This is a genomic window from Microbacterium sp. NPDC058021, assembly GCF_042885955.1.
Lineage (GTDB): Bacteria > Actinomycetota > Actinomycetes > Actinomycetales > Microbacteriaceae > Microbacterium.
Genome location: NZ_JBHVRF010000006.1, coordinates 1 through 230,016 on the forward strand (window position 1 = coordinate 1; position 230,016 = coordinate 230,016).

The 230,016-nt window shown below is 71.2% G+C and carries 204 protein-coding genes, 1 tRNA gene and 1 riboswitch (1 of these 206 only partly in view); of the genes, 122 read left to right on the forward strand and 83 right to left on the reverse strand.

Features of this window, described 5'->3' with window-relative positions:
- Positions 1-181 precede the first annotated feature (181 nt).
- From ACFVR6_RS13350 to ACFVR6_RS13370, 5 genes are all read left to right on the forward strand, one after another.
- On the forward strand, positions 182-1,390 hold the full coding sequence (locus ACFVR6_RS13350) for a glycosyltransferase family 4 protein (protein ID WP_386963822.1): 1,209 nt from the start codon (positions 182-184) through the stop codon (positions 1,388-1,390).
- Positions 1,387-3,432 carry a DUF7657 domain-containing protein gene (locus ACFVR6_RS13355; protein ID WP_386963824.1) on the forward strand — a complete coding sequence of 682 codons (2,046 nt, stop codon included), beginning with the start codon at positions 1,387-1,389 and terminating at the stop codon, positions 3,430-3,432. The genes ACFVR6_RS13350 and ACFVR6_RS13355 overlap by 4 nt, the downstream gene beginning before the upstream one ends.
- 112 nt (positions 3,433-3,544) lie before the next feature.
- Entirely contained in the window at positions 3,545-4,675 is a 1,131-nt protein-coding gene (locus tag ACFVR6_RS13360) for a DegT/DnrJ/EryC1/StrS family aminotransferase (RefSeq protein WP_386963826.1), read from the forward strand.
- 32 nt (positions 4,676-4,707) lie between these two features.
- Positions 4,708-5,634 (forward strand): NAD-dependent epimerase/dehydratase family protein, encoded by a 927-nt coding sequence (locus ACFVR6_RS13365; RefSeq protein WP_386963828.1) that lies wholly within the window; start codon positions 4,708-4,710, stop codon positions 5,632-5,634.
- A 26-nt stretch (positions 5,635-5,660) separates the two neighbouring features.
- A complete protein-coding gene (locus tag ACFVR6_RS13370) occupies positions 5,661-6,089 on the forward strand; it encodes an acyltransferase (protein ID WP_386963830.1) in 429 nt (142 codons plus the stop codon).
- A 17-nt stretch (positions 6,090-6,106) separates the two neighbouring features.
- Here ACFVR6_RS13370 and ACFVR6_RS13375 read toward each other — a convergent pair whose 3' ends face one another.
- Positions 6,107-7,057 (reverse strand): Gfo/Idh/MocA family protein, encoded by a 951-nt coding sequence (locus tag ACFVR6_RS13375; protein ID WP_386963832.1) that lies wholly within the window; start codon positions 7,055-7,057, stop codon positions 6,107-6,109.
- Complete coding sequence (locus ACFVR6_RS13380) at positions 7,057-8,175, reverse strand: DegT/DnrJ/EryC1/StrS family aminotransferase (RefSeq protein WP_386963834.1); 1,119 nt, start codon at positions 8,173-8,175, stop codon at positions 7,057-7,059. The genes ACFVR6_RS13375 and ACFVR6_RS13380 overlap by 1 nt, the downstream gene beginning before the upstream one ends.
- Positions 8,176-8,229: 54 nt before the next feature.
- Between ACFVR6_RS13380 and ACFVR6_RS13385 the strand changes: the two genes are divergently transcribed.
- The 6 genes from ACFVR6_RS13385 to ACFVR6_RS13410 all read left to right on the forward strand — a co-directional run bounded on the left by ACFVR6_RS13385 (position 8,230) and on the right by ACFVR6_RS13410 (position 16,327).
- Positions 8,230-9,309, forward strand: coding sequence for a lysylphosphatidylglycerol synthase domain-containing protein (locus tag ACFVR6_RS13385; protein WP_386963835.1), 1,080 nt, complete (start codon positions 8,230-8,232; stop codon positions 9,307-9,309).
- A 93-nt stretch (positions 9,310-9,402) separates the two neighbouring features.
- Complete coding sequence (gene rfbA, locus ACFVR6_RS13390) at positions 9,403-10,272, forward strand: glucose-1-phosphate thymidylyltransferase RfbA (RefSeq protein WP_386963837.1); 870 nt, start codon at positions 9,403-9,405, stop codon at positions 10,270-10,272.
- Positions 10,269-12,194, forward strand: coding sequence for a rhamnan synthesis F family protein (locus ACFVR6_RS13395; RefSeq protein WP_386963839.1), 1,926 nt, complete (start codon positions 10,269-10,271; stop codon positions 12,192-12,194). Before rfbA ends, ACFVR6_RS13395 begins: the two co-directional genes overlap by 4 nt.
- Positions 12,191-14,140, forward strand: a complete 1,950-nt coding sequence (locus tag ACFVR6_RS13400) for a rhamnan synthesis F family protein (RefSeq protein WP_386963841.1) — start codon at positions 12,191-12,193, stop codon at positions 14,138-14,140. The genes ACFVR6_RS13395 and ACFVR6_RS13400 overlap by 4 nt, the downstream gene beginning before the upstream one ends.
- 38 nt (positions 14,141-14,178) lie before the next feature.
- Positions 14,179-15,099, forward strand: a complete 921-nt coding sequence (locus tag ACFVR6_RS13405) for an ABC transporter permease (RefSeq protein ID WP_386963843.1) — start codon at positions 14,179-14,181, stop codon at positions 15,097-15,099.
- A gap of 7 nt (positions 15,100-15,106) precedes the next feature.
- Entirely contained in the window at positions 15,107-16,327 is a 1,221-nt protein-coding gene (locus tag ACFVR6_RS13410) for an ABC transporter ATP-binding protein (protein ID WP_386963845.1), read from the forward strand.
- Between the two features lie 5 nt (positions 16,328-16,332).
- Here ACFVR6_RS13410 and ACFVR6_RS13415 read toward each other — a convergent pair whose 3' ends face one another.
- Genes ACFVR6_RS13415 through ACFVR6_RS13440 form a run of 6 tightly spaced genes read right to left on the reverse strand, consistent with a single transcriptional unit; the run spans position 16,333 to position 23,666 of the window.
- Positions 16,333-17,976, reverse strand: a complete 1,644-nt coding sequence (locus tag ACFVR6_RS13415) for a hypothetical protein (RefSeq protein ID WP_386963847.1) — start codon at positions 17,974-17,976, stop codon at positions 16,333-16,335.
- Positions 17,977-17,995: 19 nt separating this feature from the next.
- A complete protein-coding gene (locus ACFVR6_RS13420; protein WP_386963849.1) occupies positions 17,996-20,110 on the reverse strand; it encodes a CgeB family protein in 2,115 nt (704 codons plus the stop codon).
- The gene (locus ACFVR6_RS13425; protein ID WP_386963851.1) at positions 20,107-20,640 is read right to left on the reverse strand and encodes a GtrA family protein; all 534 of its coding nucleotides are present in this window, start codon (positions 20,638-20,640) and stop codon (positions 20,107-20,109) included. Before ACFVR6_RS13425 ends, ACFVR6_RS13420 begins: the two co-directional genes overlap by 4 nt.
- Positions 20,641-20,689: 49 nt before the next feature.
- The gene (locus ACFVR6_RS13430) at positions 20,690-21,718 is read right to left on the reverse strand and encodes an NAD-dependent epimerase/dehydratase family protein (protein ID WP_386963853.1); all 1,029 of its coding nucleotides are present in this window, start codon (positions 21,716-21,718) and stop codon (positions 20,690-20,692) included.
- On the reverse strand, positions 21,703-22,470 hold the full coding sequence (locus ACFVR6_RS13435) for a glycosyltransferase family 2 protein (RefSeq protein WP_386963855.1): 768 nt from the start codon (positions 22,468-22,470) through the stop codon (positions 21,703-21,705). Before ACFVR6_RS13435 ends, ACFVR6_RS13430 begins: the two co-directional genes overlap by 16 nt.
- Positions 22,467-23,666, reverse strand: coding sequence for a nucleotide sugar dehydrogenase (locus ACFVR6_RS13440; protein WP_386963857.1), 1,200 nt, complete (start codon positions 23,664-23,666; stop codon positions 22,467-22,469). The genes ACFVR6_RS13435 and ACFVR6_RS13440 overlap by 4 nt, the downstream gene beginning before the upstream one ends.
- Positions 23,667-23,750: 84 nt before the next feature.
- On the opposite strand from ACFVR6_RS13440, the gene ACFVR6_RS13445 reads away from it, so the two are divergent.
- From ACFVR6_RS13445 to ACFVR6_RS13470, 6 genes are read left to right on the forward strand one after another with little or no spacing between them, the layout of a single operon-like run.
- Positions 23,751-24,713, forward strand: a complete 963-nt coding sequence (locus tag ACFVR6_RS13445) for a glycosyltransferase family 2 protein (RefSeq protein ID WP_386963859.1) — start codon at positions 23,751-23,753, stop codon at positions 24,711-24,713.
- Entirely contained in the window at positions 24,710-26,536 is a 1,827-nt protein-coding gene (locus ACFVR6_RS13450; protein ID WP_386963861.1) for a glycosyltransferase, read from the forward strand. The genes ACFVR6_RS13445 and ACFVR6_RS13450 overlap by 4 nt, the downstream gene beginning before the upstream one ends.
- Before the next feature lie 40 nt (positions 26,537-26,576).
- On the forward strand, positions 26,577-27,713 hold the full coding sequence (glf, locus tag ACFVR6_RS13455; protein WP_386963863.1) for a UDP-galactopyranose mutase: 1,137 nt from the start codon (positions 26,577-26,579) through the stop codon (positions 27,711-27,713).
- Between the two features lie 4 nt (positions 27,714-27,717).
- A complete protein-coding gene (locus ACFVR6_RS13460) occupies positions 27,718-29,742 on the forward strand; it encodes a DUF6541 family protein (protein WP_386963865.1) in 2,025 nt (674 codons plus the stop codon).
- Between the two features lie 10 nt (positions 29,743-29,752).
- Entirely contained in the window at positions 29,753-30,544 is a 792-nt protein-coding gene (locus tag ACFVR6_RS13465) for an ABC transporter permease (protein ID WP_386963867.1), read from the forward strand.
- The gene (locus tag ACFVR6_RS13470; protein ID WP_386963869.1) at positions 30,544-31,287 is read left to right on the forward strand and encodes an ABC transporter ATP-binding protein; all 744 of its coding nucleotides are present in this window, start codon (positions 30,544-30,546) and stop codon (positions 31,285-31,287) included. The genes ACFVR6_RS13465 and ACFVR6_RS13470 overlap by 1 nt, the downstream gene beginning before the upstream one ends.
- Here ACFVR6_RS13470 and ACFVR6_RS13475 read toward each other — a convergent pair.
- The 3 genes from ACFVR6_RS13475 to ACFVR6_RS13485 are packed head-to-tail and all read right to left on the reverse strand — an operon-like array spanning position 31,272 to position 35,026.
- Positions 31,272-32,270, reverse strand: a complete 999-nt coding sequence (locus tag ACFVR6_RS13475) for a glycosyltransferase family 2 protein (RefSeq protein WP_386963871.1) — start codon at positions 32,268-32,270, stop codon at positions 31,272-31,274. The two genes, ACFVR6_RS13470 and ACFVR6_RS13475, sit on opposite strands and share 16 nt — an antisense overlap.
- 12 nt (positions 32,271-32,282) lie before the next feature.
- Positions 32,283-33,626, reverse strand: a complete 1,344-nt coding sequence (locus ACFVR6_RS13480; RefSeq protein ID WP_386963873.1) for an O-antigen ligase family protein — start codon at positions 33,624-33,626, stop codon at positions 32,283-32,285.
- Positions 33,623-35,026 (reverse strand): O-antigen ligase family protein, encoded by a 1,404-nt coding sequence (locus ACFVR6_RS13485; protein WP_386963875.1) that lies wholly within the window; start codon positions 35,024-35,026, stop codon positions 33,623-33,625. The genes ACFVR6_RS13480 and ACFVR6_RS13485 overlap by 4 nt, the downstream gene beginning before the upstream one ends.
- A 62-nt stretch (positions 35,027-35,088) precedes the next feature.
- Between ACFVR6_RS13485 and manA the strand changes: the two genes are divergently transcribed.
- From manA to ahcY, 7 genes are all read left to right on the forward strand, one after another.
- Positions 35,089-36,228 (forward strand): mannose-6-phosphate isomerase, class I, encoded by a 1,140-nt coding sequence (gene manA, locus ACFVR6_RS13490; protein WP_386963877.1) that lies wholly within the window; start codon positions 35,089-35,091, stop codon positions 36,226-36,228.
- A gap of 170 nt (positions 36,229-36,398) precedes the next feature.
- On the forward strand, positions 36,399-36,722 hold the full coding sequence (locus tag ACFVR6_RS13495; protein ID WP_386963879.1) for a WhiB family transcriptional regulator: 324 nt from the start codon (positions 36,399-36,401) through the stop codon (positions 36,720-36,722).
- Between the two features lie 68 nt (positions 36,723-36,790).
- Positions 36,791-39,637 (forward strand): glycosyltransferase, encoded by a 2,847-nt coding sequence (locus ACFVR6_RS13500; protein ID WP_386963881.1) that lies wholly within the window; start codon positions 36,791-36,793, stop codon positions 39,635-39,637.
- Complete coding sequence (locus tag ACFVR6_RS13505) at positions 39,634-41,031, forward strand: DUF5719 family protein (RefSeq protein WP_386963883.1); 1,398 nt, start codon at positions 39,634-39,636, stop codon at positions 41,029-41,031. The genes ACFVR6_RS13500 and ACFVR6_RS13505 overlap by 4 nt, the downstream gene beginning before the upstream one ends.
- Before the next feature lie 35 nt (positions 41,032-41,066).
- A complete protein-coding gene (locus tag ACFVR6_RS13510; RefSeq protein ID WP_386963885.1) occupies positions 41,067-41,504 on the forward strand; it encodes a metallopeptidase family protein in 438 nt (145 codons plus the stop codon).
- 53 nt (positions 41,505-41,557) lie between these two features.
- Positions 41,558-41,764 carry a DUF3499 family protein gene (locus ACFVR6_RS13515; protein ID WP_386963887.1) on the forward strand — a complete coding sequence of 69 codons (207 nt, stop codon included), beginning with the start codon at positions 41,558-41,560 and terminating at the stop codon, positions 41,762-41,764.
- A 40-nt stretch (positions 41,765-41,804) separates the two neighbouring features.
- A complete protein-coding gene (ahcY, locus tag ACFVR6_RS13520) occupies positions 41,805-43,262 on the forward strand; it encodes an adenosylhomocysteinase (protein ID WP_386963889.1) in 1,458 nt (485 codons plus the stop codon).
- Positions 43,263-43,562: 300 nt separating this feature from the next.
- Here ahcY and ACFVR6_RS13525 read toward each other — a convergent pair whose 3' ends face one another.
- Positions 43,563-44,405, reverse strand: coding sequence for an RDD family protein (locus tag ACFVR6_RS13525; RefSeq protein ID WP_386963891.1), 843 nt, complete (start codon positions 44,403-44,405; stop codon positions 43,563-43,565).
- Positions 44,406-44,421: 16 nt separating this feature from the next.
- Between ACFVR6_RS13525 and ACFVR6_RS13530 the strand changes: the two genes are divergently transcribed.
- From ACFVR6_RS13530 to katG, 3 genes are read left to right on the forward strand one after another with little or no spacing between them, the layout of a single operon-like run.
- Positions 44,422-45,417 (forward strand): stage II sporulation protein M, encoded by a 996-nt coding sequence (locus ACFVR6_RS13530; RefSeq protein WP_386963893.1) that lies wholly within the window; start codon positions 44,422-44,424, stop codon positions 45,415-45,417.
- Positions 45,418-45,464: 47 nt separating this feature from the next.
- Entirely contained in the window at positions 45,465-45,896 is a 432-nt protein-coding gene (locus tag ACFVR6_RS13535; RefSeq protein ID WP_386963895.1) for a Fur family transcriptional regulator, read from the forward strand.
- Between the two features lie 44 nt (positions 45,897-45,940).
- A complete protein-coding gene (gene katG / locus ACFVR6_RS13540) occupies positions 45,941-48,256 on the forward strand; it encodes a catalase/peroxidase HPI (protein WP_386963897.1) in 2,316 nt (771 codons plus the stop codon).
- A 72-nt stretch (positions 48,257-48,328) separates the two neighbouring features.
- On the opposite strand, the gene aqpZ is transcribed toward katG, so the two are convergent.
- From aqpZ to ACFVR6_RS13570, 6 genes are all read right to left on the reverse strand, one after another.
- The gene (gene aqpZ / locus ACFVR6_RS13545) at positions 48,329-49,057 is read right to left on the reverse strand and encodes an aquaporin Z (RefSeq protein ID WP_386964348.1); all 729 of its coding nucleotides are present in this window, start codon (positions 49,055-49,057) and stop codon (positions 48,329-48,331) included.
- A gap of 158 nt (positions 49,058-49,215) precedes the next feature.
- On the reverse strand, positions 49,216-50,532 hold the full coding sequence (locus tag ACFVR6_RS13550; RefSeq protein WP_386963899.1) for a DUF58 domain-containing protein: 1,317 nt from the start codon (positions 50,530-50,532) through the stop codon (positions 49,216-49,218).
- 3 nt (positions 50,533-50,535) lie between these two features.
- Positions 50,536-51,465 (reverse strand): AAA family ATPase, encoded by a 930-nt coding sequence (locus tag ACFVR6_RS13555; protein ID WP_386964350.1) that lies wholly within the window; start codon positions 51,463-51,465, stop codon positions 50,536-50,538.
- Between the two features lie 65 nt (positions 51,466-51,530).
- Positions 51,531-52,703, reverse strand: a complete 1,173-nt coding sequence (locus ACFVR6_RS13560) for a DUF4350 domain-containing protein (protein ID WP_386963901.1) — start codon at positions 52,701-52,703, stop codon at positions 51,531-51,533.
- Entirely contained in the window at positions 52,700-53,359 is a 660-nt protein-coding gene (locus ACFVR6_RS13565) for a DUF4129 domain-containing protein (RefSeq protein WP_386963903.1), read from the reverse strand. The genes ACFVR6_RS13560 and ACFVR6_RS13565 overlap by 4 nt, the downstream gene beginning before the upstream one ends.
- Positions 53,344-54,597: a glycerophosphoryl diester phosphodiesterase membrane domain-containing protein gene (locus ACFVR6_RS13570; protein WP_386963905.1), complete on the reverse strand. Its 1,254-nt coding sequence runs from the start codon at positions 54,595-54,597 to the stop codon at positions 53,344-53,346. Before ACFVR6_RS13570 ends, ACFVR6_RS13565 begins: the two co-directional genes overlap by 16 nt.
- A gap of 165 nt (positions 54,598-54,762) precedes the next feature.
- Between ACFVR6_RS13570 and mtrA the strand changes: the two genes are divergently transcribed.
- The 5 genes from mtrA (at position 54,763) to hpf (ending at position 60,283) form a co-directional block, all read left to right on the forward strand.
- Positions 54,763-55,443, forward strand: a complete 681-nt coding sequence (gene mtrA / locus ACFVR6_RS13575) for an MtrAB system response regulator MtrA (protein WP_386963907.1) — start codon at positions 54,763-54,765, stop codon at positions 55,441-55,443.
- An 8-nt stretch (positions 55,444-55,451) separates the two neighbouring features.
- The gene (gene mtrB, locus ACFVR6_RS13580; RefSeq protein ID WP_386963909.1) at positions 55,452-57,119 is read left to right on the forward strand and encodes an MtrAB system histidine kinase MtrB; all 1,668 of its coding nucleotides are present in this window, start codon (positions 55,452-55,454) and stop codon (positions 57,117-57,119) included.
- Entirely contained in the window at positions 57,116-58,792 is a 1,677-nt protein-coding gene (locus ACFVR6_RS13585) for a GerMN domain-containing protein (protein ID WP_386963910.1), read from the forward strand. The genes mtrB and ACFVR6_RS13585 overlap by 4 nt, the downstream gene beginning before the upstream one ends.
- 95 nt (positions 58,793-58,887) lie before the next feature.
- Complete coding sequence (locus ACFVR6_RS13590; protein WP_386963912.1) at positions 58,888-59,532, forward strand: ComF family protein; 645 nt, start codon at positions 58,888-58,890, stop codon at positions 59,530-59,532.
- Between the two features lie 88 nt (positions 59,533-59,620).
- Entirely contained in the window at positions 59,621-60,283 is a 663-nt protein-coding gene (hpf, locus tag ACFVR6_RS13595; protein ID WP_386963914.1) for a ribosome hibernation-promoting factor, HPF/YfiA family, read from the forward strand.
- A gap of 77 nt (positions 60,284-60,360) precedes the next feature.
- Here hpf and ACFVR6_RS13600 read toward each other — a convergent pair whose 3' ends face one another.
- The gene (locus ACFVR6_RS13600; protein ID WP_386963916.1) at positions 60,361-61,698 is read right to left on the reverse strand and encodes a hypothetical protein; all 1,338 of its coding nucleotides are present in this window, start codon (positions 61,696-61,698) and stop codon (positions 60,361-60,363) included.
- 178 nt (positions 61,699-61,876) lie between these two features.
- Between ACFVR6_RS13600 and secA the strand changes: the two genes are divergently transcribed.
- From secA to ACFVR6_RS13615, 3 genes are all read left to right on the forward strand, one after another.
- On the forward strand, positions 61,877-64,681 hold the full coding sequence (gene secA, locus ACFVR6_RS13605; protein WP_386963918.1) for a preprotein translocase subunit SecA: 2,805 nt from the start codon (positions 61,877-61,879) through the stop codon (positions 64,679-64,681).
- 73 nt (positions 64,682-64,754) lie between these two features.
- Positions 64,755-65,981: a pyridoxal phosphate-dependent aminotransferase gene (locus ACFVR6_RS13610; RefSeq protein WP_386963920.1), complete on the forward strand. Its 1,227-nt coding sequence runs from the start codon at positions 64,755-64,757 to the stop codon at positions 65,979-65,981.
- A gap of 64 nt (positions 65,982-66,045) precedes the next feature.
- Positions 66,046-66,399, forward strand: a complete 354-nt coding sequence (locus ACFVR6_RS13615; RefSeq protein ID WP_386963922.1) for a hypothetical protein — start codon at positions 66,046-66,048, stop codon at positions 66,397-66,399.
- Positions 66,400-66,408: 9 nt separating this feature from the next.
- On the opposite strand, the gene ACFVR6_RS13620 is transcribed toward ACFVR6_RS13615, so the two are convergent.
- Positions 66,409-66,840, reverse strand: a complete 432-nt coding sequence (locus ACFVR6_RS13620; RefSeq protein WP_386963924.1) for an Rv3235 family protein — start codon at positions 66,838-66,840, stop codon at positions 66,409-66,411.
- A 129-nt stretch (positions 66,841-66,969) separates the two neighbouring features.
- Here ACFVR6_RS13620 and ACFVR6_RS13625 point away from each other — a divergent pair, with 129 nt between their 5' ends.
- Positions 66,970-67,566: a hypothetical protein gene (locus ACFVR6_RS13625; RefSeq protein ID WP_386963926.1), complete on the forward strand. Its 597-nt coding sequence runs from the start codon at positions 66,970-66,972 to the stop codon at positions 67,564-67,566.
- A 7-nt stretch (positions 67,567-67,573) separates the two neighbouring features.
- On the opposite strand, the gene ACFVR6_RS13630 is transcribed toward ACFVR6_RS13625, so the two are convergent.
- Positions 67,574-67,855 (reverse strand): helix-turn-helix domain-containing protein, encoded by a 282-nt coding sequence (locus tag ACFVR6_RS13630; protein WP_386963928.1) that lies wholly within the window; start codon positions 67,853-67,855, stop codon positions 67,574-67,576.
- A 97-nt stretch (positions 67,856-67,952) separates the two neighbouring features.
- Between ACFVR6_RS13630 and ACFVR6_RS13635 the strand changes: the two genes are divergently transcribed.
- From ACFVR6_RS13635 to ACFVR6_RS13645, 3 genes are read left to right on the forward strand one after another with little or no spacing between them, the layout of a single operon-like run.
- Entirely contained in the window at positions 67,953-68,582 is a 630-nt protein-coding gene (locus ACFVR6_RS13635) for a hypothetical protein (RefSeq protein ID WP_386963930.1), read from the forward strand.
- On the forward strand, positions 68,579-69,850 hold the full coding sequence (locus tag ACFVR6_RS13640; protein ID WP_386963932.1) for an AAA family ATPase: 1,272 nt from the start codon (positions 68,579-68,581) through the stop codon (positions 69,848-69,850). Before ACFVR6_RS13635 ends, ACFVR6_RS13640 begins: the two co-directional genes overlap by 4 nt.
- A gap of 22 nt (positions 69,851-69,872) precedes the next feature.
- On the forward strand, positions 69,873-71,366 hold the full coding sequence (locus ACFVR6_RS13645; RefSeq protein ID WP_386963934.1) for a sensor histidine kinase: 1,494 nt from the start codon (positions 69,873-69,875) through the stop codon (positions 71,364-71,366).
- Positions 71,367-71,445: 79 nt separating this feature from the next.
- Here the strand turns inward: ACFVR6_RS13645 and ACFVR6_RS13650 are convergent, their stop codons facing one another.
- Entirely contained in the window at positions 71,446-71,694 is a 249-nt protein-coding gene (locus ACFVR6_RS13650) for a WhiB family transcriptional regulator (RefSeq protein WP_191718336.1), read from the reverse strand.
- Between the two features lie 254 nt (positions 71,695-71,948).
- Between ACFVR6_RS13650 and ACFVR6_RS13655 the strand changes: the two genes are divergently transcribed.
- Complete coding sequence (locus ACFVR6_RS13655) at positions 71,949-72,359, forward strand: histidine kinase (protein ID WP_386963936.1); 411 nt, start codon at positions 71,949-71,951, stop codon at positions 72,357-72,359.
- A 3-nt stretch (positions 72,360-72,362) separates the two neighbouring features.
- Here the strand turns inward: ACFVR6_RS13655 and bcp are convergent, their stop codons facing one another.
- The 3 genes from bcp to aroA are packed head-to-tail and all read right to left on the reverse strand — an operon-like array spanning position 72,363 to position 75,283.
- On the reverse strand, positions 72,363-72,830 hold the full coding sequence (gene bcp / locus ACFVR6_RS13660; RefSeq protein WP_386963938.1) for a thioredoxin-dependent thiol peroxidase: 468 nt from the start codon (positions 72,828-72,830) through the stop codon (positions 72,363-72,365).
- 34 nt (positions 72,831-72,864) lie between these two features.
- Positions 72,865-73,911: a ribosome small subunit-dependent GTPase A gene (gene rsgA, locus ACFVR6_RS13665; RefSeq protein WP_386963940.1), complete on the reverse strand. Its 1,047-nt coding sequence runs from the start codon at positions 73,909-73,911 to the stop codon at positions 72,865-72,867.
- 22 nt (positions 73,912-73,933) lie between these two features.
- Complete coding sequence (aroA, locus tag ACFVR6_RS13670) at positions 73,934-75,283, reverse strand: 3-phosphoshikimate 1-carboxyvinyltransferase (RefSeq protein ID WP_386963942.1); 1,350 nt, start codon at positions 75,281-75,283, stop codon at positions 73,934-73,936.
- Positions 75,284-75,392: 109 nt separating this feature from the next.
- Between aroA and ACFVR6_RS13675 the strand changes: the two genes are divergently transcribed.
- Both ACFVR6_RS13675 and ACFVR6_RS13680 read left to right on the forward strand, forming a co-directional pair.
- Positions 75,393-75,992 (forward strand): sigma-70 family RNA polymerase sigma factor, encoded by a 600-nt coding sequence (locus ACFVR6_RS13675; protein WP_386964352.1) that lies wholly within the window; start codon positions 75,393-75,395, stop codon positions 75,990-75,992.
- Positions 75,989-76,231, forward strand: coding sequence for a zf-HC2 domain-containing protein (locus tag ACFVR6_RS13680; RefSeq protein WP_386963944.1), 243 nt, complete (start codon positions 75,989-75,991; stop codon positions 76,229-76,231). Before ACFVR6_RS13675 ends, ACFVR6_RS13680 begins: the two co-directional genes overlap by 4 nt.
- 66 nt (positions 76,232-76,297) lie before the next feature.
- Here the strand turns inward: ACFVR6_RS13680 and ACFVR6_RS13685 are convergent, their stop codons facing one another.
- The gene (locus ACFVR6_RS13685; RefSeq protein WP_386963946.1) at positions 76,298-79,987 is read right to left on the reverse strand and encodes a multifunctional oxoglutarate decarboxylase/oxoglutarate dehydrogenase thiamine pyrophosphate-binding subunit/dihydrolipoyllysine-residue succinyltransferase subunit; all 3,690 of its coding nucleotides are present in this window, start codon (positions 79,985-79,987) and stop codon (positions 76,298-76,300) included.
- Between the two features lie 174 nt (positions 79,988-80,161).
- On the opposite strand from ACFVR6_RS13685, the gene ACFVR6_RS13690 reads away from it, so the two are divergent.
- From ACFVR6_RS13690 to ACFVR6_RS13700, 3 genes are all read left to right on the forward strand, one after another.
- Positions 80,162-81,631: a GMP reductase gene (locus ACFVR6_RS13690; protein ID WP_386963948.1), complete on the forward strand. Its 1,470-nt coding sequence runs from the start codon at positions 80,162-80,164 to the stop codon at positions 81,629-81,631.
- A gap of 122 nt (positions 81,632-81,753) precedes the next feature.
- Positions 81,754-83,079: a hemolysin family protein gene (locus tag ACFVR6_RS13695; protein ID WP_386963950.1), complete on the forward strand. Its 1,326-nt coding sequence runs from the start codon at positions 81,754-81,756 to the stop codon at positions 83,077-83,079.
- Positions 83,072-84,124 carry a hemolysin family protein gene (locus ACFVR6_RS13700; protein ID WP_386963952.1) on the forward strand — a complete coding sequence of 351 codons (1,053 nt, stop codon included), beginning with the start codon at positions 83,072-83,074 and terminating at the stop codon, positions 84,122-84,124. The genes ACFVR6_RS13695 and ACFVR6_RS13700 overlap by 8 nt, the downstream gene beginning before the upstream one ends.
- Before the next feature lie 45 nt (positions 84,125-84,169).
- On the opposite strand, the gene ACFVR6_RS13705 is transcribed toward ACFVR6_RS13700, so the two are convergent.
- A complete protein-coding gene (locus tag ACFVR6_RS13705) occupies positions 84,170-85,252 on the reverse strand; it encodes an NADH:flavin oxidoreductase/NADH oxidase (RefSeq protein WP_386963954.1) in 1,083 nt (360 codons plus the stop codon).
- 29 nt (positions 85,253-85,281) lie between these two features.
- Between ACFVR6_RS13705 and ACFVR6_RS13710 the strand changes: the two genes are divergently transcribed.
- The 4 genes from ACFVR6_RS13710 to ACFVR6_RS13725 are packed head-to-tail and all read left to right on the forward strand — an operon-like array spanning position 85,282 to position 88,469.
- Positions 85,282-86,136 (forward strand): ADP-dependent NAD(P)H-hydrate dehydratase, encoded by an 855-nt coding sequence (locus ACFVR6_RS13710; protein ID WP_386963956.1) that lies wholly within the window; start codon positions 85,282-85,284, stop codon positions 86,134-86,136.
- A gap of 54 nt (positions 86,137-86,190) precedes the next feature.
- Positions 86,191-87,438 (forward strand): glycosyltransferase 87 family protein, encoded by a 1,248-nt coding sequence (locus ACFVR6_RS13715; protein WP_386963958.1) that lies wholly within the window; start codon positions 86,191-86,193, stop codon positions 87,436-87,438.
- Between the two features lie 15 nt (positions 87,439-87,453).
- Positions 87,454-87,789 carry a thiamine-binding protein gene (locus ACFVR6_RS13720; protein ID WP_386963960.1) on the forward strand — a complete coding sequence of 112 codons (336 nt, stop codon included), beginning with the start codon at positions 87,454-87,456 and terminating at the stop codon, positions 87,787-87,789.
- A complete protein-coding gene (locus ACFVR6_RS13725; protein ID WP_386963962.1) occupies positions 87,786-88,469 on the forward strand; it encodes an NUDIX hydrolase in 684 nt (227 codons plus the stop codon). The genes ACFVR6_RS13720 and ACFVR6_RS13725 overlap by 4 nt, the downstream gene beginning before the upstream one ends.
- Before the next feature lies 1 nt (position 88,470).
- Here ACFVR6_RS13725 and ACFVR6_RS13730 read toward each other — a convergent pair whose 3' ends face one another.
- The 3 genes from ACFVR6_RS13730 to ACFVR6_RS13740 all read right to left on the reverse strand — a co-directional run bounded on the left by ACFVR6_RS13730 (position 88,471) and on the right by ACFVR6_RS13740 (position 92,155).
- Positions 88,471-89,676, reverse strand: coding sequence for a homoserine O-acetyltransferase MetX (locus ACFVR6_RS13730; protein WP_386963964.1), 1,206 nt, complete (start codon positions 89,674-89,676; stop codon positions 88,471-88,473).
- A 57-nt stretch (positions 89,677-89,733) separates the two neighbouring features.
- Positions 89,734-90,732: a DUF2332 domain-containing protein gene (locus ACFVR6_RS13735; RefSeq protein WP_386963966.1), complete on the reverse strand. Its 999-nt coding sequence runs from the start codon at positions 90,730-90,732 to the stop codon at positions 89,734-89,736.
- Between the two features lie 100 nt (positions 90,733-90,832).
- Entirely contained in the window at positions 90,833-92,155 is a 1,323-nt protein-coding gene (locus tag ACFVR6_RS13740) for a bifunctional o-acetylhomoserine/o-acetylserine sulfhydrylase (RefSeq protein WP_386963968.1), read from the reverse strand.
- 121 nt (positions 92,156-92,276) lie between these two features.
- Here ACFVR6_RS13740 and ACFVR6_RS13745 point away from each other — a divergent pair, with 121 nt between their 5' ends.
- Positions 92,277-93,059 carry an SDR family oxidoreductase gene (locus ACFVR6_RS13745; RefSeq protein ID WP_386963969.1) on the forward strand — a complete coding sequence of 261 codons (783 nt, stop codon included), beginning with the start codon at positions 92,277-92,279 and terminating at the stop codon, positions 93,057-93,059.
- 105 nt (positions 93,060-93,164) lie between these two features.
- Here the strand turns inward: ACFVR6_RS13745 and ACFVR6_RS13750 are convergent, their stop codons facing one another.
- Positions 93,165-94,634, reverse strand: coding sequence for an HNH endonuclease signature motif containing protein (locus ACFVR6_RS13750; RefSeq protein WP_386963971.1), 1,470 nt, complete (start codon positions 94,632-94,634; stop codon positions 93,165-93,167).
- Positions 94,635-94,768: 134 nt separating this feature from the next.
- Positions 94,769-96,232: an MFS transporter gene (locus tag ACFVR6_RS13755; protein ID WP_386964354.1), complete on the reverse strand. Its 1,464-nt coding sequence runs from the start codon at positions 96,230-96,232 to the stop codon at positions 94,769-94,771.
- 88 nt (positions 96,233-96,320) lie between these two features.
- Here ACFVR6_RS13755 and ACFVR6_RS13760 point away from each other — a divergent pair, with 88 nt between their 5' ends.
- A complete protein-coding gene (locus ACFVR6_RS13760; RefSeq protein ID WP_386964356.1) occupies positions 96,321-97,022 on the forward strand; it encodes a uracil-DNA glycosylase in 702 nt (233 codons plus the stop codon).
- A gap of 4 nt (positions 97,023-97,026) precedes the next feature.
- On the forward strand, positions 97,027-97,650 hold the full coding sequence (locus ACFVR6_RS13765; RefSeq protein ID WP_386963973.1) for a GNAT family N-acetyltransferase: 624 nt from the start codon (positions 97,027-97,029) through the stop codon (positions 97,648-97,650).
- Here the strand turns inward: ACFVR6_RS13765 and ACFVR6_RS13770 are convergent.
- From ACFVR6_RS13770 to ACFVR6_RS13805, 8 genes are all read right to left on the reverse strand, one after another.
- A complete protein-coding gene (locus tag ACFVR6_RS13770) occupies positions 97,610-97,945 on the reverse strand; it encodes a protealysin inhibitor emfourin (RefSeq protein WP_386963975.1) in 336 nt (111 codons plus the stop codon). The two genes, ACFVR6_RS13765 and ACFVR6_RS13770, sit on opposite strands and share 41 nt — an antisense overlap.
- The gene (locus ACFVR6_RS13775) at positions 97,929-98,990 is read right to left on the reverse strand and encodes a M4 family metallopeptidase (RefSeq protein ID WP_386963977.1); all 1,062 of its coding nucleotides are present in this window, start codon (positions 98,988-98,990) and stop codon (positions 97,929-97,931) included. Before ACFVR6_RS13775 ends, ACFVR6_RS13770 begins: the two co-directional genes overlap by 17 nt.
- A 9-nt stretch (positions 98,991-98,999) precedes the next feature.
- Positions 99,000-99,812, reverse strand: a complete 813-nt coding sequence (locus ACFVR6_RS13780) for an ABC transporter ATP-binding protein (RefSeq protein ID WP_386964358.1) — start codon at positions 99,810-99,812, stop codon at positions 99,000-99,002.
- A gap of 5 nt (positions 99,813-99,817) precedes the next feature.
- Positions 99,818-100,606: an ATP-binding cassette domain-containing protein gene (locus ACFVR6_RS13785; protein ID WP_386963979.1), complete on the reverse strand. Its 789-nt coding sequence runs from the start codon at positions 100,604-100,606 to the stop codon at positions 99,818-99,820.
- On the reverse strand, positions 100,603-101,511 hold the full coding sequence (locus ACFVR6_RS13790; RefSeq protein WP_386963981.1) for an ABC transporter permease: 909 nt from the start codon (positions 101,509-101,511) through the stop codon (positions 100,603-100,605). Before ACFVR6_RS13790 ends, ACFVR6_RS13785 begins: the two co-directional genes overlap by 4 nt.
- Positions 101,508-102,458: an ABC transporter permease gene (locus ACFVR6_RS13795; RefSeq protein ID WP_386963982.1), complete on the reverse strand. Its 951-nt coding sequence runs from the start codon at positions 102,456-102,458 to the stop codon at positions 101,508-101,510. The genes ACFVR6_RS13790 and ACFVR6_RS13795 overlap by 4 nt, the downstream gene beginning before the upstream one ends.
- The gene (locus ACFVR6_RS13800) at positions 102,455-103,966 is read right to left on the reverse strand and encodes an ABC transporter substrate-binding protein (protein WP_386963984.1); all 1,512 of its coding nucleotides are present in this window, start codon (positions 103,964-103,966) and stop codon (positions 102,455-102,457) included. Before ACFVR6_RS13800 ends, ACFVR6_RS13795 begins: the two co-directional genes overlap by 4 nt.
- Positions 103,967-104,044: 78 nt before the next feature.
- Entirely contained in the window at positions 104,045-105,055 is a 1,011-nt protein-coding gene (locus ACFVR6_RS13805; protein ID WP_386963987.1) for an alpha/beta fold hydrolase, read from the reverse strand.
- Between the two features lie 43 nt (positions 105,056-105,098).
- On the opposite strand from ACFVR6_RS13805, the gene ACFVR6_RS13810 reads away from it, so the two are divergent.
- From ACFVR6_RS13810 to ACFVR6_RS13820, 3 genes are read left to right on the forward strand one after another with little or no spacing between them, the layout of a single operon-like run.
- Positions 105,099-105,575: a carboxymuconolactone decarboxylase family protein gene (locus ACFVR6_RS13810; protein WP_386963989.1), complete on the forward strand. Its 477-nt coding sequence runs from the start codon at positions 105,099-105,101 to the stop codon at positions 105,573-105,575.
- Positions 105,572-106,297 (forward strand): tyrosine-protein phosphatase, encoded by a 726-nt coding sequence (locus ACFVR6_RS13815; protein WP_386963991.1) that lies wholly within the window; start codon positions 105,572-105,574, stop codon positions 106,295-106,297. Before ACFVR6_RS13810 ends, ACFVR6_RS13815 begins: the two co-directional genes overlap by 4 nt.
- 46 nt (positions 106,298-106,343) lie before the next feature.
- Complete coding sequence (locus tag ACFVR6_RS13820; protein WP_386963993.1) at positions 106,344-106,805, forward strand: SIP domain-containing protein; 462 nt, start codon at positions 106,344-106,346, stop codon at positions 106,803-106,805.
- A gap of 1 nt (position 106,806) precedes the next feature.
- On the opposite strand, the gene ACFVR6_RS13825 is transcribed toward ACFVR6_RS13820, so the two are convergent.
- The 4 genes from ACFVR6_RS13825 to ACFVR6_RS13840 all read right to left on the reverse strand — a co-directional run bounded on the left by ACFVR6_RS13825 (position 106,807) and on the right by ACFVR6_RS13840 (position 111,031).
- Positions 106,807-107,262, reverse strand: coding sequence for a Fe-S oxidoreductase (locus tag ACFVR6_RS13825; RefSeq protein ID WP_386963995.1), 456 nt, complete (start codon positions 107,260-107,262; stop codon positions 106,807-106,809).
- Positions 107,259-108,074, reverse strand: a complete 816-nt coding sequence (locus tag ACFVR6_RS13830) for an arginase family protein (RefSeq protein ID WP_386963998.1) — start codon at positions 108,072-108,074, stop codon at positions 107,259-107,261. The genes ACFVR6_RS13825 and ACFVR6_RS13830 overlap by 4 nt, the downstream gene beginning before the upstream one ends.
- Before the next feature lie 135 nt (positions 108,075-108,209).
- Positions 108,210-108,950 (reverse strand): PspA/IM30 family protein, encoded by a 741-nt coding sequence (locus ACFVR6_RS13835; protein WP_386964000.1) that lies wholly within the window; start codon positions 108,948-108,950, stop codon positions 108,210-108,212.
- Between the two features lie 68 nt (positions 108,951-109,018).
- Complete coding sequence (locus tag ACFVR6_RS13840) at positions 109,019-111,031, reverse strand: TPM domain-containing protein (protein WP_386964002.1); 2,013 nt, start codon at positions 111,029-111,031, stop codon at positions 109,019-109,021.
- A 173-nt stretch (positions 111,032-111,204) separates the two neighbouring features.
- Here ACFVR6_RS13840 and ACFVR6_RS13845 point away from each other — a divergent pair, with 173 nt between their 5' ends.
- The 5 genes from ACFVR6_RS13845 to ACFVR6_RS13865 all read left to right on the forward strand — a co-directional run bounded on the left by ACFVR6_RS13845 (position 111,205) and on the right by ACFVR6_RS13865 (position 114,492).
- Complete coding sequence (locus ACFVR6_RS13845) at positions 111,205-112,041, forward strand: DUF3097 domain-containing protein (RefSeq protein ID WP_386964004.1); 837 nt, start codon at positions 111,205-111,207, stop codon at positions 112,039-112,041.
- A gap of 47 nt (positions 112,042-112,088) precedes the next feature.
- Positions 112,089-112,847, forward strand: coding sequence for a tRNA (guanosine(46)-N7)-methyltransferase TrmB (gene trmB, locus ACFVR6_RS13850; RefSeq protein ID WP_386964006.1), 759 nt, complete (start codon positions 112,089-112,091; stop codon positions 112,845-112,847).
- On the forward strand, positions 112,844-113,716 hold the full coding sequence (locus ACFVR6_RS13855; protein ID WP_386964008.1) for a CPBP family intramembrane glutamic endopeptidase: 873 nt from the start codon (positions 112,844-112,846) through the stop codon (positions 113,714-113,716). The genes trmB and ACFVR6_RS13855 overlap by 4 nt, the downstream gene beginning before the upstream one ends.
- A gap of 53 nt (positions 113,717-113,769) precedes the next feature.
- Positions 113,770-113,833, forward strand: a riboswitch (guanidine-III (ykkC-III) riboswitch).
- A 12-nt stretch (positions 113,834-113,845) separates the two neighbouring features.
- Entirely contained in the window at positions 113,846-114,166 is a 321-nt protein-coding gene (locus ACFVR6_RS13860) for a DMT family transporter (protein WP_386964010.1), read from the forward strand.
- A gap of 253 nt (positions 114,167-114,419) precedes the next feature.
- A tRNA-Arg gene (locus tag ACFVR6_RS13865) sits at positions 114,420-114,492 on the forward strand.
- Between the two features lie 130 nt (positions 114,493-114,622).
- On the opposite strand, the gene ACFVR6_RS13870 is transcribed toward ACFVR6_RS13865, so the two are convergent.
- The gene (locus ACFVR6_RS13870) at positions 114,623-115,084 is read right to left on the reverse strand and encodes a hypothetical protein (RefSeq protein WP_386964012.1); all 462 of its coding nucleotides are present in this window, start codon (positions 115,082-115,084) and stop codon (positions 114,623-114,625) included.
- 344 nt (positions 115,085-115,428) lie between these two features.
- Between ACFVR6_RS13870 and ACFVR6_RS13875 the strand changes: the two genes are divergently transcribed.
- Positions 115,429-115,851, forward strand: coding sequence for a DUF6325 family protein (locus ACFVR6_RS13875; protein WP_386964014.1), 423 nt, complete (start codon positions 115,429-115,431; stop codon positions 115,849-115,851).
- 12 nt (positions 115,852-115,863) lie between these two features.
- The gene (locus ACFVR6_RS13880; protein WP_386964016.1) at positions 115,864-116,211 is read left to right on the forward strand and encodes an SHOCT domain-containing protein; all 348 of its coding nucleotides are present in this window, start codon (positions 115,864-115,866) and stop codon (positions 116,209-116,211) included.
- 116 nt (positions 116,212-116,327) lie between these two features.
- On the opposite strand, the gene ACFVR6_RS13885 is transcribed toward ACFVR6_RS13880, so the two are convergent.
- From ACFVR6_RS13885 to ACFVR6_RS13900, 4 genes are all read right to left on the reverse strand, one after another.
- Positions 116,328-116,762, reverse strand: coding sequence for a DUF7144 family membrane protein (locus tag ACFVR6_RS13885; RefSeq protein ID WP_386964018.1), 435 nt, complete (start codon positions 116,760-116,762; stop codon positions 116,328-116,330).
- 53 nt (positions 116,763-116,815) lie between these two features.
- Positions 116,816-118,210, reverse strand: coding sequence for a hypothetical protein (locus ACFVR6_RS13890; protein ID WP_386964020.1), 1,395 nt, complete (start codon positions 118,208-118,210; stop codon positions 116,816-116,818).
- A gap of 81 nt (positions 118,211-118,291) precedes the next feature.
- A complete protein-coding gene (locus ACFVR6_RS13895) occupies positions 118,292-119,443 on the reverse strand; it encodes an AI-2E family transporter (protein WP_386964022.1) in 1,152 nt (383 codons plus the stop codon).
- Between the two features lie 34 nt (positions 119,444-119,477).
- Entirely contained in the window at positions 119,478-122,063 is a 2,586-nt protein-coding gene (locus ACFVR6_RS13900; protein WP_386964024.1) for a helix-turn-helix transcriptional regulator, read from the reverse strand.
- 130 nt (positions 122,064-122,193) lie between these two features.
- Between ACFVR6_RS13900 and ACFVR6_RS13905 the strand changes: the two genes are divergently transcribed.
- On the forward strand, positions 122,194-122,403 hold the full coding sequence (locus tag ACFVR6_RS13905; protein ID WP_386964026.1) for a hypothetical protein: 210 nt from the start codon (positions 122,194-122,196) through the stop codon (positions 122,401-122,403).
- Positions 122,404-122,450: 47 nt separating this feature from the next.
- A complete protein-coding gene (locus ACFVR6_RS13910; RefSeq protein ID WP_386964028.1) occupies positions 122,451-125,432 on the forward strand; it encodes a hypothetical protein in 2,982 nt (993 codons plus the stop codon).
- Positions 125,433-125,453: 21 nt separating this feature from the next.
- Here the strand turns inward: ACFVR6_RS13910 and ACFVR6_RS13915 are convergent, their stop codons facing one another.
- From ACFVR6_RS13915 to ACFVR6_RS13930, 4 genes are all read right to left on the reverse strand, one after another.
- Positions 125,454-125,612, reverse strand: a complete 159-nt coding sequence (locus tag ACFVR6_RS13915; RefSeq protein ID WP_386964030.1) for a hypothetical protein — start codon at positions 125,610-125,612, stop codon at positions 125,454-125,456.
- Positions 125,613-125,684: 72 nt separating this feature from the next.
- A complete protein-coding gene (locus ACFVR6_RS13920) occupies positions 125,685-126,110 on the reverse strand; it encodes a glucose-6-phosphate dehydrogenase (protein ID WP_386964032.1) in 426 nt (141 codons plus the stop codon).
- A 40-nt stretch (positions 126,111-126,150) separates the two neighbouring features.
- Positions 126,151-126,954: an SDR family oxidoreductase gene (locus tag ACFVR6_RS13925; RefSeq protein ID WP_386964034.1), complete on the reverse strand. Its 804-nt coding sequence runs from the start codon at positions 126,952-126,954 to the stop codon at positions 126,151-126,153.
- 79 nt (positions 126,955-127,033) lie between these two features.
- A complete protein-coding gene (locus ACFVR6_RS13930) occupies positions 127,034-127,837 on the reverse strand; it encodes an SGNH/GDSL hydrolase family protein (RefSeq protein ID WP_386964036.1) in 804 nt (267 codons plus the stop codon).
- Positions 127,838-127,939: 102 nt separating this feature from the next.
- Here ACFVR6_RS13930 and ACFVR6_RS13935 point away from each other — a divergent pair, with 102 nt between their 5' ends.
- From ACFVR6_RS13935 to ACFVR6_RS13985, 11 genes are all read left to right on the forward strand, one after another.
- Positions 127,940-128,776 carry a transglutaminase-like domain-containing protein gene (locus ACFVR6_RS13935; RefSeq protein WP_386964038.1) on the forward strand — a complete coding sequence of 279 codons (837 nt, stop codon included), beginning with the start codon at positions 127,940-127,942 and terminating at the stop codon, positions 128,774-128,776.
- A gap of 38 nt (positions 128,777-128,814) precedes the next feature.
- The gene (locus ACFVR6_RS13940; RefSeq protein ID WP_386964040.1) at positions 128,815-130,479 is read left to right on the forward strand and encodes an arginine--tRNA ligase; all 1,665 of its coding nucleotides are present in this window, start codon (positions 128,815-128,817) and stop codon (positions 130,477-130,479) included.
- Position 130,480: 1 nt separating this feature from the next.
- On the forward strand, positions 130,481-131,317 hold the full coding sequence (locus tag ACFVR6_RS13945; RefSeq protein ID WP_386964042.1) for an LmeA family phospholipid-binding protein: 837 nt from the start codon (positions 130,481-130,483) through the stop codon (positions 131,315-131,317).
- Positions 131,318-131,467: 150 nt separating this feature from the next.
- On the forward strand, positions 131,468-132,880 hold the full coding sequence (lysA, locus tag ACFVR6_RS13950; RefSeq protein ID WP_386964044.1) for a diaminopimelate decarboxylase: 1,413 nt from the start codon (positions 131,468-131,470) through the stop codon (positions 132,878-132,880).
- Positions 132,877-134,226 (forward strand): homoserine dehydrogenase, encoded by a 1,350-nt coding sequence (locus tag ACFVR6_RS13955; protein WP_386964046.1) that lies wholly within the window; start codon positions 132,877-132,879, stop codon positions 134,224-134,226. The genes lysA and ACFVR6_RS13955 overlap by 4 nt, the downstream gene beginning before the upstream one ends.
- A gap of 1 nt (position 134,227) precedes the next feature.
- Complete coding sequence (thrC, locus tag ACFVR6_RS13960) at positions 134,228-135,313, forward strand: threonine synthase (protein ID WP_386964047.1); 1,086 nt, start codon at positions 134,228-134,230, stop codon at positions 135,311-135,313.
- Entirely contained in the window at positions 135,310-136,278 is a 969-nt protein-coding gene (thrB, locus tag ACFVR6_RS13965) for a homoserine kinase (protein WP_386964049.1), read from the forward strand. Before thrC ends, thrB begins: the two co-directional genes overlap by 4 nt.
- A gap of 158 nt (positions 136,279-136,436) precedes the next feature.
- A complete protein-coding gene (gene rho / locus ACFVR6_RS13970; RefSeq protein WP_386964051.1) occupies positions 136,437-138,560 on the forward strand; it encodes a transcription termination factor Rho in 2,124 nt (707 codons plus the stop codon).
- 28 nt (positions 138,561-138,588) lie between these two features.
- Positions 138,589-139,668, forward strand: a complete 1,080-nt coding sequence (gene prfA, locus ACFVR6_RS13975; RefSeq protein WP_386964360.1) for a peptide chain release factor 1 — start codon at positions 138,589-138,591, stop codon at positions 139,666-139,668.
- 30 nt (positions 139,669-139,698) lie between these two features.
- Complete coding sequence (locus ACFVR6_RS13980; RefSeq protein WP_386964053.1) at positions 139,699-140,109, forward strand: hypothetical protein; 411 nt, start codon at positions 139,699-139,701, stop codon at positions 140,107-140,109.
- A 118-nt stretch (positions 140,110-140,227) separates the two neighbouring features.
- A complete protein-coding gene (locus ACFVR6_RS13985; protein ID WP_386964055.1) occupies positions 140,228-141,574 on the forward strand; it encodes an HNH endonuclease signature motif containing protein in 1,347 nt (448 codons plus the stop codon).
- Between the two features lie 61 nt (positions 141,575-141,635).
- Here ACFVR6_RS13985 and epsC read toward each other — a convergent pair whose 3' ends face one another.
- The 3 genes from epsC to cysK (ACFVR6_RS14000) all read right to left on the reverse strand — a co-directional run bounded on the left by epsC (position 141,636) and on the right by cysK (ACFVR6_RS14000) (position 144,186).
- Complete coding sequence (epsC, locus tag ACFVR6_RS13990) at positions 141,636-142,226, reverse strand: serine O-acetyltransferase EpsC (RefSeq protein ID WP_386964057.1); 591 nt, start codon at positions 142,224-142,226, stop codon at positions 141,636-141,638.
- Entirely contained in the window at positions 142,226-143,179 is a 954-nt protein-coding gene (gene cysK, locus ACFVR6_RS13995; RefSeq protein WP_386964059.1) for a cysteine synthase A, read from the reverse strand. The genes epsC and cysK (ACFVR6_RS13995) overlap by 1 nt, the downstream gene beginning before the upstream one ends.
- Positions 143,180-143,247: 68 nt before the next feature.
- A complete protein-coding gene (gene cysK, locus ACFVR6_RS14000; RefSeq protein WP_386964362.1) occupies positions 143,248-144,186 on the reverse strand; it encodes a cysteine synthase A in 939 nt (312 codons plus the stop codon).
- Between the two features lie 143 nt (positions 144,187-144,329).
- Here cysK (ACFVR6_RS14000) and prmC point away from each other — a divergent pair, with 143 nt between their 5' ends.
- From prmC to ACFVR6_RS14065, 13 genes are all read left to right on the forward strand, one after another.
- On the forward strand, positions 144,330-145,217 hold the full coding sequence (prmC, locus tag ACFVR6_RS14005) for a peptide chain release factor N(5)-glutamine methyltransferase (RefSeq protein ID WP_386964061.1): 888 nt from the start codon (positions 144,330-144,332) through the stop codon (positions 145,215-145,217).
- A gap of 46 nt (positions 145,218-145,263) precedes the next feature.
- Positions 145,264-145,974, forward strand: a complete 711-nt coding sequence (locus ACFVR6_RS14010; protein ID WP_386964063.1) for an L-threonylcarbamoyladenylate synthase — start codon at positions 145,264-145,266, stop codon at positions 145,972-145,974.
- The gene (locus tag ACFVR6_RS14015; RefSeq protein WP_386964065.1) at positions 145,971-147,125 is read left to right on the forward strand and encodes an MraY family glycosyltransferase; all 1,155 of its coding nucleotides are present in this window, start codon (positions 145,971-145,973) and stop codon (positions 147,123-147,125) included. The genes ACFVR6_RS14010 and ACFVR6_RS14015 overlap by 4 nt, the downstream gene beginning before the upstream one ends.
- The gene (locus ACFVR6_RS14020; RefSeq protein WP_386964067.1) at positions 147,122-147,610 is read left to right on the forward strand and encodes a hypothetical protein; all 489 of its coding nucleotides are present in this window, start codon (positions 147,122-147,124) and stop codon (positions 147,608-147,610) included. The genes ACFVR6_RS14015 and ACFVR6_RS14020 overlap by 4 nt, the downstream gene beginning before the upstream one ends.
- A 147-nt stretch (positions 147,611-147,757) precedes the next feature.
- The gene (gene atpB, locus ACFVR6_RS14025) at positions 147,758-148,543 is read left to right on the forward strand and encodes a F0F1 ATP synthase subunit A (RefSeq protein WP_386964364.1); all 786 of its coding nucleotides are present in this window, start codon (positions 147,758-147,760) and stop codon (positions 148,541-148,543) included.
- Positions 148,544-148,587: 44 nt separating this feature from the next.
- Entirely contained in the window at positions 148,588-148,821 is a 234-nt protein-coding gene (gene atpE, locus ACFVR6_RS14030) for an ATP synthase F0 subunit C (RefSeq protein ID WP_067163287.1), read from the forward strand.
- A 27-nt stretch (positions 148,822-148,848) separates the two neighbouring features.
- Entirely contained in the window at positions 148,849-149,400 is a 552-nt protein-coding gene (locus ACFVR6_RS14035; protein ID WP_386964069.1) for a F0F1 ATP synthase subunit B, read from the forward strand.
- Complete coding sequence (locus ACFVR6_RS14040; protein ID WP_386964071.1) at positions 149,400-150,191, forward strand: F0F1 ATP synthase subunit delta; 792 nt, start codon at positions 149,400-149,402, stop codon at positions 150,189-150,191. The genes ACFVR6_RS14035 and ACFVR6_RS14040 overlap by 1 nt, the downstream gene beginning before the upstream one ends.
- Positions 150,192-150,254: 63 nt before the next feature.
- Positions 150,255-151,895 carry a F0F1 ATP synthase subunit alpha gene (gene atpA / locus ACFVR6_RS14045; protein WP_386964073.1) on the forward strand — a complete coding sequence of 547 codons (1,641 nt, stop codon included), beginning with the start codon at positions 150,255-150,257 and terminating at the stop codon, positions 151,893-151,895.
- Between the two features lie 20 nt (positions 151,896-151,915).
- Positions 151,916-152,818, forward strand: coding sequence for a F0F1 ATP synthase subunit gamma (locus ACFVR6_RS14050; protein ID WP_386964075.1), 903 nt, complete (start codon positions 151,916-151,918; stop codon positions 152,816-152,818).
- 20 nt (positions 152,819-152,838) lie between these two features.
- Complete coding sequence (gene atpD, locus ACFVR6_RS14055) at positions 152,839-154,284, forward strand: F0F1 ATP synthase subunit beta (RefSeq protein WP_386964077.1); 1,446 nt, start codon at positions 152,839-152,841, stop codon at positions 154,282-154,284.
- Position 154,285: 1 nt separating this feature from the next.
- The gene (locus ACFVR6_RS14060; RefSeq protein ID WP_386964079.1) at positions 154,286-154,546 is read left to right on the forward strand and encodes a F0F1 ATP synthase subunit epsilon; all 261 of its coding nucleotides are present in this window, start codon (positions 154,286-154,288) and stop codon (positions 154,544-154,546) included.
- 88 nt (positions 154,547-154,634) lie between these two features.
- Complete coding sequence (locus ACFVR6_RS14065; RefSeq protein ID WP_386964081.1) at positions 154,635-155,384, forward strand: YaaA family protein; 750 nt, start codon at positions 154,635-154,637, stop codon at positions 155,382-155,384.
- Here the strand turns inward: ACFVR6_RS14065 and ACFVR6_RS14070 are convergent.
- Positions 155,381-155,887: a DUF4282 domain-containing protein gene (locus tag ACFVR6_RS14070; protein WP_386964083.1), complete on the reverse strand. Its 507-nt coding sequence runs from the start codon at positions 155,885-155,887 to the stop codon at positions 155,381-155,383. The two genes, ACFVR6_RS14065 and ACFVR6_RS14070, sit on opposite strands and share 4 nt — an antisense overlap.
- A gap of 139 nt (positions 155,888-156,026) precedes the next feature.
- On the opposite strand from ACFVR6_RS14070, the gene ACFVR6_RS14075 reads away from it, so the two are divergent.
- The 8 genes from ACFVR6_RS14075 (at position 156,027) to ACFVR6_RS14110 (ending at position 168,308) form a co-directional block, all read left to right on the forward strand.
- Positions 156,027-156,839, forward strand: coding sequence for a large exoprotein (locus tag ACFVR6_RS14075; protein WP_386964085.1), 813 nt, complete (start codon positions 156,027-156,029; stop codon positions 156,837-156,839).
- A 58-nt stretch (positions 156,840-156,897) separates the two neighbouring features.
- On the forward strand, positions 156,898-157,887 hold the full coding sequence (locus ACFVR6_RS14080; protein ID WP_386964087.1) for an aldo/keto reductase: 990 nt from the start codon (positions 156,898-156,900) through the stop codon (positions 157,885-157,887).
- A 104-nt stretch (positions 157,888-157,991) separates the two neighbouring features.
- On the forward strand, positions 157,992-159,722 hold the full coding sequence (locus tag ACFVR6_RS14085; RefSeq protein ID WP_386964089.1) for an ABC transporter ATP-binding protein: 1,731 nt from the start codon (positions 157,992-157,994) through the stop codon (positions 159,720-159,722).
- A complete protein-coding gene (locus ACFVR6_RS14090; RefSeq protein ID WP_386964093.1) occupies positions 159,719-161,680 on the forward strand; it encodes an ABC transporter ATP-binding protein in 1,962 nt (653 codons plus the stop codon). The genes ACFVR6_RS14085 and ACFVR6_RS14090 overlap by 4 nt, the downstream gene beginning before the upstream one ends.
- Positions 161,681-161,730: 50 nt before the next feature.
- Positions 161,731-162,621 carry a PP2C family protein-serine/threonine phosphatase gene (locus tag ACFVR6_RS14095; protein WP_386964095.1) on the forward strand — a complete coding sequence of 297 codons (891 nt, stop codon included), beginning with the start codon at positions 161,731-161,733 and terminating at the stop codon, positions 162,619-162,621.
- Positions 162,622-162,686: 65 nt separating this feature from the next.
- A complete protein-coding gene (locus ACFVR6_RS14100; protein ID WP_386964097.1) occupies positions 162,687-165,461 on the forward strand; it encodes an FtsK/SpoIIIE domain-containing protein in 2,775 nt (924 codons plus the stop codon).
- 53 nt (positions 165,462-165,514) lie between these two features.
- Positions 165,515-167,074, forward strand: coding sequence for an APC family permease (locus ACFVR6_RS14105; protein WP_386964099.1), 1,560 nt, complete (start codon positions 165,515-165,517; stop codon positions 167,072-167,074).
- Positions 167,075-167,084: 10 nt separating this feature from the next.
- The gene (locus tag ACFVR6_RS14110; RefSeq protein ID WP_386964101.1) at positions 167,085-168,308 is read left to right on the forward strand and encodes a saccharopine dehydrogenase family protein; all 1,224 of its coding nucleotides are present in this window, start codon (positions 167,085-167,087) and stop codon (positions 168,306-168,308) included.
- 3 nt (positions 168,309-168,311) lie between these two features.
- Here the strand turns inward: ACFVR6_RS14110 and ald are convergent, their stop codons facing one another.
- Together ald and ACFVR6_RS14120 are read right to left on the reverse strand one after the other, a co-directional pair.
- Positions 168,312-169,427 (reverse strand): alanine dehydrogenase, encoded by a 1,116-nt coding sequence (gene ald, locus ACFVR6_RS14115; RefSeq protein WP_386964104.1) that lies wholly within the window; start codon positions 169,425-169,427, stop codon positions 168,312-168,314.
- Positions 169,428-169,463: 36 nt separating this feature from the next.
- The gene (locus ACFVR6_RS14120) at positions 169,464-170,453 is read right to left on the reverse strand and encodes an asparaginase (RefSeq protein ID WP_386964106.1); all 990 of its coding nucleotides are present in this window, start codon (positions 170,451-170,453) and stop codon (positions 169,464-169,466) included.
- Between the two features lie 52 nt (positions 170,454-170,505).
- Between ACFVR6_RS14120 and ACFVR6_RS14125 the strand changes: the two genes are divergently transcribed.
- On the forward strand, positions 170,506-170,979 hold the full coding sequence (locus tag ACFVR6_RS14125) for an OsmC family protein (protein WP_386964108.1): 474 nt from the start codon (positions 170,506-170,508) through the stop codon (positions 170,977-170,979).
- Positions 170,980-171,194: 215 nt separating this feature from the next.
- On the opposite strand, the gene ACFVR6_RS14130 is transcribed toward ACFVR6_RS14125, so the two are convergent.
- Positions 171,195-171,911 (reverse strand): lysophospholipid acyltransferase family protein, encoded by a 717-nt coding sequence (locus ACFVR6_RS14130; RefSeq protein ID WP_386964366.1) that lies wholly within the window; start codon positions 171,909-171,911, stop codon positions 171,195-171,197.
- Positions 171,912-172,096: 185 nt separating this feature from the next.
- Between ACFVR6_RS14130 and ACFVR6_RS14135 the strand changes: the two genes are divergently transcribed.
- Positions 172,097-173,044, forward strand: a complete 948-nt coding sequence (locus tag ACFVR6_RS14135; RefSeq protein WP_386964110.1) for an FKBP-type peptidyl-prolyl cis-trans isomerase — start codon at positions 172,097-172,099, stop codon at positions 173,042-173,044.
- A 16-nt stretch (positions 173,045-173,060) separates the two neighbouring features.
- Positions 173,061-174,146, forward strand: coding sequence for a 1-deoxy-D-xylulose-5-phosphate reductoisomerase (gene dxr, locus ACFVR6_RS14140; RefSeq protein ID WP_386964112.1), 1,086 nt, complete (start codon positions 173,061-173,063; stop codon positions 174,144-174,146).
- Between the two features lie 12 nt (positions 174,147-174,158).
- Here the strand turns inward: dxr and pflA are convergent, their stop codons facing one another.
- The 7 genes from pflA to ACFVR6_RS14175 form a co-directional block, all read right to left on the reverse strand.
- Positions 174,159-174,950, reverse strand: a complete 792-nt coding sequence (pflA, locus tag ACFVR6_RS14145; RefSeq protein WP_386964368.1) for a pyruvate formate-lyase-activating protein — start codon at positions 174,948-174,950, stop codon at positions 174,159-174,161.
- Positions 174,951-174,976: 26 nt separating this feature from the next.
- Positions 174,977-177,247 (reverse strand): formate C-acetyltransferase, encoded by a 2,271-nt coding sequence (gene pflB / locus ACFVR6_RS14150; RefSeq protein ID WP_386964114.1) that lies wholly within the window; start codon positions 177,245-177,247, stop codon positions 174,977-174,979.
- Positions 177,248-177,494: 247 nt separating this feature from the next.
- Positions 177,495-179,114 (reverse strand): Mur ligase family protein, encoded by a 1,620-nt coding sequence (locus ACFVR6_RS14155; RefSeq protein ID WP_386964116.1) that lies wholly within the window; start codon positions 179,112-179,114, stop codon positions 177,495-177,497.
- 73 nt (positions 179,115-179,187) lie between these two features.
- On the reverse strand, positions 179,188-180,723 hold the full coding sequence (locus tag ACFVR6_RS14160; protein WP_386964118.1) for an amino acid permease: 1,536 nt from the start codon (positions 180,721-180,723) through the stop codon (positions 179,188-179,190).
- A gap of 9 nt (positions 180,724-180,732) precedes the next feature.
- On the reverse strand, positions 180,733-182,109 hold the full coding sequence (locus tag ACFVR6_RS14165; protein WP_386964120.1) for a glutamate decarboxylase: 1,377 nt from the start codon (positions 182,107-182,109) through the stop codon (positions 180,733-180,735).
- A 220-nt stretch (positions 182,110-182,329) separates the two neighbouring features.
- Positions 182,330-183,013 (reverse strand): YcnI family protein, encoded by a 684-nt coding sequence (locus ACFVR6_RS14170; RefSeq protein ID WP_386964121.1) that lies wholly within the window; start codon positions 183,011-183,013, stop codon positions 182,330-182,332.
- A gap of 77 nt (positions 183,014-183,090) precedes the next feature.
- Positions 183,091-183,666, reverse strand: coding sequence for a hypothetical protein (locus tag ACFVR6_RS14175; protein WP_386964123.1), 576 nt, complete (start codon positions 183,664-183,666; stop codon positions 183,091-183,093).
- Positions 183,667-183,743: 77 nt separating this feature from the next.
- On the opposite strand from ACFVR6_RS14175, the gene ACFVR6_RS14180 reads away from it, so the two are divergent.
- A complete protein-coding gene (locus tag ACFVR6_RS14180; protein ID WP_386964125.1) occupies positions 183,744-185,048 on the forward strand; it encodes a M50 family metallopeptidase in 1,305 nt (434 codons plus the stop codon).
- Positions 185,049-185,066: 18 nt separating this feature from the next.
- On the opposite strand, the gene ACFVR6_RS14185 is transcribed toward ACFVR6_RS14180, so the two are convergent.
- Positions 185,067-186,980, reverse strand: a complete 1,914-nt coding sequence (locus ACFVR6_RS14185) for an anthranilate synthase family protein (RefSeq protein ID WP_386964127.1) — start codon at positions 186,978-186,980, stop codon at positions 185,067-185,069.
- A gap of 192 nt (positions 186,981-187,172) precedes the next feature.
- Between ACFVR6_RS14185 and ispG the strand changes: the two genes are divergently transcribed.
- Together ispG and ACFVR6_RS14195 are read left to right on the forward strand one after the other, a co-directional pair.
- Complete coding sequence (gene ispG, locus ACFVR6_RS14190; RefSeq protein WP_386964129.1) at positions 187,173-188,324, forward strand: flavodoxin-dependent (E)-4-hydroxy-3-methylbut-2-enyl-diphosphate synthase; 1,152 nt, start codon at positions 187,173-187,175, stop codon at positions 188,322-188,324.
- Between the two features lie 105 nt (positions 188,325-188,429).
- Positions 188,430-189,503, forward strand: coding sequence for a hypothetical protein (locus ACFVR6_RS14195; RefSeq protein WP_386964131.1), 1,074 nt, complete (start codon positions 188,430-188,432; stop codon positions 189,501-189,503).
- A 112-nt stretch (positions 189,504-189,615) separates the two neighbouring features.
- On the opposite strand, the gene ACFVR6_RS14200 is transcribed toward ACFVR6_RS14195, so the two are convergent.
- The 11 genes from ACFVR6_RS14200 to ACFVR6_RS14250 are packed head-to-tail and all read right to left on the reverse strand — an operon-like array spanning position 189,616 to position 202,423.
- Positions 189,616-190,689 (reverse strand): acyltransferase family protein, encoded by a 1,074-nt coding sequence (locus ACFVR6_RS14200; protein WP_386964132.1) that lies wholly within the window; start codon positions 190,687-190,689, stop codon positions 189,616-189,618.
- Between the two features lie 18 nt (positions 190,690-190,707).
- Positions 190,708-191,262 carry an acyltransferase gene (locus ACFVR6_RS14205; RefSeq protein WP_386964134.1) on the reverse strand — a complete coding sequence of 185 codons (555 nt, stop codon included), beginning with the start codon at positions 191,260-191,262 and terminating at the stop codon, positions 190,708-190,710.
- On the reverse strand, positions 191,259-192,161 hold the full coding sequence (locus tag ACFVR6_RS14210) for a glycoside hydrolase family 16 protein (protein ID WP_386964136.1): 903 nt from the start codon (positions 192,159-192,161) through the stop codon (positions 191,259-191,261). The genes ACFVR6_RS14205 and ACFVR6_RS14210 overlap by 4 nt, the downstream gene beginning before the upstream one ends.
- The gene (locus tag ACFVR6_RS14215; RefSeq protein WP_386964138.1) at positions 192,158-193,411 is read right to left on the reverse strand and encodes a hypothetical protein; all 1,254 of its coding nucleotides are present in this window, start codon (positions 193,409-193,411) and stop codon (positions 192,158-192,160) included. The genes ACFVR6_RS14210 and ACFVR6_RS14215 overlap by 4 nt, the downstream gene beginning before the upstream one ends.
- Positions 193,412-193,414: 3 nt before the next feature.
- Entirely contained in the window at positions 193,415-194,389 is a 975-nt protein-coding gene (locus tag ACFVR6_RS14220) for a polysaccharide pyruvyl transferase family protein (protein ID WP_386964370.1), read from the reverse strand.
- A gap of 2 nt (positions 194,390-194,391) precedes the next feature.
- On the reverse strand, positions 194,392-195,963 hold the full coding sequence (locus ACFVR6_RS14225; RefSeq protein ID WP_386964140.1) for a hypothetical protein: 1,572 nt from the start codon (positions 195,961-195,963) through the stop codon (positions 194,392-194,394).
- 2 nt (positions 195,964-195,965) lie between these two features.
- Positions 195,966-197,738, reverse strand: a complete 1,773-nt coding sequence (locus ACFVR6_RS14230; protein ID WP_386964142.1) for a hypothetical protein — start codon at positions 197,736-197,738, stop codon at positions 195,966-195,968.
- Complete coding sequence (locus ACFVR6_RS14235; RefSeq protein WP_386964144.1) at positions 197,735-199,339, reverse strand: glycosyltransferase family 2 protein; 1,605 nt, start codon at positions 199,337-199,339, stop codon at positions 197,735-197,737. The genes ACFVR6_RS14230 and ACFVR6_RS14235 overlap by 4 nt, the downstream gene beginning before the upstream one ends.
- Positions 199,336-200,667: a hypothetical protein gene (locus ACFVR6_RS14240; protein WP_386964146.1), complete on the reverse strand. Its 1,332-nt coding sequence runs from the start codon at positions 200,665-200,667 to the stop codon at positions 199,336-199,338. The genes ACFVR6_RS14235 and ACFVR6_RS14240 overlap by 4 nt, the downstream gene beginning before the upstream one ends.
- Positions 200,664-201,608: a glycosyltransferase family 2 protein gene (locus tag ACFVR6_RS14245; RefSeq protein ID WP_386964148.1), complete on the reverse strand. Its 945-nt coding sequence runs from the start codon at positions 201,606-201,608 to the stop codon at positions 200,664-200,666. Before ACFVR6_RS14245 ends, ACFVR6_RS14240 begins: the two co-directional genes overlap by 4 nt.
- Positions 201,608-202,423, reverse strand: coding sequence for a glycosyltransferase family 2 protein (locus ACFVR6_RS14250; protein ID WP_386964150.1), 816 nt, complete (start codon positions 202,421-202,423; stop codon positions 201,608-201,610). The genes ACFVR6_RS14245 and ACFVR6_RS14250 overlap by 1 nt, the downstream gene beginning before the upstream one ends.
- Before the next feature lie 689 nt (positions 202,424-203,112).
- Here ACFVR6_RS14250 and ACFVR6_RS14255 point away from each other — a divergent pair.
- Positions 203,113-204,867: a proline--tRNA ligase gene (locus ACFVR6_RS14255; RefSeq protein ID WP_386964152.1), complete on the forward strand. Its 1,755-nt coding sequence runs from the start codon at positions 203,113-203,115 to the stop codon at positions 204,865-204,867.
- Between the two features lie 24 nt (positions 204,868-204,891).
- Here the strand turns inward: ACFVR6_RS14255 and ACFVR6_RS14260 are convergent, their stop codons facing one another.
- Complete coding sequence (locus ACFVR6_RS14260) at positions 204,892-205,710, reverse strand: DUF1206 domain-containing protein (RefSeq protein ID WP_386964154.1); 819 nt, start codon at positions 205,708-205,710, stop codon at positions 204,892-204,894.
- Between the two features lie 57 nt (positions 205,711-205,767).
- Here ACFVR6_RS14260 and ACFVR6_RS14265 point away from each other — a divergent pair, with 57 nt between their 5' ends.
- The 5 genes from ACFVR6_RS14265 to rbfA all read left to right on the forward strand — a co-directional run bounded on the left by ACFVR6_RS14265 (position 205,768) and on the right by rbfA (position 212,390).
- On the forward strand, positions 205,768-207,627 hold the full coding sequence (locus tag ACFVR6_RS14265; RefSeq protein WP_386964156.1) for a lipase family protein: 1,860 nt from the start codon (positions 205,768-205,770) through the stop codon (positions 207,625-207,627).
- A gap of 97 nt (positions 207,628-207,724) precedes the next feature.
- Positions 207,725-208,714, forward strand: coding sequence for a transcription termination factor NusA (gene nusA / locus ACFVR6_RS14270; RefSeq protein WP_386964372.1), 990 nt, complete (start codon positions 207,725-207,727; stop codon positions 208,712-208,714).
- 54 nt (positions 208,715-208,768) lie between these two features.
- The gene (locus ACFVR6_RS14275; protein ID WP_386964158.1) at positions 208,769-209,020 is read left to right on the forward strand and encodes a YlxR family protein; all 252 of its coding nucleotides are present in this window, start codon (positions 208,769-208,771) and stop codon (positions 209,018-209,020) included.
- Positions 209,021-209,114: 94 nt separating this feature from the next.
- Positions 209,115-211,901 (forward strand): translation initiation factor IF-2, encoded by a 2,787-nt coding sequence (gene infB, locus ACFVR6_RS14280; protein ID WP_386964160.1) that lies wholly within the window; start codon positions 209,115-209,117, stop codon positions 211,899-211,901.
- A 60-nt stretch (positions 211,902-211,961) separates the two neighbouring features.
- Positions 211,962-212,390 (forward strand): 30S ribosome-binding factor RbfA, encoded by a 429-nt coding sequence (gene rbfA / locus ACFVR6_RS14285; protein WP_386964162.1) that lies wholly within the window; start codon positions 211,962-211,964, stop codon positions 212,388-212,390.
- Between the two features lie 64 nt (positions 212,391-212,454).
- Here the strand turns inward: rbfA and ACFVR6_RS14290 are convergent, their stop codons facing one another.
- Positions 212,455-213,321 carry an A/G-specific adenine glycosylase gene (locus ACFVR6_RS14290; RefSeq protein ID WP_386964164.1) on the reverse strand — a complete coding sequence of 289 codons (867 nt, stop codon included), beginning with the start codon at positions 213,319-213,321 and terminating at the stop codon, positions 212,455-212,457.
- Positions 213,322-213,390: 69 nt separating this feature from the next.
- On the opposite strand from ACFVR6_RS14290, the gene ACFVR6_RS14295 reads away from it, so the two are divergent.
- The 5 genes from ACFVR6_RS14295 to ACFVR6_RS14315 are packed head-to-tail and all read left to right on the forward strand — an operon-like array spanning position 213,391 to position 216,752.
- Positions 213,391-214,041, forward strand: a complete 651-nt coding sequence (locus ACFVR6_RS14295) for a uridine kinase (RefSeq protein ID WP_386964166.1) — start codon at positions 213,391-213,393, stop codon at positions 214,039-214,041.
- Positions 214,041-214,931, forward strand: coding sequence for a tRNA pseudouridine(55) synthase TruB (gene truB, locus ACFVR6_RS14300; protein ID WP_386964168.1), 891 nt, complete (start codon positions 214,041-214,043; stop codon positions 214,929-214,931). Before ACFVR6_RS14295 ends, truB begins: the two co-directional genes overlap by 1 nt.
- Positions 214,928-215,296 carry a hypothetical protein gene (locus ACFVR6_RS14305; RefSeq protein ID WP_386964170.1) on the forward strand — a complete coding sequence of 123 codons (369 nt, stop codon included), beginning with the start codon at positions 214,928-214,930 and terminating at the stop codon, positions 215,294-215,296. The genes truB and ACFVR6_RS14305 overlap by 4 nt, the downstream gene beginning before the upstream one ends.
- A 35-nt stretch (positions 215,297-215,331) precedes the next feature.
- On the forward strand, positions 215,332-215,778 hold the full coding sequence (locus ACFVR6_RS14310; RefSeq protein ID WP_386964172.1) for a hypothetical protein: 447 nt from the start codon (positions 215,332-215,334) through the stop codon (positions 215,776-215,778).
- Positions 215,775-216,752, forward strand: a complete 978-nt coding sequence (locus ACFVR6_RS14315; RefSeq protein WP_386964174.1) for a bifunctional riboflavin kinase/FAD synthetase — start codon at positions 215,775-215,777, stop codon at positions 216,750-216,752. The genes ACFVR6_RS14310 and ACFVR6_RS14315 overlap by 4 nt, the downstream gene beginning before the upstream one ends.
- A gap of 6 nt (positions 216,753-216,758) precedes the next feature.
- Here the strand turns inward: ACFVR6_RS14315 and deoC are convergent, their stop codons facing one another.
- Positions 216,759-217,475 (reverse strand): deoxyribose-phosphate aldolase, encoded by a 717-nt coding sequence (gene deoC, locus ACFVR6_RS14320; protein WP_386964176.1) that lies wholly within the window; start codon positions 217,473-217,475, stop codon positions 216,759-216,761.
- Positions 217,476-217,602: 127 nt separating this feature from the next.
- Here deoC and ACFVR6_RS14325 point away from each other — a divergent pair, with 127 nt between their 5' ends.
- From ACFVR6_RS14325 to ACFVR6_RS14345, 5 genes are all read left to right on the forward strand, one after another.
- Positions 217,603-218,502: a glycerophosphodiester phosphodiesterase gene (locus tag ACFVR6_RS14325; RefSeq protein WP_386964178.1), complete on the forward strand. Its 900-nt coding sequence runs from the start codon at positions 217,603-217,605 to the stop codon at positions 218,500-218,502.
- Between the two features lie 66 nt (positions 218,503-218,568).
- The gene (locus ACFVR6_RS14330) at positions 218,569-219,231 is read left to right on the forward strand and encodes a hypothetical protein (protein WP_386964180.1); all 663 of its coding nucleotides are present in this window, start codon (positions 218,569-218,571) and stop codon (positions 219,229-219,231) included.
- A 211-nt stretch (positions 219,232-219,442) separates the two neighbouring features.
- Positions 219,443-221,596, forward strand: coding sequence for a DEAD/DEAH box helicase (locus ACFVR6_RS14335; protein WP_386964182.1), 2,154 nt, complete (start codon positions 219,443-219,445; stop codon positions 221,594-221,596).
- A gap of 101 nt (positions 221,597-221,697) precedes the next feature.
- Positions 221,698-222,726, forward strand: a complete 1,029-nt coding sequence (locus ACFVR6_RS14340; protein WP_386964184.1) for a 6-phosphofructokinase — start codon at positions 221,698-221,700, stop codon at positions 222,724-222,726.
- Positions 222,727-222,984: 258 nt separating this feature from the next.
- Positions 222,985-223,821: an endonuclease domain-containing protein gene (locus tag ACFVR6_RS14345; protein ID WP_386964186.1), complete on the forward strand. Its 837-nt coding sequence runs from the start codon at positions 222,985-222,987 to the stop codon at positions 223,819-223,821.
- A gap of 168 nt (positions 223,822-223,989) precedes the next feature.
- Here ACFVR6_RS14345 and ACFVR6_RS14350 read toward each other — a convergent pair whose 3' ends face one another.
- Positions 223,990-226,146: a S9 family peptidase gene (locus ACFVR6_RS14350; RefSeq protein ID WP_386964188.1), complete on the reverse strand. Its 2,157-nt coding sequence runs from the start codon at positions 226,144-226,146 to the stop codon at positions 223,990-223,992.
- A gap of 189 nt (positions 226,147-226,335) precedes the next feature.
- On the opposite strand from ACFVR6_RS14350, the gene ACFVR6_RS14355 reads away from it, so the two are divergent.
- The 4 genes from ACFVR6_RS14355 to ACFVR6_RS14370 form a co-directional block, all read left to right on the forward strand.
- Positions 226,336-227,607 carry an inorganic phosphate transporter gene (locus ACFVR6_RS14355; protein ID WP_386964190.1) on the forward strand — a complete coding sequence of 424 codons (1,272 nt, stop codon included), beginning with the start codon at positions 226,336-226,338 and terminating at the stop codon, positions 227,605-227,607.
- A complete protein-coding gene (locus ACFVR6_RS14360) occupies positions 227,604-227,939 on the forward strand; it encodes a peptidase (RefSeq protein WP_386964192.1) in 336 nt (111 codons plus the stop codon). The genes ACFVR6_RS14355 and ACFVR6_RS14360 overlap by 4 nt, the downstream gene beginning before the upstream one ends.
- 54 nt (positions 227,940-227,993) lie before the next feature.
- A complete protein-coding gene (locus ACFVR6_RS14365; RefSeq protein WP_386964194.1) occupies positions 227,994-228,899 on the forward strand; it encodes a phosphodiesterase in 906 nt (301 codons plus the stop codon).
- A gap of 84 nt (positions 228,900-228,983) precedes the next feature.
- Positions 228,984-230,016, forward strand: the 5' portion of a protein-coding gene (locus tag ACFVR6_RS14370; protein ID WP_386964196.1) for an aspartate ammonia-lyase. It continues 431 nt past the right edge of the window; only the first 1,033 of its 1,464 coding nucleotides appear in the window; its start codon is at positions 228,984-228,986; its stop codon lies off the right edge, out of view.

Here is a 230,016-nt window from a genome sequence, read left to right on the forward strand (position 1 = left end):
TACTTCCGTGAGAACGGTGCGGCGGGTCGGTTGGGTTGGCCGACGTCGGAGCAGTCGTGCGCGGGCGCGGTGTGCCGCCAGAACTTCGAGGGCGGCCAACTCGCGACCGGATGACCCACAGGTTCGGGACACCCCGCCGTATAGGATGAGGTTTCCTGTCTCCGGCGCGAACCACGTGAGTATGAAAATCGCAGTTGTCAACAACTTCTTCCCCCCGCGGCCCGGAGGATCCTCGCATCTGGCGGATCATCTCGCCCGCCACTACGCCCGGCGCGGACACGAGGTACTCGTGCTCACGGCGGCATACAGTGATGCCCCCGAACGCGAAGACCGCGATGGGGTGACCATCGTGCGCATACCGGCGTGGACGCTTCCGAAGACCCGGCTTGCGGCGAACTTCGACATCGCTTTCACCATCTCACCGCGCGCGAAGCGGCGCGTGTTCGAGGTCCTCGACGACTTCGCCCCGGATGCGGTGCATCAGCACGGTCAGTTCTTCGATCTGACGTGGCTCTCCGGATGGTGGGCGCGCCGTCGCGGGGTCCCCACGCTGCTGAGCATCCACACTCGACTGGAGAGCCCGCTCAGCCGGTTCAACTCGATGGTCTATGCCCTCGCCGACATGATCCTGGTCACGCCGCTGATGCGTCTGCACCGGCCACGGCTCGTCGTGATGGACCGTCTCATGGACGCGTACATCGATAAGCGCTATCGCCGTGCCATCAGCGGCAAGGTGGTCATCCCCGTCGGCATCGACCCCGAGCGCATGCGGGGCGGTGATCCGACACGCCTTCCCGCCCAGTTGGACAGCGGCTCCCGGCCCCTGATCGTCTCGCTCGGGCATGTCATCCCGCAGCGCAATCGCATCGCGCTCGTCGAGGCGCTGCCGGCGGTCCTCGAGCGCCACCCGGACGCGCTCGTGGTCGTCGTGGGCGGGGTCTACCACGACGCGTTCCTCACGCGCGCACAGGAACTGGGCATCGCGGATTCCGTCGTCGCACTGGGTGCACGTCCCCAGCACGAGATCCCGGACGTCCTCGCGGCCGCAGCCCTGGAGGTGCACGAACTCGAAGGTCAGGGCTTCGGCACCGCCAGTCTCGAAGCGCTGGCGGCGGGGACCCCTGTCGTCGCCGCCGTCCGGGAGGACAATTTCCTGTCGATCCCGCTCGAGGACGGTACGCACCTGTTCCTCTCTCCGACGCGGGGCGGCGGCGACGAACGCGCCGACGTCGCCGGGCTGGCCCGGGTGATCGCGCATGTCCTCGACGATCCGGATGCCGCACGCCGGCGGGTCTCGGACAACGCCCGTGAGCTGATCGACGCGCACTTCACGATCGATTCGGTCGGGGATGCCCACCTCGTCGTCCTCGAAGAGATGGCGCGCGCATGACCGCCCCGGAGTGGTCGACGACCCTTCGCGCGCGGTGGCGCACCGCCGTCGAGCCGCGGGCGGACGGACTGCCCAACGCCCGGGTGATCGGCATCCCGCTGCTCGCACTCCTGCTCGTCTTCCTCGGTCTCGTGGCGTTCGGCGTGACGGGGTCCTCGACCGGCGCCGTCCATTCGCAGGTGAGCACGGAGGCCGACGAGGACCTGCTCTGGGGTGAGCCGCAGCTCATCCGCACCGACGAATGGTACGTCCAGACCACCTGGACGATCTCGCAGGTGGAGCAGGGCCTGCCGGTGCGCAACGAGACCTTCCCGGGCGGCATGGACGCCACGGTGCAGCATGATCTGCCCTCGGCGGACTGGTCCACCGCGTTCCGCCCGCACCTGCTCGGGTTCTTCGTGCTCCCGCTGGATCAGGCGATGGCCGTCAAATGGTGGATGCCGGGACTGGCCCTGATCGCCGCCGCGTACGTCTTCCTCATCACGCTGCTGCCGCGGCGGCCGGTCACCTCCCTCGCCCTCGCCGTCGCCCTCTTCTTCGCGCCGTTCTTCCAATGGTGGTATCTGTCGATCACCTTCTATCCGGCGGCCTGGGCATTTCTGGTGATGGCTGCCGTCGTGTGGGCGCTACGCTCCCGCCGGAGGGCAGGCGTCTGGGTGCTCGCAGCCCTCGTCGGCTATCTGACCGTCACGGTGGGCATGGGGATCTATGTGCCCTTCATCGTGCCTGCGGCCATCGTCGCCGTCGCCTTCGGCATCGGCGCCGTGGTCAGCCGGGACTTCAACGACGGCTCCTTCTGGCAGCGATTGCGCAGCATCTGGCCGATCTTCGCCGCCGGGGCGGCAGCGGTGGTGGTCCTGCTCGTATGGATCCTCACCCGGTGGGACACGATTCAGGGGTTCCTCGGCACGGTGTACCCCGGGCAGCGGCTGGCGCCGGTCGGACGCGGCGGCAGCCTCGAACTCGGCGGCCTGCTCAGCGGCCCACTGTCGGTGACACTCGAGCGCATGGCCGGCGCCCCGTTCGGTCCCAACAGCTCCGAGGCCTCCAGCTTCCTGCTTCCGGGGATCGGGGCGGCGGTGGTGCTGGCGTGGTCGATCTGGCGCCGCTGGCGGGCCCGTCGCTCGGTCGACTGGCTGAGCGTCGCCCTGTTCGCGGTCGGGCTCGTGATGCTGGCCTACCTCTTCATCCCCGGCTGGGACTGGCTGTCCCACCTGCTGCTGCTGGACCGCACGACCTACGCGAGGATGCGGCTCGGCTTCGGCATCCTGAGCGTCGTCCTCGTCGCCGTCGCCGTGATGCGGATCGACGAACGCGACCCCCCCGCACGCCCCCCGCTCCTCGTGTCGCTCGGCGCGACGGCTCTGACGATCGCCTCCATCGGAGTGATGGTTCTCCTCACCGAGCCCGCCGGCGGCCTGTCCCACCTGTTCGCCTCACTCTCGCCGCGGCTCGTATTCGCGACCGTCGTACTGGGCGTGATGTTCGTCGTGAGTGTCTGGGCGCTGTGCTCGGGGCGGGCAGCCCTGGGCGCCCTCCTGCTCGCGGCCGTCTCCTTCGTCTCGACCGTGGGGGTCAACCCTCTCTACCGAGGCGTGCTCGATGTGCGTGAGACCGAGGCGGTCGCCGAGATCCAGGAGATCGACGAGGACCGGGGCGGTGCGTGGGTGGGGGTCGGCGACTCCTGGCTGGTTCCGATGGCCCTGGTCGAATCGGGAGTCACGGCGTACAACGGATTCCAGAGCGCACCGTCGACCGAGATGTGGGAGCAGATCGACCCCGACGGCCAGGACGAGGACGTCTGGAACCGGCTCGCCAATGTCTCGTGGGAAGCGGGGGAGGGCGACCCCGACCCGCGCAACCCGGCAGCCGACCAGATCCGGATGACCTTCGATTCCTGCGGCGATTTCGCGCAGGCTCACGTGTCGTGGGTGCTGACGGACACTGACATCGTGCAGCCATGCCTCACGGAGTATGCGCAGGTGCCGCAGGGACCGAGCACCCTCCGCATCTACGAGGTGACCGCTCCCGCCGCGCCCTGACGGGGATGGCAGGAGCGCTCGCGGCCGCAGGTCGCACCCACCCATCCGTTAGCATGGAAGGCGTGCATCGCGACGGGATCCGGTGTGTCGCCCCCAGCCTGAGAGGCCCTTCATGAGTCGTGTGATCTCCCTCGGGGAGCCGACCGTCGGTGACGAAGAGATCGCAGAGGTGCAGAAGGTCTTCGCGTCCGGATGGCTGTCCGGCGCCGGTCCGACCTGCGCCAGATTCGAGGAACGCTTCGCCCGCACCGCGGGGACCAAGCACGCTCTGGCGACGTCCAACTGCGGCTCCGCCCTGCACCTGGGACTGACCGTTCTCGGCACGAAGCCGGGCGACGAGGTCATCGTGGGGGACTACACGTTCCCCGCAACCGGCCACTCCGTCCTCTGGACGGGAGCGACACCGGTCTTCGCCGACATCCGCCCCGACATCTGGACGGTCGACCCCGCCGCCGTGGAGGCGGCGATCACCGAGCGCACGGTCGGGATCCTCGCGGTGGACGTCTTCGGGCAGTCCGCCGACTACGACGAGTTGCGTGCGATCGCCGACAAGCACGGCCTGTGGCTCATGGAGGATGCCGCGTGTTCCGCGGGGGCCTCGTATCGGGGTCGCGCGGCGGGCAGCCTGGCCGATGTCGCCACCTTCAGCTTCCACGGACGCAAGGGCATCACCGCCGGCGAGGGTGGCGCGCTCACCACGGATGACGCGGAGCTGGCCGCGCACGCGCGCAAGCTCCACACGTACGGCATCGCGCCCGCGCTGAGCCGTGAGGGCAGCACCGAGCTGCCGATCCCCTCCTTCGACGAAGCCGGTTTCAACTACCGCATGTCCGACGTCGCGGCCGGGATCATGCTGGCGCAGCTGGATCGTCTTCCCTCGCTCGTGGCCCGCCGCGGCGAGATCGCCGAGATGTACCGCGAGCGGCTCGAGTCGCTGGCCGGCGTGACGGCACCCGTCGCGCTGTCGGACCGCGTCCACCCGTGGCAGTCCTACGTCATCACCCTCGACCCCGAGCTCGACCGCGGTGCGGTCGCCGGTCATCTGCGCGCCAACGGCGTGCAGTGCAACTTCGGCACCTACGCATCCCATCTGCAGCCGGTGTACGGGTCGACGGCGCACCTGCCCATCTCGGCCGACCTGTTCACGCGCCACCTCGCCATCCCCATGCACGCCAACCTGTCCGAGTCGGACGTCGATCGTGTCATCGACGTCCTGACCGATGCCGTCGCCGGCAGCCGATGACCGCGGTGCCCGGCATTTCCGAAGGAGTCACATTGTCCGATAAGAACGTCCTCGTCATCGGTGGGGCAGGCTTCATCGGCCTGCACGTCGTCTCGCAGCTCCTCGATGACGGCTGGAACATCCGCATCTTCGACAACATGGTCCGCGGCGACCGCGACCGTGCGAACGAGCTGGTGAAGACCGGACGCGTCGACGTCGTGGACCAGGACATCCGCAACGGGGTCTCCATCATGGAGGCCATGCGCGGTTACGACTACGTGATCCACCTCGCCGCGGACTCCATCAACAAGAGCGTCGCCGATCCCGCGACCTCCTTCGACATCAACGTCGTCGGAACGCACAACGTCGTCTCGGCGGCGGCGGCACTCGGCGTGAAGCGTGTCGTGTACGCATCGAGCGCCTCGGTGTACGGCGACCCCGAGAAGCTGCCGATGCACGAGGACGACCGGCTCAACCCGCTGACCCCGTACTGCATCGGCAAGCGCACCGGTGAGGACATCCTGGGGTACTACCAGCGCCGGTCCGGACTGAGCTGGATCGCGCTGCGGTTCTTCAACGTCTACGGCGAAGGTCAGAAGACCACGGCCTACTACACCTCGGTCATCAACCACTTCGTGAACCGCCTGAAGAACGGCGACGCCCCTGTCATCGACGGTGAGGGCAAGCAGTCGATGGACTTCATCCACGTCACCGACATCGCCCGCGCGGTGGTGCTCTCCCTGACGGCCGAAGAAGCCGACCAGGCGATCAACGTCGGCACCGGCATCGACACCTCGGTGGCTGAGCTCGCCCGGATCCTGATCGACGCCGTCGGCGTCGACGTCGAGCCCGTCTTCAACCCCCGCGACGTGCTCGTCTCGCGGCGTGCCGCCGACGTGGAGCGCGCCCAGCGGGTGCTCGGCTTCGTCGCAAGCGTCGACGTGCGCTCGGGTATGACGCGCCTCGTGCAGAACTCCTGAATCACCCCAGCCGACGGAGGGCCAAGGTGGGATCATCGCTGCCGGACAACCCGTTCAACGACCACGCGTGGATCGTCGGCGAACCCGAGATCGGTGAAGGCACCTGGATCGGTGCCTTCACCGTCATCGACGGTTCCGGAGGCCTGACGATCGGCCGCGGATGCGACATCGCTTCGGGAGTGCACATCTACACGCATTCCAGCGCGAAGCGGTGCGTTTCCGGTCGTCGTCACCCTGACGTGGAGCGTCACCCCGTCCGCATCGGCGACCGTGTGTTCATCGGCGCGAACGCGGTGATCAACATGGGCGTCACCGTCGGGGACGAAGCGGTGATCGGCGCGGGAGCGGTGGTCACCGGTGACGTGGCGGCGCGGACGATCGTCGCCGGCGTGCCCGCGCGCGAAGTGGGCACCGTCGACCTGTCCGACCCGGAGCGGCCGGTCCTCGGCCGCTGATCGGGTCTCTCCGCGCGTCAGACCGACAGCGGCTGCAGCACCGAGGCGATCGCGGCGTGGGCGGGGAGCATCCAGGTGCGCTCCGACTCGGCGTCCGCGGTGCCCTCCACGAGATCGACGAAGTGGTCCCACTGCGCAGCCAGCGGTTCCTGCGCCTGCGTGATCTCGGGGATCTCGATCGTGGTCTGCTGGCGGTAGCCGCGGCCGTCCGGCTCTGCGGTGTCGGATGTCACATGGCGATAGACCGTGACGGTGCGCCGCAGCAGGTCCAGCTCCACGAGCTTGTCCAGCTCGTGGATCGTTACCGTGCGCTCCTTGCGCTGGCCGATGCGGCTCGCCGAGAGCTGGGCCAGCTGGCCGTCGGCGAAGGTGAGGGTCGCCGATGCGACGTCCTCGGCGCCGGGTGCCGACGACGGGTGGAAGTAGCCGACCGTACCCGAGGCGTACTGCGGCTCCTGTCGCAGCACGTTGATCGCCAGGTCGACGTCGTGGATGAGCAGATCCCAGGCGACGCCGGTGCGGATGCGGGGTGCGTACGGCGAGTGCCGGGTGGCGGTGACGTGCAGGGGCTGTTCGATGAGGTGCTGGGCCGTGAGCACCGCAGGATTGAACCGCTCGAGGAACCCGCACAGCAGCGGGGTGTCGTTCGCGCGCGACAGCCGCACCAGCTCAGCGGCCTGGGCGTAGTCGTCGACGAGCGGCTTCTCCACCAGCAGCGGCAGACGCCGCTCGAGCACGGCGGTGGCCAGGTCGCGGTGCGCCTCGGTGGATGCCGCGACGACGACGGCATCCACGTCGCCGATGTCGTCGAGCGTGGGGACCCAGGTCGCACCGTAGCGCTCTGCGACGGCGCGACCGGTCTCTTCGCGGCTCTCCACGACGAAAGCCAGGTCCGTGCGAGCGGAGGCGTTGACCACCCGCGCGTGGAAGGAGCCCATCGTGCCGGCGCCGACGAGCGCGACCCGCATCACCGGGAGCCCCCGTCGGGCGCGCCGAGGATGTCATGGACGGCGGTGACGATCGTCTCGAGGTCCTGGCTGCTCAGATGAGGGTGGACCGGAAGGGAGACGACCTGCTGCGCCACCGCGGCGGCCACGGGAGTGTCCTCGATCACGACGCCCGGGTGGGTGCGATACGCGTCGTAGTCGAACACGAGGCGGGGGTAGTAGACACCGGCACCCACCCCGGCTTCGTTCAGGCGTGCCACGAATTCGTCGCGCGAGACCTGCGCGTCGTCGGTCACACGCACGGTGTACTGGTGCCAGACGTGGCGCCGATCCGGCAACTGGGCCGGAACGACCAGACCGGGGACGCCGCGCAGCCCGGCGGACAGCGATGCGGCGTTGGCCGCACGGGCATCCACCACCTCGTCGTACCGCTGCATCTGAGGAAGCGCCAATGCCGCCTGCAGATCGGTCATGCGGTAGTTGTGGCCGAGCATCACGTACTCGTAGCGGGCACGCATGCCCTGGTTCCGCAGGATGCGCAGCTTCTCGGCGAGGGCATCGTCGTCGGTGGTGATGACACCGCCTTCGCCGGTGGTGATGTTCTTCGTCGCGTAGAACGAGAACGATCCGATGCCGAAGCTTCCGGCACCGCGACCGCGATACGTCGCGCCGTGCGCCTGGGCGGCATCCTCGATGAGCGCGAGGCCGTGCTCCGACGCGATCTCGGTCAACGGATCCATGTCGGCGGTCTGGCCGTACAGGTGCACCGGCATCAGCACTCGGGTGCGTGCCGACACGCGCTCCCGCACCGACGCCGCGTCGACGTTGAAGTCCTCGGCGCTGATGTCGGCGAATCGCGCGATCGCTCCGGCCTCGAGGATCGCGTTGAGCGTCGCGGCGAACGTGAAGGGACTGGTGATGACCTCCGAGCCGGGCTCGAGGTCGAGGACCTGGAGGGCTGCCACGAGGGAGGTGGTGCCGTTGTTGACCGCTACGGCGTGCTTCACGCCCACCAGTTCGGCGAAGGCGGCCTCGAAGCGGGCGACCATCGGGCCCTGCGCGATGCGGCCGGTGCGGAGGACTTCGAGTACGAGTCGTTCGGTGTCGGCACCGAACTCCACAACTGTGATGGGTATCATGATCCTGCTCGCGTAGTCTGCCGGGGTCAGCTCCCAGCATAGTGTCGGCGGCCTGTGTCCTTCTGTGAGACCGGACCGCCCATCGCGCAGAAAGGCCTGTCCATCGCCACCCAGCGCACCCCCGTCTCGTGGGTCGTTCTCCTGCTCCGTTACGTGCTCCTGGCGCTTGTGCTGGGGTTCGCGACCTACTACCTCGTCACCCAATGGGCCGACGTCTCCAGCGCGCTGGCGCTGGTGGCCTGGCCGTCGCTGGTCCTGTCGTTCCTGCTCGTCGTGGTGGGCCTCGGCTTCGGCGTCGCGAGCTGGGTGGCGATCCTCAACGGACTGGGGGAGAAGGTCCCGGTGGTGCGCGCCGCCCAAGTGCTCCTCGTCGGCCAGCTCGGCAAATACGTCCCGGGTTCGGTGTGGTCCTACGTCATGCAGATGGAGCTCGGCCGCCAGTACGGCATCGCCCGGCCGCGTGTGCTGATCACGGCGCTGTACGCCGCGGGAGTGGGCGTGGTGGCCTCGCTCATCCTCGGCTCGCTCGCGCTGCCGCTCCTCGTCGAGGACAACTCCGCATTCCTCTGGTTGTTCGCGCTGCTGCCGGTGGGGCTGATCTGCCTGCACCCGCGCGTCATGACATGGATGGCATCGCTCATCCTGCGTCTGTTCCGCCGGCCGCCGCTGGACCACCGCATCAGCTTCTCGGTCGTGGGGCGGTCCCTCGGCGCGGCGCTGGCATCCTACATCTGCTACGGCCTGCACCTGTTCCTGCTGGTGAACTCGCTGGTGGATCCGGACCTCGGGGTGCTCATCCTCCTCACGGGGGCGATGGCCCTCGGCTTCACGGCCGGACTCATCGCCTTCCTGCTGCCGTCGGGCATCGGTGCGCGCGAGGGGGTGCTCATCGCCGCCATGGTGATGCTGCTGACGGTTCCGCAGGCGGCGGCGCTGACCGCGGTATCACGGCTGATGTTCACCGTCGCCGACGTCGCATCCGCGGGGGTGGCGGTGCTCGCGGCGACGATCCTGCGCCGGCAACTGGCCGCCGAGGGCGGTCCGCACGACTACGACGAGGATGCGTCAGCGGAACTGCCGGGCCTGCGCACGCCCCCGGCGCGTAGCTCTGAAGCACAACGTGCCGAGGACTGACAGCGGCTTGCACTGAGCCTGGCCGGACGCACGACGGACGGCTCTCGCGGGCGCGCGTTTGGCCAGGCGTCGCCGATGGCAGAGACTAGAGCCATGCGCGGCATCATTCTCGCGGGCGGAACCGGCTCACGACTTCACCCGATCACGCTCGGTATTTCCAAGCAGCTCGTCCCCGTCTACGACAAGCCGATGATCTACTACCCGCTGTCGACGCTCATCCTCGCGGGCATCCGGGACATCCTGATCATCACCACGCCCCAGGACTCCGACCAGTTCCAGCGACTGCTCGGCGACGGGTCGCGGTTCGGCGTGTCGATCACGTACAAGACGCAGCCGGCGCCGGACGGTCTGGCTCAGGCGTTCATCCTGGGCGAAGAGCACATCGGCGACGATTCGGTCGCCCTGGTGCTCGGCGACAACATCTTCTACGGCCAGGGCATGGGTACGCGGCTGCGCCGCTACGAGAACGTCGAGGGTGGTGTCGTGTTCGGCTACTGGGTCGATGACCCGACCGCTTACGGCGTCGTCGAGTTTGCCGACGACGGCCGCGTGGTCTCCCTCGAGGAGAAGCCCGCCGCCCCGAAGAGCCACTACGCGGTGCCCGGGCTGTACTTCTACGACAACGACGTCATCCAGATCGCCAAGGACCTCAAGCCCTCGCCGCGCGGCGAGCTGGAGATCACCGACGTCAACAAGGTCTACCTCGAGGCCGGGCGCCTGCAGGTGGAGCTGCTGCCGCGCGGCACGGCATGGCTGGACACCGGCACATTCGACTCGCTGAGCGAGGCCACCGAGTTCATCCGCACGGTGCAGAAGCGGCAGGGCCTGTCCATCGGATGCCCCGAAGAGGTGGCCTGGCGCATGGGGTTCCTCAGTGACGACGAGCTGCGCCAGCGGGCGGAGCCGCTCGTGAAGAGCGGATACGGCGCCTACCTCCTGAAGCTCCTCGTCCAGAACTCATGACGGACGTCACGAGAACCGAGCTCGACGCCCAGCCCCTGCCGCCGGAGCCTCGCCGCGCGGTCTTCTACCTCATCGACGATCTGCGCGGCGAATACGCGGACTACATGGGCACGGCCCTGACCGCCCTTCGAGATGTCGCCGAGCGCCTCGTCGCGATCGTCGATCGCCGCATGGGCGCCGTCGACCGTGCGCGCCTGGCCGAGCTGGTCGACGAGATCGTGACCGTCCCGGAGGATGCCATCGGGCCGCTGGCCTACCCGTCGGCGGTGACCGGCATGGGCGAGCGCATCGGGGACTTCGACGAGGTCGTCTTCACAGGGAACTCCTGGTACGGACCGGTGCATCCACTGACGCCCGTTGTGGAGCGCATGGCAGGTCGCCCCGTCGACATGTGGCAGATGACCGACAACATCGACGGTCCCACGGAGGGGTTCCCCGAGGAGGGGTTCCCCGATTGGGACCTGTCCTGGGTGTGGCTGGCGCTGCGCCGCGACGCGATCGCCTCGCGGGAGTGGCGCGACCTGTGGCAGAGCGGTCCGAAGTCGCAGCAGGAGGTCGCGGATGCGCTCGCGGCCGCCGGCTTCACCGCGGAGTCCGCCTTCCCCGCCCGCGGCTACCCGCGCGGCAACCCCGTCGTCTTCGCTCCCGACCTGCTGCTCGAGGACGGCTTCCCGTTCCTGGGCCGCGCGGTATTCGCCCAGTTCCCGCCGTTCCTCGACCGGCACGCCGTCCTCGGGCGCCGCCTCCTGCACGAGGTCGAGGGCTACGGTTTCGACCTCACCGAGGCGTGGCGCGATCTCGCCCGAACCGTGCCGCCCAACGCGCTCAACGCGATCGCGGGCATGCTCGAGGTGCTGCCGGATGCACCGGGGGACTACGACCCGGAGCGACCCTTCCGCATCGCGGTCATCGCCTACGTCCCCGACGTCGGATTCGTCGATGAGATGCTCGCCCGGCTCTCGCACCTCCCGTCGGGGTTCGACCTCTACATCACCACCGGCGACGGCGGTCGCGCGCGCGCCATCGAGATGAAGGTCGCGGCCGTGGCGGATCCGCCGTTCGCGTCCTTCGAAACCCGGGTGTCGTGGGTGAAGGACGGCCGGGACAAGGCGTCGCTGCTCATCGCGTGCCGCGACGTCGTGCTGGGGGGCAAGTACGACCTGATGGTCAAGATCCACGGCCGGGTGTCCCAGCGCAAGACGCCGAACATGCAGGAGTACACCCGCCGGTACCTGTTGGACAACCTGCTCGGCGGCGACGACTATGTGCGCAACATCCTGGCGCTGTTCCAGAAGCAGCCCGGCCTCGGCCTGGTGTTCCCGCCGATGATCCACATCGGCAACGCCATCATCGGGCGGGGCTGGGGCGCCTACCGCAGCGCGGCGGAAGAACTGTGCGAGCGTCTGGGCGTGCGCGTGCCGCTGGACCGGGTGAGCCCGCTCGCGCCGTTCGGCGGGATGTGGATCGGCCGGCCCGAAGCGATCCGCCGGCTCGCGGAGGAACGCTGGACCGGCGACGACTACGGCAAGCCCGGCAGACGCCGGTACGTCGAACTGGGACGCGTGCAGGAACGTCTCGTGGCGCTCGTCGCCGCGGAGGCGGGATTCCACAGCCGCACCGTGCTGACCCACGAGCACGCCTCCATCAGCCACACGTCGCTGGAGTTCAAGGTCGATCAGATGTCGTCGACGACTCGCGGCTATCCGGTGGAGCAGATCCGCTTCCTGCACCGGCTCGGGTCGACCGGCCACGGCGGTGTGGTCGCCCTCACCCGGATGTACCTGAGAAACAACCACCCGCGCCTCGCGCGCGCACTGCTGCCCCTGTATCGGCTCGCCTTCCGCGGGTTCGGTGCGGGGAAGGTACTCCGAACGGCGCTGCGGCCCGGCGCCGCGGGCGATTCGGGGGAAGGGACCTCATGAGCAAGACCAGCGACCTCATCGTCTTCCCCTCCCGTCCGGCCAGCGCATTCCCCGCCGACGGCAAGCGCCTGCTGGTGTACGTCGTCTACGACAAGCGCGGCGACGTCGAGGACTACATCCCGTACGCGCTGCGCAGCCTGCGGGAGCACGTCGATCACATCCTGGTGGTCGTCAACGGCAAGCTGACCGACGCCGGTCGCGCGGCGCTCGAACCCGTCGCCGACGAGATCCTGGTGCGCGAGAACCGCGGCTTCGACATCTGGGGCTACAAGGCCGGCATCGACCACGTGGGGGAGGCGATCGCCGACTTCGACGAACTCATCATCGCCAATGACACCTGGTACGGCCCGGTCTGCCCGTTCGGGCCGGTCTTCGACCGCATCGACGGCCAGGAGCTGCACTTCTGGGGCATGACCGACCACGCGCGTGTCGAGCCCCACCCGTTTACCTTCACCGGTTACCTGCCCTACCACCTGCAGTCCTACTGGGTGGGGGTGCGGCGGGAGATGTTCCTGTCGGAGGAGTGGCAGCGGTACTGGGCGGAGCTGCCGCCGATGGACTCGTACTCCGACGCCGTGGTCAAGCACGAAGGGGTGTTCACCGAGCACTTCACCGACCACGGCTTCATCGGGGAGGTCGCCTTCCCGATCATCACCGACGTGGCGGAGAACTACCCCGTGCTCTACGCGCGGCAGCTGCTCGAGGCGGGATGCCCGACGCTGAAGCGTCGACCGTTCTTCCAGTGGCCGGTGCTGCTGGACCGGCTCGCCGTGATCGGACGCTGGACGCTCGAGGTGGCTGAGCAGGCCGGCTACCCGGTGGAGCTGATCCACCGCGATGTCGCCCGCAACGTCCAGCCGCGCGTGGCCAACACGGATCTCGCGATGCTGGAGGTGCTGGCCGAGACCGATCTGGCCTACGACCCCACCGCCCCGCTGCGCACCGTCGTCCTGGCGCACATCTACTACGAGGAGATGGCTCCGGAGATGCTCGACCGGGCGGACTGCCTCCCGGGCGAGTACGACCTGGTGATCACGACGGCCGACGAGGTCAAGGCGGAGGCCATCAGGGCCGTGCTGGCCGGCCGGCCCGCGCGCGGCGCCCGCGAGGTGCGTGTCGTGGCATCCAACAACGGTCGCGACCAGGGGGCGTTCCTGATCGACTGCCGTGACGTGCTGCTCAGCGGCGAGTACGACCTGCTGGTGAAGATCCACTCGAAGAAGACCCCGCAGGACATCTACAGCGTCGGGCGGCATTTCCGCGAGCAGCAGTTCACCAACCTCCTCAACAGCCCCGGTTACGCCGCGAACGTGGTCGCGCTGTTCCAGCGCGAGCCGGGCCTGGGGTTGGCCTATCCGCCGACCGTCCATCTGGGCCACCCGACGCTCGGGCGCGGCTGGTGGGCCAACAAGCCCGGGTTCTACGAGCTGTGCAAGGAACTCGGCATCCACGTGCCGCTGGATGACATCTCGCCGCTCGCGCCGTTCGGATCCATGTACTTCGCCCGCCCCGAGGCGCTGGGGGTGCTCCTGCGCCGCGAGTGGAACCCCGACGACTTCGGTGGTGCCGAGGCCTACCAGGACGGCGGGCTGGCGCACATCCTCGAGCGGATGCCGTCGTACGCCGCCGGGGAGCTGGGCTACCACACGCGGACGATCGCCAATGCCGAGTACCTCGCCCAGAGCCACACCGCGCTGGAGTACAACCTCGACCAGCTGTCGGCGACCATTCCGGGCGCCAGTATCGACCAGATCGGTCTGCTGCACATCCTCGGCAAGATGGGCGACGGCTCGATCGGCGACTTCCTGCGCATGTACATGCGGCGGCATCACCCGCAGAAGGACCCGGAGATGCTCGCCCCGTGGGGTGCGCGTGTCGTCCGGGCACGCGCAGTGCTCGGGCGCCTGCGCGATCCGCGCCGGTGGATCCGGCGCGGCAGCCGTTGACAGCGGACGCGCAGCGGGGGCGGTATAGGATCTCCCCTATGTCCGCGCAGCAAGAACCCGCTTCGACGCTGCGGTACAAGCGGCTCTCCACCCTGCCGATGCAGACGGTGGGAGGGGCCCACCCACTCACCCCCCGCGGGGTCGTCGACTCGATCCGCGACGTCGTGGGGCAGCGCGAGATGCTGGGGCTGCTGGTCAAGCGAGACCTGAAGTCGAAGTACAAGGACTCGGCGCTGGGCTTCCTGTGGTCGTTGGCACGACCCCTCGTGCAGCTGCTGCTGTACTTCGTGGTGCTCGGCCAGTTCCTCGGCGCCGCCCGGGGCATCCCCGACTTCGCCATCTACATCTTCACCGGCCTCACCGCGATGGGTCTGTTCACCGAGATCGCCGTCGGCGGCACCGGATCGATCCTCGCGAACGCAGGGCTCGTGAAGAAGGTCTACGTCCCGCGCGAGGTCTTCCCGCTGGCCAGTGTCGGTTCTGCGCTGTTCAACTTCGGCGTGCAGCTCGTGGTGCTCCTGGCCGCCACCGTCATCTCGGGGTACCCGCCCCTCCACTGGGGGATCCTCTACGCGGTCCCGGCGCTGCTGCTCCTGGTGGTCTACGGCCTGGCGTTCGCGCTGTTCTTCGGCGCTCTCAACGTCTACCTCCGCGACATGCAGTACCTGGTCGAGGTCTTCACGATGCTGCTGTTCTGGGCCTCGCCGGTGGTGTACTCCTGGCAGATGGTGCAATCCCAGATCCAGAACCCGGTGCTTCTGGAGATCTACACCGACAACCCGCTGACGCTGGCGATCCTCGGTTTCCAGCGCGCGTTCTGGCTGGCCGGTGCCGACCAGCCCCACCCCGACGACCTGCTCCTGCGCATGGGGATCGCCCTCGTCATCGGCTTCGTGCTCCTGTTCGCGGGGCACCGCCTGTTCCTGCGTCTGCAGGGCAACTTCGCTCAGGAGCTCTGATCCCCGCATGACCGAGATGTCCGTGGAATCCGTCGCGCCCCCGCTGGTGATCCAGGCCGAGGCGGTGTCCAAGCGCTTCACCGTGCGCAAGGACACCTCCCTCAAAGAGCGCATCGTCACCCTCGGCCGCGCCGGCCGTGCACACCGTCAGGATTACTGGGCGCTCAGCGACGTGAGCCTGGACATCTACGCCGGCAACACGATCGGACTCATCGGCCACAACGGCTCGGGCAAGAGCACACTGCTGAAAGTCATCGGCGGCATCATCCAGCCGACCTCCGGCGAGGTGCGCCAGCGCGGTCGCGTGGCCGCCCTGCTCGAACTCGGCGCGGGCTTCCATCCCGACCTCACCGGCCGCGAAAACGTGTACCTGAACGCCTCCGTGCTCGGACTCAGCCGCGAGGAGACCGAGGCCCAATTCGACGACATCGTGGAGTTCTCCGGGGTCGGTGACTTCATCGACACCCAGGTGAAGTTCTACTCCTCCGGCATGTACGTGCGGCTGGCCTTCGCCGTCGCCGTGCACACCGACCCCGACATCCTGCTGGTGGACGAGGTGCTCGCCGTCGGCGACGAGAAGTTCCAGCAGAAGTGCATGGACAAGATCCGCTCCTTCCAGGAGGAGGGACGCACGATCATCATCGTGAGTCATGCGCTGGATCAGATCCAGTCGCTGTGCGACCGGGTCATCGTGCTCAACCGTGGGCAGGTCGTCCTGGACGGCGCCCCCGAGGCGGCCGTCGACCGGTTCCGCGAGCTGCTCAGCAGCGGCGAGGGAACCCGCGGTCAGCAGGGCGAACGAGCCTCGCACTCGCTGGAGATCGAGCGGATCGAGGTGCGCAACCAGGAGGGTGCCGTCTCGGCCCGTTTCGCCGTCGGCGCGCCCATCGACCTGCACATCCACGTCACCGCGCTGTCGCCGATGGAGAAGTGGGCGGTCGGGTTCTCGATCAACACCGTCCACGGCCAGATGGCGCTCGCGTCGAACACCGATCTGCTCGGAGTGCAACTGAGCCCGATCCGCGATCACGCGATCGTCGAGCTGACTCTCACCGACGTGGGCCTGGGCCCCGGCGAGTACTTCGTCAACGCCAACACCGTAGGCATCAGCTCGCCCTCGTCCCACTCCGTGACCCAGGGCGCCACGTTCATCGTGGAGGGGGACACCGGCACCATGGGCCCCGCCGCTGCGATCGTGCAGTATCGGGTCGGCGCCGACGACGACTGACCGGATCACCGGCAGAGGCTCACCGACCCGCTCACCTCATCGACGACGGCCGTGACCGGCGCCGCGATCGCCACCTCGGTGGCGCCTTCGGCGAGCGGCAGGGTGCGCAACGCCTCCGTGCCGTCGGATCGCAGCCAGAGCGTCACCTCACCCTGATCCTCGGCCTGAAGCACCCGACCCTCCGCGTCCAACGGGAAGCTTTCGCCGACGGCGAGCGGCTGGTCGCAGCTGCCCGGCGCCGTGGTCGGCGTCGCCGAGAGGGAGATGTCCGCGAGGGCTTCCAGGCGGTCCGACTCCGTGTAGGGGACACGCGTGAGCCCGAACTCGGACTCCAGTTGCTGCAGTTCCGCGAGTGAGCGCTGCGCGGTCGGCGGCGCCGGCCGCCCCGCCCCGTCGACGTCATCCGGATACTCGTCCGCGAGGTCCAGCGCAGCCGAGATGATCCGGTGCGTGCGCTGCTCGCTGTCGGCTCCCGCCGCGGCCGCACCGATCAGCAGACCCACGTTGTAGATCCCCACCGCGGCGATCAGCGTCAGCACGACGATCTCGCGCGCGAGGCTGTGACCGACCAGTCGGGTCAGCAGCAGACCGATGGCGGGCAGCGTCATCACGACGATGACGTAGAGGTAGCGGGAGTCCGTCGCGCTCCCGATTCCGGCTCCCACCCTGCTGTACGCGGTGAGGGCGGCGAAGAACACCGCGGCGGCGAGAAGGCCCAGCACGGTGATCGTGTCGGGTCGGAGCGCTCGACGTCCGATCGCCACCACCGCGCCGATCACGAGCGCCGTCGTCAGGACGATGCCGAACCCGGGTACCGGAGTGACCTTGTCCAGCCCGCCGACGATCATCGTCGCGATGAACACGGGCACATCGGTGAACAGCGACTGGATGCCGCTGGCGCGCAGCGTCGCGGTCGGGTTGCCCGTCTCGAAGAAGATGTACCAGATCAGATAGGCCACCCCGGGCGGCAGCACGGCGACGGCCGTCATGCGCCAGCCATGGCGGACCAGCAGGGTGAGCGTGACGGGGATGAAGAGCGGGAGCACGGTGCCGGCCGTCGCGACGCCCAGTAGCAGCAGCAGCGCGCAGGCGGCGACCCGCCACGGCGTGATCGTCGGGCGCATCGCGAGCAGCAGTGCCCCCAGCCCGAAGGCGATCGCTCCCATGAACCCCATCTGGAAGCCCCAGAACAGATTCTCACCCGCCGCACCGAGGAGCACGAAGACCGTGCTGAGGGCCACCCCGATCCACGGAGCCACACCGACTCGTCGCATCACCCTCCACAGCAGGTGCGCGACGACGAGGTGGGCGAGGATGGAGACGGTGACGTAGGGCAGATAGCTGCTCAAACCGAAGACGCTCTGCAGCAGGCGCCAGACGGCGATCGGCACGACGCTCCAGTGGCCGTTGTGGCCCTCGAGCGCCCGTCGCGCGGCCTGCGGCCCCCACAGGATGTCCCACTCGTCCAGGTAGAACCACTGGTCGCGGGCGAGCACCAGCAGCAGGACGAGGCCGCCGACCAGTGTCGCCGCGTGCACCCACACCGGCCAGGCGGCGCTGCGAGAGATGCGCACGGGACGAGCGGAGTGCGGGGTGGGTTCTGCCACGGCGGCTCCTTCGCTGATGCTGCGCGGGTGCTCCTGCTCCATGCGGTGAGTCTGCCCGATCCTAGATGCCGTCGGCGGGTTCGGCCGCGGCGAGCAGGGTCTGGGCGCGCGCGTCGAACGAATCGTCCCGGCGGATGTCCGCCGAGATCCGTGCGAGTTCTTCGTCGTCGGGGAACAACGCGTCCACGTCGCCGCGCAGCATCTCCGTCAGCTCCGCCACCGATCGGTACACGCGCACCGCGCCGCGGAAGTGCTCCTCGAGCCCTTCGACGTCGTCGCTGATCACGCGCCCGCCCGCGGCGACCACGTCGTATGGACGGTTGGCGATGAAGCCCGCGCGCTGCATCGCGGGCCAGTGGTCGTTGAGCACGACGCGTGCCGTCTCGTAGCGCAAGGGGAGGTCCCGGTTCGGGATCCCGGTGGCGGCGATCGCCGATCCGGGGATGAAACCGCGCCAATCCGGCCCGTACACCCGCACCGGGATGCCGGCACGCAAGGGCTCCACGACGGCGGGACGTGCGATGCCGCGCGCCGTGCCGACGAAGACGATGTCGTCGGTGCGGGCGGCCCCGCTCGGGTGGAAGCGGTGACTGTCCGTGCACTGCAGCAGCGGCCGCACCGGCCGCGCGAAGCGCTGGGTGGCCCACCGTGCCCAGGGTTCGGAGGCGGCGAAGACGACGTCGAAGCGGCTGAGTTCGTCAGCGGTGATCTCGTCGGGGTGACTGATGATCCACAGGATCGAGAACGTCCCGGCCGGGGGATCGATGCGTTCCGGGCCTCGCAGCACGAGGCAGACGTCGTCGAACACGGTCGTGGGGCGGTGGGCGGCGGTCACGGAGTCGATCACGACCTCCGCTCCCTGCCGGCGCAGCGCCGCGGCGAGGCCGCGTGCGAAGTGCGTATCCCCCCAGGCCTCGCCGGCCGGCCCCGCGGGCGCGGCCGTCTTGATCGCCCAGCGCCGCGCGTCCCGCCCCCGGCGCAGCACGAGACCCGGGTCGGCGCCGGGGGCGAAGCCGGTCGGCGCCAGCAGCGCGTCCAGTTCGGTGTCCGCACCGGCAGGGTGTGCCGGATCGGGCTCTGCCGTCGGCGCGATGACGGTGCGGTCGAGGAGGGTCAGCGCCGTGCCGTGCGGCCCGAGATCGACCGGCCACGCCCGCGTGGCACCGGCGGCCTCGGGCACCGTGATGGTGGTCCCCAGCGCGAGGGCGTCCTCGGGGGGATGCCCGGCCAGCAGGAAGTGGTTCTCTCCACCGTGGCGGACGACTCCGGCGGCGGCGACGGTCCCGTCCGGGGCGATCCACAGCGGGGCCGCCCGGTGGCGGCGGGATGCCGCGTCGGAGAGCGCCGCGATCGCGTCGGCATCCAGCTGCGCGTGGGGGCCACGGGTGACGACCACGTGCGCGTCGCCGACGAGACCAGTCACGTCGGTGTCCGCGTCCGCCGACGGCGCGGTCACGATCCTGCGCACCGGCGCCCACAGCGCCAGGATCCGTGCCTGGACCCGCAGGTCCGCGCCCGGTTCTTCCAGGATCAGGGTGAGTGCCGTGTCGCGCGTGTTCGCAGCCGTGTGCAGCACGAGATCCGGATCGCGCTCGTCCGCGGCGATCGTGCAGACCAGGGCGGTGCGTTCGGTGACGGCGTCCTCCGCGGCGAAGTCCGCCGTGCCCGCAGCGCCGGTGTACGCGGCCGCAGTCACCTCCGCCCAGGGCACCTGCCGCCGCGACGCCCCTCGGCCGAGCACCACCGTGCCCGTGCGGCGGGCGGCTCGCCAGGCGTGGCCGAGTGGTCCCGCCGGATCCTCCAGCGACTCGGGATGGTCGTGCACGAGCGCCGGTGCGTCCCAGTTCGGGCTGACCTGCAGCGCCGCACGATCGTTGACCAGATAGGCGTAGAGCGCGGGCACGCGATCGGCGTCGGACAGCTGGCGGGAGACGGTCGGTTCGCAGAACAGCGGGTTGAGAACGAGCCCCTCACGGAAGCCGCCTCCGACGTATCGGCGCACCGCAGCGGCATCCGACACCCGTCGCCCGAGCTGGGCGGCGACGATATCGCCGTCGACGACGCCCGCCCGCAGGATGACCCGCGCCCACCAGCGACGGTCGAGCCACGCGACCACGGCCGAGACGACCGGCAGGCCCCGCGCGCGGCGCACCAGCGTCCGTGCCGCGGCGCTCACCGGGCGCCCTGATCCGGTGAGGACTCGGCGGTCACGGTCGCCTGTCCATCGGTCGCGGGGGCGTGGGGGAAGACCCACAGTGTGTAGAGCACGTAGCGAAGTCCTGTCGCGAGAGCCTGGCCGATCAAGGTGCCGGCGATGTTGTCGGCGAGGACGGTGTCCAAGCCCAAGACGTAACGGGAGAAGCCCAGGCACCCAAGCTGCACGAGGATCGCCAGGACGTTGACCGCTGCATAGCGCAGCACCTGTCCCCAGCTGATCGCCGCCCTGCGGTCGCGGTAGGTCAGCAGCTTGTTGCCTGCGTACGTGACGATCAGCCCTGCGATCACGGCGATCGTCTTCGCCACGAGCGGGTAGCCGTGCAGGGGCCCTGAACCACCGGCGAACACCAGCAGGTTGTACACGACGGCGTCCACGACGAAGCCCAGTCCGCCGATGGCGAGGAAGACCCCGCCGCGCCGCAGGTTGCGGACGATGAACTCCCGCAGATGGGAAGTGTCGGGTGGGCGCATCGCGGTTCGATCTTTCATACGGGGGACGGGAAGGGCTCCGGGGCGGCCCGGAGCGCTACTCCCAACGCTAGATCGTGCCTTCCGCGATCGCGTTCTCGATCCACGGGATGACCTCGTCGAGCATGTCCTCCAGTGTGGTGGTCGCCTCGAAGCCGAGCACCTCCTTGGCCTTGGTCACATCGGGCACGCGCTTCTGCACGTCGTACTCGAAGGCCGGGTCGCTCACGAGGTTCAGCGGGACGTCGGGACCCTTGATCTTGCGCCAGATGACCTCGGCGAGTTCGACGACGCTGTGGCCGGTGGCCGTGGAGAGGTTGAAATCGGTGTTCAGCGCACCCGGGTGGTCCAGGCTGAGCACGATGCCGCGCGCCAGGTCGCCGCCGTAGGTGTAGTGGCGTACCTGCGTGCCCTCGCCGAGGATGTGCAGCGGGTCCTGTCCCTTGAGCACCTTCTGCACGAGGTCGGGCACCACGTGGCTCATGGCGAGCTGCACGTTGCCCGAGTGGATCTCCACGTCGCCGAGGGCGCGGGATTCACCGATGCCGACGCAGTTGAAGGGTCGCAGGATGGTGTAGTCCACGTCGTACTGGCCCTTGGCCGCCCGTGCGAAGTACTCGACCGCGAGCTTCTGGAAGCCGTAGGACGACAGCGGCGGCGGCACGAGCAGCTCGTCGCCCTCCTTCGACGGCCACCGGTCGGTGGACTCGAAGACCATGGACGAGGACATGTAGGTGACCTTCTTCAGCTTCCCGCCGGCCTTCTTCACCGCGATAGCCGCGTCGCAGGACGAGGCGATGATCCGCTCGTTCGCCGCGATGAGGTCGTACTGGTAGGTGTGGAAGTAGGAGATGCCGCCGATCAGCGCCGCACCGGCGATGAAGTGGTCGCAGTCCATCAGCAGTTCGGTCATCCGCGTGGTGTCCAGCACATCCGCGACCACGAGCTCGTAGTTCGGGTGGTCGTCGTAGGACTTCTTGACGGGGCCGTACTTCGAGTAGTTGTCGATGCCGACGACCTGGTAACCCTGGCGGAGGAGCTCCTCCACCACGTACCCGCCGATGAACCCGGCCGAGCCGGTGATCAGGACCTTTTCCATGGCTTTCCCTTCGTGCCGCGAGCGGCCTCTGCGATGTCGGTGATGGCCACGGGCGGGCCGAATGCGAAGAAATACCAGCGCAGGTACTTCGGGATCCACTTGCGCAGCTGGAAGTTGGACACGCCCGTCGTGCGATCCAGCCAGATGGTCGGAAGCTCCGCGACGGGCAGGCGCGCGCGCCGGGCCTTGGCGGTGAGCTCGAGACCGATCTCGAAACCGTCCCGCGACTGCACGGTGACCGTCCGGACGAAGTCCGCGTTGTACGCCTTGAAGGAGTTGGTCGCGTCTCGGGTGCCGATGCCGGCGAACAGGTGCAGCGACTGGCCCGCCAGCCGGGAGAGGGTGCGCTTGAGCCGCGGGCCGCCGATCTGCTGACCACCGGGCATGTAGCGGCTCCCGGCGGCGACCACGACTCCCCGCTCGACGAGGACGGTCAGCTCATCGATCTGCCGGGGGTCGTCGCTGCCGTCGGCCATGGTCACGACGACGGTCGGCGCCGCCGCGGTGTCGAACCCGTACCGGATCGCCTGCGCGGGACCGCGGCCGTAGGTGTTGACCACGTGACGGATGCGAGGGTCCTGCGCGGCCATGCGCTGCACGACCGGGATCGTGGTGTCCTGCTCGGTGTCGACGACCACGAGCAGCTCGAACGGCAGGGTGACCGTCTCAGCGACGCGGGCGAGGAACCCGGCGATCTCCTCACCCTCGTTGTAGGCGGGGACGACGATCGTGACGCGCGCGTCGGTGCTCAAATGAGGACTCCCTCGCCGAGCAGGTTCCAGACATCGGCGACAGGCTTGTCCGTGTCGAGGTCGCGGTACTCCTGATGCGGCGTCGCGATGATGAGGATGTCGCTGCGACGGATCACCTCGTCCAAGGGGAGGAGGGAGGAATCCACGCTCGCGGGGACATGGGGATCGGTCGCGAGGACCTCCCGCGCGGTGAACCGCAGGACCCGCTGCAGCTTGTAGGAGAGGCTGGAGCGGATGTCGTCGGAGCCCGCTTTGAACGCCATGCCGAGGATGCCGACGGTCTTGGAGGAGAGGTCGTGCTTCTGGTCCAGCCGCGTCGCGATGTACAGCGGCAGACCCTCGTTGACGAGCATCGCCGAATGCCCGAGCTGGAAGGTGTTGTCGCTGAAGGCGGCGAGTTGCATGGTGTCCTTGAACAGGCAGGGTCCCGCGGTGAAGCCGGGCCCCGGCATGTCCTGGGCGCGGGGGTAATCGTGCGTGAGGCCGGCGCGGACCCGTTCGAAGTCCACACCTTTGGAGTTGGCCATCATGTAGAACTGGTTGACCGCAGCGAACTTGATGTATCGCCACGTGTTGGTGAACAACTTGGCCAGCTCCGCCTCCTCCGGCGTCAGCTCGACGATCGAGGCGGTGAGGGCGCTGAACAGTGCGCGGGCCCTGGCCACCGCCTGCGGCGTGTACCCCGAGACGATCTGCGGCAGCTCGAACAGCTCCGTCATCGCCTTGTGCTCGGCGATGCGCTCGGGGCAGAAGGCCACTTCCATGTCGACACCCGACGTGGTGACCATGTCGCGCACGAGCGCCGTCACGCCGGGGTAGATCGTGCTGCGCAGCACCAGAAGCTGCCCCTCGCGGAAGTAGGGAGCGCACGTCTCCAGGGCTCTGGGGATCGCGTTCGGGTCGGGATTGAGGTGCTCGTCCACCGGGGTCCCGATGACCACGATGACGTGCTCCGCCGACGCCACGACCGCGGGGTCGGTGGAGGCACTGAGCATGCCGTCGGCCACGACGGTGGCGAGGAGTTCGTCGGCGCCCGGCTCGATGAACGGCATCTGAGCCCTGAGGATGCGCTGGACGGCGCTGTCGGCGACGTCGTAGACCACGGTGCGCTTGCCTCGGCTGGCCAGCGCGATCGCGAGGGGGAGGCCGACGTGGCCGCCGCCGCCCACGACCACCACGTCGTTTGCGAAAACCATGTGTTCACAACCCCCCCCGCGCGATAGGTGGTCCAACCTGCCCCAGGGTAGCCCACCGCCCCGGTACCGCCGAGGGGCGCGCTGATGAGCCGCCTCGACGCGGTGATAGTGTCGGCGGGTACGACCGGGAGGTACGCGGTGGCCGACAAGGCACAGCCTGCACGTGTGGGGATCGTCGTCCGAACGAAGAACCGCCCCTGGTTCCTGCGCCGGGCGCTGCGGGACATCGCGGCCCAGGACTTCGGGGACTGGGCGGTGCACGTGGTCAACGACGGCGGCGATGCCGCCGTCGTCGATGCTGCCGTCGCCGCGCTCCCGGAGAGCCTGCGCACGCGTGTCGCGGCCACCCACAACCCTCACCCGACCGGACGCTCGGCCGCCGCGAACCAGGGCGTGCGGGCACTCGAGACCGAACTGGTGGTCCTCCACGACGACGACGATCTGTGGGACCCCTCCTTCCTCTCGCGCACCGTGGCCCACCTGGACGCGAACCCTGACGACATCGGTGTGATGGTGCGCACGGAGATCATCTACGAGTCGCAGCAGCCCGACGGGTCCTTCGCCGAGGCCGGACGTGCGCCCTTCTGGCCGCACCTGCGCGAGATCACGTACTCGGACCTTCTGCAGGTCAACCGCGCCGTCCCCATCTCCTACCTGTACCGCCGGGCGCTCCACGACGAGGTCGGGTTCTACCGTGAGGACCTCCACGCCGTCGAGGACTGGGAGTTCAACCTCCGCACCGCGCTCATCCACCACATCGGGTTCATCGACGGTGAGCCGTTGGCGTTCTGGATGCAGCGCGTCGGTGTGGCCGGTGAACTCGGAAACAGCATGTTCGCCCTCGCCGAGGAGCACGAGCACTACGACAGGCTGGTGCGTGACGAAGCCCTCCGTGCCTACGTGCGCGCGCACGGCCCGGGTCTGCCGCTGTACCTGACCCGCTTCATCCAGGACGAGGTCGGCCGTCAGCTCGACGAGAGAAGCTCACTCGGACAGCGGGTCACCCAGACGCTGCGCACCTGGCGTCGCGACCGCCGCGCCCGATGAGCAGGACCGACACCGCGCGCGCCTGGCACGCCCTCCAGCGCGTCGTGTTCCCGTTCGGCCTGCAGGCGGGCAGAGACGAGCTCTACGTGCGCGGTGGGTCGGCGCGCTCGCGGACACGGCTGGACGTGGCCGCGGGGGAACGAGCGTCGTTCGCGACGTACTTCGCGGCCTTTCCCGCGGCCTATTGGGCCGCCCACACCGACGTGACCGGCGTCCGGCTGCGGATGCGGCTCGACGAGTCCGCGGACGTGATCGTCCACCGCACGGACCAGGCGGGGACCGTGGCCACGCTCGCGCGGGCGACCGTGACGGGTGAATGGACGTTCGAGACGGACATCTCCCCGAGCGACGGCTGGCTGTGGTTCGAGATCGTGGCGACGCACGGGCCGACGAGCGTCTCGGACGCGCAGTGGGAGGCGTGGGACGCGCCACGGTCGGCATCCGCGACGATCTGCATCACGACGTTCAACCGCGAAGCCGATTGCGTCCGGCTGTTGCAGCGCCTGGCCTCCGACCCCGCTCTGGGCGACGTGGTGGACGCCGTCGTCGTCGCCGACCAGGGGAGCCGTCGTCTTGCGGGGGCCGCCGGTTTCGACGAGGCGGCGGCGCAGTGGGGTTCGCGTCTGCGGCTGCGGGAGCAGCCGAATCTGGGCGGTTCCGGCGGCTTCAGTCGCGGCATGGTCGAGGCGCTCGCCGAGGAGAGCACCTACGCGCTCCTGCTCGATGACGATGTGGACCTGGAGCCCGAGTCGGTCCACCGCATGATCGCCTTCGCGCAGCGCGCGACGCGGCAGACCATCGTGGGGGCGCAGATGCTGAGCCTGGTCGATCCGACGCGGCTGCACTCCTTCGGCGAGCGGGTGGACAGGTCGCAGTTCTGGTGGGGTCCGGTGGACCCCGCGCTGGCGGACATCGACCTCGCGAAGACCACGATCGACGACGCCCCCGCGCTGAGCCGGCGCATCGACGTGGACTTCAACGGATGGTGGATGTGCCTCATCCCGGTCGAGACCATCCGGCAGATCGGGCTCTCGCTGCCCTACTTCATCAAATGGGACGACGCGGAGTTCGGTTTGCGCGCGGGCGCACGCGGCATCCCGACGGTGACCCTCCCCGGAGCGGCGCTGTGGCACATGCCGTGGACCGCGAAGGATGACGGCCTGGACTGGCAGGCCTACTTCCAGCTGCGCAACCGCGTGGTCACGGCGCTGCTGCACGGCGGTCGAGGCGGGCGCCGAACGCTGCTCGCCTCGTTCACGCAGGACCTGAACCACGTGCTGTGTGCGCAGTACGGGTCGGTCGCGGTGCGCAACCTCGCGCTCCGCGACATCCTCCGGGGGCCGGGCCACCTGGATCCCGTGCTGCGCGCCGGACCGGCGCGCGCGGCCGCCGTGATCGCCGACCTCGGCCAGCGCGTCGTGGCCGAGCACGACCTGCCGGCCACCGTCGATGCCGATGGTGCGGGTGCCCCGCAGGGGGCGGCTGCCGCCATCGCGCGGCTCGCCCGCGTCCTCGGGCATCAGTTGCGCCGGTCGCATCCGCCGCAGCGTCCGCCGCGGCTCGCGCGCACCGACGGCAAGTGGTGGTCGCTGGGGATGATGGATGGCGCCGTGGTGGATGCCGCTGCCGGCACGGGGGCCTTCGTGCTCCGGCGGAGCCGCAGCACTGCGGCGCGCGAGACGCGCGCGGCGATCGTCCTGCGGGTGCGGATGCTATGGCGTTGGCGGGCGCTGACCCGGGGATATCGGGGCGCCGCCCCCGCCGCGGCATCCGTGGCGGCCTGGCACCGGCGCTTCGCAGGATCGGACGCGCCGGCTCCGTAGACTGTTCGGGGCGCGCGGCGCCGGAAAGGCACGGCACTCTATGGATCTCCTCGTCGTCGGCTCCGGGTTCTTCGGACTCACGATCGCCGAACGGGCCGCTGCGGCGGGACGCAAGGTCACCGTCATCGAACGCCGCCACCACATCGGCGGGAACGCATACAGCGAGGATGAGGCGACCACGGGCATCGAGGTGCATCGCTACGGCGCGCACCTGTTCCACACGTCCAACGCCACCGTCTGGGAGTACGTCAACCGCTTCACGGACTTCACCGACTACACCCACCGCGTCTACACGAACCACGACGGCGTCGTATACCCGCTGCCGATCAACCTGGGGACCATCAACCAGTTCTTCCGGGCCGCGTACACGCCCGACCAGGCCCGCGCGCTGGTGCAGGAACTGGCGGGGGAGTTCGACGCCAAGCAGGCGAGCAACCTCGAGGAGCGGGGCATCGGGCTCATCGGCCGGCCGCTGTACGAGGCGTTCATCCGCGACTACACCGCCAAGCAGTGGCAGACCGACCCGAAGGACCTGCCCGCCGAGGTGATCAGCCGCCTGCCGGTGCGCTACACATACGACAACCGCTACTTCAACGACACCTGGGAGGGCCTCCCGGTCGACGGCTACACCCGGTGGCTGGAGCGCATGGCCGATCACCCGAACATCGAGGTGAAGGTCGGCGTCGACTACTTCGACACCACGCAGCCGTTGAACAAGGACGCCACCACGGGGCAGCTCCCTGTCGTGTACACGGGACCGGTCGACCGCTACTTCGACTACGCAGAGGGCGAACTGTCGTGGCGCACCCTCGACTTCGAGGAGGAGGTGCTGGAGGTGGGCGACTTCCAGGGCACTCCGGTGATGAACTACGCCGACGCCGACATCCCGTACACGCGCATCCACGAGTTCAAGCACTTCCACCCCGAGCGGGCGGACCGCTACCCCCGGGACAAGACGGTCATCATGCGGGAGTACTCCCGCTTCGCCACGCGCGAGGACGAGCCGTACTACCCCGTGAACACCGCGGCCGACCGCGAGAAGCTGCTGGCATACCGCGAGCTGACCGCGGGCGAGCGCGACGTGCACTTCGGCGGACGCCTGGGCACCTATCAGTACCTCGACATGCACATGGCGATCGGCTCGGCGCTGTCGATGTGGAACAACGACCTGGCCTGACGTGATGGACATCGGCTGGCCGGCGGCCGGCGCGCCGCTGCTGGCCGCGCTGGCGGTGCTCATCGTGCCCGGGCTCATCGCGCTCGCGCCGGTGCGGATGGGGCTGGTGGCCCGCGTGGCGCTGGCCGGCCCGGCGTCCATCGTGGCGATCGGCGTGGGCGGTGTCGTGGGCGGCCTGCTGGGGGTCCCCTTCGCCCCGTGGCTGGTCCTCGCCGTGGCCGCCGTCGGCTCTGCGCTCGCGTGGTTCGCGCGACGCAGCGGCATCCGGCTGCCGACGGCCGACGGGCGGGTGTGGGCGGTCCTGGCATCGTGGGCGGCCGCCGCCGCCCTCATCGCCGTGGTGGCGTTCGCCGCGGTTCCCGGCCCCGACGCGGTGAGTCAGACCTACGACAACGTGTTCCACCTGTCGGCGATCGCCGCGATCCTCGACGGCGGCGACGCCTCCTCGCTCACCCTGCGCACCATGATCGAGACGGGTCGCAGCTTCTCGTTCTACCCGTCCGGCTGGCACTCGATCGTCGTCCTGATCGTGCAGCTCACGGGGGCTTCCATTCCCGTGGCCGTCAACGTCGCATGGATCGCCGTGGCCGCCATGCTGTGGCTGCCGGGCATCGCCTGGTTGACCCAGGTCGCACTCTCGCGCGCGGCGACGACGACGGTCGCGGTCGTGGCGCTGCCCCTGGGCGCGGCCTTCGGCGCGATGCCGTACGCGCTGCTCACGTGGGGGACCCTGTACCCGACGTTCCTGGCCACCGCGCTCCTGCCGGCGGCGGTGGCCGTACCCGTGCTCGCCTGGCGCGCCTGGCGGGGATGCCGTGCGCCGGTGCGGCGACGTGTCGCGGTGTGGGGCGTGGTCGCGTCGGGCGCGACTGCCCTCGCCGTCGCCTTCGGCCAGCCGCGCGTGCTGACGACGTGGGCGCTGCTGCTGGCTGTGCCGGTGATCGGTGTGATCGCCGGTGCCGCGGTGCGCAACTGGCGTGCCGGGGGCAGGGCGCGCACCCGGGTGCTGTGGTTCGCGGCGGCGGGCGTGGCCGGTCTCGTGGCCGTCGGCGCGGTCGGATTCTGGTATCTCGTGACCCGGCTGGGGCTGTTCGAGCGGCCGCTGGACGACCGGCTCGGCGGCCCCCAGGCCCAGGCGGTGCAGACGCCGTGGGAGGGGATCGCGCAGGTGCTCGGCCAGTCGTGGCTGACGGGCGTCGGGTCGGCGCCGACCTTCCCGGCGCTCCTGCTGGCGGCAGTCGTCGTGATCGGCGCGGTCGCGGCGTGGCGGATGCCGCGCCTGCGCTGGATCGTGCTCGCCTACGCCCTGGTGGCGGCGCTCTTCGTCGCTGCCGCCGGATCCGACGACATCGTCACGAAGCTGGCCACGGCGCTGTGGTACAAGGACAAGTACCGCTTGAGCTCCGCGCTCCCGGTGTTCGGCGTCGTGCTGGCCACGCTCGGCGTCCTCAGCGCCCCGCGCCTGTTCCGCCGGCGGCGCGCCCACCGCGGCGTCGCCATTGCGCTGGCGTGGGTGGTCGCGGCCTCCTCGGCAGCGATCCTCGGCGCAAGCGGCTTCACGGGTGCCGTCGCGCACGTGTTCCGGATGCCGCAGACAGCGCTGGCCGGCGAAGTCGTCTCCCGGGACCAGATCGCCTTCTTCGCAGAGGTGGCCGACATCGTGCCCGATGGTCAGCGTGTGCTGGGGGACCCCTGGGACGGATCGGCGTGGTCGCAGGTCTTCGGCGGCCCAGAGCCGGTGTTCCCTCACGTGAACGGGCAGTGGGACGCCGATCGGCAGACCCTGGCCTGGCGCCTGGCGGAGATCGAATCCGATCCCGAGGTGTGCGCGGCCCTCGACCGACTGGGTGTGCGGTACGTCACCTACGCCCCGCGTGAGTTCGGTGGCGGAGACCCTGCGGGCAACCACTTCCCCGGTCCGCACGCCGCCGTGGAGGCGGGCCTGTTCACCCTCGTCGCCACCGACGGCGAGACCAGCCTGTACCTGATCGAGCAGTGCGGTCCGCTCGCCGACGCTCCGACATCCTAGGATCGAGAACGTGACATCTGCCACAGTGGGCGCGCCCGGTTCCCCACGGCGATATCTGCATTCGCTGTGGCTGCTGTCGGCGCGCGACCTGAAGGTGCGCTATGCCACGAGCGCGTTGGGCTACGTCTGGTCGGTGCTCGATCCGCTCGTGATGGCCGCGATCTACTGGTTCGTCTTCACGCAGGTCTTCGGCCGTGGGGTGGGGGACGAGCCCTACATCGTGTTCCTCATCACGGCGCTCCTGCCGTGGGTATGGTTCAACTCCGCCGTCTCCGACTTCACCCGCGCGTTCAACAAGGACGCGCGCCTGGTGCGCTCGACGGCCATCCCCCGCTCGATCTGGGTGAACCGCATCGTGCTGAGCAAGGGCGTGGAGTTCCTGTGCTCGCTGCCCGTCCTGGCGGTGTTCGCGATCTTCGCCGGCGCCCACGTCGGCTGGGGGCTGCTGTGGTTCCCCGTCGCGATCCTGCTGCAGACGATGCTGCTGGTGGGACTGGGGCTGCTGGTCGCGCCGCTGTGCGTGCTGTGGACGGACCTGGAGCGTACGACGCGGCTCATCCTGCGCGCCCTGTTCTACGCCTCGCCGGTCATCTACGGCGTCGCGGATCTTCCCGACGGGTTCCGTGAGATCGTCGCGTTCAACCCGCTCGCGGGCATCTTCACCCTCTACCGCGCCGGTTTCTTCCCCGACCAGTGGGACACGCTGGCGGTCGTGATGGCGGCCGTGATGTCCACCGCGTTCCTGGCACTGGGCCTGCTGGTCTTCCGTCGACTCGAGCACGCCGTGCTGAAGGAGCTGTGATGGCATCGGAGTTCGCGATCGAGGCGACAGACCTCGGTGTCCGGTTCCGGCGCGGTCGCCGCGGACGGCGCAGCATCAAGGACCTCTTCGGAGGCGCGACCCGTCGTACCCGCCCGGATGAGTTCTGGGCACTGCGCGACGTCTCCTTCACGGTGCGTCACGGAGAATCGATCGGCGTCGTCGGCCGCAACGGACAGGGCAAATCCACTCTGCTGAAGCTTGTCGCCGGCGTGCTGCTGCCCGATGAGGGGCGCGTGAAGGTCAACGGGGGAGTCGCCCCCCTGATCGAGATCACCGGAGGGTTCGTCGGTGACCTCACCGTGCGCGAGAACGTGCGCTTGACGGCGGGGCTGCACGGCATGCCCCGCGCCGAGGTCGCCCGCCGGTTCGACAGCATCATCGACTTCGCGGAACTGCGGGATTCGATCGACACGCCCTACAAGCACCTGTCCAGTGGCATGAAGGTGCGTCTGGCCTTCGCCGTCGTGTCCCAGTTGGAAGAGCCGATCCTGCTCGTGGATGAGGTGCTGGCCGTCGGCGACAAGGCGTTCCGGGAGAAGTGCTACCGGCGCATCGACGAACTGCTCTCCGAAGGACGCACCATGTTCTTCGTCAGTCACAACGAGCGGGACCTCCGCCGGTTCTGCACGCGCGGCCTCTATCTCGACAAGGGTGTGCTCGCCCTGGACGCGCCTCTCGGCGAAGTGCTCGACCGCTACAACGCGGACTACGCCGCGGGCTGACCCGCCGAGGCCGCCAGCGGCGGCATCGGCTTCCACGAACGGTCCTTGGCGATGCGGCGGCCGTCGCGGATGCCGCGGAAAAGGTTGGAGGTGCCGCGCACCGTGCGCTCGACGAACACCAGGCGGATGATCTCCTTGCCGAAGGTCAGCGCGGAGCCGAGCCCGAACAGCACCGGGTTGTAGACACCCAGTGAGCGGTAATACTGCTTGATGTACCCGCGGTTGCGCATGATGTAGTAGCGGTACGCGTTGCTCGACGCGTTCATGTGGCGGATGCCCATGTCCCACTGCTTGATCTCGCGCGTGCGGCGCAGCACGAACTCGTCCACGATCACCGCCGTGGTCTTGCGGGAGGCCAGCCAACCGTACATCTGGTCGTCCCAGTAGATGAAGAACCGGGGATCGGGCAGGCCGATCTGCGCGACGATGTCGCGGTGGATGAACATGCCCTCGAAGCAGCCGGAGTTCATCTCCTTGTAGCCCGAGTCGTCGAATCCGGCGGGCGCGAAGGGGATCGGGATCGCCAGCGGCTCGGCGACGCGGTACTGCCAGTAGAACTCGCTGCCGTCGTAGTCGTAGCGCCGACCCTGGATGGATTTGAACCGCGGCGCCCAGGCTCCCATGCGGGCGAGGCCGTCGGGCATGACCTCGACGTCGTCGTCCATCATCCAGATCCACGTGGAACCCAGTTCGTACGCGATGCGCATGCCCTCGCTGAAGCCGCCCGAGCCGCCGGTGTTGGTGTCGAGGCGCGTGTAGACGATCTCGGTGCCGATACGGTCGCGGAAGGACTCGACCACCTCGGTGGTGTCGTCGGTGGAGGCGTTGTCGACGATGACCACGTGACCGGGCTTCGGATCCATCGCCACGATGCTCTCCAGCAGCTTGGTCAGCAGCATCGAACGATTGAACGTGACGACGGCGATCGTCGCCGACGCGGGATCGAAGGGCGTGGCGGCGGGGGTGGCGGAGGGAAGCGGCATGGCCCGACGATCCTACCCCGGCCGTCTGTCCGATCCCTGCGGGAGGTCACCCAGCGGGGGCAGGTCGGTGCCCTGCGAGGCCTCGTCGATGCGTTCGCGCCATGAGCGGGCCTGCCCGGCGCGCAGCGCGCACAGCACCAGCATGAGCCAGCCGTAGCCGGAGAGGGTGAAGCTCTCGAAGACCGAGTCCACGAGCAGGGCCACGAGGATGAGGGGCGTCCAGGCGTAGACGATCGAGCGCCGCTCGCTGGCGACCAGCCACGAGCGCACGAACGCGAGCCCGGCGAAGACGGCGAAGAGGATGAGCCCCACCCAGCCGACCTGCAGCAGCACGTCGAAGTAGGAGTTGAGAGCGGAGCGGTGGCTCTCGCGCAGGATGTAGTTGAGCGTGCCGTAGGGGAAATCCTCGCTCCAGCCGCCGCTCCACCCCCAGCCCTGGATCGGGCGGGCCCGCACGAAGACGACGATCTGCGCCCACAGGTCCGCACGGGTCGAGAAGTCCCGTGCCGCACCGATCCAGGCGATGATCGTATGCCGCGAGCCGTACGCGACGGCGAGCCCCACGACCAGCGCACCGCCGAAGAGCCACTGCACGGTGCGGCGGCGCGCGGTCGGCGTGTGGCGCACGATCGCGAGGGCGCCCGTCGCCGCCGCGACCGCGACGGCGAGCACGAGCACGGTGGGGGAGTCCGACAGCATGGCCAGCACGCCGGCCAGGATCGCCGAGTACAGCGACACCCCGGGCCGCACTGACATCGTGCGGTACTCGATGAGGAAGGTGATGAGGGCGAGGACCGCGATGAACCCGAGCGAGTTGCGGGTGCCGAAGATGCCCTGCACGGGGCCGAGCATCGCGATGTTCCCCTGGACGCCGAGGAACCGGATGGGCATGTCGAGCAGGATGCCGGAGAGCACCTCCACGGCCAGCGAGACCGTGAGTAGGACCCGCATGACGTCGCCCAGGGCGCGCGCGGTCTGGAGGGTGTCGCGCACGTGGGAGATGACCACGGCGAGGAACGCGAGCGCCACGAGCGCCATCCACCCCGTCAGGGTGGCGGCGGCATCCTGACTCCACGTGGCGCTCACGAGAACCCAGGCGAGGAAGACGATGAGCGTCGTCGGCACCAGGCGCAGCACCGAGATCTCGCGACGGCGGGCGCTCAGGATGGCGGCGCCCACCACGCACAGACCCGCGATGATCGTCACGTAGGTGATGCGGCTGGTCATCCGCTCGATCGCGAAGCCGGCGAAGACCGCGCCGAGGGCGGCGTAGGTGAAGGCGCTCGCCATCGCCGCAGAGGACAGCACCGCCGCCAGCCCGCGCTCGCGGCCACCCGGTGCGGTGATGCCGGTCACGCGGCCCGCTCGATGCGCTCGCCGCGCTCCAGCGCGAGCGTCTGCTCGGCGGGACCCACGCCCACCAGCGGCGCCTGCTTGATCTTGAACGCGAACATGACCACCGCGAGCCACCCCCACAGCACCAGCGGGCCCGACTCCGCCAGCCCCTGCACGAGCAGCATCGCGCCGGTCAGCGTCGGCAGCAGGGTCACGGGGGAGTAGGGGCGGTCGGCGCGCAGGTCCCAGCGGGGGCGGTCGACGGCGAAGAACCACGAGCGCCAGATGAAGGCGAGGTAGGTCGTCGCCATGAGCACGACGCCGATGACACCGAGCTGCAGGAAGACGTCGATCCACATGTTGTGGGCTTGCATGACGGTCTGCCCGTGGTCGACGATCCAGCCGTCGAATGCCGCGTCCCACGGCATCCACGGGCTGGCGAAGCCCCATCCGGCCACGGGGCGCTCGCCCGCCCGCTCGAGCACCTCGCTCCAGATGCGCTCGCGGCCGGTGAGATCGGCCGATCGGCCGAGCATCTCGAAGATGCGGTCGCGCAGCACCCACGCCGCGGTCAGACCGCCGATCGCGACCACGGCGTAACCGATGTAGTAGCGGGTGCGGCCGCCCGGGCGCTGGGCGGTGCGCATGAGCAGCACCGTGATGAGGACGACGACCACGACGGCCGCAGCGAGGAAGGCCGTGGCCGACCCGGCACGGAGGAACAGAAACGCGGCGGCGGTCATCCACGCGATGAGCAGGGGCCGGTGCGGCGCGCGCGCGGCGTGCCGGATCGCGAAGACGATGAGAGCCAGCAGGGCCGCGTACGCCAGCAGGTTGGCGTTGCCGAAGATGCCCTGGATGCGGCCGCCGTCGAACAGGTTGTCCCGCGACCAGTACACGATCGGGTCGGATGCCTTCTCGACGGGGATCACGAAGCGGGGAAGCAGCGGCCCGCCGATGAAGACGGAGACCCAGACCTCGAAGAGGAGCGACAGGGCCACGACCCATTTGCACGCCGAGGCGATCGCCCGGACGAGCTCCTGCCACGTGAGCACCGCCGCGATGAACATCGCCTGCAGCGTCGTGATGGCCAGCAGCAGCAGCGTCACCGCCGTGGTCGCCGGCCATGCGCTCCACAGGATCGACGCCAGGGCGAACAGCACGTACGCCACCGCGAACCAGGGGAGTCTGCGCCACTGCACCGGCGGGCGCGTCACGATCCACACGATGCCCGACACGATGCCCGAGGCGATCGCGACCACCGTCGTGACGATCTCCCCCGTGGCCAGCACCCACGCGGTGCCCGCCATGGTCGTGAACAGCACGAAGACGCACCAGGCGCGCAGCAGCAGCTCGCCGGTCCGCTCGCGCACCGGCGGTGCCGGGGGCGCGGAGACCGGGTGGTGGGTGTGGACGGCCATGGTGTGATCAGGCTACCGCCCGCCTCCGCGTCGGCGCTGTGGCGCGGGCCTAGGCTGGGACGGTGCTGGTTCCGCTCTCCAACAGCCCTCGCGACTACGCGTGGGGCTCGCCCACACTGCTGGCAGAACTCACCGGGCGCACCCCGTCGGGCGCACCCGAGGCGGAGATCTGGTTCGGCGACCATCCCGGCTGCCCGAGCACCGTCGAGGACGGCTCCGGCCGGACCCTGGACGTCTGGCTGGCGGAGCGCGATGCCGCACCGCTGCCGTATCTGGTGAAGCTCCTCGCCGCCGGGTCGTCGCTGTCGATCCAGGCGCACCCCTCGGTCGCGGAGGCGCGCGAGGGCTTTGCGCGCGAGGAGGCCGCCGGCATTCCGCGCGACGCCCCCGAGCGTCTCTATCGCGACGACAACCACAAGCCCGAGATCGTCGTCGCTGTCAGCGACACCTTCCGTGCGCTGGTGGGTCTGCGCCCGCTGGCGCAGACACGCCGACTGGTCGCAGCCCTCGGCTCGACCGCAGGACCGACGGCGCTGGCGGCGCACCTCGCCGGCGACGACGAGGCGGCGGCGCTGCGCGCGACGCTGGCGTGGGCGCTGGGCGGCGACGCGCAGGCCGAGGTCGACGACATCATCGCCGCGGTGCGCCAGGCGGCATCCACCGAGTTCGCCGCGGAGCTGGCGGCGCTCGGCCGCATCGCGGACGACTTCCCCGGCGACCCGGGCGTGGTCGTCGCACTGCTGATGAACCTCGTGGAACTGCGGCAGGGGCAGGCGCTCTACGCGCCGGCCGGGGTGCTGCACGCCTACCAGGACGGGCTCGGGCTGGAGGTCATGGCCGCGAGCGACAACGTGCTGCGCGGCGGCCTCACCCCCAAGCACGTCGATGTCGCCGAGCTGCTGCGCATCGTCGACACGACGCCGGGGCCGGCGCCGGTGGTCGTGCCGCAGGACGGCGTGCTGGATGTCGGCATCCCCGACTTCACCGTCACCCGGCTGCGGGTGGGCGAGAAGGCCGACGTGGCCCTGCACGGCCCCGCGATCGCGCTGTCGGTGCGCGGCGAAGTCGAGATCGGCGGCACGGGTTCGGGAGCGTCGTTCGCGCTGACCCCCGGCATGGCCGCTTACGCCGACGCGGACGAGGGCACGCTGATCTTCACCGGCGCCGGCGAGGTGTTCGTCGCCCAGCCGGGTGCCCGCTGAGGTGAAACGCCCCTCGCATCGACCCCGCGACACGCCGCGAAACACGCGGTGAACGTTGAAGTCGCGGTTGAGGGTTTACGATTTGCGACTTGACCGCGGCGAATGACACCGGTGTAATTAGGGAATCGCATACATCGTGCGGACATTCATTCAGCAAGGCGGGAGACGAGATGACTGGATCGCAGTATCGCTCGGGCGTTCCCGACAACTGGTTCGTAGATCCGGTTCAGCTGGGTGTTCCCGGCGTCCGTCGTGTGGTCGAGGGTGACGACACGCAGCTGGCCTGGCAGACGGACGCGCTGTGCTCGCAGACCGACCCCGAGGCCTTCTTCCCGGAGAAGGGCGGCTCGACCCGCGATGCCAAGCGCATCTGCGCGTCGTGCGACGTGCGCACCGAGTGCCTCGAGTACGCCCTGCACAACGACGAGCGCTTCGGGATCTGGGGCGGGCTCAGCGAGCGCGAGCGCCGCAAGCTCAAGCGCCACGCGTCCTGAACCGGATCCGGCCGACCCGCGCGCATGAGCGCGGCTTGATGCCGACCGCCGCTTAGGCTGTCCCCGTCATGCCCGCCCGAGTCCACGCCATCCTCGTCGTGCGCCCCGACGGCCGCACCCCCGCCGCGTTCCATCTGCGGCGCACGCTTGCGGCGCTCGATGCGCAGACCCGCCCTGTCGACGCCCTCACCATCGTGTTGTGCGGGGACGACGACAACCTCCGCCAGCTCGCCGCCGATTCGCGCGCCGAGGGTGTCATCTCCGCCCCGCGCACGACCGGGTACGCCGAGGCGACGATGCTGGCGACGCATCGCGTGCAGGGCGACGCGGTCTGGCTGCTCGCGCAGGACACGGCGCCCGAGCCCGACGCCCTCGCGCGCCTCGCGGGCGCCCTCGAGCTCGCCCCGTCCGTCGCCTTCGCCGCGCCGAAGCTGGTGCGGTGGGACGACCGCACGGAGATCGTCTCGCTGGGGGTCTCGATGACCACGCTCGGGCGGGCGGTGGGGCTGGCCGACGGCGAGCTGGACCAGGGCCAGCACGACGCCGGTCAGGACGTGCTCGCCGCGGACGTGCGTGGCCTCCTGGTGCGCACGGAGCTGTGGCGAGCGCTGCAAGGCCTGGATCGCGGTCTGTCGGGGGCGGACGAAGGGCTCGACCTCGGCGTGCGCGCGCGCCTCGCCGGTGGGCGGGTCACCCTCGTCCCCGCCGCCCGGGTCGCCGTCGCCGGAGACGGCGTGGCGGGCCTGCCCGACACCTACGGGTCGCGGCGGCGCCTGCGCCGGGCCTTCGCGACGCGCACGGCCCAGCTGCACCGTCGCCTCGTCTACGCCCCCGCCGCCGCCCTGCCGCTGCAGTGGCTGGCGATCCTGCCGATCGCGCTCTGGCGCACCGTGATGCACCTGGTGGCCAAGCGGCCAGGGCAGATCTGGCCGGAATGGGCCGCGGCGGCTGTCGCGATGGTGCGCATCCCCACCATCGCCCGCGCGCGGGCGCGCATCCGGCGCACCCGCTCCGTGTCGTGGCAGTCCCTCACGCCGCTGCGCGTGGGCCGTGCGGACCTGCGCACCAACCTCGCGCTCACCGACGAATCGGACCGGCTCGCGGACGTGCGCCGGTCGGAGCTGCGCTTCTTCAGCGGCGGCGGTGCGTGGGCGGTGCTCGCGGCCCTGCTCGTGTCGATCGCCGCCTTCCCGGCGCTCCTGGCCTGGCCGGTGCTCGGCGGTGGCGCCCTCGCGCCCTTGCGCGACACGGTCGCCCAGCTGTGGGCGGATGCCGCGTACGGCCGGCGGCAGCTGGGGCTGGAGACGGTGGGTGCCGCGGACCCCTTCGCGACCGTCGTCGCGGCCCTCGGCAGCCTCTCGCCCGCGGCACCGTCGCAGGCGTTGGTGGTGCTCTGGGTCCTCGCGCTGCCGCTGGCGGTGCTCGGCGGCTGGTTCGCCGCCACCCGCGTGACCGACCGGTCGCTGCTGCGCATCACCGGCGGCGTCGCCTGGGCGCTGGCTCCCACCTTCCTCACGGCGCTCGTGCAGCCGCGCCCGACCGCCGTGATCGTGCACCTGGTGCTGCCGTGGCTGTTCTTCGCCGCCAGCGTCGCGCACCGCTCCTGGGCGGCGGCGGGAGTGGCATCGCTGCTGGTGGCCGTGGTCGCAGCCTGCGCCCCGTCGATCGTGCCCGCCCTGCTGGTGCTCTGGCTGATCGCCATCGTGATCGCCGCAGTGCGCGGCTCGGGCTCGAGCGTCGGTCGCGTGGCCTGGCTCGTCGTGCCCACGGCGGCGCTGTTCGCGCCGCTCGTCTGGCAGCAGCTCGCGGCGGGCAACGCGTGGGGCCTCCTGGCCGACCCGGGAGTGACCTGGAACGGACCGATCGCGGGCGCGGATGCCGCGGGGCGTGCACTGCTGGCTGCCGGCTTCCCGACGTCGGACCCCGGCGGCTGGGCGCAGATGCTCGGCGGTGCGCCCACCTGGTGGGTGCCGCTACTCATGGTGCTTCCCGCCGTCCTGGCCCTCCTCGCGCCGCTGACGGTGCGGTGGGCCGCCGGTGTCGTGCTGCTGTCGGTCGCCGCGCTCGGCATCGCGACGGCGTTCGCGGCCGTCGCGATCTCGGTGGCGGTCACCGCGGCCCAGCCCGTGCCGGTGTGGCCGGGGGCGGCGCTCAGCCTCGCCTGGATGGGCGTGCTCGGGGCGGCGCTGATCACCCTCGATGTGGTCCCTTCCGTCTCGATCGCCCGCACCCTCGCGGCCACCGCCGTGATGCTCGCGCTGGCGGTGTGCGCCGTGCCCGCGCTGACCGCGCAGGCCCGGCAGGCCACCGCGCTCGTCGAGGGTCGCGCCAGCACGCTTCCCGCCTACGTCGCCGCGGAAGGCCGCGGAAACGGGGACGTCGGCACGATCGTGCTCACGCCACTCGGCGATGGCTCCGTCTCCGCGGAGGTGGTGTGGGGAGCCAGCGAGACGCTCGGCGGTCAGAGCACCGCGCGCGACACGCGGCTCGAGGCGACGCCGGCCGACGACCGGACCGCCGCGCTGGTCGCCGATCTCATGACGGATGCCGCCGAGGATCCCGTCACGCCCCTTGCCGAGCGTGGCATCGGCTTCGTCCTGCTCGCTCCCTCCGCCTCGGCGACCGAGGCCGCCGAGGCTCTGCGGCGCACCGCGGCGATCGCGCTCGACCAGCGCGATCGCCTCGAATCGGTGGGCCAGGAGACCGTGCGTGGGTCGCTGTGGCTCGTGGCAGGCGAGGTCGCACCGCGGGAGGGCGAGACGGAGTCGATCGCGGCGACGGCGCGGGGCATCGCGACCGTGCAGCTGATCGTGCTGACGATCGCCCTGCTGTTGGCGATCCCGACCGCGCAGACCCGCCGCGACGCGCGCCGCGCGCCGCGGATCGTGGGGCTTCGAGCGGGGGAGGGACGATGACGAAGCGACCGACGTGGGCGACCACGAGTGCGCGCCTGGTCGGCGGGACGGTGGCCGCCGTGGCCCTGGTCGCCGGCACCCTGACCGCCGTCGCCGTCGTCTGGCCGACGCACGACCGCGAGGCCGTGTCGGTGCTGGCGGTGCCCGCTCCGTCGGAATCGGTGGCCGCCTGCCCCGGGGGGCTCCTCGCCATCGGCCGCGATGCGAGTGTGGCGGGGGCGATCGCCCTCGCCGCCGCGCCCCGCGTGGTCTTCGACACCGGTGCCGGACAGCCCGACGCGGCCGTCGAACCGCTCGTCGTGCCCACCGTGGAAGGTTCGACGCCCGACGCCTTCACCGCTCCGCCGGCAGCCGACACGCGCACCGACCTCGTGGCGGCGTCGTCGGCGACCGTCGCCGCCGAAGACCTCTCCGGATTCGCCGCGGCATCGTGCCTGCCTCCGCTGCTGGAGTCGTGGATCGTCGGCGGCGCCACCACCACCGGCTATTCCGGACTGCTGCTGCTGTCCAACCCCGGCAGCGTCCCCGCCGACGTGCAGGTCACCGCCTACGGTGCGGCAGGGCCCCAGTCACCGCCCGCCGGCCGGTTCGTGGTCGCGCCCGGCACGCAGCGGGTCGTGCCGCTGGCCGCTCTGGCGCGCGATGAGAAGAGCCCGGTGCTGCAGATCATCTCGACGGGCGCGCCGGTGCAGGCGACCCTGCAGACCAGCATCACCCGCACGCTGCTCGCCGGAGGCGTCGACCAGGTGGCCCCCGTCATCGCCCCCGCGACCGACCAGACCATCCCCGCCGTCGCCGTCACGGCGGCGCCCGGGGTGGAGGGGGCGTCCGATCCCGCCACGATCGTGCGTCTGCTGGCGCCGTCGACATCGACCGCCGCGACCGTGACGGTACGAAGCGGCGGGCAGACCGTCTCGACCAGCGAGGTGCCGCTGGAGGCCGGGCTGCCGCTCGAGCTGGACCTCGGTGGGCTCGAGGTGGGCACGTACTCGGTGCACGTGCACTCCGATGCCGCCGTGGTCGCGGCGGTATGGTCGACCACCGGCTTCGGCGAGGGCGACGACTTCGCCTGGCACGCCGCAGCGCCGCGCATCGAAGCGGGCACGCTCGCCGCGGTCGCCGCCGGCCCCTCGCCGACACTCGCGATCGCGAACGACGGCTCCGACCAGGTCGCGGTCACGCTCACCGCCGATGCGGGTGCGGGCGCCGCTCAGGAGGTCTCGGTTCCCGCGGGGTCCACCGTCCGGGTCGTCGTCGACCCCGACGCGGTCTACCGGCTCGAGGCATCGGGGCCCGTGCAGGCCGCCGTCGGCTACGCGGGCGACGGTGCGCTCGCCTCGTATCCGCTGTGGCCCGCCGATGCCGCGGCATCCCCGCTGCTCGTCCACCCCTGACGACGGCGACACGTCGCGCGACTTAGGATGGGCACATGATGCGGCGTCGTTTCCGAAGCGCCACGGTCGCCCGTCCCCGCCCCTCGCGCCACGGCAGGCACGGTCGGGAGGGACGCAGCCCCGTGGTGCGTCCGCCGCTGCCGCCGCTGGACACGCGCGCCGAGCGGTTCGACCTCGCCGTCGGCAGCGCCGCGGAGTTCCTCCGCAGCGCGTGGGAGGACCTGCGCGACGTGCGGTTCGAGGTGGGGGAGATGCCCGGCGAGACCGATGCCGACGGCATCCCGCGCTGGACGGTCCTGCCGGACGAGAAGCGCATCATCCTCTACCGGCTGCCGATCGAGCGGCTCAGTCGTCCGCACCGCGAGGATGAGCTCCACCGGCGCATGATCATCGAAAGCTGCGTGTTCCGCGCTGCGGCGGACTATCTCGACAAGGACCCGTGGGACCTGGGCCCGGAGCGCTTCCGCTTCTGAGCGCGCCGCGCGGCATCCCCGTCACGCGCGCATCGCGCGTTAGCGTGGTGCCGATGCGCGAGAGACTGTGTTCCAAGGTGGCGTGCGCCCGCGAGGCCGTGACGACGCTGACGTTCGACTACGGCGACCAGATGGCCGCCCTCGGACCGCTGGGTCTCGGCCGCGACCCGCACGCGCACGACCTGTGCGCCATCCACACCGACCGGCTCTCGGTGCCCAAGGGCTGGGTCGTCGTGCGTCACGAGACGCTGCGAGTCTGATCGGGAGCCCTCGGGTTCGGCTGCGTGGCACAATGTCGCCATGCCGCCCCGGACCCCTGCGCTCACCTATGCCGTCGCCGACCTGTCGCTCGCCGAAGCGGGTCGCCACCAGCTGAGGCTCGCCGAGAACGAGATGCCGGGACTCATGGCGCTGCGCGAGGAGTTCGGTCCGTCGCGGCCGCTCGCCGGCGCCCGCATCGCCGGTTCCCTGCACATGACCGTGCAGACCGCCGTGCTCATCGAGACCCTCGTCGCCCTCGGCGCGCAGGTGCGCTGGGCCAGCTGCAACATCTTCTCCACGCAGGACGAGGCGGCCGCGGCGGTGGTCGTGGGCCCCGACGGCACCGTGACCGACCCGCAGGGCGTGCCGGTGTTCGCGTGGAAGGGCGAGACGCTCGAGGAGTACTGGCATCTCGCCGACCGCATCTTCGACTGGAGCGAGGAGGGGTTCGACGGCCCCAACCTCATCCTCGACGACGGCGGGGACGCCACCCTGCTCGTGCACAAGGGGGTCGAGTTCGAGAGGGCGGGGGCGGTGCCGGATGCCGCGGAGGGCGACTCCGCCGAGTACCGCGTCATCCTCGACCTGCTCCGCCGCAGCCTCGACCGCGACCCGCAGCGTTTCACACGCATGGCCGAGGGGCTGCTGGGGGTCACGGAGGAGACGACCACGGGGGTGCACCGGCTCTACGAGCTCGCGGCATCCGATGATCTGCTGTTCCCGGCGATCAACGTCAACGACTCCGTCACCAAGTCGAAGTTCGACAACAAGTACGGCATCCGTCATTCGCTGCCCGATGGCATCAACCGCGCGACCGACGTGCTGATGGGCGGCAAGGTCGCCTTCGTCTGCGGGTACGGCGACGTCGGCAAGGGGGCAGCGGAGGCGCTGCGCGGCCAGGGTGCGCGCGTCATCGTGAGCGAGGTGGACCCCATCTGCGCGCTGCAGGCGGCGATGGACGGCTACCAGGTGGCACGGCTGGCCGATGTCGCCGGTCAGGTGGACATCCTCATCACCGGGACAGGCAACAAGGACGTCGTCACGGTCGACGATCTGCTCGCCCTCAAGCACCTCGCGATCGTCGGCAACGTCGGGCACTTCGACAACGAGATCGACATGGCGGGACTCGAGTCGCTGCCCGGGGCGGAGCGCGTGGAGATCAAGCCGCAGGTGCACGAGTGGCGCCTGCCGACCGGTCGCAGCGTGCTCGTGCTGAGCGAGGGGCGGCTGCTCAACCTCGGCAACGCCACGGGGCATCCGTCGTTCGTCATGAGCGCGTCGTTCACGAACCAGGTGCTCGCGCAGATCGAGCTGTTCACGCGGCGCGAGGACTACCCGACCGCCGTGCACACCCTGCCCAAGCACCTCGACGAGAAGGTGGCGCGGCTGCACCTGGACGCGCTCGGCGTGCAGCTGACGACGCTGACGCCCGCGCAGGCGGCGTACATCGGCGTCCCCGTCGACGGGCCCTACAAGCTGGACCACTACCGCTACTGACGTCGCCGCGCTGCGCCCGCGCCCGCGGCCCGGCCGCCGTGTGCCGGGCAAGCGCGCTTCCGGTGTCGCTTGTGGTGGGTGTGGTGCCCGCGGACTGTGCGGAAGTGACACTCGAACGGCTCGCGGCCCGGCGTGTGCCGGGCATGCGCTGTTCCGGTGTCGCTTGTGGTGGGTGTGGTGCCCGCGGACTGTGCGGAAGTGACACTCGAGCGGCTCCCCGCCGCAGCCCGGCGGCGCGTGCGCGGCGCGGGGGGTCGGCGAGCGCGGCGCGCGAGCGGGCGGGCGGCGCCGGGCGCGGGGTCAGCGGGTGGGGAAGCCGCGGGGGGCGATGCCGGTGCCGGCGGTGAGTGCGGCGGTGCGCTCGTCCTCGCCGCGCAGAGCCCGCAGCTCCCGCTCACGGCGCGCCGCGACCACACCCGCCAGGAACGTCTCGGGGTCGACGGGGGGCACCGGCGCCACGAACGCGCGCACCTCGTCGGCGAGGGTGAAGGCGGTGCGGGCGCGGGCTGCGGGATCCAGCGCGGTCGCCTGCCGCACGAACTGGGCCACGCGACGCGCGAGCTGGTCGGGCAGCCGTCCCACGTCGGCGACCGTGGCCCACCCCGCGAGCGCCGGCGGCATGCCGGGGGGCGGGGGCGGCAGCTTCGGCGTGCGTGTGCGTTCGCTGTAGGTGCCGGCCATGAGGTCGCCCAACCGCTCGGCGCGCGGCGTGAACGCGCCGACGATGCCGGCGACGGCACCGATCGTGAACCACAGCTCGAGCACCCCCACGAGCGCGCGGATGAACGCCTGCCGGAACCCCGACGCGCCCCCGTCGGTCCGCACGATGCGCGCCCCGATCGCGAGCTTGCCGAGGCTGCGACCGCGGGTGAGGGTCTCGACGAGGGTCGGCACGACAACCGTCACGAGCACCAGCACCGCGATCGTGAACACCGTCGACAGCTGGCTGCCCAGCACGCTCTCCCCGGCGATCCACGAGGTCACCAGCGCCAGCAGGACGAACAGCAACACGCCGGCGACCATGTCGATGAGGGTCCCCAACGCCCGCAGGAAGTAGCCGATCGGTTGCACGTCGAGGGCGACGGCTTCACCGGTGAGGATCTCGTCCTGGCTGATCTCCACGGCGGGTCCCGGCGTCGGCATGGCTACAGTGAATCACATGGATGCCGACGCCCTCGCTGCCGCCCGGCGTGAGGAATGGGCCCGCCTCGACGAACTCGGCCGCCGCCGCCGGCTCGACGGTGCCGAGGCCGACGAACTGGTCGCCCGCTACCGAGCGGCATCCGCGGATCTGGCGGACCTGAAGACCTCCGCCGGGCGCACCCCGGAGGGCGACTATCTCTCGACGCTGCTCTCGCGGGCGCGGCTGCGCCTGACGGGCACCCCCGACAACGTGCTGCGGCAGCTGCCGCGGTTCTTCCTGCTGCAGCTGCCCGCGGCGCTGTACCGGCTGCGGTACACGACCCTGGTCATCGCCGTCGGCTTCGTCGTGGTGGCGGCGCTCGTGGCTGCCTGGATCGCCGGTGACCCGGCGGCGCTGGCGACGCTGGGCAGCCAGGCGCAGTTGGAGCAGTACGCGGAGGGCGAGTTCACCCAGTACTACAGCGAGAACCCGGCGGCGGTGTTCGCCGGGACGGTGTGGACCAACAACGCCTGGATCGCCGCGCAGTGCGTCGCGTTCGGCATCACCGGCATCTGGCCCCTCATGGTGCTCATGCAGAACGCGATCGGGGTGGGGACGGCCGCCGCCGTGCTGTTCGCCTTCGGCCGCGGCGACGTCTTCCTGCTCTACATCGCCCCCCATGGTCTGCTCGAGCTCACGAGCATCTTCGTCGCGGGGGCAGCGGGCCTGCACATCTTCTGGGCCTGGATCGCCCCGGGTCCGCGGGGGAGGGCCGCCGCGCTCGCCGCCGCCGGTCGCTCACTCGTGACCGTCGCGGTCGGGCTCGCACTGGCGCTGGCCGTCTCGGGCCTCATCGAGGGGTTCGTCACCGCCCAGCCGTGGCCGTGGGCGCTGAAGATCGGCATCGGCGCGCTCGCGCTGGCCGCGTTCCTGGTCTACATGCTCGTCGTCGGCCGACGGGCGACGCTGCGCGGCGAGACCGGCGACCTCCCCGAATACGAGCGCGGCGCCGCGCGTCTGGTGGCGGGCTGACCCGGCGCTTTGTTTTGGTTTAGTCAAAACAACGTTATGCTGGAGTCATGACACGGCAGACGACGATCCCGGATGCCGCGAGCGCGATCCGCGCCGCGGGGCTGCGGGTCACCGATTCCCGTCACGCCGTGTACGACGCGCTCGCCGGACACCCGCACGCCAGTGCCGACGACGTCTTCGCACGCGTGGCGCCGGTCGTGCCCAGCACCAGTCGGCAGTCGGTGTACAACGCGCTCGGCGACTTCGCCGACGCCGGCCTCGTGCGCCGCATCGAGCCGGCCGGCCAGCCGATGCGGTTCGAGCTGCGCGTCGCCGACAATCACCACCACCTCGTCTGCACCGGGTGCGGGCGGGTGGAGGACGTCGATTGCACCGTGGGTCACGCTCCGTGCCTGCATCCGTCCGAGACGCACGGCTTCTCGGTCGCGACGGCGGAAGTGACCTTCTGGGGTGTGTGCGCCCAGTGCGCCGCGGCCTGACCCCCTGCTCTCCTGATCCCCTAACCCGCAATGGAAGGACCCCCATGACCGACGACACCATCCCCGAGATCGGTGAGGACGCGACCGGCATCGACCAGTCCGTCACGGTGACCGACACCGACAAGGCGCACGCTGAGCAGGCCGCGAAGGCCGAGGGATGCCCGGTCGTCCACGGCGCCGGCGCCGGCCTGGCGCACCCCGCCGGCCAGCCGCACCCGACCACGGGCTCCGCCAACAACGTGTGGTGGCCCAACCAGCTGAACCTGCGGATCCTGAAGAAGAACCCGGTCGAGGCCAACCCACTGGGCGGCGACTTCGACTACAAGGCCGCCTTCGCGTCGCTCGATCTCGCCGCGGTCAAGGCCGACATCGCCGAGACCCTGACGACGTCGCAGGACTGGTGGCCGGCCGACTTCGGCAACTACGGCCCGCTCATCATCCGCATGGCGTGGCACAGCGCCGGCACCTACCGCGCGACCGACGGCCGTGGTGGTGGCGGTGCCGGTCAGCAGCGCTTCGCACCGCTGAACAGCTGGCCCGACAACGTCAACCTCGACAAGGCCCGGCGTCTGCTGTGGCCGGTGAAGAAGAAGTACGGACAGGCGCTGTCGTGGGCCGACCTCATGATCCTCGCCGGCAACGTGGCGCTGGAATCCATGGGCTTCGAGACCTTCGGCTTCGGCGGCGGCCGTCCCGATGTCTGGGAGCCGGACGACGACGTGTACTGGGGTCCCGAGACCACGTGGCTCGGCGACGAGCGCTACACCGGCGAGCGTGACCTCGAAAAGCCCCTCGCGGCCGTCCAGATGGGTCTCATCTACGTCAACCCCGAGGGCCCGGCCGGCAACCCCGACCCGCTCGCCTCGGCCCGTGACATCCGTGAGACGTTCGCCCGCATGGGCATGAACGACGAGGAGACCGTCGCCCTCATCGCCGGCGGCCACACCTTCGGCAAGACGCACGGCGCCGCGCCCGACTCCAACCTCGAGGACAACCCCGAGGCTGCGGGCCTGGAGATGCAGGGCCTCGGCTGGAAGAACAACTACGGCACCGGCAAGGGCGACGACACGATCACGTCGGGCCTCGAGGTGACGTGGACCTACCACCCCACCCGCTGGGACAACGAGTTCTTCCACATCCTGTACGCCTACGAGTGGGAGCTCATGAAGAGCCCCGCCGGTGCGCACCAGTGGCGTCCGAAGAACGGTGCCGGCGCCGACATGGTGCCCATGGCCCACGACCCGTCGACCCGTCGTGAGCCCCGCATGCTCACGAGCGACCTGGCGCTGCGCGTCGACCCCGAGTACGACAAGATCTCGCGTCGTTTCGCGGAGGACCCGGTGGCGTTCGGCGACGCGTTCGCCCGCGCCTGGTTCAAGCTGACGCACCGCGACATGGGCCCCATCACCCGGTACCTCGGACCCGAGGTGCCCACCGAGGAGCTCATCTGGCAGGACCCGGTTCCGGCCGTGGACCACGTGCTCATCGACGCGGCCGACGCTGCCGCGCTGAAGGAGCAGATCCTCGCGACGGGGCTGACCACCGCGCAGCTGGTCTCGACCGCGTGGGCAGCCGCATCCACCTTCCGCGGCAGTGACAAGCGCGGCGGCGTCAACGGCGCTCGCATCCGCCTCGCCCCGCAGAAGGACTGGCAGGTCAACAACCCGCCGCAGCTGAAGCTCGTGCTCGACAAGCTCGAGGGCGTGCAGGCGGCGTTCAACGAGGGGCGTACCGACGGCAAGAAGGTGTCGCTGGCCGACCTCATCGTGCTCGCCGGCAACGCGGCGGTCGAGAAGGCGGCGAAGGCCGCCGGTGTCGACGCCGAGGTGGTCTTCCACCCCGGTCGCACCGACGCCACCCAGGAGCAGACCGACGTCGAGTCGTTCGGGTACCTGGAGCCGGCGGCCGACGGCTTCCGCAACTACTACGGCCCGAAGGCATACCTGCCGCAGGAGCACCACCTCATCGACAAGGCGAACCTGCTCACGGTCACCGCGCCCGAGATGACGGCGCTGGTCGGCGGCCTGCGCGTCCTCGGAGCGAACTGGGACGGCGCGGAGTACGGTGTGTTCACCGACCGCCCCGGCGTGCTGACGAACGACTTCTTCGTCAACCTGCTCGACCTCGGGACGACGTGGAAGCCGCTGGACCCGGGCTCGCAGGCGTTCGAGGGCATCAAGGACGGCTCCGGCGAGCGTGTCGGTCGCGGCACCCGCGTCGACCTGCTGTTCGGCTCGAACTCGGAGCTGCGCGCCCTCGCCGAGGTCTACGCCAGCGACGACGCGAACGAGAAGTTCGTGCGCGACTTCGTCGCCGCGTGGGGCAAGGTCACCGAGCTCGACCGGTTCGACCTGCGCTGAGCGCGACAGCGCGCTGACGACGACGGCCCGTCCCCTTGCGGGGCGGGCCGTCGTCGTGTCGGTCGACCGGTCTCAGCCGAGCTCCCGACCGTCGAACAGCGCGCGGTTGGCGAATCCGGCGATCAGTGCGCCCACGATCGGGAACACCAGGAACACCCACAGCTGCAGCAGGGCGTCCCCGCCGCCGTAGATGGCCGTGGCGATGGAGCGGGCGGGGTTGACCGAGGTGTTGTCGATGGGGATGGATGCCAGGTGGATGAGCGTCAGCGTCAGACCGATCACGAGCCCGGCGAGCTTCGTCCCGCGGGTGGGGTGGGTGACGCCCAGGATCACGAACAGGAAGATCGCGGTGAACAGGATCTCCGCGACGATGGCCGCACCGATGCCGAAACCGCCGGGCGAGAGCTCGTCGTAGCCGTTGCTGGCGAACCCGCCGTCCTGCGCCGAGCGCAGCCACCCGTCCGGGCCGAACAGTCCGATCAGCACGATGAGGGTCGTGCCGACCACGCCGCCCACGATCTGGGCGATGATGTAGCCGACGGTCTCCTTCCAGGGGAAGCGGCCGGCCGCCGCGAGTCCCAGCGTCACGGCCGGATTGAAGTGGCCGCCGGAGATGGGACCCCACGCGTAGGCGCCCGCCACGACGGTGAGGCCGAAGGCGAGCGCGACGCCCACGAACCCGATGCCGAGCGAGGTGCCCGTGGCGCCGACGCCGAAGTCGGCGGCGAACAGCGCCGCGCTGATCGAGCCGAAGACGAGCAGGAATGTCCCCATCGCCTCGGCGGTGAGGCGCGCGGGCATGCTGGGGCCGGCGGGCGCGGGGGCGTGGTCGAGGGGAGTGGGGGCGACGGGCTGTTCGGGGCGGGGATCGTTGCTCATGATGACAGCTCCTTTCGCGCTCACAGTATCCGCACGCCCGCCGTCCCGGAAGCGTCCGCGCGGCGTGGATGCCGGAGCGGCTAGAGCCTGCCCGCCGCCTTGAGCGCGAGGTAGCGGTCCGCGATGCGCGGCGGGAGATCCTCCGCCGGCGCCGCGAGCGCCTCACCGCCGGCACGGGCCACCGCCGCCGCCACGCGTGCGGCGTCGCGGGCGGTGCGCTCGACGGCCGCGGCGCGGTAGACGTCGTCCGCGGTGCGGCGTTCGCCCGGGGCGGGGGCGGTCGGGTCGGCGGCGGCATCCGTCGCGGTGCCCACGAGCACGTGGGCGCGGCGGGTGAGGGCGCCGAGCGATCCGAGGAAGCCCCGCGACGCTTCGGGGGCGTCCTGCGCCGTCAGCAGCACGACGAGCGCGGGGCGGGACGTCACAGCGCGCACCTGCGCGAACGCGGCATCCCAGTCGGTGTCGATCAGCTGCGCCTCGACCGGGGCCATCGCCTCCATCATCGCCGGCAGCAGCGCCGCACCGTCCACCCCCGTCACGCGTGCGCGCAGCACCCGGTCGAACATCACGAGGTGCACGTGATCGCCCGCGCGCGCGGCCAGCGCCGCCAGCAGCAGCGCCGCCTCCATCGCGGCATCCAGGCGCACGCCGTCGCCCACGCGTGCGGCGGCGGTGCGCCCGGTGTCCACGACGATCACCACGTGGCGGTCGCGTTCGGGGCGCCAGGTGCGCAGCATCGTCGTGCCGGCGCGGGCCGTGGCGCGCCAGTCGATCGAGCGCACGTCATCGCCCCGCACGTACTCGCGCAGGCTGTCGAACTCGGTGCCCTGCCCTCGTACCTGCAGGCTGGTGTTGCCGTCGAGCTCCCGCAGCCTCGCCAGTCGTGAGGGCAGCTGCCGCAGCGAGGTGAACGCGGGGAGCACGCGCACGGCGCCCGGCGCCTCCAGGCGCACCTGGCGCCCTGCCAGCCCCATCGGACCCGACGAGCGCACCGCGACGAAGAGACTGCGCAGCTCGCCCCGGCGGCGGGGGAGCAGCGGCACCCGCACCGTGCGCCGTTCGCCGGCGGGCACGTCCACCAGGGCGCGCTGGGCGGGGGCGCCCGCGGTGGGCTGCCACGCGTCACGAAGCCGGCCGCGCACCCGCCGCGCACCGGTGTTCTCCAGCGTCAGTTCCGTCTGGACGGCCTCGCCCAGCCGGGTGCGGGTCGGACCGGACCGGGTCGGTCGCAGTGCGCGCGGGTCGGCCGCCGCCGCGGCATCCACCACCGCCGCGGCCGCGCACCCCACGAGCCACAGCACCGCGACCGGCCACGGCGCGATCCCGGCGGAGCCGAGCAGCACGACGGGCACGACGCCGAGGGCGACGAGTGCGGTGAGGCGGCCGGTGACGTACACGGTCTACTTCGGGACGGGGGTCTGCTGCAGCACGGAGGTGAGGATCGCCTCGACCGAGACCCCCTCGATCTCGGCTTCCGGCCGCAGCCGCAGCCGGTGCCGCCACGTGGGCACGAGCATGGCCTGCACGTGGTCGGGAGTGATGGCGGGGTAGCCCAGCAGCCACGCCCACACCTTCGCCGCGGCCAGCAGCGCGGTCGCCGCGCGCGGGCTCGCCCCCAGTGCCACCGACGGGGCCTGCCGCGTGGCCCGGGCGAGGTCGACGACATAGGCCAGCACATCATCCGAGACCGCAACGGATGCCGCCGCTTGCTGCGCGGCACGGATCTCCGCCGCACCGACCACGGCGGAGATCCCCGCCGCCTGCAGATCGCCGGGCCTGAACCCGTCGGCGTGGCGGCGGAGCACGGCGAGCTCCGCGTCGCGCGCGGGGACGTCGATGACGATCTTCAGCAGGAACCTGTCCAGCTGCGCCTCGGGCAGCGAGTAGGTGCCTTCGTGCTCGATGGGGTTCTGCGTCGCGGCGACGAGGAACGGGTCGGGAAGCGGCCGGGTGACGCCGTCGGCGGAGACCTGCCGCTCCTCCATGGCCTCCAGTAGTGCCGCCTGGGTCTTCGGGGGCGTGCGGTTGATCTCGTCCGCCAGCAGCACGTGGGTGAACACCGGCCCGGGGCGGAACTCGAACTCCCCGGAGCGGGCGTCGTAGATGAGGGAGCCCGAGACGTCGCCGGGCATGAGGTCGGGGGTGAACTGCACGCGCTTGGTGTCGAGGCCGATCGCGCGGCTGAACGAGCGCACCAGCAGCGTCTTGGCCACCCCGGGCACGCCCTCCAGCAGCACGTGGCCGCGGGCGAGGAGCGCGATGAGCAGCCCCGTGATCGCCCCGTCCTGCCCGACGACGGCTTTGCCCACCTCCAGGCGCACCCGGTTCATGGCGTCGCGCAGGGCGTCGTCGCCGGCTGCGGCTGCGGGGGCGGGCGATGCGGTTTCGGCGTCGGTCACTGCGGGTTCCTCCCGGGTCGGACGGCGAGACGGACAGCCGTCTCGAGGTGCTGCAGGGCATCGGCGAGCCGGACGAGCTCGGCGTCGGTGGTGGGTCTGTCATCGATCAAGATGCCGCGGACGCGGCCGCGGTCCAGGCCCAGGCGCGCCGCTGCGGCGTCGGCGGTCTCGTCCGCCGCCGCGGTGGGGCCGAGCCCCAGGTCGCGGGCGAGGCGATCGAGCGTGCCGTAGCGCAGCTGGTCGGCGACGTGGACGGTGTCGCGGGAGCGGGCGTACAGGCGCGCACGGCCCTCGGTGGTCTCCGCCGCCCGCACCGTGACCGGCAGGTTCTCGGTCACCAGCGGCCCGAACCGGCGGGCGCGCCACAGCGCGGCGGCCACACCGGCGGCGGCGAGGACGACCAGTGCGGGGGTGACCCAGCCGGGGGTGAGGGCCCCCAGCGTCGGCGACGTGTCCGAGAGCGCGCCGTCGCCGAGCGAGGGCAGGTACCAGACGACGCGGGGGTGCGCGCCCAGCAGGTTGGCGGCGAGGGCGGCGTTGCCGTCGTCGGTGAGGTGGGCGTTGGAGAACAGGTCGACGGCGTCGAGGGCGGCCAGGCTCCGCTCGCCCTGCGCGGTCACCAGCAGCGCGTGCCCCTCGCCGGAGGGGTAGCACGCGGTGACCCCGGGCCCGCCGTGGAAGACGGCGCCCGGCAGGATGCCGCCCGCGCGCTCGGCGCCGGGCAGCGTGCAGTCGGGTTCGGCGAGCTCACCGTCGCCGACACCGGCGGCGGTGGAACCGTCGACGAGCAGGCGCAGGTCCCGGGAGCGCGGGTCGACGAGCACGACGTCGTCGGCCAGCAGCGCGACCTCGGCGAGGGTGGCGTCGTCCAGCGGTGTCGTGTCGCCGATCACGAGGGTCGCCTCTCCCGCGGCGACCGCGCGCTCGGCGGCTGCGCGGTCGCGCGCGACGTCGACGGTCAGCCCCTGGTCGCGGAGCACCTCGACCAGCGCGCGGGCACCGCCGGGGCCCGCCGACGCGGGGTCGAGCCCCTCGCGCTGGGTCCATTCGCCGAGACTCAGCAGCGCCGCCGAGCCCGCGCCGATCAGGATCAGCGCGCCGCAGATCACGGCCCAGCCGCCCATGCGTCTGCGGCGGGTGGCGGGGTCGATCGCTGCCGGCGCGGTCACGGGACGGCGGGGGCGAGGTCGGCGCGGCGGGGCGCGGTGGTGGCGACGGTGTCGTCGACGGCGGCGACCTGCGCGTACAGCTCGGCGGTGCCGGGGCGGCGGAGGTAGCGGACGTCGTCGAACGCGGTCGCCGCCCGTTCGAGGTCTTCGGCGCATGCCGGGAAGGCCGCGGCGGCGTCGCGGGCGAAGGCGTGCACCGTGGCGCCGGGGAGGGCGTCGACGACGCCGCGTTCGCCGAGCCCGGTGGCAAGCGCCCGGAAACGCTCGGTGATCGCGGCATCCCAGTCGCCGCGGGCGGCATGGTCGCGGGCCGCGGCGCGCAGCTCGGCGGCCGTGCGGCGCTGGACGCCCCCGAACAGCTCGGCGCCGCCGCGGGAGCGGCCCGAGGCGCGCGGGAGACCCCACACCAGGATCGCGACGACGACCACGCCGACGATGACGACGGTGACCAGCACCGCCAGCCACGGACCCCACGCTGCGGGGAGCGCCCTGGTGAACAGATCCTCGAAGAACTGGCCGACGGCGTGCGCGAAGCGGTCCAGCGGCGTCGGCTGCGCAATCTCGTAGACGCGGTCGGCCAGCTCGCGCTCGGCCCACTCGCGCGCCTCGTCGGCATCGGGGATCAGGGGTGCGGCCACGGTCAGGGCTGCACCCACGGGGTGGTCCGCTCGGGCGGAGCAGCACCAGCACCATCGGGCACCTGCTGCGGCACGTACGCCTGCGGCGGCACGGGGGAGCCGGAGTACCCGGGGTAGCCGGGGTATCCCGGGTATCCCGGGTATCCCGGGTAACCGTCGGGGCCGGGCGGCGGGGGATATCCGTAGCCGGGGTGGGGCAGCGGCGCACGGGGCCCTGCGACGCGGCCGATGTGCAGCCGGTAGGGATCGGCGAGCTCGCGCACGCCGGCATCCCGCTGCTCGACGTACGTCAGCAGATCCTGGTCGAGGCCCTCGTGACGCATGCGGCAGTCGATGTAGATGAGCGAGGTCGCCGTGGACTGCGCGATCAGGGCGACCGTCTGCAGCAGCACCGTGATGATCTGGGTGAGCACCCCGCCCACGATGAGCGCGACGATCGCACCGGTCTGCGGCTCGCCGGTCGGGGCGAAGACCGTGGAGATCGCGGTCGTCGCGAACGAGAACGGGATGCTCACCAGCTGCGCGACCGTGCCGAAGACGGTGGCGATGATCACGACGATCCCGAGAGTCGACCAGAACCGACCGCGCGTGAGTCGCCACGACCGCCCGATCGCGCCGGTGATCGTCGCGCCCTCGAGGATGATGGCGGCCGGGGCCAGCAGCAGCTTCACCGTGAGCCACAGCCCGAGCGGGATGGCTGCCAGCACGACGGCGATCGTCAGTGCGATGCCGCCGGCGGGTGCGGCCGCCCACAGGGCGATGATGCCGACCACGACCAGCGCGATGCCCACCAGCACCACGAGGGTCACCAGCAGCGTGTACCCGATGAGACGCCAGGCGACGGGCTTGACCCGTGCCCACAGTGCGCCGAGGGTGAGCTTCTCCGCGACGGCGGCGTGGGCGACTTCGCTCACCACGACGCCCTGCACGAGCACGCCCAGTGTGCCCAGCGCCAGGCTGATGACGACCGCCGCGATGAGGCTGACGGCGATGGAACCGGCCGCCACCTCGTCGAACTCCGGCGTCCCGGGGCGCAGCGTGTCGAGGCGGAGGTAGGCGGCGACGGTGACCGCGACGATCGCGGCGGTCCCGATGAACGTCGCGACCGACTGCACGCCGACGGCGAATCCGAGCAGCACCCGCGGGTTCTGCCGCAGTGCCGAGAAGGAGCGGCCCAGAATCGTCCCGAACGACAGCGGACGCAGCGGAATGATCCCTGGGCGGGCGGCAGGTGTCCAGGCCGGATACGCGGTCATGACTCTCCCTGTGCGGCTGAGGTGGTCACTATCGTGTCATATGGCGCGGATGCCCCGGCGCGGCAGGGCCGTGATGCGGCGTCCGGCCGGTGGCGTCGGCTACTCTGGGCGGAGCCCCACCGCCTTGCGCGCGGGCTGGGGAACCCGGAGGACGAGCACGTACCCATGACCTCACGCATCCTGGTGGTCGACGACGACACCGCGCTGGCCGAGATGATCGGCATCGTTCTGCGCACCGAAGGCTTCGACACCGTCTTCTGCGCCGACGGCGCGGCGGCCGTGGACGTGTGGCGCGCCGAACGCCCCGAGCTCGTTCTGCTGGACCTGATGCTCCCCGGCATGGACGGCATCGAGATCTGCACCCGCATCCGCGCCGAATCGGGCGTGCCGATCATCATGCTCACCGCGCGCACCGACACCGCCGACGTCGTCCGTGGCCTGGAGTCGGGCGCCGACGACTACATCGTCAAGCCCTTCAACCCCAAGGAGCTGGTCGCGCGCATCCGCACCCGCCTGCGCCCCGCTGCGCAGTCCTCGGGCGACACGCTGCGCATCGGGGACCTCAGCGTCGACGTCGCCGCGCACGAGGTGCGCCGCGCCGACGAGGTGATCAGCCTCACCCCGCTGGAGTTCGAGCTGCTCGTCGCCCTCGCCGCGAAGCCGCAGCAGGTGTTCTCGCGCGAGATGCTGCTCGAGCAGGTGTGGGGCTACCACTACAAGGCGGACACGCGCCTGGTGAACGTCCACGTTCAGCGACTGCGCGCGAAGGTCGAGCTCGACCCCGACAACCCCAAGATCGTCACGACGGTGCGCGGCGTCGGCTACCGCGCCGGCGCGGTGGTCTGAGGCGGGTCTTGTCCACCGCGAACGCGTCACGACGCGTCACCGCTCGACTGCGCGACTGGCGGCGCTGGCCCGAAGAGGTCACGCGCGCGTGGCGCGGGTCGCTGCGGTTCCGCACCGTGCTGCTCACGCTCGGACTGACCGCGCTCGCGGTGCTCGCGGCGTTCGTGTTCATGGCGCTGGCGATCCAGAACGACCTTTTCCAGTCCCGTCTGGAGCAGGTCCTGGGCGATGCCGCCCGCACCACCCAGACCGCCCAGGCGACGTTGGATTCCGCCGAGGTGGAGGGCGACGCCGTCGCGGTGGACAACCTGCTGGTCAACGTCAGCACCGTCGCCCGGCAGGCGGCCACCGACATGACGGCGGCGCTGCGCACCGACACCACCTCGCCCCTGGCCCCGCAGGGGTTCACGACGGGCGGGCTCACCGAGGATCTGCTCTCGCCGGGCCTGCGCGCATCGGTGCGCGACACCGGCGACCTGCAGTGGTGGCAGTCCTCGGCCCTCCCCGACGGCGACGGTGGCACGGTGCCGGGCATCATCGTCGGCCAGCAGCTGGAGGTGCCGGAGGCCGGCGCGTACGAGCTGTACTTCGGCTACGACCTCGCCGACGCCGCCCAGACGCTCTCGTTCGTGCAGGTGACGCTGTGGATCGTGGGGGCGGCGCTGGTGATGCTCATCGGCGGCATCTCCTGGGTCGTGCTCCGCTCGGTGACGAGCCCCATCGCGGAGGCCGCGGAGACCAGTGCGCGTCTGGCCAACGGTGAGCTCGGCGTCCGCCTGCAGGTGCGCGGCGACGACGAGCTGGCGACGCTGGCCCGCTCGTTCAACGCGATGGCCGACAGCATCGAATCGCAGATCAAGGACCTGGCCGACCTGTCGCTCGTGCAGCAGAGGTTCGTCTCCGATGTCTCGCACGAGCTGCGCACACCGCTGACGACCATCCGGCTCGCCTCCGACATGCTCAATGACCAGCGCGAGGCGTTCGACCCCACCACCGCCAGGGCGGCGGAGCTGCTCCACGCGCAGGTGCAGCGGTTCGAGACGCTGCTGACCGACCTGCTGGAGATCAGCCGCTACGACGCCGGTTCGGTGCAGCTGGAGAGCGAGCCGACCAGCATGGCGCAGCTGGCGGAGGACGTCATCGCCTCCATGCAGCAGCTCGCGGACCAGCACGGCACCGATGTGCGCCTCATCGCGCCCGGCGGCTACTCGCCGGTGGAGATGGACCCGCGCCGGGTGCGCCGCATCGTGCGCAACCTGCTCGGCAACGCCATCGAGCACGGTGAGGGTCGCCCGATCGTCGTGACCGTCGACAGCGACCAGCGCGCCGTGGCCCTCGGCGTGCGCGACTACGGCCTGGGCATGACCGCCTCCGACGCCGAGCGGGTGTTCGACCGCTTCTGGCGCGCCGACCCGTCGCGTCGACGCACGATCGGCGGCACCGGCCTCGGCCTCTCGATCGCCCTCGGCGACGCGCGACTGCACGGCGGCACCCTGGCGGTGTGGTCCGCGCTCGGCCGCGGCACCCACTTCGTGCTGACCATCCCGCGACAGGGCACCGACTTCGACGGGACCTCGCCCATCCCGGCCGACCCCGGCGAGGACGGCGCGCTCGACTCGCTGGGCCTCACGCAGCCGATCGAGATCCCGCAGGGCGACCGGAGGGAGAAGCGATGAGAAGTCCCACCCGCATCGTCGCCGTCGTCATGGCGACGGCATCCGCTCTGGTGCTGTCCGCCTGTGCGGGCCTTCCCACCACGGGGCCCGTGAACCCCGGGATGGCGCTGGACGACGACACGCGGCCCCCGGACATCTCCTTCGTCGCCGATCCGCCGCAGCCGGGGGCGACCCCCCGCGAGATCGTGGAGGGGTTCATCCGCGCCGGCTCCGGCACGCGCGGCGAGTGGGCCACCGCGCGGGAGTACCTCACGACCGATGCCCGGGAGGTGTGGAATCCGTTCGCGGGGGTGACCGTCGACGACTTCGCCGACCGCGAGTACATCGAGAGCGCCGAGGACGCCATCACCCTCAACGTCACCGCCGACGCGGTCGTCGACGAGGCCGGCGCCTACAACGACGTCAACGGCGCCGAACTGGGGCTGCCCTTCCGGCTCGCGCAGGAGGACGGCCAGTGGCGCATCAGCGAGGCGCCCGACGGCATCGTGCTGGACGACTCCTGGTTCGATGTCGTCTTCCGCAGCTATGCGCTGGCCTACTTCGACCCGACGTGGAACTACCTCGTCCCCGACGTGCGGTGGTTCACGACCACCAACCCCGCCACGAGTGTGGCCAGCGCCCTGCTGGAAGGGGCGCCGAGCCCGTGGCTGGCGGGGGCGGTGGCCAGCGCCGTGCCGGGGGATGTCACCCTCGCCGCCCGCACCGTGCCGGTGCAGGACGACGGCACAGCGCGTGTCGAGCTCACCGCGGGCGCGCTGGATCTGGACCGCACGACGCTCGACCGGTTGCAGACGCAGCTCGTGGAGAGCCTCGCGGGGGCCGGGGTGACCACCGTGCAGCTGACCGTCGACGGGCAGCCGCTGGCGGCGTCGGTGATCCCCACGATCTCCACGCGGGTGCCCCCGCAGGCCCTCGTGCTCAACGACGAGGGCTTCGGCTACCTCACCGGCGACGGACTGGAACCTCTCGCGCTGTCGGAGGCCATCGTGGATGCCGGCGCCGTCGCGGTGCAGGTCGCCGCCGATCAGGATGCTGCGGCGGTGCTGCGCGGCACCGGCGCCGTCGCCCGCGTCGACACCGCGAACGGCTGGGGCGACGTGGACGCCCGCGGCGACCTCGTCGCCCCGTCGATCGACACCGGCGGCTGGGTGTGGAGCGTGCCTGCTGCCACGCCCACCGCGGTGCGGGCGTTCGGGCCGCAGGGCGAGGCGGTCGACGTCGCCGGCGCATGGCCGGAGGCCACGAGGATCACCGCCATGACCGTCTCCCGCGACGGCACCCGGGTGGCGGCGGCCGTCGTCGACGGCGGGCAGCCGGCGATCTGGGTGGCGGGCATCATCCGCGACGGCGGGGTCCCGGTCGAACTCGGCGTGCCGCACGTGCTGGCGACGCTGCCGGGCGTGGGCGCGGACGTCGGCTGGCTGGATGCCACCCATCTCGGCATCGTCGTCGACGTCGCCGGCGACGCGCGCATCGTGGAGCAGACCGTGGGAGGCGCGGGCGCCGTCATCAGCGCGCCGGCCGGCACCACCGCCATCGCGCCCACCAACCAGGTCTCCGACGTGAGGCTGCTGGACGACCAGGGGACGCTGTACGTGCGGCGCGGGACGAATTGGGGGACCAGCGCCACCGGCATCCGGGTGCTCGGCACGGTGCAGGGCACGGCCCGCTGACGCCGCCTCCTGCACAGGGCCGGGATCGTCGCGCTGCGCCCCGGAGGCGTTCGCTCCCCGCGCGGGGGCGCCTCCGGGAGGCGACACTGGGACGCATGTCCGCCACGCCGCTGCGCGACGCGCTCGCCGCGGCACTCGCGCTCGCCTTCCCGGTGTGGTGCGCGGGGTGCGATCTGCCCGATGCGGCACTGTGCCCGTCATGCCGGGCGAGGCTGGAGCCTCTCGTCGCCGTGCGCCGCGTCGGCACCCTCGACGTGCACAGCGCGCTGGTGTTCGACGGCGTCGTCGCCCGCGTCGTGCGGGCGTTCAAGGAGGACGGTCGCACGGGGCTCGCGGCGGCTCTGGCACCCGCCCTCGCTGCGGCCGTGGGGTCGACCGGATCCGGCGCCGTCGTGGTGGCCGTGCCCACCTCGCGCGCGGCGATGCGGCGCCGGGGCTACCGGCCGGTGGAGCTGGTGTGCCGTCGGGCCGGGCTGGTGCCCGAGCCCTTACTGCAGACCGTGCGCGCCACCGCCGACCAGCGCGGGCTGCCGCGCGAGGCGCGCGTGGCCAACGTCGCGGGCAGCATGCGGGCCCGCGACGCGGCGGCGGGTGCGCGCGTCGTCGTCGTGGACGACGTCGTGACGACCGGCGCCACACTGACCGAAGCGGTGCGGGCGCTGCGGGCGGCGGGGGCCGTCGTGGTGGGCGCGGCCACCCTGGCCGCCACGCCGAGCCGACGACATGCCGCGTCGAAGTGACATCAGCGGTCCAGCGCAGTAGCGTTGAAGGGACAAGGCGACTGATGGTCCGCCCTTGGCCGGGCGGACCGGAACAAGGAGGTCAAGGATGGATACCAGTATCGTCGGCGTGGGTGTGGGGATCACAGACCGATTCCGCACCGTGGTCGAAGAGAAGGCCCTCCGTGTAGAACACCTCGCTCCCCGGGCCCAGCGGCTCGATGTCAAGGTGACCCACCGGGCGTACCACAACGGTCGAGTCGAGGACGAGACCGTCGAGTTGACGCTCACGGGCAAGGGTCCGCTCGTGCGGGCCGAGGCCACCGACGGCGACAAGTTCACCGCGCTGGATCTGGCGGTCGACAAGCTCGCCGAACAGCTGCGCCGGGCGAAGGAGAAGCGCCTCGATGCGCGCGACCACCCGCGGGGGGCGACGTTCAAGAAGGCGAACGGCGCGCTCGAGGGGATCGACGTGCAGCCGGCATCCGTCGACATGATCGACGCCGTCGCAACCGGCGCGATCCCCGTCCAGACGGGCACCGCGGAAGAACCCGAGTACACCCCGGTCGTCATCCGCACGAAGAACTTCGAGGCGGAGTGGATGACCGTCGAAGAAGCGGTCGACCGCATGGAGCTGGTCGGCCACGACTTCTTCCTGTTCATCGATGCCCGCTCCGACCAGCCCAGCGTCGTGTACCGGCGCAAGGGCTGGGACTACGGTGTGATCTCGCTCGCGACCCAGGCGCCGCCTGCCGCGAAGCTCGCGTCGTAGCGCCTATGCGAAAGCGGATGCCGCGTGGAGGAATCCACGCGGCATCCGCTTTTCACGTCGTGCGGTGTCGGACGGGGTCAGTCGAACATGCCGTCCAGGAGGCTCCCGATGACGAGGCCTCCCAGGATGCCGCCCATGATGTTGTTGCCGCCCTGACCGCCGCCGCGGCCGCCGCCCCAACCGCCCTGCTGTCCCCAGCCCGGGTCGTTCGGGCGGGACGAGTCGATGTCGCGCTGGGCGAATTGCAGCGCCTCCGAGGCGAGCTGACCGCAGCGGCGCGCGTCGGCCATCGCCTTCTCCCGGTCGTCCTCGGGGATCGCGGCGGCCGCGATGACGGGGGCCAGCGCCAGCCGGAGGCTCTCGGCCTCGGCCAGCCGCGTGCGGGCATCGGCGCCGATCCAGCCGCGGTGACCGGCGATGACCGAACGGGCCACCGAGAGCTGGCGGTCGGCGTCGTCGACGGCGTGACGCACGTGCGCCTCGGCCGGGACCGGCCGCGCGGCGCGCTCGCGGGCCTTGGCGATGACGGCATCCAGTGCAGAGTTCTTCTCACGCAGCACGGTGAGCTCTGCGAAGGGGTCGGCCTTGCCGCCGGCAGGGGTCAGGCTCGTCAGCGCGCGCTCGAGCTCGGCGACCGCCGCCGTCACGGCCGGCACCTGCGGAGCATTGCGGGCCTCGACGATGTCTTCACGGGAATCGGCGACGACGGCGGCGAGCGTCGACTGGGCGCGGAGGGCTTCGACCTCGAAGTCGTCGACGGCGTCCAGCAGGGTGCCGGCGCGACGCACCGCCTCGGTCGCCGTCTCCAGCGCCAGGTTCGCGGGCCCGCGTTCGCCGGCCGCCCTGCGCCGCTCGGCGACCTCCGCGCCGTGTGCGGCGAATTCGAGCAGCCCGGCGGCCTCGTCGGGGTTGCCGGCGATGCGCTGCACGGCCTCGGGGGCGTAGCGCTGGGCGACGCGCTCCACCACGGCGCGGGCGGTGGGGACGCGGGCGGTGAGCCGATCGACGTCGGCACGGATGCCGGCGAGGATCTCGGGGGCGCGCCGGGCGCGCTCGATGCGTGCCTCCAGCGAGCTGGTGCGGTCGTCGAGCAGCTCGTCGGCCCACTCGCACAGCTGCACGATGCGGGCGTTGCGGGTGCGCAGCTCCTCGAGGGTGTCGGGGATGTCGTCGTGATTCAGCTGGTTGAGGTGGAACGCCTCGCCGAGGTGGTGACGGACGGCGGTGAGCGCTTCGCGCAGTTCCTGGGTCGCCTCCGTGCCGAGCTCGGCATCCGCGAAGACCAGTTCGTCCGTCGTGACCCGCAGTCGCTCGTCGGTGGCGACCAGCGCCGCGCCGGCACGGCGGGCCAGGTCCGCGTCCTGCTCCTGCAGTTCCAGCTGCTCGCGCTTGCGTTTGCCCCAGAATCCAGCCATGTCACGATCCTAGAGCCGTGACCCCCCGGCGACCGCCGGTTCGCTCAGGGCGAGCGGCTGGGAATCGCCCCACAGGCGACGCTGAGGTCACGGGCCGATAACATGGCGGTGTATGCCCGCGCGCCCGAGCGTGAGGGCGCAGGCGCAACCGTGCCCGACCCATAGATGGAGATGCCCCGTGGCCAACCCTCTCGAGAAACTGCTCCGCGCCGGCGAGGGGCGGGTGCTGCGGCGCCTGCAGCAGGTCGTCAAGGCCGTGGGCGCCCTCGAAGAGGACTACGCGCAGCTGACCGACGAGGAACTGCGCGGCGAGACCGCGGAGCTGCGCGCCCGCTACGAGGCCGGCGAGACGCTGGACCACCTCATGCCCGAGGCGTTCGCCGCCGTGCGTGAGGCCGCCAAGCGCACCCTCGGCCAGCGTCCCTACGACGTGCAGGTCATGGGTGGCGCGGCACTGCACCTGGGCAACATCGCCGAGATGAAGACCGGTGAGGGCAAGACCCTCACCGCCGCCCTCCCCGTGTACCTCAACGCCATCGCCGGCAAGGGCGTGCACGTCATCACGGTCAACGACTACCTGGCGTCCTACCAGGCCGAGCTCATGGGCCGCGTCTACCGCGCCCTCGGCATGACCACCGGCACCATCGTCTCGGGTCAGAACCCCGAGGTGCGCCGTCAGCAGTACGCCGCCGACATCACGTACGGCACCAACAACGAGTTCGGCTTCGACTACCTGCGCGACAACATGGCCTGGCGCAAGGACGACCTCGTGCAGCGTGGTCACTTCTTCGCGATCGTCGATGAGGTCGACTCGATCCTCATCGACGAGGCGCGCACCCCGCTCATCATCTCCGGCCCGTCGTCGGGTGAGGCGAACCGCTGGTTCGTCGAGTTCGCGAAGATCGCCAAGACCCTCGAGGCGGGCGTGGACTACGAAGTCGACGAGAAGAAGCGCACCATCGGCGTGCTGGAGCCCGGTATCGAGAAGGTCGAGGACTACCTCGGCATCGAGAACCTGTACGAGTCGGCCAACACCCCGCTCATCTCCTTCCTCAACAACTCCATCAAGGCCCTCGCGCTGTTCAAGCGCGACGCGGACTACGTCGTGATGAACGACGAGGTCATGATCGTCGACGAGCACACCGGCCGCATCCTGGTCGGGCGCCGCTACAACGAAGGCATCCACCAGGCGATCGAGGCGAAGGAGGGCGTGCCGGTCAAGGCCGAGAACCAGACGCTCGCGACCGTCACGCTGCAGAACTACTTCCGCCTGTACGACAAGCTCGCCGGCATGACCGGTACCGCCGAGACCGAGGCGGCGGAGTTCATGTCCACCTACAAGCTCGGCGTCGTCCCCATCCCGACGAACAAGCCGATGATCCGCAAGGACCAGCCCGACCTCGTCTACAAGAACGAGCAGGCCAAGTTCGCGCAGGTCGTCGAGGACATCGCCGAGCGGCACGCCCTCGGCCAGCCCGTGCTCGTGGGCACGGTGAGCGTGGAGAAGAGCGAGTACCTCTCGCGCCTCCTCGCGAAGAAGGGCGTCAAGCACGAGGTGCTCAACGCGAAGAACCACGCACGCGAGGCCGAGATCGTCGCGCGCGCCGGGCGCCTGGGCGCCGTCACCGTGGCCACGAACATGGCCGGCCGCGGTACCGACATCATGCTCGGCGGAAACGCCGAGTTCCTCGCCGTGCAGGAGATGAAGGCCAAGGGCCTCGATCCCGTCGAGACGCCCGAGGAGTACGAAGCCGAGTGGGACACCGTCTACGAGGCCGTGCGTGACACCGTCGCCGAAGAGGCCGTCAAGGTCGTCGAGGCCGGCGGTCTGTATGTGCTGGGCACCGAGCGTCACGAATCGCGCCGCATCGACAACCAGCTGCGCGGCCGCTCGGGCCGTCAGGGCGACCCCGGCGAGAGCCGCTTCTACCTGTCGCTGACCGACGACCTCATGCGCCTGTTCCAGTCCGGCGCCGCCGAGGCGATCCTGGCGCGCACCAACTTCCCCGACGACGTCGCGATCGAGTCGACCATGGTGTCGCGGGCGATCAAGAGCGCCCAGTCGCAGGTCGAGGCGCGCAACGCCGAGATCCGCAAGAACGTGCTCAAGTACGACGACGTGCTCAACCGTCAGCGCGAGGCGATCTACGCCGACCGCCGGCACATGCTCGAAGGCGATGACCTCTCCGACCGCGTGGCGCACTTCATCGAAGACGCCATCGGCTCCGTCATCGACGACCACACCGGCTCCGGTCACAACGAGAGCTGGGACTTCGACGCGCTGTGGACCGAGCTGAAGACGCTCTACCCGGTCGGCGTCACGATCGACGAGGTCGTCTCGGAGGCGGGCAACAAGGGGCGCATCACCCCCGAGGTGCTCAAGCGCGAGATCCTCTCCGACGCGAAGATCGCCTACGCCCGTCGTGAGGAGGAGCTCGGTTCCCCCGCCATGCGGGAACTGGAGCGCCGCGTCGTGCTGCAGGTGCTCGACCGCCGCTGGCGCGACCACCTCTACGAGATGGACTACCTGAAGGACGGCATCGGCCTGCGGGCGATGGCCCAGCGCGACCCGCTCATCGAGTACCAGCGCGAGGGCTACCAGATGTTCCAGGCGATGATGGGCCAGATCAAGGAGGAGTCGGTCGGCTTCCTCTACAACCTCGAGGTCGAGGTGCGTCGCACCGAGGGCCAGGAGGCGCAGGTCGAGGCGAAGGGTCTCGTCGCGCCCGAGCAGCAGGGCCTGGAGTACTCCGCGCCCGGCGACTCCGGTGACGTCGAGGTGCGCAACGACCGCGGCCAGGTGCAGCAGGCGGCCACCGCCAAGGCGCGTCAGGCCCGTGCGGCCGCCGCGGCCGCCCCGTCGGCCGCCGAGCAGCCGCGTGGCGCGTTCGGTCAGCGTACGCAACCCAACGCGGGCGGTGCCGCACCGTCGGCAGCGCCGCAGAACCGCGCGCAGCGCCGCGCCACGGGCAAGAAGAAGTAACCCGCCCCGGCGGGGGAGAGGCCGGTCCACCGGCCGGGCATTGGCCCGGCCGGACCGGCGATATCCTGATCCGATGAGTCCGCTGCGCAACCTCGACCAGTCGAGCAAGCTGAAGAACGTCCTCTACGAGATCCGCGGTCAGGCACTCGCCGAGGCCGATCGGCTCGAGGACGACGGGCACACGATCCTCAAGCTCAACACCGGTAACCCCGCCATCTTCGGCTTCGAGGCGCCGTTCCAGATCGTGCGCGACATGATCGAGTCGATCCCGCACGCGCACGGCTACAGCGACAGCCGCGGCATCATGTCCGCCCGGCGGGCCGTGGTGTCCCGCTACGAGCAGATCCCCGGGTTCCCCTCGTTCGACCCCAACGACGTCTACCTCGGCAACGGGGTGTCCGAGCTCATCACGATGACGATGCAGGCACTGCTGGACGAGGGCGACGAAGTGCTGATCCCGGCGCCGGACTATCCGCTGTGGACCGCGATGACGAGCCTCGCCGACGGCACGCCGGTGCACTACCGGTGCGACAACGCCGCCGGCTGGCAGCCCGATCTCGAGGACATCCGCTCCAAGATCACGCCGCGCACCAAGGCGATCGTCGTCATCAACCCCAACAACCCCACGGGAGCCGTCTACACCCGCGAGGTGCTGGAGGGGATCGTCGAGATCGCCCGTGAGCACTCGCTGCTGCTGCTGTCGGACGAGATCTACGACCGCATCCTCTTCGACGAGGCCGAGCACATCCCGCTCGCCACGCTCGCTCCCGACCTGCTGTGCCTCACCTTCAACGGGCTCTCCAAGACCTACCGGGTGGCGGGCTTCCGCTCCGGATGGCTCGTCATCACCGGCCCCAAGCAGCACGCGGCCGGCTTCCTCGAGGGCATCCAGCTGCTGGCATCCACGCGGCTGTGCCCCAACGTCCCCGCCCAGTACGCCGTGCAGGCGGCGCTGTCGGGCGTGCAGTCCATCGACGCGCTCATCGCCCCGACGGGGCGGCTGCACGAGCAGCGGGATGCCGCGTGGGAGGGTCTGGAGGCGATCCCCGGGGTCTCGTGCCTCAAGCCGCAGGGGGCGCTCTACGCCTTCCCGCGCCTCGACCCCGAGGTGTACGAGATCCGTGACGACGGCAAGCTCGTGTACGACTTCCTCGTCGCCGAGCACGTGCTGCTCGTGCCCGGCACCGGATTCAACTGGCCGACCCCCGATCACCTGCGCATCGTGACACTGCCGGAGGCGCGGGTGCTGACCGAGGCGATCGAACGGCTCGGCAACTTCCTGGCGTCCTACAAGCAGTAGCCCGCGACGGCGGGAGAGCGTCAACCCCTTGAGCGAGGCGGTGTGCCGTTCTTATCGTCGGCGCATGACCATCGAACTGAACAAGCCGGCGCTGCGCCACGCGCGCGCCCTCATCCGCGAGGGCAAGGTCGTCCGCGACGAGCGCGACGACTGGTCCGAGGCCGCTCCCAGCGCCGAAGAGGAGAACGCCTTCATCGACCGGGCCGGATGGACGCAGTACGCGCACTGGCACCTGGGCGTCGACCGCAGCGAGAACCGCGAGACGAAGCAGGCGTACACGTTCCCGTTCGGAGACTTCCGTCGCGTCCACCGATCAGGTGTGATCTCGGCCGAGAGCCGGGCGGGGCAGTACGACCACGAGGAGATCCGCGACGCTCTGCGGGCGCTGCGGGAGCTGATCGACGACGAGGGTCGCTAGCCGCGCGCGTCAGAGCAGCGCGAGCGAGGTCGCCCGCCACCGGTGGTCCATGCCCTCGAGGCGGATCGCCACGGCGCGCGTGCGGGCGGGCCCCGCGACGACGACCACCGCCTCGACGACCCCGTCCAGGGGTGAGGACTGCAGGATCGTGCCGATGACGTGCACGGGCCGGGCGGCGGGGACGCCGCGGGCGCTGCGGGCTCGGGTGGCGAGGTTCGCCCGGGTCACGAGGGCGTGGAACGGCTCCTCGGTGAACCAGCGCGCCAGCTGGTCGACCTCCCGCACCCCCGCGAGCACTTCGAGCACACCGCGGGTGAGGTTGCGCAGCAGCGGCTCCGGATCGGGGAGCTCTGCGGCAGAGGTGCGCTGCGGGGCGAGGAAGTCGTCCACGGCGACCGAGGAGGGAACGGGACGCGGCGCGGGTGCGGGTGTGGGGACCATGCGTCGTCCGTTTCTCTCGGCGAGGAAGTGGCACCGAGTGAACCACAGTGCGCAGGGCCGCGGGGTGAGAATCCTCCAACTTGTGGACAACACCCCGTCGGCGCGTGAGCGGGGCGCTACATTCGCGGGATGCGCTGGGATCGCCTGTTCGAGGACCTCGAGGACCAGCTCGCGTCCGAGTGGGAGGCCGAGCGCGCGGCCCTGGACACCGAGGCCGAGCGGCTGCGGCTGTCCCGGCTGTCGCTGCGCGAACGGCTGCGGGCGCTGGCGGGCACGGATGCCGCGGTCTCGGTGGACTGCCTCGACGGCACCGGGGCTGCCGGCACCGTGTCGGCGGTCGGCGCCGACTGGTTCGCCCTCACCGTCGCCACGCGGCGCGGCGGGGCACTGCTCGTCCCGTTCGGGGGCGCGGCGGCGATCGGGATGCCCCACGAGGCGATGCTGCGCACCGCCCGGGCCGAACCCGCCGTCGGGCGCCTGGCCGATCGGATGACGCTCGGGTTCGTCCTGCGCGACCTCTCGCGCCGGCGCATTCCGGTGACGCTGGCGCTGGCCGCCGGTCGCGAGCTCTCCGGCACGATCGACCGTGCCGGGGCTGATCATCTCGACCTGGCCCTTCACGAACGCGACCAGCCGCGCCGCGCCGATGCCGTCAGCGGCCACCGCATCGTGCCGACGACGGCGCTGGTGTGGGTGCGGCTGGATTCCGCCGCGACCCTCGGATGATGCCGGCTCAGTCGGGCCGGCGCACCGCGCCGCGTCCCCACAGTTCGGGGAAGCTCGCGGCGTTGGACTGCCGCCACAGCGCCATGCGACGCGCCTCTTCGGCCTGATCGTCGAGGTACGCCTCGACGCTGTCCTGCTCGATGCGCCATTGCGCGGGGGAGCCGACCTTCATGCCGCGCAGCCGGCCGTCGAGCACGAGGGCGACGACCTCTTCGACGGACACGCTCAACAGTTCCGCGACCTGCGCGGGGGCGAGCAGGCTCGCATCGGGGGGAACGGCGGCGGGCATGCCCCCATTATCGGGGCCGCCGCCCCCGCCCGACCGACCCGCGCCGGGCTGTGGATAAACCGCCGCCCCGCCGGGCGTGTTCGGTCACCATGGGGGCATGATCGCATCGGATTCCCCGCCCGCGCGCCCGCGGGCCTTCTGGGCCGATACGCGCTTCATCGTCGGGATCGTGCTCATCGTCGCCTCGGTCGCCGGGGTCTGGTTCGTCGTGTCCGCCGCCCGCCAGACGGTGCCGGTGTTCGCCGCGGCACGCACGATCGTCCCGGGCGAAGAGGTGGATGCCACGGTGCTGCGGGTGGTGGATGTGGCACTGGGCCCGGTGAGCGACGCGTACGCGGCGCCGGGGCTGCTCGAACCCGGAGCCATCGCCACCCGCACGATCGATGCGGGCGAGCTGGTGCCGCTGAGCGCGGTGGGCGCAGCGTCGGCGAGCGATCTCACCTCGGTGGTGCTGCGCTCGGCGACGGACGTGCCCGCAGCGGTCGTCGCGGGTGCGCGCGTGGAGATCTGGTCGGCGGCGGCCCTCGAGCACGGGCAGTACGAGCAGCCGCGCATCCTGGTGCCCGACGCCACGGTGGCCACCGTCACCAGGGACGACTCGATGGTCGGCGACGACAGCGCCGCGCTCGAGCTCGTCATCCCGCGCGCGGACGTCGCCGCGACCCTCGCCGCGATCGCCGGCGGCGCGGCGCTGTCGGTGGTGCCGGCGGCGGGCGGTGCGCGATGACCACGGCCGTCGTGGCCGTCGACGCTGCCGCGGCATCCGACATCGCGCTCGCCCTCGACCGCGGCGGGGTGCACGCCGTCGCCGCGGTGTCGGCGTCCGCCCCGGCCGCGGCTGCGGCCGACGCGCTGCTGGGCGAGGAGGGCAGGCAGTTGCTCGCCGCCGTCACCGGCGCCGACCTGCTGCTGCTGGAACTGCGTCGCGACACGATCGGTCCGGCCCTGGTGTCGCTGTGCGACCGCCACGGCGTGCGCATCGTGCCGCTCCTCGGCGACGCGGGGGACGACCGCCTGGCCGGCCTGTACGGGCTGGCCGGCCCCCTCCCGCTCGCCGACGCCCCCGGCATCGCCGCCGCCCTCGCCGCCGGCGATGTGCCCGCGCCCGCGCCGGCCGTGCCCCGTTCGGGCCGCGTCATCGCGGTGTGGGGCCCCACCGGCGCACCCGGGCGCAGCACCGTCGCGGTGGAGCTCGCGGTGGAGCTCGCCCGCGACGGCCGGCGGGTCGGTCTCATCGACGCCGATACGCACGCGCCGTCGCTGGCCCTGGCTCTGGGCATCGCCGACGAAGGACCCGGATTCGCTGCGGCGTGCCGGCAGGCGGAGCACGACACGCTCACCCCTGCGGAGCTCAGCCGGGTGAGCGTGGCGCTCGGCCGTGGCGTCGAGGTGCTCACCGGGCTGAACCGTCCGGGCCGCTGGCCCGAGCTCAGCGACCAGCGCGTCACGGCGGCCCTGGGCGTGTGCCGGACGTGGACGGATGAGACCGTGGTGGACGTTGCGGCATCGCTCGAGCGCGACGAGGAGATCGTGAGCGATCTGGCCGGACCGCGCCGCAACGCCGCGACGCTGGCCGCGGTGCGCGAGGCCGACCTCGTCGTCGCGGTGGCCTCGGCCGACCCCGTCGGCATCGCGCGGTTCGTGCGTGGCCACGCCGAGCTGCGGGCGACGATCGGCGCGACCCCGGTCGTCGTGGTGGTCAATCGACTCCGCGGCGGCGTGCTGGGGGTCGACCCGCGCGGTCAGGTGCGCGCGACGCTCGAGCGCTTCTGCGGCATCCGCGAGGTCTGGTTCCTGCCGCACGACCAGAAGGCGGCCGATGCCGCGATGCTCGCCGCCCGCCCGGTGCTGGACGTCGCCGGACGCAGTGCCCTCTCGGCGGGAGTGCGCCGGCTGGTGGGAGAGGCGGTGGCGCCCTCGGCGCCCGTCGCACCGACGACGTCGCGCCCGCGCCGTGCGCGGTCGGGGCGGGGAGTGTTCGCACGGACCGCATGAGCGACCCGGTTAGGGTGAAAGGATGTCGACGCTCAGCGATCTCGTCTATGCCCAGGGTCGGTCATCCGCCGACGACGTGGAGTGGCTGCACCGCCTCGCCGGCGACGGACAGCTGCTGGCGGACCTGGCCTTCGCCGACATCGTCATCTGGGTGCCGACCGCCGACGATTCGTTCATCGCCGTCGCGCACACGCGCCCGAGCGGCTCGGCGACGCTGTTCTACCGCGACATCGTCGGCGACCGGGTGCGGCCGCAGTGGCGCACGCAGGTGCGCGACGCGTTCACCGGCGCACGCATCGTCGACTCGGCCTCGCCGGACTGGTTCGAGGAGACCCCCACCCGGGTGCGCGCCGTGCCCATCGTCCGCCGACGCGCGCACGAGGATGCCCCTCCGCACGTGCTCGGCGTACTCACCCGCCACACCAACCTGGGGGAGACGCGCACCCCGTCGCGGCAGCAGATCACCTTCAACGACTGCGCCGACGACCTGTTCGCCATGGTGGCCTCCGCCGACTTCCCCGACCTGAACGCCCCCACCTCGCCCCGCCGGGGCGCCCCGCGCGCATCCGACGGCCTCATCAGGCTCGATCCCGACGGCATCACGACCTTCGCGAGCCCGAACGCCCTCTCGGCGTTCAACCGGCTCGGCTTCGAGGAGGAACTCGAGGGCGAGTCGCTGGTGGAGGTCACCACCGGCATCCTGCCCGCCAATCGGCAGTTCGACGAGTCGCTGCCGGTCGTGGTGACCGGGCGCGCGCCCTGGCGGGCCGACGTCGAGGCGCGGGGGGTCACCGTGTCGCTGCGCACGATTCCGCTGCGCGACCACGACAAGCGCATCGGCGCGATCGTGCTGTGTCGCGATGTCACCGAGATCCGCCACCAGGAGCAGGAGCTCATCACGAAGGATGCCACGATCCGTGAGATCCACCATCGCGTGAAGAACAACCTGCAGACCGTCGCTTCGCTCCTGCGCATCCAGGCCCGCCGCACCCACTCCGACGAGGCGCGTGAGGCGCTCACGCAGGCCATGCGGCGAGTGTCGGCCATCGCCGTCGTGCATGACACGCTGTCGGAGGGCCTCGCCCAGAACGTCGCGTTCGACGAGGTCTTCGCGCGGGTCCTCAAGCTCGTCGCCGAGGTCGCCGCAGCCCCCAACACCCGCGCCCGCACCCGCACGACGGGCCGGTTCGGCACGCTGCCGAGCGAGTACGCGACGCCCCTGGCGCTCGCGCTGACGGAGTTGGTCACGAACGCCGTGGAGCACGGGCTCGCCGGCAAGGAGGGCGACGTGGAGATCGCCGCCGAACGCAGCGAGGAACGCCTGCAGGTGATCGTGCGCGACACCGGCAGCGGCCTGCCCGAGGGGCAGGTCGGTCGGGGCCTGGGCACGCAGATCGTGCGCACCCTCATCCAGGGTGAGCTGGGCGGCACGATCGACTGGCACACCATCACCGGCAGCGGCACGGAAGTGACCATCGACATTCCGCTGCGCTACATCGAGCGTCAGGCGGGCTGAGGCCCGGACACACAGATGCGCGCACCGCCGAAGCGGTGCGCGCATCTGAAGGTTGTGTGCGTGCGAGCCGGGCTCAGCGTCAGCTGGCGCGGCGGGCGCGAGCGGCGCGGCGCTTGAGCGCGCGGCGCTCGTCTTCGGACAGGCCGCCCCACACGCCCGAGTCCTGACCGGTCTCGAGGGCGTACTGCAGGCAGATCTCCGTCACGGTGCAGCGTGCGCACACGGCCTTGGCCTTTTCGATCTGCTCCACTGCCGGGCCGGTGTTCCCGACGGGGAAGAACAGCTCGGGGTCGACGGTGAGGCAGGCGGACTTGTCGCGCCAATCCATATTGGGGTGCTCCTTGGTGGGGGGAAATGTTCACGTGCGGTTCAGAGTCCCGATACGGGTTCCGGTACTCTGGGGATGTGCGAGCCTCTTGCTCGCCCCACGTCGCTGTGGGAGCACACAACCTGTCAATGGTTTCACAGTGCAGCGTGCCCGGCAAGAGCTCATTCCTGCGTGTTCGTCATGAGTGGCTGAGGATCTGCTCCACGGCCTGGAGGATTCGCACAAACCCGTTCGAACCCGGAAGCTGATCACGGATGCCGTCACCCCTCACCCCCACCCCCATCGAGCGCGTCGGCGCGGCGCTGGTCGCCCTCGAGGCGCTGGGAGTCGCCGCCCTGGTCGGCTGGCAGATCCTCGCGCTCACGGCGGGCGACACCGTGTCGCTCGCGAGCGCCATCGCGCTGCTGGTGCTCACGGCCGTCGCCGCGGTCGCCATGGGCGCCTTCGCGGTCGCGATCCTCCGTGGGGAGTCGTGGGGCCGCTCCGGTGGCATCGTCGCGCAGCTGCTGCTGCTGGCCGTGGCCCTCGGCGCCGTGACGGGAACCTACGGCGACCCGCTCGTCGGGCTGGCGCTGGGAGTTCCCGCCCTCGTCGTGCTCGTCGTGCTCGTGCTCACGGTGCGGGCCGCGGGCGTGCGCGGCAGCGACGACCGCGACCCCGCCTGAGGCTCAGCCCACCTGCAGGAGGCTTCGCAGGCGCGCCACATGGCCCGTCGCACGCACGTTGTACAGCGCGTGCTCGATGATGCCGGCTTCGTCGATGATGAACGTGGAGCGGATGACGCCCGCCACGACCTTGCCGTAGTTCATTTTCTCGCCCCACGCGCCGTACGCCTCGTGCACGGCGTGGTCGGGGTCGCTCAGCAGGTCGAAGCTGAGGCCGTCGCGCTCGCGGAACTGCCGCAGCTTCGCCGGTTCGTCACGCGAGACGCCGAGCACCGTGTAGCCGGCGGACTGCAGCGCGGGGAAGCTGTCGCGGAAGTCGCACGCCTGGGTCGTGCACCCGGGGGTCATCGCCGCGGGGTAGAAGTACACGATCACGCGCCGGCCCCGCAGCGACGAGAGGCCGACGGCGGTGCCGTCCTGGTCGGTGAGGGTGAAGTCGGGGGCGGGCATGCCGGGTTCGAGTCGCGTCATCCCTCCAGCCTAGACACGACGGCAGCCGCCGCCGTCACTTGTCGGCGAAGGTGCCGAGCAGCCGCTGCAGCGAGTCGAGCCGGGCGGGCCCGTTGGGGCCGAGCCGGCCCTCGGCGACCGCCTCGGCGATCGCGCAGTCGGGGGCGTCGGGGAGGTGCGTGCAGCCGCGGGGGCACTCCTGCGCGACGGCGGCGAGATCGGTGAACGCGGCGAGGATGTTCGCCGGGTCGACGTGTCCGAGGCCGAACGAGCGTACGCCCGGTGTGTCGATGACCCAGCCGCTGCCGTCCTCGCCGTGATATCGCAGCGACACCGTGGAGCTGGAGGTGTGGCGCCCGCGACCGGTGACGACGTTGACGTGGCCCGTGGCGCGTCGGGCCTCGGGCACCAGTGCGTTGACGAGGGTCGACTTGCCGACACCCGAATGCCCCACGAAGACCGTGGCGTGGCCGGTGAGGTGGCGCCCGATCTGCTCGACCGGCATGGCGCCGCGGGCGCTCGTGAACACCTGGAGCCCCTCGACGCCGTCGAAGTGCGACAGGAACCCCGTCGGGTCGGCGAGGTCGGTCTTGGTGACGACCAGGAGCGGCCGGATGCCGGCATCCAGCGCCGCGATCAGGTACCGGTCCACCAATCGCTCGCGCGGCTCCGGGTCGGCGGCGGCGACGACGATGAGCATCTGGTCGGCGTTGGCCACGACGATGCGCTCCACCTGGTCGGTGTCGTCGGCGGAGCGCCGTAGCAGCGAGGTGCGCTCCTGCACGCCCACGATGCGTGAGAGCGTGCCCTCCCCGCCCGAGGTGTCGCCGACGATCCGCACGAGATCGCCCGTGACGATGGGGGTCTTGCGCAGCTCCCGTGCCCGCACGGACAGCGCGGTGTGCTCGTCGGGGGCGTCCTCGTCCACGAGCACCGTGTAGCGCCCGCGGTCCACACCCAGCACCCGCGCGATGCGCGCGTCGGCGTGCGCGGGACGCCGTTTGGTGCGGGGCCGGTTCGACTTGGGATTGGGGCGGGTGCGGATGCTCGCTTCGTCGAAGTCCGACTCGTCGTCGTCGTCGACGTCGCCGAGCCAGCTCATCGCCGACCTCGCGTGTGCATCGTCATCGCTGGATGTCTGCCCCGGCGCGGCGCACGAGGTACGCCCACAGCTCCGGGAACTCCGGCAGCGTCTTGGCGGTCGCGCCGATGTCGTCGACGACGACACCGGGGACCCGAAGTCCGATCAGGGCGCCCGCGGTCGCGATGCGGTGGTCGTGGTGGGCCTTCCACACGCCGCCGGTGAGCTCCCGCGGCACGATGCGGATGCCGTCGGCCAGTTCGTGCGCCTCGCCGCCGAGGGCGCGGAGGTTGCTGACCAGAGCGGCGATGCGGTCGGTCTCGTGGCCGCGGATGTGGCCGATGCCGGTGAGGGTGGTGGGCCCGTCGGCGAAGGCGGCGAGGGCCACCAGCGTCGGGGTCAGCTCGCTCGCGGCCGAGAGGTCGAGGTCGATGCCGTGGATCCCGGTGGCGCCGGCGGTGACCATGAGGGCACCACCGCGCCGCTGTGCGCGTGCGCCCATGACGGGGAGGATCTCGGTGAGCAGAGCGCCGGGCTGCGTGGAGTGGGCCGGCCAGCCGGTGACCGTCACGCGGCCGCCGGCGATCATGGCCGCCGCCAGGAACGGCGCCGCGTTGGAGAGGTCGGGCTCGATCGTGACGTCCTTGGCGCGCACGGGGCCCGCCGGCACGATCCACTCGGTGGGCGTGGGACGCTCCACGTGCACGCCGCGACGGCCGAGCGCCTCAACGGTCATGTCGATGTGGGGCATGCTGGGCAGCCGGCCACCGACGTGACGCAGCGTCATGCCCACGTCGAAGCGGGGGGCTGCCAAGAGCAGGCCGGAGACGAACTGGCTCGAGCCGCTCGCATCGATCTCCACCTCGCCGCCGCGCACGTGCCCGTGGCCGCGCACGACGAAGGGGAGCGCCCACGTGCCCTCGTCGTCGATGTCGGAGCCCACGGCCCGCAGCGCCGTGATCATCGCGCCCATCGGGCGGTGCAGCGCCGTCTCGTGGGCGGTGAGGGTGACTTCCCCCGAGGCGAGGCCGGCGATGGCGGCGACGAAGCGCATCACGGTGCCCGCCTGACCGCAGTCGACGACCACGTCGCCGGCCAGCGGGGAGACCGGGGTGACGACGAGGTCGGGTCCGAAGATCCCGTCGCCCTCGACCTCCTGGATGTCCACACCGAGCGCGCGCAGCGCCTCGATCATGCGGGCGGAGTCCTGAGAATGGAGCGGGCCTATCAGCCGTCCCGGGCCTTCGGCTATGGCCGCCAGGATGAGCTCGCGATTGGTCAGCGACTTCGAGCCCGGCACGGCGATCACGACGTCCAGCGTGCCGGCGATGGTCGGCGCGAGCCAGCCGTCGCTCTCCGCGGGCGGTGTCTGGGAATACTCTGCGATGCTCATCGCGTTCCACCATAAAGGACCGCACGCGAAGTGCGGCGATAGGAGACGCATGATCACGCTCGATGCTCCCCAGTGGGTGGCGGAGGGAGCGGACGTAGACTGGGTCGCGATGAGCGACGAGGTCGATTCCGCAACCCAGGCACGCATGCAGTTCGAGGAGCAGGCGCTGCCGTTCATGGACCAGCTGTACGCAGCGGCCATGCGCATGACGCGCAACCCCGCAGACGCTGCCGATCTCGTGCAGGAGACGTTCGTGAAGGCGTTCGCCTCGTGGGCGAGTTTCACGCAGGGGACGAACCTGAAGGCGTGGCTGTACCGGATCCTCACCAACACCTACATCAACACCTATCGCAAGAAGCAGCGGGAGCCGTACCAGGGGACGATCGACGATCTCGAGGACTGGCAGCTCGGCGGCGCCGAATCGACGACCGCCACCAGCGCCCGCTCGGCCGAGGCCGAGGCGATCGACCACATGCCGGCATCGGTGGTCAAGGACGCACTGCAGTCCATCCCCGAGGATTTCCGTCTCGCCGTCTACTTCGCCGACGTCGAAGGATTCGCGTACCAGGAGATCGCCGACATCATGAAGACCCCCATCGGCACCGTGATGAGCCGCCTGCACCGTGGCAGGCGGATGCTTCGCGAACTGCTCGCCGACTATGCCGGTGAGCGCGGCATCGACACGACCGCGACAAGGAGTGCGAAATGACCGACTGCGGCTGCGAGAAGGCCCGCCGCGACCTCGAAGAGTATCTGCGCAACGAGGTGTGCAAGACGGAGCATGCGGACATCACCGAGCACCTGAGCCATTGCCCGGCCTGCCGGGACGAGGCGCTCGTGGCGACGACCCTCACCGAGGTGGTCGCGCGTGCCTGCAAGGAGACTGCTCCGGAGGAGCTGCGCGACCAGGTGCTGGCGCGACTGCGCGCCGTGCAGGCGGCGCACTGACCCGCCCGATCGACACAAGAGGGGTGGATGCCGTGTGGCATCCACCCCTCTTCGTGTCCGGCGCGCTTACAGCGTGAGGGCTGCCCGCATGATCTCGGCCTGCTCGATCGCGTGCACCTTGCTCGATCCGGTGGCCGTGGAGGCCGCCGCCGCGCGCGAGACGCGCGTGATGGTGCGCCCGTGCAGGTGCTTGACGATCTCCAGCGCGAAGAACGGCCAGGCGCCCTGATTCTCGGGCTCGTCCTGCACCCAGACGAGTTCGGCGTTCGGGTAGCTGTCGATGACCGCGTTGAGCTCTTCGATGGGCGACGGGTAGAACTGCTCCACGCGCACGAGGGCGATCTCGGGGTTCGGGTTCTTCTCCAGCTCCGCCTTCAGATCCCAGTGGATCTTGCCGGCGTGCAGCAGCACGCGCTTGACGGCACCCTTGTCCAGGCCGCGGCCGTCGTCGATCACGGGCTCGAACCGGCCGGTGAGGAAGTCCTCGACGGGGCTCGTCGCGCCGCGCAGACGCAGCATCGCCTTCGGGGTGAAGACCACGAGCGGGCGGCGCGGGCGGGCGTAGGCCTGACGACGCAGCAGGTGGAAGTACGACGCCGGGGTCGACGGGCGGGCGACGGTCATGTTGTCCTGCGCGCACATCTGCAGGTAGCGCTCGATGCGGGCGGAGGAGTGGTCGGGACCCTGACCCTCGAAGCCGTGCGGCAGCAGCAGCACGACGCTCGACTGCTGGCCCCACTTCTGGTCGGCCGCCGACAGGTAGGTGTCGATGACCGTCTGCGCGCCGTCGGCGAAGTCGCCGAACTGCGCCTCCCACAGCACGAGCGCGTCGGGGCGCTCGACCGAGTAGCCGTACTCGAAGGCCATCGCGGCGTACTCGCTGAGCAGCGAGTCGTACGCCCAGAAGCGGCCCTGGTTCTCGGACAGGTTGGCCAGCGGCAGCCATTCCTGGCCGTTCGCGCGGTCATGCAGCACCGAGTGACGCTGAACGAACGTGCCGCGGCGGGCATCCTGGCCTGCCAGACGCACGTTCGTCCCCTCCAGCAGGAGGGAGCCGAATGCCAGCAGCTCGCCGAAGGCCCAGTCGATGGCGCCGTTGCGGCTCATGTCCAGGCGCTTGTCCAGCAGCTGCTGCAGCTTGTTGTGCACCGTGAAGCCGTCGGGCTTGTTGACGAACGCGTCGCCGATGAGGTGCACGACCTCGCGGGACACCCCGGTGGTCTCCGGCTCGCCGCTGGCGGGCTCGACGGCGGGGGCATCCGCGTCGACGACGGGGGAGGACCCGGTCTCGGCGGCGTGCGTCTCGGCGAAGGCGATCTCCAGACGCGACTGGAAGTCGCGCTTGGCCTGCTCGTACTCCTCCTCGGTGATGTCACCGCGACCGACGAGGGCCTCGGTGTACAGGCGGCGCACGGAGCGCTTCGCCTCGATGAGGTTCGTCATCAGCGGCTGCGTCATCGAGGGGTCGTCACCCTCGTTGTGACCGCGGCGGCGGTAGCAGACGAGATCGATGACGACGTCACGGTGGAACTCCTCGCGGTAGCGGAACGCGAGTTCCGCGACCCGCACGACCGCCTCGGGGTCATCGCCGTTGACGTGGAAGATGGGCGCCTGGATGGTCTTGGCGACATCGGTGGCGTATACCGACGTGCGCGCGTCCTGGGGGAGCGTGGTGAAGCCCACCTGGTTGTTGACCACGACGTGCACGGTGCCGCCGATGCGGTAGCCGCGCAGCTGCGACATCTGCAGCGTCTCGGCGACCACGCCTTGACCTGCGAACGCGGCGTCGCCGTGCACCAGGACGGGCAGCCACGAGAACGTGCCGATGGGCTTGCGGTCCTGCTTGGCGCGGACGATGCCCTCCAGCACCCCGTCGACCGTCTCGAGGTGCGACGGGTTGGCCGCCAGCACGACCGGCAGCTCCTTGCCGTCGTCGGCGACGAAGGTGCCCTCGGTGCCGAGGTGGTACTTGACGTCGCCCGAGCCGCTCTTGGAACCGATCGCGACCGACCCCTCGAACTCGCGGAAGACCTGGCCGTAGGTCTTGCCGGCGACGTTGCTCAGCACGTTGAGGCGGCCGCGGTGGGCCATGCCGATCGCGGCGCCGTCCAGGCCCGCCTCGGCGGCCCCGCGCAGCACCTGGTCCAGCAGCGGGATGAGCGACTCGCCGCCTTCGAGGCTGAAGCGCTTCTGGCCGACGTACTTGGTCTGCAGGAAGGTCTCGAAGGCCTCGGCCTCGTTGAGCTTGCTCAGCACACGCAGCTGCTCGTCGTGCGTGGGCTTCTGGTACTTGGCCTCGACGTTGTCCTGGAACCAGGTGCGCTGCACCGGGTCCTGGATGTGCATGTACTCGATGCCGATCGTGCGGCAGTACGAGTCGCGCAGCACCCCGAGGATGTCGCGGAGCTTCATGACGCGCTTGCCGCCGAAGCCGCCCGTGACGAACTCGCGGTCGAGGTCCCAGAACGTCAGCCCGTGGCTCTCGATCTCGAGGTCGGGGTGCGTGCGCTGCACGTACTCCAGCGGGTCGATGTCGGCCATGAGGTGACCGCGCACGCGGAAGGAGTTGATGAGCTCCTGCACGCGGGCGGTCTTGTCGACGCGCTCGGCGAGGTCGACGTTGATGTCGTTCGCCCAGTGGATGGGCGCGTACGGGATGCGCAGCGCCGCGAAGATGTCGCTGTAGAAGTCGTGGCCGCCCGTGAGCATCTCGTGGACGATCTTGAGGAACTGCCCGGAGCCGGCACCCTGGATGACGCGGTGGTCGTAGGTGCTCGTCAGAGTGATCGTCTTGCCGATGCCGAGGCCGACGAGGGTCTTCTCGCTGGATCCCTGGAACTCGGCCGGGTACTCCAGGGCGCCGGCGCCGACGATGCAGCCCTGGCCCTTCATGAGGCGCGGCACCGAGTGCACGGTGCCGATGCCGCCGGGGTTGGTGAGGGAGATCGTCGTCCCCTGGAAGTCCGCGGCGGTCAGCTTGTTGGCGCGGGCGCGGGTGACGAGGTCTTCGTAGGCGGTGAGGTACTCGCCGAACGTGAGGGTCTCGGCGCGCTTGATGCTGGGCACGAGCAGCGCGCGGGTGCCGTCGGGCTTGGGGATGTCGATCGCGATGCCGAGGTTGATGTGCGCAGGCGCCACGACGGCGGGCTTGCCGTCGACCTCGGCGTAGTACACGTTCTGGCTCGGGAACAGCTTCAGCGCCTGGATGAGCGCCCACCCGATGACGTGGGTGAAGCTCACCTTGCCGCCGCGCGTGCGGGCCATGTGGTTGTTGATGACGATGCGGTTGTCGATCATCAGCTTCGCCGGGATCGTGCGCACGCTCGTGGCGGTGGGGACGGTCAGCGACTCGTCCATGTTGGCCGCGAGGGTCTTGGTCATGCCGCGCAGCGGCGTGACGACGTCTTCGCCCGATTCGCCGGGCTCGCGCGGCGCGCGGTCCTGCGCCTGCGCCGGGATCGGCTGCGGCGCCGCGGGCTTTGCGGTCGTGCGTGCCACCGGCTGGTTGCCGATCACCGGGATCGGGGCGGTGACGGGGTGCGGCTCCGCCGCCGGAGCGGCCGTGCTCGCGGCGTCACCCCCCGCTGCTGCCGGGGCGGCGTTTTCGGGCTGGTAGGCCTCCAGAACCGGCCACCAGGCCTTGTCCACGGAGTTCTTGTCCGCCTTGAACTGCTCGTAGAGCTCGTCTACGAGCCAGGCGTTTGCACCGAACTCGCCTTCGCTCGAGGTTCCGACGCCGGTCACCTGGCTGGACACGCTGGATCGCCTGCTTTCTTCGGTGAAGATTCGATCGCACGCGGCCTCGTCATCGCCTGCGTGCACACAGCTATCTAGGGTAACCCTTTTCGGTGCCGACTTCCGGTGCCGATCCGTGCATTCGGTGTGGATCACCCTTGCGACGTGCCCGGGATGCGCGGTTAGCGTGGACGCATGCGATTCTCCGGCGAGCGGCCCCAGGTGGACCTGACGTACTCCGACGTGTTCCTCGTGCCGCGCCGATCGGCTGTGCAGAGCCGGTTGGAAGTGGATCTCGCGCCCGGCGACGGGACACCGGCGACCATCCCGGTGGTGTCGGCGAACATGAACTCCGTCACCGGGGCGCGGCTGGCATCGGTGCTCGCCCGTCGCGGCGGGCTGGGTGTGCTGCCGCAGGACATGCCGCTTCAGGAACTGGATGCCGCGATCCGCTGGGTCAAGCAACAGCCGGTGCAGTGGGACAGCCCCCTCGTGCTCCCGCCGGAGGCGACCGTCGCCGATGGGCGCCGGCTGCTGCCGGCCACCGAGGGTCACGGCATCGTCGTGGCACGCACCCCCGGCAGCGGTCCCGCGGGGGAGATCTCCCGCGACGACGTGCTCGGGGTCGTGCCCGCCGTGCGCCTGGGCACGGCGCTCCCGGACGCGCGGCTCGGCGACCTGGTGCGGGGGGTCCCCGCCGCGATCGACGCCGACGACATCGAGACGCCGCGGCATGCGTTCGATGTGATCGTGGCGGCGGAGGCCGATGTGGTGTGCGTGCTGCACCACGGCTACCTCGTCGGCACGATGTCGCGCCGCAGCGCGCTGCGCTCGGCGCTGTACCGGCCGGCCGTCGACCGCGACGGACGGCTCATCGTCGCGGCCGCCATCGGCATCAACGGTGACGTGGCGGCCAAGGCGCAGGCGCTCGCCGCGGCCGGCGTGGACGTGCTCGTCGTCGACACCGCCCACGGCCATCAGGAAGGGATGCTGCGGGCGCTGCACGCCGTGTCGGGGCTGGATCTCGGCATCCCCATCGCCGCCGGCAACGTCGTCACCGCCGAAGGCGTCGCGGACCTCGTCGCGATGGGCGCGTCGATCCTGAAGGTGGGGGTCGGCCCCGGCGCGATGTGCACGACCCGCATGATGACCGCCGTCGGCCGGCCGCAGTTCTCCGCCGTGCTCGAGACCTCGCAGGCGGCGGCCGAGCAGGGCGCGCACGTCTGGGCGGACGGCGGAGTGCGCTACCCGCGCGATGTCGCGCTCGCGCTGGCAGCAGGGGCGGCGTCGGTCATGATCGGCTCGTGGTTCGCCGGCACGATCGAGGCGCCGGGCGAGGTGCAGCTGGACGAGCAGGGGCGGGCGTACAAGGAGTCGTGGGGGATGGCATCCACCAAGGCCGTGCACGACCGGTTCGGCAGGCTCGACCCGTACGAGCTGGCACGCAAGGAGCTGTTCGCCGAGGGGATCTCGTCGTCGAAGATCTACCTCGATCCGCTCCGGCCGGGGCTCGAGGACCTGCTGGACATGATCACCTCGGGGGTGCGGTCCTCGTTCACGTACGCCGGGGCGGCATCGGTGGCGGAGTTCCACGACCGCGCGCTGGTGGGGCTGCAGTCGGCTGCCGGCTACGAAGAGGGCAAGGCGCTGCCGGTCAGCTGGTGACGCGGATCCTCAGGATCACGTGCGCCTGCGTACCGTAGAATCTTGCGCACGATGGACGACCCTCCCAGTTCTAGACGCTCGCCCCACCGACCCTCCCCCCGCATGACCGGCGGTGACGCCTGATGGATTTCGTCATGTTGGGTGTGGGGCTGCTCCTCACGGTGGGGACGGGCCTGTTCGTGGCGAGCGAGTTCGCCCTGGTGAATCTCGACCGCGCGGACCTCGAATCCCGCCAGGCCGCCGGTGAATCGCGGCTGTCGCTGACGATCTCGGCACTGCGCATCACCTCCACCCATCTGTCCAGCGCGCAGCTGGGCATCACTCTCACCACGCTCCTCACCGGTTACACGATGGAACCGGCGATCTCGAACCTGCTGGCGCCGGTCTTCTCGGCCTGGGGCTGGTCCGAGGCGGTGTCGCGTCCGGTGTCGGCCGTCGTCGGCGTCTCGATCGCGACCCTCTTCTCGATGATCGTGGGAGAGCTCGTCCCCAAGAACTTCGCCCTGGCGATCCCGCGGCAGACCGCCAAGCTCGTGATGCCGTTCCAGGTGGGCTTCACGACGGTGTTCAAGCCGGCGATCACAGTGCTCAACGGCAGCGCCAACGGGGTCCTGCGCGCAATGGGCGTGGAGCCGAAGGAGGAGCTTTCCGGCGCCCGCACCGCGGAGGAGCTGTCGAGCCTCGTGCGCCGCTCCGCCAGCGCCGGGGTGCTCGAGCAGGACACCGCGTCGCTGCTGCACCGCTCGCTCACCTTCGCCCGCCTCACCGCGGCCGACGTGATGACCCCCCGCCCCAGCGTGCAGGCGGTGGCGGCCTCGGACTCGGTCGAGGACGTCATCCAGCTCGCCCGCCGCACCGGGCACAGCCGCTTCCCGGTGTACGACGACTCGATGGACGACATCACCGGCGTCGTGCATGTCAAGGCCGCCGTCAGCGTCCCGCGCGAGCGGCGGGCCGACGTCCCGGCCGCGGCGATCGCGTCGGAGCCGCTGCGGGTGCCCGAGGCCGTGCACCTGGACGCGCTCATCTCCGAGCTGCGTGCCCGCGGCTACCAGATGGCGATCGTCGTCGACGAGTACGGCGGCACCGCCGGCGTCGTGACGCTCGAGGATCTCGTCGAGGAGATCGTGGGCGAGGTGCTCGATGAGCACGACCGCAGCCGCGCCGGCATCGTGCGCACCGCCGACGCCGTGACGTTCCCGGGTGACCTGCGCCCCGACGAGGTGCGCGACCGCACCGGCATCCGCGTGCCCGAAGGCGACGTGTACGACACCGTGGGCGGATACATCATGAGCGTGCTCGAACGCATCCCGGTCGTCGGCGACGAGGTCGAGGTGGAGGACGGCACCCTCACGGTGCACCGTATGGACGGTCGCCGCGTGGATCGGGTGAGGTTCATCCCGCGCCCGATGGCGGATGCCGCCGAGGAAGGGGCCGGCGATGAGTGACTGGGCCGGAATCGCCTGGCTGGTCGTGCTGCTGGCGTTCAACGCGTTCTTCGTGGGCGCCGAGTTCGCCGTCATCTCCGCGCGACGCTCGCAGATCGAGCCGCTGGCGGAGAAGGGCTCCCGCGCCGCCAAGACCGCGCTGTGGGCGATGGAGCACGCCACCCTCATGCTGGCGACGTGCCAGCTCGGCATCACGATCTGCTCGCTGCTGATCCTCAACGTCTCCGAACCCGCCATCCACCACCTGCTGGCGGCGCCGCTGGGCCTCACCGGCTGGGGCGAGGGTGCCGTGGACGTCATCGCGTTCGTCATCACGCTGCTGCTGGTGTCGTACCTGCACGTCGTGTTCGGCGAGATGGTGCCGAAGAACCTCGCGTTCTCGCTGCCCGACCGCGCCGTGCTGATGCTGGCGACGCCGCTGGTGTGGACGTCGAAGCTGTTCCACCCGATCATCGTGACGCTGAACTGGATCGCCAACCACGTGGTGCGGCTGTTCCGGGTCGAGCCCAAGGACGAGGCCGCATCGACCTTCACGCTCGAGGAGGTCGTGACCATCGTCAACCAGTCGCGCATCGAGGGGGTGCTGGACGACACCGCCGGCACGGTGGCGATGGCGGTGGAGTTCACCGACAAGAAGGCCAAGGACGTCGCCGTGCCGCTGTCGTCGCTGGTGACTCTGCCCGAGACCACGACCCCCGACGAGATCGAGCGGGCGGTCGCCAAGCACGGCTTCTCCCGTTACGTGATCGTCGACGGCGAGGGGATGCCGCTGGGCTACGTCCACCTGAAGGACGTGCTGCGCGAGGCGGAGAGCGCGGATGCCGCCGCGGCGACGGAGCCGGTCAAACCCAAGCGCATCCACCAGATGGTGCCGGTGTCCGAGACGACCGACCTCGAGGACGCCCTCGCGATCATGCGGCGCTCCAGTCGCCACCTCGCGCAGGTGCGCGACTCGTCCGGCCAGACGACGGCGGTGCTGTTCCTCGAGGACATCATCGAGGAGCTCGTCGGCGAGGTGCAGGACGCCACCCGGCGCCTGCGCTGACCACGGCCGAGGGGCCGGCCGGTTTCGTCCGGCCCCTTCGGCGGTTCAGCGGCGGCGGGCGCGGACGTACTGCGGCGGCCAGTAGCCGATGTCGTCGCCGAGCTCCGTGGCGGCGCGGAGCGCGAAGTGCGGGTCGCGCAGCCATTCGCGCCCGGCCATGATCACCTCCGCCTCGCCGGCGGCGAGGATCGCCTCGGCCTGGGCGGCGTCGGAGATCTCGCCGACCGCGCTCACCGGCACCGCCACGGCCTCGCTCACCCGCGCGGCCAACGGCACCTGATACCCGGGACCCGTGGTGATGCGCTGATGGGCGACGAGGCCGCCGCTGGACACGTCGATGAGCGAGACGCCGCGTTCGACGACCCATTGCGCCACCGTCGCGGTGTCGGCGACGTCCCAGCCGCCGTCGGCCCAGTCGCTGGCGGAGAAGCGCGCGATCACCGGAACACCGGGGGCGGCCTCGCGCACCGCGTCGCACACCCGCAGCAGCAGTCGCGCCCGGTTCTCGAGGGAACCGCCGTACGCGTCGTCGCGTCGGTTGGACAGCGGCGAGAGGAACTCGTGCAGCAGGTAGCCGTGCGCGGCGTGCACTTCGAGCACCTCGAAGCCGGCGGTGACGGCGCGCACCGCGGCGGCGGCGAAGGCATCGACGATGCGGTCGATTCCCGCGGCATCCAGCGCCTCCGGCGTCGCGTAGCCCTCGAAGGCGATCGCCGACGGGGCGAGGGTGGACCAGCCGCCCTGCTCGGGCGGCACGCTGCCACGGTGGCCGGAGAACGGCGACCACGTCGAGGCCTTGCGTCCGGCGTGCGCGAGCTGGATCGCGGGGACGGCGCCCCGGCGGCGGATGGCGGCGGCGATCGGCGCCCAGGCGTCGCGCTGCGCGTCGGTGTACAGCCCGGTGTCCTCGGGCGAGATGCGGCCCTCCGCGGTGACGGCGGTGGCCTCGGCGACGACCAGACCGGCGCCGCCCGACGCGAACTGGGCGAGGTGGACGTGATGCCACTCGCCCGGCACCCCGTCCTGCGCCGAGTACTGGCACATCGGCGCGACCCACAGCCGGTTGCGGGCGGTGACCGCGGTCGCCGGGTCGGTGCCGATCGTCAGGGGGGTGAACAGCAGGCTCACGGTGCCTCCGCACGGGTAGGGTGGCGCCCATGATTTCAGCGGGCGCGTGGAGTGGGCAGGACGTGGCCGGAACCCTGCGGATGCCGACCGACGCCGATCACAAGTATTCCCGTGGTGTCGTGGGAGTGCGCACCGGATCGGACCTTTTCCCAGGTGCCGCGGTGCTGGGGGTAGAGGCGGCCTGGCGCACCGGCATCGGCATGGTGCGCTACCTCGGTCCCGCAGGAGCGGCCGCCGCCGTGCTGCAGCGCCGCCCCGAGACCGTGACGGTGGCCGGTGCCGTGCAGGCCTGGCTGATCGGGTCGGGGACGGATGCCGCGAGCCGGACCGACGAGGAGACGGCGGCGCTGCGCGAGGTGCTGTCGGGGGAGCAGCCCGTCGTCGTCGACGCCGGGGCGCTGGATCTTGCACCCGCGGCATCCGCGCCGCTCGTGGTCAGCCCGCACGACCGCGAGCACGCGCGGCTGCGCGCCGCGCTGGGGCTGGACGTGTTCGATGCCGCCGACGACCGGGCCGACCGGGCCGCCGCGGCAGCGGAGACCGCCGCGGCGCTCGGCGGCGTCGTGCTGCTCAAGGGCGCGGAGACGCTCGTCGCGGCCCCCGACGGACGCCTCGTGCGCGTGCGTGCGGGCACGCCCTGGCTCGCCACCGCGGGCACCGGCGACGTGCTGGGCGGGGTGCTCGGCGCGCTCGTGGCCGGTGCCGTCGCCGCTGACGGCCCTGCGGGAGCGGACCTGGTGGGCGCCGCAGCCTCCGCCGCCTGGCTGCACGGTCAGGCGGGTGTGAGGGCCGCGCGCGACGTCGGCGGCGGTCCGATCACGGCGCTGGACGTGGCCGAGGCGTTGCCCCGCGTGGTGGCGCACGTGCTGTCGGGACGTGCGTGAGCGGCATGCGTGCCGCGCGCGGGCGCGGGCTGTGCCGTCCGTAGGATGAGGATCGTGTCGAGGCGGGCGGTGCTGTGGGTGGCGTTCGTCGTCGTGCACGTCGGCGTCGCGTGTCTCGGCTTCGTGCTGCCCAACGAGCCCATGGGCGACGTCTACCGGGTGTACCAGCCGTGGTCGGCGTGCGCGCTGTGGGGCGACGTCGACGGGTTCTGCCCGGGGACGCGCGAGATCATGGGGATCACCGAGCGGTGGGTGTACCCGCAGCTCGCGCTCGTGCCCATGATCCTGGCGTGGCTGTTCGCGTGGGCCGGCGGCTACACCATCGGGTGGGTCGTGCTCGTGGCGCTCATCGACGCGTGCGCATTCGCGCTTCTCGTGGGCCGCGGTCGCTCCAGGGGGCGTACGACGGCGGCCTGGTTCTGGCTCGCGTTGATCGCGCTCCTCGGACCCGTGGGCCTGTACCGGCTCGACGGGCTCACCGCCGCCCTCGCCGTGGCGGGATGCCTGTGGCTGGCCGGGCGGCCGGTGCTGGCATCGGCGCTGCTGGCGATCGGGACCTGGATCAAGGTGTGGCCGGCGGCGCTCCTGGCATCGGCGCTCGTGGCCGGGCGCCGGCGCCTCGGGGTCGTCACCGGCGCGGTCGCGGTCTCGGCGACGACGCTCGGGGTGATCGCGGTCGCCGGCGGCGGGGCGCACGCCCTCGGGTTCGTCACGGGCCAGACCGACCGGGGACTGCAGATCGAGGCGCCGGTGAGCGCGTACTACCTGTGGCGCGCGGTGCTGCAGGTGCCGGGCTCCCACGTCTTCTACGACGGGGAGCTGCTCACCTTCCAGGTGACCGGCCCGCAGGTCGACGTGGTCATCGCGCTCATGACCCCGCTGCTGGTCGTCGCGGTCGCCGCGATCGCCGCCGTCGGGCTGCGCAAGGCCTGGCTCGGCGCCCGCTACGCGGTGCTCTTCCCCCCGCTCGCGCTGGCGCTCGTGATGGCCTTCATCGTGGTGAACAAGGTCGGTTCGCCCCAGTTCGCGACGTGGATCGCGGCGCCTCTCGTGCTCGGGCTCGTGCTGGACCGGCACCGCTGGTGGGGCCCTGCGACGCTCGGGCTCGTCATCGCCGGGCTCACCCAGGTCGTGTATCCCGTGCTCTACGCCGGAGTGCTCTCGACCCAGCCGTTCGCCATCGCCGTCCTCACCGCCCGCAACGTCCTGTACATCGCGCTGCTCGCGTGGGCTCTGGTGCGCCTCGCGCGCGTACCGGCGCACCGCGTCGCGCGTCGCGGCATCCTCGCTCCCGCCCCCTGATCCCCGGAGGTTCCCATGCTCATCGCCTTCTCCGTCGCCCCCAGCGGCACCGGACGTGCCGACGGCTCGGTGCACGACGCCGTCGCCGCCGCGGTCGCCGTCGTCCGCGCCTCGGGGCTGCCGCACCGGACGACATCCATGTTCACCGAGCTCGAAGGCGAGTGGGACGAGGTGTTCGCTGTCGTCAAGCGCGCCACCGAGGCCGTGATGCCCTTCGGATCGCGCGTGTCGCTCGTGCTCAAGGCCGACATCCGCCCCGGCCACACCGGCGAGATCGACGGCAAGGTGGAGCGCCTCGAGCAGGCCCTGGATGCCGCAGCGGGCGACCCCGCGACCGACGCGACCCCGTGACGTCGCTGCCAGGGGTCGGCGACGGCGACCTCCCGGTGGCGGCGACCGTCGTGCTGCTGCGCGACGGGACGGCGGGCCCGGAGGTGCTGATGCTGGAGCGTCCCGACCGCGGGTCGTTCGCCGGAGCGTGGGTGTTCCCCGGTGGCAAGCTCGAACCGCAGGACCGGGTCACGCCCGATGCCGACGAGGCGGATGCCGCGCGCCTGGCCGCCGTGCGGGAGACCGAGGAGGAGGCGGGGCTCGCCGTCGATCCCGCCGCGCTCGTGCCGCTGGCCCGGTGGACGCCACCCGCAGGGGTGCCGCTTCGCATCCGCACCTGGTTCTTCGTGACGCGCGCGCCGGACGCGCCGCTGCGCCTGGCCGAAGCCGAGGCGGTCGCCGCGCGCTGGCTCACGCCGGCCGACGCGCTCGCCGCCCACGGGCGGGGCGAACTGATCCTGTACCCGCCGACGTGGGTCACCCTTCACGGGCTGCGTGATCATCACGACGTCGACGGGGCGCTCGCCGCGGCGCGGCTGGGCGGCATCCACGTGTTCGAGACGCTCGCCCTCCCGGGCTCCGCAGGGCGCACCCTGCTCTGGCGGGAGGACGGCCAGTACCACCCGGCGGCCGCGTCGGCCGCGCGTCACCGGCTGGACCTCTCCGCGCTGCCCTGGCGCTACACGCGCACCACCGGCTGAGTCAGGTCGCGAGCAGGCGCCGCAGATGGTGGCCGACGGCGGCGGTCTCGATGAGGAAGCCGTCGTGGCCGAAGTCGCTGGAGAGCGCGACCGCCTGGTCGCCGTCGAGGGTCGTCGGGATGCCGCGGGCGATGCGGTGCTGGCCCTCGATCGGGAACAGCCGGTCGCTGTCGATGCCGAGCACGAGCGCGGTGGCGCTCACGCGCGCCAGGGCGTCTTCGATGCCGCCGCGGTCGCGGCCGACGTCGTGGGAGTCCATCGCCTCGACGAGCACGAGGTAGCTGTTGGCGTCGAAGCGCCGCGTGAACTTGTTGCCGTGGAAATCGAGATAGGACTCCACCGCGAAACGTCCGCCGTGGCCGAGCGGGCTCTTGCCCGACTGCCAGGAGCGCTGGAATCGCTGGTTGAGCTCGGTGGGGCTGCGGTAGTTCAGCAGCGCCATGCGCCGCGCGAGCGCGAGGCCCCGGTGCGGCCCGTCGCCGTCGCCGGAGTCGTAGTACTCGCCGCCCTGGAAGCGCGGGTCGATCTGGATGGCCTCCGTCTGCACGGAGTTCAGGGCGATCTGGTCGGCGGTGTTGGCAGGCGGCGCCGACAGCACCGCGAGGCGCTGCACGCGGTCGGGAAGGGAGACGGCCCATTCGAGGGCGTGCATGCCGCCCATCGATCCGCCGACGACCGCCCCCCACGCATCGATGCCGAGGGCGTCGGCCAGGCGTACCTGGGCGGCGACCTGGTCGCGGATCGTGAGGTACGGGAAGCGTGATGCCCACTCGTAGCCGTCGGGGGCGACGCTGGCCGGGCCGGTCGAGCCCTGGCATCCGCCCAGCATGTTGGGGGCCACGACGAACCAGCGGTCGGTGTCGATCGGGGCGCCGGGGCCGACGATGTCGGTCCACCAGCCGGCGGTGGGATGCCCGGGGGCGGCGGGCCCGCGCACGTGGCTGTCGCCGGTGAGGGCGTGCAGGATCAGCACGGCGTTGTCACGCGCCGGGTTCAGCTCGCCCCACGTCTCGTAGGCGAGGCGCACGGAGGGCAGCTCGCGACCGCTCTCGGTGCGGAAGGCGCCGAACGCGGCGAACCGGCGGTCGCCGACGGGATCGCCGTCGCGCCAGGCACCCGTCGCGGGCGGGCGGCCCAGCAGCAGGCGCGCGTCGGCCTCGGTCACCGGGGCCGAGGGCACGGTGTCTTCGGAGGTCTGCCAGTCCACCTCCCCATTGTCGTGGGTCGGCGGGGGCGGCCGGGCCCGTGTTACGCGGAATCGGGCTCAGCGGGCGCGGAAGGGTCGCGTTTCGTAGGTGGCGCCGTGCTGTCCGGCCAGGGCCACGGGCATCCCGTCGATCGTCTGCACGAAGCGGTGGTCGGTGTCGATGTCGTCGGGCAGCTGTGCATCGATCTCGGGCAGTGTGCCGCGCGTCTCGTTCGACAGCCACACCACGTCGCCGCCGTGGGCGGCGCGCACGGCGGCGACCGTCTCGACGAACCGCCGACGCTGGTCGTCGTCGAGGTACAGCAGCACGGCGCTGTGGAAGATGACGAGGGTGGCATCCCTCGGCGCGGATGCCGCGACCTCGGGGAGCGCGTCGAGCAGGTCGGCCCGCACGACCGGGGGCGGGTCGACGGCGGCGATGGCGGCTGCCGCGCGCAGTCGGGCGACGCGGCCGTCGTGGTCCGGCCCCGGCCAGATCAGGGTCGCGAGCCAGTCGACCGCGTTGGCATCTGCGGGATCGATCGGTGCCAGGTCGATGCCGCAGCGCCACGCCACGTCGGGGAGGCGTGCGGGCACCGCCGCGGCGTCGTCGATGCGGCAGGGGAGCACGACGGGGGCGTCGCCCAGGCGGTGGATGCCGCGCGGAGAGGTGTACTCGTAGGCGTAGCGGTCGGGGAGCAGACACAGCCCGGCGGCGGTGCCGACCTCCAGCAGGGCCACGGGGCCGGGGATCGCCGCCAGCTGCGGCAGCAGGGTCGCGCATCGGGCGGGTTCGTTGGTCTGGGTGGTGCGGGCGGCGGCGATCTCGACCACCCGGTCCCAGTTCGCGGCCAGCCACTTTCGCCATTGCGCGTACCCGTCCAGGGGGCTCCCCGCCCAGCGGGCCGCCGCGAAGATGCGGTTGGGCTGCTGCGGGGCGCCGGGGAGCGCGTCCAGCAGGCTCAGGATGCCGGCATCCGCGGCGATGCCGGTGGCCCACTCCTCGTACAGCGGGGAGGTGCCGTGCGCCCAGCGGCGGCCGAAGTCGTCGTAGACGGCGGCGATGCGGTCGGTCATGCCGGTCAGCGTACTTGCGGCGCCGGCCGGAGTGCAGCGGCGGACGCACGACGCCCCGGTCACCCTGTGAGGGTCGACCGGGGCGCCGTGGGCGGCAGGATCAGGCGCGGGCGGCCTCCGAGACGCGGCGCGCGGCGGCGAGCGCCTGCGCGAGGTCGGCCTTGAGGTCCTCCACGGCCTCGATGCCCACCGACAGCCGCACGAGACCGGGCGTGACGCCCGCCGTGAGCTGCTGCTCGGGGGTGAGCTGCGAGTGGGTGGTGGATGCCGGGTGGATGACCAGCGAGCGCACGTCGCCGATGTTGGCCAGGTGGCTGAAGAGCTCCAGCGAGTTGACGAACTCGCGACCGGCCGCGACGCCGCCCTTGAGCTCGAACGACAGCACCGCGCCGACGCCCTTGGGGGCGTATGTGTTGGCGGCCGCGTACCAGGGCGAGGTCGGCAGGCCGGAGTAGTTCACGCTCGCCACGTCGGGCTGGTTCTCCAGCCACTCCGCGATCTCCTGGGCGTTCTGCACGTGGCGCTCGATGCGCAGCGACAGCGTCTCGATGCCCTGCAGCAGCAGCCAGGCGCTGAGCGGGGCGATGGCCGAGCCGAGGTCGCGCAGCAGCTGCACGCGGGCCTTGATGATGTAGGCCAGGCCGTCGCCGACCGCGGTCGTGTAGGACGCGCCGTGGTACGACGGGTCGGGCTCGGTGAGCCCGGGGAACTTCTCGACGTTCTGCGACCAGGCGAAGCGACCGCCGTCGACGATGACGCCGCCGATCGTGGTGCCGTGGCCGCCGAGGAACTTGGTCGCGGAGTGCACGATGATGTCGGCGCCGTGCTCGAACGGGCGGATGAGGTACGGCGTCGCGATCGTGTTGTCGACGATCAGCGGCACACCGGACTCGTGGGCGATGTCGGCGACGGTGCGGATGTCGAGCACGTTGATCTGCGGGTTGCCGATCGTCTCGGCGAAGAACAGCTTCGTGTTCGGCCGCACCGCGCGGCGCCATTCCTCGGCGTCGTCCTGGTTCTCGACGAACGTCGTCTCGATGCCGAGCTTGGCGAGGGTGTACTTGAAGAGGTTGTAGGTGCCGCCGTAGATCGAGCTCGACGAGACGATGTGGTCGCCGGCCTGGGCGATGTTGAGCACCGCGAAGGTCTCTGCCGCCTGGCCGCTGGAGACCACCAGTGCGCCGGTGCCACCCTCGAGCGCCGCGATGCGCTGTTCGAGGACGTCCTGCGTCGGGTTCTGGATGCGGGTGTAGATGTTGCCGAACTCCGCGAGGGAGAAGAGGTTCGCCGCGTGGTCGGCGTTGTCGAACACGTAGGACGTGGTCTGGTAGATCGGCGTCGCGCGGGCCTTGGTGACCGGGTCCGGCTGGGCGCCGGAGTGGATCTGCTTGGTCTCGAAGCGCCAGTTCTCGGGTGCGGACATGATGGCTCCTGGATGTCGGGTGGACCGCGGCTGCCGCGGCCTGGTCTGAGGCTACGGACAAGCCCAGTTGTCAACAACGGCGCGGAAATGTTACGTAACGCGCGGGGGTACGGTGGGACGCATGACACGACGTGCGGTGGTGACCGGAGCGAGCTCGGGGATCGGGGAGGCCACGGTGCGTGCCCTGCGCGCCTCGGGGTGGGACGTCGTCGGGGTCGCACGTCGTGCCGACCGGCTCGCGGCGCTGGAGGCGGAGACGGGTGCCGCCGTCTATGCCGCCGACCTCACGAAGCAGGCCGACGTCGACGCGCTCGCCGCATGGCTGGCCGAGTCGGGACCCGTGCACGCGCTCGTGCAGATCGCCGGCGGCGCGCGGGGCGCCGACCGCGTCGAGGACGGCAATGCCGACGACTGGCGCTGGATGTTCGAGGTCAACGTGCTGGCCGCCCAGATGCTGGTGGCGGCGCTCCTGCCGCAGCTGCGGCGTGCCGCGGCATCCGATGGTCACGCCGACACCCTGTTCCTGACCTCGACCGCCGCGCAGCGCGCCTACCCCGGCGGAGCCGGGTACAACGCCGCGAAGGCGGGGGAGTCGATGGTCGCCGCCGCCCTGCGGCTCGAGCTCAACGGCGAACCGATCCGCGTCGTCGAGATCGCCCCGGGCATGGTGTTCACCGAGGAGTTCACCCTCAACCGGCTGGGCGGCGACCGCGCCGCGGCGGAGAAGGTCTACGACGGGGTCGCCGAGCCGCTCGTGGCCGCAGACGTCGCCGACGTCATCGCGTACGCGCTGAACGCGCCGGGCCACGTGAACCTCGACCTCATCACCATGCGCCCCGTGGCGCAGTCGGCGCAGCATCTGCTGGCCCGCGGGCCGCTGCGGCCGCGCCTGCCCATGGACTGATGAGCGGCCGGCCGGACCCGGAGTCCGGTTCACGTCGCTGTAGCCCGCGCGCCCGGGCGATCCCGGGAGAAGATGCCTGGCCGGCGCCGAGCGGAACGCAGAGCTCTAGAACGGTGCGGGTTCGAAGGCATCGGCGGCGGCGAGGGCGGTGAACTCCAGTACCCGTCGCGGGATGTCGGGGTAGACACGCCCCGTGGGGCTGGTCCATTCCAGGATGCCGTGCGCTTTCTGGAACACGCACCAGGCGGTGGCGTGCTTCATCGGGTGGTGCCTGGTGCACAGATTCGCGAGGTTGCACAGTGCAGTCGGCCCACCGTGGGCGGCGTCGTGGGTGTGGTCGTGGTCGCAGTGTTTTGCGGGTCTTCGGCAGCCGATGAATCGGCAGTGTTCGTCGCGGGCGTCGAGATGTCGTCGCTGCGCGGCGCTCGGCCGGTAGGTGTCGACCAGTTGCACGGCTCCGGTGGTGGGGGAGACGAAGAGGCGTTCCCAGAGTTCGGCGGTCGCGGCGAGCCGGCGGGCGGTTTCGGGGTCGATGGGCCCGTATCCGACGAGTTCGGCGGGTGCTGTTCCGGTGCCGGTGAGGGTGTCGAGGGGGATGATCACTTGCACTTGCGCGGTGATCGCCCCACCGTCGGCAACGGCGCCGGTCTTGGCGGGTGCGGTGGCGCAGCCGGTGAGCAGCAGGTCGGTGAGGACGTCCGCGCGGACCTGGTCGGTGGTGCGGGTGTCGGTCGCGACGATCTCGGCGGGGTCGGGCGTGGTGGTGTCGGAAGCGTCCGGGCTCGTGGGTCCGGCGTCGGCACTTGCAGCGCCTGCGGGTGCGGTCTCGACCGTGCCGTCCTCGGGGTTCTCAGCGCCAGCGACACCGTCACCGTCGTGGTCCGCCCGCCCCGCCGCGGCGGCCTCCGCGGCGGCCTTGCGTCGCGCCGTGGTGATCTCCCGCGCATACTCGGTCAACCGGTCCCGGATCGCATACGCCAGCACCGCCGGCAGCACCGCCGCGAGTTCGGCCATGCCATCGTCGAGGTCCCGCACCCACACCCGCCGCTCCGCGGCCGCGTCGGCATGGCGTTCCTCCAACGGCACGGGGTGCAGCTTCTGCGCGATCATCGCCACGATCGGCCGCGCCCGCCCGGGGGTCTCCCGCTCACAGACGACCAGGGCGGCCTGCTCGAACCGGGCCCGCGCCTCGGGGTCGTCGATGCGGGCACCGGCATCCTGAATCAGCCGCACGTGACCCATGTCGATGCGCCCGACCCGCAACGCCGCGATGGTCGCGGTGAACCCGGTCACGAGCACCGTGGCGTGGTGCAGGCGGTCCTGCATCACCCGGTCCGATCGCTGCAGCACCGCGCCCACTTCGGCAGCGATCGCCCGCAGCGGCATCTCCCGTTCCCGACCCGCCGACGACGGCACCCGGGCGGTCTGCTCCGCGGCGATGGCATCCATCCGCGCCAGCAGCTGCAGTTCGTCTGCCTGCAGTGCGGCCATGCGCCGTCGCGTGGCCGCGAGGTCGGACAGCACCGCACCCGGCGACCGGGTGTCGCTGCGGGGGCTCACCGAGGAGGTGTTCATGCCCCCAATTCTGCCGACCCCCTCCGACATTGAACCCACGCAAAACCCAGACCAAGCTGGAATTACCCGAAACCGGTGGATAACTCCGGAAACCTCTGCCTGTGGAGGAACCGGCGGGCCACGAACGCCCGCTGCTAGACGATCTGTCCCTCGCCCGCGAGCGCCGCGGCCTCCTCGTCGGCCGTGTCGGCGAACGCCACCTTCGGCACGAAGAACAGCAGCGCCGCCGCGAGGAAACCGCCCGCCGCGCACACCGCCCACACCGTCATGTAGCCGCCGAGCGCCGCGGCCGTCTCGCTCGCGACCACCCCGGCACCGGCGGCCAGCACGACGCCGAACACCGCCGACGCGAACGTGCCGCCGATGGTCTTGGTGGTGTTGGTGAGGGCGGATGCCACGCCCGTCTGGCCGTGCGGCGCCGCCGCGGCGGCGGCCGCCGGCATCGCGCCGACGAGTGCGCCGCACCCGAGACCGGCGATGCACATGTTCAGCAGCACCTGCCACAGCTCGAGGTGGAACGGCAGGAACAGCGCGTACCCCACGCCCACCAGCGCGGCCGCGACGATGAGGATCACGCGCGGACTCGCCCGTCGCGAGGTCACGGCGAACAGCACCGCGCCGATGATGAGCGATACGAGATAGACGCCGATGAGGTTGGAGCGCGCCGTGGCATCCAGCCCCAGCCCGTACCCGAGCGCGGGATCGGTGCCCGCGTACGTCGACAGCGGGCCCTGCGCGCCCAGCAGGCTGATGCCCACGAGGAACGCGGTGGCCTGCACCGGCCACATCTCGGGACGACGCAGCACCCGGATGTCGATGGCCGGGTCGTCCTGGCGCAACTCGAACCAGCCGAAGAAGACGAAGCCGACGATGCCGGCCGCCAGCAGCAGCCAGACCCACACCGTCTCGGGACCGTTGATGCGCAGGAACGTGAGCGAACTCGTGACGAGCAGCAGCGCGAACGCGAGCAGCACGAACCCGCCGGTGTCGAGCTTGCGCCCGGGAGCCGGCTCGGACTCGGGCACGAACTTCCAGATGACCACGGCGACGAGCGTCACCGCGATGGCGGGCACCAGCAGGGTGAGGGTGAGGTTCTCGCCCGTTGCGACGAAGACTCGTCCCGCCGCCAGCGCGCCGACGATGGCGCCCGCCTGCAGCCCCACCACGAGCAGGCCCGCCGCCCGACGCGTCGTCGAGACGCCGCGGCGCTGCGCGCGGCCGCGTTCGAAGATGAGCGCGATCTCCAGCGGCAGCCACACGACGTAGAACCCCTGCAGGGCCCACGCGATGAGGAAACTCCAGAACGAGTCGGCGAACGCGAGCCACCACGACGCGCCCGCGGTGAGCACGGCCGCCGCCAGCAGCACCTTCTTGTGGCCGAACATGTCGCCGAGCTTGGCCATCACCGGCACCACGAGCGCCGACAGCAGCAGCTGCGCCGCCTCGAACCAGTTCACGTCGGAATCGTGCACGCCCAGGTGCACGACGATGTCGCTGAGCAGCGGCACGTAGTAGCCCTGCAGGATGCCGCTGACCAGCTCCACCACGATGAACCAGCCGATGAGGCTCGCCGTGATGCCGAGGGTCGACGCGCGCAGGCGGCCGGGGGCGGGTGTCGTCACGAGCGCGAGGATAGCAGCGCGCCGTCCGTAGGCTGGACCGGTGCACGATGCGAACCGCAGGGCGATGACCCTGCCCGAACTCGCCGATGCGGGACTCATGGATGCCGGGTGGGCCGAGGCGCTCGCGCCGGTGGCCGATGACATCGCCACCCTCGGCGAGCGGCTGCGGGCCGAGACGGCCGCGGGCCGCGGCTATCTCCCCGACGGCGACCGCGTGCTGCGGGCGTTCCAGCGGCCCCTCGCCGACGTGCGGGTGCTGATCGTCGGGCAGGATCCGTACCCGACGCCGGGGCACGCGATCGGGCTGTCGTTCGCGGTGGAGCGGCATGTGCGGCCCCTGCCGCGGAGCCTGCGCAACATCTACCGCGAGCTCTCCGACGACCTCGGCATCGCCCCCGCCGAGCACGGCGACCTGTCGGCGTGGAGCGACCAGGGCGTCATGCTGCTCAACCGCGTGCTCACCGTCGCCCCGGGGGCCGCGGCATCCCACCGCGGGTGGGGGTGGGAGAAGGTCACCGCACACGCCATCCGCGTGCTCGCCGAGCGCGGCGGACCGCTCGTCGCGGTGCTCTGGGGCAAGGATGCCGCCGGCCTCGGGCCGCTGTTGGGGGCGACGCCGCGGGTCGAGTCGCCCCACCCGTCACCGTTGTCGGCCAACCGCGGGTTCTTCGGGTCCCGACCGTTCTCCCGCGTCGACGCGCTGCTGGTGCAGCAGGGCGCCGAGCCGGTGGATTGGCGTCTGCCCACCGACGCGGCTCTAGGCTGACCCCATGCTGGAGGACGAGTACGACCGCGACCGCCGCAGGCTGCCCTGGCACCTGCGCCGCCGCGTCGAGCCGGAAGCGCCGTTCTCGTTCGAGATCCGCCCCGCCGAACTGCGCGACGTCCCCGACATCCGCGAGATCTACAACCACTACGTCACCAACTCCGTCGTCACCTTCGACGAGAAGAAGTGGTCGGTCACGCAGTGGCGCGACAAGCTCGCCCACGCGCAGAAGCTCGGGCTGCCGTTCCTCGTGGCGCAGTCGCCGTCGGGTCAGATCCTCGGCTACGCCTACGTGCAGCCGCTGTCGAGCAAGTCCGGGTACCGCTACAGCGTGGAGGATTCGATCTACCTCGGTCAGGCGGCCACCGGCAAGGGACTGGGCAAGGCCCTGCTGGTCGCGCTCATCGAGGCATGCGAGCAGGCCGGCATCCGCGAGATGGTCGCGATCATCAGCGACCGGGGCGCGGAGGCATCGGTCGCACTCCACGAGAAGCTCGGGTTCGTCGAGGTGGGCCGCATGGGACGCGTCGGGCACAAGTTCGGCCGGTGGCTCGGCACGATCTACCTGCAGAAGTCGCTGAACCCCGTCAAGAAGCGGGGGCTGTTCGGCCGGCTGCGCCAGGAGTGACGTCGGGCCACGCGCGCACCGCGTCGATGAGTGCCCGCCACGGTCCTCGTACGTCGGCGTCGGGCAGCTCCGCCTCGCGCCGCACGGGGCCGGCCTCCGCACTCACCCGCCAGCAGAAGCGGTCGGCCCCGGACGGCTCGCTGCGGGGGGCGTCCCACGGGCACCGGTCGATGAGGGCGGACCATTCCGCCGCCGCCTCGCCGTCGGGACAGGCCTGCCACTGCCGGCGCAGCCCTGCGATGCCGCCGCTGCGCACGACGGTCACCCGGACGGTCGGCTCATCCGCTCGTTGCATCCGCCATCACGCCGACACCCGTCCAGCCCGCCCGGACGGCGTCGACTTCCTCCGAACCCTCACCGTACTCCGCTGTCGCAGCCTCCAGGGTGGCCAGGGCGAAGCCGGCGAAGTCCACCGTGGTCGGGAGGGTGCCGGCGGTGAGGGTGCGGTACCAGATGAGGCCGGCCCGCTCCCAGGCCTGACCGCCGAGCGCCGTCGCGGTGAGGTGGAACGCGCGGTTCGGGATGCCGGAGTTGATGTGCACACCGCCGTTGTCTTCGTCGGTCTCGACGTAGTCGCGCATGTGTCCGGGCTGCGGGTCGCGGCCGAGCACGTCGTCGTCGTACGCCGTGCCGGGGGCGGCCAGTGAGCGCAGCGCCTCGCCCTGCACGGCATCCGTGAAGATGCCGGCGCCGATGAGCCACGACGCCTCGTCGGCGGTCTGACCGAGGCTGTGCTGCTCGGTCAACGCGCCGAACACGTCGGACAGCGACTCGTTGAGCGCGCCCGACTGGCCCTGGTACACGAGGCCGCCGGAGAACTCGGTGACACCGTGGGCGAGCTCGTGCGCGATGACGGTGAGGGAGTTGGTGAAGCCCGTGAAGACCTCCCCGTCGCCGTCGCCGAAGACCATGCGCTCGCCGTTCCAGAATGCGTTGTCGTAGTCGACGCCGTAGTGCACGGTGGCCGCGAGGGTGCCGCCGGCGCCGTCGATGCCGGCACGCCCGAAGGCGTCCCAGAAGAAGTCGAACGTCGCCCCGAGCCCGTCGAAGGCCTCATCGGCCGCCTCGTCGCCGGTGGGCGGGTCGGTCTCGGTGCGCACCTGCACACCGGGCAGCGTCTCGCGGTTCTGCGCGTCGGAGACCACCCGGTCGGGCGAGGGCGTCGCACCCGCCACGAGCGCGCCGTTCTCGTCGATCGACAGCTGCAGCCGGGTGAGGTCGGGGTCGTAGCCGTGCCCGGCCTCGAGGGTCGCCCGCGCGGCGCGGGCCGCCCGCGCGAGGTGCGGGGCGTCGGTCTCGGCGATGCGCGCCAGCAGGTACGGCGGGACGATGGCTGTCATGGCACGAGGTTAGGGCCCCTCGCCGACATCGGGAATGCCGCCCGCCGGATCGATCACCGGGATCGACGCCAGCAGGCGCCGCGTGTAGGCCACTTGCGGGGTGAGCAGCACCTTCTCGGTCGGGCCCTCCTCCACGATGCGGCCGTCCTTCATGACGATCACGTCGTCGCACAGGTTCTGCACGACGCCGATGTCGTGCGACACCAGCACGAGTGCGAGCCCCTCGCGCCGTCGGAGGTCCCGCAGGAGCTCGAGGATCTGGGCGCGCACCGTGACGTCCAGCGCCGACAGCGGCTCGTCGCCCACGAGCAGCCGCGGGCGGTGCACGATGGCGCGGGCGATCGCGATGCGCTGGCGCTGTCCGCCGGAGAACTCGTGCGGGAAGCGGTCGGCCATCTCCGGCTCCAGCCCCACGTCGGCGAGCACCTCGCGCACGCGCGCGCGGCGGTCGCCCTCGATTCCGAGCGCCCACAGCGGCTCGGCGACGATGCGGCCGATGCTCATGCGCGGATCTAGCGACGCGTAGGGGTCCTGGAAGACGATGCCGGTCTGCCGGCGCAGCCAGTGCAGCGACGTGGCGGGTGCGGATGCCACGACCGGCCTGCCGTCGAATTCCACCGTCCCGGCGGTCGGGGTGTCCAGTGCCAGCAGCAGTCGCACGAGGGTGGATTTGCCCGAGCCGGATTCGCCGATGATGCCGAGTGCGGAGTTCTCGGCGACGTCGATGTCGGCATCCTCGAGCGCCGTCGTCCATCGCCGCGGCTCGAGCAGCCCGCCACGGGGGACGGGGTGGCGGCGGGTGAGCCCGCGGCCGCGCAGCAGGGCGTTCACGCTCGTCCTCCCGGTCGCCACAGTGTCGCCGTGGCGTCGCGCAGGAGCCCGCGGGTCACCTCGGACGAGGGGGCGGTGAGCAGTGCCGACACCGGCGCCGCCTCCACGATGCGCCCCCGCTCGAGCACGATGCCGTGGGTCGCGATCTGCGACAGCACCGCGAGGTCGTGCGTGATGAACACCAGCGACATGCCGTCGCCGGTGACGAGGTCCCCGAGCAGCTGCAGGATCTCGGCCTGGATCGTGACGTCCAGCGCCGTCGTCGGCTCGTCCGCGATGAGCAGGCGCGGCCGGCACGCCAGCGTCATCGCGATGGCCACGCGCTGACGCTGGCCGCCGGACAGCTGATGCGGGTAGCGGGCGACGATCTGCTGCGGGTCGGGCAGGGCGACCCGTGCGGCCTCCGCGACCGCGTGCTGCTTCGCCTCGCGCCGGGAGATGCGCTCGTGGATGCGCACCGACTCGGCGATCTGCCTGCCGACCGTGCGGATGGGGTTCAGTGCCGTGCGCGGCTCCTGGAACACGATGCCGATCTCGTCGCCGCGGAGCTTTGCCAGCTCCCGGTCGGGCAGGCCGATGAGTTCGCGCCCGTTCCAGCGGATGCTTCCGGTCGCCGTCGCGGTATCCGGCAGCAGCCCCATGATCGCCAGCGCCGTGAGCGACTTGCCCGACCCGGATTCGCCGATGAGGCCCACGCGGGCGGAGTCGGGGACGTCGAACGAGACGCCGTCGACGACGCGGCGTCCGCCGACCTCGATGGCGAGGTCGCGCACCTCGAGGCTCATGCCACCACCTCCGGCACGTGCGCGCGGGCGGCGTTGCCGCGACGGGTGAGGGTGGGGTCGGTGGCCTCGCGCAGGCCGTCGCCGAGCAGATTCAGCCCCAGCACGGTGAGCGTGATCGCGAGCCCCGGCCACACGACCGACAGCGGATGCACGGTGATGTAGGCCTGCAGCTCGCTCAGCAGCACGCCCCACGACGGCTGCGTCACCGGGGCGCCGAAGCCGAGGTAGGACAAGCCCGCTTCGGCGAGCACGGCGACGGCCATGCCCCACGACAGCTGCACGATGAACACCGGTGCGACGTTGGGAAGCAGGTGATGCAGGAGGTTCTGCAGCGGCGTCAGCCCCGCCGCGCGACCGGCGAGGACGAACTCGCTGTGCAGCACGCGGCGCAGCTCCGGCCGGGTGACGCGGGCGATGTTCACCCCGAAGCCGATGCCGACGGCGACGATGACGACCCACAGCGACCCGCCCCAGACGGCCGAGACCATCATCGCGATGAGCAGCACGGGGAAGGCGATGAGGATGTCGACGAGCACGGCGACCGTCTCGCGCAGCCACCGCGCCGTCAGTGCGCCGAGAGAGGCGAGCACGATGCCGATGAGCGTCGCGACGAGCCCGGCGCCCAGGGCCACCCACACCGTCGTGACGGCGCCGGCCATGATGAGGCTCAGGATGTCGCGGCCGGTGGCGTCGGTGCCGAGCAGGTGCGGCCAGCCGGGTGGGGCCCACCGGTTGGCGATGTCGACCTGCTGCGGGTCGAACGGCGTCCACAATGCCGCGACGAGGGCGGTGAGCCCCACGGCGGCGAAGATGGTCAGTCCCACCCTGCCCGTCGTCAGCTGCGTCAGGCGGTGGAGCCAGCCCCACCGGCCACCGGGTGCCCGTCGTGCCGTGCGCGCGTTCATCCCGCCTCCCGCTGCCGGGGGTCGATGACCCGGTGGAAGAGGTCGACGGCGAATCCGACGACGAGCACGAAGCCGGTCAGCACGAGAAGTTCGCCCTGCACCATCGGCAGGTCGCGTGCGCCCACGTCGGCCACGAGCATCCGCCCAATGCCGGGGAGGGAGAAGAGCTGCTCGATGACGACGGCGCCGACGATGATGCCGGCGACCTGGAGGCCCAGCACCGTGATCACCGAGAGCCCGACGTTGGGCAGTCCGTGGCGCAGCATCGCCTGCGTGCGGGTGAGGCCCTTCGCGGCGGCGCTGCGCACGTAATCCTGCCCCACCGCCTGGAGCGTGGCCGACCGCACGAAGCGCAGCAGCATGGCGCCCTCGACGATGCCGATCGTGATCGCCGGCAGCAGGAGGGACCGCAGCGCCGTGGACGGGTCGTCCCAGCCCGAACGCGGGAACCCCTGGGCCGGCAGCCATCCGAGCCACACGGCGAAGACGACGACGAGCATCATGCCCGCCCACACGACCGGCACGGCGGCGAGCGTCTGTGCGCCGACGGTGATCATCGTGCCGTCGGCACGGCCGCGCCGCAGGGCGGAGACCACGCCCAGCGGCACGCTGAACGCCAGCGCGATCACGAGCGACATGATGCCCAGCGGCACCGTCACCTGTGCCTTCTCGGCGAGTTCGGTCGTCACGGCGCTGCCGGTGAGCAGCGACGTGCCGAGGTCGCCGCGGAAGATGCCGGCGATCCAGTCGAGGTACTGCAGCGGCACGGGCCTGTCCAGGCCCAGGCGCGCCCGGATGGCCTCGACCTGCTCGGGCGTGCTTCCCACGCCCGCGACCATCTGCGCCACGTCGCCGGGGAGCACCCGGAGGGTGACGAAGATCAACGCGCTGGCGACGACGAGGCCCAGCAGCAGCAGGACCAGCCGCGTCAGCGCGTAGCGGATCACCCCTCGCTCTTGGTCAGCTCGACGAGGTTGAGGCGCTCGTTGACGTTCACCGTGGGCATACCGGTGATGTTAGCGCCGACCGCGACGACCGACGCGCCGTTGTAGAGCCAGTCCGCCGCGTGGTCCTCGGAGACGATGCGGGCCGCCTCCGCGAGCAGGTCGGCGGCTTCGGCCTCGTCGGTTGCGGCGAGGGACTGCGCGAACAGCTCCTGCACCTCGGCGTTGTCGTAGCCGAAGTAGTAGTCGGGGTTCGCCCAGTTCTCGAAGTCGCGCGCCTCGGTGTGCAGCACGAAGCTCAGCTCGTAGTCGCCGTTCATGTAGACGTCGTTGAGCCACGACGAGAACTCGACCGCGTTGACCTGAAGCGTGATGCCGACGTCGTGCAGGTTCGACACCAGGATCTGCGACACCGTGGTGCCGTAGAACGACGGCAGCGTGAGGCTGAGCTCGAGGTCGTCGTCGTAGCCCGCTTCGGCCAGCAGTTCGCGTGCCGCATCGGGGTCGTGGGGGACGAGTTCTGCGAGGTCCTCGTAGCCGGGGTCGAGCTCCGGGATGGGGCCGTACTGGGTCTGGCCGGCGCCGAGGGCCTCGACGATGGCGTCGTGGTCGATCGCCTGGCGGATGGCCTGGCGCACCTTCACATCGGCGAGGGGGCCCTCGTCGGCGTTCATCGCCAGGGTGCCCTTGTCGGTGGAGGCGCCGACCTCGACGGTGAAGTCCCCGTTCGCCTCGATCTGCTCGGTCAGGTTCGCATCGAAGCCGGTGACGACGTCGACTTCGCCCGCCAGCGCGGCGTTGAGCGCCGCCTGCGTCTCGGGGATGTAGGCGAAGACGACCTCCGCCGCGCCCGCCGGGTCGCCCCAGTAGTCCGCGAACCGCGCGAGGGTCACGCTGTCCCCCTGCTTCCAGCTCGCGAGGGTGAAGGGGCCGGTGCCGTTGGCCGCGGTCTTGCGGTCGGTGGTGTCGCCCTCCTTGAGGACGAGGCCGGCGCGACCGGTGAGGTTCCACAGCAGGCTGGAGTCGGGCGCGGCGAGGGTCAGCACGACGTCCTGCCCGTTCGCGGCGATGCCGGTCACTGCGGCCAGGCGCGCCGAGTCACGATACGACGCGGTGTCGCGCACCTGGGTGAGCGACCAGACGACGTCCTGCGGCGTGAGCGGCTGGCCGTCGTGGAACACGACGCCCTCGCGCACGGTGAAGGTGTAGGTGAGGCCGTCGGGGGAGACCTCGTAGTCGCTCGCGAGAGCGGGGACGATGTCCTGCTCGGCCGTGCGCGAGACCAGGCCCTGGTAGACGTTGTCGATCAGCAGCTGATCCAGCGCCGCACCGGCGGTCTCGCGGATGTCGAGGTTGCCGGGCTCCGAGACCAGACGCAGCGCGACGGACGCATCGGGGTCGGCGACGGCGCTGGTGGTGGGAGCGGGGGTCTGCTCGGCGCTGCAGGCGGTCAGCAGCAGCGCGCCGGTGGCCAGCAGGGCCGCGGCAGCCAGGGAGGTGCGGCGGAGCATGTGAAGGGGTCCTTTCGCAAGGGCGGGAGGCATCATCGCTGTCCGAGGCCTCCTGCGTACTCTTGTGCGCGTAACAGCCTAGGCTCCGCGCGGCCCTGGTCGGGTATCCGGGGGGCCTTCGGCGCGAGCGGGGCCACGACGCGACGCCGCATCAGCGACGAGCAGCCCCAGCTCGCGGGGCAGTTCCTCCTGCACGTTGTGTCCCGCGGGAAGCGTCACCACGGTGGCGTCGGGGAGCCGGCGGGCGAACTCCGCGGCATCCGCCTCGGTCACATACCCCCGTGCGCCACGCACCAGCGTGAGGGGGACCGATGCCGCCTCGAAGTCGCCCCAGCTCGCCGCCATGAGCACATCGCGACCGATGTCGGCGGTGGCGCGCCCCGCGCGCGCGGCGGCCGCGGCGTCGGGGTCGGCGGCGCGTGCGGCGGCGAGGTGGGCGTAGTGGTGCTTCCATTCCACGCGGCCATCGGGGCGGATGCGGGAGTTGAGGGCGACGCCGCGGGCGGTGGCCTCGCGGCTGCCGCCGCCGAACCCGAATGCCAGCGCGCGGTCGACGAGCTCGTCGCGGGAGGCCCAGTCGGTGGGGCCCGCGAAGAACTCACGCAGCTGGGACGGGCCGGCAGCGGGTTCCACGCCGGGGGTGATGTCGACGATGACGAGGGCGCGCACGAGCTCGGGCGCCGCCGCCGCGACGGCCGCCGCCGTCACGCCTCCCAGTGACTGGCCCACGAGCACCTGCGGACGGTCGGTCCACTCGCGCATCGCGCGGATGACGTCGGGTGTGAGGCTGCGGGGGGAGTAATCGGCGTCGTCACGCCACGCCGAGTCGCCGTGGCCGGGGAGGTCGAGCGCGAGGGCCGGGACGCCGAGCGCCAGCACCGTGGCATCCCAGGTGTGGGCGTTCAGGCCCGCGCCGTGCAGCAGGGTCACTTCGGGCCCGGCGGGGGCACCGTAGCGCAGTGCGCTCAGCGTGCGGCCGTCGTCGAGGGTCAGCTGCAGCCGCTGCACCTGCGGCACCGCGGGCACGCCGAGCTCGGCGGCCTGCGCGGGAAGGAACGAGAACTCATCGTCGGGATCGCTCACCCGCACATTCTGCCCGCTTCCGGCGGCGGGGCGGGCATAGGGTCGAAACATGACCGAGGCAGCCCGTGTTCACCTCTCCCGGTCCGCGCGCGAGGCCTATCGCGCACTGGACGCCTTCTCCAAGACGGTGGGGACGGTGGCCGACGACGCCGGGCTCGACGTGCGCCTGCGCGAGCTCGTGCAGATCCACGCCTCGCAGCTCAACGGCTGCTCGTTCTGCGTGCGCGTGCACGTCGACCGCGCGGAGGCCGCAGGGGTCACGGCCGACGTCATCGCGCAGGTGGCGGTCTGGCGCGATTCCGGGGTGTTCACCGAGCGTGAGCGCGCCGCGCTCGAACTCACCGAGGCGCACGTGTTCATCCACGAGGCGGGCGTGCCCGATGAGGTGTACGACCGCGTCGGCGGCATCCTCTCGGAGAAGGAGTACGTCGCGCTCAGCTGGATCCTGGTGGCGATCAACGCGTTCAACCGGATCGCGATCGCCGGACGCTACCCCGTGCCGCCGCGCGAGGGGGAGCAGGCATGACGGATGCCGCCTGGAGCGTCTCGGGTGCGCTGAACTTCCGCGACGTCGGCGGGCTGCCCGCCGGGTCGGGGGTCACCCGGTCGGGGGTGCTGTTCCGTTCGGGCAACCTCGCCCGGCTCGACGACGCCGGCCGCGCGACGCTGCGCGAACTGGGGCTCCGGCGCGTGATCGACCTGCGCGCGGACGACGAGATCGCCCTCGAGCCCTCGCTCGTGGAAGGGCTCGGCCTCGAGACCCTGCGGGTGCCGCTGTTCCTCGGCTCGGCGACCTCCTTCTTCGAGCGCGACGTGGGCCTGGACGACTTCTACCGCTCGATGCTCGACGAAGCAGCCGACCGGGTGGTCGAGGTCGTGCGCGGCGTGCTGGCCGACCAGCCCGTGCTCGTGCACTGCACCGTGGGCAAGGACCGCACCGGTGTGACCGTCGCGCTCACCCTCGCCGCCGCGGGGGTGGAGGAGGACGCGGTCATCGCCGACTACGCGCGCACCGAGGCGCTGCTGCCGGCGCGGCGCAACGCCCAGGTGCTGGCATACCTGCGCGCGCAGCATCCCGAGGCCCGCTATCTGGAGGAGCTGGCGACCAAATCGCCCGCCGCCGCCATGCGCACGCTGCTGGACGGACTGCGGGCGCGCTACGGCGCACCGGTGGAGTTCCTGCGCGCCCATGGGCTCGCCGACGACGAGATCGCCGAGCTCGGTGCGGTGCTCGTCCGCGGCGACTGATCCACTCAGGTTAGGCAACCCTCAGAAGTGCTATCGTGAGGATGCCATGACTTCCGTCGACCACAACGCCGCCGCCTGCCGGGCGACCCGGCACACGCGCGTGCAGCACCTCATCACCGCCGACGAGCACTCCCTCGCCGATCTCGAGGCCCTCATCGCCACGCTGCCGCTGTGCTCGACCGGACGCGTCTTCATCGAGGTGCCCGACGACACGTGGCCGACCGACCTCGCGGTGCCCCCGCGCATGATCGTCACGTGGCTCGACCGCTCGCGCCGCTCCGGCGCGCCCGGCACCGGCCGCGGCTGCGCACCCGGCGCCGCGCTGACGCGCGCCGTGACCGCCTGGGCGGACGAGATGCTCTGCACCGACGACCACGCGACGCGGGTGTTCCTGCTCGGCGGCTACCTCGGCACGGCCGACATCGTCGACCACCTCACGGGTCGCCTCGGCATGCCCGCCGACGGCATCCGCACCCCCGAGCGCTTCGGCCTGGCGACCGCCCGCTGATTCACGCCCCGCGGGCCACGTAGCGGCCGTCCTCCAGGCCCGCCTCGATCTCGAACCGGTTGGTGAGCGCATTGCGCCCGGCCAGCAGGTAGAGCACCGGCATGAGCGCGCCGTAGCGCTGCCACTGGCGCTTGTGCACCGCTTCGTGGGCGATGAGACTCGCCGGGACGCGCCCGGAACCGGTGAGGAAGCAGCCGCCGACGCACACGCCACCGCGGCCGTAGGTCCAGGACGGCATGCCGCGGAAGATCCACAGCCCGCCGCGACGCTCCACACGTCCCGTCGACCAGAGCCCGCCCCAGATCCACCCGACCGCCGTGCCCCAGAGGTAGCCGAGACGGCTGATGGGGGAGTCCAGGAGAAATGCCGGAATCCAGCGGTCCCACCGCTGTGCGCGCGTCACCACCCGGTCGGCCGTTTCGCGCCAGTCGGCGGGCGGGGTGGGGATCGGGCTCACGCGAGCGCCCCGATGATCCGCAGGATCGCACCGAGATCGCCGACGGCCGCGTGGGGCGTCGACGGCGCGAACCCCGACAGTGATGCGCCCACGAGCGGCATCCGTTCCCGCAGCCGTCCGAGGGCCCCAACGAGCGCGGGCGTCTCGACCCCGAACGGGACGGGCGAGCCCACCCCCGTGATCGCTGCCGGATCGAGCACGTCGAGGTCCACGTGCACGTAGACGGCCTCGGCCCCGGTCGCGGCGACCGCGTCGGCGAGTGCCTCGGCGTCGTCGAACGCGGAGGCCGGCAGAAAGGTGAGGGCGGAGCCCTGGAGGAACGCCTCCTCGGCGGCATCCAGGTCCCGTGCCCCCGCGAGCACGACGCGCTCGGGCGCGACGGCGGCCGTCGGCGCGAGCGGGTCGACCTCGCCGAGCACCGCGCGCAGGGCCATGCCCGCGTAGGCGCCGGAGGGGGAGGAGTCCGGGTCGTGCAGGTCGCCGTGCGCGTCGCACCAGAGGACCGCGAGGTTCGGGATGCGTGCGGCGGCGTGGGCGATCGCCGGCACCGCGACGGCGCAGTCGCCGCCCACGACGACGGCGTGCTCGGTGATCGGGGCGAGGGTCTCGGCGACGAGGGACTGGATGCGGGTGAGCGCGCTCAGCCGCTGCACGCGGGTGCCGAGTGCCTCACCGGCCTCCAGGGGCACCTCGACGCGCGTGCACGAGGCGCGCGGCAGGTCGCCGGCGATCGCCTCGGCCCCGTCGACGAGGAGCATGGCGCGCGACGAGGGCGAGCCCTGCCATTGCGGCACGACGATGAACCGGGTCATGCCTCCATCTTGGCCTGTCGCGCCCTTCGCCGGGGAAGACGCCGCCGCGTGCCACCGCCGGGATCGGCCGGTCCCCGCCCGGCAACGCGAACGGGCGCCGCCCCCGGAGGAGCGGCGCCCGTTCGGTGTGCGGGATCAGATCCCGGAGTCGATCGCCTTCGCGGGAGCGCCGGACTTCAGCGCGGCCAGGCGTGCCTCGACCTCGGTGAGCTCACCGACGTCCTCGAGCTGGTTGAACTGCGCGTCGAGCGACGACGCCGCAAGCTCCTGCTTGCCGGCGGCCAGGGCCTCCTGGCGACGCACCTTGTCCTCGAACCGGCCCAGCTCGCTCGTGGGGTCGAGCACGTCGATCGACCGCACGGCGTCGTGCACCTTGTTCTGGGCCTCGGCGGTCTTCGCGCGGGCCAGCAGCTCGGACCTCTTGGACTTCAGCTGCTCGAGCTTGCCCTTCATGCCGTTGAGGCCGTCCTTGAGCTTCTCGACGACCTCGGACTGCGTCGCGATGGTCGGCGCGATGGCCCGCGCCTCGTTCTCCTCGCTGATCTGGCGCTGCAGCGCGATCTTGGCGAGGTTGTCGAACTTGTCGGCGTCGGCGAGGTTGCCCGCCGCGCGCAGCTCGTCGGCCTTGCGGCTGGCGGCGAGGGCCTTGTTGCCCCACTCGGTGGCCGCCTGCACGTCCTCCTGGTGGTCGCGCTCCAGCAGACGCAGGTTGCCGATCGTCTCGGCGATGGCCGACTCGGCCTCGGCGATGGAGTTGGTGTAGTCGCGCACGAGCTGGTCGAGCATCTTCTGCGGGTCCTCGGCGGAATCGAGGAGCGCGTTGATGTTCGCCTTCATGAGGGTCGAGATGCGACCGAAGATGGACTGCTTTGCCATGGGTGGTGCCTTCCTGTCGAGTTGACGTCGGGTGGTCTTGGATGCCGCGTCGCGGCGGGCCCGGAGGATCAGAAGCGCCCCCCTCCGCGGCGGCCGCGGGTGCCGCCGCCGCCGAAGCTGCCGGAGCGGAAGCTGCCGCCGCCGCTGCGGCCGCGACTGCTGCCGCCACCACCACCGCCGAACATGCCGCCGCCGAAGCCGCCCATCGGGGGGCCGCCGCGGCTGCGGCCGCCGCCTCCGCCGCCGAGCAGGGAGTTGATCACGATACCGCCGAGTACGGCGCCGAGCATCCCGTTGTCGCCGCCACCCCCGCCGCCGCCGTAACCGCCGCCGCCGAAGCCGCCGACGTCGGTCTGCGCGTACTGGATCGCCTGCGCGGCGAGCTGGTTCGCGCGCTGGGCCAGGGGGAGCGCCTGCTCCGGCGCGGTCTGCTCGAGCTGGCGCGCCTGCACGAGGGCGGCGCCTGCTTCGGCGAGCCGGGTGCGGGCCTGCGCGCCGACGGCGCCGCGGCGGGCGGTGATGTAGTCCTCCGCGGCGGAGACCTGCGCCTGCGCCTGCGTGAGCTGCTGGCCGAGCATCTGACGCGCGCGCTGGGCGCGGGCCTGACTGTCGCGCACCGAGGCGACCACGCCGTCGATGCGGGAGTTGGCCGCCTCCAGTGCCTGCAGGGTCACCAACGGCCGCTTCGCGGTGGAGACGAGGTTCGTGCGGGCCGTGTCGACCTGCTGCCGCGTCGCGGCGACGGCGGCGGCGATCTGACCGTCGGGGTCGGGGAGGGCCCCCGCGGCGGCGATGTCCTGCTCGAGGTCGGCGATGAGCGCCGCGGCATCCTTCTCGCCCTGGGAGAGGTCGGCGGCGAGGCGGCCGATGGCATCCTCCAGCAGCTGCGCCTGTCCGACGGCCTCTTCGGCGGCGCGGATGCTGACGGCCGCGGCCCCGCCGTCGCCCGAGGCCACCGATTCTGCGGCGTGCGCGAGCTGCTCATCGGCGAAGGCGAGTCGTTCTCGGGCCTGCTCGGGGTTGTCGGCGATCGTGGCGAGTGCTTCGGGCGCGTATGTGCCGCGCATCGTCTGCAGCGTCGCGGCGGCGGCGTCGAGGGCGCCGGCGACGGCCGTGCGCTGCTCCTGCACACGGGCGAGCGCCTCGGGGGCGTTCTGCTCGAGCTTGCGCAGCTCGTCGAAGTCGGCGGCCTTCTCGTCGAGGTCGGCGTCCGCCTCCTCGCACAGTCGCAGGATCTCGGCGTTCCACTCGCGGGTCTGCTGCTCGGTGTCGGGTTCGGCATCGTCGAGCTGCTGCTTGAGGGTGAACGCCTTGTTGAGGTTGTCCTTGGCCGCCGTCAGCGCCTGCGCGAACTCGACGGTCGCCGCATCGCCGAACTGCGCCCGCGCGAAACCGAGCTCCTGCTCGCTCGTGCGCACCGCGTCGTCCGCGGCGACGAGTGCCGACGACGCACGACGGGCGAGCTCCTCGGTGGAGATCTGCTCCACGGGCGCCGCCTGCGGGCCGCCGGAAGCGCCCCGACGGCGGGAGCGCACGACGACGAAGACGACCACGCCCACCACGGCGATGCCGAGCACGATCCACAGCCACGCGCCCCCGCCACCCGAACTGGTGAGGTCCTCCTGGAACCGGTCGGCGGCCAGCTGGATCGCGCCGCTGTAGTCGTCGTCGCGCAGCAACGGCAGGATGGCTTCCTCGGTTGCGGCGAGGTCGGCCTCGCTGACCGGCCCGCCGTCGTCGGCGGAGATGTAGTACTGCCGCCCCTCGGTGGCGATGGCGAGCAGATACTGCTTCTGTCCCAGGCCGTTGCCGAGGGCTGTGGCGTCCGCCCACTCCTGGCTGTTGGCGGGGTCGGTGAACTCGTCCACCAGCACGACGAACAGGTCGACCCCCGTCGCCTCGAAAAGGCCGTCGAGGCGATCTTCGGCGCCGGAGACCTCGCCGGCGCTGAGCACACCGGCCTGGTCGAGCACGTGCGACGACCCGAGCTGCACCGGGTCGGTCGCCGACGCCGTCACCGCACCCGCCGACATGAGTACCGCCAGAACGGTCGTGAGCACCAAGGCCCAGCGCCTGCGCATCGTGTCCCCTTCCGAGGGCCCTTCGGGCACCTCGTCCCGAGTCTATTCAGAGGCCGCGAACCGGCGATAGTTCACCGCCTGTGAGGTCCCGATGAGACGGCACCCGCTCGCGCGCGGCGGGTCGGGGAGGGGGCGTCGGCGGCGGCGGGTACGCTCTGACCCCCGGAGGACTCATGGACGATCGATACGGCGGCGACGTGCTCGCCGCAGGATGGCGCACCGCCGGGCGCCGCCCGATCCCCGAGGTGGCCGCTGCGCGCGACCTCGTGGTGGAGGTGGCAGGCGACGGGTTCTGCGGTGCGGTCACCGGCATCCAGTCGGGGCTCGTGGAGCTGGAGGACCGCGTCGGCCGGCGCCGGCAGTTCCCGCTCGGCGGCGGCTTCCTCATCGACGGAGGCGCGGTGCGCCTGGTCGCACCCAGCGCCGCCCCGAAGCCGCGCACGCGCACGGCATCCGGATCGTTCGCCGCCCCCGAGGAGCGCGCGCGGGTCGCCCGGGCCAGCCGCATCCTCGTGGAGGGCCGCCACGACGCCGAGCTCGTCGAGAAGGTGTGGGGCGCGGACCTGCGGGTGGAAGGTGTCGTCGTGGAGTACCTCGAGGGCGTCGACCTGCTCGAGCAGACCCTCCGCGACGAGCCGCCGGGGCCGCAGCGCCGCTACGGCGTGCTGGTGGACCACCTCGTGCCGGGGTCGAAGGAGCAGCGCATCGCGGATGCCGTCGCCCGCGGCCCGCACGGCGCGCACGTGCTGGTGGTCGGGCACCCCCACGTCGATGTGTGGGAGTGCGTGACCCCGCGCGCGGTCGGCATCCCCGCCTGGCCGACGGTGCCGCGCGGCACCGACTGGAAGACGGGCGTCTGCCGGGCGCTGGGCTGGCCGGCCGAGGAGCAGGCCGACATCGCGCGGGCGTGGCAGCGGATCCTCGGGAGCGTCCACACCTTCCGCGACCTCGACCCGGCGCTGCTGGGCCGCGTGGAGCAGCTGATCGACTTCGTGACACAGGAGGGGTGACCCCGGCCGCGTGCGGGCGCACGGGACGGCCCCGGTAGCCTGGGGGCATGCCGGATCCTGAGCCCGACGCGGACCCGAACGCCTCCGACGCCCCCGTGTTCCGCAAGCGCACGGTCTCCTTCGTGCGCCGCAGCGGCCGCATGTCCGAAGCGCAGGAGCGCGCCTGGAGCGAACTGGCCGCGCACTACGCGCTGCCGGTGCCGCGCGACGGCGCCACCACCAGCGTGCGCGCGGGGTCGGAGATCGACCCGGCGGGCGTGTTCGGGCGCGAGGCCCCCCTGATCGTCGAGATCGGCTCGGGGCAGGGGCACGCCATCGTGCACGCGGCATCCGCCCGGCCCGACGCCGATTTCATCGCGGTCGAGGTGTTCAAGGCGGGGCTCGCGCGCACCATGCTCGACGCCGACCGCGTCGGTGCGCGCAACCTCCGCGTGGTCGAGGCCAACGCCCCCGAGGTGCTCGAGCACCTGCTGCCGGAGGCGTCGGTCGACGAACTGTGGGTGTTCTTCCCCGACCCCTGGCACAAGAAGAAGCACACCAAGCGGCGCCTGGTCGCCCCGCCGTTCCCTGCGCTCGCCGCGCGGGCGCTGCGTGACGGCGGCGTGCTGCGGCTCGCGACCGACTGGGAGGACTACGCGCTGCAGATGCGCGACGTCATGGCGGATGCCGCCGACTTCGAGCCGGCTTTCGAGGGGGAGTGGGCGCCGAGGTTCGACGGGCGCGTCGTCACCGCCTTCGAACGCAAGGGCACCGCGAAGGGCCGCGACATCCGCGACCTCGTCTACCGCCGCAAGGACCGCTCGTGAAGACGGCGGTCGCCCCGGCGCGGCCGTACGTCTCCCTCGCCACGGCGCCGGCACTGCTGGTGTGCCTGGCCGCGCCGGCGTTCTACGTCCTGCTGCTGCCGTGGCTCGGCTGGGCGCTCCTGGTGGCGGGGCTCGTCGTGGCGGCGGTCGTGGAGCGCACACGTGCCACGCCGGTCGCGCTCGCGGCATCCGGGGTGCGGCCGCCCTCGCTCCTGCGCGACCTGTCGCTCATCGCGGCCGGTCTGATCATCGTCAGCCTCATCGATCTGAAGGCCGAGCTCGACAACGCCGCGATGGTGCGCTTCACCCTCGCGCTCGGCGGCGCCGTGCTCGTGCCGTACGTCGTGTCGCGGTGGGTCTACCGGGACCGGGCCATCTCGTTCCCATGGCGTGGGGGCGGGCGCTGGACCACGTTCCAGTGGGTGTGGCTCGTGCTCGTGCTCGTGCTCGGCTGGCTGATCCTGCCCTTCTACTTCATCACCTCCGGCGTCTACATGAACTGGCCGGTCGTGGACACCCCCGACCTCATCGCGCGGCTGTTCGTCGGAGTCGGGGCCGTCGGAATCTGGGACGAGCTGTTCTTCATCTGCACCGTGTTCGCACTGCTGCGCCGACACTTCGCCGATGTGTCGGCCAACCTGCTGCAGGCGATCGTGTTCGTGTCGTTCCTGTGGGAGCTCGGCTACCGCGCCTGGGGGCCCGCCCTGACCGTTCCGTTCGCCCTGCTGCAGGGGTACATCTTCCTGCGGACGCGTTCGCTCGCCTACGTCGTCACGGTGCACCTGCTGTTCGACGCGGTCGTGTTCGCGGTGCTGGTGCACGCCCACAACCCGGGCCTGCTCGACGCGATCTTCTTCGTCTCGCCCTGACGCGGCGCGCCGCGCTGCCCAGGCGGTGCCCAGCGGGTCGCGCTAGCATCGACGACGGATCCCGACCGGATCCCCGGACGAGGGTTCAGTACCCGGTGAGCGACAAGACTGGCCGTGGAGGGCTGTGTCATGGCGTGGATCGTTCTCATCGTGTCGGGAGTGCTGGAGGCCGTCTGGGCGACCGCACTCGGCAAATCGGCGGGCTTCACGAAGCTCTGGCCGTCGGTCGTGTTCGGGGTCGCGCTGGTGATGAGCATGGGCGGGCTCGCCTGGGCGATGCGCGACATCTCCACCGGCACCGCCTATGCCGTGTGGGTCGGCATCGGGGCATCCCTCACCGTCGTCTACGCGATGGTCACCGGTGACGAGGACTTCTCGATCGTGAAGTTCCTGCTCATCCTGGGGCTCGTGGGCTGCATCGTCGGGCTCAAGCTCGTCAGCACCGAGTAGGCAGCGGATGCCGCATCCTTCACCTTCCACGAGAGGGTGAGGCGAGTTGGCCGCGAAACCTTGATCCCGCGGGGGATCGGAGTAGTTTCTGGGTAGCGAGAAGAAAACGGAAACGTGGAAACCGAGAGGTGACCGGATACGGAAACCGACACACGCAATGATCGCCCCGGAGCTTCGGCTCCGGGGCGATCTGCGTGGTGCCGGTGCCCGCGGCTCGGAGGGGCCCTTCGGCGGTGATAGTCTCGATCGGTACGCCTCCGTAGCTCAGTGGATAGAGCGCCGGTTTCCGGTACCGTAGGTCGCAGGTTCGACTCCTGTCGGGGGCACATTTCAGCGCGGGACACCCTCCCGCCATCCGTGAGACGAATGCCGGTGGACGAGACGGTGGGTATCACCCACGGTCTCGGCGCCCCGGATTCGTCTCACGGCGTGCGGGGTGGGGCGCGGCGGCGCGCGTCAGTGCAGGGAGCTCTTCAGCACGATCATCGCGAGGCCGAAGGCGGCGGTGATGAACGAGCCGACCAGGCTCCTGGCCACGCTGGAGCCGCGGCTGCGGAAGGACACGAACCCGATCACGGCCAGCACCGCGACGCCCACCCACAGTGCCGCCCACATCGCTGCGAGATCGGGGACGACGCGGGTGACGCCCAGCAGCAGCACCAACGCCGGCAGCAGGGCGCCCAACAGCAGCCCTGACGAGCGCACGAGCGCGAGGTGCATCGCGGTTCGCAGGCCCACCGCCTGACCGTTATGGGTGCCGTGATGGGCGACGGTGCCGGCGTAGATGTGCGCGGCCCAGAACACCAGCACGGTGGTCACGACGGTCGCGAACACCTCCCAGGCTCCGAACGACTGCGTGCCGGCGACGACGATCATGCCCGACACGAGGATGACGCCGTACACGCCCTCCTCGGTCACTAGGTGGGACGGCTCGGGCGGGCCACCGGTGTGAGGCTCCGATGCCTTCCGGATGCCGTGGTCCTCGTCGTCGCCCACAGGTCCCCCTTCGCTCGGGTGCTTCCCTCTCCGAAGCTACGGAGCGCGCCCGGCCGCGTCCAGCGTTTCCTCCGTCCGCCCGCCGCCGCCGCTCAGCACTCGGACACCGAATGATCCCGGCTCCGGATGCCGCACCTCGGCCGACACGGGCAAATCACCCGCCTCGGATGACGTCGGGCGCGCCGCGCGCCGCGACCCTCGGAGCATCACCGCGTGGCGCCCCACACCGCGACCGCGTGCGGACTGCGACACTTCGGGAGGCATGCATGACCACGTTCCGCTACGGGCCGGTCGAGTTCTACGCGATCGGCTTCGAGGGCGACAGGCCCGGCCCCGGCGTGCTGGAGGCCATCGATGATCTGGTGGAGTCGGGGACGGTGAATCTGCTCGATCTGGTCTTCGCGTCGCGCTCGCTGTCGGGGGAGCTGACGGTGCTGGAGATCGAAGACACCGACGACGACGCGACCACCGGCAGCGCGCTGGCCCTCCCGGGGCTCGCCGGCGAGGAGGACATCGAAACACTCGCCGCCAGCGTCCCGCCCGGAGCGTCCGCGGCGATCCTCGTGATCGAGCTGCTGTGGGCGAAGGCCTTCGCTGCGGCGCTGTACGACGCGGGCGGATTCGTCGCCGGCCGGTACGGCGTCCCGGCGCCGCTGGTGAACGCGTATCTGTCAGAGCACGTGGGCTAGAGGGGAGCGATCATGCTGGGTAGACGAGGACGGCCGGGACTCATCGGTCTGGCGGCGCGCACCGCGGTCGTCGCAGGAACCGCCACCGCGGTCTCCGGCGGCATCGCATCGCGTCGGCAGCGCAACGAGCAGGAGGCGGCCGAGGCGCAGGCATGGCAGGCGCAGCAACAGCAGCAGGCGATGGATGCCGCGGCCGCCCAGGCCGTCGCCAACGCCGCCCCCGCCACGCAGCCGACGCCCGCGCCGGCTTCCGGGGGTGGCGATCTGATGGGTCAGCTGACGCAGCTGGCGGCTCTGCACGACCAGGGCGTGCTGTCGGACGAGGAGTTCGCTGCGGGGAAGGCGAAGCTCCTCGGCTGAGCCCCGGGAAAGCGGGGGAACGGGTAGGGCTTCACCGTTCCCCCGCTTCTCGGCGCGCAAACCGCGGGAGCCCGCGTGGGTCACGCGCGCTCCCGCGATGCACTCTGATCGTCGGCTCAGCGCTCGTGCGAGAGCTCCCGGCCGTGCACGGTGAGCGCGTAGATGACGAGGATGTCGACGGCCAGGATGATGAGCGACCACCACGGCTGCACCGGCAGCAGGGTCAGCTGGCCGAGCGCGTTGAGGCCGACCAGAATGATCGCCACGACCCGCGCCCACGTCGCGCCGGCGAGGAGCGAGAATCCCACGACGAGCAGGCTCGCCCCGGAGATCAGGTGCCACCACCCCCACCCGGCCACGTCGAACAGGAACAGGTCGCCGGTGGCGGCGACGAAGTAGGCGCTGTTCGGGCCGATGACGGCGACGAGGCCGTAGGCCAGGTCGAAGATTCCGGCGAGGATGAGCATGGTCGCGGCGAAGATGGCCCACCCCGTCCAGCCGGTGGTGGTCGTGCCTCTGGCCTCGCCCCTGCTGGCGGCTGTCGCGGTCATGTCGTCCTCGTCTCCCTGGGTGTCGCACCGTCAGGTCTCTGACGGCTCCGACGCTATGAAGCGACGAAGACCTCGGCCTCACCCTCGGCGGATGATTCCGCGGCATCGCCGTCGGGGGCGGCATCCGCCACCACCGGCGGCGTGCGCAGCAGCTCGCAGATCCACCACGCCACGAGTCCCACCGCGAGCACCCCGGCGATCTCGCCGACCCCGAGCGGGCGCAGGAGCCACAGCCACACGATCCCCAGTGCGCAGATGACCGCGCGCACGAGCACGCGGTAGCGCTGCATCCATCGTCCGAAACCACCGGTGTCGAACCCGCGGGACGTGAGCGAGGAGCGTATCGCGTCATTGGCCGACCGGCACCCGCGTCGCAACGCCACCGCTGACCGCCATCGGCTCTGCGACCACGCGAGCACCGCGAGGACGATCCCCAGCACCATGCCGACCACGGCGGTCTGGCGCATGTTCTCGACCACCTGCGTGTAGATGGCCGTCATCGCGGTGCCCGGCAGCTGCAGATCGGCCGCGACGACGCCGAGCACGAGCGGGCCCACCGCGATCAGCGTCGCGAGCGTCGCGCTCCCCACGATCAGACCCACCCCGACCCCCAGCAGCGCGGTCGTCCGCCGCCTCGCGATGAGGATGCCGGCGACGAACAGCGCAAGGGTGACGATCGGCAGCCACACGCCCGCCGCCACCGCCGCGGGGTAGGCGACCCGCAGCGTCGCCACCTGGTCCACCTGCCCGACCACGATCGTCCGGTTCACCTCGGGGATCCCCGCAGCCAGCCCCACCCCCCGATCGACCAGGCGCGTCTTGACCTCCGCGATGATGGGCCCGAGTTCGATGCCGATCACGCCGGTGTCGTCGATGCTCACGGCGCCGTCGCGGCTGCCCTCGGCCACGGCGACCATCGCGCGGTGGCTCGCGCCCAGCGCCCGCTCCCAGATGTCGGCGAACGCGTCGGATTCGACGAGCCGGGTGACGGTCTGGTCGATGAGGCTCTGCGCGCCCTGTGCGGCCGGGGCGCGCAGCAGTTCCAGAGCGGTGGCCGCGCGCGGCGGGAGTCCGAGCTCCGCGATGCCGTCGAAGAGGTCGTCGGTGACCTGCTCGAGGTTCAGCTGCTCCTCGATCGCCGCAGTCGTGCGGTCGATGAGCACCGCCTGCACGGCGGGATCCTCGATGATCGGCCCCATCGTGGCGACGAAGCGGTCGGTGTCGACCAGTTCGACGCGCGCCCACGCGGCCACGATCGAGACGGGCACGAGGATCGTGGCGACGATGATGCACAGCGCCGACACGATCGGCCGCCAGCGGCGACCCGGATGCCGGGGGGCGCGGTCGGCGGGGGCGCCTGCCGCCGTGGCGGCCAGGCGCGCGTTCTCCGCCTCGAGGGCCTCCACCCGCGCCTGCAGTGCCGCGGCGGTGTCCACATCAGCAGGCATCGGCGTCTCCCTCTCCTCGCCGCCGACCCTACAAGCAGCACGGGACCGGCTGTCATCCGCTCCGGGTGATTCCGCTCCCGCTCACGCCTTGAGGTTCTGCGCCGGTACGACGACCTCCCGGAGGATCAGCAGGATGGATGCCATCACGGGCAGGGCCACGAGCACCCCCAGCACGCCCATGAGGGTGCCGCCGATCATCGCGGCGATGAGCACGAGCGCCGCGGGGATGGAGATCGCCCGGTTGAGCACGCGGGGTGTGATGACGTACGCCTCCAGTTGCACGTAGACGAGGTAGCAGATGCCGAAGATGAGCGCCTGGGTGGCATCCGACAGCAGTGCGACGAGGGTGCCGATGACGAGGAACACCACCGACCCGAAGATCGGCACGAGCGTGATGACGAACGCGATCATCGCCATGAGGGCCGGGTAGGGCAGCCCGATGATCAGATGCAGCAGCAGCACGACGCAGGCGTTCAGCGCCGACAGCGTCACCGCGCCGAGCAGCGAACTGCCCACCGACGCCGTGACGCGTTCGGTGAGCTCGGTGAGCTTGGGGCGGTTGCGGGCGGGGGCGAGGGCGTACAGCGCGTGCTTCATGCTGCTGAGCGCGGCGAGGAAGTACAGGGTCAGCGCGACCACGACGAAGCCCGCCGACACGGCGCTGACGACCCCCACCCCGGCGGCGAGCACGCCGCCGCCGATGAGGGCGAGGGTCTCGGGCTCGGTGAGGGCGGCGGCCACCTCGTCGATCATCGTCGCCGCGGCCGCCTGGAAATCGGTGGGAAGTGCGATGAACCAGTCGGCCTGCTGCATGTCGGCGACCGCCTGCGGCAGCGCGCGCACGAACTGGCCGACCTGGGCGAGGGCGGACGGCAGCACGAACACCCACACCGCGATGACCAGCAGCACGAAGACGCCGAACACGATCGTCATCCCCGCCCCGCGGGAGAGCCCGCGCTGCTCGAGCAGGCGCACGATCGGATCCAGCCCCAGCGCGACGAACAGCGCCAGCACGATGGAGGCGATGATCGTGGTGATGGAGCCGATCGCCGAGCCGAGGACGAGTCCGCCCAGCACCCCGAGCGTCGCGATGAACGCCACCGACAGGGGGCGTTCCAGCAACGCCGAGACGGCGCGACGCGGGCGGCGACCGGCCGATGCCGGGACGCCCTCGACCGCGGGCAACGCCGCGTCCGGCGCCGCGCCGTCGTCGTCGTCGGGGAAAGGAGTCATGCTCGCACCGTAGGCAGCACGCCTGGCCCGAGAGTCACCCGCTGTGGGCGATATCCGCGGCGTCCAGGAGCCCGAGCTCCCGGGCCCGCACGATCGCGGCATCCCGCCCCGCCGCGTCGAGCTTGCGGTAGATGTGGGCGATGTGGGTCTTCACCGTGTTGACCGAGACGAAGCAGAGGGCGGCGAGTTCCGCGTTGGTCAGCCGGCTCGGCAGGTACGTCAGCAGGTCGAGCTCGCGCGGCGTCAGCGGCTCGAGCAGTCCGTCGTGCGCCCCGCGCCGGGTGGCGCGGGCCGCTGCGAGCACGGTGGCGCGGAAGCCGCGCGGCACCCCCGGGAGGGCCTCGATGAGATCGACCACCGCAGCACCCGCCCGGATGAACGGGTGGATCAGCGCTTCGCCGGCGGCGGCGTCGATCGCGCGCTCGAGGTGCTCCCGGGCACTCGCCGCCCGCCCCTGGCGCGCTTCGAGCCAGGCCGTCAGCAGGCTCACTTCGACGGTCGTCGTGGGGGAGTCGCCGTCGGGGAGGACGGCCGCCTCGAGGCGGGCACGCGCGCCGGGCGCGTCGCCCTCCGTGAGGAGCCCCGCGATGTCCTCGAAGAGGCCACCGGACCACCGCACCCCGCGGGCCGGGCGGGTGGGGTGCCCCGCCTCCCGCGCCGCCCGACGTGTCAGCGCGATGATCGCGTCCTCCACGAGCGGCGGCGCGACGCCTGACGGTGCGGCGATGACCGAGTCCACGCTCTGCGGGTCGACCAGGCGCGACAGCGCATGCGCGACCCACATCAGCTGCACGCGCCGATTGGCCGCCGCGCGCAGGTGGCCCTCGTGCAGCGCCACCGCTCCGGCCTCCGGCTCGCCGCGCTGGATGGCCACGAGCGCCCGCGCGAGGTAGGCATCGGCCGCACACGGATGCAGCAGCAGGGTGAGTTCTCTGGCCAGTTCGAGCCCTTCGTCGGCCAGGGCGGTCGCCGATCGCAGTCGTCCCGACCACGCCCGGCACAGGGCGAGGCTGCCGAGGGCGTGCACGCGGTACGCGCCGTAGTGCGCGCCCTCAAGATCGAGTGCCTCGCCGAGCGACCGGTCGGCGCCGACGAGGTCGCCCTGCAGGAACAGCGCACGTCCGATCGAGATCGCCGCCACCGCCTGCAGCAGCGGCAGCGAGGTGAGGTGCAACAGATCCGGCATGACCGCGTCGGGGGAGCGGGCGGCCTCGGCGACGAACCGCCGCCCCTCGTCGAGATACACCTCGGGGTGCGGTCGGAACTGCACCCCGGCCGAGAGGAACGCCCGGATCGTCAGCACCAGTCCCGGGGGGAGGTCGGGGGAGTCGAGCGCAGTGCGCAGCACGTCTTCGCCGAGCGCCGCCCGGCCCGACATCCCCTCGAGGATGCCGTACAGCACGCTCGCCTCGGGACGCTGCGTGCGGATCCCGTCGGGCACGAGCGAGAGCCACCGCGCCACGGCGGCGGTGGAGCCGCGCTCGTAGACGTCGCGGCCGCGCGCCTCGATGTGGTGCATCGCCTCCTCCCACCGCCGGGCGGCCAGCAGCGACTCGATGGCGGCGTCGGGCTCGCCGTGGTCGAGCTGCCACTGCGCGGCCCGTGCCAGCAGGCGCCCCTCCGCCTCGGCGTCGCCCTCCCGGAGCCGATAGCGCAGCAGATCACGGAACAGGGGATGGAAGCGGTAGCGGCCGGGGGTGCCGGGCGCCGGGGCGACGAACAGGGACTCGTCCTCCAGTGCGGCGAGGAATCCGGCCCCGTCGTCGACCCCCGCGACCGCCTCGACCAGCCCTGCCGACAGCTCCTCGAGCACGGACAGCTGGAGGAGGGCCCGCGCCCGCGCCGGCTCGAGGGCCTCCAGCACCTCCTCGCTGAGGTAGTCGATCGCCAGCCGGTCACTGCGTGCCAGCGCGTCGACGACCTCTTCCGGTCGGGTGCGGAACCTCAGGCTGAGCCCGGTGAGCTGCACGCCGGCCGCCCAGCCTTCGGTACGGGCGACCACGGCGGTGGCCATCGTGTCGTCCACCGGCACCCGGCCGAGCTGCTCGAGCACACGCGCCGCGGTGTCGGAGTCGAACGCGAGATCCGCCTGCCGCAGCTCGACGAGCCCATGCTCGAGGCGGTGGCGGCTCCAGCCGAGCTTCAGGTCCACGCGGGAGGAGAAGACGAAGTGCACGCCCGTGGGCAGCATGTCGACGAGGCGCCACAGATCGGTCACGAGCTCGGTGTTGTTCACCTGGTGCAGATCGTCGAAGATCACCACGAGCGGGCGCGCGATCTCGGTGAAGGCGGCGGCGAGGGCCTCCAGCAGCGCCGCGCCGAGGCCGCCGCCGGCATCGCCGAGCGGCGAATCCACCTCCGCCAACGCCGCATCCGCCCGCGCCAGCTCGCCGATCAACCGGCGGGCGAACAGCACGGCGTCGTCGTCGGCCGACGTCATGTCCAGCCACACCACCCCGGCGTCGACGATCGACGACGCCCACTGGGTCAGCAGCACGGTCTTCCCCGACCCCGCGGAGGCGACGACCAGCGTCAGCGGTGCGCTCGCCCCGGCATCCAGACGGGCCCACAGTTCCGGGCGTCCGACTGCGTGTGGCGGTACGACTCGTGGGATCGTCATCGATCGCGGCTTTCTGCCGGCCGGCGGTGCGGGCAGCAGAATCATCCCACAGAGGTGACGAGAGATCGAGATCCGTCGCCCACGATGACGCATACCGGGCGACGGCGCCGGCGGACGAGGAGGTCGTGGCATGCTCGCACGCACCGTCGAGATCGTCGTCCGCGGCAGGCTCGGTTCCCCCCTCGTGGCGGCGCTGGACGGCTACCGCATCGAACCGGTCGCGGATGGCACGACCAGGGTGACGGGCCCCGTGCTGGATCAGCCGATGCTGTTGGGCCTGCTCGAGATGTTCGACGACCTCAATATCGAGGTGGTCTCGGTCAATCGCGTGGCGTCGTAGCCCGCTGCCGCGGCACGGCCCGATGCGGTCGCTCATAAACTGAGCGGATGCCGCAGCCGACCGCCGTGACCGCACTGGCGGGCTGGCGGTTCGCGGGCTCTCTGCGTCACTATCAGGCCGACGTGCTGGAACGGGTCGACGTCGAGGCGGGCCCGGCGTTGCACATCGTCGCGCCGCCGGGGTCCGGGAAGACCCTGCTGGGCCTGCTGCTGGCGGTCCGTCGCGGGCGACGCACCGTCGTGCTGGCACCCACGACGACGATCCGGGCGCAGTGGGCGCGCGCGGCGAGCGGACTCGCCCCCGATGCCGCCGCCGTTTCGGAGCACCCCGACGCCCTCGCGGAGCTCACGGCCCTGACCTACCAGGTCCTCAGCGTGCTCGACGCGGGGAACCCCTTCGCCGGCATCGCGCGCCAGCGCTGGCAGCACGAGCTCGAGGCCGACGGGCGCTCGCCGGAGGCCGCAGCGCAGTGGCTGGACGACCTCGCCGAGCGCAACCCGAAGGCGTTTCGACGGGGGATCGCGAGCCGGTCGCGATCGGTGCGACGACAGCTCATGCGGGAGGACCCGGACGTGCTCGCCGCGGCGCTGCACCCGAACGCGCTCGCCCTCATCGACCGGCTCGTCGCTCACGGCGTCGAGACGATCGTGCTCGACGAGTGCCATCACCTTCTGGACCACTGGGCCCTGGTCGTGGCGACCCTCGTCGGCCGCTTGCGCGCGGCCGGCCGCGCCCCGCTGCTCATCGGCCTCACCGCGACCCTGCCCTCGCCCGACGACGCAGCGCAATACGACAACTACACCTCGCTGCTCGGCGACGTGGACTACGAGGTTCCCGTTCCCGCCGTCGTGCGCGAGGGCAATCTCGCGCCCTACCGCGACCTCGTCCGCTTCGCCGAGCCGACGGCGCAGGAACAGGCGTTCCTCGTCGCCCACGCCGAGGGGCTCGCGGTGCTGCTGCGCACGACCTTCGCCCGAGAGCACGGGCTGCGGTTCCTCGTCGACGTGCTGCAGCCGCCGTCGGCGGTCGAGGAGGTCGAAGCCGTGCCCGACGCCCTGCGGCCGCCTGCCGCCCGTGCCCGTCCGCGCGCCGGCGGCGATTCCGACGCGGGTGAGGCCGTCGACACCCTGCTGGCACGCGCCTTCCACGATGACTTCGCCGGCGCCGAGGCGGCGGCGGCCATGCTGGCCACGGTGGCGCCGCAGCATCCGCTCGTCTCCCGGCTGCCCGACCTCGCGCGCCGGCCGCCCACATCGGACGAGGCGCTGCGACTGCTCGCACGATTCGCGCTGGACCGGCTGCTGCCGGACCCCGGCGCTGCGAGCCAGGGGCAATGGCACCGTATCCGCCGCACTCTCGCCGACTTCGGCTTCAGCCTGGGAGACCGCGGGGTGCGCCGTACCCGGGACCCCGTGGACACCATGCTCGCCTCCTCGCTGGCCAAGGATCACGCCGCGTGCGACATCCTGCGCGCAGAGCGGGATGCCCTGGGCGACGCGCGGCTGCGGGCTCTCGTGGTCACCGATTTCGCAGAACACGGCAACCGGCACGGCGGCCTCGTGGGCAGCGCGGGGGCCCTGCGCACCTTCGCGACCCTGGTGACGGACGCGGCGACCAGGGGCCTGCGCCCGCTGCTGGTCACGGGCACGACGACGCGCATCGCGACGCGCGACGCCGCGGTGCTCGTACCCGCGCTGGTCGAGGCGCTCGGCGTCCCCGTGGCGGCCGTGCCGCTGCTGGATGCGGGGGAGGTGTCCGAGGTCCATGCTCCCGGCGTCGGCACCGCCGCTCTCGTGCGCGCGGCGTCGACTCTCCTCACCGACGCAGACGCGCACGTGGTCGTGGGCACGCGGGGACTGTTCGGCGAGGGATGGGACTGTCCGGCCGTCAACACCCTCATCGACCTGACGTCGGTGGCCAGCGCAGCGGCCACCCAGCAGCTGCGAGGCCGCACGCTGCGGCTCGACCCGGCGTGGCCGGGGAAGGTCGCGCACAACTGGACCGTGACGGCCCTGCTGCCGCCGTCGTTCCCCCTGCACGCGCAGCCGGACGCCGCGCGGCTGCGGCGCAAGCACGCCCGACTGTGGGGACTCGACGCCGACGCGTCGTCACGCATCGTGCGTGGCCTGCCGATCGCCATGCCTGCCGCCCAGCGCGCGGCGCTGGATGCGGTCGTGGCGAAGGATGCCGCGGCGACCGTGAACCTGGTGAACACCGCCGCCGTGGTGCCGGCGCGATCGGCGACGCGCGCGGCGTGGCGTGTGGGCGAGGACTATCTCGACCGCGAGGAGGTGTCTGCGCTCGTTCCACGGCGGGCTGAGTCGCCCGTGTTCCGCACGAGTGTTCCGGCGGCACGGGAGCTGGGCGGCGCCCTCGCGGCGATCACGGCGACGACCGTCGCCGGGGCGATGGGCTCGGTGGTCACCGGGCTCACCGTGGCGTCCCCAGGAGCAGGCGTGATCGCTGCAGCCGCAGCGCTGGCCGTGGGGGTCTGGTACGCCGTTCCGGTGGGCGCCGCCTGGCGCCGGGTCCGCGCGCAGTCGGCGCATCCCATCGACACGCACCGCCGCATCGCCGCGCTGGTGTGGCAGGCCCTCCGCCATGCGCGGCGGGTGGCCGACATCGAGGGCGACTTCGACATCGACGAGCAGCCCGAGCAGGGTGCGGTGACCCTCGAGATCAGGCTGCCCGCCGCATCGCCGGCCGATCAGCGCACGTTCGCCGCCGCGATGTCCGAGATGCTCGGACCGGTGCGCACCCCTCGGTTCCTGCTCGAGACCGGCCGGGGTGGCGCGGCCGCTGTCGGCTGGGCGCTGAGGCGGGCACCTGACGGGCATCTTCTCGCCGTGCCGTCGCAGATCGGTCGGCGTCGGGAGGACGCCGAGGCGTTCGCGAGGGAATGGGAGCGCGCGATCGGTCCGTGCGTGCTGCACGCGATGGACCATCCGGGCCGCCTCGCGCTGCTGGCCCGTGCCCGCCGCGGACGAGAGCCGCTGCCCTCGCCGAGCAGCCGCGAACGCTGGCGATAGCGGACGGCCCGGGCCGCCGGGTCACGTCTGCCGACGGATGAACCGCATGAGCCACGCGATGATCGCGATGACGATGAGGAAGACGCCCACCCACAGCAGGAACTTCACGGCCTCCACGAACAGGCCGAGCATCAGCAGCACGATTCCGACGATGAGGAGGATCACAGCAAATCCGGTCATCGGTCGATTGTTGCCCGACCTCGCCGATGCCGGAGCCCTATTGACAGCGGGTGCTCGCGGCAATACGGGTTTCTACGCGAGGGAGGTGCCGCACATGCCGCACAGCCCCAGCGCCGACACCTCGACGAAGCAGTTCGGGCACATCGCCCGGGGAGCCTCGTCCACCGACGAGACGCGCCGCACCGCGGGGGTGCGCTCGGCCCGGGCGGCGGGGGGCCGCACCGCGCGGGAGGCGCGGGCCTTGCGTGCAGGTGCCTCGACAGGTGCCGGAGGCTGCTCGATCTCGGGCAGGTGCTCTGCGCAGTAGAACCGCACGAAGCCACCGTGGTGCTTCGGGTGCCGGTGCTTGACCGCCCACAGCTCGGTGCGCTCACGCGGCTCGGTGTCGGTGCCGCAGGTCACGCAGTGCGCCGGGTCACCGGGGACGACGTCGGCGACCACGACCGGGTTCTCGAAGGGGACGGCATCCCGCCAATCCGCTGAAGCGACGATTCTCATGCTCGGTGTCTTCCCACCTCTTGAGACTACGCGCCTCGCGTCACCCCTGACGCCACCGGTCGCTGTCGAGGTGGGAGCCGGCCTGCGGTCCCATCTGCAGCATGCCGCCGTCGACGGGCCAGCTCGCGCCGGTCACATAGGATGCCGCCGGCGACGCGAGGAAGGCCACGACCGCCGCGATCTCCTCGGGGCGTCCCGGGCGACCGAGCGGGATGCCGGGGCGGTGGGTGCGGGCGGCGTCCTCGGCGTCCATGTCGTTCATCGGTGTGGCGATCTCGCCCGGCGCGACGGCGTTCACGGTGATCTGCCGGTCGCCGAGCTCCTGCGCCATCGTCTTCACGAGACCGCCGAGGCCGTGCTTGGCGGCGACGTAGGCCGCCGACCCCACCCGGGGCTGACTCTCGTGCACGCTCGTGATGGCGATGATGCGCCCGCCGCGGCCGGCGGTGGCCATGCGTCGTGCGGCCCACTGCATCCCGACGAAGGCGCCGTCCAGGTTGAGGGCGACCGTCGACCGCCACTCGTCCAGCGACAGGTCGAGCACGGGGATGCCGCCCCCGCCGCCGGCGTTGTTGACGAACACATCGACACCGCCGAGTTCCGCCGCGAGCCCCTCCAGCACGTCGGCCGCGCCGTGCAGATCGGTGGCGTCGAACCGCGCGACGACGGCGCGGGCACCGCGGGCGCGCACCGCCTCGGCGGTCTGCTGGGCGCCCTGTTCGTCGGAGTGCCACGTGATGCCGACATCGAGCCCCGCCTCGGCGAGGGCGACGGCGGTCGCGGCGCCGATACCGGAGTCGGAAGCGGTGACGATGGCGTGGGCAGGGGAGAAGTTCGCGTCCATGCGGCGACCCTAGGACGCGCCGCGTGCGGGTGCACCGGGGTTTACAGCGGCGCGTCCGCTGGGTTAGTGAGCCGTGACCTCAGGGGACGAGCGGGGCCACGGTCGGGGCCGCCGCGGCATCCGTCGTCACCGAGATGCCCGCGATCGCCTCGGCCAGCCGTGCGGCGAGGTAGGCGTGACCTGCCGTGGACGGGTGGTCGTTGCCCACGTCGGAGGTGTCGATGACGTCGGGATAGACCTCGGATGTGATCCACTCGTCGGCGACGGGGGACAGATACCACCAGCCGCGGCTGCCCGCGAGGTCGCGCAGGTCCGCGTCGATGCGGGCCGTGGCCGCCTCCACCGGCAGCACCTGCGGGGCGGGTCCCAGGATCACGATGCGCGCGGCCGGGTAGCGGGCGGCCAGGGCGTCCCAGGCGGCGGTCACCGCCGCGCGGTAGCCCTCGGCGGGGAGCCTGCGGTCGTTGATCGACCCCTGCACAATCACGAGATCGGGATCCATCGCCGGGTCGAGATCGGCGATGCGCTCGCCGAACGTGCCACCGTCCAGACCGGCCTTGAGGTAACCGCTGCCGCGGACCCCCGCGACCACGACGTCCCAGCCCAGCTGCTCACCCACGATGTACGCGTAGCCGTCGGTCGGATCGGTCGCCGCCGACCCGTACGTCCACGAGTCGCCGAACACGAGAACGCGGGGGGTGGCGGGCAGTGCCAGCGTCGCCGGTGCCACCGCGGCGGCCGCGCCCACGATGCCGGCCGCGGGCGCCGACGGCGTCTGCCAGGGGCGCCAGATCGCGAAGACGCAGATCGCGGCGACGGCGGCGGCGAGCACGACGAGGGGCCATGCCGGGCGTCGGCTTCGCGTGCGCGCGTGAAGGCTCACGGTTCGAGAGTAGATCACCGCGAGCGACACGCGGCGCATCGCGTCTGCGCACCTGTCCCGGGCTCGGCGCTGCGTGGTCGGACGGCGTGCGAGGATAGCTCGGTGCAGCGCAAAGTGACCGCCGAACTCGACCTGGAACTGGGCTCGTCGATCGACCTCATCCTCCAGATCACGGCGGCGCGCACCGCCCCCATCCGGCACGAGGAGCTGACCTTCCGCCAGGGCGATCGCCTGCTCGCCGCGACCGAGATCGTGGATGCCACGGGGAGCCGGCTGCACCGGCTGCAGGGGACACCCGGCGCGCTGCAGGTGCGCTACGAGGCTCTCGTCGATGCCGCGGCGCCCTCGACGCCGGCGAGCGAACTGGAGACCATCACCTACCTGCGGCCGAGCCGCTACTGCCAGTCCGACGAGGTGTTCGCCCAGGCGCGGCGGCAGTTCCGTGGGCTCTCGGGGCACGAGCTCATCGCCGCCGTCGACGACTTCGTCGCCACCAGCACCGCGTACACCCCCGGCTTCAGCCAGGGCACCGATTCAGCCGTCACGACCCTCGCCTCGGGCCAGGGCGTGTGCCGTGACTACGCGCACCTCGTGATCGCGCTGCTGCGGGCCATGGACGTGCCGGCCCGTTACACCGCGTGCTACGCGCCGGGCCTTCGCCCCATGGACTTCCACGCCGTGGCCGAGGCCTACCTCGACGGTGCGTGGTACGTCATCGACGCGACCCGACTGAGCAACCGGCGCTCACTCGTGCGCATCGCCTCCGGGCGGGACGCCGCCGACTGCGCCTTCCTCAGCTACTACGGCGGTCACGTCGGGCTCGAGCGCATGTACGTGGATGCCTGGACGGTGTCGGGCGGGGTCGTGGACACCGACCCCGCGACCGCGGCATCCGGCCTCGGCGACGAGGATCCGTCGCTCCTGCTGCAACTGGCCTGAGTGGCCGGGCTGGGCCCCGCCCGTAGACTTGACGGGTTATGGATCCTGAAGCCCTCTCCGCCGCGCTGCTGAATGTCGTCCGTCCGCTCGCCGAAGCGCGACGCGCCGGCTCGACCGAGGGACTCACCCCCGCCGACCTGCCGCTGGATCGCCCGCGCAACCGCGACCACGGCGACTGGGCCTCCAACGCCGCGATGAAGCTCGCCAAGGCCGTCGGCGCCAACCCGCGTGAGTTCGCCGCCGAGATCGCCGCGGCGCTCGGCGACGTTCCCGGAATCGCATCGGTCGAGGTCGCCGGCCCCGGATTCATCAACATCCGCCTGGATGCCGCGGCTGCCGGCGCCCTGGCCAAGACCGTCGTCGAGGCGGGTGCCGCCTTCGGCCGCAACGACAGCCAGGCCGGCAACACGATCAACCTCGAGTTCGTCAGCGCCAACCCCACCGGCCCGCTGCACATCGGCCACACCCGGTGGGCGGCCCTGGGCGATGCCATCGCCCGTCTGCTGCTGGCCAGCGGTGCGACCCTCGTGCGCGAGTTCTACATCAACGACGCCGGTGCGCAGATGGACCGCTTCGGGTACTCCGTGCTCGCCGCGATCGCGGGGGAGCCCACGCCCGAGGGCGGCTATGCCGGTGCCTACATCGACGAGCTCGCCCGCCGGGTGCACGCCGCCGTCCCCGGCATCCTGGACCTCCCCGAAGCCGAACGGCTCGTCACGGCGCGCGATCGCGCCTACGAGCTGCAGCTCGGCGAGATCCAGGCATCGCTCGCGCAGTTCAACGTGCACTTCGACGTCTTCTTCAGCGAGCGGGTGCTGCACGCCGGCTCCGACGGCCAGCCGAGCCTCGTCGAGGAAGCCGTGGACCGCCTCAGGGCGCAGGGTCACGTCTTCGACGAGGACGGCGCGGTGTGGGTGCGCACGACCGACTTCGGCGACGACAAGGACCGCGTCATCCGCCGCTCCAACGGCGAGTTCACCTACTTCGCCGCCGACGCCGCGTACTACCTGAACAAGAGCGACCGCGGGTTCCAGCACAAGATCTACCTGCTGGGCGCCGACCACCACGGCTACGTGCACCGCCTCAAGGCGCTCGCCGGTGCCGCCGGCGACGACCCCGACAAGGACATCGAGGTGCTGATCGGCCAGCTGGTGTCGATCAACGGCGCGCGGCTGTCCAAGCGTGCGGGCAACATCATCGAGCTCGACGACCTGCGCGAATGGCTCGGCACCGACGCGCTGCGCTACTCGCTGGCCCGCTACCCCGCCGACTCGCCGCTGACGCTGGACCCCGAGATCCTGCAGAAGCGCACCAACGACAACCCCGTCTTCTACGTGCAGTACGCCCACGCCCGCACGCACAACGTGGCGCGCAACGCCGCCGACTCCGGTGTCGACCGCTCCGCATTCGCCCCCGAGCTGCTCGTGCACGAGAGCGAGTCGGCGCTGCTGGGCGCGATGCAGGAGTTCCCCCGCACGGTGGCCTTCGCCGCCGAGGTGCGCGAGCCCCACCGGGTCGCGCGCTACCTCGAGGAGCTCGCGAGCCTCTACCACCGCTGGTACGACAACTGCCGCGTCATCCCGCTCGGCGACGAGCCGGTCACCGACCTGCACCGCACCCGCCTCTGGCTCAACGACGCCACCGGTCAGGTGCTGCGCAACGGCCTGGACCTGCTCGGTGTGAGCGCACCCGAACGGATGTGACATGAGCGGCGACACGCAGCCCACCCAGCCGTTGCCCGACCCGGCGGCGCAGTGGGTGCTGTCGCAGCCCGAGACGGCTCCGCGGCCGCGCCGGCGACTGTGGCCGTGGCTCATCGCGGCGATCATCGTGGTCGTGCTCGCCGTCGTCGCCTGGTTCGCCGCCGAAGCGATCGCGCGGGGCATCGTCACCCAGGTCGTGCGCGACAAGATCATCACGACCCTGCAGCTGCCCGCCGATCAGCAGATCGACGTCGACCTCGAGGGTGCGGTGATCCCGCAGCTCATCGGAGGCGCGCTCAGTGGCATCCGCATCGCGGCCGACGATGTCGAGCTCGACTCGTTCGCCGGTGACGTCGTCGTCGAAGCGCACGATGTGCCCGTCAATGGCGAGGGGCCGATCAGCGGCGGACGCGCCACCGTGACCCTCGACGAGGCGCAGCTGCAGCGGCTGATGTCGGCCGTGGAGGACTTCCCGGTCGAGTCCCTCGGCATCGAGGCCCCCGACATCACCGCGTCGGTGGAACTGAGCCTGTTCGGTGCGGCCGTGCCTGTCGGCCTGTCGCTGACGCCGAGCGCGGCCGAGGGGCAGCTCGTGCTCACCCCCGCCGCGATCCAGGTCGCCGGCTCCGACATCACCGCCGACGAACTGCGCCGCCAGTTCGGCATCCTCTCCAACGCGGTGCTGCGCGACTGGCCGGTCTGCATCGCCGAGCGCCTGCCCGCGGGCCTGGTGCTCACCGATGTCGCCGTGTCCGGCGATGAACTGCAGGCCGGGTTCGACATCGCCGATGACATCCTCATCGATCCGGCGCTGCGGGCGGACGGCACCTGCGCCTGACCCTTCGCGCCACCCCGCGACACACACACGACCGGCGTGTGGGCGGTGCCCTAGACTGCTGGAACGTCGGCGCGTGAGTGATCCGCCCGGTGCCCGGCCGCCGCTCCGTCAGGATCGGTTTCCCCGCAACCCCACCCGATTGGTCTGCTCGTGTCCGCCTCGCCCGCCCGCCCGCCCGTTCCCGACTGGCTCGTGAAGCCGGATGCCGCGAATGCGCTCGTCGAGGGTGTGTGGCCCTCATCGGCGACACGCGACGACGACGGCGTGCTGCAGCTGGCCGGCGTCCCCGTCACGCAGCTGAAGGAGCGCTTCGGCACGCCGCTGTACGTGCTGGATGAGACCGAGGTGCGCGCTCGGGCCCGCCGTACCCGCGCCGCGTTCGACCGCGCGGCCGCCGCGCACGGCACGACCGCTCAGATCTACTACGCCGGCAAGGCGTTCCTGTCGACCGAGGTCGTGCGCTGGGTCACCGAGGAAGGGCTCGCCGTCGACGTCGCCTCCGCCGGGGAGCTGGCCGTCGCCCTCGCCGGCGGTGCGGAGCCCGGCCGCATCGGCTTCCACGGCAACAACAAGAGCGCCGCAGAGATCGCCCGCGCGGTCGAGGTGGGGGTCGGGTCGATCATCATCGACAGCGACATCGAGATCACCCGCGTCGCCGAGGCCGCCGCCGCCCGCGGCGTCGTGCAGTCGGTGCGGGTGCGCGTCAACAGCGGCGTGCACGCCGAGACCCATGACTTCCTCGCCACCGCCCACGAAGACCAGAAGTTCGGCTTCCCGCTCGAGCGCGCCGCCGACGTGGTCGCGCGCATCCGCGAGCTGCCGAGCCTCGCCTTCGGCGGGCTGCACTGTCACATCGGCTCGCAGATCTTCGGCTCGTCGGGCTTCCGCGAGTCGGCCGCGCGCCTGGTGGCGGTGCACGCGCAGCTGCTCGCCGGCGGCGACGTGCCCGTCCTCAACCTCGGTGGCGGCTTCGGCATCGCCTACACGGCGGCCGACGACCCGACGCCGATCGAGGAGCTCGCCGACGGCATCGTCGGCGCGGTGGCATCCGAATGCGCTGCGCGCGGCATCCCGCTGCCGATCGTCGCGTTCGAGCCGGGGCGGGCGATCGTCGGCACCGCAGGGGTCACCCTGTACGAGGTCGGCACCGTCAAGCCGGTGCAGGCCACCGACGACCTCCAGCGGCTCTACGTGAGCGTCGACGGCGGCATGAGCGACAACGCCAGGCCCGCCCTCTACGGGGCTCACTACTCCGCCCGCGTGGTCTCCCGCACGAGCGGCGCCGAACCGCGTCTTTCGCGGGTCGTGGGCAAGCACTGCGAGTCGGGCGACATCGTCGTCGACGCCGAGTACCTGCCCGGCGACGTGGCTCCCGGCGATCTGCTGGCGGTGCCGGCGACGGGGGCGTACTGCTTCTCGCTCGCCAGCAACTACAACTACGTCCCCCGTCCGCCCGTCGTGGCGGTCGCCGACGGCTCTGCCCGCGTCATCGTGCGCGGCGAGACGATCGACGACCTGCTCGCGCGGGATTCGGGGGTCTCACCGACGGAGGGAACCGCATGACCGATTACCGCCGACTGCGCGTCGCGCTGCTGGGAGCGGGCGCGGTGGGGTCGCAGGTCGCGTCGCTGCTGCTCGAGCACGGCGACGAGCTCGCCGACCGCGCCGGTGCTGCGCTCGAGCTCGCGGGCATCGCGGTGCGCGACCTCGACGCGCCCCGCGACGTCGACCTGCCGCGGGAGCTGTTCACGACCGATCCCGAGACGCTCATCGTCGGCAGTGACATCGTCATCGAGCTCATCGGCGGCATCGAGCCCGCCCGCACGCACATCCTGCAGGCGATCAACTCCGGCGCCGACGTCGTGACCGCCAACAAGGCGCTGCTGGCCACCCACGGGTCCGAGATCTTCGACACCGCCGATCAGGTGGGCGCGTCGGTCTACTACGAGGCCGCCGTCGCCGGTGCCATCCCCATCATCCGGCCGCTGCGCGACTCGCTCGCCGGCGACCGCGTGAACCGCATCATGGGCATCGTCAACGGCACCACCAACTACATCCTCGACCGTATGGATGCCGAAGGCGCCGAGTTCGACGACGTGCTCGCCGAGGCGCAGGCGCTCGGTTACGCCGAGGCCGACCCGACCGCCGACGTCGAGGGCTACGACGCCGCGCAGAAGGCCGCGATCCTCGCGAGCCTCGCCTTCCACACGACCGTGCCGCTGGAGGCCGTGCACCGCGAGGGCATCCTCGGCATCGACAAGGCCATGATGGATGCCGCGCGGCACGCCGGCTACGTCATCAAGCTGCTCGCGGTCTGCGAGCGGCTGGCCGGCGAGACCGACGTGTCGCCCACGGGCGAGGCCATCTCGGTGCGCGTGTATCCGGCCCTCGTGCCGCGCAGCCACCCGCTGGCGAGCGTGCACGGCGCGAACAACGCCGTCTTCGTGCAGGCCGAGGCCGCCGGCGACCTCATGTTCTACGGCGCCGGCGCCGGCGGCATCCAGACCGCGTCGGCCGTGCTCGGCGACGTCGTCTCGGCTGCACGCCGTCACATCGCCGGCGGTGTCGGGGTGGGGGAGTCCACCCGGGCGAACCTCCCCGTCGTCGCGATCGGCCGGGTCACCACCCGCTACCAGATCACCCTCGAGGTCGACGACCTCCCCGGTGTGCTGGCGACCATCGCCGGCATCCTGAGCGACGGTCGCGTCTCGATCGCGACCGTCGAGCAGAACATCCTCACCGGGAGCGACACCGTCGCCTCCGGCGCAGAACCCGGGACCGGCGTCGCCCGTCTCGTCATCGGAACTCACACAGCGCGTGAGCAGGACCTGAGCGAGACGGTCGACCGTCTCGCCGCGAGCGGCGTCGTCGAGCGCGTCGTGTCCGTGCTGCGTGTGGAAGGAGACTGACATGGCTCACCTCTGGCGCGGAGTGCTCCGCGAATACGCCGACCGCCTCGGGGTCACCGACGCGTCGACGGTCGTCACCCTCGGCGAGGGCGGCACCCCGCTCATCCCCGCCCCTGCCCTCTCGCAGCGCACCGGCGCCGACGTGTGGGTCAAATACGAGGGCATGAACCCGACGGGCTCCTTCAAGGACCGCGGCATGACGGTCGCGCTCTCGCGTGCCGTCGAGCACGGGGCGAAGGCCGTGATCTGCGCCTCGACGGGCAACACGTCCGCCTCGGCCGCCGCCTACGCCGCGCACGCCGGCATCACCGCCGCCGTCCTCGTCCCCGAGGGCAAGATCGCGATGGGCAAGCTCAGCCAGGCCGTGGCGCACAACGGGCGCCTCATCCAGATCCGCGGCAACTTCGACGACTGCCTCGAGATCGCCCGGGAGCTTGCCGACCACTACCCGGTGCACCTGGTCAACTCCGTCAACCCCGACCGCATCGAGGGTCAGAAGACCGCCGCGTACGAGATCGTCTCGCAGCTGGGCGACGCGCCCGACTTCCACTTCATCCCCGTCGGCAACGCCGGCAACTACACCGCCTACTCCCGCGGCTACCGCGAGGAGGCCGCCCGCGGCGCCGCCACCCGGGTGCCGCGCATGTTCGGCTTCCAGGCCGAAGGATCCGCCCCGCTCGTGCGCGGCGAGGTCGTGCGCAACCCCGAGACCATCGCCAGCGCCATCCGCATCGGCAACCCCGCCTCGTGGGAGCTCGCACTCGAAGCCCGTGACGCCACCGACGGCTGGTTCGGCGCGATCGACGACAACCGCATCCTGGCTGCGCAGAAGCTGCTCGCCGCGACCGTGGGCGTCTTCGTCGAGCCGGCATCGGCCATCAGCGTGGCGGGGCTGCTCGACCGCGCCGAGGCAGGCGTCGTGCCCGCCGGCTCCCGCGTCGTGCTCACCGTCACCGGCCACGGCCTGAAGGACCCGCAGTGGGCGCTGCGCACCGCCGACGGCTCCGACGTGCAGCCGACGGTCGTCGACGCCGCCACGAGCGAAGTCGCCTCGGTGCTGGGGCTCGTCGCGGAGGCCACCGCGTGAGCACACCCGTCTCGGTGGGCGCGTCGGCCCCCGCTTCGGCGGAGCCGCGCACCGTCGCCGTGCGGGTGCCGGCCACCAGCGCCAACCTGGGGCCGGGGTTCGACACGCTGGGTCTCGCGCTCAGCGTGTACGACGAACTGACCGTCTCGGCGCTGCCGGAGGGTGAGTTCGACATCGAGGTGAGCGGGCAGGGCGCCGCCGACGTGCCCCGCGACGGCTCGCACCTCGTGGTGCGGGCGATGGCCTACGCCTACGAGGCGTGCGGGCGACGGATGCCAGGGGTGCGCCTGCGCGCCCACAACGTCATCCCCCACGGTCGCGGCATGGGCTCATCCGGCGCTGCCGTGGTCGCGGGCCTGCTCGCGGCGAAGGGCCTGCTCGCCGGCGACGTCGAGCTCGGACCCGACACCCTGCTGCGCCTGGCCACCGAGATGGAGGGGCACCCCGACAACGTCGCGCCCGCCCTGTTCGGCGGCCTCACGATCGCGTGGGTCGATGAGACGGGACCGCAGCACAAGAAGCTCATCGTGCACCGCGGTGTCGCCCCTCTGGTCCTCGTCCCCGAGTTCACGATGTCCACCTCGCTCGCGCGCAGCCTGCAGCCGCTGCAGGTGCCCCGCGAGGACGCCGTCTTCAACGTCTCCCGGTCGGCGCTGCTGATCGCCGCCCTCACCCAGAGCCCCGAGCTGCTGATGGCGGCGACCGAGGACAAGCTGCACCAGTCGTACCGGGCACAGGCCATGCCCGAGACCGACCGCCTCGTGCGGGCGCTGCGCGCCGAGGGCTTCGCGGCCGTCGTCTCCGGTGCCGGGCCCAGCGTGCTCGTGCTCGCGGACGGCCCGGGAGGCCGCCTCGTGGCGGCGGACATCGCCGCCGCGGCGACGGACACCCCGTGGGAACCGCTCATGCTCGCGGTCGATGTCAAGGGTGGTACAGTGAGGGACCATACGGAGGGTGCCACGTAAATCGTGAATCTGGCCTCCGTCGCAATTCTGCGAACCGCCGCATCCATCCCGATCTGATCGCGTTGCGCTGGTCCCCGGAGCCCATCGAGGGGAACGGGCACCCGGGCGCGATGATCGAACGTGATTCGGCATACCAATCACACGCAAAGGGAGAACTCGTGGAGTCCATCTCCGAGATCCACACCGACGGCGAGACCGTGCGCGAGAACGCGCCGGCCGACGAGACCGTCACCACAGCATCCGCCGCTGACGCGGCCGCTCCGACCGAGGCGCCCGCCGCCGACGACCAGGCGACCGACGAGCAGACGGAGCCCGAGACCGCCGAGGCCGACGCCGCGCCGACCGAGGAGGCAGCGGCCGAAGCCGAGACCGCCGCGGTCATCGAGTCCGTCGCCGCCGTCGAGGAGGGTGCCACCGAGGCCCCCGCCGTCGAGGTGCCCGCCGAGCCCGTGGCCGAGACGCCCGCCAAGGCGCCGCGCAAGCGCGCCCCGCGCCGGGCGAAGAGCTCCGACATCGTCGAGGCGCCGGCCGAGCCGGCAGCCGCGGAGACCGAGACCGCCGCTGCTCCGGCCGAGACGCCCGCCGACGCACCTGCGCCGGCCGACGACGCCGCTGCACCGGCATCCGACGACGCGGCTGCAGCCGACCAGGCCCCGGTGGAGAAGAAGACCACCGGTCGCCGCGCGCCGCGTGGCCGCGGCAAGGCCGCTGCCGCCGAGGCGGAGAAGGCCGTCGAGGCCGAGCCCGTCGCGGAAGCCGAGACCCCCGCCGCCGAGGCCGACAAGCCCGCCGAGACCGAGCAGCCCGCCGACGCGCGCAACGCCGGTCGCACCGAGGGTGACGAGCAGGCCGAGGGCGAGACCCCGTCGCGCGGCCGCAGCCGCTCGCGCAGCCGCAGCCGCAACCGCAACAAGGACGGCGCGGCAGGCGGCCAGAACGCCCAGGGCGGTCAGAGCACGGCAGAGCCCGAGAAGCCGCAGGCCGCCGAGTCCGACGACGAGTCCGGTCAGGGCTCTGGACGCGGTCGCCAGCGCAACAAGCGTCGCCCGCAGGGCGGCACGTCCGACGAGTTCGAGACCGAGATCGGCGACGACGATGTGCTCATCCCCATCGCCGGCATCCTCGACGTGCTCGACAACTACGCGTTCGTCCGCACGACCGGATACCTGCCGGGCACGAGCGACGTCTACGTCTCGCTCGGCCAGGTCAAGAAGTACAACCTGCGCAAGGGCGACGCCGTCGTCGGTGCCATCAAGCAGCCGCGCGAGAACGAGCAGACCGGCCGCCAGAAGTACAACGCGCTGGTCAAGGTCGACTCGATCAACGGCCTGTCCGTCGACGATGCCGCCACCCGCGTGGAGTTCGGCAAGCTGACGCCGCTGTACCCGCAGGACCGCCTGCGCCTGGAGACCGCGCCCGAGAAGCTGACGCAGCGCATCATCGACCTCGTCGCACCCATCGGCAAGGGCCAGCGTGGCCTCATCGTCGCGCCCCCCAAGGCGGGCAAGACGATCGTGCTGCAGCAGATCGCCAACGCGATCGCGACGAACAACCCCGAGGTGCACCTGATGGTCGTGCTCGTGGACGAGCGGCCCGAAGAGGTCACCGACATGCAGCGCACCGTCAAGGGCGAGGTCATCGCCTCGACCTTCGACCGTCCCGCCGAGGACCACACCACGGTCGCCGAGCTCGCCATCGAGCGGGCCAAGCGCCTCGTGGAGCTCGGTCGCGACGTGGTCGTGCTGCTGGACTCGATCACGCGTCTCGGACGCGCGTACAACATCACCGCCCCCACCTCGGGCCGCGTGCTCAGCGGTGGTGTGGACGCCTCGGCGCTGTACCCGCCGAAGCGCTTCTTCGGTGCCGCGCGCAACATCGAGAACGGCGGATCGCTCACGATCCTCGCGACCGCGCTCGTGGAGACCGGTTCCAAGATGGACGACGTCATCTTCGAGGAGTTCAAGGGCACCGGCAACAGCGAGCTGCGCCTGAGCCGTCAGCTCGCCGACAAGCGCATCTTCCCGGCGGTCGACGTCAACGCGTCGAGCACCCGTCGCGAAGAGATGCTGCTGTCGCCTGACGAGGTGAAGATCACGTGGAAGCTGCGTCGTGCCCTCGCGGGCCTCGACCCCCAGCAGGCGCTGGAGGTCGTGCTCGGCAAGCTCCGCGAGACGCAGTCCAACGTCGAGTTCCTCGTGCAGATGCAGAAGTCGATGCCCGCACCGAGCCGCGACGGTCACGCCGGCGGCAACAGTCACGCGCACGACAACAGCATCCGCTGAGCGGACGGGCATGGTCTCCGACTCCGGCATGTTCGAGTCCGTCCGCGGGCTGATCGACGAGCACCGGGCGGTGCAGGAGGAACTCTCCGACCCGGCCGTGCACGCCGACGCCGCGCGCGCCAAGCGCGTGAACCGGCGGTATGCCGAGCTGTCGCGCATCGTCGCGGCCCACGACGCGTGGGTCGCGGCGAGCGACGACCTCGAGGCCGCGCGCGAGCTCGCGAAGGACGATGAGGCGTTCGCCGCCGAGGTCCCCGCGCTCGAGGAGCAGGTCGCCGCGACGCAGGAGCGCCTGCGGCGGCTGCTCATCCCGCGCGACCCCGATGACGCGCGTGACGTGATCATGGAGATCAAGCAGGGCGAGGGCGGAGCGGAGAGCGCGCTGTTCGCTGCCGACCTGCTGCGCATGTACGTCCAGTACGCGGCATCCAAAGGCTGGAAGACCGAGCTGCTGGAGCGCAACGAGTCCGACCTCGGCGGCTACAAGGACGTGCAGGTCGCGATCAAGGGATCCAGCTCCGACCCCGCGCAGGGCGTCTGGGCGCACCTGAAGTACGAGGGCGGCGTGCACCGCGTGCAGCGCGTGCCCGCCACCGAGTCGCAGGGACGCATCCACACGTCGACGACCGGCGTGCTGGTGTTCCCCGAGGTCGACGAGCCCGAAGAGATCCAGATCGACCCCAATGACCTGAAGATCGACGTGTTCCGTTCATCGGGCCCGGGTGGGCAGTCGGTCAACACCACCGACTCGGCGGTGCGCATCACCCACGTGCCGACCGGCATCGTGGTGTCGATGCAGAACGAGAAGTCGCAGCTGCAGAACCGCGAGGCCGGCATGCGCGTGCTGCGCGCACGACTGCTGGCGAAGCAGCAGGAGGAGCGGGATGCCGCCGCCTCCGACGCGCGCCGTTCGCAGATCCGCGGCATGGATCGCTCGGAGCGCATCCGCACGTACAACTTCCCCGAGAACCGCATCGCGGACCACCGCACCGGGTACAAGGCGTACAACCTCGACCAGGTGATGGACGGCGCGCTGGAGCCGATCGTGCAGTCGGCCATCGCCGCCGACGAAGAGGCGCGGCTCGCCGCGCTCTCCTCCGACGCCTGACGCGGCCGGGGGAGGCGCTATGGTCAGGCCATGGTCATGTTCTTCCTGCGCGCGCTGATCTTCCTGGCATCGGCCGCCCTCGGCCTCATCGTCGCGGACGCGCTGCTCAGCGGGTTCCGCATCGACTGGTCGGACTGGTGGGGCTTCGTGCTGTGCATCGTGATCTTCGCGATCCTGCAGAGCGTGCTGTCGCCGTGGATCGCGAAGGTCGCGCGCCGCTACGCGCCGGCGCTGCTGGGCGGCATCGGGATCATCTCGACGCTCGTGTCGCTGCTCATCGTGGTGCTGCTGCCCATCGGCGGCATGCACATCACCGACGCGCAGTCGTGGATCCTCGCGCCCGTGGTCGTGTGGGTCGTGACGGCGGTGGCGACCGTGCTGCTGCCGATGGTGTTCATCAAGCGCAAGGTGGGCGAGCGGCGAGACGCGCGGGGGGAGTAGCTCCCTTTCGGGGCACCGCCTCCTCCCCAGGGCAGGATGTCGTGAGGTTGTCCACAATCTGGTGCGTGGTCTGGGGTTTGTCGGCTGGAATGTCGGTGGCCCTCGGTTGAATCGACGCATGAACACCTCATCGGTCATTGCTCCCCGGGACGGGTTGTCGCTGGGTGGGGTGGTGTCGCGGTTGGAGGTGACGCGGCGGCGGATCGCGGCGTTGCAGGCGGAGGAGCTGCGGTTGCTGGCGCGGGCGGATGCGATCGCGGCGGAGCAGACCGCTCGGGTGCCGTCGTCGGCGGGCCGGGAGCGGGAGATGCCGTTGCGGGCGATCGCGGCGGAGGTGGGAGCGGTGCTGCGCCGCTCGGACCGGGTGATGCAGGACCGGCTGCACGACGCGAGCGTGCTGGTGACGGGGTTCGCCGCGACCGTCGCAGCGCTGCGGGCCGGGCGCATCGACATGGGGCATGTGCGGCTGATCCAGGATGCCGGGGCGCGGATCGATGACCCCGAGGCGCGGGCCCGGTTCGAGCAGGCCGCGCTCGTGGTCTGTGAGCGGGAGACGCCGGGGCGGGCGCGGCCGATCGTGGCGATGATCGCGCAGAAGCTGCACCCGGTCCCGCTCGCGGAGCGGCACGCGGATGCCGTCGGGCAGCGGCGGGTGTGGGTGCGTGACCTGGACGACGGGATGGCCGAGTTGGCGGCGGCGCTGCCCGCGGTGCTCGCGTATGCGATCCGGGACCGGCTGACCGAGTACGCGCGGGAGATCGTCGCCGCGCGGCGCCGGGTTGCGACGGAAGCCGGCGATGCGGAGGAGACGGGCGACGCGACACCTGAGGCGACGGTGCCGGATACCCGGACGACCGATCAGGTGCGCGCCGACGTGCTGGCGGACCTGCTGCTGACCGGTGCCGCGACCGGTCCCGCGTTCGACGGGGACCTGCTGGCCGGGTCGGGCGTGCGGGCGCGGGTGCAGATCGTGATCCCCACCGACACCCTCACCGGCACCGGCACGACACCGGCCGAACTGGTCGGGTACGGGCCGATCGACCCCGACACCGCCCGCCGCCTGGCGGCGACCGCGAAGATCTGGGAGCGGGTGTTCGTCTCACCCAGCACCGGAGCCGTCACGCACGTCGACACCTACCGGCCCAGCCGCGCGCAGCGGCGACATCTGGACGCCCGCGACGAACACTGCCGGTTCCTCGGCTGCCGACGACCGGTGCACCGGTGCGACCACGACCACACCCACGACGCCGCCCACGGCGGACCCACGACGCTCTGCAACCTCGCCAACCTGTGCCTGCGCCACCACACCATGAAGCACGCCACCGCCTGGAGCGTGGTGCAGTTGGCCGGCGGCATCCTGGAGTGGACCAGCCCCACCGGCCGTGTCTACCCCGACGTGCCCCGGCGCATGCTGGAGTTCACCGCCCTCGCTGCCGGCGCGCAGGACGAACGTCCGCCGTTCTAGGGGTCGCCGTCGTCGCCCGGGCCGCACGCCCGTGGCTCCGGGGAGGCGCGTGCGGGTGCGGCTAGATCAGATACTCCGGTGCGGTCAGCAGTCCACGCGTCTGCTCTCCGGCGGCACGCTGACGCACCTTGGCCGGCACGCCCACCAGCACGCTGTCGGCAGGGGCGTCCTTGGTCACGACCGCGTTCGCGCCGATGGTCGTCCCGGCCCCGACCCGGATGGGGCCGAGCACCTGGGCGCCCGCGCCCACGACGACCCGGTCCTCGAGGGTGGGATGCCGCTTGCCGCCGTTGCGCGTCCGGCCGCCGAGGGTGACACCGTGGTAGAGCATGACGTCATCGCCGATCTCGGCGGTCTCGCCGATGACGACGCCCATGCCGTGATCGATGAAGAAGCGTCGGCCGATGACGGCGCCGGGGTGGATCTCGACGCCGGTCAGCCAGCGCGTCACCTGCGAGATCGTGCGGGCGGGGAAGCGCGCCCCGCGCACCCACAGGGCATGCGCCACGCGATACGACCACACCGCGTGCAGGCCCGGGTACAGCACCGCGATCTCCACCGCGCTGCGCGCGGCGGGGTCACGCAGCTTCGCCGCCCTCACATCCTCGCGAGCGCGCGCGACGAGGCGGGCGGCACCGCGCACGAGACCCATCAGGCGCCGGCCGTCTCGTCGTCGCGCAGGTGCGCGTACAGCGCGGTCGAGAGGTAGCGCTCTCCCGCGTCGGGCACGATCACGACGATGCGCGTGCCCGCAGCCTCGGGGCGAGCGGCGATCTGCAACGCCGCCCACACCGCGGCTCCCGCCGACATGCCGGCGAGGATCCCCTCGTCGGTCGCGAGGGCGCGGGCGATGCGGATGGCGTCGTCGAACTCGACGTCGAAGATCTCATCGACCACGGAGCGGTCGAGCACGTCGGGCACGAAGTTGGGCCCGATGCCCTGGATGCGATGGCCGCCGGCGCGCCCCTCGCTGAGCACGGGGGAGTCCTTCGGCTCGACGAGCACGATCTGCACCTCGGGGTTGCGCTCCTTGAGCACCTGCCCGACGCCTGTCACCGTGCCACCGGTGCCGGAACCCGCCACGAACCAGTCGACCCTTCCGTCGGTGTCGGCCCAGATCTCCTCCGCCGTCGTGCGGCGGTGCATCGCGGCATTCGCCTCGTGCTCGAACTGTCGCGCCAGCACCGCGCCCGGCGTCTCCGCCGCGATGCGCCGCGCCGTCTCGACAGCCTCGGTCATGCCCTTGTGCGGGTCGGTGAGCACGAGCTCGGCACCGTAGGCCTTCAGCAGCGTGCGCCGCTCCTTCGACATCGACGCCGGCATCGTCAGCACCACGCGGTATCCGCGCGCGGCGCCGATGAGGGCCAGCGCGATGCCGGTGTTGCCGCTCGTGGACTCCACGATCGTGCCGCCCGGCTGCAGCTCACCCGACGCCTCGGCGGCCTCGACGAGCGCGACGCCGAGGCGGTCCTTGACGCTGGCGCCGGGGTTGTAGAACTCGAGCTTGACCAGCACTTCCGCCGGCAGCCCGGCCGTGAGCGAATTCAGCCGCACGAGCGGCGTCTGGCCGAACGCGGTGGTGATGTCGGGATGGATGCCGGGCACGCGAACCTGCTTTCTGGGAGACGGACGAACAGTGCGGCCCGGGCGGCTCGCGCCGCCCGGGCCGGGGATCACTCTTCGCGCAGGTGCTCGTACAGCGGGGTGGAGAGGTAACGCTCACCGAAGGAAGGGATCACCACGACGATGTTCTTGCCCGCAGCCTCGGGGCGTGCGGCGATCTGCAGGGCCGCCCACACGGCCGCGCCCGAGGAGATGCCCACGAGGATGCCGTCCTTCACGGCGACCTCGCGCGCGGTGGCGATGGCATCGGGGAACTCCACGTCGACGACCTCGTCGATGACGCCCTGGTCCAGGATCGCCGGGATGAAGTTCGGTCCGATGCCCTGGATCTTGTGGGGACCTGCGGTGCCCTTGGTCAGCAGCGGCGAGTCCGCCGGCTCCACGGCGACGACCTTCGCCTCGGGGACGCGCTCCTTCAGCACCTGGCCGACACCGGTGATGGTGCCACCGGTGCCGATGCCGGCGACGAAGTAGTCGACCTTGCCGTCGGTGTCGCGCAGGATCTCCTCCGCGGTCGTCTTGCGGTGCACCTCGACGTTGGCCTGGTTCTCGAACTGGCGGGCGAGGATCGCACCGGGAATCTCGGCCGCGAGCTCCTGCGCCTTCGCCACCGCGCCCTTCATGCCTCCGGCGGGGTCGGTGAGCACGAGCTCTGCACCGTATGCCTTGAGCAGCATCCGCCGCTCGATGGACATCGACGAGGGCATCGCCAGGACCACCTTGTAGCCGCGCGCGGCGCCCACCATCGCCAGGGCGATGCCGGTGTTGCCGCTCGTGGCCTCGACGATCGTGCCGCCGGGCTTGAGCTCGCCCGAGGCCTCGGCGGCGTCGACGATGGCGATGCCGAGACGGTCCTTGACGCTGGAGGCGGGGTTGTAGAACTCGAGCTTGGCCAGCACCGTGCCGGGCAGGCCCTCGGCGATGCGGTTGAGCTTGACGAGGGGGGTGTTGCCGAATGCGCTCGTGATGTCGGGATGGATGCCGGACATGGTCTGCCTTTCGTGCGGGTCGGGGGACCGCCCGTCTGCGCGGGAGATCATCGGTCCAGCCTATGACGCGCCTGGCGGCGGGGGCCCTTTTATGACGACGGCCTACGACGGCGCCGACCGGACGTCTAGGCTGGAGGCCGCTCATGCCCGAACCCCGCCCTGCACCCGAAGCCGCGCGCGTCGCCGAGACGCTGCGCGGCGCCGTCGACCTCCTGCAGCGCGCGGGCGTCACATCCCCCGACGTCGACGCGGAGCTGCTGCTCGCGCACGTGCTGGGCATCGGGCGCGGCGAACTGCACGCGGCGCTCGTTCGCGGCGACGCGCTGCCGGATGCCGCGGCGTCGGACTACGCCGACCTGCTTGCCCGTCGAGCAGCCCGCGAACCGCTGCAGCACCTCACCGGCCTCGCCCCCTTCCGGCACCTGGAGCTGCGCGTCGGACCGGGCGTGTTCGTGCCGCGCCCGGAGACCGAGACGGTCGCGCAGATCGCGATCGACGCACTGACGGCGGCCGCCGTACCCGAACCCGTCGCCGTCGATCTCGGCACCGGCAGCGGCGCCCTCGCCCTCGCGCTGGCGACCGAGGTGCCGCATGCGCGCGTGCACGCCGCCGAGAACTCGGTGGACGCGTTCGTGTGGGCCAAGGAGAACTTCCTCCTGGTGGGGGCTTCCAACGCCCGCCTCGCCTTCATCGACCTGGCGGAGGCGTTCCCCGAGCTCGACGGCACGGTGTCGGTCGTGGTCTCCAACCCGCCCTACGTCCCTGCCGCCGCGATCCCGCGCGACCCCGAGGTGCGCGACTGGGATCCGCCGGCGGCCCTCTACGGCGGAGCAGACGGCCTCGACGTCGTGCGCGTCATCAGCGGCGTCGCCGCGCGGCTGCTGCACCCCGGTGGCACACTCGTGCTGGAGCACGGCGAACGGCAGGGCGAGCCGATCCGCGACCTGCTGACCGCCGACGGCTGGCGGGCCGCGGCCACCCATCAGGACCTCACCCTGCGCGACCGCGCCACCACGGCGATCCGCGCCTGACCTGCGAGATACGACACCGACGGCGCGTCGGTAGAATGGGGAGGTCATGTCCCCTGTTTACGACAGCCGCGACGAGGCCCAGTTGCTGCCGGGACTCCGCCAGGCCCGCCAGGCGATCGCTCGCGGACAGCTCATCGTCCTGCCCACCGACACGGTGTACGGGGTGGCTGCCGACGCCTTCAGCCCGGCCGCGGTCGCCCGACTGCTGGCGGCCAAGGGGCGCGGCCGACAGTCGCCGCCGCCCGTGCTCGTGCCCGGCCTCTCGACGCTTCAGGCCCTCGCCGCCGAGGTCCCCGAGCCCGTCGGGCGCCTCGTCGAGGAGTTCTGGCCCGGGGGACTGACCATCGTGCTCCCCTCGCAGCCGTCGCTGTCGTGGGACCTGGGTGACACGTTCGGCACCGTGGCCGTGCGCATGCCCGACGATCGCATCGCCCTGGAGATGCTCGAGGAATGCGGGCCGCTCGCTGTCTCCAGCGCCAACCTCACCGGCAAGCCCGCCGCCATCGCGATCGACGACGCCGTCGACATGCTGGGTGACAGCGTCGCGGTCTACCTCGATGCCGGCACCCGTGAGACCGGCATCCCCTCGACCATCGTCGATGCGACGGGGCTGGTCGGCGACGGGGAGAAGATCGTGCGGGTGCTGCGCGAGGGTGCCGTCAGCCGTGCACGCCTGCGCGAGGTGCTCGGCGACCTGCTGGAAGCCGACCCCGACCAGGCGGAGGATGCCGCTGCGCCGGTCGGTGGCCCGGCGTGAAGCAGTACGTCTTCATCATCATCCTGACCGCCGCGGTCACCCTCGTGCTCGCGTGGGGCGTCTGGCGGCTGAGTCTGAAGTACAAGCTCTACCCCGGCATCCGCGAGCGGGACGTGCACAAGACCCCGACTCCGCGCCTCGGCGGCATCGCGATGTACCTCGCGGTGGTCCTGGCCTTCGCGGTGTCCGCGATGCACCCCGACCCGCGGTTCGCGAGCTTCTGGTCCGACCCCGCGCCGTGGGCGGTGCTGGCGGCGGTGACCCTCATCGTGCTGGTGGGCGTGGCCGACGACCTCTGGGACCTCGACTGGACCATCAAGCTCGGCGCGCAGTTCCTGGCCGCGGGCATCGTGGCGTGGTTCGGCGAGCTGCAGATCTACACCCTGCCGATCGGCGGGATCACCGGGTTCTCGAGCACCGTGAGCTTCGTGCTGACCATCTTCTCGATCGTCATCGTCATGAACGCCGTCAACTTCATCGACGGTCTGGACGGACTCGTCGCCGGCGTCACGCTCATCGCCAACATCGTCTTCTTCGCCTACGCGTACCTGCTCATGCGCGACATGGGGCAGGCGACCTACTTCACGATGGCCTCCTTCATCGCCGCCGTCCTCATCGGCGCGTGCATCGGCTTCCTCCCGATGAACTGGAGCCCGGCGAAGCTGTTCATGGGCGACTCCGGAGCCCTCATGATCGGCCTGCTCATGGCGTGCTCGGCCGTCTCGATCACCGGCTCCCTCGACCCCGCCCTGCTGGGTGACCCCGATCAGTTCGGCAGGTCCCAGCTGCTGGGTGCCTTCATCCCGATCCTGCTGCCGATCGTCGTGGTCATGCTCCCGCTGCTCGATTTCGGCATGGCGGTGCTGCGCCGCATGCGCGCCGGCAAGTCCCCGTTCTCGCCCGACCGCAAGCACCTGCACCACCGCATGCTGGACATGGGCCACTCCGACCGCGACGCCGTGCTCATCTTCTACGCATGGACCGCCGTGGTCAGCCTCTCCGTGCTGCTGATGTACATCGGCACGACCGCCGACTGGCCGGGCCAGTACCTGCCCGGCATCGTCTTCGGCCTGGTCGGCGTCGCCGCCTGCCTCGTCGTCACCCTCACGCCCACCCGCCGCACCCGACCCGCCCTCCAGGAGTCCGCATGACCCCCAACCCCGTCTCCAGCACCCCGGTGCTGCGCGCCACCCTGCTGTGGTCCGCCGCCGTCACGGCCGTGCTGGCCGTCATCGGCGCGATCGCCGGCTTCGCCGTGGCCGGCGTCGAGGGCCTGTGGAGCGCCCTCGGGGGAGTGGTGGTCGCCTTCGCCTTCCTCGCCATCACCGGGGCCAGCATCCTCATCGCCAACCGCTGGTACGGCGACGCGCTGTACGTGCCGTTCTTCTTCGCGATCGTGCTCGGCGGGTGGCTGGTGAAGTTCGCCGTCTTCATCGTGATGCTGCTGGTGCTGCAGGATCAGCCGTGGCTGCAGCCGACCGTCTTCCTCGTCGCGCTCATCGCCGGGGTCATCGCTTCGCTCATCATCGACGTCGTCGTGCTGATGCGCATGCGCGTGCCCCACGCGAGCGACGTCACCCTCCCGACGGCCGATGAGATCCACGACCCGACGGACGGTCGCTCCGAGCGGATTTGAGTACGTCCTAAGTTTGATAGTGTTGATCGTGCGCCCGCCCCGCTCCTCACGGAGCACTTGCGGAGTGACGCTCATCGACCATCGTCGCACCGGCCCTGTGCCGGAGCCCCGAAGCTGGAGCCCGCGCTGTTCATTCATGCTGCGACCCTGATCGCCCCCACCGCTGACGAAGGCGGATTCCACGGACCCTCGATTGACGAGTTCTTCCCGGACGCCGTGTTCCAGATCGGCGACCTCGTCATCAACCGAATCCACCTCATCCAGTTCATCGCCACTGCGGCGATCGTTCTGATCCTCTGGCTGGGCACGCGTCGTATGACGATCGTTCCCGGACGCTTCCAGAGCATCGTCGAGATGGGCCTGGACTTCGTGCGAGTCAACATCGCCGAAGACCTCCTGGGTAAGAAGGACGGGCAGCGATTCTTGCCGATCCTCACCACGATCTTCTTCATGGTGCTGTTCATGAACATCACGGGAATCATCCCGTTCATGAACATCGCCGGCACCGCGATCGTCGCCGTCCCGCTGCTGCTCGCACTGGTCAGCTACGTGACCTTCATCTACGCCGGCCTCAAGAAGAGCCCGAAGAACTTCTTCAAGAACTCGCTCTTCCCCTCCGGCGTCCCGTGGCCGATCTACATCATCGTCACGCCGATCGAGCTCATCTCGACCTTCATCATCCGGCCGGTGACGCTGACCCTCCGACTCCTCATGAACATGATGGTCGGTCACCTGCTGCTGGTCCTCTTCTTCGCCGCGACGCAGTTCTTCCTGCTCGACCTCGGCGGCTGGTGGTCGGCACTGGCAGCGGGCTCGCTCGCCTTCGGCTTCATCTTCACTCTGTTCGAAATCCTGGTGGCCGTCCTCCAGGCCTACGTCTTCGCCCTCCTCACCGCGGTCTACATCCAGCTCGCGGTTGCGGAAGAGCACTAAAGCGGGTCGGCTCGAAGCCGCCCATAACCGAAAGGAAAACCCCCGTGGACGCAACTACGGTTCTCGCTGAGCTGAGCGGCAACGTCGCGACGATGGGCTACGGCCTCGCCGCTATCGGTCCCGCCATCGGCGTCGGCATCGTCGTCGGCAAGACGATCGAGGGTGTCGCCCGTCAGCCCGAGCTTGCAGGTCGCCTGCAGGTCCTGATGTGGATCGGTATCGCCTTCACCGAGGCGCTCGCCTTCATCGGCATCGCCACGTACTTCATCTTCCAGTAAACCGCCCCCACCAGTTAAGGAGACAGGATGCTGAACGCTCTTGTCGCGTACGCCGCGGAAGAGGGTGCTGCGCACAACCCTCTGATCCCCGCGTGGTACGACATCATCTGGTCCGCGGTCTGCTTCGTCATCATCCTCTTCGTCGTGTGGAAGGTCGCCCTTCCCAAGATGAAGACGCTGCTTGACGCGCGTGCCGCCGCGATCGAGGGCAACATCGCCCGCGCGGATGAGGCACAGCGCAAGGCGGAGGCTGCTCTCGAGCAGTACACCGCCCAGCTGGCCGAAGCCCGCAAGGAGGCCGGTGAGATCCGCGAAGCCGCCCGTGAGGACGGCAAGAAGATCGTCGCCGAGGCGAAGGATGCCGCCTCTTCCGAAGCCGCACGCCTGACCGCGTCCGCGCACTCGCAGATCGAGGCGGAGCGCCAGTCCGCTCTCGTGTCGCTGCGCAGCGAGGTGGGCACGCTCGCCCTCGACCTCGCCGGCGGTGTCATCGGTGAGACCCTCTCCGACGACGCGAAGGCGCAGGCGGTCGTTGACCGCTTCCTCGCGGACCTCGAGTCCTCCGAGGCGTCGAAGTAATGGGCAGCGCGACCACTCAGGCCCTTGCGGCGACGACGGCGGCGCTCGGCGCCGTTCCGTCGGTCGACCTGGGCGTTGCCCGCGAGCTGTTCGTCGCGGCGCGCACCCTCGGCGACTCGTCGCAACTGAGCGGTGCGCTTGCGGATTCGTCCGCGGCTCCCGCCGCACGGGCGAAGGTCGTCTCCGACGTGTTCGGCGCGACGTTCCAGCCCGCGACGGTGTCGCTGCTGACCACGGCCGCGCAGCAGCGCTGGTCGTCGGCGTCGGATCTGGTCGACGGGATCGAGGAGCTCGGCATCCGGGTCGCCGCGATCGCGGAGCCGGATGCCGACATCGAAGGGGAGCTGTTCGGAGTCTCGCGCACGGTCGCGGCGAACCCCGAGCTCGAGCTCGCCCTCGGCAGCCGCCTGGGTGACGCATCGGCCAAGGGTGCGCTCATCGAGACGCTGCTGAGCGGTCGCACCAGTGCCGCCACGACGCTCATCGTCTCCTCGGCGGTGCAGCAGACGCGCGAGCGCCGGGTGCGCGAGCTGATCTCCCGGGCCATGCGCCTGGTGGCGCAGCAGCGCGGGCGTTCGGTCGCGACGGTCATTGCGGCCACGCCGCTGGGCCGCACCCAGACCAAGCGGCTCACCGCGGCGCTTTCCCAGCGCTACGGCACCGACATCTCGCTCAACGTCGTCATCGACCCCTCGGTCGTCGGCGGCGTGCGAATCGAGATCGCGGACGACGTGATCGACGCCAGCGTCGCGAGCCGTCTGCACGACCTGCGCCAGAAGCTGGCCGGATAGAGCTTGCCGCTCCTCGGAGCGGAGATTTCGGGGCCTCACCGCCCCATGACACAAAGGAAGACCATGGCAGAACTCTCCATCAGCCCCGACGTCATCCGTGACGCGCTGAAGGACTTCGTCGCCGCGTACGAGCCCACCGGGGCCGCGGCGACCGAGGTCGGCACCGTCATCGACGCCGCCGACGGCATCGCCCACGTCGAGGGACTTCCCGGCGTCATGGCGAACGAGCTCGTCCGCTTCGCGGACGGCACGGCCGGCCTTGCACTCAACCTCGACGAGCACGAGATCGGTGTGGTCGTCCTGGGCGACTTCTCCGGCATCGAAGCCGGGCAGCAGGTCACCCGCACGGGCGAGGTGCTCTCGGTGCCCGTCGGCGACGGCTTCCTCGGCCGCGTCGTCGACCCGCTCGGCAACCCGATCGACGGCCTCGGCGCCGTGGCATCCGAGGGTCGCCGCGCGCTCGAACTGCAGGCGCCCGGCGTCATGCAGCGCAAGAGCGTGCACGAGCCGATGCAGACCGGCATCAAGGCCATCGACGCGATGATCCCCGTCGGCCGCGGTCAGCGTCAGCTGATCATCGGCGACCGCCAGACCGGCAAGACGGCCATCGCGATCGACACGATCATCAACCAGAAGGCCAACTGGGAGTCCGGCGACGTCAACAAGCAGGTGCGCTGCATCTACGTCGCCATCGGTCAGAAGGGTTCCACGATCGCCTCCGTCAAGGGTGCGCTCGAGGATGCCGGCGCCATGGAGTACACCACGATCGTGGCTGCTCCCGCGTCCGACCCCGCCGGCTTCAAGTACCTCGCCCCCTACACCGGTTCGGCCATCGGCCAGCACTGGATGTACGGCGGCAAGCACGTCCTGATCATCTTCGACGACCTGTCCAAGCAGGCCGAGGCCTACCGCGCCGTGTCGCTGCTGCTGCGCCGCCCGCCGGGCCGCGAGGCCTACCCGGGTGACGTCTTCTACCTGCACTCCCGTCTGCTGGAGCGTTGCGCGAAGCTGTCCGACGAGCTGGGCGCGGGCTCCATGACGGGCCTGCCGATCATCGAGACGAAGGCCAACGACGTGTCGGCCTACATCCCGACCAACGTGATCTCGATCACCGACGGCCAGATCTTCCTGCAGTCCGACCTCTTCAACGCCAACCAGCGTCCCGCTGTGGACGTCGGCATCTCGGTGTCCCGCGTCGGCGGTGACGCCCAGGTGAAGTCGATCAAGAAGGTCTCCGGCACGCTGAAGCTCGAGCTCGCCCAGTACCGCTCGCTCGAGGCCTTCGCGATGTTCGCGTCCGACCTCGACCCGGCTTCGCGTCGCCAGCTGGCCCGCGGTGCCCGCCTCACCGAGCTGCTCAAGCAGCCCCAGTACTCGCCGTACCCCGTGGAGGAGCAGGTCGTCTCGATCTGGGCCGGCACGAAGGGCAAGCTGGACTCGATCGAGATCGAGGACGTGCTGCGGTTCGAGCGCGAGCTTCTGGACTACCTCAAGCGCAACACGTCGATCCTCGACACCCTGCGCGAAACCAATGTCCTCGACGACGACACCGCGGCTGAGCTGGAAAAGGTCACCGACGCGTTCGTACTCGAGTTCCAGTCCGGCAAGGGTCTTGCGATCAACCACCCGGGTCACGAGGAGTTCGCTGCGGCGGATGCCGAAGACGTGAACCAGGAGAAGATCGTCAAGGGCCGCCGGGGCTGACGACTCAGTAGGGATAGCCAATGGGCGCACAACTGCGGGTCTACAAGCAGAAGATCGGTTCTGCTCAGACGACCAAGAAGATCACGAAGGCGATGGAACTCATCGCGGCTTCGCGCATTCAGAAGGCGATGGCGCGCGTCCGCGCGTCGTCCCCCTTCGCGCGTGCCGTGACGCGTGCCGTCTCCGCCGTCGCGACGCACTCCAACGTGCACCACCCCCTCACGACGGAGCGCGAGGTGATCCGCCGTTCCGCGGTGGTCATCTTCGCCTCCGACCGGGGACTCGCGGGCGCCTTCAACTCCCAGATCCTGCGCGAGGGGCTGGAGCTCGCTGAGCTCCTGCGCTCGCAGGGCAAGGAAGTCTCGTACTTCCTCGTCGGCCGCCGGGCGGTGGGCTACTTCCAGTTCCGCCGCATGGAGGCCGCAGGGGAGTGGACCGGTGACACCGACACGCCGCACTTCAACACCGCCGAACTGATCGCGGGCGCCCTGCTGGACGCCTACGACCGCGGCGGCGAGGACGGCGGCGTGGACGAGATCCACCTCGTGTACAACCGCTTCGTCAGCATGATGACCCAGACCCCCGAGCGCGTGCGACTGCTGCCGCTCGAGGTCGTCGAGGCGGCAGAAGACGAGGCCACGTCCGGCCAGGTGTACCCCCTGTACGAGTTCGAGCCGAGCCCGGAGGTCGTCCTGGACGCCCTCCTGCCGGTCTACGTCCAGAGCCGCGTCTTCAACGCCCTCCTGCAGTCGTCGGCGGCCAAGCACGCCGCGACGCAGAAGGCGATGAAGTCGGCCAGCGACAACGCCGACAAGCTCATCACCGACTACACCCGCCTGCGCAACAACGCGCGACAGGCAGAGATCACGCAGCAGATCGCCGAGATCGTCGGCGGCGCCGACGCTCTGGCGTCGGGCAAGTAATTCCACCGAAAGAGAAGACAATGACTCTCACCGCACCCGAGGCCACCACGGTCACCGGCCGCGTCGCGCGCGTCACGGGCCCCGTCGTGGACATCGAGTTCCCGCACGACTCGATCCCGGCGATCTACAACATGCTGAAGACGACGATCACGATCGGCGAGGAATCCAACGAGATCACGCTCGAGGTCGCCCAGCACCTCGGCGACGACCTCGTCCGTGCCATCGCCCTCAAGCCCACCGACGGCATCGTCCGCGGCCAGGAGGTGCGCGACACCGGCGGCCCCATCACGGTCCCCGTCGGCGACGTCACCAAGGGCAAGGTCTTCAACGTCACCGGTGACGTGCTCAACGGCGCACCCGGCGAGGCCATCGAGGTCACCGAGCGCTGGGGCATCCACCGCCAGGCGCCGAACTTCGACCAGCTGGAGTCCAAGACCCAGATGTTCGAGACCGGCATCAAGGTCATCGACCTGCTGACGCCGTACGTGCTCGGCGGCAAGATCGGCCTGTTCGGCGGTGCCGGCGTCGGCAAGACCGTCCTCATCCAGGAGATGATCCAGCGCGTCGCGCAGGACCACGGTGGTGTGTCGGTGTTCGCCGGTGTCGGTGAGCGCACCCGTGAGGGCAACGACCTCATCCACGAGATGGAAGAGGCGGGCGTCTTCGAGAAGACCGCCCTCGTGTTCGGCCAGATGGACGAGCCGCCGGGGACGCGTCTGCGCGTGGCGCTGTCGGCCCTGACGATGGCGGAGTACTTCCGCGACGTGCAGAAGCAGGACGTGCTGCTGTTCATCGACAACATCTTCCGCTTCACGCAGGCCGGTTCCGAGGTCTCCACGCTGCTGGGCCGCATGCCCTCCGCCGTGGGGTACCAGCCGAACCTCGCCGACGAGATGGGTGTGCTCCAGGAGCGCATCACCTCGACCCGCGGTCACTCGATCACCTCGCTGCAGGCGATCTACGTCCCCGCCGACGACTACACCGACCCGGCTCCGGCGACCACGTTCGCGCACCTCGACGCCACGACCGAGCTCTCCCGTGAGATCGCGTCGAAGGGTCTGTACCCGGCCGTCGACCCGCTGACCTCCACCAGCCGCATCCTCGACCCGCGCTACATCGGCGACGAGCACTACCGTGTGGCCACCGCCGTGAAGCAGATCCTGCAGAAGAACAAGGAACTGCAGGAGATCATCGCGATCCTCGGTGTCGACGAGCTGTCCGAAGAGGACAAGGTCGTCGTGTCGCGTGCCCGCCGCATCCAGCAGTTCCTCTCGCAGAACACCTACATGGCGAAGAAGTTCACCGGTGTCGAGGGCTCCACGGTCCCGATCAAGGAGACCATCGAGTCGTTCGGCGCCATCGTGAACGGTGACTTCGACCACGTGGCCGAGCAGGCCTTCTTCAACGTCGGTGGCATCTCCGACGTCGAAGAGAAGTGGGCTCAGATCCAGAAGGAGAACGGCTGACATGGCGCTGAGCGTCAGCCTCGTCTCCGCCGAGGCGGAGGTCTGGTCCGGTGAGGCGAGCCTCGTCGTGGCCAAGACCGTCGAGGGTGAGATCGGCTTCATGCCCGGTCACGAGCCGGTGCTCGCCATGCTCGCCGAGGGTCAGGTGCGCATCACGACCGAAGACGGCAGCAAAGTCATCGTCGACGCGCGCGAAGGTTTCCTCTCGATGGAGAACAACGAGCTGACCATCGTGGCGGGCCACGCCGCGCTGGTCTCCTGACACACCCGCACGCACGAATGCACCGAGGGAGTCTCTCCTTCGGTGCATTCGTGCGTTCCGGCGCGCTGCGCCGGGGAAAGACCCGCCCGTGCTGATCCTGCTGCCCCCGTCCGAGACCAAGCGCCCCGGCGGATCCGGTGCGCCGATGGATGCCGCCGCCCTCGCGCTCCCGCAGCTCGCCCCCGAGCGCGCCGCCGTGGTCGACGCGCTCGTGACGCTGTCCGCCTCGCCGGATGAGGCGGTGCGCGTGCTCAAGCTCGGCGCCCGCCAGCACGGTGAGATCGCCGTGAACGCGGCGCTGCGCACGGCACCGACCACGCCTGCCGTCGACCGGTACACCGGCGTGCTGTACGACGCGCTCGACGCGGCATCCCTCGACGCCCCCGCACGCCGATGGTTGGGCGCGCACGTGCTGATCCACTCCGCGCCGTTCGGTCCTGTCGCGGCGCTGGACGCCATCCCCGCCTACCGCCTGGGCGCGGCCGCGTCGCTGCCGGGGCTCCCCGCACTCCGGCGGGTGTGGGCCGGCCCCGTGACGGCCGCCCTCACGGACGCCGCGCCCGCCTTCGTGCTGGATCTGCGCTCGGAGGCCTACGTCGGGCTCGGCCCGGTGCCCGCGGGCGTCGCGGGCGCCTACGTGCGCGTCGTGTCGCCCGGCCCCGACGGGGCCGTGCGGGCGCTCAACCACTTCAACAAACACGCCAAGGGCGCGCTCGTGCGGCGCCTGGCGACGGACCGGCCACGGATCGCCTCGGCGTCGGGCTTGCTCCGCTGGGCCGAGCAGGCCGGGCTGCAGGTGCGGCCGGGTGACGCCGGCGAACTGCAGCTGTTCGCCTAGTCCGACGCGCGATCGGCGGTGCGCTGGGTGTTCTCGGCGATGGCGATGAGCGCGACGACGGCCTCGATGACGAACCGCAGCAGCACGACGGCGAGGAACGCGACGATCGGCACGACGATGATCGTCGAGATCAGCAGGGCCACGCCGCCGCCGATGTTGACGAACGGCGGCACCAGCATGGTGATGCCGAGGATGAGGCCTCTGAGGAAGTAGTAGAGGAAGCCGATGCCGATGGCCACGAGCCCCACGACGTAGAAGACCCCCGCCAGCCGCCGGGTGATGAACGTGCGGAACGAGAGGTCGAACAGCGCCCGCACGAATCCGCGACCCGCCCCTGCCGGGTCGGCGACGGGGGAGGGGACGCCGGTGTCGTCCGGGTCCGTCGCCGGATCATAGCCGCCCGCGGCCGCACCGGAGGCGGGTGAGGGGGAGCCCTGAGCGGCGGCGACCGAGGCCGGCCGGGACGGCAGCGGGGGTACGGGCGGGACAGCGGGGTCGCTCATCGGGCTCTCCTTCTGGTCGGTTCCGTCGCGCCAGGCTAGCGCGTCGCTCCCGCCCGAGGTGGGGCATCGCTAACATGTCACCGCGGGGCAGATGCCGCGTTGGCGCGATGAGTGCCACTTTCCGACCCCGGAGGTCGACATGAGTCCTTACGACACCGACGGCGGTGCGCTCGCACTGCTGCTGGTCTTCGGCTTCATCTGGTTGTTGATCGCCGTCGCCGCATACATCGTGACGTCGATCTTCATGATGAAGATGTTCGACAAGGCAGGAGTCCAGGGCAAGTGGCGCGCCTGGGTGCCGGTCTACAACACGATGGTGTTCGCCAAGCTCGGCGACCTGAACCCGTGGTGGCTGCTGATCACGTGGGTGCTTGCCGGTGTGCTGGCCCCCGTCGGCATCGGCGGGCTCTTCGGCCTCGTCGCCGCGGTCTACACCGCGCTGGCCGCGTACCGCGTCGGACTCAAGCTCCAGAAGGAGCCGGTGTGGGTCGTGCTGTACATCTTCCTGTCGATCGTGTGGCTCGGCATCGTGGCGTTCGACCGCTCGCGGTGGAACCTCGCCGTGCCGCCGGCCCCGTGGGTGAACTCGTTCCTGCGTGACACCACGGTCTGGTCCGGCATCCCCGCGCAGACCGCGGTCGGCGGATACGCCGCCGGCGGCTACGCGGCCGCCCCCGGCTACCCCACGCAGCCCCCGGCCGGCTACCAGCCCCCGGCCGGCTACCAGCCCCCGGCCGGCTACCAGCCGCCGCCCGCCCCCGGCGGCTACCCGCCGCCGGCCGCCGCGCAGCCGCCGGCCTACCAGCCGCCCGCCGCGACGCAGCCGCCGCCCTACCAGCCGCCCGCCGCTCCCACGACGCCGCCGACGGCACCGCCGGCCGCCCCGGAGCCGCCGTCGACCCCGCCCGCCGCAGAACCGCCTGCCGCGCCGGAACCGCCCAAGCAGCCGTGACCACGCAGAAGCCCTCCGCCCGCGCGGAGGGCTTCTGCGTGCCCGCTAGCGTGGAGGCATGACTGCTCCCGCACCCCGCCGCGTCGGCTCCTCCGGTCTCGTCGTCTCCGCCGCCGGCCTCGGCTGCAACAACTTCGGACGGGCCGGCACCGCCACCGAGACCCTCGAGGGTACGCGCGCGGTGCTGGATGCCGCGATCGACGCCGGCATCACGCTGCTGGACACCGCGGACATGTACGGCAAGGAGCCGGGGCTGTCCGAGACGCTCATCGGTCAGGCCCTCGGCGCCCGGCGCGACGAGGTGGTGCTGGCTACGAAGTTCGGGCATTCCGGCTATCCGATGCCGGGGATGCCCGGCGAGGCGAAGGGGTCCCGCTCCTACATCCGCCGTGCCGTCGAAGGATCGCTGCGGCGACTGCGGACCGACTGGATCGACCTGTACCAGCTGCACACCCCCGACCCCGGCACGCCCATCGAGGAGACGCTCGCCACCCTCGGCGATCTCGTGCGCGAGGGCAAGGTGCGCTACATCGGGCACTCCAACTTCACCGGCTGGCAGCTCGCCGAAGCGCACTTCGTCGCCCGTGACCGCCACGAGGTGCCGTTCGTATCGGCGCAGAACCACTACAGCCTGCTCGCCCGCGCCGCCGAGCGCGAGGTGCTGCCGGCGGCGGAGCGCTACGGCGTCGGCCTGTTCCCGTACTTTCCGCTGCACAACGGCCTCCTCACCGGCAAGTTCACGCGCGACACCGCGCCGGCGGACTCCCGCATCATGCGCCAGCGCCGCCACGTCTACGACGAGGCGCCGTGGGACGCGCTGGAGGCCTACCGGGCGTTCTGCGACGACCGAGGCATCACGATGCTGGAGGCCACGTACGGGTGGCTGCTCTCGCGGCCCGCGCTGTCCAGCGTCATCGCCGGTGCCACGACGCCCGATCAGGTGCGCGCCAACGCCGCCGCCGCGTCCGCCTGGACCCCCACGGCCGAGGATCTCGCGACGATCGACGCGCTCTTCCCGCTGGTCCCGGACCCCGCGGCGCGGGTCTGAGCGTCGTTCGCCGACAGCGCACGCCGCCCGACTGGCAGAGCCGCGACGGCAGGCGTAGCGTCTGATCGCGTGCGCCCCCGCCCGGCGTGCGGAAAGGCACCAGCGTGCTCGGCAAGCTCCTCGTCCGGTACTCCAAGCCCATGTGGCCGCTCATCGTCGCGATCGTGGTGTTCCAACTCGCGCAGTCGGTGGCCTCCCTCATGCTGCCCACCCTCAACGCCGACATCATCGACAACGGCGTCGTCACCGGCGACATCGACGTGATCTGGTCGACGGGCGGCGTCATGCTGGTCGTCAGCGCCGTGCAGGTGGTCTGCGCGATCATCGCCGTCTGGTTCGGGTCGCGCCTGGCGATGGCCGTCGGACGCGACCTGCGCTCTGACATCTTCCACCGCGTCGTGGCCTTCTCGCAGCGCGAGGTCGGGAAGATCGGGGCGCCGTCGCTCATCACCCGCAACACCAACGACGTGCAGCAGGTCCAGATGCTCGTGCAGGTGTCGGCGACGCTCATGATCTCCGCCCCCATGCTCGCCATCGGCGGCGTGATCATGGCCGTGCGTCAGGATGTCGGGCTGTCATGGCTCATGGCGGTGTCCGTGCCGCTGCTGCTGGTGATCGTCGGACTGATCGTGGTGCGGATGGTGCCGGCGTTCACCCTCATGCAGCAGCGCATCGACCGGGTCAACCAGATCCTGCGGGAGCAGCTCACCGGCATCCGCGTCATCCGCGCGTTCGTGCGGGAGCGGCAGGAGCACGACCGGTTCTCGCGGGCCAGTGAGGACGTCATGGCGACCGCACTGCGGGCGGGCAACCTGATGGCGCTGATGTTCCCCGCGGTCATGCTCGTGATGAACCTGTCCAGCGTCGCGATCATCTGGTTCGGCGGCGCCCAGGTGCAGGATGCCGGGGTGCAGATCGGTACGCTCTTCGCCTTCCTGAACTACATGATGCAGATCCTCATGGGCGTCATGATGGCGACCTTCATGTTCGTGATGATCCCGCGCGCGGCGGTCTGCGCGAACCGCATCGGCGAAGTGCTCGACACCGAGCCGTCCGTCACCGCCCCCGCCGTCGCGGTGGCCGCCCCGCCGTCGCGCGGGCGCATCGAGTTCGACCACGTCGACTTCGCCTACCCCGGCGCCGACGAGGCGGTGCTGCACGACGTCACCTTCACGGTGGAGCCCGGCACCACGACCGCCGTCATCGGATCGACCGGGTCGGGCAAGACCACCCTCATCGGCCTCGTGCCTCGCCTGTTCGACGCCACCGGCGGCGCCGTGCGCATCGACGGCGTCGACGTGCGCGAATACGACCCCGACGAGCTGTGGCAGCGCATCGGACTCGTGCAGCAGCGCGCGTTCCTGTTCTCGGGCACCGTCGCCTCCAACCTGCGCTACGGCAATGCCGAGGCGACCGATGCCGATCTCTGGCGAGCGCTGCACATCGCCCAGGCGCGTGATTTCGTCGAAGCCATGCCCGAGCAGCTCGCCGCCCCCATCGCCCAGGGCGGCACGAACGTGTCCGGCGGTCAGCGGCAGCGCCTCGCGATCGCCCGGGCGCTGGTGAAGGACCCCCGCATCCACATCTTCGACGACTCGTTCTCGGCGCTGGACCTGCGCACCGACGCAGCGCTGCGGCGGGCCCTCGACGAGTACCTGCCGGAGGCGACCCGGCTGGTGGTGGCCCAGCGGGTCTCGACCATCCAGGGCGCCGACCAGATCATCGTCCTGGAGCACGGTCGCATCGTCGGCAGAGGCCGACACGACGAGCTCCTGGCCACGTGCGAGACCTACCGCGAGATCGTCGGTTCGCAGCTCGCGGCGGAGGCGGCATGAGCGGCCCGGGCCCGCGCGGTCACGGCCAGATGGCCGCCCCCGCGCAGAAGGCGCAGAACTTCGGCCCCAGTGCCCGTCGGCTCTTCCGGATGCTGCGCGTGGACCTCCCGCAGCTGATCGCGGTGCTCGTGCTGGGGGTGGTCAGCGTCGCCCTGTCGGTGTCGGGACCGAAGATCCTCGGCGAGGGCACCAACGTCGTGTTCGCGGGGTTCATCTCGCTGCAGGCACCCGCAGGCGCCACCCAGGAGCAGGTGGTCGACGCGCTGCGTGCGGAGGGCAACCAGGAGCAGGCCGACATGCTCGCCGCGATGGACTTCGTGCCCGGCGCCGGCATCGACTTCGAGCGGCTGCGGTGGATCCTCGTCGCCGTCATCGCGGTCTACCTGCTCTCCAGCATCTTCGGCTGGCTGCAGGCGCGCATCCTCAACGGCATCGTGCAGCGCGCCATGCATCGGCTGCGCACGCAGGTGGAGGACAAGATCCACCGGCTGCCCCTGTCGTACTTCGACCGGGTGCAGCGAGGCGAGCTGCTCAGCCGCGTCACCAACGACGTCGACAACGTCGGCCAGACGATGCAGCAGACGATGTCGCAGGTGATCGTCTCGCTGCTGACGGTGATCGGCGTGCTCGTGATGATGTTCGTCATCTCGCCGCTGCTCGCGGTGATCGCCCTCGTCACCATCCCGCTCACGATCGTGGTGACGGTGCTCGTCGCGCGTCGCTCGCAGAAGCTGTTCGTCGAGCAGTGGAAAGCCACCGGCGTGCTCAACGCCCGTGTCGAGGAGACCTTCTCGGGGCACGCGATCGTCAAGGTCTTCGGGCACCAGCGCGAAGTCGAGCGCGACTTCCGCGACGAGAACGACGCGGTGTACCGGGCCAGCTTCGGCGCCCAGTTCCTCTCGGGCATCATCATGCCCGCCATGATGTTCATCGGGAACCTCGTCTACGTCGGCATCGCCGTCGTCGGCGGGCTCCAGGTGGCCGGCGGCCGGCTGTCGATCGGTGACGTGCAGGCATTCATCCAGTACTCCCGGCAGTTCACGCAGCCGTTGAGCCAGCTGGGGTCGATGGCCAACCTGCTGCAGTCCGGCGTCGCCAGCGCCGAGCGCGTGTTCGAGCTGCTCGACGAGCCGGAGCAGACCCCCGACCCCGATCCCGCCCGCACGGTGCCCGCCGACGCGAGCGACCTCGACTTCGAGGGCGTCTCGTTCCGCTACGTGGCGGACAAGCCGCTCATCGAGGGGCTCGATCTGTCGGCACGCCCCGGCAGCACCGTCGCGATCGTCGGCCCGACGGGGGCGGGCAAGACGACGCTGGTGAACCTCATCATGCGCTTCTACGACATCGACGCCGGCCGCATCACCCTCGACGGCCTCGACACGCGCGAGATGACCCGCGCCGACCTGCGTTCGCGCACCGGCATGGTGCTGCAGGACACCTGGCTGTTCGCCGGCACGATCCGCGAGAACATCCTCTACGGGCGGCCCGACGCGAGCGAGCAGGAGATGGTGGATGCCGCCTCCGCCGCCTACGTCGACCGGTTCGTGCACGCCCTCCCCGAGGGGTACGACACGGTGCTCGACGACGAGGCGACCAACCTCAGCGTGGGGGAGCGGCAGCTGGTGACCATCGCCCGTGCGTTCCTGTCCGATCCGCGGCTGCTGATCCTCGATGAGGCGACGAGCTCGGTGGACACCCGCACCGAACTGCTCATCCAGCGGGCGATGGTGCGGCTGCGTCAGGACCGCACCTCGTTCGTCATCGCCCACCGCCTCTCGACCATCCGTGACGCCGACCTCATCCTCGTGATGGAGTCCGGCGCGATCGTGGAGCAGGGCGCGCACGACGAGCTGCTGGCACAGCGGGGGGCGTACTGGCGGCTGTACAACGCGCAGTTCGAGGCCCCGATCGACGGGGACGCTTCCGAGGCGGCGTCGCGTGAGTCCACTAGGATGTGAAAACGCGTTCCGCCCCGGAGCGCATCCGCAGACACCGGAAGGCTGACAGCGTGCCCGAGGTCACCACCCACACACGCCTCGTCGCGGTGCCCGGTGGTGAAGTGACGCTGTCCTGGGCGGCCGTCACCGATGTCGGCCGCCGCCGCGAGGTCAACCAGGACGCCCTGCTCGCCCAGTATCCGCTCTTCATCGTCGCCGACGGCATGGGCGGCCACATCGGCGGCGAGATCGCCAGCGCCCGCACGGTGGAGCGGCTGACCGCCGTCGCCGACAAGGACGCCGTCTCGACGAAGGCGATCGAGAAGGCGCTGTCGCGTGCGGTCGAGGACATCGCCCAGCACCCCGGCGCCACCGACGACGGCACCGGCACGACCGTGACCGGCGTCTTCCTCGACATCTCCGGCGACGAACCCACCTGGGTCACCCTGAACATCGGCGACTCCCGCGTGTACCTCATGCGCGACGAGAGCCTCATGCAGATCACCGTCGACCACTCGGTCGTGCAGGAGCTCGTCTCGGCCGGCCGGCTCAGCCCCGAAGAGGCGGAGAACCACCCGTACGGCAACGTCATCACTCGGGCCGTCGGCCCCACCGAGAGCGTCACGCCCGACTACGTGCGTCTCGACGTCGTCGACGGCGACCGCTTCGTCATCTGCAGCGACGGCCTCACCAAGGAACTCACCGACTACGGCATCCTGCACTTCCTGCTCGAGCACCCCGATCCCGCCGAGGCGGTGGATGCCATGCTGCACGCGGCCATCGAGAACGGCGGACGCGACAACGTCTCGATCATCGTGCTGACCGCCGCCGTCCGCATGGACGCCGACGACGACGGCGACACCGCCGAGCGTCCGCAGCCGGCGACGGCCGTCATCCCGACGGTCGCCGACGGCAGCGCGGCCACGGGGGACACCGGCTCCTCCTCCCCAGCCGCCGACTAGCGCGGATCGCGCACGACCGGGGCTGCAGGCTCCGCGTCGGGTGGCGCGATGCGGTGTGCTGAGGCATGCCCGCACCCGACCCCGCACCCGCCGCCCCGCCCACCGACGAGCCGCTCTCGCTCCCGGTCGCCGATGACCCCGCCCCGCGTCCGCCGCTGCCGGTGGTCTCGGCCCTCCTTCCGATGCTGGCGGCGGTCGTGCTGTGGGCGGTGACCGGCTCGGTGCTGTCGCTGTGGTTCGCCGCGTTGGGCCCGCTCCTGGCCGGCGGCGCCGCCCTCGACGGCCTGCGCTCCTCGCGACGGGACCGCAGGCACGCCCGGCGGCGGCACGCGCGGGCCCGGGCCGAGACGGTCGCCGCCCTCGCCGACCGTCACGCAGCCGAGCGGCGACGGCTCGCGGCGCGGCATCCCGACGTCGCGGCCTTCACCGCCGCGCCCCACGAGGTCTGGCGCCGGGTTCCCGGCCGGGCAGGGCATGTCGTGGTGGGGGTGGGGGAGAGGGTGAGCGCGGTGCGGGTGGGCGGGGGCAGCGGTGCCGCCGACGCCGCGCTGCGGGCGCGCGCGGCGACCCTCCTCGATGCGCCGTTGACCGTGCCCGCCACCGACGGCATCGCGGTCGTCGGCCCGCCCGCCGCGGCGGCGGCCGTCGCCCGCGGGTTGGTGCTGCAGCTGTGCCTGGCCGCGCCCCCGGGGGAGGTGCGCCTCGTCGGACCGGCCGGCGTCGACGGGGGCTGGAGCGCCGCGCTGCCGCACCGCCGGGCGCTCACCGGCACCGCCGTGCAGCTGTGCGCGCCGGGGGAGGCGCGCGAGCGCGGTGTGGACGCACCCATCGCCGTCGTCCCCGCGGGCTCGCCCCCGCCACCGCACTGCGCGGCGGTGCTGACCCTCACGGGCCTCACCACTGCGTGGCTCGATCACGGCGGGCAGGCGGGGCCCGTCGCCGTGGAGGCGGTGGGGCGCGCGCAGGCCGCCGTCATCGCCGCCGCCCTCCAGTCCCGGGCCGGCGCCGTGGCCGGCGGTGATGGTCCGGCACCCTCCGGGGACCTCGCCGATCTGCTCGCCGCGGCGCCCCCGCCCGGCCACGGCACGCTGCCGGCGGTCATCGGACGGGACGGGGCTGAGCCCGTCGTCGTCGATCTCGTCGTCGACGGCCCGCACGCCGTGGTCACGGGGGTCACCGGGGCGGGGAAGAGCGAACTGCTGACCACGTGGATCGCGGCACTGTGCGCGACGCATACGACGGCGCAGGTGGTCTTCCTGCTGGCCGATTTCAAAGGCGGGCGCGCGTTCGACCGGCTCGCCGCGCTGCCGCACGTGACCGGAGTGCTCACCGACCTCGACGAGGCGGCCGCCCACCGCGCGATCGAGAGCCTGCGGGCGGAGCTGCACCATCGCGAGCGGGTGCTCGCCGCGCTCGGCGCACGCGACGTCGACGAGGCGGGCGGGGCGCTGCCGCGGCTCGTGATCGTCGTCGACGAGTACGCGGCGCTCGTGGGCACGCAGCCGCAGCTGCACGACGTGTTCGCCGACATCGCGGCGCGCGGCCGGGCCCTCGGGATGCACCTGGTCCTCGCAGGTCAACGCGCGACGGGCGTGTTCCGCGACGCGCTGCTGGCGAACTGTCCGCTCCGCCTCTCGCTGCGGGTGACGGATGCGGCCGACTCGCGCCTGGTCATCGGCTCCGACGATGCGGCGGCACTGCCGGGAGACCCCGCGGCGCGCGGCCTCGCGCTGGTGCGCCGCGCCGCCGATCGCGCGGCCCGCACGGTGCGGGTCGCGGTGTGCGGGGCCCCCACGCTCGCCGCGCTCGCCGCGGCCGAGGCCGGACCCCCGCCGCGGCGGCCGTGGCTGCCGGATCTGCCGCCACTGCTGCCGCTGGCGGGCATGACCGCGCCGGCGGAGGCGCCTGCCGGCGCCCTCGTGCTGGGCCTCGCCGACGAGCCGCACCACCAGCGGCAGCCCACCGCGCTGCTCCGTCCCGACGACCGCGGGCTCGTGGTGATCGGCGGGCCGGGATCGGGCAAGAGCGGCGTGCTGCGCGTCGCCGCGGCCCAGCACGACCCGGCACGCACCGTCGCCGTCCCGCGCGACCCCGAGGCGGCGTGGGATGCGATCGCCGGCTTCGACGCCCTCGCCCAGGACACGCTCGTGCTGATCGACGACCTCGATGCGCTGCCTGCGCCGTTCGGTCCCGACCACCAGGCGCTCCTCCTCGAGCGGGTCGAGGCGCTCGCCCGCGACGGCGCGCGCCGCGGCATCCGCCTGATCGTCACGACGCAGCGCCTCACCGGTGTCGCCGCGCGCGTCGCGCCGCTGCTGCCCCGGCGCGCGATTCTGGCGCTGCCGACCCGCGCCGATCACGTCGCGGCGGGGGGTGCCGCCGCCGACCACCGCCGCGACGCGCCTCCCGGCCGTGGCCTGCTCGACGACGTTCCCGTGCAGTTCGCGTTCACCGACGCCGACCTGGAGCCCGCCGCGGCCGAGGTCGCGCTGTTCCGCCCCGAGGGCTTGACCGGGTTCGTGACATCCGCCGCGCCCGCGGCACGTGCCGCCCTGGAACGGTGGGCCGCGCACGGGGTGCGGGTCGCGCCGCTGGGCGAGGCGACCGATGACGCCGCCGGCACGACGCTGCTGTGGGGCGAACCCGAGGCGTGGCTGCGCGAATGGCGCACGCTGCAGGCGGTGCGGGCGAAGGGCGCACTGGTCGTCGACGCCGCGTGCGCGGGCGAGGTGCGCGCCGTGGTGGGCACCCGCATCCTCCCGCCGTACGCGGCGCCGGGGCGCGCCCGCGCGTGGGTCTGGGACGCCCGCACCTCCGCGCGCCGGGTGCGGTGGGAGTGAGGTGCGAAACCGGCGCTTGACCCGCATCGGTGGGCGGGCCTAATTTCGGCACTGTGACGACAACGCCCATCGACCTCAGCCGACCCGACGGCAAGGGGCTCGCGGCAGGAACACTCGGGCTGTGGGGGTCGACGGTCATCGGCCTCGCCTCCACCGCGCCGGTCTATTCGCTGGTGGCGACCCTCGGCTGGGTCGTGCTGGCGGTGGGCGGGCAGGCCCCGATCGCGTTCGTGCTCGCGTTCATCCCGATGCTGTTCATCGCCTTCGCCTACCGCGAGCTCAACAACGCCGTGCCCGACTGCGGCACGACGTTCACCTGGGGGACGAAGGCCTTCGGCCCGTGGGTGGGCTGGATGGGCGGGTGGGGCGTGGCCGTGGCGGGCATGGTCGTGCTCGCCAACCTCGCCCAGATCGCCTCGATCTACTTCTGGTCGTTGCTCGGCCAGGAGTTCGAGAACAACGACTGGCGGGTCGTGCTGCTGGGCGTCGTGTTCATCGCGGCGATGACGTGGGTCAGCTGGCGGGGCGTGGAGATCGGCGAGCGCATCCAGAACGTGCTGCTGGGCCTGCAGTACCTCGTGCTGGCGATCTTCGTCGTCGCGGCGCTGTGGCACTACTTCGCGGGCACCGCTCCTGCTCCCACGGCCTTCGACTGGGCGTGGTTCAACCCGTTCGGCTTCGTCACCGACACCGGCGCGTTCAACGAGTCGGGCTTCGCCGAGGCGGTCCTGCTCGCGCTGTTCATCTACTGGGGGTGGGACACCTGCCTCGCCCTCAACGAGGAGACCAAGGACCCCAAGCGCATCCCGGGCCGCGCGGCGCTGCTGACCACCGTCATCCTCCTCGTCACCTACGTCGGCGTCACGGTCGCGGCCATGATGTACGCCGGCATCGGCGAGGCGGGCTCGGGCCTGGGCAACGAGGCGAACGCGGACGACTTCTTCCTCGCCGTCAAGGACGGCCTGCTGGGACCCGTGGGCTGGCTGCTCGTGGTCGCCGTGCTCGTCTCGGCGGTCTCGTCCACGCAGACGACGATCCTCCCCACCGCCCGCGGCACGCTCGCGATGGCGGCGTACAAGGCGCTGCCGCGCCGGTTCGCCGCGGTGCACCCGACGTACAAGACCCCGTCGTTCTCGACGCTCGTGATGGGCGTGGTGGCCTCGGCGTACTACGTGGCGATGTCGCTCATCAGCGACAACATCCTGCAGGACTCGATCCTCTCGCTCGGCCTCGCGATCGCGTTCTACTACGCCATCACCGGGTACTCGTGCGTCTGGTACTTCCGCCGTGAGCTGTTCGCCTCCGGCCGCTCGTTCCTGTACCGCGGCCTGCTGCCCTTCCTCGGCGCCGCCATGCTCACGTGGGCGTTCGTGCGCTCGGCGATCGACATGTGGGACGTCGACTACGGCTACACGGTGCTGCTCGGCATCGGCGGGACGTTCGTCGTGGGCATCGGCTCGCTCGCGTTCGGGGTGGTGCTGATGTTCATCTGGTTCGCCTTCCCCCGCGCGAAGCCGTTCTTCCGCGGCGAGAGCCTCAACCGCGACACCCCCGTGCTCGTTCGTGAAGACCCGGCCGACTATGCGCGCTCGGTCGACGGCGGCCTGGTCTGATCGGAGCATCATGCGCATCCTCATCATCGGCGCCGGCGGCGTCGGCTCGGCGGCGGCCCGCATCGCCGTGCGCCGCGACTTCTTCGAGACGCTCATCCTCGCCGACTACGACCCGGCCCGCCCGCAGGCGCTCGTCGACGAGGTGGGCGACGATCGGCTCGCCGCCGCCCAGGTGGATGCGTCGGATGCCGCGTCGGTGGCATCCCTCATCCGCGCCCACGGCGCGACCCACGTGCTCAACGCGGTGGATCCCCGCTTCGTCATGCCGATCTTCGACGGCTGCTTCGAGGCCGGGGCGACCTACCTCGACATGGCGATGAGCCTGTCGCGCCCGCACCCTGAGCGCCCCTATGAACTCCCCGGCGTCAAGCTCGGCGACGAGCAGTTCGCGCAGGCGGAGCGCTGGGAGGCGGCGGGCAGGCTCGCGCTCGTCGGCATCGGTGTGGAACCGGGCCTGTCGGACGTCTTCGCCCGCTACGCCGAGGACGAGCTGTTCGACGAGATCGACGAGCTCGGCGTTCGCGACGGGGCCAACCTCGTCGTCGAGGGGTACGAGTTCGCGCCGTCCTTCTCGATCTGGACGACGATCGAGGAATGCCTGAACCCGCCGGTGGTGTTCGAGCGCGACCGCGGCTGGTACACCACCGCCCCCTTCAGCGAGCCGGAGGTGTTCGATTTCCCCGAGGGCATCGGACCCGTCGAGTGCGTCAACGTCGAGCACGAAGAGGTGCTCCTGATGCCGCGGTGGACCAAGGCCAAGCGCGTCACGTTCAAGTACGGGCTGGGGGACGAGTTCATCCAGGTGCTGCAGGTGCTGCACAAGGTGGGTCTGGACCGCACCGAGCCGATCACGGTCAAGGGGGTGCAGGTGTCCCCGCGCGATGTCGTCGCGGCGGCGCTCCCGGACCCCGCGAGCCTCGGCGATCGGATGACCGGCAAGACGTGCGCGGGGGTGTGGGTGAGAGGTACCGGCAAGGACGGGCAGCCGCGCTCGACCTACCTGTACCACGTCGCCGACAACGCCGTGACGATGCGGGAGTACAACTCGCAGGCCGTGGTGTGGCAGACCGCCCTGAACCCGGTGATCGCGCTCGAACTGCTCGCCTCCGGCGTCTGGACGGGCACCGGGGTGCAGGGCCCCGAGGCGTTCGACGCGCGCCCGTTCCTCGACCTCCTCGCCGCTCCCGCCCCGGGGGGCTACGGGTCGCCCTGGGGCATCACCGAGCTCGCGTAGCCGTCACCCGAGGGCATCCGCCAGCGGCGAGTCCGTCATGCCGTGCGCCGCGGCGACGCCCGGGTTGACGACGGCGCCGCCGTGCGTGTTCAGTCCCGCAGCCAGCGCCGGATCGGCGCGCAGCGCCTCCTGCCAGCCTTGCGCGACGATGCGGCGGATGTAGGGCATGGTCGCGTTGGTCAGCGCGGACGTGGAGGTGTTGGGCACGGCGCCGGGCATGTTGGCGACGCAGTAGAAGACGCTGCCGTGCACGAGGAAGGTGGGGTCGGCGTGGGTCGTCGGCCGCGTGTCCTCGAAGCAGCCGCCCTGGTCGACGGCGATGTCCACGAGCACCGACCCCGGCCGCATGCGCGCCACCATCGCGTTCGTGACGAGCTTGGGGGCCTTGGCCCCGGGGATGAGCACCGATCCCACGACGAGGTCGGAGGAGACCACGGCGGCATCGAGATCGAGCGGGTTGGATGCCGCCGTCTTCACCCGGCCCTGGAAGTGGTCGTCGAGGAACCGCAGCCGCTGCACGTTGGTGTCGAAGATCGTGACGTCGGCGCCCATGCCGGCGGCCAGATATGCGGCGTTGGCCCCGGCGACGCCGCCGCCGATGACCGTGACCCGTGCCGGCCGGGTGCCGGGGACCCCCGACATCAGCAGCCCGATCCCGCCTGCTGAGCGCATGAGCGTCGACGCTCCCACCATGGGGGCCAGCCGTCCGGCGACCTCGCTCATCGGCGCCAGCAGCGGCAGGCTGCCGCCCGGCAGCTGCACCGTCTCGTACGCGATCGCGGTGACCCCCGCCGCCACGAGCCGCTCGGTGAGGGGGCGGTCGGCTGCCAGGTGCAGGTAGGTGAACAGCACCAGGTCGTCGCGGAAGTACCGGTACTCCGAGGCGATGGGCTCCTTGACCTTCAGCATCAGCTCCGCACGTGCCCACACCTCGGCGGCGTCCTCCAGCAGGGTCGCGCCGGCCGCGGCGTACTCGGCATCCGTCATCGAGGACCCCAGGCCCGCGCCGTGCTGCACGAACACCTCGTGTCCGGAGGCGACGAGGTCGTGGACGCCGGCGGGGGTCAGCGCCACCCGGTACTCGTTGTTCTTGATCTCGGTCGGTACGCAGATCCGCATTGATCGCTCCATTCCGCGCCCCGGGTCAGGGCGCCGTCACACCGTCGGGCGGATGGCCCCGACGTCTTTGCCGCCGCCGGTCACGGTCAGCGGAAGGGCTCCGAGCACCTGGGCGACCTGCGCCGCAGGCAGCGCCCCCGCCCGCACGAGCAGGGTGAGGGCGACGACGGTCGCCGCGCGGGCACTGCCGTCGAGCACCTTCAGCGCCACGGTGGTGCCGTCGGGTGCGGCCATGACCAGCACGCCCTCGGCACCGGTCTTGGCGAAGACGCCCAGCTTGTCGATGACGACGGTGTCGGGGCGGCCTTCGCCGTCGATCGTCCAGGGGTTCTCGCGCACGGCGCGCACGAGCGCGGCGGCGTGGCGGTGCAGGGCGAAGGGGGATCTCTCCGAGGAGGTGGCGATGCGCTGGATGCCACGGGCGAGCGCGGTGAGGCTCATGCCGTACACGGGCGCGCCGCAGCCGTCGATCGCGGTGACGGCCACCTTGGTGCCGCTCAGCCGCTCGACGACCTCTCGGATGTGCATCTGGAGCGGGTGGTTGACGTCCAGATAGGTCTCGGTGTCCCAGCCGTTGACGGCGCACGCGAGCATCATCGCGGCGTGCTTGCCGGAGCAGTTCATGCGGATGCGCGACGGGGCGCCGAGTTCGCGGACGATCTCGTCGCGGGTGGCGGTGTCGCCCGGCCACGCGGGCGGGCAGCCGAGGTCGTCCTCGCCCACGCCGGCGCGGTGCAGGATGGCGCGCACGACCGCGACGTGACGGTCGGTGCCGGCGTGGCTGGCGGTGGCGAGCCCGAGCTGCTCGCCGTCGAGCTCCGCACCGGCGGTGAGGCACCCCAGCGCCTGCAGCGGCTTCAGCGTGGAACGGGGGAGGATCGGCGCGTCGACATCGCCCAGAGCGGTGCGCACCGTCCCATCGGGGGAGAGCACCACGGCGCTCCCGGTGTGGCGGGACTCGACGAAGCCGCTGCGCTCGAGTACGGCGAGCTCCACGGCGTCACTGGCGGAGAACGTCTGCGGCACCACGCCAGCCTAGCGTCGCCGGGGCCCGCAGCCCGCGTGGCAGACTGACGGGATGTTCGGTGAGCACCGCTACCTCGTGCAGACGCAGTGGACCGGCGACCGCGGCACCGGCACCAGCGGCTACCGCGACTACGACCGTTCGGTGACGGTCGCCATCGCCGGCAAGCCGACGCTGGAGGCATCCGCCGACAGGCCCTTCCGGGGGGATCGGGCGAAATGGAACCCCGAGGATCTGCTGCTGGCGGCGCTGTCGGAATGCCACCTGCTGTCGTACCTGCACGCCTGCGTGCAGGCCGGCGTCGTGGTCACGGGCTACCGCGACGAGGCGAGCGGCGTGCTGGCCCTGGACGGCCGCGGGGGCGGGGCGTTCCGGGAGGTCGTGCTGCACCCGCAGGTCACCGTCGCCGAGGCGGCGATGGTCGACGCCGCGCTCGCCGCGCACGCGCAGGCGCACCAGTGGTGCTTCATCGCGAACTCGGTGAACTTCCCCGTGCGTCACGAGCCGGTCATCACCGTCGCGGGCTGACGCTGAGTCCGCCTCCGCGGGGGAGTCGCGCCCGCGGAGTGCGCCCGTCCCCGTTCGGTGGTCGCGAATGTCCCGGTTGGCGGGTGGGAAGGGGCCGGATGCGACGACGGATTTCGTGGCATCGCGAGTGGGAGTGCGCCCGTCCCCGTTCGGTGGTCGCGAATGTCCCGGTTGGCGGGTGGGAAGGGGCCGGATGCGACGACTGACCGCCCGGCTCAGCGGCGCTCGTGCGGGAGGACCTGCTTGATGCGCTCCACCGGGTTCTGGGCGGGCGCCTCGTTGTAGGCGTTCGCGAGCTCCTGACCCGACAGCGCGTGGATCGCGGCCATGATCTCGTCGGTGGCGAGGCGCCGAGCGCGACCCGACGACGCGGGGCCGTGGTGCGACAGATCCAGCGGCTCGCCGAAGCGCACCGTCACGCGGGGCCGCAGCCGCGGGAACTTCGCCCCCACGGGCATGATCTCGTTCGTGCCGATGAGTCCCACCGGAACGACGGGGGCGCCCGTCTGCAGTGCGAGGAAGGCGACGCCCGTGCGTCCCTTGTAGAGGCGGCCGTCGATCGACCGGGTGCCTTCGGGGTAGAGGGCGGTGGCCCAGCCTGCTTCGAGCATGCGCTTCTGCTGGTCGAGGGCGTCGAGGGCCGCCTGCCCGGCGCCGCGCTGCACGGGGAACGCCCCGACGGCGTAGAAGAACTCCCGCGAGAACCAGCCCTTGATCCCCTTGCCGTCGAAGTAGCTGGCCTTGGCGAGGAATCGGACGGGGCGGGGGGAGGCCATGGGGATGGCGAACGAGTCGATGAACGACAGATGGTTGCTCGCGAGGATCACCGGGCCCTTGCGCGGCACGTTCTTGCGGCCTTCGATGCGCGGCCAGTAGAACAGGCGCGCGAGCGGTGCGATGACCCATCGGCCGATGACGTAGGCCAGGCCGATGCCGGGGACGGAACCTTCACCGGTCGTCTGCTCGTCGGGTTCGGGTTGCTGCACGGTCACCAGTCGAGATTACTCCCGTTCGCATGCACCCTCGGGCATGGCCCCCGCACGCGACTCCCAGGCGCGACGGAGCAGAGTGCGACAAGATGGGGGAGTTCCCCTTTTCGTCTCCCGTGAGGATTCCCGTGCGCTTCCGCCCACTCGCCGCCCTGTCCGTCGCCGCCGTTTCGGTGGCCCTCCTGGCGGGGTGCAGCAGCTCACCGGAGCCGACGGACACCGCGAGCCCCGATTCGAGCGCGCTGTGCGATGCGAAGCTGCCTTCGGGCGCGGCCTCGGACGCGGTCGAGGCGGAGGGCGAGGTGGGCGAGGTCCCCACCGTCAGCTTCTCGGCGCCGCTGGAGATCGAGGACATCCAGAGCACCGTGCTCGTCGAGGGCGATGGCGAGCAGGTCTCCGACGGTGACCTCGTGAACGTGGCGTTCGTCGGGCTGGATGCCGAGACGGCGACCGAGCTCGGGTCCGTCGGCTACACCGAGAGCGAGGTGCTGCCGCAGCAGATCAGCGCCCAGAGCAGCATCGGGGCCTTCCTCGGCTGCGCCACGGTCGGCACGCGCGTGGCGGTGACCCTCCCCGCTGACGAGTCCACCGGCAGCGGCGCGCAGGTCTACGTGCTCGACCTGCTGGACATCGTGCCGACGGCCGCGTGGGGCGAGGAGCAGGAGCCCGTCGAGGGGATGCCGACGGTCGAGCTTTCCGAAGACGGCGCGCCCACCGTGACCCTTCCCGAGGGCGACGCGCCCACCGAGTACCAGCTCGCGGTACTGAAGCAGGGGGACGGCACGACCATCGCCGAGGGCGACGCCGTGCTCGTGCAGTACCAGGGCGTGTCCTGGAACACCGGCGAGGTCTTCGACCAGAGCTGGGGCTCGGCACCCGCGACCTTCACCACGACCCAGGTCGTGCCGGGCTTCGCCGACGCGCTCGTCGGCCAGCAGGTCGGCTCGCAGGTCATCGCCGTGCTGCCGCCGGCCGTCGCCTACGGCGAGGGCGAGATCAACGACGACGACCTCGTGGGCCAGACCCTCGTGTTCGTCGTGGACATCCTCGGCGCCCAGCACGTCCCGACCGAGTGACCGTAGGCTGAGGCGCGTGCGTCGCGTTCTCATCCTCGGTTCCACAGGCTCCATCGGCACGCAGGCCCTCGATGTCATCCGCGCCCATCCGGGCCGGTTCGATGTCGTCGGTCTGTCGGCCGGGTCGCAGCGGGAGGCGATGGCCCGTCAGGCGGCGGAGTTCGGCGTCGAGCACACCGCGCTCGGGGCGGTCGAAGCCGAGCAGCTCGTGCGGGACGTGGAGGCCGACGTGGTGCTCAACGGCATCACCGGCTCCGTCGGCCTCGGCCCCACGATCGCCGCGCTCGAGGCGGGGCGCACCCTCGCCCTCGCCAACAAGGAGTCGCTCATCGTCGGCGGCGATCTCGTCACCGCCCTCGCCGCCCCCGGGCAGATCGTGCCCGTCGACTCCGAGCACTCCGCCATCGCGCAGGCCCTGCGCTCGGGAGAGCCGGGGGAAGTGCGCCGGCTCGTGCTGACCGCCTCGGGTGGACCGTTCCGAGGGCGCACGCGCGCCGAGCTGGCATCCGTCACCCCCGCCCAGGCGCTCGCGCACCCGACGTGGGACATGGGGCGCGTGGTCACCACCAATTCGGCCACGCTCGTGAACAAGGGTCTCGAGGTGATCGAGGCGCACCTGCTGTTCGGTGTCGACTACGCCGACATCGACGTCGTGGTCCACCCGCAGTCGATCGTGCACTCGATGGTCGAGTTCGTCGACGGTTCGACGATCGCCCAGGCGTCGCCGCCGGACATGCGGTTGCCCATCTCGCTCGGGCTGGACTGGCCGCACCGGGTCTCCGGGGTCGGTCGGCCGCTGGACTGGACCGCGGCGGCGACGTGGACCTTCGAGCCGCTCGACGAAGAGGCGTTCCCCGCCGTCGCGCTGGCCAAGCACGTCGGCCGTGCCCGCGGCACCTACCCCGCGGTGTTCAACGCCGCCAACGAGCAGGCCGTGGACGCGTTCCACGAGGGGGCGCTCGCGTTCACCGGCATCGTGGAGACGGTGCAGCGCGTCGTCGACGCGCATGAAGCGCCCGAGACCCTCACCCGCGAGACGCTCGCCGAGGCGGAGGAGTGGGCGCGGCGCACCGCCGACCGCATGATCGCGGCCGCGCAGTAGCGGCGACGCGGCTCAGTACGTGACCAGGCCCCGCGCGCGGAAGCGGTCGCGGACGGCCTCGACCTGCTCCGGCTCGGGCGGACGGGCATCGGCGAGGGGATACTCGATGCCCAGGCGCTCCCACTTCGAGGTGCCCATCTGGTGGAAGGGCAGCACCTCGACCCTGGCGACGTTGGGCCAGCGCGAGACGATGTCGGCGACGGCTTCGACGTTCTCGGGGGCGTCGGTGAGGCCCGGCACCATGACGAACCGGATCCACACCGGCACGCGACGCTGTGCCAGGCGGTCGCCGAACTCGATCGTGGGGCGAAGCTCCCGTCCCGTCACCTCGCGATAGGTGTCGGGCAGTCCCGACTTCACATCCAGCAGCACGAGGTCGAGGTCGTTCAGCAGCGCCGTCGAAGCGTTGCGCCCGAGGAAGCCGGAGGTGTCCAGGGCCACGTGCACGCCGAGCTTGGAAACCTCGGATGCCAGGCGGGAGACGAACGCCGGCTGCTGCAGCGGCTCGCCCCCGGAGATCGTGAGCCCTCCGCCGGTCGCCTGGAACACCGGCAGGTAACGCGCGACCCTTGCGAGGATGTCGTCGATGTCGGTCATCGCGCCGTCACGCTGCTGCCACGTGTCGGGGTTGTGGCAGTACTGGCAGCGCAACGGGCAGCCGGCGAGGAACAGCGTCATCCTGGTGCCGGGGCCGTCCACGGAAGTGACGAGCTCCCAGGAATGCACGCTCGCGACGCGACCCGTCCGCATGGCTTCGAGGCGGGCGTGATGTCCGTCGGAGTCAGGGCGTGCGGCACTCGGCATCGGCACCAGGATGGCGGACACGGGAGTCAGATTCCCGTGTGGAAGGTGCGGCTGATCACATCGAGCTGCTGCTCGCGGGTCAGACGCACGAAGTTGACCGCGTATCCGGAGACACGGATGGTCAGCTGGGGGTAGTTCTCCGGGTGCTCCATGGCGTCCTCGAGCGTCTCGCGCGTGAGCACGTTGACGTTGAGGTGGAAGCCACCCGAGACCATCTGGGCATCCAGCAGACCCACGAGGTTCTGCACGCGCTCGTCCTCGGTGCGGCCGAGGCCCGCCGGCACCACCGTGGTGGTGAGCGAGATGCCGTCCTGCGCCTGCTCGAACGGGAGCTTGGCGACGGAGAGGGCGGAGGCGAGCATGCCGTGGGTGTCGCGACCGTTCATCGGGTTCGCACCCGGCGCGAAGGGCTGACCGGCACGGCGGCCGTCGGGGGTGTTGCCCGTCTTCTTGCCGTAGACGACGTTGGACGTGATCGTCAGCACCGACTGCGTGTGCACGGCGCCGCGGTACGTCTCGTGGCGGCGGAGCATCTCCATGAACTCGGTGACCAGTTCCCGGGCGATGTCGTCGACGCGGTCGTCGTCGTTGCCGAAGCAGGGGTACTCGCCCTCGACGGTGTAGTCGACCACGAGGCCCGTCTCGTCGCGGACCGGGTGGACCGTGGCGTACTTGATCGCCGACAGCGAGTCCGCCGCGACCGAGAGGCCGGCGATGCCGCAGGCCATCGTGCGCAGGATCTCCCGGTCGTGCAGCGCCATCTCGAGGCGCTCGTAGGCGTACTTGTCGTGCATGTAGTGGATGCAGTTGAGCGCATCGACGTACGTCTCGGCGAGCCACTCCATCATGACGCGGAACTTGCCGCGCACGTCGTCGTAGTCCAGCACGTCACCGGCCACGGCGGGCATGATCGGCGCGATCTGCTTGCCGCTCACCTCGTCGCGGCCGCCGTTGACGGCGTACAGCAGCGTCTTGGCGAGGTTGACCCGGGCACCGAAGAACTGCATCTGCTTGCCGACCTTCATCGGCGACACGCAGCACGCGATGGCCGCGTCGTCGCCGCAGAGGGAGCGGATGTGGGCGTCGGACTCGTACTGGATCGACGACGTGTCGATGGACACGCGGGCGCAGAACTCCTTGAACCCCTGGGGCAGGTCGTTGCTCCAGAGCACCGTGAGGTTCGGCTCCGGTGCGGGACCGAGGTTGTAGAGGGTCTGCAGGAAGCGGAACGCCGTCTTGGTCACGAGCGTGCGCCCGTCCTCGCCGGTCCCGCCGATCGACTCGGTGACCCAGGTGGGGTCCCCGGAGAACAGCGCGTCGTACTCGGGGGTGCGCAGGAACCGCACGATGCGCAGCTTGATGACGAGGTCGTCGATGAGCTCCTGCACGTCCTGCTCGGACAGGATGCCGCGGGCGAGGTCCCGCTCGATGTACACGTCCAGGAACGCGGTGTTGCGCCCGAAGCTCATCGCCGCGCCGTTCTGCTCCTTCACCGCGCCGAGGTAGGCGAAGTAGAGCCACTGCACGGCCTCACGGGCCGTCGCCGCGGGGCGGGTGATGTCGTAGCCGTAGCCGGCGGCCATCTGGGCGAGCTCCTGCAGCGCCCGGATCTGCTCGGCGTTCTCCTCGCGCTGACGGATGATCTCCTCGGTCGAGAAGTGCATGTCGAGTTCGGCGCGCTCGGCCTTCTTCCCGGCGATGAGGGCGTCCGTGCCGTACAGCGCCACGCGGCGGTAGTCGCCGATGATGCGGCCTCGGCCGTACGCGTCCGGGAGCCCCGTGATGATGTGACTGCTGCGGGCACGGCGGACCGCCGGCGGGTACACGTCGAAGACACCGTCGTTGTGGGTCTTGCGGTAGGTCGTGAAGATCTTCTCCAGGCCCGGGTCGACGTCGTAGCCGTACGTCTCCAGCGCGCCCTTGACCATGCGCCATCCGCCGTAGGGCATGATGGCGCGCTTGAGCGGCGCATCGGTCTGCAGGCCGACGATCAGCTCGTCGTCCTCCGCGATGTAGCCGGGGGCGTGCGCGGTGATGCCGGCGGGGGTGAGGGCGTCGACGTCGTAGACGCCGCGTTCGCGCTCGGCCGGGAACATGTCTACGATCCGCTGCCACACGCGCTGCGTGCGCTCGGTGGGACCGGCGAGGAAGCCGGCGTCACCGGTGTACGGGGTGTAGTTGGCCTGGATGAAGCCGCGCACGTCGATGCCGTCCTGCCACGGGCCGGCGGTGAAACCGTCCCAGGCGTCGGGCATGGCGTCGGGGCCGGTGAGAGGGGTCGGGGACACGGTGGTCATGGTCGCTTCCTTACGTCGTCAAGCGATTCTGTCGCTGCCGGGGGAGGTCTCGTCCAGGCCTCACGTGGCGTCTTGATGCGAGGCTACGCCCGTGGGTGGGGTGTGCTCGCGTTCATGCACGAGAAGCACTATCCGATGGTCTGACCACGGTGGTTCATTGTGGTCTGACCACAAAGAACATTATGTCCGGCCCGCCCCGCTTGCGCCACTGTCGCGCCCGTGGGAAACCAGGGTGTGCAGCGTCGCCTCAGTCGGAGTAGGGCACGGGCCAGCTGGGGTCGGGTACCGGCCACCCGGCGTCGCGGAGCGCTCGCCGCGCGAGCTCGCGCGCCGAGTACGGTGTGCGCTGACCGCGGATGTCGCGGTAGTCCTGGTGGCCGGGGCCGGCCCAGAGGATCGCGTCGCCCTCGCCGACGAGCTTGACCGCCTCGACGATCGCCCGCTCGGGCGGGGAGTACTCGTGGATCTCGGCGTCGGGCCGGGCGAGGCGTGCGCCCTCGATGAGGGTTGCCCGGATCGAATCCGGATCCTCGAATCGCGGGTGGTGATCGGTGACGACGAGGATGTCGCTGCCGAGCACGGCGGTGCGCCCCATGTCATGGCGCTTGGTGGCATCCCGGTCGCCGTCGGCGCCGAAGAGCATGAGCACTCTGCCCTGCGTGACCCGCCGGACGGCGGCGAGGGTCTTCTCGAACGCATCGGGGGAGTGGCCGAAGTCGACGTAGACGGCGGGACCGCGCTCGCCGGAGACGAGTTGCGTGCGGCCGGGGAGGTGGGCACGGATGCCGCCGTCGCGCTCGAGCGCGGCGGTGATGGTCTCCCAGTCGTAGCCGCCTTCGAGCATCATGACGATGGCGAGGCCGGCGTTGGCGGCCATGTGGCGGCCGATGACGGGGACCGTGGTCTGCAGCGACCGACCGGCCGGGCCGGTGAGGCGGAACTCGGTGCCGCTCTGACGCTCTTCGACGATCTCGACGATCCAGTCCGCCCGCGCCGCGACCGCCGGGTCGGCGGCGATATCGGGCGTCCCGACGGTCGTGCAGGGCACCTCGCACCGCTCGACGACCTCCACGCCCGGCGCGGAGTCGAGCGAGATCACCGCGCGACGGGCGCGGTCGGCGCGGAACAGCGGCAGCTTCGCCTCGAAGTACTCGCGCATGTCGGCGTAGTCGTCGAGGTGGTCGTGGGTGAGGTTGGTGAAGGCGGCGACGTCGAAGACGATCCCGTCGACGCGGTGTCTGCTGAGGGCCTGCGCGCTGACTTCGACGGCGACGGCCTCGACCCCGCGTTCGCGCATGAGGGCGAGGAGCGCGTGCATCTCGTACGCCTCGGGCGTGGTCAGGCGCGAGACGATGATCTGCCCGGCGATGTGCCGCTCGGCGGTCGATGACAGGCCGGTGACGGCACCCAGCTGTCCCAGGATGCCCTCGAGGATGTGCGAGACGCTCGTCTTGCCGTTGGTGCCCGTGGTGCCGAACAGAAGAGGCAGATCGTCGTCGCGGCCCGTGCGATAGACCCAGGCCGACAGTTCGCCCAGAAGACCGCGGGGGTCCTCGACGATGATCACGGGAAGCCCGCTCGCTTCGGCGGCCTCTGCACCCTCCCGGTCGGTGACCACGGCCACAGCGCCCTTCTCGGCGGCGGCGGCGGCGAACTCGGCGCCGTGCTTGTTGACGCCGCGCAGGGCGACGAACACATCACCCGGCCGCAGGTCGGCTGTGGCGAGAGTGAGGCCGGACAGGGCGGTGCCCGTCGTGTCGCCCCGGACCTCGACGGCGAAGCGTGCCGCGAGCTCGTCGAGCGTGTGCAGGGGCGGTGCGTCCGGTCGGAGGACAGGAGGCAGAGAGGAAGGCGCGTCGGTCGGCATGGCTCCTCCATCCTCTCACCCGCGGCAACGGAATCGCCCTCCGGTCCTCGGACCGGAGGGCGATTCCAAGCGCTTACGAGGCGGGTGCCGGAGGGCCCCCGGCTGCCGCTGCTGCGGCGTCATCCTCGTCATGCGTGCCGTGCTTGGCCTTGTCCTGCGGGCTCCGGCGGTCCCAGGTGGGGCGCCGCACGGCGTAGAACACGAGTGGCGGCACGCCGAGCACGACGATGACGAGCCCGACGATCCACGGGTACGCCGCCGACGGGAACGCGGTGAATCCGTCGGGCGGCACGAACGCGAGGACGAACGCCGCGAGGCACCCCACGAATCCGACCCCGGCGACCAAATTCATGGCCGGCACCCGGTACGTGCGCTTCACGTTCGGTTCCTTGCGGCGCAGGACGATCGCCGCCGCGAACATCAGCATGTACATGATCAGATACAGCGCCGCCCCCATGTCGACGAGAGCGATGAACGCCGCGCTCACATTCGGCACGATGATGAAGATCGCCGCGAGGATCGTGACGATCGTGCCCTGCAGCATCAGGATGCCCGACTGCACGCCTGCCTTGTTGCGCTTCTGCAGACCGAGGGGAAGCAATCCTGTTTCGGCAGCCGCAAGCAGCCCCTTCGACGGGCCCGCGATCCAGGTGATGACCGAGGCGAGGGCTCCGGCGGCGATCAGCGCAGAGACCACAGCCGTCGCCCATCCGAGGTTCCACTGATCGAAGTAAGCCTGGAAGGCGAGCATGATGCCGTTGGTCAACCCGAGGTCCTTCTCCGGCACCGGGAGTGCGATCGCGATGGTGGGGATGATGAACACCAGCAGGATCAGGATCGACGCCAGCAGCACAGACTTCGGGTACCCCTTTCCCGGGTCCTTCATCTGGTTCACGTGCACCGCATTGACCTCCATGCCCGCATAAGCCAGGACGTTGGAGACGATCAGCACGATCGAGGCGATCCCGGTGAAGGGCGGAATGATCGCCGAGGCCTCCAGCGACACCTCGCTCTTCTGGCCCGTGCCGATCCAGATGAAGCCGAAGATGATCAGCAGCACGGCTGGGAGCAGCGTGCCCAGGATCCCGCCCCAGGATCCGAGCTTGGCGAACAGGTTGCCGCCGCGCAGCGTGATCAGCGTGGAGCCCCAGTAGACCACCAGGATCACGATCGCGGTGAACAGGCCGGAGTCCGACAGTGACGGATCGACGAAGACGAACGCGAGCGCCGCCGCGATGAAGGCCAGTTGCGTGGGATACCAGACGACGTTCTGGATCCACTGCAGCCAGACCGCGGTGAAGCCCCAGCGGTTGCCGAAGGCCTCCCGAACCCAGACGTACACGCCGCCCTTCCACCCCGTCGCCAGCTCAGCGGCCACCAGGGCCGTGGGGATGAGGAACAGGACGGCGGGGATGATGTACAGGGTCACGCTGCCGAGGCCGTAGACCGCCATCGCCGGAAGCGATCGCAGGCTCGCCACCACGACGAGGGTCAGGATAGCGAGCTGCCCGACCCCGAGGTAGTTCGTGACGGTGTGGCGAGGAGACAGCGGATGGTTGGATGCCACTTCTCCGGCATCGGATGTCTGCTTCGATGGGTTGGTGGACATGGTCGCCGCCTAGTGGTGGAATCCGGAGTGCTGGCCCTCGATCGGCATGGCCGATTCGAGTGCGTCGAGGTAAGCCGTCTCGGTCTCGATGTCTGCGAGGAGTTCGGCGGCGAGGTCCATGCTCAGACCGTTGCGCACCACGATGCGCTGCACCGTGAGGCTGGCGAGGTCGTCGGGCATGGGATAGGCGGGGACGAGCCAGCCCTTCATGCGCAACCGGTCCTGCAGGTGATAGAGGTTCCAGTTCTTGGTATGCCCCTCCTTCAGGTACCACGCGAACACCGGGATGTCGCTGCCGTCATTCCACAGTTCGAAGGCGTCGAGCTTCGCGATGCCGGCCGACAGGTACTTCGCGACGTCCTGCGAGGCCTGCTGCACGGCGCGGTATCCCTCGAACCCGAGCCGGAGGAACATGTAGTACTGCAACAGCACCTGCGCGCCGGGTCGTGAGAAGTTCAGGGCGAACGTCGGCATCTCCCCGCCGAGGTAGCTCACCTTGAACACGAGGTCCTCGGGCAGCCACTGCGTGTTGCGCCAGACGACCCAGCCCAGGCCCGGGTACACGAGGCCGTACTTGTGCCCTGACGTGCTGATCGAGTGCACCCGCTCGAGCCGGAAATCCCACACCAGATCGGGTTGCAGGAACGGTGCGATCATGGCACCGGAGGCACCGTCGACGTGGATCGGGATGTCGAGCCCGGTCTTGGCCTGGATCTCATCCAGTGCCTTCGCGATCTCGGCGACCGGTTCGTACATGCCGGTGTAGGTGACGCCCATGATCGCGACGACGCCGATGGTGTTCTCATCGACGTACTTCTCGAGGTCGTACCCGTCGAGCGTCTTGTGCTCGAGGCTGATGGGCACGAACCGCGGTTCGACGTCGAAGTAGTTGCAGAACTTCTCCCAGCACACCTGCACCGCCGAGGACATCACGAGGTTCGGCTTGGAGGCGTCCTTGCCGGCGACGCGACGGGACTGCTGCCAGCGCCGTTTGAAGGCGAGCCCGCCCAGCATGCAGGCCTCCGACGACCCGATCGTCGACGTGCCGATGCTCTGCGACGCCTCCGGCGCGTTCCACAGATTCGCCAGCATGTGCCAGCAGTTGTCCTCGATGGCCGCGGTCTGCGGGTACTCGTCCTTGTCGATCATGTTCTTGTCGAACGAGGCCTCGTAGACCTGCTTGGCGTCCTCGTCCATCCACGTCCCCACGAAGGTGGCGAGGTTCAGCCGCGAGTTGCCGTCGAGCATCGTCTCGTCGTCGACGATCTGCTTGGCGGTATCCGGCAGAGACTCCTGCTGGGGGATGACATGTCGCGCGGCGACGGTCGCCTCACCTCGGCGTGCGAATCGTGGGGTCAGTTCGTCGTCGGCCTTCGCTGCGTTCATCAGCTTCTCCCGGTCCTCGTCGAGATCCGGCGCCCGCCGTGCGCGAGACGCCCGACGCGATGCGCGATGCGCGAGGCGCACCGGCATGCATCTGGGGGGGAAGCTACGTGAGCGGGAGACGCACTGACAAGGGGTCTTGACGGACGCGGCGACAGGTGCAATCGTGCCCGCCATCCGCTGGGGGGCGCCGTCGCCGGCACGACGCCCCCAGCGGATCAGCTCAGCTGCGGCGCGTGCGGCGCAGGGCGATGAGACCCGCTGCCAGACCCGCGGCGCCGAGGACGAGCCCACCGACGCCGAGCGCGATCGGGAGCACCGTGTGGTCGGCGGTCGTGCTGTCGTCGTGCGCATCGGCGGCGTCGCCGTGGTCACCGCCGTGCAGGTCAGCGGTCGCCTCGCCCACGGTGACCACGGGCGCGGGGGCGTCGAGGTCGTGCGGGTCCTGGCCGTCTTCGGCGATCTCCGCCCAGTCGGTCGAGCCCTCGACGCACTCCTGGAGCACGGGGAAGGCGACCGTCTCGCCGGCGAGGTCGTCGGCGAAGGTCACCTGCATCGAGACGGTAGTCAGCAGCCCCGACTCGATGGGGGCGTCAGCGGTGAAGACGACCTGCGTCGGTACGCCGGCATCGGCGCCGACGCGCTCGATCGTCCAGCCTGCCTGTGCGTGCGGGGCGATGCCGGCCACGCCCTCGGGGATGTCGATCGTGAAGCCCGTGGTCGGCGACGAGTCGCAGCCGTGGCTGGAGGAGAAGGTCAGCACGGTTGAGCCGCCGGCGGTGGCATCCGCGGGGTCGACGTGGACGTGTGCGCTCGCCGCAAGGGGGGCGGCCAGGGCCAGCGCGGTTCCGGCGAGGACGCCGGCGGTCAGGCGCGCGCGACGGCGTGCCGGGGTGATGGTGGTCATGAGAGCTCTCTCGATTCGGGGACGGTCGGTGCCGTCGGCGAAGGGGGCGCGGGCGCGCCGGGTGATGAGGTGTCGTATCAGCCGGCGAGCACCGGGGGACCCCGGCGGGAGAGGGCGGAGGTGGTGGGGCGGCGCGTGCGTCGCGGAGCCTGGCAGGCGGTGAGCGGGCGGGGGCGCGTCACCGGGGCCGGCAGGGTGACCGTCAGCCGGGCGAGGCGACGGCGGATGCCGCGGGCGATGCGACGCAGCAGGTGCTCGCCGCGGAGCACGGCGAGGATCGTCACGAGGGCGGCCAGCGCGTGCCCGATCGTCATCCCGGCATCCCAGCCGGCGGGCGCGGTGCCGGCCAGCGGCGCGACAGCGGTGGCCGCATGGTGCGCGTGGGAAGACGTGAGCGGGTGGGCATCGCCCACGACCGCGAACGCGCCGTGGAACAGCGCCTGCGCGCCGGCGATGACGCTCGCGGTGCGCCACCAGGTGCCGCGGCGTCCGGTGAGCCAGACGGCGGGGGGAGCGGCGAGGGCAGCGACGGCGACGATGAGCAGCGGATGCGGTGCGCCGCCACCCGAGAGGGTGTGCGCGGTCGCCGCGACGAGGGTCGCGATCATCGCCGCCGCCGTTCCGCGCAGCGCGCGCAGCTGCCGAGTCGTCACCGTCCACCTCCCCCCGCCAGCCTAGGCCGCGGCCGCGCTCAGGCGAATTCAAAGCCGGCCACGGTAACCTGCCCGCTGTGACCGTCATCGCCTTCCTCGTCGGGGTGGTCGTCCTCGTCGTGGGACTGGCCGTTTCGATCGCACTGCACGAGCTCGGGCATCTGCTGCCCGCGAAGAAGTTCGGCGTGCACGTCGGCCAGTACATGATCGGCTTCGGCCCGACGCTGTGGTCGCGTCGCCGCGGCGAGACCGAGTACGGCGTCAAGGCCATTCCGCTCGGGGGCTACATCTCGATGTCGGGGATGTACCCGCCCTCACCCTCCCGCGCGGGTCGATCCGGGCGTGCCGGCGGTGGCTTCTTCGCCACGATGGTGCAGGACGCCCGTGCCGCCAACGCCGAGACCATGACGGACGTCGCCGAGGACAGGCTGTTCTACCACCTGCCGGTGTACAAGCGCATCATCATCATGCTCGGCGGGCCTGTGATGAATCTGCTGCTGGCCGTCGTGCTGTTCACGATCATGCTCAGCGGCATCGGGGTGCAGACGGCGACCACCACCATCGCCGGCGTGAGCGAGTGCATCGTGGCGGGCGCGTCGGCCGAGACCGAGTGCTCCGCTGACGATCCGCCGTCGCCCGCCGCCGCCGGTGGCATCCTGCCCGGCGACGTCATCGTGTCCGTCGACGGCACCGAGGTGGCCGACTTCGCCGAGGCGTCGCAGATCATCCAGGACTCACCGGGACGACAGCTGGCGATCGTCGTCGAGCGCGACGGCACCGAGCAGACGCTGCAGGTGACGCCGGCGCTCACCGAGCGCGAGATCGTCACCGCCGACGGCGAGGTCGTCACCGCCGAAGTGGGCATGGTCGGCATGACCGCCCAGTCCGCGTACGTGCCGCAGCCGCTCTGGGCCGGGGCGGAGATGACCGTCGACAGCGTGCAGCGCGTCGTGGGCGTCGTCGTCCAGCTGCCGGTGCGCGTCTACGACACCGCGATCGCCTTGTTCACCGGCGGTGAGCGCGACCCGGACGGGCCGCTGTCGGTCGTCGGTGCGGGCCGTATCGCGGGCGAAGTGGCATCCGTCGACGCCCCCGTGCTCAACCGCGTCGCGGGCCTGCTGGGGCTGCTCGCCTCGCTGAACCTCGCCCTGTTCGTGTTCAACCTGATCCCGCTGCTGCCGCTGGACGGCGGTCACGTCGCGGTGGCGCTGTGGGACGGGCTCAAGCGGGTCTGGGCGCGCGTGTTCCGTCGCCCGCCGCCGCACCCCGTCGACACCGCGCGGCTCGTGCCGGCGACGTTCGTCGTCGTGGTGCTGCTGATCGGCATGGGGGCGATCCTGATCCTGGCGGACCTGTTCAACCCCATCTCCGTCTTCGGCTGACCGCCGAACGCGGGGGCCTCAGGCCAGCGCCTGGGCGACCAGCCGCTCGAGGGTGCGCATGCCATCGCGCGAGAGGATCGACTCGAGGTGCCCCTGCACGGAGGCGAAGCCGTCGCCGCGCAGCGCATACACGTCTCCCGATGCCGGGTCCGCCGCGATCTCGGCGCCCGCGACCTGCGTGGTGCCCGGCGCCACCCGCGCCGTGAAGGTGTTGTAGAACCCGATCGAGGCGGGCTCGCCGAACACCTCCACCGTGCGCTGGAGCCCCTGGTGCGGGAAGTCCAGCGGCGCCAGGTCGATGCCGAGCGCGTCGGCGAGGATCTGGTGGCTCAGGCACACCGCCAGCAGCGGCTTTCCGGCGGTCAGGCGCGCACGCACGATCTCGCGCATGCGGCGCAGGCGCGGGCTGTCGGGGTCGCGGGGGTCACCGGGGCCGGGACCGGCCACGACGAGATCCGCGCCGTCGACCTCGGCGGGGGTGGCCTCGGACCACGGCGAGATGGTGACGTCCAAGCCCAGGTGCCGCAGCTGGTGCGCGAGCATCGTGGTGAAGCGATCCTCGGCGTCGACGACGAGCGCGGAGCGGCCGGTGAAAGGCCCCGCGAGGGCTTGCGTCTCCTGCGGGTTGAGCCAGAAATCGGCCAGCCGTGCGTTGCGCGACACCAGCAGCTGGGCGATCTGCGGGTCCTCCGCCAGCGGACGCGGTGCGGTCGCGGGGGCATCGGGGTCGCTGTCGGGGGTGGTGGCGGTCACCGCGGGGACGTCGCGGGGGATCGCGCCGATCGCGCCGAGCACACCGGCGGCCTTGCCGTGGGTCTCGCCCACCTCGCCGTCGGGGTCGGAGTGACGCACGAGCGTCGCGCCGACCGGCACGCGCAGGCGTCCGCCGGAGAGGTACGCGGTGCGGATGAGGATCGGCGCGTCGAGGTCGTGGGTCGGGCCGTCCGCGGCATCCGTCCCGCCGTTCGGGGTGAACAGCGCCGCCACACCGGAGTAGTAGCCGCGCGGGGTGGTCTCGTGGCGGGTGATGACGGTGCACGCGTTCTGCATCGGCGAGCCGGTGACGGTGGGGGCGAACATCGTCTCGCGCAGGATGTCGCGGGGATCGAGGCGGCTGCGACCGCGCAGCACGTACTCGGTGTGCGTGAGCCGCGACATCTCCTTGAGGTGGGGTCCGGTGATGCGTCCGCCGTCGGAGCAGACGGCGCTCATCATCTTCAGCTCCTCGTCGACGACCATGAACAGCTCCTCGGTCTCTTTCGTCGACTCGAGGAACTCGCTGAGGGTCGCCGCCGTCGCCCCACCGGCGGGGTGGCGGAAGGTGCCGGAGATCGGGTTCATCGTCACGACACCGCCCTGCGCGCTGACATGGGCTTCGGGACTCGCGCCCACGGCGATGTGGTCGGGCGTCACGATCGCGAACGTCCAGTACGCCCCGCGCTCGTGCTCCAGGAGCGCGCGGAACCAGGTCAGCGCGGCCAGCCGCGGGTCGGCGTCCACGCCGGCGGTGAAGTCGCGGCGGATGACGAAGTTGGCGCCTTCGCCGCGGCCGATCTCGTCGGCGATGACGCGGCGCACGATGGCGGCGTAGTCGTCGTCGGCGATGTCGAAGCCGGCATCCGTCAGCGCGACAGGGCCGCCGGGCAGCTGCGCGAGCACGTCGGCGCGGGGGAGGGCGGTGTGCGTGTCCACGACGAGGCACCGCAGCGGCGCGTCGTCGTCGTGGCATTCGAAGCCGCGCTCGCGCACCTGGCGGAACGGCACCATCGCGAGCACCTCGCGGGGAGTGCCCGCGGCATCGGTCAGGGGGATGTCGGCGAGCAGCTCGACGTCGACGACGTCGCCGGTGAGCAGCTCCACGGTGTCGGCATCGCGCGCGATGAGGGCGAACGCCGGCAGCTCGGCCAGCGTGGAGTACAGGGACGCGGTCATGGTCGGTCTTTCGTCATGGGAGCGGCCGCACCAACAAAAAGACCGCCCGGGGGCGGTCTGTCGTCACACGAACCCACCGCCTATGCGGTGAGCCACCAGGTGAGGTTCGCGGACATGCGCCGAAACTACCACACCGCACCGCGCCGCCCGGCGTTCAGCCCTCCCGCAGGCCGCGCGGCGTAGGCTGGGGTGGTGCCAGCAGTCAATCTCGGGATGCCCCGCGTGCCGGAGCTCCTCGCCCCGCGCCGCAAGAGCCGTCAGATCAAGGTCGGAAAGGTCCTCGTCGGCGGCGATGCTCCCGTCAGCGTCCAGTCGATGACGACGACCAAGACCACCGACATCAACGCGACCCTCCAGCAGATCGCCGAGCTCACCGCCTCGGGCTGCGAGATCGTGCGCGTCGCCGTGCCGAGCCAGGACGACGCGGATGTGCTGCACATCATCGCGAAGAAGAGCCAGATCCCGGTCATCGCCGACATCCACTTCCAGCCGAAGTACGTCTTCCAGGCGATCGACGCCGGCTGTGCCGCGGTGCGCGTGAACCCCGGCAACATCCGGCAGTTCGACGACAAGGTCGGCGAGATCGCCAAGGCCGCCAAGGATGCCGGCGTGTCGCTGCGCATCGGCGTGAACGCCGGATCGCTGGACCGCCGCCTGCTGGAGAAGTACGGCAAGGCCACCCCGGAGGCCCTTGTGGAGAGCGCCGTGTGGGAGGCGAGCCTGTTCGAGGAGCACGACTTCCACGACTTCAAGATCTCGGTCAAGCACAACGACCCGGTCATCATGGTCAAGGCGTACCGGCTGCTGGCCGAGCGGGGCGACTGGCCGCTGCACCTCGGCGTGACCGAGGCCGGGCCCGCGTTCCAGGGCACCATCAAGAGCGCCACCGCCTTCGGCATCCTGCTCTCCGAGGGCATCGGCGACACCATCCGCGTGTCGCTCTCGGCGCCTCCCGCCGAGGAGATCAAGGTCGGTCACCAGATCCTGCAGTCACTGAATCTGCGCGAGCGCAAGCTCGAGATCGTCTCCTGCCCCTCGTGCGGACGCGCGCAGGTCGACGTCTACACCCTCGCCGACGACGTCACCGAGGGCCTCAAGGACATGACCGTGCCGCTGCGCGTGGCGGTCATGGGCTGCGTCGTCAACGGGCCCGGCGAGGCCCGCGAGGCCGACCTGGGTGTCGCGTCCGGCAACGGCAAGGGGCAGATCTTCGTCAAGGGCGAGGTCATCAAGACCGTGCCCGAGGCCGACATCGTGCAGACCCTCATCGAAGAGGCCAACCGTCTCGCCGCCGAGATGGGTCCCGACGCCCCCCTCGGCACCGCGCAGGTCGTCACGGCCTGACGGCCTGCTCCGCGCAGGCGATCTCCCCGGCGCAGGCGATCTCTCCACAACAGGACGCTTCCCGGCGGACCGTCCTGTTCTCGGGAGTTCTCCTGTCCTGAGGAGATGGCCGCGGCTGCGCCGGTTCGTGATCGAATCGTTCCAGTCCGCCGCCCGCCAGCGTGCCAGTATGCGGATATGCGCATCCTTCGCATCCTCGCCGCCCTCGTGATCGCCGTCGCTGCCCTCTCCGCCTGCGCGCCGACGCCACAACCCCAACCGACGGCCGACGCGGCCACGCCGACATCCACACCGATGCCGAGACCTTCGGCGCCGCCGACGGGGCCCGTGCTCGCATACGACGGTGAATGCGCGAGCGTCTTCGCGGATCCTGCCGCCGTGCTGGGCTTCGACGCCGAAGCGTTGCCCGGCGACGCCGACCTGCCGACCGGTCTGGTCACTCTGGGGGGACTGAAATGCTCGTGGGTCGCCGTCGGTGGCACCTTCGAGGCAGTCACGCTCATGGCACTGCCCGTGACACAGGTGCCGGAAGAACTGCGTTCCCGCTTCGCGACCACGGCGTGCGAGTGGTCCTTCGATACGCCGTACTGTCACCTCGCCGGAAGCGTCGGGGAAACGTGGGTGATGGTGTCGAAGAGGGCGTTGGACGAGGTCGGCACACCACCCGATCTCGCGCCCGTCCTCGCCGCGGCGCTGGAGCGCGCCGCGACGGTGCCTGCGCCGATCGCGGCGACCCCCACGGATGAGTGGTGGGACTCCGTCGACTGCGCGACGGTGGAGCAGGCGGCGGGCATCGCCGAGGTGTACGCGCCGGCGACGTTCGAGCCGGGCTATCCGGCGGGATTCGGATCCTGGCCGACGGACGGAATGCTGGCGTCGACCGATCAGTGGTGCCCGTGGTACTCATACGAGACCTCCGAGGCGGTGTGGATGAATCTGCTGCCGGGGGCGGGCTCGCAATGGGACGACGTGGACTTCACCGGGGCGACGCCGGTCGATGTGGTGGGGGCCGAGGCCGCCGTCCTCGTGACTGTGGACGACAATCTCGGACTCGTGGACGAGAGAGAGGTGCTCTACGCGACAGATGGGACGAACGTGTTGCGCATCCAGATGTCGCCGATACCCCTGGAAGACCTGGCTGCGCGGGTCTTCGCCGGCATGGCTGACGCCGGGCGGTGAGTGGCACCCATCTCCCGCCACCGCCGGCCGGTCTCCCGTTTGGTGTAGGCCCGCCTACCGTGCACGGCCGGACGCGCTCGCTCGGTGACCTGACGCCGCCGATTCGGGGGCGTCAGCGCGACGCCGCAGTGCCGACCCGCTCGCGCGCGAACCACGCCGGCGCCACGTAGAGCAGGCGCAGCACCGGCACCCGAGCGCAGCCCGCGGCGATCACGAGGCTGAGCGCGATCGCGATCGCCGACATCAGCACCGGCATCACCGGGCGCAGCAGTGCGATGGCGGGGGTGTCGGCGAACGGCAGCAGCAGGCTGGTGAACGTCGACAGCAGCAGGATGTGCGTGACGTACACCTGCAGCGTCCGCTGGCCGAGGTGCTCCAGTGGCCGCGAGAGCGGGCGGGTGAGCGGTGTGCGGGCGAGGCTGCGGGCCAGGCACAGGCCGAAGGCGACGGCGATGAGTCCCACCGGCACGGCCGTGACGGTATCCACGAACCAGCCCGTCGCACCCCGCAGCACGATGGCCGCCGCGAACGCCATGAGCAGGGCGACGCTCATCAGCCACCCGCGGCGGTGCACGAAGTGGATGATCGGCTCGCGCAGGTACAGGCCGATCATGAAGAAGACGAAGTACTTCGTGATGCCGTCGTACGTGACGTTGCCGAAGGTGACCCCGCCGTGCGCGACCGAGGACGCCACGGCCGCGACGGCCAGCACGACCCAGCGGTTCACGCGTCCGTGCAGCGCCTTCGCCGCCACGAGGAACAGCGCGAGGGCGAACAGGAACCACAGCCCGTTGGAGGGGCGCACGATCGACAGGACGAAGTCGAGCCAGCTGGACTGGTTCAGATCGATCGGCTCGGGGATCACCTGGTAGTAGGCGAAGCGCAGCACCGTCCACACCACGAACACCCACACCAGCACCGCCAGGCGCGTGCGCCAGAGTTCCGGCCAGGGTCGGCCGACCGCACCCACCGCCAGCATTCCCGCGACGAGGAAGAACAGCGGCATGCGCAGCAGCGCGAACACCAGGTTGAGCGGTTCCCACCAGGGGGAGGCGAGGCCCGTGGGGACAGTGAACATCCCGGCGTGGAACAGCACGACGAGGATGATCGCGATGCCGCGGGCGCCGTCGATCCAGGTGACACGTCCGGTGGCGCGCGAGGTGGAGACGGTGGGGAAGGTCTGCATGGGGTCCTTGCGAGGAGGTCAGGCCGCGGCGGGGGTGTCGGCGAGGGTGCGGATGAGGCGGGCGGGGACCCCGCCGTACACGGCACCGCCGGGCAGGTCCCGCGTCACGACGGCGCCCGCGGCGACGACGACGTCGTCGCCGATCGTGACGCCCGGCAGCACCGTCACGTTGGCCCCGAGCCAGCACCGGTCGCCGATCACGACGGGAGCGCTGTCCCGGTCGCGGGAGACGCCCTCGGGGCCCACGCCGTGGAAGCTCGTGATGATCGTGACGAACATCGCCAGCTGGCAGTCCTCGCCGATGCGGACGGGTGCGACGGCTTCGAAGTAGCATCCGACGTTGACGAACGTGCCGTCGCCGATGCGGATGTCACGGCCTCCCGTGAACGTGCACCGCGACGAGAGGTTGGGGGTCTGCACATCGAACCCGCGCGCCCGCAGGATGCCGTATCGCACCGCCCGAGGGCAGAGCACCGAGCCTGCGACGCTGTTTGTCACGAACGAGCGCCACCCCCACGACGCGTCCTCAGCGAGGCTGTGCGCCAGCATCGCGATGCGGCCGCGGCCGCTCACGGGGCGATCGTCTCGGTCTGGTCGGCCGGCGTGTACGCCATCCAGTCGATGAGCATCTTGTTGACCTCCGGCGTCGTGGCATCGGGGTCGCCCGGCCAGTTGCCGCCGACCGCGAGGCTGAACAGCACGTGCGTGGGTTCGTCGAACACCCAGCGTCCGGTGAGTGGGACATCCCATTCCTCGACGTCCCACACGACCTGGTCGTCGATCGCGATGATGATGCGGCCGGGCTGCTTCTCGACCGTGTAGACGTGGTAGTCGTCGGCGAGCGGTGCCGGCATGTCGACGCCCTGGTTCAGCGACCAGTGCTCCGTCCAGCCGATCGGACCGTGCAGGTGATGGCGACTGCGGGACGTGTCGTTCGGGGTCTCGATGATGTCGACCTCGCCGGCGTTGGGCCAGCCGACGCGGTCGATGTTGTCGCCGAGCAGCCAGAACGCCGGCAGCAGCCCCTGCGCCTCGGGCAGCTTCACGCGCGCGGAGAGCTGCCCGAAGCTGAACGACCACTTGTTGTGGCTCGTGATGCGCCCCGAGGTCGGAGTCCCGCCGTCGGCGGGGATGGTCGCGGTGATGACGAGGTTGCCCTGGCCGTCGAGGGCGACGGCATCCTCGGTGTACTCCTGGAGCTCGTTGTTCCCCCAGCCGCCACCGCCGGTCTGGATGCTCCAGAACGCGGAGTTCGGCTTGGAGCCGGCCGGGCCGTCGAAGTCGTCGAACAGGGCCTCGTCGTCGCCGTACTTCGGAGTGAGGAAGGAGAACCCGGTGAACCACCAGACACCCGTGATGACGAGGACGATGACGAGGATGCCGGCGGGGATGCCGAGGGTGAGCCACCGACGTCGACGCCGGCGCGGGCGCGGAGCCGATGTCTCGGTGGGGGGAGGGGTGGTGAGGGTCAAGGCAGCAGTCCCTTCGGGTCGCGGCACAGCAGCTCGCAGGCGGCGGCGATGGTCGAGCGGTCGTAGAGGGAGGCGTCGAAGCTCATCGAGACGTTGAGACGGCGTTTGAGCACGGCGGTCAGCGCGGTGATGCCGTTGCGGCCCGCGGGGTCCACCGACACGCGCACATTTCCCTCGCCCGCCCACGGCAACGGCTCGAGGGCACGCAGGAACCCCATGTCGCTCACGATCGCCTTCGCGGCGGCGGGCGCCGTCGCCGCGGCGGGGCGGCGCCAGCCACGGGTGAGCAGACCAGCGGTGAGGGCGGCCAGCGGGCGACCGGAGTGCAGATCGCGGCTGAAGCGGGCGCCGGCGGCATCGAGCCCGGCAGCGGCGTCGATGGGGTGCCCCACGACGAAGTTCGCCAGCGTCGACCGGCCCGAGGGCAGATAGCGGCGCAGGTCGACGAGGATCGAGCCTTCGTCCATGACCGGCACGCCCACCCGGTGCAGCGCCTCGCGCAGCGCGAACATCATCGCGAGGGTGGGGGGGACGCGTCCCCGGCTCCACGCGGCGATGGACCGGTAGGTGTCGGGGTCCATGATGCCGGTGACGAGGTCGAGCGAGCCGCGCTCGGCGGGCACCGTGGGGCCCGTGTGCGCGGGGCGCGGGATGCGGCGTTCGGCGAGCCGGTCGCGCACGACGTCGGCCGCGCGCCCGGGGTGGTGCAGGAACGTGGCGTTCAGGGCGGCGGGCAGCGGGTCGGCGTCGCGGGCCGAGGTGAACACGCCGGGCGCGGCGCGGCCCGACAGGATGCCGGCGGTCAGCATGACACCCAGGAACCCGTCGCCGAGCCGATGGTCGATGCACAGCGACGCGCGGTCGTCCCCGAGGAAGACCATGAACGGCAGGTCGGGGGTGATCGCCTCGCGCAGACGCGGCAGCCCGGCGTCGCCTGCGTACGCCGCAGGCAGCTCCCGCACCATGCGCTCGGCCTGCGCGTCGAGCGTCTCGGGGTCGTACCGCCACCGGGCGCCGTCGAACGTGCGTCCGGCGCGGGCGGCGGCACCCATGCCGATGAGGGTGCGGACGGCCGCCACGACCGCCGTCCGCTCGGGGACGACGAGCGGGGAGAGTTCGACGCTGATGTAGACGCCCGCCGACAGCCGGTCACGGCCCAGCACGCGTCCCGACGCCGCCGCACCGCGCGTCGCGACGGGTGCGGGTCCGCGGACCTCGGCGCCGGTCTCCTCGTCGCGTGCGATGACCATGGCTCAGACCATCGCCGTCGCTGTCGGCAGATCCGGGGCGAAGCTGAGCGGAAGGTCGAGGTCTTCCAGCCAGGTGCCGGCGTAGCTGGTGAGCTTGCCGTTTGCGTTGTCGATCGCGATGACCCGGCGGCCCATCTGCAACCCCACGAGCATCGCGTGCAGGCGATCGGTGACGATGGTCTCGCCGGGGGAGAGCAGCGCGACGCCGGTGGCCAGGCGCTTCGCGGCATCCGCGAACCACCGGTCGGTCGTGCGGTTCATGCTGCGTGTGACGGCGCCTTCGAAGAAGGTGCGGCGCAGGCGCTGTGCGAGCCGGTCGGCGAAGGTCATCGCCGGCCAGTCGACCGCCGTCGCGCCCGTGCCCGCCGGCAGTGCGCTCTCGTCGTCGCGGCGCAGCAGGTAGACGCTCTCCCGAGTGGGCGCGGCAGCCTCCAGCCGGCCCAGCATGTGCACGCTGTCGGGGGCCAGGGTCACATCGGCGACGAGGTCGCGCACCGCCGCGAGCGACGCGGTGTCGCGCACGGCCAGGCGCAGCTCCGGGCGGACCGCCATGCGCCGGGCGAACTCGGCGCGGTCGGCGTCGGACGCGAAGTGCACCGACTGGGGCTCCTGGATGAGCAGCGTCTCGGGGCGCAGCCGCTCGGCGAGGCGGTAGCGGTGCTCGCTGTGCTGCGGGTAGAGCCCGCCGAAGTTGCCGCCGCCCTGGATGGCGACGGGGATGCGCGAGTCGTAGACCGCGGGGGAGATCGTGCCCCACGAATACGTGGCCTCGACGCGGATGCCGGCGCGGCGCCAGAACTCCGCCTGACCGAGCGCGATGACCGAGTCGCCGATGTTCTCGTAGTCGGGGAAATCGGTGAGCACGAGCGAATCGACGCCGTCGTGCAGCGCCGTCAGCGCCGCGAACGAACGCCGCTGCATCTCGTCGATGAATCCCGACCCTGACGGGCGAGGGTCGTGGGTGTTCTCGATGGGCATGGTCACGGGGAGTCCTCCATGGTGCGGCCGGCGCGGGAGGGGACGGGCAGTGCCGCCCTCACCCGGGCGCGCGTGGCCTTGTCGAAAGCGAAGAAGTAGTAGACGGTGAGGGCGGCGACCGCCCAGAGTCCGACGAACGCGGCCACGAGCGGGAGCGGCGGATCCAGCAGGCTCGCGCCGTACAGGAGCGCGGCGAGCGGCGCGACGGTGGCGAACGGCATCACGAGGCATCGGACCGCGAAATCCCGCAGCGACAGGTCGAGGCGGCGCAGCGTGATGGCGATGTAGAACGGCTCGAGCACGACGATGGGCAGGGCCAGCCCCAGTGCGATTCCGGGCAGACCCATGGTGTTCCCGAGCACGAGCGCGAGGAGGGTGCCGGTGACGGCCCAGATCGTGTGCAGCACCGCGAAGCCGCGGAGCGACCCCTGGGCGGTGAGGATGGGCACGGCCAGCAGATGATTGTTGTTGGCGAACATCGACAGCACGAGGATCTGCGCCACGATCGCCGCTCCGGGCCCCGCCTCGCCGAGCCAGACGTGCATGATCTGGGGCATGAAGACGACCACCGGCACGAGGACGAGCGTCATGAGCATGTTCGCCAGGCCCGTGCCGCGCAGATACATCTGTCCGATCGGCGCGCCCGCTGCGCCGCCGTGGCGCATGGAGGCCGTCGGCAGGAGCGCCACGGCGAGCGAGCCGGTCACTTCTTTGACCAGCAGGTAGATCCGCTGCCCGGCGGCGTACATCGCGGTGAAGGCGATCGGCAGCAGCAGCGCCGTGAGGATGCCGCCCACCTGCATGATCACCACGCCCGCGATGCCCAGCACCATGAGCTGCGAGGAGACGCGGAACAGCTCCCGGAACACGCTCCAGCGGAAGTCGGAGACGCGCGCGGTGATGCGCGGCGCGCAGCGGCGGCGCAGCACGTAGGTGGCGATGCCGAAGCCCAGGATGCCGAGCACGTCCACGATCGCGACGGCGACGATGCCCAGGTCCAGCCAGCACACGACCACGGTGAACACGACGCGGAACGCGGCGAGGCCGATCAGCAGGTAGTTCACGATCTGCAGACGCCCCACCCCGGCGAGGATCTGGCGGTTGGCCGAGAACACCAGCAGCAGGAAGACGTTGCCGACCCCGAGGATCGCCAGCGCCCAGGCGGTGGGCTCAAGGCTCTCGCTGAAATCCGCGTTGGGCACCGTGAAGGCGAAGGCGACGGCGGTCGCCCCGGCCAGGAGGAATGCCGCGCCGAAGTAGAAGACGTTGCTTGCGGAGGCGACCCGCCGCATGCGCGCGACGTCGTCCGAGGGCGCCGCCACCCCGATGAAGCGGGTGGTCGCGTCGCCGATGCCGAGGTCCTGCTGGAACAGCGCGCCGAGCGCGACGGTCAGCATGTAGAGGCCGTACGACTCCGCGCCGAAGGCGCCCAGCACCAGCGGCAGCAGGGCGACGTACGCGATCATCGACGACATGCGCGCCAGATAGGTCGTGATCACCGCACCCGTGATGCCGCCCTTCGCGCCGGCCGGCGCGCGGCGCTGCCGCGGCGGCGTCTGGATGGAAGCCGACATGCTCAGCCCAGCCTCGTCGCACCGAGGTCGAGGCGGTAAACCAGCGTCTCGTCGGAGCGGTGCACCAGCTCCCAGCGCGGGTCGTCCTCGAGGATGCCTTCGAACCGCTCGAGCGCGCCGTCGGGCAACGTGCCGTAGTAGGTGCTGTAGTCCCGCATCTGCTGGGTGATCACCACGAGCGCCGGGCGCCGCTCCCACACGAGGCTGTCGGTGAGACGGGTGACGCGTCGCGGGTCGGCGAACTGCTCCGTCTCCCACCCCGGCCAGGACGTCAGCCACATGTCGATGCCGGAGTCGAACAGCTCGTCGGCCGCCACGAAGTCGACGTACTCGGCCACGAGGCGTCCGGGGGCGCCGGGGGCGACACCGATGGTGAGCGTGGAGGGGTCCTCGTTGCGCAGCACCTCGGTGGTCAGGCGCACCGATTCGGGCGTGACGAGGTTGGCGAACCAGCCGCCGTAGTAGGCCTGCATCGAGGTGAGCGAGGCCACCACGGTGAGAGCGGCGATCCCCGCCTGTGCACCGCGGCGCGCGCGCACGAGCTCGCCACGCAGCATGCGGGTGATGCCGGGCGCGAGGATCAGCATGCAGCCGGGGATCGAGTACAGGAACACGCGGAACATCGCCTCGCCGCCGTAGCCCTGGCCGACCAGGATCAGTGCGGGCGAGAACGCCACGATGGCGGGCACGAGGGTGTCTCGCCACTGGTCGCGCCGGCGCAGGAGCCGGACGACCGTGACGAGTCCCGCGGACACCCAGACCAGCAGCGTCACGCCACGGGCCGCCCACGAGTTCGTGAGCTGACCGATGCTGGGGTTTCCGAGCGTCTCGTTGCGCGCGGAGGGCGTGAGGATGTTGCTGAGGAAGTCGAAGTTCAGCAGTCGGCCGAACTGGCTGAGCACGTTCATGTGCAGGAGCATGTAGCCGATCGCGATCACGGCGAACACGATCACGATGTAGCGGGGGCGCACGCGCCCGAGCACCGTCAGCAGGAGCACCGCCGCCAGCAGCCAGTAGGGCGTGAGCTGGTGGGTGACGACGATCGCCGCGAAGATCGGCACCGCCACCCAGGCTGCCGCCCTCGTCTTGACCGACGCCAGGATGAGCGCGACCACGACGATGCCGAGGGCGAAGGCGATCGCCTGCGGGGAGAAGTAGTCCTGGGCGACCCAGTTCACCGCGTGCGCGCCGAAGGCGGCGACGAGCGCGGTGGCGGGGTTCAGCCCGTAGGTGCGTGCCAGGAAGAAGATCGCGGCGGCCACGGCCAGCTGCGAGCCCACCGCGAACCACTGCGCGATGTCGATCGTCTCGGAGCCCGTGACGGTGTTCAGCCACGCGATGAACGAGAAGGCGCCGGGCCAGTTGTGGTAGATGTCCACGTCCACATCGACCGTGCCGAAGCGCTGGATGTAGTCGATCGGGCCGAAGTGCTTGTACGTCCACGAGTACAGCGGAGCGTCGGTGGAGATCGCGGTGGGCAGGCGCGTCATGAGGATGGTCGCCACCAGCGCCACGCCCGCGGTGCGGGTCGCCCGCAGCGCGATCGCCAGGCAGAACGCGATGACCGCGAGCGCGACCGAGATGGGGAACAGCGGGCTCGCCGCGGCGAGGAGTCCGAACAGATGCCACGGGGCGTCGCGCAGCGACGGCAGTGCGATGAGCCACCCGGCGACGGCGAGGCCGAGCGCGATGGTGGGGAGCAGCCAGGGCCGGGACGTGCGCGTCGGCTCGGGGCGGGCGGGGGCGAGGTCGGTGCGGGGGGCGGTGATGGTCATGCGGTCCTCCTCGCACCGAACGAGACGACGGCGCCGAGGCACGTGGCCCCGGCCAGGGCGAACAGCCACAGCAGGGGGTTCCACCACTGCGCGTAGACGATGCCGGTGGTCAGCAGCAGCAGCGCCGAGATGCCGATGGCGGGGATGACGATGGGGGCGAAGTGGGGTGGCAGCACCACCCACGCCCGGACGAGGGCACCGGGCCCGATCAGGATGAACAGTGCCACGAAGGCGAGGGAGAGTGCCGACGGCAACGGCAGCAGACCGAGCAGTCCGAACACCCCGCCGATGCCCGCCAGCGAAGCCCAGCAGCGCCGCTCCATCGCGGGGCCGCGCGAGGCCGGCCCGGCGAGTGTTCCGGCTTCGCGCTGAGCGCGTCGCTCGGCGAAGTAGCTCGCGGGTCCGCCGACGATGCTCGCCAATTCCTTGCGGCCCACGCGCTTCGACTCGGCGGACAGGGCCGAGGAGGTGGGGGTGTCGTCGACGGTCGACATGGGCTTGTTCAGCAGGCGCGCGAAGGCGCGCGGGGAGCGTGCCAGGGCGGCGCCCAGCATGCGGGGGTCGAGCACGACGGTCGTCGCCCACGCCCCGAAGCCGCGGCCGTAGCCGATCGCCTGCGCCGTGAGGGCGTCGAGATCGGCGCGATGGCGGTGCCACACCAGCGCCGCCGGTTCGACGACGATCGCCTGACCGTCGTAGAGCAGCCGCAGGAACATGTCGAGGTCCTCGCCGCCCTTGGTCCGCGTGCCGACACCGAGGGCGGTGTCGAACCCGCCGAGGGCGAGCATGCCGTCGCGGCGCACCGCGAAGTTCGCGCCGGTGCCGAATTCGCCCACGCAGAAGGGGAACATCGGCAGATCTGCCGGTGGATCGCTCAGCCGGAACTCGCGGGCGGTGGTGAGCTTGGACCAGCTGACGCGGGCGTCGAAGTACGCCTGCACCTCGTTGCGCAGTTCGCCGGTGGGCACCACACCGCTGACGCACCCGACGTCCTCGCCGCGTGAGAACCCGGCCGCGATCGCCCACAGCCACTGCGGGTCCACGGCCACGTCGTCGTCGGTGAACGCGACGACCTGCCCGGCAGCGGCGTGCAGGCCGGCGTTGCGGGCGTGCGAGAGTCCTGCGGCATCCTCGCGGACATAGCGGAAGCCGGGGAACTCCGCCGCGAGCAGGTCGCGGGTCTCGGAGGTGGCGGGTGCGTTGTCGACCACGACCACCTCGTACGAGGGGTATTCGATGGCGCGGATCGCCTCCAGGGCGTCCCGCAGCAGACCGGCGCGATCGCGCGTGCACACCACGACCGTCATGGGAAGCGGGGCGGGACGCGTGGCCGGCGGCACGACGGGGAGCCCCGCGACCGCGGAACGCACCGCGGCGGCATCCAGTGTGCCGTCGGTGAGCGGCAGGGTCACGTAGCCGCGCACAGCGCCGCGCTCGCGCACCAGCAGCCGGGCCCGATCGAACAGGTCGCCCTGGTCGACGGCGATGGTGTCGATGGACTCGTCGAGGTCGGTGACCTCGACCAGGCCCACCCAGATCGCGTCACGTCGGTCCACGTCGCCGTGCAACGGCATCGCGGCGGTCAAGGTCAGTGTCGTCATGCGGCAACACCTTTCGGGTCGAAGGCGCGTGCGGGAAGGTCACGCACGCGGCGGAGTCCGACGGCTCCCACGGCAGCGAGTGCCGTGACGCCGCAGACCATGGCGAGTGCGGCTCCGAGAGCCCCCAGTGTGGGGACGAGCAACAGCACGACGCCGAACAGGATGGAAACGTAGAGCAGGTTGCTCCAGAGGACGGGGCGCACCCGGTGCCGCGCGCGGGAGAGCGCGGACCAGATGTCGAATCCCGGACGGATGATGCTCGCAAGAGCCAGCGCGCCGACGACGGCCATGCCGTACAGCGGCGAGTACTCCCGCCCCGCGATGAGGAACAGCAGCGGTGTGGCGACGGTCGCGGCGACGCCGAGGACCCCCACCACCAGCAGCACCTTGAGCATGTAGGAGCGGGCGAGCCCCGCGCTGGGGGCGAAATCGGCGGCGGCGCTCTTGGCCAGCGCGGTCGCGACGGCCACGCCCACGAGGTCCAGCGCCACGCTGAACTGATAGGCGATGGCGAAGACGGCCCCTTCGGCGGGGGAGGACAGTGCCGTCACCACGAAAGACAGCGACAGGCCCGCGCACATCACGATGCCGACCGCGACGGCGTTCTGGGCGGTGAACAGCCCGAACGCACGCGCCGTGGCGGCATCCCAGGTGCGCGTGCTGGGGCGTCGCGCCTGCTCACGGCGCAGTGCGCGGGGCACGAGCGCGAACGCGCCGACGGCGATGGCCGCCGCGGCCGGGATGATCGTGGCCGTCACGAGAGGATGCGGCATCCACGGCGCGCCGAAGGCGAACACCGCCAGCAGAGCGAGCTTGACGAGGTTCGCGGCACCGTTGACCAGCAGGGTGCCGCGAGCGTCGGCGGCGCCGGCCAGCGCCTGCGTCTGCACGTTGAACAGCGCCCACACGACCGTGCACACCATCACCGCCACGACGGTCACCGCGAACGGCAATGCCGGTGTGAGCACCAGCGCCACGAGCACGCCAGCGCCCGCGCCGCACACCGCGGCGATGACCGCGGTGGCGGCGTACGCGCGGCGCAGCACCGACCAGGCGGCCGGGCCGCCCAGCGGCAGCATGACCACGAGCGCGCTGCCGGGCCCGTTGGATGCCAGCGCCGAGGCGGCCATGATCATCGACAGTGCGGACGCCTCCAGACCCAGCTGGGTCTGCGGGATCCACACCGCCGCGAGCATCCAGAAGACGAACCCCGACAGCGACGTCACGGCGTACCCCGAGGAGAGCCACAGCGAGTCGCGCGTGATGCGCTGCCCCACTTCGGCGCTCGCCTGGGGGGCGACGGGAAGCGTGCGGGAGGCCGCGGTCATGCCGGAGCCTTCTCCGTCAGCGAGGCGCGAGGGCCGCCGGTGCGCACGCGCGCCACCCGGCCACGGACGTACCCGGCGCCGGCGAGGCCGAGGGAGAGCACGATGGCGGTGGCTGCAGGCAGACCCCGGGGTCCGCGCCGCAGCTCCCGCCACACCGCAGCAGGCAGTACCCGCGTCGCGTAGGTCGACTCCGCCGAGAGCGCGTCCGCGCGACCGACGGTACGCGCGATGCCCGCTTTGGACAGTCCCTCGCACCAGCTGCGGTGCGCGACGTACGCCATGCGCACGCGGTCGGCGCTCACATGGTGGCGCACACTCGCCGACGGCTCATAGCGCACCACGCTCGTCGGGTCGGCCTGGCGCAGCTTGATGCACGCCTCGGTCTCCTCGCAGCCGATCGGGAGCTTTCCCACGCGCCCGGTGTCGGCGTTGAAGCCCCCGATGGCCATGAGCGGCACACGGCGGAAGGCCATCGAGCACCCCATGACGTTGCGCACCGGACCGGGTTCGGTGGGAAGGCCGCGATAGCTGCATCCCACGATCCACAGCAGCTCGTCGGGGAGCACCGCCGGTGCCTCGCCCGGCCAGATCGGCACGGCGCTGCCGCCGACGGCGACGACGGACTCGCTGGTGAAGCCGGAGACGAGCGTGTCGAGCCAGCCGGGATCTGCTGCGGCGTCGTCGTCGAGGAAGGCGACGATCTCGCCTTCGGCGACGCGCAGCGCGGTGTTGCGGGCGGAGGAGAGGCCGCGGGACCCCTCGTTGGCCATCACACGGGCTTCAGGCCACCGGGCGCGGGCGCGCTCGAGCAGCTCGTCGTTGTGATCGACGACGAGGATCGTCTCGTCGGCGCTGCCCTGCGCTGCCACGGAACCCATGGCCAGCGCGAGCTGGTCCCAGCGGTCCAGTGTGTACGCGCAGATGACGACACTGACCGACATCACCGGCCGATCGACTCCACGCGCTCCGCGGCGGGCGTCGAGGCGGCGACGCTCACGGGCGCCACCGTGACGCTGCCGGTGCGGCGGCGGCGACCCCAGCGCTTGATCCGCTCGTCCAGCACGGTGCGCAGCACCCGCAGTCCGTCGGTGATGGCGTTCAGGTTGCTCTCGCCGTGGATGCGGGGCAGCTCGACGCTGGGCACCTCGACCACGTGCAGGCGGTTCTCCGCCATGCGGCAGGTCAGCAGCGTCTCGATCTCGAAGCCGTCGCCCCACACCATCTGGCCCTCGGCGCCGGGGATGTCGGCGGCCGGCAGCTCCAGGGAGGGGAGGATGCGGCGCCAGAACGCGTTGTAGCCGTAGCAGAGGTCGGAGTGGCGGGTGCCGAGCAGGATGTTCGTCAGCAGGTTCAAGCCGCGGTTGCCGAGGTTGCGGTGGAAGGTGATGTCCTCGCTCGCGCCGCCGAGCATGTAGCGGCTGCCCTTGCTCACGTCGGCACCCTGGACGAGCGCCTCGACGAAGCGCGGGATCTCGTCGGGGTCGGCCGAGCCGTCGGCGTCGAACATGACGATGATGTCGCCGGTGGCGTGCTCGAAGCCGCACACGAGCGCGTTGCCCTTGCCCTTGCGGGTCTGGGTGATGACCTCCACGCCGGGGCGCACCCGCCGCGCGACCTCGGCCGTGCCGTCGACGGAGTGGCCGTCGACGACGATGATCTCGTGGACGTCGGGGAGCATGGGCAGGACGATCTCGAGGTTCCGCGCCTCGTTGCGGGCGGGGACGATGATCGAGACGCGGGGGTGGGGGGAAGTCACGGTGATGGTCGCCTTTTCGTCGGGGGAGCGCGAATGAATAACAGTGATGGGTGAGGGCACGGACTCGGAGCCGGCGGCGCATCTGGCGCCGCACTGAAACACCGGTGTCGTGTCCTCTCGAGGAGGTACCCGGTCGGGGCTCTGATGCTCCGAGTCGATGGTTCGAGCGTTGCCGCCGGGTGTTACATCCGTGTGAACGCTACCGATGACTCTCGTAACGCACGGGCCGAAACCTGTCCCCTCTTCGGTGGACAGAAGGCGTAATTCCGCCATTCGTGTCGGCCATTAGGGGGACATTTCTCCACTTTCGGCGCGTCACGTCCCCCATTCGGTGGACATTCAGAAAATGAGGTCCACAATGGGATCAAACGGCTGTCTGGGAGGACAGGGACCGTCCGGGAATCCACTCCGGGGTTCCGTCGGCCGAGGAAGGCACTGCACATGCGAAAGACACGGAAGTCGACTCAGCCGGAGTCCGATATGTGCGCGTGTGGACATCACCGGGAAGCGCACGAGCACTACCGCCGCGGCACCGAATGCGCGATCTGCGACGTGCGGGCCTGCTCCTCGTTCACCGCGGTCTCCGTGCCGGAATACTCCCGCACCAGCTGACGCCGTCGGCGCGTGCGAGCGCGCGTCCCCCGCTCGGAATCTGCTGAACAGGCGAGGCATCCGTAGACTGATCCCTCGTGGTCACCCGTCTCTCGCACTTCTTCCTCCGCACGCTCCGTGAAGACCCCGCCGATGCGGAGGTCACGAGCCACCGGCTGCTCGTCCGCGCGGGCTACATCCGCCGTCAGGCGCCCGGTGTGTTCGCCTGGCTGCCGCTCGGGCTTCGGGTCAAGGGCAAGATCGAGCAGATCGTCCGTGAGGAGATGGCCGCCGCCGGCGCCTACGAGGTGCACTTCCCGGCGCTGCTGCCGCGCGAGCCGTACGAGGCCACCGGCCGCTGGGAGGAGTACGGCGACGCGCTGTTCCGCCTGCAGGACCGCAAGGGCGCCGACTACCTGCTCGCGCCGACGCACGAAGAGGTCTTCACCCTGCTCGTGAAGGACCTGTACTCCTCGTACAAGGACCTGCCGCTGTCGATCTACCAGATCCAGGACAAGTACCGCGACGAGGCGCGGCCCCGCGCCGGTCTCCTGCGCGGGCGCGAGTTCACGATGAAGGACGCGTACTCCTTCGACTACACCGATGCGGGCCTCGACGCCTCGTACGAGGCGCAGCGCGACGCGTACGAGCGCATCTTCCAGCGCCTGGGGCTCGAGTACGTCATCGTGCAGGCGGATGCCGGGGCGATGGGCGGATCCCGCTCCGAGGAGTTCCTGCACCCGACTCCCGTCGGCGAGGACACGTTCGTCCGCTCCGCCGGCGGCTACGCCGCCAACGTCGAGGCGTTCACGACGGTCGCCCCCGACCCGATCCCGTTCGACGGGCTGCCGGCGCCGGTGATCTTCGACTCGCCGAACACGCCGACAATCGACACCCTCGTCGCGCACTGCAACGCGCACCTGGACGGCGAGTACACCGCCGCCGACACGCTCAAGAACGTGGTGCTCGCCCTCACGCACCTCGACGGCACGCGCGAGCTGGTCGTCGTCGGCCTTCCCGGTGACCGCGACATCGACGACAAGCGCGTCGAGGTGGCCTTCGCGCCCGCCGCAGTGGAGCCGGCCACCGAAGCCGACTTCGCCGCGAACCCGCTGCTGGTGAAGGGCTACATCGGCCCGTGGTCGGAGAAGGGTCCGATCCTCGGCGAGGAGTCGGCCACCGGCATCCGCTACGTGCTCGACCCGCGCGTCGTCGACGGCACCTCCTGGATCACCGGCGCCAACATCGACCAGAAGCACGTCGCGCGCCTCGTCGCGGGACGCGACTTCGCCGCCGACGGCTTCGTCGAGGTGGCCACGGTGCGCGCCGGCGATCCGGCACCCGACGGCTCGGGCCCCGTGGAGCTGGCTCGCGGCATGGAGATCGGGCACGTGTTCCAGCTCGGCCGAAAGTACGCCGAGGCGCTCGGGCTCAAGGTGCTCGACGAGAACGGCAAGCTCGTCACCGTCACGATGGGCTCCTACGGCATCGGCATCACCCGCATCCTCGCGATCATCGCCGAGCTGAACAACGACGACAAGGGGCTCATCTGGCCGACCTCCGTCGCCCCGTTCGACGTGCACGTCGTGGCAACGGGCCGCGACGCCGCCGCGTTCGAGCTCGCGGAGAAGGTCTCGGCCGATCTCGAAGCCGCCGGCATGGACGTGCTGTACGACGACCGTCCGAAGGTGTCGCCGGGGGTGAAGTTCGGTGACGCGGAACTGGTGGGCGTGCCCCGCATCGTCATCGTGGGACGCGGCGCCGCCGACGGCCAGGTGGAGTTGTGGGACCGTCGCACCGGAGAGCGCGAGGTCGTGGCCGCGGCGGACGTCGTCGCCCGGCTCACCGACTGACGGCGCCGGGGTGACCTCACCCGGTCACAGGGTCGCGTAGCGCGCCCGGAAGGCGCAGAACACGCCGTAGGCGATGAATCCGATCCCCACTGCTGCCACCAGCGTGGGGCCGAGCATCATGCCCAGCAGCGCCTGCAGCGCGCCGTCGAGGCCTCCGGCCGCCGACGGGTCGGTCGTCGCGGCCGCGACGGTCAGCAGCACCCCGATGATGGCGAGGGCGATGCCCTTGGCGATGAACCCGACGACGCCGAGGGTCGTGGCCACGCGCCCGAGCCCCGTGGCGGGGATGTCCATCTTGTTGCGGAAGCTGCGCCGCACGCCCATGACGACGAACACGACGCCGCCGATGCCGATGCCGATGCCCACGAGCCCCAGCACGAACGGGCCGCCGGGGACGCCGAGAACGCCCCGGCTGGCATCCTCGGCAGTGCCCTCCGCATCGGGCCGGGCGCCCAGCGCCACGGCGGCGGCGATGAACCCCAGCGCGATGAAGATCACCGCCTGGCCCCATTCCGAGATGCGCTGTCCCCACTTCTTGACGAAGCCCTTGACGTCGTCCTTGCCGCGGGCGAGCACGCCGGCGGCCAGATGCCACGTCCCCAGCGCCCACAGCGCGATCGCCAGCACCCACAGGGCGGCGAAACCGAGCGGCGCCGCGGCGATCGCCTTGAAGGCGCCCGCCTGATCGCTCTCGCCGTCGCCGCCGAGCGCGATCACGAGCGCGATGGCCCCGATGAGGGCGTGCACCACGCCGTTCGCGGCGTAGCCGGCGCGGGCGCCGATGCGCGCGGCGGGGTGGCGCGCGATCTCTCGGGCGGCGCGCCGTGGCGTGGCGTGGGTCACGGCCACAGCCTAGGCGCACGCAGGGTTCGCGAAGGTGCGCGCGGGTACGATTCCGGGGTGAACAGCCGAGATCGCGGATGGCGGGCCCGCTGGGCCTCCCTTCCGCGTCTCATCGTGCGCGCCCCCGCGCCCGTGCTCCTCGTCGTCGGGGTGATCGTCGTCGCGCTGGGCCTGCTCATCGTCTTCCGCCCGCTCACCTCGCTCCTGCTCCTGGCCGTCTACATCGGGGCCAGCGCCGTGGCTGCGGGCATCGCGGAGCTGCTCTCGCCCCGCGGCTCGCGGCGCTGGAACCGCGCCTTCGGGATCGCGTGGATCGTCGGCGGGCTCGCGGTGGCCATCTGGTTCGGCCAGCGCCTGGACCTCCTGCCCGCCGCCCTCGCGGTGCTGCTGATCATCGCCGGCGTCGCGTCGCTGGGCGACGCGGTGCTGCGCGGCACGGTCAGCCAGCGTGTGCTGTACCTGGCATGGGGCGGCGCGCAGATCGTGTTCGGCGTGCTGGCGCTGACCTGGCCCGACGTGAGCGTGCTGGTGGTGGCGGTGCTGTTCGGTGCGCGCACCGTCGTCTTCGGCGTGAGCCTCATCACCCGTGGCATCCGCGCCATCGTCGCGGGCGGACGGGAGGATGCCGCGGCGCCGCCCGCCCCGCCCAGCCGCGCGCGTCGCACGTGGGCCGCCGTCGGACGCTATGCCGTCGCGCTGCTGCTGGTGATCACCGCCGCCGGCGGCTCCTGGCTGAACGGCTGGCTCGCCGACGGTGCGCCGGTCGTCGACGCCTTCTACGACCCGCCGGCCGAGGTGCCCGACGGGCACGGGCGCCTGATCCGCTCCGACGCGTATCAGGGTGCCGCCCCCGCCGGCGCGACCGTCCGCCGCATCCTCTACACGACGCGGTCCAGCATCGGCGACCCCGCCGTGGCCAGCGCCCTCGTGATCGTCCCTGATGAACCGTCGGACGAGCCCCGCCCCGTCGTCATCTGGAACCACGGCACGACCGGCGTCGCGCGCGGCTGCGCGCCCAGCCTCGCCGGTGGGACCGCGACCCGATGGGCCATCCCCGACGTCGACCGCGCCGTGGCCAACGGCTGGGTGGTCGTGGCCCCCGACTACACCGGGCAGGGTGCGCCGGGAGACTTCCCGTACCTGATCGGGCGCGGCGAAGCGCGCTCTGCGCTGGACGCGGTGCTGGCGGCGGGGGAGTTCGACGACCTCACCCTGTCGCCGCGCACGCTCGTGTGGGGTCACTCGCAGGGCGGCCACGCAGCGCTGTGGACCACCCAGATCGCGCCGGACTACGCCCCCGGCATCGACGTGCGCGGCACGGCGGTGCTCGCCCCCGCTGCCGACCCGCTGGCCCTGGCCGAAGAGCTCGCCGCCCCCGACGGCGCCGGCGCGCTGCTGACGGTCATGGTCTCCTGGGTGCTGGTGCCGTATTCCGAGACCTACGCCGATGTGAAGATCGAGGACTACGTCGCCTCGGGCGCGCGTCAGGTGGTGCGGGAAATGGCGCAGCGGTGCCTGAGCGAACCGGGTGTCGTCGTCTCCGCGCTCACCGCGCTCGGCCTCTCGGAGGACGAGCCGATCGCGGTCTCCGACCTGACGACGGGGGCCCTCGGCGATCGCCTGGCCGACAACGTGCCGGAGGGCCCGTGGGCAACGCCGATCTTCGTCGGGTGGGGCTCCGAGGATGAGGTGCTGCCGACCGTGCTGCAGCGCCGTCTCGTCACGCAGCTGTGCGACAGCGGCGAACGCGTCATGGACTGGGTGGTGCCGGGGGGGCACCATCAGGACATCCTGCAGCCGGGATCCGAGGTGCTGCCGCTGATGCTGCGGTGGAGCGAGACGGTGCTGGAGGCGGACATCGACACCCCCGAGGGCGCGCAGCGCGCGGATCGGGTGTTCGACACCTGCCCCGGGTGAGCGGGCTCCCAGGTCGGCCCCCGCGGCATCCGGTAACGTATACGGGATGCGGTCGCGCCACTCGCGCACCGCGACAGAGCTGAATAGGGAGGACACCGTGGACATCGATCTCGGACTGTTGAAGACGATCGAGCGCGAGAAGGAAATCCCCTTCGATGAGCTCGTGGCCATCATCGAGCAGGCGATCCTCACCGCCTACGGCAAGCACACCTCCCCGAGCGGCGAGCTGCCCGAGGGCACCCGTGTCGAACTCGACCGCAAGTCCGGTCATGTGGCCATCTACGTGCCGCTGCTCGACGACGAGGGCGCCGTCATCGGCGAAGAGGAGACCACCCCCGAGGACTTCGGTCGCATCGGCGCGTTCGCCGCGAAGCAGGTCATCGGCCAGCGACTGCGCGACATCGCCGACGACGCCGTGCTGGGGGAGTTCCGCGGCAAGGAGGGCGACATCGTCGCCGGCGTCGTGCAGCAGGGCCCGAACCCCCGCATGGTGCACGTCGACCTCGGCACGGTCGAGGCGATCCTGCCTCCCGAGGAGCAGGTGGCGGGCGAGAGCTACCCCCACGGCTCCCGCCTCCGCGTGTACGTCACGAGCGTCTCCAAGGGGCTGAAGGGCCCGCAGATCACCGTGTCCCGCACCCACCCGGGGCTCGTGCGCAAGCTGTTCGCGCTCGAGGTCCCCGAGATCGCGTCGGGGCTCGTGGAGATCGTCTCGCTGGCTCGCGAGGCCGGACACCGCAGCAAGGTCGCCGTCATGGCCACCGACCCGTCGATCAACGCCAAGGGCGCATGCATCGGTGAGCTCGGTCGGCGCGTGCGGGCGGTGACCGAGGAGCTCGGCGGCGAGAAGATCGACATCGTCGACTACAACCCGGAGCTGGCCGCGTTCGTCGCGAACGCCCTGTCCCCGGCGAAGGTGACCTCCAGCTTCATCCTCGACGCCTCGACCAAGGCCGTGCGCGCCCTCGTCCCCGATTACCAGTTGTCGCTGGCGATCGGAAAGGAAGGACAGAACGCACGTCTGGCCGCCAAACTCACCGGCGCGAAGATCGACATCCAGCCCGACAGCATCCTGGAGGAGAGCTGATCCCCGAGGCCTCGCCTCGGTGTGGCATCCGCTCGGGATGCGGGAGGGGGTAGGATGGAACCCGTTCGAACGTGCGTGGGGTGCCGCGCACGTGCCCCCCGGGCCACGCTCACCAGAGTCGTGGCCTTCGATACGCAGCTCGTCGTAGACGAGCGGGCGGCGATGCCGGGACGGGGCGCGTGGGTGCACGGTACGCATGAGTGCGTGGATGCCGCCATCCGGCGCCGTGCCTTCGGGCGAGCATTGCGTGTGTCAAGTCCGCTTGACACGCAGACCCTTCAGAACCACTTCCAGCGAAACGGCTGAACGGCTATGGACTCAAAGTGAACGGCTCGAAATGAGACCCGTCCGCAACTAGTGGTCTGCTCCTGTCTGGGGCAGACCTTCAGACAGGAGAATTGTGGCAAAACCACGCGTGCACGAGATCGCTTCAGAACTCGGCGTCGACAGCAAGGTCGCCCTTGCGAAGCTGAAGGAGCTCGGCGAATTCGTCAAGAGCCCCTCCTCGACCATCGAGCCCCCCGTGGCTCGCAAGCTCCGTCAGGCCCTGCAGGCCGACGGCGCGAAGCCCGCAGGCACCACGCCTGCACAGGGCACCTCCGCGCGTCCGGGTCGCCCCGGTCCCGCGCGCCCCGCGGCCCCGAGCGCCCCCGCGTCCTCGGCCCCGACCCCGGGAGCGGCCAAGCCCGCTCCGGCACCGGCTCCCGCTCCGGCTCCGGCCGCACCCGCGGCCCCCGCCGCCGCCACGCCGGCAGCACCGGCACCGGCTCCGTCCGAGGCGACCACGTCCGAGGCGGCCAAGCCCGCTGCGGCCAAGCCCGCTGAAGGCGGCACCGACGCTCCCACCCCCGGCGCCCCGCGTCCGGGTGGCGCGCCGCGCCCCGGCAACAACCCCTTCGCCTCGGCGCAGGGCATGGGCCAGCGTCCCGCCGGCCCGCGCCCCGGCAACAACCCCTTCGCCTCGGCGCAGGGCATGGGCCAGCGCCCCAGCCCCGGCAACATCCCGCGTCCGCAGGCGCCGCGTCCCGGCGCCCCGCGCCCCGGTGCCCCGCGCCCCGGTGGCGCCGGTCGTCCCGGCGGCGGCGGTCGTCCCGGCGCCCCGTTCCAGCAGCGTCCCGGCGGCCCCGGTCGTCCCGGCGGTGCGCCCGGCGGATTCCAGCGCCCCGGCGGTCCGCCCGCCGGTGGTTTCGCCGGTCGTCCCGGTGGCGGCGGTGGCCGTGGTCGTGGCCCCGGCGGTGGTACCGCAGGTGCCTTCGGTAAGGGCGGCGGCAAGTCCAAGCAGCGCAAGTCGCGGCGGGCGAAGCGGCAGGAATTCGAGATGCGGTCGGCGCCCGTCGTCGGCGGCGTCAACGTCTCGCGCGGTAACGGCGAGATCATCCGCATGCGCCGCGGCGCATCGATCGCCGACTTCGCGGACAAGATCGAGGCCATCACCGGTTACACGGTGCAGCCCGGCACGCTCGTGACGATCCTGTTCAACCTCGGCGAGATGGCCACGGCCACCGAGTCGCTGGACGAGGCCACGTTCGAGGTGCTCGGCGAGGAGCTCGGCTACAAGATCCAGATGGTCTCGCCCGAGGACGAGGACAAGGAGCTCCTCGAGAGCTTCGGTCTGGACCTCGAGGCGGAGCTGGAGGCCGAGAGCGAGGACGACCTCGAGATCCGTCCCCCCGTCGTGACCGTCATGGGCCACGTCGACCACGGTAAGACGCGACTGCTCGACGCCATCCGCCAGACCAACGTGGTCGCGGGCGAGGCCGGCGGCATCACGCAGCACATCGGTGCTTACCAGGTGTGGACCGAGCACGAGGGCATCGAGCGCGCGATCACCTTCATCGACACCCCGGGTCACGAGGCGTTCACCGCCATGCGTGCCCGCGGTGCGCAGGTGACCGACCTCGCGATCCTCGTGGTCGCCGCCGACGACGGCATCATGCCGCAGACGGTCGAGGCCCTCAACCACGCTCAGGCTGCCAACGTGCCGATCGTGGTCGCCGTGAACAAGGTCGACAAGCCCGACGCCAACCCGGCCAAGGTGCGCCAGCAGCTCACCGAGTACGGTCTGGTCGCCGAGGAGTACGGCGGCGACGTCATGTTCGTCGACGTCTCGGCTCGTCAGGGCACCAACATCCAGGCCCTCCTGGATGCCGTCCTGCTGACGGCCGACGCCGGGCTCGACCTCACGGCCAACCCGAACAAGGCCGCCCGTGGTGTCGCGATCGAAGCGAAGCTCGACAAGGGTCGCGGTTCGGTTGCCACCGTGCTCATCCAGTCCGGAACGCTGCGCGTCGGTGACGCGATCGTCGCCGGCACCGCCTACGGCCGCGTGCGTGCCATGGTCGACGAGAACGGCGACGCCGTCGAAGAGGCTTACCCCTCGCGTCCGGTGCAGGTGCAGGGTCTGAACTCGGTGCCGCGCGCCGGCGACACGTTCATCGTGACCGAAGAGGACCGCCTCGCCCGCCAGATCGCCGAGAAGCGTGAAGCGGCCGAGCGCAACGCGCAGCTGGCCAAGGCCCGCAAGCGCATCTCGCTCGAGGACTTCACCCGCGCTCTGCAGGAGGGCAAGGTCGAGTCGCTCAACCTCATCATCAAGGGTGACGTCTCGGGTGCCGTGGAGGCGCTGGAGGAGTCGCTGCTGAAGATCGAGGTCGACGACTCCGTGCAGCTGCGCATCATCCACCGCGGTGTGGGTGCCGTGACCGAGTCCGACGTGAACCTCGCGACGATCGACAACGCGATCGTCATCGGGTTCAACGTGCGCCCCGACGCCAAGGCACGTGAGCGTGCCCAGCGCGAAGGCGTGGACATCCGGTTCTACTCGGTCATCTACAACGCGATCGACGATGTCGAGCAGTCGCTCAAGGGCCTGCTCAAGCCGGAGTACGAAGAGGTCCAGTCGGGCGTCGCGGAGATCCGCGAGGTGTTCCGCTCCTCCAAGTTCGGCAACATCGCCGGTGTCATCGTGCGGTCGGGAACGATCACGCGCAACGCCAAGGCCCGCGTCATCCGCGACGGTGTCGTGGTGGCCGACGGCCTGGCGATCGAGTCGCTGCGTCGCTTCAAGGACGACGTCACCGAGGTGCGCACGGACTACGAAGCCGGTATCGGCCTCGGCAAGTTCAACGACATCCAGATCGGTGACGAGATCGAGACCACCGAGATGGTCGAGAAGCCGCGAGGCTGATCACCCGGCGGGAGGCGCCTCGCGGCGCCTCCCGCCCCCATCACTTCCAGGGAGAGAACCATGTCTTCAGAGCGTCAGGCGAGGCTCGCCGATCGCATCCGCGTGCTGATCGCGGAGAGGCTCGAGAAGGGTCTTCGCGACCCGCGTCTGGGCTTCACGACGATCACCGACGTGAAGGTCACCGGCGATCTGCAGCACGCGTCCGTCTTCTACACGGTGCTGGGCACCGAGAAGGAGCGGACGGATTCCGCTGAGGCGCTGCGTGCGGCCACCGGCATGCTCCGCAGCGAAGTCGGGCGCAAGCTCGGCGTGCGGCTCACCCCGACCCTCGAGTTCATCCCCGACGCGATCCCCGAGAACGCCGGGCACATCGAGGACCTGCTGCGCGAGGCGCGCGAGCGCGACGCCGCCGTGGCGGGGCTCGCCACCGGAGCCGCCTACGCCGGCGACGCCGACCCCTACGTCAAGCCCCGCGAAGACGCCGAGTGAGCATTCGCCCCGCCGAGTGAGCATTCGCGCCTGCGAGTGAGCATTCGCGCCTGCGAGTGAGTACTCAGCGGGGGAGCGCGAGCATCCCGTCGGATGCCTCTACGAGGCCGTCCGCGATGAGCGAGTCGATCGCCCGGTCGCGCTGGCGCTGATCCGGCCAGTCCGCGATCACGCCGTCCGCAGCCACCGCGTGCGCCGTGGCATCCCGCAGCACCCGCAGCACGGCACCCCGCGCCTGCCGGTCGCTGCCCTCGTAGCGCGCCTGTCGGCGTCGCTCGTCGCCGGTGTCGGGGTACCCCGCCGCCCGCCACGCGCAGACCTCCGCGAGCGGGCACGCCGCGCACCGCGGCACCCGCGCCGTGCAGACCAGGGCGCCGAGCTCCATCGCCGCGGCGTTGACGATCGCGGCATCAGCATCGTCCACCGGCAGCACGGCCGCCATCGCGGCGAGGTCCCGCTTGGCGGGAGCACCTGGCTGCGACCTGCCGTCGACGACACGCGCCAGCACGCGTCGCGTGTTCGTGTCGACGACCGGATGCCGCTGCCCGTACGCGAACACGGCGACCGCGCGGGCCGTGTAGTCGCCGATCCCGGTGAGCGCGAGGAGCGCGTCCACGTCGGCGGGCACGACACCCGCGTGCCGATCGCGGATCTGGACCGCGGCGCGGTGCAGCCACAGCGCCCGGCGCGGATAGCCGAGGTTCGCCCACTGGCGCACGGCCTCGGCCGGCGCGGCGGCGGCGAGGTCCGCCGGCTGGGGCCAGCGGTCCAACCACGCCGTCAGATGCGGAACCACACGCGCGACCGGCGTCTGCTGCAGCATGAACTCGCTCACCAGCACGCCCCACGCCCCGAACCCGGCCCGGCGCCACGGCAGGTCGCGCGCGGTGTCGCGGTACCACGCGATGAGCGGGGCGGCGAGGTCGGGCACCGCAACAGCCTACGTCGCAGCCGGCGGCGGCCGTGCCGGGCGGCGGTCGGCACATCGTAGGCTGGAGGGATGCCGCACACTGCTCCCGACCTGTGGCGCGAGCTGCGCGACGAGGTGCGACAGCACCATTCCCGCGGCCGCGTGCTCATCGCCGTCGACGGCATCGATGCCGCAGGCAAGACGCGGTTCGCCGACGGTTTCGCGACCGCGTTCGACGGCGCGGTGTTCCGCGCCTCCGTCGACGGCTTCCACCGCCCGCGCGCCGACCGCTACGCCCGCGGTCGCACCTCGCCCGAGGGCTTCTACCGCGACTCGTACGACTACGACACGTTCCGCAGCGCCCTGATCACCCCCTTCCGCAGCGGCGAGCCGTTCCGCACCGCCGTGTGGGACGTCGACCGCGACGAGCCGGTCGAGGCGGCGCCGCAGACGGCTCCCGAGGATGCCGTGCTCATCGTCGACGGCATCTTCCTGCACCGCCCCGAACTGCGCGGGCTGTGGCACTGGTCGGTGTGGCTGGACGTGCCCATCGACATCGCCCACGAGCGGCTGGTGGCCCGCGACGGCGGCGACCCCGACCCGGCGGACGCCGTCAACCGCCGCTACCGCGAGGGGCAGGAGCTCTACCTGCGCGAGGCCGACCCGCGCCGGGCGGCATCGGCCATCGTCGACAACACCGACTGGGCACACCCCGTGCGCAGCTACCGGGACTTCTGCTGATGCCCGCCGGGATCCTCCTCGTCGACAAGCCGGGCGGCATCACGAGCCACGATGTCGTCGCGCGCGCACGCAAGGCGCTCGGCACCCGCAAGGTCGGCCACGCCGGCACCCTCGACCCCATGGCGACGGGGCTGCTCGTGCTGGGCGTCGACAGTGCGACGCGGCTGCTCACCTTCATCGTCGGCCTCGACAAGACCTACGAGGCCACCATCCGGCTGGGGGTTGCGACCGACTCCGACGACGCCGACGGCACGGTGACGTCGACGGCGGATGCCGCGACCCTCGCCGCTGTCGCCGATGACGCCGTCGCGGCCGGCATCGCCGCCCTCACCGGCGACATCTCGCAGATCCCGAGCCGGGTGTCGGCGATCAAGGTCAACGGCAAGCGCGCGTACGACCTGGCACGCGCCGGCGAAGAGGTTCAGCTGGCGGCGCGGGCGGTGACGGTGTCGCGGTTCGACGTGCGCGACACCCACCGCGCCGAGAGCACGATCGACCTCGACGTCGTCGTGGACTGCACGAGCGGCACCTACATCCGCGCGCTCGCCCGCGACCTCGGCGATGCGCTCGGCGTCGGCGGCCACCTCACGGCGCTCCGCCGCACGCGCATCGGCCCGTTCGAGGTGGCCGACGCCGTCGCCGTCGACGACATCGCCGCCGACGCCCTCGTGCCGCAGGCGCAGGTGGCCGCGCGCGTGCTCGGCGCCTTCCCCGTCAGCGCGGACGAGGCACGCGACCTCCGCCACGGCAAGCGTCTCACCGGCGCCGCCGGGCGACTGGAGCGCGTGCCGATGGCCGCGATCGATCCCGACGGCCACCTCGTCGGGGTGGTCGAACGCCGCGGCGCCGATGTGAAGAGCGTCATGAACGTCCCGGAGGAGCCGGCATGATCTTGTGGTTCACGTACCTGCTGGTGGCCGTCGCGGTCGTCTCGGGGCTGATGTGCGTGGTCCTGGGGCTCGCGGGCCGCCGCCCGAGCGACCTCACCGTGGGCGCGCTCGCGATCGTCGAGCTCATGCTGCTGTCACAGGTGGTCATGGCCATCGCCGCCCCGTTCGCCGGCAACGCACCCACCGGCAGCGCGCTGGAGTTCTGGGTCTACCTCGTCTCGGCCGTGCTGCTGGCGCCTGCTGCCGTGCTGTGGGCGCTCATCGAGCGCAGCCGCTGGAGCACCGTCATCCTCGGGGTCGCCGCGCTGTCGGTCGCGGTCATGGTGTGGCGCATGCAGGTCATCTGGACGGTGCAGGGGGCATGAGCCGGCTCGCCACCGCGCCTAAACTGGGGCGCGACATGTCCTCCCGCCCGCGTATGACCGGCGTCGGCCGCGTGCTCGTGGTCGTCTACGCGATCATGGCCCTCGGCGCGACGGGGCGCTCGTTCGTCCAGATCGTCGAGCGCTTCGATGAAGCGCCGCTCGCGTATTCGCTGTCTGCCGCGGCTGCCGTGGTCTACATCGTGGCCACGCTCGCCCTCGTATTCGCCGGCAGCAGGGCCTGGTACATCGTCGCGTGGGTGGCGATCTGCTTCGAACTGGCCGGCGTCATCGTCGTCGGCACGCTCACCTTCGTCATGCCCGCCCTCTTCGACCACCCGACGGTGTGGTCCTGGTACGGCGAGGGATACCTGTTCATTCCGCTCGCGCTGCCCTTCCTCGGGCTCTGGTGGCTCTGGACCCACCGGCCCGGTGCCGAGCCCCTGACCGAGTCCGAGCCCGCCGTGGAGAGGTCGTCCTGGTGATCACATTCCGCGATCCCGCCGAGGTCCCCGCCGGGTTCGGTCCGTCGGTCGTCGTCATCGGCAAGTTCGACGGCGTGCACACCGGCCATCGCGCCGGCATCGACCGCGCGCGCGTCGAGGCGGCATCCGAAGGCGCCCGTGTCGTCGCGGTCACCTTCGACCGCAATCCGCTCAGCGTGCTGCGCCCTGAGATCTGCCCCGAAGAGCTGGTGAGCGTCGACCAGAAGCTGTCCCTGCTCGCCGAGACGGGGGTGGATGCCACGCTCGTGCTGCATTTCGACCGTGCGCTGGCCGACCTCGCGCCCGACGAGTTCGTGCGCCGCGTGCTCGTGGATGCGATCGGTGCGGTCACGGTGTTCGTGGGCGAGGACTTCCGGTTCGGCCGCGGGGGAGCGGGCGATCCGCGGCTGCTGGCTGATCTCGGCCGCGAGCACGGCTTCCAAGTGGAGGTCATCGACGACATCCGCGCGCACGACCACGGCCGCCGGGTGTCCTCCACCTGGATCCGCAGTCTCCTCGCGGAGGGCGACGTCGAGTCCGCCGCCCGGCTGCTGGGACGCCCGCCCGCCGTGCGCGGCGAGGTCGTGCACGGCCTCAAGCGGGGACGCGAACTGGGCTTCCCGACCGCGAACCTGTCGATCGACTCCGAAGGCTTCGTCCCGGCGGACGGCATCTACGCCGGCTGGCTCGTCGACCAGGGCGCCATCGAAGGGGCCGATGCCACCCCGCCCCCGCACGCCACGACGCGCTACCCCGCGGCGATCTCGGTGGGGACGAACCCCACGTTCGACGACGTCGAGCGGCGGCAGGTGGAGGCCTACGTGCTCGACGAGACCGACCTCGACCTGTACGGGCACCGGGTCGAGGTGCACTTCATCCGTCGCATCCGCGGAATGGTCGCCTTCGAGGGGATCGAGGCGCTCATCGCGCAGATGACCGATGATGTGGCGCGCGTGCGCGCCACGCTGCAGTAGCGCCGGTCAGTACGACGACTCGTCGACGGTGCCCGATGCGGCCTCGCCGGCGTGGATCGCCCGCAGCTCGCCCAGGATCGTCGCGCTGGCACTGGTGCCCAGCCGCGTCGCGCCGGCATCGAGCATCGCCAGCGCCGTGTCGAGGCTGCGCACCCCGCCGGAGGCCTTCACCGCCACCCGCTCGCCGACGTTCGCGCGCATGAGACGCACGTGCTCGACGGTGGCGCCGCCGCCGGCGAAACCGGTGGAGGTCTTGACGAAGTCCGCGCCGCCGGCCTCGGTCAGGCGGCTGCCGCGGGCGATCTGCTCGTCGTCCAGCAGGCTGGTCTCGAGGATCACCTTCGTGATGAGGCCTCCTGCGGCATCCACGACGGCGCGGATGTCGTCGACGACGACATCGTCGAAGCCCGAGCGCAGCGCGCCGATGTTGATGACCATGTCGAACTCGGTCGCACCGTCCTCGAACGCGCGGATCGTCTCGGCGACCTTCGCCGTGGTCGAGGTCGTGCCGTGGGGGAAGCCGATGACCGTGCCCACCGCGACACCGGTGCCGTCGAGGCGCCGCACGGCGTACGGGATGTCGGAGGGTCGCACGCACACGCTGAAAACGCCCCATTCGGCGGCGATGTCCAGTTCGGCGTCGACGTCGGTGCGGGTGAAGTCCGGCTTGAGGATCGCGTGGTCGATCGTGGCGGCCAGTTCGCGTTCAGTGAGGCGGGGCATGGCTCCAGCGTAGCCGCGCGCGCCCGGCCGATGGCGCGGGCGAGTCGGAGATAACGGAAAGGTAACGGCGTGTGTAGAGTCGTGCCACGCGTCGATGGCGACGCGCTGGGGAAGAAGGACTCGCGTCATGCCCGAAGCCACCGTGAGCGCACCCGGTTCCGACCGCGGTGTCGCCCTCGTCATCGTCTGCGCCCTCGCCGCGGCGAGCCTCGTGATCGCGCTCGTGGGCGCGGGACCCGCGCGGGTGAGCGCGCACGAGCTGCTGGGGGCCGAGCGGGCGCCGGGCGAGCGCGCCTTCATCGCGAGCCACCGCGGTGGGGCCGCCGCCGCCCCCGAGAACACCCTGCCGGCGGTGCAGGCGGCCCTGGAGGCGGGCTTCGACTACGTCGAGGTCGACCTCGCCCTCACGGCGGACCGTCACGCCGTGCTCATGCACGACGCCACCGTCGACCGCACGACCGACGGTCACGGCCGTCTCGCCGCGTTGACCCTGGCGGAGGTCCGGCGACTGGATGCCGGCTCGTGGTTCTCCGCCGCCTTCGCCGGCACGCCGGTGCCGACGGCGACGGAGTTCCTCGACGTCCTCGCGGCGTCGGGGCATCGGGCGATCATCGAGTTGAAGGGCGAGTGGGATGCCGCCGCGGCCGCCATGCTCGCCGCCGAGATCGCCGCGCGCGGACTGGATGAGCGGATCATCGTCGCGAGCTTCGACGCGCGGACGCTGGCGGCCGTCGAAGCGGCGGACAGCCGGCTGCCGCTGCTGATCGTCCTCAAGCGCCTGCCCACAGACGTCGTGGCGGCGGCACGGCAGTTCGGAGCCCGCGGCATCCTGATCGACCGGCGTGCCGTGACGGCGCGGCCGGGAGTCGTGGACGAGCTGCATGCGGCGGGTCTGCGGGTGGTGGTGTACACGCTCAACTCCGACGAACAGTGGGATGCCGCCACGGCCGCGGGCGTCGACGGCATCGTCACCGACGACCCCGCGATGCTGTCGACGTGGCAGGAGCAGGTGCTCGCCGACGAATGAGGTGGCCCGGCCCGATGGCCGCGTGGTGCCGCGAGGGCGCCCCGTCGCGCCGCTATCGTCGAACTGATGCGTACCACTGCCCCGATCTCCACCCGTCTGCGCCGCGGCGCTTGTGCCGCTGCGGCCACCGCCGTGCTGATCGCGGGCCTGGCCGCCTGCGCGCCGGAGCCGGTCGACCCCGCGCCGTCCGGCACGAGCGCCGCGCCGTCCCCGTCGTCGACGTCGACGGCAAGCCCGACGCCGACGCCGACGCCGACGCCCACGGCGTCCGCCGATGACATCGCGCTGCCGGCATCCTGTGACGCCATCTACTCGCCGGCCATGCGTGCCGAGCTCGAGGCGAACATCGCGCCGCTGAACGACCCCGGCGTCACGATGCCCGCCACGCAGAACGCCGAGGCGCTGCAGCTGCTCGAATCCGGCCTGCCCACGCTGCGCTGCACGTGGGGGTCACCCTCGGAGCGGGGGATCGCGACCAACGTGTCGATCGTCGACCCGGCGGCCACGGCCGACCTCGCCGGCGCGCTGGCCAACACCGGCTTCGCGTGCTCCGAGGCCCAGGGGGGCACCGTGTGCCGCCTGAACGAGACGCTCATCGACTACGACGACAACATCGTGGAGAAGGGCGAATCGCACTTCTTCCGGGGGAACGGCTGGGTCACGACGGTCTGGCTCGACTACGGCCCCGAGGGCTATACCGAAGACATCGCCTCGATGGTCTGGGGCTGAGCGGCACGCATGCTCTAGACTGGGCGCCGGGGAAAGACGCTTCGTCGCCGCAGTCGGCCGTTTCGGCCGCAATCGGCCGCAGGAATGCCCGCGGCGAGTTGCGCGTCGCCCCCGATCCGCGGTCGTCCCGGCATCCGAGCCGCACGCGGTGACACGCAGATCGATCCCCGCCTCGAGCACGAGGCATCCGGCATCCACGCCCAGGAGGAGCATGCCGACCACGGCCCCCGCCGCACAGTCCACGTCGCGGCGCAGGAAGAACACGTCGTCCCGACGCGACGACGAAGCCCCCATCATCCCGATCCTCGCCCGCAAGGTGCGAGAGGTCGAGGCGAAGGCGCAGCGCGGCAAGCTCGGCCCCACCAACCGGGTCAAGTTCCAGGTCATCGCCTTCCTCGTGCGCGAGGAGCGCGCCCGCGTGAAGGCCGATACCGAGGTCACCGACGCCGCCCGCGCCGAGCTGCTCAAGCGCCTCGACGGCGTGGCGACCATCCTCGCCAAGACCGCCGCCCGCGACACGTCGCTCATCCAGCTGCTCGAGGTCGACCAGGCCACGTCCCCCGTCGCCCGGCGCATGCGCCGCGACTGGCTGCTGGAGTCGGGCGCGGAGCTCCCGCCGGACGAGCTGATCATCACCGACACCGCCCCCGCCGCCACCTCCGTGGTGCCCGCTGCGGTGTCCTCTCGCCAGGTCGTGCCGCCCCAGGTGGAGGCCCGCCGCGAGGCCAACCCGTTCCTCGCTCCCGACCTCTCCCGCGTCGTCGCCGGCCCCACGCCGCGCCGTCGCCTGGACGGCTGGGAGCTGATGGGTCCGCTCTACAAGGCGTTCGAAAGCGGCGCCGGTGGCGCCGTGGCCTCGATGGACCTGCCTCCGGTGCCCGAGTTCGACCGGCTCTCACCCAAGGGCCTTGAGATCATGCCGCACCAGTCGCGGTTCCTCGAGGCCGTGCGCCAGGGCCACCGCAGCTTCCTGCTGGCCGACGAGCCGGGCCTGGGCAAGACCGCCGAATCGGTGCTGGCGGCATCCGTCGCCGACGCCTACCCGCTGCTGGCGGTCGTGCCCAACGTCGTGAAGATGAACTGGGCGCGCGAAGTGGAGCGGTGGACGCCGCAGCGCCGCGCGACGGTGATCCACGGCGACGGCGAGAACATCGACGCGTTCGCGGACGTCTTCATCGTCAACTACGAGATCCTCGACCGGCATCTGTCGTGGCTGGCATCGCTCGGCCTCAAGGGCATGGTCGTCGACGAGGCGCACTTCATCAAGAACCTCACCTCGCAGCGTTCGCAGAACGTGCTGGCGCTCGGCGCCCGCATCCGCGAGCAGGTGCGCGACCCGCTGCTGCTGGCCCTCACCGGCACGCCGCTGATCAACGACGTCGAGGACTTCGACGCGATCTGGCGCTTCCTCGGCTGGACCAACGGCGAGAAGCCGGGTCCGGAGCTCATGGAGAAGCTCGATGCGACAGGGCTCACCCCCGCCGACAAGGCCTTCTACCCCGAGGCGCGCAACGCCGTCATCTCGATGGGCATCGTCCGTCGCAAGAAGAAGGACGTCGCCGCCGACCTGCCCGACAAGCTCATCGCCGATCTCCCGGTGGAGCTCGACGACGACTTCGGCCGGTCGATCCGCGAGGCCGAGCGCGAGCTCGGCGGACGCCTGGCGGCGAAGTACCGCCGCATCCTGGAGTCCCGCGGCGACCGGGTCTTCCTCGGCGAGTTCGACGAGGACATCGTGCGCCTGGTCGCACACACCGAGCTCGAGGAGTCCAAGGCCGCCGGCACCGGCGCCGAGAACGTCTTCACGATGGTGCGCCGCATCGGTCAGGCCAAGGCCGTGCTGGCTGCGGACTACACCGTGCAGCTGCAGCGCTCGGTGGGCAAGGTCGTCTTCTTCGCCAAGCACATCGACGTCATGGATGCCGCGGAGGCGCACTTCGCCGCCGCCGGCCTCCGCACGGTGTCGATCCGCGGCGACCAGACGACCCCCGCGCGTCAGGACGCGATCGACGCGTTCAACAACGACCCGGGTGTCGGCGTCGCGGTGTGTTCGCTGACGGCTGCCGGTGTGGGACTGAACATGCAGGCGGCATCCAACGTGGTGCTGGCCGAACTGTCGTGGACCGCCGCCGAGCAGACGCAGGCGATCGACCGCGTGCACCGCATCGGGCAGGACGAGCCGGTCACCGCATGGCGCATCATCGCCGCGCACACGATCGACACGAAGATCGCCGAACTCATCGACTCCAAGCAGGGGCTTGCCGCCCGTGCGCTGGACGGCGAGGCCGTGGATCCCACGTCGACGGACTCCGTGCAGCTCTCGGCCCTCATGCACCTGCTGCGGCGGTCGCTGGGCGGGGAGTGATTTATCTCCGGTCCACTCGTGTGGCACGCCCTCGCGTCCGGCGATAGTGTCGAGTCAGGCAGCGTGGCCGCACCATCACCCTGACAGCTAAGGATCCCCCCATGAAGATCGGCATCCTCACCAGCGGCGGCGACTGCCCCGGACTCAACGCGGTCATCCGCGGCGTGGTCCTCAAGGGCACGACGACGTACAACCTCGAGTTCGTCGGCATCCGCGACGGCTGGCGTGGCGTGGTGGACGGCGACTTCTTCCCGTTGACCCGCCACGAGGTGAAGGGCCTGTCGAAGGTCGGCGGCACGATCCTCGGCACGAGCCGCACCAACCCCTACGAGGGTCCGCGCGGCGGGGCCGAGAACATCGCCAAGACGCTGTACGGCCACCGCATCGACGGCATCATCGCCATCGGCGGCGAGGGGACTCTCGCTGCGGCCAACCGGCTCGCGAACGACGGCATCAACGTGCTGGGCGTTCCCAAGACGATTGACAACGACCTGCGGGCGACGGACTACTCGTTCGGCTTCGACACCGCCGTCAACATCGCCACCGACGCGATGGATCGCCTCCGCACCACCGGCGACTCGCACCAGCGGTGCATGGTCGCCGAGGTCATGGGCCGCCACGTCGGGTGGATCGCGCTGCACGCCGGTGTCGCCGCCGGTGCCCACGTCATCTGCATCCCCGAGGTGCCGATGTCGATCGACGACGTGTGCGAGCAGGTCTCCAAGGCCCACGACCGCGGCCGTGCGCCGCTGGTGGTCGTCTCCGAGGGCTTCACCCTCACCGGCATGGACGAGGCCTACAGCGACAAGGGTCTCGACGCGTTCAACCGCCCGCGCCTCGGTGGCATCGGCGAGATCCTCGCGCCCGAGATCGAGCGCATCACCGGCATCGAGACCCGCGCCACGGTGCTCGGTCACATCCAGCGCGGCGGTTCGCCGTCGGCCTTCGACCGGGTGCTCGCGACGCGGCTCGGCCTCCACGCCGCCGACGCGATCGTCGACGGTGCCTGGAACCAGATGGTGTCTCTGAAGGGCACGGACATCGTCCGCGTCTCGTTCGAGGAAGCCCTGGGCGAGCTCAACAAGGTGCCGCTGTACCGCTACGAAGAGGCTGCCGCGCTCTTCGGCTGAGCCCGGTCGGCTGCGCTGCGGCCGCCTTACGTTCCCGGCATCCGCCGTTCCCAGAACAGGCGATCTCGCCGGTGCAGGCCGTTCCACCCCGGTTCGGTCCTGTTCCGGCGAGATCTCCTGTTGCCGGGAGGCGGCAGACGGCGAGTGGATGCCGCTTCGCGCCGCCGCGCCTCCTCCACAGCGCGTGAGGGGCGTCGGTCATCCACATTCCGGGGGTCTGCGCCCGCCGGCATCCCTCTGCCGGAGCACCATGACGGGATGCGCTCGCCCACCGAACTCTCCTCCTGGCTCGCCGCGCGCGGCGGCGCCGCGCACTCGAGCCAGCTGAAGGCCGCCGGATTCACGACCCACGCGATCCGCGTCGCCGTGCAGCAGGGCGCCGCCGAACGGGTGCGGCGCTCGTGGCTGGTCACGCGCGGTTGCGCGCCTGAGCTGCGTCGGGCGGCGGAGGTCGGCGGGCGACTCACCTGCGTGAGCGCCGCCGCGCACGCACAGCTGTGGACGCCGACGCACGAGCACATCCACCTCGCTGTGCCTTCGACCTCGTCACGGCATGACACCGAGGGCGTGCGGCTGCATTGGACGCGAGGCCCGGCGCCGGTCGGTGCGCGGGATCTCGTCGACCCGTTGCCGAACGTGCTCGCGCACATCGCGCGGTGCCAGCCGATGGCCGACGCCCTGTGCGTGTGGGAATCCGCCATCCGCCGGCGAGCGATCGCGCCCGGGATGCTCGCCGCCATCCGCTGGAGCGGCGAGGCCGCGCGGGCGCTGGCGGCGGTGGCATCCGATCTGTCCGACTCGGGAGTGGAGACCCGGTTCGTGCTGCTTGCGCGCTCGCTCGGCGTGGGGGTCCGCCAGCAGGTGTGGATCGACGGGCATCCCGTGGACGCCCTCATCGGCGACCGCCTCGTCGTGCAGCTCGACGGCTTCGCCCATCACCAGGGACGTGACCGGCGCCGTGACCTGGCAGCCGACGCGCGGCTGGTGCTGCTCGGCTACACGGTGCTGCGGTTCGACTATTACCAGGTGCTGTTCCAGCCCGAGCAGGTCACCGGCATCCTCTCGACCGCGATCGCGCAGGGTCGGCATCGCTGAAAGCCTCCCCGCCACAGGAGATCTCGCGGAAACAGGACGGATGCCGCGGCATCGTCCTGCTGCGGGGAGATCTCCTGTTGTCGGAAGGCGGCCGGACGTCGAACGATGCCGCGCCCCGCGACGAATGCTCACTCGGCGCTGCGAATGCTCACTCGGCGCTGCGAATGCTCACTCGGCGGCTTCGGGGGCGAGGCCGAGGACATCCAGCGCCCAGGCCAGCTCGAACGCACGTTCGCGCCACGAGTTGTAGCGCCCCGAGACGCCGCCGTGCCCGGCGACCAGCTCGCACTTCAGCAGCGCGTCCGCACCCACCTGGCGCAGCTGCGCGACCCACTTGGCCGGCTCGACGTACATCACGCGGGTGTCGTTGAGCGACGTCACCGCGAGGATGCGGGGGTACGTGACGCCCTCGCGCACGTTCTCGTAGGGCGTGTACGACTTCATGTACGCGTACACCTCGGCGTCGTGCAGCGGGTCGCCCCACTCGTCCCACTCGATCACCGTCAGCGGCAGCGACGGGTCGAGGATCGTCGTCAGCGCGTCGACGAACGGCACGCTTGCCAGGATGCCGGCGAACAGCTTCGGCGCGAGGTTCGCGACCGCGCCCATCAGCAGCCCACCGGCCGAGCCGCCCTCGGCCACGATGCGGTCGGGGGTGGTGTACCCGACGTCGACGAGGTGACGGGCCGCGTCGACGAAGTCGGTGAAGGTGTTGCGCTTGCGCAGCATCTTGCCGTCTTCGTACCATTGCCGGCCCATCTCGCCACCGCCGCGCACGTGTGCGACGGCGAAGACGACGCCGCGGTCCAGCAGCGACAGGCGCGCGACGGAGAAGCCGGGGTCGATCGAGTGCTCGTACGAGCCGTAGCCGTACAGGTGCACCGGCCGCGGGCCGTCGATCACAGGGGCGCCGAACGAGCGCTTCCACACCAGTGACACCGGCACCTGGGTGCCGTCCTGAGCCGTCGCCCACACCCGCTCCTGGGCGTAGTCCGACGCCTCGTAGCCGCCCAGCACCGGCTGGCGCTTGCGCAGCAGCAGTTCGCCGGTGGCCACGACGTAGTCGTAGACGGTGCCCGGCGTCACGAACGAGCCGTACCCGAGCCGCAGCAGCGGCGGGGCCCACTCCGGGTTGCCGGCGAGGCCGACGCTGTACAGCGGCTCGTCGAACGAGAGCTCGCTGACGGCACCGGTGGCGTAGTCGAGCATGCCGAGGCGCTCGAGTCCGTCGCGGCGGTAGCCGGCCACCGCCCAGTCGCGGAAGGTCGACAGCCCGAGCAGGCGCCGCCCCGGCTCATGGGCGATGACGCTCTCGCGGGCGCCGGCGGGGTCGGATGCCGCGACGCGCACGAGCTCGAAGTCCAGCGCGCCGTCGTTGTGCAGGATGTACAGCACGTCCTCGCCGCCGACGACGGCGTGCTCGGAGGAGTACTCGACGCCCTCGCGGCGCGGCCACACGACCCGCGGGGTGCCCCGCAGGTCGTCGGCATCCAGCAGCCACTCCTCGGAGGTGATCGACGAACCCAGCTCGATCATGAGGAACCGGTCGCTGTGGGTGAAGCCCGCGCCCACCCAGTACCGCTCGTCCGGCTCGTGGAAGAGCTTCACGTCGTCGGCGACGGGGGTCCCCAGCTCGTGCAGCCACACCGTGTCGGGCCGCCAGGCGTCATCGACGGTCGTGTACACGATGAACCGGCCGTCGGGGGAGAAGGTGGCGCCGGCGAACGTGTCGGGGATCTCGTCGGCGAGGGTCTCGCCGCTGGCGAGGTCGCGCACGCGGATCGTGTACCGCTCGTCGCCGGCCACGTCCACGCCGTACAGCAGCGTCGTGCCGTCGTTGGACACCTCGAAGCTGCCCAGCGAGAAGAACTCGTGCCCCTCGGCCTCGACGTTGCCGTCCAGCAGCACCTGCTCGCCCGGCACCGCGACGTCGGGGGAGAGTACCGGCGGCGTCCAGTCGTCGGGGGAGGCCAGGGGAGCCCGGCACTGGATGCCGTACTGGCTGCCTTCCACGGTGCGTCCGTAGTACCACCAGTGGCCGCGACGGGTCGGCACCGACAGGTCGGACTCGAGCGTGCGGCCCTTGATCTCCTGGAAGATCTGCTCGCGCAGGCCCTCCAGGTGCGCGGTGCGCGCGGCGGTGTAGGCGTTCTCCGCCTCGAGGTGCGAGATCACCTCGCCGGCATCCTTGTCCCGCATCCACTCGTACGGATCGGTCACGATGTCGCCGTGATGCGTCCGGGTCGTGGGGCGCTTGTCGGCGACCGGGGGAGCGGGCGGAACGGTGGGGTCTGCGGGCGTCTGCGCGGTGGCGGTCACCCTCATACGGTAGCCGCCCGTGTCACGCGCGCCTGTGTGTACGGGAAGAACCCGGCCAAACGGTCCACAGCACGCGCGGTGATGTGCGAGGATTTCTGTCGGCCCGGTTAACGGAGCACGAACTCCCGCTGAACTCTTCGTTCGCACGCCGATTTCGTCGGCACCCTTCCCCCTTCCCTCGACGGAAAGCGAACGGTGGAAACCGCAGCCCTCATCGTCGTGCTGGTCATCGTACTGGCGCTGTTCTTCGACTTCACCAACGGGTTTCACGACACCGCCAACGCGATGGCGACGCCCATCGCGACCGGTGCGCTGAAGCCGAAGGCCGCGGTGCTGCTGGCCGCCGTCCTCAACCTCGTCGGTGCGTTCCTGTCCACCGAGGTCGCCAAGACGATCTCGGGCGGCATCATCCACGAAGACGAGATATCGGCGACGATCTTCCCGTCGATCATCTTCGCCGGTCTGATCGGCGCGATCACGTGGAACATGCTCACGTGGCTGCTGGGGCTTCCCTCCAGTTCGTCGCACGCCCTCTTCGGCGGCCTCATCGGGGCGACCCTGGTCGGTGCGAGCGCCGCGGCCATCGACATGGGCGTCGTGATGTCCAAGGTCGTGCTCCCCGCGCTCATCGCCCCGCTGACGGCCGGCATCATCGCGTTCACCGTCACCAAGATCGCCTATGCGATGACCCGTCGCTATGACAACAAGCCCGACGGCCGCGACGGCTTCCGCTGGGGCCAGATCTTCACCTCTTCGCTCGTGGCGCTCGCGCACGGCACCAACGACGCGCAGAAGACGATGGGCGTCATCACCCTGGCCCTCATCACCGTCGGCTGGCAGACCTCCTCGCAGCCGCAGACGTGGGTCATCTTCGCGTGCGCCGTGACGATCGCGCTCGGCACCTACATGGGCGGCTGGCGCATCATCCGCACGCTCGGCAAGGGCCTGACCGATGTCAAGCCCGCGCAGGGGTTCTCGGCCGAGGCCTCCACCGCCTCCACGATCCTCGCCTCCAGCGCGCTGGGATTCGCCCTGTCCACGACGCAGGTCGCGTCGGGCTCGGTCATCGGCTCGGGTCTGGGGCGCCGCGGCTCGACCGTGCGCTGGCGCACCGTCGGGCGCATCATGGTCGGCTGGCTGCTGACGCTGCCCGCCTCGGGCCTCGTCGGTGCGCTCGCCGCACTCGTGGTCGTGTGGCTCGGCCAGGTCGTCGGCGTGCTGGTGTGCGCGGTGGCCGCTGTGGCCATCATCCTCGCGATCTTCCTGCGTTCCCGGCGCAACGCGGTGACCTCCGCCAACGCGATGAGCGGGGTGGCCGACTCGGGGCACGCCGTGAAGGTCAAGCGCAACCCGCCGCCCACCCGCCGGCAGCGTCAGCTGGCGCGCGAGCAGGCACGTGCCGCCGAGAAGGCCGAGAAGGATGCCGCGGTCCGCGTGCGCGCCGACGAGGGAGGGAACGGCAAATGACCGTCACGATCGACTGGCTCGCCTTCCTCCAGGTGTTCGTCGTCGCGATGGCCGGTGCCGTCGTCGTCGTCACCTTCTACGCCGTGGGGCTGCGGATGCTGGTGCGCTCGGGACACGCTCCCGTGGTGTCGCCCGCGGAGTTCACCGACGCCATCACGGTGATCACCGAGAAGCAGGCCAAGCGCAGCGCGAAGGCGGCCGCCAAGGCGGCCAAGCGCAACCCGCTCACCCAGACGCAGAAGCGCATCGCGCTGGTGGCGGCGTACGCAGCGTTCGCGGTGTGCGCCCTGGCCGTGCTCGGCGGGCTGCTGCTCATCGTGTTCAACCACTGAGCGCATCGGTCGCGGCGACCGGCGCCGTCGGTGCCCTCGCCTAGACTCGCCCCCATGCAGCCTGTGCAGTTCGGCAGCCACCCCCCGGCACGTCGCGTCATCGTCCACCTCAGCGACACCCACCTGCTCGGCGGCGATCGCATGCTGGGCGGGCGGTTCGACTCGCTGACGAACCTGCGCGCGACCCTCGACGCCGTCGAGCGCCTCGGCGTGCGTCCCGACGCGCTGGTGTTCACCGGCGACATCGCCGACCTCGGCGAGCCCGACGCATACCGTGCGGTGCGCGCCGCCGTCGAGCCGGTCGCCGAGCGCCTCGGCGCGCCAGTCGTGTGGGTGGCGGGCAACCACGACGAGCGTCCGGAACTGCGGCGCGATCTGCTGGGGCTGGATCCGACCGAGGAGCCGGTGACGGGCGTCTGGGACCTGGGCGGCCTGCGGCTCGTCGCCCTCGATTCCTCCGTCCCCGGCTGGCATCACGGCGACCTCGACGCCGGTCAGCTGGAGTGGCTCCGGCAGGTGCTGCGGGAGCCGGCGCCGCTCGGCACCCTCCTGGCCCTCCACCACCCGCCGCTGCCGAGCCACATCCCGCTGTTCGACATCCTGGAGCTGCGTCACCAGGAGGAGCTGGCCGAGGTCATCGCCGGCACCGACGTGCGCGGCATCCTCGCCGGACACCTGCACTACTCCACCCACGGCATGTTCGCCGGCGTCCCGGTGAGCGTCGCCGCAGCCACCTGCTACACGATGAACCTGCAGCGCGCTCCGGAGGAGGTCAACGGCATGGATGCCGGGCAGTCCTTCCACCTCGTGCACGTCTACGACGACACGATCACCCATGCCGTGGTGCCCGTCGTCGACGCCCCCACCGGCGATTTCTTCTCCGCGGAGTGGACCGAGCGCATGGCGGCGCTCACGGCGCAGGAGCGCCTCGAGGTGTTCTCCCGCAAGCCCGCGCGCTAGCCCCGCGGTCCCGTCGCACGCCGGCGCGCGGGTAGGCTCGGAGCATCCCTTTCACGCCGTTGTGAGCACCCACGAGGACGCACCATGTCACTGGACGACACCCCGACCACCCGTACCGAGACCGACTCCCTGGGGTCGCTGGAGATCCCCGGCGACGCGTACTGGGGGATCCACACCGCACGCGCACTGGAGAACTTCCCGGTGTCGCTGCGCCCCATCTCGGTCTACCGCGACCTCGTCTGCGCGCTGGCGATGGTCAAGCAGGCATCCGCCCGTGCCAACCTCGAGATCGGGGTGCTCGACCCGGAGCGCGCCGACCTCATCGACCGCGCCGCACAGCGCGTGATCGACGGGGACTTCCACGACCAGTTCGTCGTGGGCGTCGTGCAGGGCGGCGCCGGCACGTCGACCAACATGAACGCGAACGAGGTCATCACCAATATCGCGCTCGAGATGGCCGGCCGCCCCAAGGGCGACTACGCCTACCTCTCGCCCATCGACCACACCAACCGCAGCCAGTCGACCAACGATGTCTACCCGACGGCCATCAAGGTGGGGTTGGGGCTGGATCTGCGGACGCTCCTGGAGGAACTCGACCTGCTGCGCCGATCGTTCCTGGCCAAGGCGGTGGAGTTCCACGATGTGCTGAAGGTCGGGCGCACGCAGCTGCAGGATGCCGTGCCGATGACGCTCGGCCAGGAGTTCCACGGATTCGCCACGACGCTGGGGGAGGACCACGCGCGCCTCACCGAGAACGCCTCGCTGCTGTACGAGATCAACATGGGCGCGACGGCCATCGGCACCGGCATCACGACGCACCGCGACTACGGCGCCGCCGTGCTGCGGCACCTGAGGGAGATCACGGGGCTGGACCTCGAGACGGCCGACGACCTCGTCGAGTCCACGAGCGACACCGGCTCGTTCATGTCGTTCTCCTCGTCGCTCAAGCGCAACGCCATCAAGCTCTCGAAGATCAGCAACGACCTGCGGCTTCTCTCCAGCGGTCCGCAGGCGGGATTCGGCGAGATCAACCTGCCTGCCCGCCAGGCCGGCTCCAGCATCATGCCGGGCAAGGTCAACCCGGTGATCCCGGAGGTCGTCAACCAGGTCGCCTTCT

Coding starts and splice junctions, on each gene's coding strand:
- ACFVR6_RS13350 (WP_386963822.1), top strand. CDS start 182: ATGAAAATCGCAGTTGTCAACAACTTCTTCCCCCCGCGGCCCGGAGGA.
- ACFVR6_RS13355 (WP_386963824.1), top strand. CDS start 1,387: ATGACCGCCCCGGAGTGGTCGACGACCCTTCGCGCGCGGTGGCGCACC.
- ACFVR6_RS13360 (WP_386963826.1), top strand. CDS start 3,545: ATGAGTCGTGTGATCTCCCTCGGGGAGCCGACCGTCGGTGACGAAGAG.
- ACFVR6_RS13375 (WP_386963832.1), bottom strand. CDS start 7,057: ATGCGGGTCGCGCTCGTCGGCGCCGGCACGATGGGCTCCTTCCACGCG.
- ACFVR6_RS13380 (WP_386963834.1), bottom strand. CDS start 8,175: ATGATACCCATCACAGTTGTGGAGTTCGGTGCCGACACCGAACGACTC.
- rfbA (WP_386963837.1), top strand. CDS start 9,403: ATGCGCGGCATCATTCTCGCGGGCGGAACCGGCTCACGACTTCACCCG.
- ACFVR6_RS13395 (WP_386963839.1), top strand. CDS start 10,269: ATGACGGACGTCACGAGAACCGAGCTCGACGCCCAGCCCCTGCCGCCG.
- ACFVR6_RS13400 (WP_386963841.1), top strand. CDS start 12,191: ATGAGCAAGACCAGCGACCTCATCGTCTTCCCCTCCCGTCCGGCCAGC.
- ACFVR6_RS13405 (WP_386963843.1), top strand. CDS start 14,179: ATGTCCGCGCAGCAAGAACCCGCTTCGACGCTGCGGTACAAGCGGCTC.
- ACFVR6_RS13410 (WP_386963845.1), top strand. CDS start 15,107: ATGACCGAGATGTCCGTGGAATCCGTCGCGCCCCCGCTGGTGATCCAG.
- ACFVR6_RS13415 (WP_386963847.1), bottom strand. CDS start 17,976: ATGGAGCAGGAGCACCCGCGCAGCATCAGCGAAGGAGCCGCCGTGGCA.
- ACFVR6_RS13425 (WP_386963851.1), bottom strand. CDS start 20,640: ATGAAAGATCGAACCGCGATGCGCCCACCCGACACTTCCCATCTGCGG.
- ACFVR6_RS13430 (WP_386963853.1), bottom strand. CDS start 21,718: ATGGAAAAGGTCCTGATCACCGGCTCGGCCGGGTTCATCGGCGGGTAC.
- ACFVR6_RS13440 (WP_386963857.1), bottom strand. CDS start 23,666: ATGGTTTTCGCAAACGACGTGGTGGTCGTGGGCGGCGGCGGCCACGTC.
- ACFVR6_RS13445 (WP_386963859.1), top strand. CDS start 23,751: ATGAGCCGCCTCGACGCGGTGATAGTGTCGGCGGGTACGACCGGGAGG.
- ACFVR6_RS13450 (WP_386963861.1), top strand. CDS start 24,710: ATGAGCAGGACCGACACCGCGCGCGCCTGGCACGCCCTCCAGCGCGTC.
- glf (WP_386963863.1), top strand. CDS start 26,577: ATGGATCTCCTCGTCGTCGGCTCCGGGTTCTTCGGACTCACGATCGCC.
- ACFVR6_RS13460 (WP_386963865.1), top strand. CDS start 27,718: ATGGACATCGGCTGGCCGGCGGCCGGCGCGCCGCTGCTGGCCGCGCTG.
- ACFVR6_RS13470 (WP_386963869.1), top strand. CDS start 30,544: ATGGCATCGGAGTTCGCGATCGAGGCGACAGACCTCGGTGTCCGGTTC.
- ACFVR6_RS13475 (WP_386963871.1), bottom strand. CDS start 32,270: ATGCCGCTTCCCTCCGCCACCCCCGCCGCCACGCCCTTCGATCCCGCG.
- ACFVR6_RS13485 (WP_386963875.1), bottom strand. CDS start 35,026: ATGGCCGTCCACACCCACCACCCGGTCTCCGCGCCCCCGGCACCGCCG.
- ACFVR6_RS13495 (WP_386963879.1), top strand. CDS start 36,399: ATGACTGGATCGCAGTATCGCTCGGGCGTTCCCGACAACTGGTTCGTA.
- ACFVR6_RS13500 (WP_386963881.1), top strand. CDS start 36,791: ATGCCCGCCCGAGTCCACGCCATCCTCGTCGTGCGCCCCGACGGCCGC.
- ACFVR6_RS13505 (WP_386963883.1), top strand. CDS start 39,634: ATGACGAAGCGACCGACGTGGGCGACCACGAGTGCGCGCCTGGTCGGC.
- ACFVR6_RS13510 (WP_386963885.1), top strand. CDS start 41,067: ATGATGCGGCGTCGTTTCCGAAGCGCCACGGTCGCCCGTCCCCGCCCC.
- ACFVR6_RS13515 (WP_386963887.1), top strand. CDS start 41,558: ATGCGCGAGAGACTGTGTTCCAAGGTGGCGTGCGCCCGCGAGGCCGTG.
- ahcY (WP_386963889.1), top strand. CDS start 41,805: ATGCCGCCCCGGACCCCTGCGCTCACCTATGCCGTCGCCGACCTGTCG.
- ACFVR6_RS13525 (WP_386963891.1), bottom strand. CDS start 44,405: ATGCCGACGCCGGGACCCGCCGTGGAGATCAGCCAGGACGAGATCCTC.
- ACFVR6_RS13530 (WP_386963893.1), top strand. CDS start 44,422: ATGGATGCCGACGCCCTCGCTGCCGCCCGGCGTGAGGAATGGGCCCGC.
- ACFVR6_RS13535 (WP_386963895.1), top strand. CDS start 45,465: ATGACACGGCAGACGACGATCCCGGATGCCGCGAGCGCGATCCGCGCC.
- katG (WP_386963897.1), top strand. CDS start 45,941: ATGACCGACGACACCATCCCCGAGATCGGTGAGGACGCGACCGGCATC.
- aqpZ (WP_386964348.1), bottom strand. CDS start 49,057: ATGCCCGCGCGCCTCACCGCCGAGGCGATGGGGACATTCCTGCTCGTC.
- ACFVR6_RS13555 (WP_386964350.1), bottom strand. CDS start 51,465: ATGAACCGGGTGCGCCTGGAGGTGGGCAAAGCCGTCGTCGGGCAGGAC.
- ACFVR6_RS13570 (WP_386963905.1), bottom strand. CDS start 54,597: ATGACCGCGTATCCGGCCTGGACACCTGCCGCCCGCCCAGGGATCATT.
- mtrA (WP_386963907.1), top strand. CDS start 54,763: ATGACCTCACGCATCCTGGTGGTCGACGACGACACCGCGCTGGCCGAG.
- ACFVR6_RS13585 (WP_386963910.1), top strand. CDS start 57,116: ATGAGAAGTCCCACCCGCATCGTCGCCGTCGTCATGGCGACGGCATCC.
- ACFVR6_RS13590 (WP_386963912.1), top strand. CDS start 58,888: ATGTCCGCCACGCCGCTGCGCGACGCGCTCGCCGCGGCACTCGCGCTC.
- hpf (WP_386963914.1), top strand. CDS start 59,621: ATGGATACCAGTATCGTCGGCGTGGGTGTGGGGATCACAGACCGATTC.
- ACFVR6_RS13600 (WP_386963916.1), bottom strand. CDS start 61,698: ATGGCTGGATTCTGGGGCAAACGCAAGCGCGAGCAGCTGGAACTGCAG.
- ACFVR6_RS13610 (WP_386963920.1), top strand. CDS start 64,755: ATGAGTCCGCTGCGCAACCTCGACCAGTCGAGCAAGCTGAAGAACGTC.
- ACFVR6_RS13615 (WP_386963922.1), top strand. CDS start 66,046: ATGACCATCGAACTGAACAAGCCGGCGCTGCGCCACGCGCGCGCCCTC.
- ACFVR6_RS13620 (WP_386963924.1), bottom strand. CDS start 66,840: ATGGTCCCCACACCCGCACCCGCGCCGCGTCCCGTTCCCTCCTCGGTC.
- ACFVR6_RS13625 (WP_386963926.1), top strand. CDS start 66,970: ATGCGCTGGGATCGCCTGTTCGAGGACCTCGAGGACCAGCTCGCGTCC.
- ACFVR6_RS13630 (WP_386963928.1), bottom strand. CDS start 67,855: ATGCCCGCCGCCGTTCCCCCCGATGCGAGCCTGCTCGCCCCCGCGCAG.
- ACFVR6_RS13635 (WP_386963930.1), top strand. CDS start 67,953: ATGATCGCATCGGATTCCCCGCCCGCGCGCCCGCGGGCCTTCTGGGCC.
- ACFVR6_RS13640 (WP_386963932.1), top strand. CDS start 68,579: ATGACCACGGCCGTCGTGGCCGTCGACGCTGCCGCGGCATCCGACATC.
- ACFVR6_RS13645 (WP_386963934.1), top strand. CDS start 69,873: ATGTCGACGCTCAGCGATCTCGTCTATGCCCAGGGTCGGTCATCCGCC.
- ACFVR6_RS13650 (WP_191718336.1), bottom strand. CDS start 71,694: ATGGATTGGCGCGACAAGTCCGCCTGCCTCACCGTCGACCCCGAGCTG.
- ACFVR6_RS13655 (WP_386963936.1), top strand. CDS start 71,949: ATGCCGTCACCCCTCACCCCCACCCCCATCGAGCGCGTCGGCGCGGCG.
- bcp (WP_386963938.1), bottom strand. CDS start 72,830: ATGACGCGACTCGAACCCGGCATGCCCGCCCCCGACTTCACCCTCACC.
- rsgA (WP_386963940.1), bottom strand. CDS start 73,911: ATGAGCTGGCTCGGCGACGTCGACGACGACGACGAGTCGGACTTCGAC.
- aroA (WP_386963942.1), bottom strand. CDS start 75,283: ATGAGCATCGCAGAGTATTCCCAGACACCGCCCGCGGAGAGCGACGGC.
- ACFVR6_RS13675 (WP_386964352.1), top strand. CDS start 75,393: ATGAGCGACGAGGTCGATTCCGCAACCCAGGCACGCATGCAGTTCGAG.
- ACFVR6_RS13680 (WP_386963944.1), top strand. CDS start 75,989: ATGACCGACTGCGGCTGCGAGAAGGCCCGCCGCGACCTCGAAGAGTAT.
- ACFVR6_RS13690 (WP_386963948.1), top strand. CDS start 80,162: ATGCGATTCTCCGGCGAGCGGCCCCAGGTGGACCTGACGTACTCCGAC.
- ACFVR6_RS13695 (WP_386963950.1), top strand. CDS start 81,754: ATGGATTTCGTCATGTTGGGTGTGGGGCTGCTCCTCACGGTGGGGACG.
- ACFVR6_RS13700 (WP_386963952.1), top strand. CDS start 83,072: ATGAGTGACTGGGCCGGAATCGCCTGGCTGGTCGTGCTGCTGGCGTTC.
- ACFVR6_RS13710 (WP_386963956.1), top strand. CDS start 85,282: ATGATTTCAGCGGGCGCGTGGAGTGGGCAGGACGTGGCCGGAACCCTG.
- ACFVR6_RS13720 (WP_386963960.1), top strand. CDS start 87,454: ATGCTCATCGCCTTCTCCGTCGCCCCCAGCGGCACCGGACGTGCCGAC.
- ACFVR6_RS13735 (WP_386963966.1), bottom strand. CDS start 90,732: ATGACCGACCGCATCGCCGCCGTCTACGACGACTTCGGCCGCCGCTGG.
- ACFVR6_RS13740 (WP_386963968.1), bottom strand. CDS start 92,155: ATGTCCGCACCCGAGAACTGGCGCTTCGAGACCAAGCAGATCCACTCC.
- ACFVR6_RS13745 (WP_386963969.1), top strand. CDS start 92,277: ATGACACGACGTGCGGTGGTGACCGGAGCGAGCTCGGGGATCGGGGAG.
- ACFVR6_RS13750 (WP_386963971.1), bottom strand. CDS start 94,634: ATGAACACCTCCTCGGTGAGCCCCCGCAGCGACACCCGGTCGCCGGGT.
- ACFVR6_RS13760 (WP_386964356.1), top strand. CDS start 96,321: ATGACCCTGCCCGAACTCGCCGATGCGGGACTCATGGATGCCGGGTGG.
- ACFVR6_RS13765 (WP_386963973.1), top strand. CDS start 97,027: ATGCTGGAGGACGAGTACGACCGCGACCGCCGCAGGCTGCCCTGGCAC.
- ACFVR6_RS13770 (WP_386963975.1), bottom strand. CDS start 97,945: ATGCAACGAGCGGATGAGCCGACCGTCCGGGTGACCGTCGTGCGCAGC.
- ACFVR6_RS13775 (WP_386963977.1), bottom strand. CDS start 98,990: ATGACAGCCATCGTCCCGCCGTACCTGCTGGCGCGCATCGCCGAGACC.
- ACFVR6_RS13785 (WP_386963979.1), bottom strand. CDS start 100,606: ATGAGCCTCGAGGTGCGCGACCTCGCCATCGAGGTCGGCGGACGCCGC.
- ACFVR6_RS13790 (WP_386963981.1), bottom strand. CDS start 101,511: ATGAACGCGCGCACGGCACGACGGGCACCCGGTGGCCGGTGGGGCTGG.
- ACFVR6_RS13800 (WP_386963984.1), bottom strand. CDS start 103,966: ATGCTCCGCCGCACCTCCCTGGCTGCCGCGGCCCTGCTGGCCACCGGC.
- ACFVR6_RS13810 (WP_386963989.1), top strand. CDS start 105,099: ATGACCGAGGCAGCCCGTGTTCACCTCTCCCGGTCCGCGCGCGAGGCC.
- ACFVR6_RS13815 (WP_386963991.1), top strand. CDS start 105,572: ATGACGGATGCCGCCTGGAGCGTCTCGGGTGCGCTGAACTTCCGCGAC.
- ACFVR6_RS13820 (WP_386963993.1), top strand. CDS start 106,344: ATGACTTCCGTCGACCACAACGCCGCCGCCTGCCGGGCGACCCGGCAC.
- ACFVR6_RS13830 (WP_386963998.1), bottom strand. CDS start 108,074: ATGACCCGGTTCATCGTCGTGCCGCAATGGCAGGGCTCGCCCTCGTCG.
- ACFVR6_RS13835 (WP_386964000.1), bottom strand. CDS start 108,950: ATGGCAAAGCAGTCCATCTTCGGTCGCATCTCGACCCTCATGAAGGCG.
- ACFVR6_RS13840 (WP_386964002.1), bottom strand. CDS start 111,031: ATGCGCAGGCGCTGGGCCTTGGTGCTCACGACCGTTCTGGCGGTACTC.
- ACFVR6_RS13845 (WP_386964004.1), top strand. CDS start 111,205: ATGGACGATCGATACGGCGGCGACGTGCTCGCCGCAGGATGGCGCACC.
- trmB (WP_386964006.1), top strand. CDS start 112,089: ATGCCGGATCCTGAGCCCGACGCGGACCCGAACGCCTCCGACGCCCCC.
- ACFVR6_RS13860 (WP_386964010.1), top strand. CDS start 113,846: ATGGCGTGGATCGTTCTCATCGTGTCGGGAGTGCTGGAGGCCGTCTGG.
- ACFVR6_RS13875 (WP_386964014.1), top strand. CDS start 115,429: ATGACCACGTTCCGCTACGGGCCGGTCGAGTTCTACGCGATCGGCTTC.
- ACFVR6_RS13880 (WP_386964016.1), top strand. CDS start 115,864: ATGCTGGGTAGACGAGGACGGCCGGGACTCATCGGTCTGGCGGCGCGC.
- ACFVR6_RS13885 (WP_386964018.1), bottom strand. CDS start 116,762: ATGACCGCGACAGCCGCCAGCAGGGGCGAGGCCAGAGGCACGACCACC.
- ACFVR6_RS13890 (WP_386964020.1), bottom strand. CDS start 118,210: ATGCCTGCTGATGTGGACACCGCCGCGGCACTGCAGGCGCGGGTGGAG.
- ACFVR6_RS13895 (WP_386964022.1), bottom strand. CDS start 119,443: ATGACTCCTTTCCCCGACGACGACGACGGCGCGGCGCCGGACGCGGCG.
- ACFVR6_RS13900 (WP_386964024.1), bottom strand. CDS start 122,063: ATGACGATCCCACGAGTCGTACCGCCACACGCAGTCGGACGCCCGGAA.
- ACFVR6_RS13905 (WP_386964026.1), top strand. CDS start 122,194: ATGCTCGCACGCACCGTCGAGATCGTCGTCCGCGGCAGGCTCGGTTCC.
- ACFVR6_RS13910 (WP_386964028.1), top strand. CDS start 122,451: ATGCCGCAGCCGACCGCCGTGACCGCACTGGCGGGCTGGCGGTTCGCG.
- ACFVR6_RS13915 (WP_386964030.1), bottom strand. CDS start 125,612: ATGACCGGATTTGCTGTGATCCTCCTCATCGTCGGAATCGTGCTGCTG.
- ACFVR6_RS13920 (WP_386964032.1), bottom strand. CDS start 126,110: ATGAGAATCGTCGCTTCAGCGGATTGGCGGGATGCCGTCCCCTTCGAG.
- ACFVR6_RS13925 (WP_386964034.1), bottom strand. CDS start 126,954: ATGGACGCGAACTTCTCCCCTGCCCACGCCATCGTCACCGCTTCCGAC.
- ACFVR6_RS13940 (WP_386964040.1), top strand. CDS start 128,815: ATGGATCCTGAAGCCCTCTCCGCCGCGCTGCTGAATGTCGTCCGTCCG.
- ACFVR6_RS13945 (WP_386964042.1), top strand. CDS start 130,481: ATGAGCGGCGACACGCAGCCCACCCAGCCGTTGCCCGACCCGGCGGCG.
- ACFVR6_RS13955 (WP_386964046.1), top strand. CDS start 132,877: ATGACCGATTACCGCCGACTGCGCGTCGCGCTGCTGGGAGCGGGCGCG.
- thrC (WP_386964047.1), top strand. CDS start 134,228: ATGGCTCACCTCTGGCGCGGAGTGCTCCGCGAATACGCCGACCGCCTC.
- prfA (WP_386964360.1), top strand. CDS start 138,589: ATGTTCGAGTCCGTCCGCGGGCTGATCGACGAGCACCGGGCGGTGCAG.
- ACFVR6_RS13980 (WP_386964053.1), top strand. CDS start 139,699: ATGGTCATGTTCTTCCTGCGCGCGCTGATCTTCCTGGCATCGGCCGCC.
- ACFVR6_RS13985 (WP_386964055.1), top strand. CDS start 140,228: ATGAACACCTCATCGGTCATTGCTCCCCGGGACGGGTTGTCGCTGGGT.
- epsC (WP_386964057.1), bottom strand. CDS start 142,226: ATGGGTCTCGTGCGCGGTGCCGCCCGCCTCGTCGCGCGCGCTCGCGAG.
- cysK (WP_386964362.1), bottom strand. CDS start 144,186: ATGTCCGGCATCCATCCCGACATCACGAGCGCATTCGGCAACACCCCC.
- prmC (WP_386964061.1), top strand. CDS start 144,330: ATGCCCGAACCCCGCCCTGCACCCGAAGCCGCGCGCGTCGCCGAGACG.
- ACFVR6_RS14010 (WP_386964063.1), top strand. CDS start 145,264: ATGTCCCCTGTTTACGACAGCCGCGACGAGGCCCAGTTGCTGCCGGGA.
- ACFVR6_RS14020 (WP_386964067.1), top strand. CDS start 147,122: ATGACCCCCAACCCCGTCTCCAGCACCCCGGTGCTGCGCGCCACCCTG.
- ACFVR6_RS14035 (WP_386964069.1), top strand. CDS start 148,849: ATGCTGAACGCTCTTGTCGCGTACGCCGCGGAAGAGGGTGCTGCGCAC.
- ACFVR6_RS14040 (WP_386964071.1), top strand. CDS start 149,400: ATGGGCAGCGCGACCACTCAGGCCCTTGCGGCGACGACGGCGGCGCTC.
- atpA (WP_386964073.1), top strand. CDS start 150,255: ATGGCAGAACTCTCCATCAGCCCCGACGTCATCCGTGACGCGCTGAAG.
- ACFVR6_RS14050 (WP_386964075.1), top strand. CDS start 151,916: ATGGGCGCACAACTGCGGGTCTACAAGCAGAAGATCGGTTCTGCTCAG.
- atpD (WP_386964077.1), top strand. CDS start 152,839: ATGACTCTCACCGCACCCGAGGCCACCACGGTCACCGGCCGCGTCGCG.
- ACFVR6_RS14060 (WP_386964079.1), top strand. CDS start 154,286: ATGGCGCTGAGCGTCAGCCTCGTCTCCGCCGAGGCGGAGGTCTGGTCC.
- ACFVR6_RS14070 (WP_386964083.1), bottom strand. CDS start 155,887: ATGAGCGACCCCGCTGTCCCGCCCGTACCCCCGCTGCCGTCCCGGCCG.
- ACFVR6_RS14075 (WP_386964085.1), top strand. CDS start 156,027: ATGAGTCCTTACGACACCGACGGCGGTGCGCTCGCACTGCTGCTGGTC.
- ACFVR6_RS14080 (WP_386964087.1), top strand. CDS start 156,898: ATGACTGCTCCCGCACCCCGCCGCGTCGGCTCCTCCGGTCTCGTCGTC.
- ACFVR6_RS14090 (WP_386964093.1), top strand. CDS start 159,719: ATGAGCGGCCCGGGCCCGCGCGGTCACGGCCAGATGGCCGCCCCCGCG.
- ACFVR6_RS14100 (WP_386964097.1), top strand. CDS start 162,687: ATGCCCGCACCCGACCCCGCACCCGCCGCCCCGCCCACCGACGAGCCG.
- ACFVR6_RS14110 (WP_386964101.1), top strand. CDS start 167,085: ATGCGCATCCTCATCATCGGCGCCGGCGGCGTCGGCTCGGCGGCGGCC.
- ald (WP_386964104.1), bottom strand. CDS start 169,427: ATGCGGATCTGCGTACCGACCGAGATCAAGAACAACGAGTACCGGGTG.
- ACFVR6_RS14125 (WP_386964108.1), top strand. CDS start 170,506: ATGTTCGGTGAGCACCGCTACCTCGTGCAGACGCAGTGGACCGGCGAC.
- pflA (WP_386964368.1), bottom strand. CDS start 174,950: ATGCCGAGTGCCGCACGCCCTGACTCCGACGGACATCACGCCCGCCTC.
- pflB (WP_386964114.1), bottom strand. CDS start 177,247: ATGACCACCGTGTCCCCGACCCCTCTCACCGGCCCCGACGCCATGCCC.
- ACFVR6_RS14155 (WP_386964116.1), bottom strand. CDS start 179,114: ATGCCGACCGACGCGCCTTCCTCTCTGCCTCCTGTCCTCCGACCGGAC.
- ACFVR6_RS14160 (WP_386964118.1), bottom strand. CDS start 180,723: ATGTCCACCAACCCATCGAAGCAGACATCCGATGCCGGAGAAGTGGCA.
- ACFVR6_RS14165 (WP_386964120.1), bottom strand. CDS start 182,109: ATGAACGCAGCGAAGGCCGACGACGAACTGACCCCACGATTCGCACGC.
- ACFVR6_RS14170 (WP_386964121.1), bottom strand. CDS start 183,013: ATGACCACCATCACCCCGGCACGCCGTCGCGCGCGCCTGACCGCCGGC.
- ACFVR6_RS14185 (WP_386964127.1), bottom strand. CDS start 186,980: ATGACCGCGTCCCTGTACTCCACGCTGGCCGAGCTGCCGGCGTTCGCC.
- ACFVR6_RS14195 (WP_386964131.1), top strand. CDS start 188,430: ATGGCCGCGGCTGCGCCGGTTCGTGATCGAATCGTTCCAGTCCGCCGC.
- ACFVR6_RS14200 (WP_386964132.1), bottom strand. CDS start 190,689: ATGCAGACCTTCCCCACCGTCTCCACCTCGCGCGCCACCGGACGTGTC.
- ACFVR6_RS14215 (WP_386964138.1), bottom strand. CDS start 193,411: ATGGTCATCGCACGCGACGAGGAGACCGGCGCCGAGGTCCGCGGACCC.
- ACFVR6_RS14220 (WP_386964370.1), bottom strand. CDS start 194,389: ATGCCCATCGAGAACACCCACGACCCTCGCCCGTCAGGGTCGGGATTC.
- ACFVR6_RS14225 (WP_386964140.1), bottom strand. CDS start 195,963: ATGTCGGCTTCCATCCAGACGCCGCCGCGGCAGCGCCGCGCGCCGGCC.
- ACFVR6_RS14230 (WP_386964142.1), bottom strand. CDS start 197,738: ATGACCATCACCGCCCCCCGCACCGACCTCGCCCCCGCCCGCCCCGAG.
- ACFVR6_RS14235 (WP_386964144.1), bottom strand. CDS start 199,339: ATGACGACACTGACCTTGACCGCCGCGATGCCGTTGCACGGCGACGTG.
- ACFVR6_RS14240 (WP_386964146.1), bottom strand. CDS start 200,667: ATGACCGCGGCCTCCCGCACGCTTCCCGTCGCCCCCCAGGCGAGCGCC.
- ACFVR6_RS14245 (WP_386964148.1), bottom strand. CDS start 201,608: ATGTCGGTCAGTGTCGTCATCTGCGCGTACACACTGGACCGCTGGGAC.
- ACFVR6_RS14275 (WP_386964158.1), top strand. CDS start 208,769: ATGGAACCCGTTCGAACGTGCGTGGGGTGCCGCGCACGTGCCCCCCGG.
- rbfA (WP_386964162.1), top strand. CDS start 211,962: ATGTCTTCAGAGCGTCAGGCGAGGCTCGCCGATCGCATCCGCGTGCTG.
- ACFVR6_RS14295 (WP_386964166.1), top strand. CDS start 213,391: ATGCCGCACACTGCTCCCGACCTGTGGCGCGAGCTGCGCGACGAGGTG.
- truB (WP_386964168.1), top strand. CDS start 214,041: ATGCCCGCCGGGATCCTCCTCGTCGACAAGCCGGGCGGCATCACGAGC.
- ACFVR6_RS14305 (WP_386964170.1), top strand. CDS start 214,928: ATGATCTTGTGGTTCACGTACCTGCTGGTGGCCGTCGCGGTCGTCTCG.
- ACFVR6_RS14310 (WP_386964172.1), top strand. CDS start 215,332: ATGTCCTCCCGCCCGCGTATGACCGGCGTCGGCCGCGTGCTCGTGGTC.
- deoC (WP_386964176.1), bottom strand. CDS start 217,475: ATGCCCCGCCTCACTGAACGCGAACTGGCCGCCACGATCGACCACGCG.
- ACFVR6_RS14325 (WP_386964178.1), top strand. CDS start 217,603: ATGCCCGAAGCCACCGTGAGCGCACCCGGTTCCGACCGCGGTGTCGCC.
- ACFVR6_RS14330 (WP_386964180.1), top strand. CDS start 218,569: ATGCGTACCACTGCCCCGATCTCCACCCGTCTGCGCCGCGGCGCTTGT.
- ACFVR6_RS14335 (WP_386964182.1), top strand. CDS start 219,443: ATGCCGACCACGGCCCCCGCCGCACAGTCCACGTCGCGGCGCAGGAAG.
- ACFVR6_RS14340 (WP_386964184.1), top strand. CDS start 221,698: ATGAAGATCGGCATCCTCACCAGCGGCGGCGACTGCCCCGGACTCAAC.
- ACFVR6_RS14345 (WP_386964186.1), top strand. CDS start 222,985: ATGCGCTCGCCCACCGAACTCTCCTCCTGGCTCGCCGCGCGCGGCGGC.
- ACFVR6_RS14350 (WP_386964188.1), bottom strand. CDS start 226,146: ATGAGGGTGACCGCCACCGCGCAGACGCCCGCAGACCCCACCGTTCCG.
- ACFVR6_RS14360 (WP_386964192.1), top strand. CDS start 227,604: ATGACCGTCACGATCGACTGGCTCGCCTTCCTCCAGGTGTTCGTCGTC.
- ACFVR6_RS14365 (WP_386964194.1), top strand. CDS start 227,994: ATGCAGCCTGTGCAGTTCGGCAGCCACCCCCCGGCACGTCGCGTCATC.